This window comes from Caballeronia sp. LZ035 (assembly GCF_031451175.1).
In the GTDB taxonomy this organism is placed as follows: Bacteria; Pseudomonadota; Gammaproteobacteria; order Burkholderiales; family Burkholderiaceae; genus Caballeronia.
Window position 1 is genome coordinate 730145 of the sequence record NZ_JARUXS010000001.1, and the last position, 230686, is coordinate 960830.

Sequence of the window (230686 nt, forward strand, 5' to 3'; positions counted from 1 at the left end):
GTGGCCTTCTGATCGGGCTTTTTGAATTGGCCTTCCAAGCGGGCTTTTTGAGTCGGCTCTCTGAGTTAGCGATCGGATTTGGCAATCTGAACGCGCGGCGTCAGAGCCGCGCCGTTGGCTCAGGCCGCGAGCTTTTCCTTCGCATGCTTGCGCGTGTCGCGGTGACGGGCCTACCGAGGTGGCCTTCTGATCGGGCTTTTTGAATTGGCCTTCCAAGCGGGCTTTTTGAGTCGGCTCTCTGAGTTAGCGATCGGATTTGGCAATCTGAACGCGCGGCATCAGAGCCGCGCCGTTGGCTCAGGCCGCGAGCATTTCCTTCGCATGCTTGCGCGTGGTCGCGGTGACGGGCCCCCGGAGGTGGCCTTCTGAGCGAGATTCTGAATTGGCTCTCTGAGTTGGCGATCTGAGCCAGCAATCTGAACGCGCGGCTTCAGAGTCGCGTCGCCCGCTCAGGCCGCGAGCTTGTCCTTCGCATGCTTGCGCGTGTCGCGGTGACGTGCCTACCGAGGTGGCCTTCTGAGCGGGCTTTCTGAATTGGGTTTCCGAGCGAGATTTCTGAATTGGCTCTCTGAGTTGGCAATCTGAGCCCGCGATCTGAACGCGCGGCGTCAGAGCCGCGCCGTTGGCTCAGGCCGCGAGCATTTCCTTCGCATGCTTGCGCGTGGTCGCGGTGATCTCCAGACCGCCGAGCATGCGCGCCACTTCCTCGATGCGCTTCGGCTTGTCCAGCGGCGTCACCGTGCTGACGGTGCCGCCGGTGTCGTCGGCAGCCTTGGCCACCTGGAAATGCTGGTCGCCACGCGCCGCGACTTGCGGCAGGTGCGTGACGCACAACACCTGACGGTGTTGTCCGAGCTGATGCAGCAGACGCCCGACCACTTCCGCCACGCCGCCGCCGATGCCGGTGTCCACTTCGTCGAAGATGAGCGTGGGCGTCGGGCTCGCGGTACTGGCGATGACGGCCAGCGCGAGGCTGATGCGCGCAAGCTCGCCGCCCGATGCCACCTTCGCAAGCGGCCTGAGCGCGACCCCCGCATGACCCGCGACACGAAACTCGATTTGCTCCAGACCGTTGGCGCCGCCTTCCGCGAGCGGGACGAGCGTCACCTCGAAGCTGCCGCCTGCCATCGACAGTTCCTGCATGCCCTCGGTGACCGCTTTCGACAGGTTCTTTGCCGCCTTCGTGCGCGCCTTCGACAACGCCTTCGCCTGTTCGAGATAGACGCCGCGCGCCTTCTCGGCGGCGGCGGCGAGCGCGTCGAGGTCACCCGCCGCGTCGAGGTCGGCCAGCTGGCGGCGGCGCGCTTCATGCTCTTCAGGCAGGTTCTCCGGCTGAAGACGGAACTTGCGCGCGGTGGAGTGCAGCTGATCCATGCGCCGATCCACTTGCGCCAGCCGCTCGGGATCGAGTTCGAGCCGCTGCGCATAATGCGACAGCGAATAAGCCGCCTCCTGCAACTGGATCTCGGCCGGTTCGAGCGACGCGAGCACGTCGCTCAGCGCCGGATCGATATCCGCGAGGCCGCGCAGCTTCGACGTGATCGCGCCGAGTTGAGAGATCATCGCTTCGTCAGACTCGGACAGCGCGCCGAGCGCACCCTGCACGCCGTCGATGAGACTCGCCGAATGCGACAGCCGGTGCTGTTCCGCGCTCACTTCTTCCCATTCGCCCGGCTGCGGCGCGAGCTTGTCGAATTCGCTCAACTGCCACGCAAGGCGTTCGCGTTCCAGTTGCAGTTCGCGATCGCGGCTTTGCGCGCTCTCCAGCGCCTGCTGGGCGTCGCGCCAGGCACGCCACGCGCGATTCACCGCGCCGGCCGTTTCCAGCAACTGCGCGTGGGTGTCGAAGAGTTCGCGTTGCGCGTCGGGACGCATCAGCAATTGATGCGCGTGCTGGCCGTGGATATCGACCAGCATTTCGCCCACTTCGCGCAGTTGCGCGAGCGTCGCGGGCGTGCCGTTGATGAACGCGCGCGAGCGGCCGTTCGAATCGATCACCCGCCGCAACATGACCGTGTCGGCACCCGTTTCGCCGAGCGCGTGCTCCTCCAGCCAGGTGACGACCAGCGCATGCGTGGAGAACTCGGCGGTGATGTCGGCGCGCGCCTGCCCGGTGCGCACGACGCCCGCGTCGCCGCGCGCGCCGAGCGTGAGCGCGAGGGCGTCGATCAGGATGGATTTGCCGGCGCCGGTTTCGCCCGAAAAGACCGTGAAGCCGGAGTCGAACTCGATGTCGAGCGCGGCGACGATGACGAAGTCTCGAATGGAGAGGTGTCGGAGCATGGATGCTTCGCGGAAGAGAGTCTGGCGAATGAGGGGCTGGCGAATGAGGGTCGGGCGAAGCGGCTCAGAGCGTGGATGCGTCCTGTGACGGATGCTCGTTCCAGTGCAGCTTCTTGCGCAGCGTCGCGTAGGTACTGTAGCCGACCGGATGCAGCACCGGCACCGTATGCTTCGAGCGGCGGACCTCGATGGCGTCGTTCAGCTCGACAGCGGTGAAGGACTGCATGTCGAAGTTCACGTTCACGTCCCGACCGCCGATGATCTGGATGGTGACCTTGGAGTCGTCAGGCAGCACGATCGGACGGTTCGACAGCGAATGCGGCGCGATCGGCACGAGCACGAAGCCTTGCAACTGCGGGTGCAGGATCGGTCCCGCCGACGACAGCGCGTAGGCGGTCGAGCCGGTAGGCGTTGCGACGATCAGGCCGTCCGAGCGCTGGTTATACATGAAGTGCCCGTCCACCGAGACGCGCAACTCGGCCATGCCGGAGAAGCCGCTGCGGTTCACGACGACGTCATTGAAGGCGAGCGCGTGATAGATGGGCTTGTCGTTTCGCACGATGCGCGCTTCGAGCAGCGTGCGTTCCTCGCGCTCGAACTGCCCGGCAAGCATTTGCGGGATGATCTCGCTCATTTCCTTGAGCGGAATGTCCGTGATGAAGCCGAGCCGCCCGTGATTCACGCCGATGAGCGGTGTCCGGTACGGCGCGAGCTGGCGGCCGATGCCGAGCATCGTGCCGTCGCCGCCGAGCACGATGGCGACGTCCGCACGGGCGCCCATCTCGGCGATGGAGAGCGCCGGGAATTCCGTCACGCCGACTTCCTTCGCGGTGCCCGCCTCGAACACGACTTCGAAGCCTTGCTGCGCAAGGACGTCGGCGAGCGCTCTCAGCGGCGGCTCGATGCCTGGCGTATTGGGGCGCCCGACGAGGGCGACCGTCTTGAATTGACCGATTTCCATGCCGGCATTACACCATAGTCAGTGAGCGAAAAGAACCGCAGGACCCGCGCCGCAAGCGCTCGCACGAGCCTGGGCGAAGCTGGCGCGAGCACGCCCGTTGTTTCTCGCTAGAATGGAGCGGACGTTGAAGGCGATGCAACGCGATGCAACGTGACGTTCGTGACGTTCGTGACGTTCGTGGAACGCCGACACCACCCCCAACGCTACCCATGAGCCGCGGCGCGCCGCCACCCGCCTCGTTGAGCTAAAATCCGGCCATGCTAGACCCACGTGCACAAACCCTCCTCAAGACGCTGATCGAGCGCTACATCGCCGAAGGTCAGCCGGTCGGTTCGCGCACGTTATCACGGCACTCCGGCCTGGAGCTGAGCCCCGCCACAATTCGCAATGTGATGTCCGACCTCGAGGACCTGGGCCTCGTGGCGAGTCCGCATACCTCGGCGGGACGCATTCCCACACCGCGCGGCTACCGCCTGTTCGTCGACACGATGCTGACTGTGGAAGCCCCGCAAGACGAAGCGATGACAACCGCGGTGAAGACCCGCTTGCAAGGCGAGGAACCGCAGAAGATCGTCGCGGCCGCGGCGAGCGTGCTGTCCAGCCTGTCTTCGTTCGCAGGCGTCGTGCTGACGCCGCGCCGCAGCCACATGTTCAAGCAGATCGAGTTCATGCGGCTGTCGGACAAACGCATTCTGCTCATCATCGTGACGCCGGAAGGCGACGTGCAGAATCGCATGATGGCGACCCAGCGCGATTACTCGCCGTCCCAGCTCACCGAAGCCTCCAACTACATCAACGCGCATTTCGCGGGCCTGTCCTTCGACGAAGTGCGCCGCCGGCTGCGCGAGGAAATCGACCAGCTGCGCGGCGACATGGCCTCGCTGATGCAGGCGGCCGTGGTGGCGAGCACCGCCGAGACGGATCCCATGGACACCGTGCTCATTTCCGGCGAGCGCAACTTGCTGGAGGTGGCCGACCTCTCCTCCGACATGGCGCGGATGCGCAAGCTCTTCGACCTGTTCGACCAGAAGACCTCGCTGCTGCAACTGCTCGATGTGTCCAGCCACGCCCAGGGCGTGCAGATCTTCATTGGCGGCGAGTCGACTCTCGTGCCGATCGAGGAAATGAGCGTGGTCACCGCGCCGTATGAAGTGAACGGGAAAATTGTGGGCACCCTCGGCGTGATTGGTCCGACGCGCATGGCCTACAACCGCGTGATCCCGATCGTGGATATCACCGCGCGGCTGCTCTCGATGTCGCTCAGTCATCAGTGACGTTCTCATTGCGCTCATCTTGACGGGTGTCGACGGGCGGCGCCACTCGGCCATTCGGCCAATGTTGGGGCCGAAAACACGCCGCTATAATGGTCCTCACCTTTTAGACACCGTTTCCGGCCTGCCTCCACTATGCGTTTCGACCTCGAGTTGCCCTCGCAGCCCAGCGCTTCACATCGCGTCGCGGTGCTGCTGATCAATCTCGGCACGCCGGACGCGCCCACGCCGCGGGCCGTGCGCAAGTATCTGGCGCAGTTCCTCTCGGACCCGCGCGTGGTGGAGATTCCATCGCTGATCTGGCAAATCATCCTGCGTGTGTTGATCCTGCCGCTGCGCGGGCGCGCCTCGGCCCGCAAGTATGCGCAGGTGTGGATGCCGGAAGGTTCGCCGCTGCGGGTGCATACCGAGAAGCAGGTGGAAGGATTGCGGCGGCTGTTCGCGGCGAACGACTATCGCGTGATCGTCGACTATGCGATGCGCTACGGAACTCCGGGTATCGGCGCCATGCTGAATCAGCTCAAGCTCGAAGGCGCGGAGCGCATCCTGCTCCTGCCCATGTATCCGCAATATTCGTCCTCCACCACGGCCACCGCTTTCGACGACGCCTTTGCCGCCCTGAAGCGCGTGCGCAATCAGCCCGAGATCCGCACGGTGCGCCACTACGCGGATCATCCCGCGTATATCGCGGCGCTGGCCGAGCAGGTGCGCGACTACTGGCGGCATCACGGCGCGCCGGATTTCGCGGCCGGCGACAAACTGGTGCTGAGCTTCCACGGCGTGCCGAAGCGCACCATGGACCTCGGCGATCCGTATCACGATCAATGCCAGCAGACCGGCTCGCTGCTCACCGCCGCGCTCGGGCTCACGCCGGTCGAGTGTCGCGTGACCTTCCAGTCGCGCTTCGGCCGCGCGGAGTGGCTGCAGCCCTACACCGCGCCCACGCTCGCGGAACTGGGCGCGGGCGGCGTGACGCGTGTCGACGTGTTTTGCCCCGGTTTCACGGCGGATTGTCTGGAGACCGTGGAGGAAATCGGCATCGAGGTGCGCGACGAGTTCCTGAAGGCCGGCGGCAAGCACTTTCACCGGATTCCTTGCCTGAACGCGTCGCCCGCGTGGATCAAGGGCATCGGCGAAATCGCGGCGCAGCATCTGCAAGGATGGCCCGTGCAGGCCGCGCAGCCGCTCAGCGCGGTCGCGTGAACCCGGCTTCAACCAGCAGGCAGCGATGAACTACACCATTTCGACGGAACCCGGCGCACGGCTGCGCATCGACAAATGGCTATGGGCGGCGCGCTTTTTCAAGACGCGTTCGCTCGCGAGCGATGCGGTGGAGAAGGGCCGCGTGAAGATCGGCGGCGCGGGCGTGAAGCCGTCGAAGGAAGTGCGTGTAGGCGATCTCGTCGAGATCGACATCGAACGCATCGTCTGGCAGGTCGAGGTGCTGGGCGTGTGCGACGTGCGGGGCCCGGCCAGCGTGGCGCAGCGGCTCTATGCCGAGACGGAGGACGGACGCGCGCAACGCATGGCCGAAGCCGAACGGCGCCGGACCTTCCGCGAGCCGGCCGCCCAGCTGCAGGGCAGGCCGACGAAACGCGACCGGCGCGTCATCGACAAACTTTCTGGTTCGGATTGAAGTAGCGTTCCATGGTGGCGTGAACGCCGCCGTATTCGGTGGTGCGGTCAGTGACCGCGCCTGACATGCAGATGGTGGTGGTGCCCGCGACGAGTACCAGGGCGACCACCGCGATAGCAAAGGTCAGTTTCATGGTACCCCCGGTAATGGGTTTTCCCAGCCGCGAGGCGCGTGCAGGCGCTACGGGGCAGGGTCAGGAAACGGGCAAAGGCCGAAAGCGATTTGAAGCAAGCGATCTGAAGCAAGCGATCTGAAACAGCGGTTTGAAGCATTCGTAGGATTAGGGTTAACGTGCTTCCTGCGGTGCTCCTCTGGAGTGTAGGAGACTGAGGGCTTTCCCTCAATCTCATTCTGCGCAGTGCGGCAAAACGCGCATTACCGCTCGTTTCAGTCGTCAGCGCATCGTCTACGCGCTGAAATTCGTCCGAAAAGTTCGTGGCCGTGGCTTGAAAATGTCCCTGACGCCCCAACTTCCGCGACTAGTGCGGAAAACAGCGCCAATGCGCCGTTTTCCTATCCGATTCAACTCACAGCAATACACATTCAGCGACATGGAAAACACGCAAGAGAATTCAGCGAGCCAGAACCCCACGCCCGCCGACGAAACCGCGCGCCAGTCCGCCGATGCCAATCCTGGCCAGCCGGCAGCCGAAACGGCGCAGCCTGCACAGCCCAACGCAACGGCTGCCGCGCAGCCCGCGCCGGATGCGTCCGACAACGCGCTTGCCGAGGCGCAGGCCACCATCGTCGCGCTGAAGGAAGACTTCCTGCGCGCGAAGGCGGAAACGGAAAACGTCCGTCGCCGCAGCCAGGACGATGTGTCGAAGGCGCATAAATTCGCGATCGAAAGCTTCGCGGAGAACCTGCTGCCGGTGCTGGACAGTCTGGAAGCCGCGCTGGCCGACCAGTCGAGCGACTTGGCCAAGGTGCGCGAGGGCGTCGAACTGACGCTCAAGCAACTCACGGGCGCGCTCGAAAAGGGCCGTGTCGTGGCGTTGAATCCGGTTGGCGAGAAGTTCGATCCGCATCGACATCAGGCTATTTCGATGGTGCCCGCCGAGCAGGAGGCCAATACGGTCGTTTCGGTGCTGCAGAAGGGCTATGTGATCGCGGACCGCGTGCTGCGTCCGGCGCTCGTGACCGTCGCGGCCCCCAAGTAAGCCGCGCTCGATCGGTCGGCGTGCGGCATGGATGGACGGTTTGCTCCGGCCAGTTGCCGTGCAAACAAGGAGCCGCCTGCCGCTTCGCAAAAAAACTATAGACCGCATCGGTTCCAGGGTCTTGAAATCGAAACTGGCGCTCTTATCTTGCGTACAGGTATGAATTTTGGGCGTTCGGCCCGGTAACTCGGCGAATCAGCCAGCGAATCCGCCGGCATCAGGCGATCCACCCGGCCGCCGCAACGCCACTGCGATCAAAGCTAGGAGAGTATAAAAAATGGGCAAAATCATCGGCATCGACCTCGGCACCACGAATTCGTGCGTGGCGCTGATGGAAGGCAATCAGGTCAAGGTCATCGAGAACTCGGAAGGCGCGCGCACCACGCCGTCGATCATCGCGTATCTCGACGACAACGAAATCCTCGTCGGCGCGCCGGCGAAGCGTCAGTCGGTCACCAATCCGCGCAACACGCTGTATGCGGTCAAGCGCCTGATCGGCCGCCGTTTCGAAGAGAAGGAAGTGCAGAAGGACATCAACCTGATGCCCTACAAGATCGTCAAGCACGACAACGGCGACGCCTGGGTCGAAGCGCACGGCAAGAATCTCGCGCCGTCGCAGGTGTCGGCGGAAGTGCTGCGCAAGATGAAAAAGACCGCTGAAGACTACCTCGGCGAGCCGGTGACGGAAGCCGTCATCACGGTTCCGGCGTACTTCAACGACAGCCAGCGCCAGGCCACCAAGGACGCGGGCCGCATCGCCGGCCTGGAAGTCAAGCGCATCATCAACGAACCGACGGCAGCCGCGCTCGCCTTCGGTCTCGACAAGGCCGAAAAGGGCGACCGCAAGATCGCCGTGTTCGACCTGGGCGGCGGCACGTTCGACATTTCCATCATTGAAATCGCGGACGTGGACGGCGAGAAGCAGTTCGAAGTGCTCTCCACCAACGGCGACACGTTCCTCGGCGGTGAAGACTTCGACCAGCGCATCATCGACTACATCATCGGCGAGTTCAAGAAAGAGCAGGGCGTCGACCTCTCGAAGGACGTGCTCGCGCTGCAACGCCTGAAGGAAGCGGCTGAAAAGGCCAAGATCGAACTGTCGTCCACGGCGCAGACCGACATCAACCTGCCGTACATCACGGCGGATGCGTCGGGTCCGAAGCACTTGAACCTCAAGTTCACCCGCGCCAAGCTCGAAGCGCTCGTCGAAGAGCTGATCGAGCGCACGATCGAACCGTGCCGCATCGCCATCAAGGACGCGGGCGTGAAGGTCGGCGAAATCGACGACGTGATTCTCGTCGGCGGCATGACGCGCATGCCGAAGGTGCAGGAAAAGGTGAAGGAGTTCTTCGGCAAGGATCCGCGCCGTGACGTGAACCCGGACGAAGCCGTGGCGGTTGGCGCGGCCATTCAAGGCCAGGTTCTGTCGGGCGACCGCAAGGACGTGCTGCTGCTCGACGTCACGCCGCTTTCGCTGGGCATCGAAACGCTCGGCGGCGTCATGACGAAGATGATCAACAAGAACACCACGATCCCGACGAAGCACGCGCAAGTGTATTCGACGGCGGATGACAACCAGGGCGCCGTGACCATCAAGGTGTTCCAGGGCGAGCGTGAAATGGCCGCGGGCAACAAGCTGCTCGGCGAATTCAATCTCGAAGGCATCCCGCCGGCGCCGCGCGGGACGCCGCAGATCGAAGTGACCTTCGACATCGACGCGAACGGCATCCTGCACGTCGGCGCGAAAGACAAGGCAACCGGCAAGGAAAACAAGGTCACCATCAAGGCGAACTCAGGCCTGACAGACGCCGAGATCGACCATATGGTGAAGGACGCCGAAGCCAACGCCGACGAAGACCGCAAGCTGCGTGAACTGGCCGACGTGCGCAATCAGGGCGACGCGCTGGTTCACAGCACGAAGAAGGCTGTCGCCGAGTACGGCGACAAGGTGGACGCGTCGGAGAAGGAAAAAATCGAAGCCGCGTTGAAGGATCTTGAAGACGCGTTGAAGGACAACGCCGCCGACAAGACCGCGCTCGAAGCGAAGGTCGAGGCGCTGGCTACGGCATCGCAGAAGCTCGGCGAAAAGATGTACGCCGACATGCAGGCGCAGCAAGGCGCCGCGGCTGCGGCAGCCGGTGCGGCGGGTGCAGCGGGCGCGTCGGCGGATGCGGGCGCGAGCCAGCAGCACGACGACGTCGTCGACGCCGACTTCAAGGAAGTGAAGAAGGACTAAGCCGCAAGGGCGCGAGGATGGCAACGTCCCGCGCCCGCGGTGGTTTGACCGGGACGCGGGACGCGTCTGACGTGTAACGCGCCTGGCGGGCCTTGCGGCTCCCCGGGCACGTTGTTTTTTCAGCGTGTCATGCTCGAGGCCTCATTCGGCGCGTTCGAGCACGGCGCGAAAGTTTCAAAGCGCGGGCCTGGCGGTCCGGGCATCTGACAGGAACTGCCGCTTCAGCGCGGCGGCATTGAACCGATATGGCGAAACGGGATTACTACGAGGTTCTGGGCGTCGCGAAAAACGCGAGCGACGACGAGATCAAGAAGGCATATCGCAAGCTCGCGATGAAGTATCACCCTGACCGCAATCCGGACAACAAGAAGTCGGAAGAGAGTTTCAAGGAGGTCAAAGAGGCCTACGAAATGCTCTCCGACCAGCAGAAGCGCGCCGCCTATGACCAGTACGGTCATGCGGGCGTGGATCCGAACATGGCGGGTGCGGGTGCGCAGGGCTTCGGCGGTTTCGCGGACGCCTTCGGCGACATCTTCGGCGACATCTTCGGTCAGGCCGCGGGCGGCGGCGCAGGCGGCGCCCGTGGGCGCGCCGGCCCGCAGGTGTATCGCGGCGCGGACTTGCGCTACAGCATGGAAATCACGCTGGAGCAGGCGGCGCACGGCTACGACACGCAGATTCGCGTGCCGAGTTGGGCCAACTGCAACGTTTGCCACGGCTCGGGCGCGAAGCCGGGCACCAAGCCCGAAACCTGCCCGACGTGTCATGGTCAGGGCCAGGTGCGCATGTCGCAGGGCTTTTTCAGCATCCAGCAGACGTGCCCGAAGTGCCATGGCACCGGCACGTACGTCCCCGAGCCGTGCACGAACTGTCACGGTCAGGGCAAGGTGAAGGAAACCAAGACGCTGGAAGTGAAGATTCCGGCGGGCATCGACGACGGCATGCGCATCCGGTCGGCGGGCAACGGCGAGCCGGGCATCAACGGCGGTCCGAGCGGCGACCTGTATGTGGAAATCCACATCAAGCAGCACTCGGTGTTCGAGCGCGACGGTGACGACCTCCATTGCCAGATGCCCATTCCGTTCACCACGGCGGCATTGGGCGGCGAGATCGAAGTGCCGACGCTCGCCGGGCGCGCCAGCTTCACGGTGCCGGAAGGTACGCAGTCGGGCAAGACGTTCCGTCTGCGCGGCAAGGGCATCAAGGGTTTGCGTTCGAGCATCGCGGGCGATCTGTATGTGCATGTGCAGGTGGAAACGCCGGTCAAGCTCACGGAGCAGCAACGCGATCTGCTGAAGCAGTTCGAGAAGTCGCTGGTGGAAGGCGGCGCGCGGCATAGTCCGCAAAGCAAGAGCTGGTTCGACCGCGTGAAGAGCTTCTTTGACTGACGCGATCGACGCAAGCGCGAGCACTGTCATGAAGACCGAGGAGCGCAGCGCGATATTCGCGCTGCTCGACGATCACGACTCGACCGCCCAACGGCGGTCGAGTCGTCTGTACACCGATTTCGCGCATGAGCGCACGTGTGTGGACCCGCATGCGCTCGACGCCGTGTGCGGCGAAATCGAACGCGACCTGCAAGCGGGACTGCATGCAGTGGTGGTCGCGGATTACGAGTTCGGTCGCAATCTGCAGTTCAAACGCAGCGCCCGTCGCGAAGACCAGGCGTTGCGGGTGCTGATGTTCCACGCCTGTCAGCCGCTCTCGCGCGATGAAGCGAGCGCGTGGCTCGCGTCGCAGGACGCCGGGAACGCGCAGCCTTCGGTGGCGGGTATCGCGGAAATCGAGCCGAGCGTCACGCGCGCCGAATTCGACACCGCCATCGCCGCCGTGCAGCAGGCGTTGCGCGAAGGCGAGTCCTATCAGATCAACTACACGTTTCGCCTGAATTTCGCTGTGTTTGGCTCACCGCTCGCGCTGTATCGGCGTTTGCGGGAGCGCCAGGCCGTGCACTACGGCGCGTTGATCGCGCTGCCCGACGGCAGGTCAGTGGTGTCGTGTTCGCCGGAACTGTTTTTCGAGAAGCAGGGCGAACAGCTGCGTACGCGGCCGATGAAAGGCACCGCGCCGCGGGACACCCCTCCGGACGCACTCAGCAACGACCCGAAGAACCGCGCCGAGAACGTGATGATCGTCGACCTGCTGCGCAACGACATGTCGCGCGTCGCGGTTACGGGTTCGGTGCACGTGCCGGCGTTGTTTTCCGTCGAGCCCTATGGGTCCTTGTGGCAGATGACCTCGACCGTCGAGGCCCGCGCGATTCCCGGCACGACCTTCGCCGGCCTGATGCGCGCGCTGTTCCCGTGCGGCTCGATCACCGGGGCGCCGAAGTATCGGACGATGCAGTTGATCGACGAGATCGAGACTTCGCCGCGCGGTCTTTACACCGGCGCGATCGGCTGGCTGGATGCGAACGGCGACTGCCGTCTGTCGGTCGCGATCCGCACGCTCGTCGTCGATGCCGCGCAACAGCGCGGTGTAATGGGGATCGGCGCGGGCATTGTGCTCGACAGCGTCGCCGCCGACGAATACCAGGAGTGTCTATTGAAAGCGCACTTCCTGACCGGCGCCGATCCGGGTTTCGAGCTCTTCGAAACCACGTATGCGACCCGCGCCGAAGGCGTACGTCATGTCGCCCGGCACATCGCGCGGTTGAAGGGCAGTGCTGCCAGCCTGGGCTTCCCGTTCGACGAGGCCGCGCTGACCGCGCACGTCACGCAACACTGCGCCGGCTTCGAGGAAGACACGCCGTACCGCTTGCGGATCGCACTCGACAAGCGCGGGCAGTTTGCGCTCACGAGCGCGCCGCTCGGCGGCCTGCCGACGCCCGGCGTCACCGTGCTGCTCGCGTCCGAGCGTGGTTTTGCGCCGCGTGCATCGGCCGATCCGCTATTGCGCCACAAGACCACGCACCGGGCCGACTACGACCGCGCGTGGAAGGCCGCCGAAGCGGAAGGCGCGTTCGACATGCTGTTCTGCAACGAACGCGGCGAACTGACCGAAGGCGGCCGGACCAGCGTGTTCGTCCGTCTGGACGGCGCATGGTGGACGCCGCCCATCGACGCAGGCGTATTGCCCGGCGTGATGCGCGCGGTGTTGATGGAAGAACTCGGCGCGGCTGAACGCACGCTGACGCCAGCCGACCTGAAGCGCGCCGAAGCTTTGCTCATCAGTAACGCGCTGCGCGGCGCGTTAGAGGCGACGCTCAAACACTGACGCCGCCCGCTTACAGCAAAAAGATTACCACTCGGCCACACTGCCATCCGCGTGACGCCACACCGGATTGCGCCAGCGATGGCCAACCTTCGCCATCTCGCGCACCTTCTCCTCGTTCACCTCGATCCCGAGGCCCGGTCCCTGCGGAATCGACACCATGCCGTCGTCGTACTTGAAGACTTCAGGATTCTTGATGTAGTCGAGCAGGTCGTTGCCCTTGTTGTAGTGAATGCCGAGGCTCTGTTCCTGGATGAACGCGTTATAGCTGACGGCGTCGATTTGCAGGCAGGTCGCGAGCGCAATCGGCCCGAGCGGGCAATGAAGCGCGAGCGCGACATCGTAGGCTTCGGCCATGGTCGCGATCTTGCGGCATTCGCTGAGACCGCCCGCATGCGACGCGTCCGGCTGGATGATGTCCACGTAACCGCCCGCCAGGATGTGCTTGAAGTCCCAGCGCGAATAGAGCCGCTCGCCGAGCGCGATCGGCGTGCTGGTCTGGTTGACGATGTCGCGCAGCGCCTCGACGTTCTCCGACAGCACCGGCTCCTCGATGAACATCAGCTTGAAAGGGTCGAGTTCCTTCGCGAGCACCTTGGCCATCGGCTTGTGCACGCGGCCGTGGAAGTCCACGCCGATGCCCACGTTCGGACCCACCGCCTCACGCACCGCGCGCACGTTGTCGATGACGCCCTGCACCTTGTCGAAGGTGTCGATGATCTGCAGCTCTTCCGAGCCGTTCATCTTCACTGCCTTGAAGCCGCGTTCGACCACGGCGCGCGCGTTGTTCGCGACATCGCTCGGACGGTCGCCGCCAATCCACGAGTACACCTTGATCCTGTCGCGCACCTGGCCACCGAGCAGCGCATGCACCGGCACGCCGTGAAACTTGCCCAGGATGTCCCACAGCGCCTGATCCACGCCTGCGATCGCACTCATCCCGATCGGCCCGCCGCGATAGAAGCCCGAGCGGTACATCACCTGCCACAAGTCCTCGATATGGCGTGGATCACGGCCGACCAGATAGTCCGACAGTTCGTCCACGGCGGCGGCCACTGTATGCGCGCGGCCTTCGACGACGGGTTCACCCCAGCCAGTGATGCCTTCGTCGGTTTCGATCTTGAGGAAGCACCAGCGCGGCGGAACGATGAAGGTCTCGAGTTTCGTGATTTTCATAGAGCGTCTCCAGAGGGATGTCGCATGGTAGCAAAAACCGGCTCACTGAGCATATTAATAGTATTATTTAGCGGCAGCGCAAAGCAGTTGGCACATCAGACAAATACTGGATAATCCTGCCAGAACTCAATTGGAGGCCGTCATTCATCGAGATCTGCATGGCCGCGTCGCCCATGAACTGGGCCTGGCAATTCTGCGCGGCGACATCGCGCCCGGGGCAGCCTTGCCGCGCGAGGCGGAATTGATGGAGCGTTTCGATGTCAGCCGCACCGTGCTGCGCGAAGCGCTGCGCACGCTGACATCGAAAGGGCTGGTCGAGTCGCGACCGAAGGTAGGCACGCGCGTGCGCGCACGGCATGCGTGGAACCTGCTCGATACGGACATGCTCGACTGGTACTCGCGCGTGGCGCCGCCGTTCCAGTTCGCGCTCAAGTTGCAGGAAATGCGCGAGATGATCGAGCCGTACGCGGCCGCGCTCGCCGCCGACAATCACGACGACGGCACCCTCGCGTGTCTCACTCGGGCGCACCAGGCCATGGTCGACGCGCAGAACATGGACGAGTGGGTCCGTGCCGACCTCGAGTTTCACCTGTGCGTGCTGGCTGCGTGCAGCAACGAACTGCTGATTCCCCTCGGCGCGCTGATCGAGCGGACACTCGAAGGTCAGTTGCGCCTCAATGCAAAGCGGGCGGAGGTGTTCAACGCGTCGCTCGCGGAACACACCGCCGTGTTCGATGCAATCGTCGCCCGGGATGCCGCCGCTGCCCGCCGCGCGATGGCGGATCTGCTCGGCGTGACGCGCGGGCGGATCGAGGCATAAGGCGCCCTCAAAGTGTATTGAGCGGAATCTTCAGATAGGTCGTGCCATTGCCGGACGGATCCGGAAACCGCCCAGCACGTATGTTGACCTGAATCGCGGGAAGGAAGAGCGTCGGCATGCCGAGCGTCGCATCGCGGGCCTCGCGCATGGCGACGAACTCGGCTTCGCCCTTGCCCCCACCCACATGAATATTGCGTTCACGCTGTTCGCGCACGGTCGCCTGCCATTGGGCGGCGCGCGAATCGGGCGGATAGTCGTGGCAGACGAACAGCGATGTGTCGGGCGGCAGCGCCAGCAGGCGTCCGATCGAGCCATACAGCGTGCGCGCGTCGCCGCCCGGAAAGTCGCAGCGTGCCGTGCCGGCGTCCGGCATGAAGAGCGTATCGCCGACGAACACCGCATCGCCTATCCGGTACGCCATGTCGGCGGGCGTGTGGCCGGGCACGAAGAGCGCGTCAGCGGCAAGCGCGCCGATGGCGAAACGCTCGCCATCGGTGAAGAGATGGTCGAACTGGGAGCCGTCGAGCCGGAAGGCCGGCTCGAGATCGAAGATCTTCCTGAACACGTGCTGCACCGTCCGGATGGACTCGCCGATGCCGATCTTGCCGCCAAGCCGCCGCTTCAGATAAGGCGCAGCCGACAGATGATCCGCGTGCGCGTGGGTTTCGAGAATCCACTCGATTGCGAGCCGCTGCGCGCGTACGAAAGCGATGACGGCATCGGCCGAGCGTGTGGAGGTGCGCGCGGCCTTCGGGTCGTAGTCGAGCACGGAATCGATGATCGCCGCGGCCGAACCTGGCCGCTCGAACACGACGTAGGTCATCGTGCCCGTGGCGGCGTCGTGGAAGGGCTGGATGGTCGGTTGCATGTCGATGCTCCCTGTTCCCTTGCCTGGCGTCTCTTCGCCCGCATATAGAGAGATCTGCCGATGCCGGACGGACCCATTGGGCGGGTTTGCCGGGATCGAGATAAAGTGTAACCCTTTGCGCCGGTACCGCTCATCGCGTTACTTGTCGCGCAAGAAGAAGCTTTTTCGAGAAACCAACATGCCGCACGTCCCGACCTCGCTTGCAACGTCGTGGGGCGCGTGGGCCGTCTTCGTCAGCGTCCTCGCGACGCAACTCGGCGTGCCGGTCCCCGCCGCGCCGATGCTCATCCTCGCAGGCACGCTCGTCGCCTCCGGCGCGGCGTCGTTCTGGCAAATGCTGCTGGCCGCGGTGCTCGCCGTGCTGATCGCCGATTCCTTGTGGTTCGCCGCCGGCCGTCTGTATGGCCGGCGCTTCCTCAACTCGCTGGTGCGCTTCTCCCTGTCGATCGACTCGACGCTGCGCACCGCGCGCCGCTGGTTCGAGCGCTTCGGTGTGCCGCTGCTGGCGCTGTCGAAGTTCGTGCCGGGGCTCGGGCTCGTGTCCGCGCCACTGCTCGGCACCACGCAGATCGAGATTCGGGTCTTCGTGCTGTGGGATCTGATCGGCGCGACCGCGTGGGCGAGTTTCTGGATGCTTGGCGGCGCGGCGCTTCAGGAGCAGATCGGCCGGCTCATTCTGCTGGTGCGCGCCAACGGCACCACGGTCATCGACATCCTGGCGATGCTGGCGCTCGGCTTTTTGCTGTATCGCTGGATCCGGCGCGTGCAGTTCCGCCAGTGGCTCGAGAAGTATCACATCACGCCCGGCCAGCTCGACGAGATGATGCGCTCCGCCTTGCCGCCCGTGATCTACGACGCGCGCCCGCCGGAAGTGCGTCGCAAGGAGCCGTACCGGATTGCCGGGGCGGTCGCGCTGGACCTCGATTCACCGGATCGCGCCGATCAGCTCTATGCGGAGCACGAGGTGGTCGTGTACTGCGTGTGTCCGAACGAGGCGACGGCGAAGATCATCGCCCGGCAGTTGCGCGACAAGGGCTTCCGGCATGTGCGGCCCTTGAAGGGCGGGCTGGACGCGTGGGAGAAACACGGCTATCCGGTCGAGCCGATCCCGGCTGAACACCTGCACCTTCCCGTCACTCACGATGAAATCGATCACGACATGGTGACGATCCGCGCCACCGCGCCCGAGTGAGTGCGCGCTTCGTCAGGCGCGCCGCCGCGCCGGCCGGTTCACCAGCGCGATGCCTGCGAGCACCATCGCGGCGGCGGTCATGAACCGCACGCTGACGTGCTCGCCCAGCAGCAGCACGGCAAAGCCCACGCCGAAGATCGGCGTGAGAAACGAAAACACGGACAAGCGCGACGCCAGATAGCGTGTCAGCAGCCAGAACCACGTCAGATAGCTGATGAACGAGACGATCACCGCCTGATACGCGAGACTCGCGAGAGCAAGCGGCGACACCGTGCCCACTTGCGTCTGTCCCGCGCCGACTGCCAGCGCGAGCAACAGCACCGCCGACACCGCCAGCTGATAGAACAGCGTCTTGCTCGCGCTCGCGTGCGACAGCGAGGACGCGCGAATGAGCACCGTCGTCGCGGCCCACAGGATGCCGCCGAGCACGCCGAGCGCATCGCCCGCGACGCCTTGCATGACGGACCCGCCTGGCGGATGACCATGCAGGAAGCCGTCCGCGAAGGCGAGCGCAATGCCGCAAAACGCCAGGAAGATGCCGCACCACTGCGCACGCGCGAGCCGCTCGCCCGCGACGAACCAGTGCAGGCCGAGCGCAGTGAAGCACGGCGCGGTGTACAGGAACACGGCCATGCGCGTGGCATTGGTGAGACTCAAACCGAAGAAGATGCAGACGAACTCGCCGCCGAACAGCAGGCCGGCGAGCAGGCCGGCGGTCAGGGTGTCGTCGCGCTTGAACAGCGGCACGCCGCGTGTGCGGGTCCAGATCCAGAGCAACACGGTGGCGATCAGCGAACGGATCCCGGCTTGCAACAGCGGCGGAATCGACGCGTTCGCCTCCTTGATCGCGACCTGCTGGAAACCCCACGCGCCGCACAGCACGATCATCGTGATGACGGCGGTGGCGTCCAGCGGGCGACGCGCGGTGAAGGAAGGGGTGCTCATCGGCTGGCTCGTTGACGGTGGGGCACACGGCCGGCGCAACACGCGCAACGGTCATGCACTGATTTGGAGCGTCGATTGTGCCAGCGAACGGGCGAGACCACTGAAAGGCCGGGACGTGCCCGTGGAAATAGGCGAGGGAGGCAAGGGAGGCGAGGGAGCCGCGCCGCAGCGAACCTGCGGCGCGTGGGGTCATGCCTGCATCAGGAATGCTTTTCGATCAACTCGACCTTGTAGCCGTCCGGATCTTCGACGAACGCAATCACGGTCGTGCCGCCCTTGACGGGACCGGCTTCGCGCGTGACCTTGCCGCCCGCCTGGCGGATGCGTTCGCAGGCATCGGCGGCACTGTCGACTTCGAGCGCGATATGGCCATACGCCGTGCCCAGGTCGTATTTCTCGGTGCCCCAGTTGTAGGTCAGTTCGAGCACGCTGTGTTCGCTCTCGGGACCGTAGCCGACGAAGGCGAGCGTGTACTTGTACTCGGTGTTTTCGCTTTGACGCAGCACATGCATGCCGAGAATGCGCGTGTAGAAATCGATCGAACGCTGCAGGTCGCCGACGCGCAGCATCGTGTGAAGGAGTCGCATGATGGGGTCCTGTTGTGGGGGAGATGCCCGCGCGGCGCGATTGTGTTCGGGCGAGGCCCGGTGCGCCTGCGGCGGGATGCGGATGAAATTGTACCGTCGGCGCCGCAGCCGTGCCTGAGCCCTCAAAGCGCCGGCAGCAAGTCCGGCGGATGATGCTTGAGTGTGTGCCGCGCTTCGCGGAACTCCGGGAAGATCGACTCGACCGTCTGCCAGAAACGCGGGCTATGGTTCATCTCGCGCAGATGCGCGAGTTCGTGCGCGACCACGTAGTCGATGATCGACAGCGGAAAGTGAATCAGCCGCCAGTTGAGTCGGATCTTGCCGTCGCTCGAACAACTGCCCCAGCGCGTCGCCGCCGAGGACAGCGCATACGCCCGATACTCGACGCCGAGCTTCGCCGCGTACACCAGGAGCCGCTCGCCGAAGATGCGCTTCGCTTCCGATTGCAGCCAGCCCTGCACGCGGTCCTTGATCTGCTGCGCATCCGCGTTCGCGGGCAGCGGCAGCGAGAGCAGGTTGGTCGCGTCATTGAAGGACAGCGACGCGGCCGCGCCAAGCGCCACGCGAATGGTCTTGCCGAGATACGGAAACTCCGCGCCGTCCTTCCATTCGATGCGCGGCAGCGCGCGCTGTTCGACCCGCGTCTGCCATTCGGTGATCTTGTTGACGATCCAGGTCTGCTTGTCGAGGATCGCGGTTTCGATATCGGCGATCGTCACCCAGCGCGGCGCGGTGATGGCGAGGCCGGTGCCGTCGATGCAGAACCCGATCGTGCGCCGCGACGAGCGCTTCAGCCGGTAATCGAGCGTGCCCGCCTTGAGCGTGATGCGTCGCAGGCGCACGCCTTCCGGCAGCGGTGCAGGCGGTGCGGTGGGTGTAAGGACGGGCGCGGGTTCGGCATGCGGAATGTCGCCACGCAACGGCGCGGGACCGCCTGCGGACGGCGCGCCCGAATAGGCGGGCGCATGCTCGAACGGCAGATCGAGTTGCAGGGTATCGAGCGCGACAGCGGGACGCTGCCGCGATGGGGGCTTCTGCATCGGTTCGGCTTTGCGCTCGCGGCGCAGGAATGACGAGAAGAACGAATAAGGCACGCCGCGGCTCGACCTGATGCCCGGCCGCTCAGCGGCCCGCGCCCGCGGCGCCGGTTCGACCCGACGGTGCGGTCGGCGCGGTGTACGCGTGCGGATCGATACGGCGCATTTCAGTTTCGATCCAGCTTTCGACACGCACGTTGACTTCCTCGGGCGTGAGACCGGCAGTGTCGATCGGCTTGCCAATCGACACTGTGACTATACCCGGATATTTGATGAACGAATGGCGCGGCCAGACGCGCCCGGCGTTATGCGCGATCGGCACGACCGGTGCGCCCGTTGCAACCGCGAAGCGCGCGCCGCCGGTCTTGTACTTGCCCTGGCTGCCCGTGGGCGTGCGCGTGCCTTCGGGAAACATGATCACCCACGCGCCTTCGTCCATGCGCGCGCGGCCCTGGCGCGTCACGGACGTGAACGCATCGCGGCCCTGCTTGCGGTCGATATGCACCATCTTCAACAGTCCCAGCGCCCAGCCGAAGAACGGCACGAAGAGCAACTCGCGCTTGAAGACATAGCAGAGCGGACGCGGCATCAGCGCGGGGAACGCGAGCGTCTCCCAGGCCGACTGGTGTTTCGAGAGCAGCACGGCCGGACCGTCCGGCAGATGTTCCATGCCTTCGATCCGGTAGCGGATGCCGACCAGATAACGGAGCACGACGATGGTCGACTTGCACCATCCGGCCGCCATCCAGTAGCGCCGGTCGGCGCGCATGAACGGAAACGCGATGAAACAGGCGGTCGCGTACGGCACCGTGTACACGATGAAATAGATCAACAGCAACAACGAACGGATGAAGCGCATGGAGTCTCGGCGATACGAACGGCGGGTCAGTCCTGATGCTGTGCAATCAGGTCGAGCGCGAAGGCGCGCAGATCCTTGTGAACCACGGTGCCTTCCGGCAGATTGCCTTCCTTGAGCGTTTTTTCGCCCTTGCCGGTTAGCACGAGATGGAGACGAAAGCCGAGCGTCTCGCCGGCCTGGAGATCACGCAGCGAATCGCCGACGAGGGGCGTGTCGTCCGCGTCGATCTCGAACCGGTCGATGATCTGCTGCAGCATGCCGGGCTTCGGCTTGCGGCAGTCGCACTGGTCTTCGGCGGTGTGCGGGCAGAAGAACACGGCGTCGATCCGGCCGCCCACGGACGCCGCCGCGCGGTTCATCTTCTGATGCATCGCGTTGAGCGCCGCCATGTCGAACAGGCCGCGTCCGATGCCCGACTGATTCGACGCGATCGCCACGCGGTAGCCCGCCTGGTTCAGCCGCGCAATGGCTTCGAGGCTGCCGGGAATGGCCACCCATTCGTCCGGCGACTTGATGTATGCGTCCGAGTCGACGTTGATGACGCCGTCGCGATCGAGCACGACCAGTTTCTTGTTCACGCCCATGGTGCTTCCTTTATGCCCTCTTCAGGCCGCGAGCTTGGAGATGTCCGCGACGCAGTTCATCTGCTGATGCAACGCGTTGAGCAACGCCAGGCGATTGTTGCGCAAGGCCGGATCTTCCGCGTTCACCATGACGTCGTTGAAGAAGGTGTCCACTGCCTCGCGCAGCGCGGCGAGCGCCGTCAGCGCTTCGGTGTAGTTGCGCGCGGCCAGCGTGCTCTGAACGCGCGGCGTCACCTGTTCGATCTGCGCGTAGAGATTCTTTTCCGCCGCTTCGACCAGCAAGGCCGGGTTCACCGAAGCAGGCGCGCCCTGTTCCGACTTCTTCAGGATGTTCGAGATCCGCTTGTTGGCCGCTGCGAGCGACGCGGCTTCCGGCAGCGTGGCGAACTCGCGCACGGCGTCGAGGCGCGCGACGATGTCGTCGAGACGCGTCGGGTTCAGGCTCAGCACTGCTTCGATGTCGTTGGCCTCGAAACCGCGTTCGCGCAAGAGGCCGCGCAGCCGGTCGAGGAAGAACGCATACACGGCTTCCTGCGAATCCGCGACGTGCGGTACGTTGGCGAACTGGCGCTGTGCGGCGGCGACGAGCTCGCGCAGGTCGACGGGCAGCTTCTTCTCCAGCAGGATACGCAGCACGCCCAGCGCGTGACGGCGCAACGCGAACGGATCCTTCTCGCCGGTCGGCGCGAGGCCGATGCCCCAGATGCCGACGATCGTCTCCAGCTTGTCCGCGAGCGCGACCGCGGCGCCGACGCCGGTGGACGGCGTGTCGTCGCCGGAGAAGCGCGGCTGATAGTGCTCGGAGCACGCGAGCGCAACTTCTTCCGGCTCGCCGTCGTGGCGCGCGTAGTACGTGCCCATCGTGCCCTGCAGTTCGGGGAACTCGCCGACCATGTCGGTCAGCAGGTCGGCCTTCGCGAGCCGCGCGGCGCGGCGCGTCAGCGCGGCATCGACGCCGACCATCGGCGCGATCTCGCCAGCCAGCGACTCGAGGCGCTCGACACGTTGCAATGTGGAACCGAGCTTGTTGTGATAAACGACGTTCGCCAGCAGCGGCACGCGGTCTTCGAGACGCTTCTTCTTGTCCTGCGTGAAGAAGAACTTCGCGTCGGCGAGACGGGGGCGCACGACGCGCTGGTTGCCTTCGACGATCTCGCCCGGCGTCTTCGTATCGATGTTCGACACGATCAGGAAGCGCGAGCGCAGGCGGCCGTTCTGGTCGGTGAGGGCGAAGTACTTCTGGTTCGTCTGCATCGTGAGGATCAGGCATTCCTGCGGCACCTGAAGGAATTCCTCGTCGAAGCGGCATTCGTAGACCACCGGCCATTCGACCAGCGCGTTCACTTCGTCGAGCAGCGCTTCGGGCATCACGACCCGGTCTTCGCCCGCGAACGCCTGCAGTTGCGTGCGGATGGATTCGCGGCGGTCGTCGAAGTTCGCGACCACGCGGCCCTTCGTGCGCAGCGTGTCGGCGTAGTCGTCGGCGTGGCTGATCGCAACCAGACCTTCCGACATGAAGCGATGCCCCAGGGTCGTGTCGCCGGCATCGATGCCGAGCGCGCTGACCGGCACCACCTCGCGGCCGTGCAGCGCGATCAGGCGCTGCACCGGACGCACGAACTGCACGCTGGTGCCGTCCGGGCGCTGGTAGGTCATGAGCTTCGGAATCGGCAGCTTGCCCAGGGTTTCGTCGAGCGCGGCCTGCAGGCCTTCGCTCAAGGTCGCGCCCGGTGCCGCATAACGCAGGAAGAAGGCTTCGGCCTTGCCGTCCTGCGCGCGTTCGAGATCGGCGAGCGGGAAGTGGGGGAAACCGAGCGCCGCGAGCTTCTTCGCGAGCGGCGGCGTGGGATTGCCTTCCTTGTCGAGCGCCACCGTCACCGGCAGCACCTTCTCGCGCACCTGTCTTTCCGGCGCGACGTCGCGCACGTTGCGGATCAGCACCGCGAGACGACGCGGCGTTGCGTATTTCTCGAATTCAGGCGCGCCGTCGATCAGGTCGCGCGCGGCGAGCCGCTCCACGATGCCATCGGCGAAAGCGGTGCCGAGACGCGCGAGCGCCTTCGGCGGGAGTTCCTCGGTCAGCAGTTCGACGAGCAGGGAAGCGTGATGGGATTGCGTCATTGTTCTGTCGAGCCTCGTCAAACCTGTTCGTTGTTGCTGCGTTCGCCCGGCGGCGTGCTTTCGGGCTTCAGCGGCGGCGTCCAGGCGGGACGCTGCGCTTCCTGTTCGTCGGTGACGAGGTCGCGGTCGACCTTCACCGGATTGCCGAGCATCGGGAAGCCGAGCGCCTCGCGCGACTCGTAATAAGCCTGCGCGACGAGACGCGACAGCGCACGAATCCGGCCGATGTACGCCGCGCGTTCCGTCACGGAGATCGCGCTGCGCGCGTCGAGCAGATTGAAGGTGTGCCCGGCCTTCAGCACGAGTTCATAGGCCGGCAGCGCGAGCTTCGCCTCGATCATCTTCTTCGCTTCTTCCTCATAGCTCTTGAAGAAGGTGAAGAGCAGGTCGACGTTCGCGTGCTCGAAGTTATAGGTGGACTGTTCGACTTCGTTCTGGTGATACACGTCGCCGTAGGTCAGGCGGCGCAGCACCTTGCCGTTGGGGCCGTCTTCTTCCCACTCGGTCCAGACCAGGTCGTACACGTTCTCGACCTTCTGCAGGTACATGGCGAGACGTTCGAGACCGTAGGTGATCTCGCCCAGCACGGGCTTGCAGTCGATGCCGCCCGCCTGCTGGAAATAGGTGAACTGCGTCACCTCCATGCCGTTGAGCCATACTTCCCAGCCGAGGCCCCACGCGCCGAGGGTCGGGTTCTCCCAGTCATCCTCGACGAAGCGCACGTCGTTCTGCTTCAGGTCGAAGCCGAGCGCTTCGAGCGAGCCGAGGTAAAGATCGAGGATGTCTTCCGGCGCGGGCTTGAGCACCACCTGATACTGGTAGTAGTGCTGCAGGCGGTTGGGGTTCTCGCCGTAGCGGCCGTCCTTCGGGCGGCGCGACGGCTGGACATAGGCCGCGCGCCACGGTTCGGGACCGATCGCGCGCAGGAACGTGTGGACGTGCGAGGTGCCCGCGCCGACTTCCATGTCGATCGGCTGGAGCAGCGCGCAACCCTTCTCGTTCCAGTAGGACTGCAGCGTCAGAATGATTTGCTGGAAAGTGAGCATGATTGCCTTGTGCGGGGCGCGGCCATCGTCGTGAGGACGCGATTCAGTGAACCGGCCGAAGCGCTAAACATTGAATTTTATCCGAACGGGGAACGGGTGCGGTTTTTGGCCGGCCTGTGTCCCCGGGAAGCAAGTGTGCCGGCCGCGCGGGGCGGCCTTCGGGCGAAAGCGCTACGGACGCTTGCGGCTCGGCGCGAACGCGAAGCCGAACGCGAGCAGGATCAGCGAGATGGCGATCACCGTCATGTTGCCGCTCGTCACGTAGGGCGTGCTGCCGGAGGTGCCCTGCACGGTCGCTTCGAGCACGCCGGTGGTGAAGACCGGCAGCTTCGCGACGACATCGCCATTGGCCGCGATCGCCGCCGTCATGCCGGTGTTGGTGGCGCGCAGCATCGGCCGGCCGGTTTCGATCGAGCGCATGCGGGCAATCTGCAAATGCTGGTCGAGCGCGATGGTGTTGCCGAACCAGGCAAGGTTCGTCGAGTTGACAAGAATGCCCGCGGGCGTTTCCTGCTCGCGGATCGTGCGCGCGATTTCCTCGCCGAAGATGTCCTCGTAGCAGATGTCGACGGCGACCGGTTGGTTGTGCACGATGAACGCCTTCTGCGCGATCGGGCCGCGCGCGAGATCGCCGAGCGGAATGCCCATCAGGCGCACGAACCAGTGGAAGCCGTAGGGCACGAATTCGCCGAAGGGCACGAGGTGATGCTTGTCGTAGCGATAGACGCCGTTCACGCGCGGCGTGACGCCGAACAGGCTGTTGGTGTAGTCGGTTGCGCGGCCGTCGGGCAGGATCGTGACGCCGATCGCGCCGAACAGGATCGACGAGTGGGTGGTGTCGGCGAAGTTGCGGATGGCGACGGCGAAGTCCTGCGGAATCTGCACCGATAGCACCGGCAGCGCGGTCTCCGGCGTGACGATCAGATCGGCGGGCTTCTCGGTGATGAGACGCTGGTAGAGCGCGAGCGATTCATCGACGCCGGCCTGCTCGAACTTCATTTCCTGCTTCACGTTGCCTTGCAACAGGCGGACGTTGAGCGGCGCGTTGGCGGGCGTGGTCCATTGCACGAGCGACAGCAGCATGCCCGCCGCCAGCAGCGCGACGGCCACGGCCGCCGGAATCAGCGCACGCGCTGCGAGACCCGTGCGGCGCCAGTGGTGAACCGCCTGCACGACCAGCGCGGCAACCAGCGCGAGCACCCATCCGACGCCGTACACACCGACCACCGAGCCGAAACCCTTCAACGGACCATCGACCTGCGCATAGCCGCTCGCGAGCCACGGAAAGCCGGTGAACACGAGGCCGCGCAGCCATTCGCCCAGCGCCCAGGCGCTCGCGAAAGCAAACGCGCCGTGCCAGGTCGGCGCGTGGCGCGGCGAGGCGTCGATGTCGCGCGCGGTGGCGGCGTCTTCATCGCCGAAGCGGGCCCGGCCCGCGACCAGCGACCAGACCACGCTCGACAGCGCCGGATACACGGCGAGATACAGCGAGAACAGCGCGACGGCCGCTGCGGCGAGCGGCGCGGCCATGCCGCCATAGACGTGCATGCTGACATACAGCCACCACACGCCCGTGACGAAGTTGCCGAAGCCGAAGGCCCAGCCGGTCATGGCGGCGCCGCGCCAGCCGCGGGTGCGCGTGAGCCACGCGAAGAACAGCGCAAAGATGACGAGTTCGAGCCAGCCGCCATGCGGAGTCGGCGCGAACGAGAGCGTGTTCGCTGCGCCGAGCACGGCGGCGACAAGGTAGTGCCAGAAGGGCAGGGCGCGGGGCGATTCGGCAGCTGCTGGGGTCACGGATGCGGTGCGCTTGCGGGAGAAGAGGCGGGACGATGAATCGGCCATTGATGACGGTCGAGATGAAACGGAAGCGGGGTCACGGATGAGGGCGGGCGCGGCGTGGCGTACTGCGATGCCCCGCCGCTCGCTCGGCGATCGCGGCGATCAGTCGCGCAGTTCGTCTTCGTCGTCACCCGCGTGATGATGCGGCTGCGTGAGATTCGGCACGCGCCGCACCAGCAGGACGTGAATCTGCCGGGCATCGCCGCGCAGGATCTCGAAGGCGAAGTCGTCGATGCGCACCTTTTCGCCACGATGCGGCACGCGTCCGAAACGATGCGTGACCAGACCGCCGATGGTGTCGACTTCTTCATCGGAGAAATCGGTGCCGAATGCCTCGTTGAACTGCTCGATGCCGGTGAGCGCGCGCACGCGATGGCGGCCGTCGGGCGTGGCGATGATGTTGCCGGCTTCTTCGTCGAAGTCGTATTCGTCCTCGATGTCACCGACGATCTGCTCCAGCACGTCCTCGATCGTGATGAGGCCCGCGACACCGCCGTATTCATCGACGACGAGCGCGATGTGATTGCGGTTCACGCGGAAGTCGTGCAGCAGCACGTTCAGGCGTTTCGATTCGGGGATGAAGACGGCGGGGCGCAGCATGCCGCGCACGTCGAATTCTTCCTCGGCGTAGTAACGCAGCAAATCTTTCGCGAGCAGCACGCCGATGACGTTGTCGCGATTGCCTTCGTAGACCGGATAGCGCGAGTGCGCCTTGTCGAGCACGAAGGGAATGAATTCGGCGGGCGTGTCGGAGATGTTGATGGCGTCCATCTGCGCACGCGGAATCATGATGTCGCGCGCGCAGAGATCGGAGACCTGGAAAACGCCTTCGATCATCGACAGCGAATCGGCGTCGAGCAGGTTGCGCTCGTGCGCGTCCTGCAGCACTTCGAGAAGTTCGTCGCGCGACTCGGGTTCGTGCGAGATGAAATCGGTCAGGCGTTCGAGCAGCGAGCGCTTTTCCGGCGGTTTGTCGGAATGGCGTCGACTGGGATAGGGTTCGTTCATAGTGAAGCGCCCAGGTGTTCCCGGGCGCAATTTAGCGGAAAGTTAAGCATACACCAAGGTAAAACGCCGCTCGGGCAGCGCGGCGCGCGCAATGGAAACCATGCTAGCGGAAAATTATGCGACGAGTGTGTCCGCCGGCCGGCGCTGGCCGAACGGCATAGGTAAGCGGCCTTCATACGGTAACGGGCGCGGAGGTCACCCGGCGCCCTGTTGCGACCGGCAGCGTTTCAGCAAGGCTTCGAGCGCGCGATCCGGCATGCCGCTCTCCCGCAGGGCCTCGACGGTCCGGCTCACGTAGTCGAGCGTCGTGCCGTAGCGCCCGCTGGCGCAGCCGAGCACGGTGCGCACGATGGGATCGGGAAGCTTGCCGGTGTAGGAACTGGCTTCGCGCCGCATCACGAACGCGAGCGCTTCGACGCGCCGTCCGTCGGCGAGCGTGCAGGGCAGCCACGCCGGCCGGTAGGAGCCCATCGCCATTTCGCGGCGCCACAGGACTTCGAGGTGCTCGGCGGCGTCGGCGCCCGCGAGCCGGAACGCCATGCCGGAGCACGATCCGCCGCGGTCGAGCGCGAGCACGAGGCCGGGCTGTTCCGGCGTGCCACGATTCACGCGCGACCACAGATACAGCCCGCGATGGTAGCCGTGCACGCGGGCGCGCACCGCTTCGAGCGTCGGCAGGCCGGGGTTCCAGATCAGCGAGCCATAGCCGAACAGCCACAGGTCGGAGCGTCCGTCCCAACTCGTCAGCGCCGCTTCACGCGACGCGGCGAGTTGCGCGTCGGTCCAGAGCGCCGAGTCTCCGAGCATGGGCGGATAGTCAGCGGCGATGGCGGGCATGGCAGGCGGGAACTGCGCGGGATCGGGTGTCTTGTCGTTCACGGTGCGTGAGAGGGCATCGGACCGGCTTCAGGTCAGCGGCACGTAAGGATCGGGAAAACCCAGAGATTGCATGATATCCGTCTCGATGGATTCCATCTCCTGCGCCTCGCTTTCGACCTCGTGATCGTAGCCCTGCGCATGCAGCGTGCCGTGGACGATCAGATGCGCGTAGTGTGCGGCGAGCGGCTTGCCCTGTTCGGTCGCCTCGCGCTCGACGACCGGACAGCACAGGATCAGATCGCCCGTCACCGGATCGTCTTCGGATTCCGCGTAGGCGAAGGTCAGCACGTTGGTGGCGTAGTCCTTCTGCCGGTACGTGCGATTGAGCACGCGTCCTTCATCTTCATCGACGAAACGCACGGTGAGTTCGGCGTCCGCGAACAATGCTGCCTTGATCCAGCGCGCGACCGTCGCACGCGGCAGCGCGGCCTTGTGCGACGGATACGTCTTGGCGGCGGGGAACTGCACCGACAGGGTGAGGCGCGGACTCATTCGGGCTTGTTGGCGTGTTGTGCCTGACGGGCTGCTTCGGCGAGCGCGGCGTCCTTCTGCGACTGCGCGTCGTACGCCTCGACGATGCGCGCGACCAGCGGATGCCGCACCACGTCCGCCGAGGTGAAATGCGTGATGGCGATGCCGCGCACTTCCGACAACACATGCTGCGCCTCGATCAGCCCGCTCTTGTGGCCGCGCGGCAGGTCGACCTGGGTGGTGTCGCCGGTGACGACCGCCTTCGAGCCGAAGCCGATCCGCGTCAGGAACATCTTCATCTGTTCGGGCGTGGTGTTCTGCGCCTCGTCGAGAATGATGAATGCGTGATTCAGCGTGCGGCCGCGCATGTACGCGAGCGGCGCGATCTCGATCATCTGGCGCTCGAACATTTTCGCGGTCTTGTCGAAGCCGAGCAGGTCGTAGAGCGCGTCGTACAGCGGGCGCAGATACGGATCCACCTTTTGTGCGAGATCGCCCGGCAGGAAGCCGAGCCGTTCGCCCGCTTCGACGGCCGGACGCGTCAGCACGATGCGCTTGACCTGGTCGCGTTCGAGCGCGTCGACCGCGCAGGCCACCGCGAGATAGGTCTTGCCGGTGCCCGCCGGACCGATGCCGAAGGTCACGTCGTGCGACAGGATCTGCTTCAGATAGTCGCGCTGCGCGGGCGTGCGGCCGCGCAGGTCGGCGCGACGCGTATAGAGCTTCGGGCCGTGGTCTTCGTCGTCGCCGAGATCGAGCGTTGCGCTGGGTTCGTCGAACGGATGATCCGGGTCGCCCCGGAAACGCGGATCGGCTTCGCCTTCCTCGCCGCCGGCCGCGCGCGCTTCCTTGGCGCGGCGCGTGGCGTGCCGCGCCTCGACCAGCGCGAGCTGGATGTCGTCGACGGAAATCGGATCGCGCGCGCGGTTATAGAAGTTTTCGAGCGCCGCGAGCGCGACCTTGGCGCCGCGTCCGCGAATCGAAATCTTGTGGCCGCGCCGGGACAGCGTGACGTCGAGCGCCTGCTCGATCTGCCGCAGGTTTTCGTCGAGCGGGCCGCAGAGGTTGGCGAGCCGCGCGTTGTCCTCGCGCGGGGCGGTGAATTCCAGATGCTGCGTGGGAGCGTTCTTCAAAGTGAACCAGGTGTCCTTTATTAAGCCATCCCGTGAGCCAGCGCGGGCGCGTCCGCCACCATCACCAGTTCGCCGCGCAACGAGTGCGGGTACGCGTGCACGATCTTCACGTCGATCATCTGGCCGATCAGCCGTGCATGCGATTCCAGCGGCGCGGGAAAGTTGACGACGCGATTGTTCTCGGTGCGGCCCGCGAGCTCGTTCGGATCCTTGCGCGCCGGGCGTTCGACGAGAATGCGTTCGATCTTGCCGACCATCGACGCGCTGATGCGCTGCACGTTTTCCTCGATAGTCGCCTGCAGATGTTGCAGGCGTTTGAGCTTGACTTCGCGCGGCGTGTCGTCGTGCAGGTTCGCGGCGGGCGTGCCGGGACGCGGGCTATAGATGAACGAGAAGCTCGTGTCGTAGCGCATCTCGTCGACGAGCGCCATCATCCTGTCGAAATCGTCCTCGGTCTCGCCGGGGAAGCCGACGATGAAGTCGGTGGACAGCGACAGGTCCGGGCGGATCGCGCGCAGCTTGCGGATGACCGACTTGTATTCGAGCACGGTGTAGCCGCGTTTCATTGCCATCAGGATGCGGTCCGAGCCGTGCTGCACGGGCAGATGCAGGTGCGAGACGAGCTTGGGCACCTTCGCGTAGGTGTCGATGAGACGCTGCGTGAATTCCTTCGGATGCGACGTGGTGTAGCGGATGCGTTCGATGCCGGGCACGTCGGCCACGTATTCGATCAGCGTCGCGAAGTCGGCGATTTCGCTCGAACCGAGCGTCAGCGCGCCGCGGTAAGCGTTCACGTTCTGGCCGAGCAGCGTGACTTCACGCACGCCCTGGTCGGCCAGGCCGGCGATTTCGGTGAGGACGTCGTCGAGCGGGCGGGACACTTCCTCGCCGCGCGTGTACGGCACCACGCAGTAGCTGCAATATTTCGAGCAGCCTTCCATGATCGACACGAATGCGCTCGGACCGTCGACGCGGGCGGGCGGCAAATGGTCAAACTTCTCGATTTCCGGGAACGAGATGTCGACCTGGGCGCGGCCCGTGGCGCGGCGCTGGTCGATCATGGCGGGCAGGCGGTGCAGCGTCTGCGGGCCGAACACGAGATCGACGTACGGCGCGCGCGCGACGATCGACGCGCCTTCCTGGCTCGCGACACAGCCGCCGACGCCGATCAGCAGATTGGGATTGGCTTCCTTGAGCTCGCGGACGCGGCCGAGATCGGAGAAGACTTTCTCCTGGGCCTTTTCGCGCACCGAGCAGGTGTTGAACAGAATGACGTCCGCGTCTTCGGGCGTGTCCGTCTTGACGAGTCCTTCCGCTGCGCCGAGCACGTCGACCATCTTGTCGGAGTCGTACTCGTTCATCTGGCAGCCAAAGGTCTTTACATAAACTTTCTTGGTCATGAATCGTCGCCGGTCGCAGTGGTTGATCTGGGGGCGCTGGTTAGGAGTTGAAAGGGGGTTTCGCGGATGTTGTGTTTTGCGTGGCGTTTCTATTTCGATCTGCCCGCTTTTTACCGCATTTGAGGGCGATATTATAGCGCCGCGGGCCCATCCTGACCTTCAACCGCCCGGCGCGGCGGAAAGGCGAGATCGCCGAGCAGCGCGGCCGTGGTGTCGTCGAAGCGCGCCACCAGGAAATCCAGCACGGCCCGCACGCGCGGCGCCATGTAGCGGTTCGCGTGAAACAGCGCGTGCACGGGCGCCTCGTGCGTGCACCAGTCGGGCAGCACCATGCGCAGTCTGCCGGCGCGGACGTCGGCGGCGATATCCCAGATCGATTTATGCGCGATGCCATGTCCCGCCAGCGCCCACGCGTGGACCAGCGCGCCGTCGTTGGCTTCCCAGGAATCGGCGACCGGCATCGAAAACGTGTAGCGCTCCTCGCCGCGCGTGAAGTCGAGTTCGCTGAGCGGCCCGTTCGACGTGACGACCACCACGAAATCGTGACCGACCAGTCCGGCCGGCGTGAGCGGCGTGCCGCGCCGCGCCAGATAGTCCGGCGCGGCGCACAGCACGCGGCGGTTCGGCGCCAGCACGCGGGCCGCGAGGCCGCTGTCGGGCGGCGCGTCGAAGCGGATGGCGAGGTCGATCTCCTCGTGCAGCAGATTCGACACCGAATCTGACAGCGTCAGCGCGAAGCTGACTTCGGGATGCAGTGCGCGGAAGTCGTCGAGCCAGCCGCGCAGCAGGTTGCGCCCGAAATCCGAGGTCGCCGACATACGCACCTTGCCGCGCACGACGTTTTGACCCGCCTGCAACGCGGCCTCGGCGTCGTCGATGGCCTGCAACGCGATCCGGCAGTGTTGCAGATAGACGCGCCCTTCATCGGTCAGGCGCAACTGGCGCGTGGTGCGCTCGAACAGCCGCGCCTGTAGCGCCTTCTCCAGCTTGATGAGCCGCGCGCTCGCCGCCGCCGGCGACAGCCCGAGTTTCCGGCCCGCTGCCGAGAGGCTGCCCACTGTTGCCGTTTCCACGAACAGGCGCATGTCGCCCAGCCGATCCATCGCCATCTTCAAATTCCGTTTGAGAATGATTCAAAGACTAGCCCAATTCTCAAACGAATGCGCGAGCCGGAGAATGCGGCTTTCTGTGGTCACAGAGGTTCAGATCATGCAGCTGGATCACGTCACGGTCGTCGCGCCGCATTGCGATGCGTTGATGCGCTTCTTCGTCGACATCGCCGGCATGGAGGTGGGACCGCGGCCGCCGTTCGGCGTCGGCGGTTACTGGCTTTATCTCAGCGGGCGACCGGTGGTGCATCTGATCGCGGGAGGCATGGATGCGCCGGCGCAGCGTCCATGCGCGACGCGTATCGACCACGTTGCATTGCGAATCGATGACGCCGACGAGTGGCGCTCGCTGCTCCAGCGCCTCGACAGTCACGGCTATGCCTATCAGCTCGCCGACGTTCCGCTGTCCCGCGAACGGCAACTGTTCGTGCGGCTCGCGCCGGCCGTCGTCGTGGAATTCGTGACCACTCAATCCTGAACCGGAGCCATCATGCCCCTGCCTCTTCTCGCGCTGGCCATCAGCGCTTTCGCCATCGGCACGACGGAGTTCGTCATCATGGGCCTGCTGCCCAACGTCGCGCACGATCTCTCGGTGTCGATCCCCTCGGCCGGCCTGCTCGTCACCGGCTACGCGCTGGGCGTCGCGGTCGGCGCGCCGCTGCTCGCCGTGCTGACGGCACGCATGCCGCGCAAGCTTGCCTTGCAGTTGCTGATGGCCGTGTTCATCGTCGGCAACGTGTTGTGCGCGGTCGCGCCGGATTACGGCCTGTTGATGGTCGCGCGCGTCGTCACCTCGTTCGCGCACGGCTCGTTCTTCGGTATCGGGGCAGTGGTGGCGGCATCGCTCGTGCCGGCAGAGAAGCGCGCGAGCGCGATTGCGTTGATGTTCACCGGCCTCACGCTCGCCAACGTGCTGGGCGTGCCGTTCGGCACGTTCGTCGGGCAAGAGCTGGGCTGGCGCGCGACGTTCTGGATCGTCGCGGGGCTCGGCGTGCTGTCCGCGCTGGGCGTGACGGCGCTGGTGCCGAACCGTCACGACGCCGCGCCGAGCGGTCTGGGTCGCGAAGTGCGCGTGTTGCGCGACCCGCAAGTGTGGCTCGCGCTGACGATGACCGTGCTCGGCTTCGGCGGCGTGTTCATCGTGTTCACCTATATCGCGCCGATTCTCGAGCAAGTGGGCGGCTTTTCGCCGCGCGCGGTCACGCTGATCCTGGTGCTGTTCGGCGTGGGGCTGACAATCGGCAATACGATCGGCGGCCGGCTCGCCGACTGTGCGCTGATGCGCTCGCTGATGGGCATTCTGATTGCGCTGGCCATCGTGATGGCGGTGTTCGCGAAGACGAGTCACAGCCAGACGGGTGCGATCCTGACGATCTTCGTGTGGGGCATCGCGGCGTTCGCGACTGTGCCGCCTTTGCAGACGCGCGTCGTGGAAAAAGCGAAGGACGCGCCGAACCTGGCTTCGACGCTGAACATCGGCGCGTTCAACGTGGGCAATGCGGGTGGCGCGTGGCTGGGCGGAGCGGTGCTGACGCATGGCCACGGTCTGGATGCGCTGCCGTGGGCTGCCGCCGTGGTTGCGCTGGTTGCACTCGGCGTGACGTGGTTCGCGGCGCGCCTGGATGCGCCCCGCCGCGCTTCCAATCGTTCTGACATAAACGCTGCCGACGCCTGCTGAACGCTTATCATGTTGGCTTAACGTAATTCGAGCCAACATGATCGATCATCTCATCTGCGATTGCGACGGCGTGCTCGTCGATAGCGAAATCATCGCGGATCGCGTGATGCTGGACGTGCTCACCGAGACGTTTCCCGGCATCGACTTCAAACCGGTCGTCAAGACGGCCTTCGGCCAGCAGACCTCCCGTTTCCTGGCGCAGCTCGAAAGCCGCTTCGGTATCCTGATGCCGGCCGGTTTCGTCGATACGATAGAAGCGCGGGTGGCCGTGGAACTCGCACGATCGGTCGGTCCGATCGCGGGGGTACGCGCGGCGCTTGAGGGCTGTGGGCTGCCGGTCGCGGTGGTGTCGAACAGCCGCCTGGAGCGCGTGCGCGCCTCTGTGCGGCGCGCGGGGCTGGAGGAGATTGTTGGCCCCCGCGTGTTCAGCGCCCAGCAGGTCGAGCGTCCGAAGCCCTATCCGGATGTCTATCTGCTGGCGGCGCGTACGCTCGATGTCGATCCGGCGCGCTGTCTCGTCGTGGAGGACAGCGTGGCCGGCCTGACGGCGGCGCGCGCGGCGGGCATGAAGACTATTGCGTTCGTGGGCGCGAGTCACATTCCTTCCGGATATGCTCAAGTGCTGCGCGAGACGGGCATCACGCGGATCATGGAGCATATGGACGAGCTGCCCGCGCTGGTTGCTGCCGGGGTGCGTGGGGACTTCGGGGACGTGCTTTCCTGATTTTGCATTGCGGTTTTGCTGGCAGGGCGGGGGCGAGCGCGCGGCCGGGCGCGGCACGTGGCGCTTGCCGAGGCTTATGCGCTCGGTCGCACGCGGTCGCGTGAAGGGGCACGTTACCGCGCAATACGGCACGTCGCCGCATCTCAGTGCACGTCACGCCTTCGCAGGTGGTGGCACGTGACTGCCGTCACCGTGGTCAACGCACGTCGCTGCAGCCACCGCAACCATTGCAGCCACTGCAACCACTGCAACCACTGCAACCACTGCAACCACTGCAACCACTGCAACCACTGCAACCACTGCAACCACTGCAACCACCGCAACCACCGCAACCACCGCAACCACCGCAACCACCGCAACCACCGCACGTCACTTTTTCGCACGTGACAGCCGGTGGCGGCACGTCACCACACCTGACCGCACCGCACGCGGCGCGTAAGAGTTCACCCATACCCACGCGGCTTGAAGTCACCCGTCCGCCCAGGCCTTCGCCGCCCCGACCGCCCGTTGCCAGCCCGCGAGACGAGATGCGACTTCCTCCGCCTGCATGGACGGCGTGAAGCGCCGTTCGAGTTGCCATTGCGCCTTGAGTTCGCCGACATCCTTCCAGTACCCGACAGCCAGCCCGGCCAGATACGCCGTGCCGAGCGCCGTGGTCTCCGCGATGCGCGGCCGGGCGACCTCCACGCCGAGGAGGTCAGCCTGGAACTGCATTAACAGGTCATTGGCGCACGCGCCGCCATCGACACGCAGTTCCGCGATGCGCAGGCCCGAGTCTGCTTCCATGGCCTTCAGCACGTCGACAGACTGATAAGCGATGGAGTCGAGCGCCGCGCGCGCAATGTGACTCGCTGCCGTGCCGCGCGTCACGCCGAACAGCGTACCGCGTGCGCGCGGGGTCCAGTGCGGCGCACCGAGCCCGGCGAAAGCCGGCACGAGATATACGCCGTCGCTGTGCGGCACCTGGCGCGCGAGCGCCTCGATCTCGCGTGCGTGGCGGATCAGACCCAGGCCGTCGCGCAGCCATTGCACGACCGCGCCTGCAATGAAGATGCTGCCTTCGAGCGCGTAGTTGACCTGGTCGCCGATCTGCCACGCAATAGTGGTCACGAGATTGTTGCGCGATTCGATTGGCTGTTCGCCGGTGTTCATGACAAGAAAGCAGCCTGTGCCGTAAGTGTTCTTGACCATGCCTGACTCTGTACACATCTGACCGAACAGTGCCGCATGCTGGTCGCCGGCAATCGCGGCAAGCGGCAGATCCTGCGCGAACACGGTGCCGCGCGTGGTGCCGTACACCTCCGATGAACTGCGCACTTCGGGCAACATGCTGCGCGGGATGTCGAGCGCGTCGAGCAGTTCGTCGTCCCAACGCCGTTCGTGAATGTTGAAGAGCATCGTGCGCGAGGCGTTCGTGATGTCCGTGACATGCAGGCCACGCGTGAAATTCCACATGAGCCAGCTGTCCACCGTGCCGAAGGCGAGGCGCCCCTGGCGCGCCTTGTCTTGCGCGCCCTCTACGTTGTCCAGGATCCAGCGGATCTTCGTGGCCGAGAAATACGCGTCGACGGGCAGGCCCGTCTTGGCGCGCACCATGGCCTCGAGACCACGGTTCTTGAGTTCGTCGCAGAACGCCGCCGTGCGACGGTCCTGCCAGACGATTGCGTTGTAGAGCGGCGTGCCGGTCTCGCGATCCCAGACAATGGTGGTCTCGCGCTGATTCGTGATGCCCACGGCGGCAATGGAAGACGCGCTCACGCCCGCGCGCGTGACGGCTTCAGCGGCCACGCCGGCCTGCGTGGACCAGATCTCGCGCGGGTCATGCTCCACCCAGCCCGACTGCGGATATATCTGCTGAAATTCCTTCTGCGCGACCGAGACGATGTTGCCGCGGCGGTCGAACAGCATGGCGCGCGAACTGGTGGTTCCCTGGTCGAGCGCGAGAATGGTCTGATCCTGCATGGTCATCTCCGGGTTCGGGCGTACATCGTGCCGTGAATGTCGTCTGGGCAAATCTAACGGAGCCGGCCGGCGCGGACAACTCGGCCGAACGGCATAGGACGTGCGGACATTGCGGAGAGAAAGTCGCAAACCGCACGATGCCTATGCCATTCGGCCGAGTGGCGCGCCGGTGCGCTTGGACCGATACTGGCGTCAGTCAATCGGAAAGAGGTGAGGGCAATGCGAGTGCGGGTAGCTTCAGGTGTGCTGGGTGCGGCGCTGCTGGCGGGATGCGTGAGCACGCCAAGTCTCGACGGATCGCTGGGCGCGCCGTCCTTCAGCGCGCTGCAGGGAATGTGCGGCGCTTCGCCGGCCGACTACGGCGGCGACGCCCAGTCAGTCTACTCGGCGTTTTTCGACGCTTACGTGGCCGAGCGTCGCGGGGGGCTTTCCAGGGAGCGCTTCTGCGCGTTCCAGGCTGACATTGGAGAACAGTATCGCGCGTGGAAGGCCCATCCCGGGCCGGAATCGCAAAGTGCGTGGGCGAATTTCTTCCTGGATCAGCGCGCTCGCGCATTGAGCTGGCGAGCGGCTGTCGATCCAACCTTGCGCGCCGGATGACGCGTCGGAAGTATCGGGAATTCCTGGAGGGGGAACGTCAGACGGACGCGGCTACGGGCCGCGTCCGGAGTCCTGCCGCGCGTGCTACGAGTAGCGCTTGAAAGCCTTGACGGTGGAGTCGCCAGTTGCGGTGAGACGCCATTGTTGACGTCCCGAGGCGAGACTTTCGAGTTGAACGAGTTGGCGTTCGAGCAGGGCGTCGAGTTCCTGACGCTCCATGTCCACCTGATTGGGTGCTTCCTGAACCAGTAGCAGCGTGGCAAATTCGTGCGGACTCAGCATTGTGTTCTCCATGACGACCGAACGGCATAACCAGCCGGCTTTGTAAGCCAGATCTTTTTGCTTCGAAACGTTTTAAGGGGAAAACTGAACAAGCGCCGGGACGCGCTGTGGTTGTGCCGCGGGTTCCGGGAATTGGGATTGTAGGCAAGTGTCAGACGAGTGCCAAACTCGCAGTGAAAAATTTTGGCTTTGACTTTTGTTGTCGCTGGAGGCGGTCCGTTGCCGGGCCGAATTTGAAGAATCTACTTGAAGTTCTTGTCGCGTTGCACCATGCGTATTGGCCGCAGCTTCGTTCGGTGACGCCGCGAGTATCGTTCGTTTCATGAATCGACATCATGAATGAGAGCGACAAACGAATTTGCTTGGGATTAAGTGCGCAATGCAAACTTGACCCTTTGTATGACCCACCACGCGACTTTCGCTCATCACCGAAAGCGCAGGTATTCCGGATTCAACTCAATGACTCGCTTCAACTGGCAAAACCCCTATCCCACACCGCGTCTGCCGGTGTTCGCCCGCAATATCGTGTCCACTTCCCACCCGCTGGCCGCGCAGGCCGGGCTGCGCATGCTGTGGAAGGGCGGTAACGCCGTCGATGCCGCCATCGCGGCGGCGGCGGCCATCACGGTGGTGGAACCCGTGTCGTGCGGCCTGGGCGGCGACGCGTTCGCACTGGTCTGGGACGGCGGGAAACTGCACGGCCTCAACGCGTCGGGCGTGTCGCCGGCGGCATGGAACGTCGACTACTTTCGCCGCAAGTACGGCGAGGACAACGGCCTGGCGCGGCGGCCCAAGCGCGGCTGGGACGCGGTCACGGTGCCGGGCGTCATCGCCGGATGGGAAGCGCTGCATGCGAAGTTCGGCACGTTGCCGTTCGCGGATCTGATGGAGCCTGCCATCGAGATCGCCGAGCGCGGTCATGCCGTGGCGAGCGTCGTGGCCTACAAGTGGGCGGCGGCGGTGCCCGAACTCAAGGATCAGCCGGGCTTCGCGGAGGTTTTCATGCCGCACGGCCGCGCCCCGGAAGTGAGCGAACTCGTGCGCTTTCCCGGTCACGCGAAGACCCTGCGCATGCTCGCCGAACAAGGCCCGCGCGCGTACTACGAAGGCGAGATCGCCGAGCGTATCGCAGCCTTCGCCCGCGAGGGAGAAGCGGCGCTGACCATGGAGGATCTCCGCAACTATCGCGCGGACTGGGTCGAGCCGATCAGCAAGGACTATCGCGGCTACACGGTTCACGAGATCCCGCCGAACGGACAGGGCATCGCGGCGCTCATCGCGCTCGGGATTCTCGACAAGTTCGATGTCGGCGCACTGAGCGTCGATCGCATCGAGTCGCAGCACTTGCAGATCGAAGCGATGAAGCTGGCTTTCGCGGACGTCTATCGTTACGTCGCGGACCCGCGGGCGATGGAAGTGACGCCGGAACAGATGCTCGACGACGCTTATCTCACCGAGCGCGCCAAACTTATCGATCCGTCGCGCGCGACGCATTTCGACTTTGGCATGCCGAAGTCAGGCGGCACCATCTACATGTCCGTAGCGGATGAACGCGGCATGATGGTCAGTTTCATACAGTCGAATTACATGGGCTTCGGCTCGGGCGTCGTGGTGCCCGGCATGGGCATCTCGCTGCAGAATCGTGGTTGCGGTTTCTCGATGGACCCGAAGTCGGCGAATGTCGTCGCGGGCGGCAAGCGCCCGTTCCATACGATCATTCCCGCGTTCCTGACGCAACAGGTCGAAGGCCGGCAGGAAGCCGTCATGAGCTTCGGCGTCATGGGCGGCGACATGCAGCCGCAAGGGCATCTGCAATCCATCGTACGCATGCTCGACTACGGCCAGCAGCCGCAGGCCGCGTGCGATGCGCCGCGCTGGAAGGTCAACCACGACTTCACCATCGACATCGAGTCCACACTGGACCCCGACACGGCGCGGGCGCTCGAAGGGCTCGGCCATCGGATCAAGTCGGTGGATGATCCGTACATGGATTTCGGTTCCGGACAATACATCTGGAAGCTCGATCGGAACGATCCGGAACGCGGCTACGTCGCGGCAAGCGACAGCCGTCGCGACGGGCTCGCTGCCGGTTTCTAAGCACGAGGGAAGCCGCGTTGTTGCGGCTTCCCTATCAAGCGGAACGCCGCTCTCTCTTGCAGCGAGGGCCCGGCGCGTCACGCCCTGCGTGGCTGTGCGCGATCTGACGGCCGCCGAATTCCTGATGCGCTCTCTGCATCTATAACTCAACCACGCGTTCCGGCACGCTTCATGCTGCATGGCAGCGACGCGCGCCCGCGTTCGAGTCGTGGAAATTCTGCACATGCGGAACCGACGTGGCTGCGCGCGAGTCTGTCCCCCATGCCTGCAAACTCGTGGCAGGGCGGCTAAGATGCAAAAACAAGCTGCTAACACATGAAGTTGAAGATGCCATGACGCAACCGGTCATGGTGTCGCCTGAAACCTCGGCCGTCTTTTGTTGGCCGAAGGCGCGTTCAGTCCAGCCAGGAGCGCGACACATGCACACTGAAACGAGCCACGTCATGCCGTGGCGCATCGAAGACATCGATCTGTCCCGGATCGACCTTCAAAAAGCGCAGTCCAACGAGCATCTTCTCTTGTTGCTGTGCGCTTGCTCGTTCATCGAGAGCGGCACTGATCTCTATACGAGCAACCTCAGCAAGTACTTCCATGACGATCCTGAAATCTCCGCCTGGCTCAACACCGAGTGGGAGCCCGAGGAGATGCAGCATGGCAGGGCGCTCAAGACCTATATCAATTACGTCTGGCCGGAATTCGACTGGGACCGGGCGTTCAAGAGTTTCTTCGATGAATATTCGCTGACCTGCTCTTACGAAGCCTTCGAAAAAAAGCGCGCGCTGGAAATGGTCGCGCGCTGTGTCGTTGAAACCGGCACGGCGACGCTTTATCGAGCGATCAACGATTGCTCGAATGAGCCGGTGTTGAAGGAAATCACCGACAACATCCGCACGGACGAAGTGCGCCACTACAAGCACTTTTTCCGCTTCTTCAAGAAGTGGAACAAGATCGAGGGAAATGGCCGCATCGCCGTGCTCGGCGCGTTGATCCGGCGCGTTGCCGAACTGAAAAGCGAGGATTCCGAAATCGCGCTGCGGCACGTGTTCGCCGTCCGTTATCCGGAACACGCACAGGATTCGAACTACAACCGGGAACTGTCCGCGCGGGTGAACGCGCTGGTGAGGCGCAACCTGTCGGCGGATCAGGCCATCAAGATGCTGCTCAAGCCGCTGGACTTGCCTGCGCGCATCCAGCCCGGCGTTCACTATCCGCTTTCCAAGATGACGCAGTTATTCTTCCGCTAGACCGCTACGCAACCCATGATGCCGGCCTCAAGCCGGCATTTTCTTATGTCCGCCTCCAACTCATTGAAACCTGTCCTGTCGGCGCATGCCGTGTTCGACGCCTGGCCGCCGGCCCTGCGCGCGTGCTTCGATGGCACGCATGTCGGGGCGGCCGACCGTTTCACGGCGTCGCTGTGCGTTGCGGATGCCGAGGCCCGCTGCGTGCGGACCGCGCTCCTCAGCACCGGCGAACTGTTCGCTCCCGACGAGCGCACGCTCGCCTTCGCGCTATGGCCGTCGTCGCGTACGGCGCGGGCCATCGGCGGCAGCGGACGCGCGACGATCACCTTCGTGTTCGACGAAGCGTTCCATCAGGTCCATCTGGAAGTGCGGCAAGTGCCGCTCGACAGCGTGCCGCTCGCGTGCTTCGTGGGGACGATCGAGAGCGGCGAAACGCAGCGTGTGCCCTATGCGCGACTCACGCATGGCATGGCATTCGAGCTTGAGGACGAGGCCACGGTGCTCGCGCGCTGGCGCGAGCAGATCGAGTGGCTGAAGCGGGCGGCGAGCGCCGCCGCGTCATGAAGGGCTGACCCAGGAGCCCGGGCCAGCAAGAGCCTTAGCGGCTGCGATCGCCCGAACGCTGCGGGTCGCGGCGGCCGTTGAGCAGCGCGCCCGGATTGCCGCCGGGCTTGCGCCGGTTGTCGGCGTGACCGGCCGCAGCCGTTGCCGATTCGGCGCGACGCGGTGCCGAACCATTGCCCGTGTTCGGCTTGGCAGCGGGCTTGCCGTTGCCGTGATTGCGTCCATCGCGCGCGGGTTGGCCGCCGTTGGCGCCATTGGCCGGCCGCGCCGCACGCGGCGCATCACCGCCCGGACGGCCGCCGTCGCGACGAGGTTGCTCGGCGGAACTCCGCCGCGCTTCGCTCTTCGGACGGGCTTCACCGCCACGCGGCGCCTGTCCTTGTCGGCCCTGACCTTGTCCCTGACCGCGCCCGCCACCACCCTGGCTGCGACGCTGGATCGGCTCGGCCTTCGCATTCGGATCCGGCTCGAAGCCGGCAATCACTTCCTGCGGAATGGGCCGCTTGATGAGGCGTTCGATATCGCGCAGAAGCTGATGCTCGTCGACGCACACCAAGGACACCGCCTCGCCTTCCGCACCCGCGCGTCCGGTGCGGCCGATGCGGTGCACGTAATCTTCCGGCACGTTCGGCAGATCGAAATTGACGACGTGCGGCAGTTGATCGATGTCGATGCCACGCGCCGCGATATCGGTCGCGACCAGCACCTGCAGCGTCTGGTCCTTGAACTCCGCGAGCGCGCGCGTGCGGGCCGACTGGCTCTTGTTGCCGTGAATGGCGAGCGCGCTGATGCCGTCCTTGCCGAGTTGCTCGGCGAGCCGGTTGGCGCCGTGCTTCGTGCGCGTGAACACCAGCACCTGGAACCAGTTGTGCGTGCGGATGAGGTGCGTCAGCATCTCGCGCTTGCGATCGCGATCGACCGGATGGATCTTCTGCTCGACCGTTTCGGCAGTCGTATTGCGGCGCGCCACTTCGATGAGCGCGGGCGAAGCAAGCAGACTGTCGGCCAGAGCCTTGATCTCGTCGGAGAAGGTGGCCGAGAACAGCAGGTTCTGGCGCTTCGCCGGCAGACGCGCCAGCACGCGCTTGATGTCGTGGATGAAACCCATGTCGAGCATGCGATCAGCTTCGTCGAGCACGAGGATCTCGAGCTGCGACAGGTCGATCGTCTTCTGCTGCATGTGATCGAGCAGCCGTCCCGGCGTCGCGACGACGATGTCCACGCCACGGCGCAGCGCGTCGATCTGCGGATTGATGCCGACGCCGCCGAACATCACGGTCGAGCGCAGTTTCAGATATTTGCCATAGGCACGCACGCTTTCCTCGACCTGAGCGGCGAGTTCGCGCGTCGGAGTGAGAATTAGCGCACGCACCGGGCGCTTGGCGCCGCCCGCGGCCGGCGCAAGCTGTGACAGACGTTGCAGGATCGGCAGCGTGAAGCCGGCGGTCTTGCCCGTGCCGGTTTGCGCGCCCGCGAGCAGGTCGCCGCCTTTCAGGACGGCGGGAATCGCCTGGAGCTGAATGGGGGTGGGGATGGAGTAGCCGAGTTCGTTGACGGCGCGAAGCAGGGGTTCGGACAGGCCGAGTGAATCAAAAGACATGGATGGCGTTCACTTCATTGTGTCGAACGGCGCGCATGCGAACGAGGCTGCGGCGAACCGGAGTCCGGCCGGCAGAGCGCATGCGTGACGCTCGGAGAAAATCGGGCGGCGGGCCGATTGGCGGTCAGTGACTGCCCGGCAATACCGCAAGGTAAGACGTGCTATCAAGACACGTCATCTGGCGCTAAGTTGCATCGACGATATTGCGATGCCGCGGCATCCGTCCAGCCGGAGCTCACGCGACATAGCGCGCGACGCTCACGAACTGGCACAGGCTGCCTGCCAGCACGAACAGATGCCAGATGCCATGTCCGTGCCGGATGCGCTCGTCGTTGATGAAAAACCAGATGCCGGCGGTGTACACCAGACCGCCCGCCACCAGCCACGCGAGTCCCGCGGGCGGCAGCGCCGTCACGAGCGGATGAACGGCTACGAGCGCGAGCCAGCCCATCAGCACATAGAGCACCATCGAGACGCTGCGGGTTCGGCGCCCGAGCGTCAGTTCCTGCGTAATGCCGAACACCGCAAGCCCCCAGCTCACGCCGAACAGCGACCAACCCCATGGCCCACGCAAGGTCACCAGTGTATAGGGCGTGTAGCTGCCGGCGATCAGCAAGTAGATCGCCGAGTGATCGCACTTCTGGAGTATGGCCTTGACGCGCGGCGTGCGCGCCCAGTGATACAGCGTGGAGATGACATACAGCGCGCAGAGCATGGCGCCGTAGATCGCAAAGCTCACGACCTTGTAGGGATCGCCCTCTAGCGCGCCGAGCGTGACAAGCGTCGCCAAACCCGCCACCGACAGCAAGGCGCCGATCAGATGGCTGATGCTGTTGAAACGCTCACCGACATGCATAGGAATTCCACGCGACAGGGCCGCACACGCGGCAACCGTAAAACGGCCCAGCCAAAAAGCAAGGGGCGCGGCCCCAACTACGAAGGCTGCGCCCCATGGCGTATTGTACGCTGTCTCGGCGGAGGACCGCCGGACATGTCAGTCGAGCATCAGTCGAGCGGCGCCGAACGCAGGTTGCTGACCTGTTGCGGCGACACCGGCGTACCGTGGTTGCCCCACGACATACGGATGTACGTCACGACCGAGGCCACTTCCGTATCCGACAGCGCCTGTGCGAACGGCGGCATGCCGTGCGGCATCGGGTTGCCTTCCGTACTCGGCGGATAGCCGCCATTCAGCGTCATGCGGATCGGGTTGACGGCCGACGGCATCTGGATGGACTGGTTGTTGGCGAGCGGCGGGTAAGCCGGCGGCTTGCCGAGACCGTTTTCCGCGTGGCACTTCGCGCAGTTCTCGGTGTACACCTTCTTGCCCAGCGTCAGCAGTTCACCGCCGAACTTCTCGGAGGTTTCGAGCTGCATGACTTCCGGCGCTTCCTTCTTCTGCGGGATCGACTTGAGATACGTCGAGATCGCGTTGATGTCGCCGTCGGTCATGTACTGCAGGCTGTTGTGGACCACTTCGGCCATCGGGCCGAACACCGCGCCGCGTTGCGACACGCCGGTCTTCAGCAGGTCGTTGATGTCCTTCAGGTCCCAGTCGCCGAGGCCGGCTTCCTTGTTCGACGTCAGCGACGGCGCATACCAGTTCTGCAGCGGGATCAGGCCGCCGGCAAAGGCCGCCGAGCTCACCGGGCCGCCCATCGCGTTGATCGACGTGTGGCACATGCCGCAGTGACCCAGGCCTTCGACCAGATACGCGCCGCGGTTCCATTCAACCGACTTGGTGGGATCCGGCTTGTACTCGCCTTCCGAGAAGAACAGCGTGCGCCAGCCGATCAGCAGGTTGCGGTTGTTGAACGGGAAGCGCAGTTCGTGCGGACGACTCGGCTCGTTGATCGGCGCGACCGAGCGCAGATAGGCGTAGATCGCGTCCGAATCGGCGCGCGTGACCTTCGTGTAGCTCGTGAACGGGAAGCCCGGGTAGAGCAGGCTGCCGTCCTTCGAACGGCCCGTGTGCATCGCGCGATAGAAGTCGTCCGACGTCCACTTGCCGATGCCGTATTGATCGTCCGGCGTGATGTTCGGCGTGAACATGGTGCCGAACGGCGTGGCCATCGGCAGGCCGCCGCCGAACTGCTTGCCGCCGCGCACCGTGTGGCAGGCGATACAGTCGCCGGCACGGGCCAGATATTCGCCTTGCTTGATGAGGGCGGCCTTGTCGGCCGGCGTCGCCGCGATGGCGCCGCCCGAATGCAGGTTGTCGCCGCCCGACCAGAGGACGGCGCCGGCTGCGACGGCTGCCACCACGACAGCCGAGGAAAGTGCGAACAGGGACTTGCGTTTCATGTTGTTGTCGCTCCAGACGCCTTATTGCGGTTCGCTGCCGCAGGTGAGCGGCATCTTCAACGAGCCAGCGGGCGCGGGCACCGGGTTGGCGGGTGCTTGTTGCGTGGAGAGCCAGGCGGCGACGGCAGTGACGTCGTCGTCCGTCAGGCGCGAGGCGATCTGCTGCATGCAGTCAGGAGCTTTCGCGTGACGCGTGCCCGACTTCCATGCGCCGACCTGCGCGCTGATGTAATCCGAATGCAGGCCGACGAGACCCGGAATGGCCGGCTGCATGCCGGTCAGACCCTTGCCGTGGCAGGCCGCGCACGCGGGAATGTTCTTCGAGGGATCGCCGTTCAGCACGATCTGCTGGCCGCGTGCGAGCGTGCTGCTCGAGACGTTCGACTTGGCAGGCGGCGGATACGGAGGACGCTGGTTCGAGAAGTACGTGGCGATCTGATGAAGGTAGTCGTCCGAGAGATACGTGACGAGGTAGTTCATCGGCGGATACCGGCGCCGGCCTTCGCGGAAATTCTGGAGCTGGTTGTACAGATAGTCGGCAGGCTTGCCGGCCAGACGCGGGAAGTAGTCGTTGTCCGTGCCTTCGCCGTGAACGCCGTGGCACGCGGTGCAGCCTTGCACGCGAGCGGCCATGCTGTCGGTCGCCGGCTGATTGGCCGTCTGGGCTTGCGCTTGTGCGCCGAAAATGCCGGCGCTGCTGATCAGAGCCAAGGCAAGCAGCGGACGGAAGATGCGTCTTGAAAACACGCGACACTCCATGAAATTCGGGGACCTGCCGAGCTTCGTGCGGCTCGGTGCGAAGGTGGCGAACCACGGCCACGCAGGGGGCTGACAGTGGCGACAGGTGGCGGACCACGGCCACAGCGGCTCGACGAGCCTCTGATGCGACGCGGCATTCTATCATCGATGCATGATGATGACTATTTGACACAATCGCGCCGTGAGTCCTGTTGCAGCGCATTCGCGACAATTTGCCGCGCAGCAGCGAAAGGCTCGAAAAGCGTCTTTCGTCATTCGACAAAGACTCGACCCGGACGCACGGTCGGGCTCATGCGATCCATGCAGTTTCGGAAGTGGAGGGGCAAATTGCAAGGCGTTTTGCAGGCAATCGATGCTGTGCCGCACCGTGACCTGTCCGATCGAGTTGTCCGGCTTGGTTTAGACTCGCCCCGATTTCTCTCCGCGATCATCCTTTCGGCCATGCGGCTTGCCCTTGCTATCGCTATTGCATTTCACCTCGCACGATGAGTGACGATTTCCTCTGGTTCGCACAGACCGCGTTCGCGGCGGTGGCGGATATCGCTTTTGCCTGCGCGCTCGGCGCCTCGATGTTCAGAATCTGGCTGTCCCGCGAACAGGCCTTTGCGCCGCTGTCACCGGCGCTGGCCGGCTGGCGCCGGGCCGCGCGCATCGGGGCGATCGCCGCGAGCGTGCTCGTGCTGTGCAGCATCGCGTCGCTCTGGCTCGAAGCGGCCGCAATGAGCGGCGCGCCGGTTCTCGAAGCCGGCGCCTCGCTGTGGCTCGTGGCGACGGACACGCATGCGGGCATCGGCGGATCGGTGGGGCTGGCGGGCAGCGTGCTGTTGTGGCTCGCCGTGGTGTCGGGCCGGCCGGCATCGGCAGCGCGGCTTGGACTGGGAGCGTGCGCGGCGCTGATCGTGGCGGCGGGCAAGTCGGCGGTCGGCCATGCGGCCGACGCCGGCGCGTTTTCCTCAGCCGAAGCCGTGCAGGCGCTGCATCTGCTCGCCACGGCTGGATGGGGCGGTCTGGTCATCGCGGGCGCGTGGGTCTTGCCGGCGCTGGATACATCGACGGCACGGGCAACGCTGATTCGCCTCACGACGCGCATGTCGCGCGCGGCGATGGTCGCGGTGGCGCTGGTCATCGCGACGGGCGCGTTCAACGCGTGGCGTGGCACCGGCGGCTCGCCGGGCGTGCTCATGTCGAGCGCATGGGGTCACGCGCTGCTCGTCAAACTTGGCTTGATCGCGGCGGCGCTGCTGCTCGGCGCGCTGAACCGCTGGTCGGGATTGCCGCGTTTGCAGCGCAGCGCGGCGACAGCGGATGCGCACACGGTCATCAACGTCCTGCGCTTCGAAGCATTGCTGATGGCCGGCGTGTTCGTCGCCGCGGCCGTGCTGTCTCACAGCGTGCCGGGGGCGTCGCTCGCGGGTTGAGCGTGGCCGCGCCTATTCGTACCCGAGCCGGTGACTGACGATAGGCGCGCAGAATAGCGCCACCGCGCAGCCAATGACCTTCCCCTGCAATTCGACGAAGGCGAGGTGCGAGTCGCTATAAAAAATGACTTCGAGCAGTTGCGGCAAGCAGAACACCGCCGCCGCGCCGATGAAACAGCGCGTTACCCGCGAGATGCGCCATCCGCGCTGGGCGCCGATGCCCGCCGCCACCACGCGCGCCACCCCGAGCGCGACGAGTGAACCGACTGCCAGCTGGGCCCGAACGTATTCGTCGGGAAGAACTTGCCACATGGTCGTTCTCGCTGTTTTTTTAGTGACTGTTGTCGAGCATAGCCGCAAGAAGCTCGCCAGTATGTACGAGAAAACGCAATTCGTGGGCAGGATATGCGCGGCTGGAGCGTTCGGCCTGCGCTGCGTCAGAAGGTGTGTTCCGGACCAGGGAAGCTGCCGTCCTTGACCGCGCGGACATAGGCCTCGACGCCAGCGAAGATGTTCGGCTGCCCCTGCATGAAATCCTTGACGAAGCGCGGGCGCTTGCCATGAAAGATGCCGAGCATGTCGTGCAGCACGAGCACCTGGCCCGAACAGTCGATACCCGCGCCGATGCCGATCGTCGGAATGGCGAGGCCCTGGGTCACGTCGCGGGCGAGCAAAGTAGGCACGGCTTCGATCACGAGCAACTGCGCGCCCGCCTCCTGGAGTGCAAGGGCGTCGCGCTTCATGCGTTCGGCCGCGGCGTCGGTTTTGCCCTGCACCTTGAAGCCGCCGAACGCATGCACCGATTGCGGCGTCAGCCCGACGTGCCCGCACACCGGAATGGACCGTTCGACGAGAAAATGCGCCGTCTCCGCCAGCCATTCGCCGCCTTCGATCTTCACCATCTGCGCGCCCGCGCGCATCAGCTTCACGGCGTGCCCGTAGGCGTCTTCCTTCGAGCCGAGCGTGCCGAACGGCATGTCGGCGACGATCAGCGCGCTCTTGTTGCCGCGCGCCACCGAGGCCGTGTGATACGCGATGTCGTCCACACTCACCGGCAGCGTCGTGCCGTGACCTTGCAGCACGTTGCCGAGCGAGTCGCCGATCAGCAGCACATCGACGCCCGCGCGGTCGAGCAGCGCGGCGAAGCTTGCGTCGTAGCAGGTCAGCATCGCGATGCGTTCGCCTGCCTCGCGCATGGCCTGGAGCTTGGGGACGGTGATCGTCGAGCGATTCGTTTCCTGCAGGTACGTCATGATGGTTTCACTGGAGAGAGAAAAGGGCGCCGTTGCGTCACCACGCCGTCACGCGCTCACGCCGACACGCCCTTGACAAAGAATTCCTTGCGCCCGCGCATGCTGTCGATGCGCTCCAGAAGCAAGACGAGATCTTCATCCGACGCGAGCGGGTTCAGATGCTCCGCGTTCACGGTGAGCAGCGGCGTCGCGTCGTAGTGATAGAAGAAGTCGTTGTAGGCATCGCAGAGCGCGCGCAGATAGGCGTCGGAGATCTGCAGTTCCATCGGCAGCGCGCGTTTTTGAATGCGCGAGAACAGCACTTCGGGACTGGCCTGCAGATAGATGACGAGATCGGGCGAGGGACCGCTGGCGTGAAGGCGGCCCGCGATGTCCTTGTACAGCTGGAACTCGTCGTCGCTCAGCGTGAGGCGCGCGAACAGCTCGCTCTTCTGCGTGACGAAGTCGGCCATCAGCGGCGTGCCGCTCGCGACGATGTCGGCAGCTTCCGCCGCCTGCGTCGTGCGCTGCAACGCGAAGCTCAGCTGCGTGGCGAGCGCATGGCGTGTCGTGTCGCGATAGAAGCGCTCGAGAAAAGGATTGTCCTGCGGACGCTCGAACAGCGTGCGCATCGACCAGCGTTCGGCGAGCAGCGTGGCGAGCGTGGTCTTGCCGACGCCAATCGGCCCTTCGATCGCGATGTAGCGATGCGGCGGCTTGAGTTGCGGCGCGGTGACGGTGAGAGGCGGAACGCTCATCGGCAATCGGTCTTGTTGGAGGCGGCGGGATTCGCGCCGCGTGCGGGTGAGCCGGCCATGCACTGGCAGGCGGCGACTTTCTCGATGCGCTGCTCGGCGACGGCCGCCATGAAGGCATCCGCGCGGCCGCGCTGGGGCAGGATGAGATCGGGTTCGAGTTCGATGAGCGGCACCAGCACGAAGGCGCGCTCGGTCATGCGCGGATGCGGCACGACGAGATCCGGTTCGTCGATGCTCGACGCGCCGTACAGCAGGATATCGAGATCGAGTGTGCGCGGCGCGTTGCGATACGGCCGCTCGCGTCCGAACTGTTCTTCGATGCCGTGGCACAGGCGCAGCAGCGCGCGGGCGGGCAGGCTGGTTTCGAGCTTGACGACGCAATTGAAGTAGTCGTCGCCGGTGGCGTCGATGGGCGCCGTCCGGTAGAGGCTCGATTTCGCGAGCACGGTGATCGTGTGCTGCTGGGCGAGACACACGACGGCGTCTTTCAGGGTCTGGCGCGCATCGCCGAGATTCGCCCCCAGGCCGAGATAAGCAATCGTCATGGCAGAAGTCCTACGCGTGGGTCTCAGCAAAAGCAGAAGCGTACAAGCGACACACTCAGGCGATGCCGCTCTGCGCTACTGTAACCAAAACCGGCGTCATGCGTTGTCCGCGTCTTCGCGCCTGCTTGCGGTGTCCGGTGCGGTGCCGTCAACGCTGCCCGCATTCATTTCGGTTTGCGGACCGATTGCGGCATCGCCCGAGCGGCGCTTCGCGTTGCTGCGGCGGCGCCGCTTCTTCGGGCCGCTGGATTCCTTGCCGCCTTGCGTGAGCAAGCCTTCACGCGCGACGTGATCACTCTCGATGAAGTCGGTCCACCATTGACCGGTCTCCGCATCGAGCTCGCCCGACTCGCAACGCAGCAGCAGGAAATCATACCCCGCCCGGAAGCGCGGGTGTTCCAGCAGCTTCAGCGCACTGCGGCCGCGCTTTTCCAGCCGGTGCTGAAGACCCCAGATCTCGCGCATGTCGGACGAGAAACGCTTGTGGATCGCAAGCTTCTCGGTCTGCATGTCGAGCACGTCGTCCATCGCGCGATGCAGCGCCGGCACCGGATACTCGCCGTTCGCCGTGTTCTGCTGCCAGCGGGTCTGCACGTCGTGCCACAACAGCGTGGCGAAAAGGAAGCCCGGCGACACCGACTTGCCCGCGCGCACGCGCTCGTCCGTGCTGGTGAGCGCGAGCGTGACGAATTTCTCGCCGTGCGGCTGCTCCAGCACCACGTCGAGCAAGGGCAGCACGCCGTGATGCAAACCTTCCTGGCGCAATCGCGTGAGACAGGCGAGCGCGTGGCCGGACAGCAGCAGCTTGAGCATTTCATCGAACAGACGCGCGGCCGGCACGTTGTTCATCAGGTCGGCGAGTTCCGTGATGGGCGCGCGCGTGGCTTCGTCGATCTCGAAGCCGAGTTTCGCCGCGAAGCGCACCACGCGCAGCATGCGCACCGGGTCTTCGCGATAACGCGTGGCCGGGTCGCCGATCATGCGCAGCAGGCGCGCGCGGATGTCGGCCATCCCGTCGTGATAGTCCAGCACGGTCTGCGTGGCCGGATCGTAGTACATCGCGTTGATGGTGAAGTCGCGGCGCGTGGCGTCCTCGTGCTGCTCGCCCCAGACGTTGTCGCGCAGCACGCGGCCGCTCGCATCCACCGCGTGCGTGCGGCTGTCGAGTTCGCCGCGCTTCAGGCGGCGCGGCGGTTCGGCCGCGGGCTCGGGCGGCGCGTCCATCAGCGCGCGGAAGGTCGAGGTCTCGATGATGTCCTGGCCGAACTGCACGTGCACGATCTGAAAGCGCCGGCCGATGATGCGCGCGCGGCGGAACAGCTTCTGCACCTGGTCGGGCGTGGCGTCGGTGGCGACGTCGAAGTCCTTGGGCGCGACGCCCAGCAGCAGGTCGCGCACCGCGCCGCCGACGATGAACGCGCGATGCCCCGCATGCTGCAGGCCGTCGGTGACGCGCACCGCGTTCTTCGAGATCAGCGACGGATCGATGCCGTGGATGTCGGAAGACAGGATGACCGGCACGCTCGGATCGCGCCTGGGCGGCGCGGCGGCTTTCTTGCGCGGGCTCTTGCTGGCGGGGCGGGCGGGTCGGGCGTCGGGCGAAGCTGTCGGCGTGTCGGTGGGCGCGGTCCCGGTGGGTTCGGCGCTGTCTTGCCCGAACAGCTTGCGGATGAGTTTTTTAATCACGTGTGTCGAAGAGATTCAGAATGCGCCAGCCTCGGGCTTGCGCATGCGCGCGCAGGGTGTCGTCGGGATTGGTGGCGACGGGGTCGGTGACGCGCTCGAGGAGCGGGATGTCGTTATGCGAGTCGCTGTAGAAGAAGCTGTGCTTGAAGTCGTCGAGCGACTTGCCGAGCGTGGCGAGCCACTGCTCCACGCGCACGATCTTGCCCTCGCGATAGCTCGGCGTGCCCGTGGGCTTGCCGGTCAGCGCGCCGTGCGGATGATCGTCGACGGTTTCGACTTCGCAGGCGATCAGCGTTTCGATGCCGAAGGCCTCGGCGATCGGCGCGGTGATGAACGCGTTGGTCGCGGTGACGAGACAGCAGAGGTCGCCGTTGTCCTGATGCTCGCGCACCAGCGTGACGGCGGACGGCACGATGCGCGGGTTGATCACTTCCTGCATGAACTGCGCGTGCCAGTCGGTGAGTTGCTCGCGTGAATATTTCGCGAGCGGCGCGAGCATGGCATGCAGATAGGCGTTGATGTCGAGCACGCCCGCCTTGTAGTCGGCGTAGAAGGCGTCGTTCTGGCGCGCGAAGGAATCCGCGTCGACGATGCCGAGCTTCACCATGAAGCGGCCCCATTCGTGGTCGCTGTCGGTGGGGATGAGCGTGTGGTCGAGATCAAAGAGGGCGAGGTTCATGGGTGCGCATTTTACTTGAAGCGGGTCGGATCGTTGTCCGTGGCGACAGGCGGCGCATCCGGACCGGACGGCTCGCCGGAGAAGTCCGCCGGCGCGCCGCGTCCGCCCTGTTGCAGCATGGCGCGCAACAGCGGGCGCGTGACGGCGCGTTTCTGTTCGAGCGAGAAGCGGTCGAGTTCGTCGAGCAGCGCCATCAGGCTCGGCATGTCGCGGCGGAAATGCGTGAGCAGGTAGCCTGGCACGTCGTCCGCCAGCACGATGCCGCGCTCGCGGGCCGCGTGCTTCAGCACCGCGGCCTTGGCGTCGTCGGAGAGCGGCTGGAGATGGAATACGAGGCCCCAGCCGAGCCGCGTGCGCAGGTCTTCGCGCACCATGAGCGCGAGCGGCGCGTCATTGCCGGTGGCGACCAGCGCGCTCACCGGGTGCGCGCGCACTTCGTTGAACAGGTTGAAGAGCGCGATTTGCTGGGCGGGTGAAAGGAGATCGCAATCGTCGACGGCATAGAGCGTCACGCGCGGATCGAAGTTGAACGCGTTGAGGGCGCTTTGCGGGCTCAGATAACGCGCGTGGCCGCTGGCTTCGTGGATCAGCGCCTGCAGCAAGTGACTGCGGCCGCTGCCCGGCTCGCCCCAGATATAGAACGTGCGGTCGGCGACGGGCCCGGCCGCGAGCGCGCCTTCGAGTTCGCGCAGGCGCGAAATCAGTTCGTGATTGCCGGCAGCAAAGAAGTTGGCGAAGGTGGCGGGCGGCGGCGTGCCGAGATCGAGCGTCAGTTGGCGTTGCACGGGAATCGGAGTCGTCGGGCCTGGGGTCGGGCAGGTTTCGAAACGTGCGGCCGGGCCGCGCGGGGGCGCGACGCCGAGTGTTCGGTACCACGTCCGTCAGTCATGCGTGCGCCGTAACGGGCGCATGGCTGATGGCCGCGCCGGAGTCCGGGGCGCCGTTGCCGCAGCGAGGCTCGCGCGTTTGAACAGCGTGAGAATCGGTCGGCGGGTCATCATCGGGTAAAATCGCATTTTACCGACCTTCTCGCACTCCCCCCATGAATCAGCCGAAATCCACCCCGGAAACCCAAGGTTTGTCTTACCGCGACGCGGGCGTGGACATCGACGCAGGCGACGCGCTCGTCGACCGCATCAAGCCGTTTGCCAAGAAGACGTTGCGTGACGGCGTGCTGGGCGGCATCGGCGGGTTCGGCGCGCTGTTCGAGGTGCCGAAGAAGTACAAGGAGCCGGTGCTCGTTTCGGGCACGGACGGCGTCGGCACCAAGCTGCGTCTCGCGTTCACGCTGAACCGCCACGACACCGTGGGTCAGGATCTCGTCGCAATGAGCGTCAACGACATCCTCGTGCAAGGCGCCGAGCCGCTGTTCTTCCTCGATTATTTCGCCTGCGGCAAGCTGGACGTGGACACTGCGGCGGACGTCGTGAAGGGCATCGCGCAGGGCTGCGAGCTGGCGGGCTGCGCGCTGATCGGCGGCGAGACGGCGGAAATGCCGGGCATGTATCCCGACGGCGAATATGACCTCGCGGGTTTCGCGGTGGGCGCGGTCGAGAAGAGCAAGATCATCGACGGCAGCACGATCAAGCCGGGCGATGTCGTGCTGGGGCTGGCGTCGAGCGGCATTCATTCGAACGGCTTTTCGCTGGTGCGCAAGATCATCGAGCGCGCGAATCCGGACCTCGACGCCGACTTCGACGGCCGCACGCTCGCCGATGCGCTGATGGCGCCCACGCGCATCTACGTGAAGCCGCTGTTGCAGGCCATGCAGAGCATCACGGTCAAAGGCATGGCGCACATCACCGGCGGCGGACTGGTGGAGAACATTCCGCGCGTGCTGCGTGACGGGCTGACGGCGGAGCTGGATCACCGCGCGTGGCCGTTGCCGCCGCTGTTCGCGTGGCTGCAGAAGCATGGCGGCGTCGCGGATGCGGAAATGCATCGGGTGTTCAACTGCGGTATCGGCATGGCGGTGATCGTTGCGGCGGAAGACGCGGAAGCCGCCATCGGTCTGTTGTCGGGCGCGGGCGAGCAGGTCTGGAAGATCGGCGTGGTGCGCGAGAGCCAGGCGGGCGAGGCGCAGACGGTGGTGGTTTGAGGCTGGTTGTTCAGTCTGAATGAGAGAAACCCTCGCGCTTTGCGAGGGTTTTTTGTTTGTGCGTTGCCGTTTCAGATACCTCGCACTATTCGAGCGGCTGAGCCAAGCGGCGCTCCAGATCGGGCAAGGCTGTCTGCACCGTTTCCCAGACGATGTCCAGGTTAGTGTCGAAGTAACCATGCGTCATGCGGTTGCGCATACCGCGCAACTTCTTCCACGGAACCGCAGCATTGGCCTGCGCGAATTCCGGGAATTCTGTTTCGATCTGAACCGCCGCCTCTCCGATCACGATGAGATTCAAGATGACGGCTTGCTGGATCATGCGCGTTTCCATGAACTCGGCCTTGTCGATGCGCGCGATGTACTCGCGTGCCGTTCGAGAGGCGTCGAGCATGTGCGCAACGTAGTCGCCGAGACGCAATTGCCGCTGTTTCGCGTTCATAAAGACAGCGCCTCGTCGAGCACGTCGCGGCGGAATGTCGGCGGCAAGTCCTGGGGCGTCACAACGTCTACCGACACGCCGAGCAAGTCCTCCAGCTCAACCTGAATGGCGCCAAGATCAAGCAGTGTGGCGCCTGGCAGCGCATCGACGAGCAGGTCGAGATCGCTTTCGTCGTTGTCGTCGCCGTGCAGTACCGAGCCGAATACGCGAGCATTGGCGGCGTGATTCGTCGTGACGATGCGCAGAATGTCCTGTCGATGTGCGAGCAAGGCTTCGGAGGGTCGGGTCATGTCCGGAGTCGGTTACGAATACGGGTCGGGTTCGCCAATCATAGCGCGGCGCCTCAAGACCAAGTCAAGCGGATCAGAGTGCCGCCGCCCGCTCCATCGCCTCCATCGCCCGCTCTGTCGCATCTGCCGCGCAGCAATCCACCACGACCCGCTCCGGCATCCCGCGCAGCCAGGTCAACTGCCGCTTGCACAGCTGACGCGTCGCGAACACGCCCTTGTCGCGCATCTCGTCGTAGGGCGTCGCGCCATCCAGGTATTCCCACGCCTGCCGATACCCGACGCAGCGCATCGACGGCATCGACAGATCGAGATCGCCGCGCGCGCGCAGGCGCTTCACTTCGTCGATGAAACCGTGCGCCAGCATCGCATCGAAGCGCGCTTCGATGCGCCCGTGCAGCACCGCCCGGTCCGACGGTTCCAGCGCCACCGGCACGAAGCGCCAGCGCGTGTCCTGCTCGACCACGCGCGGCGCGGCGAGCAACGCGGACATCGGCTGGCCGGTGAGCATGAAAATCTCGAGAGCGCGCTGGATGCGCTGCGAATCGTTCGGCGCGAGCCGCGCCGCCGTGTCCGGATCGAGCGCCGCGAGACGCGCATGCAGCGCGGGCCAGCCGTCGCGTTCGGCGTCGGCATCGAGCGCGGCGCGCACCGCCGGATCGGCGCCCGGCAGATCGTTGAGGCCCTGCGTGAGCGCCTTGTAGTAGAGCATCGTGCCGCCGACCAGCAACGGCAACTTGCCGCGTGCGACGATCTCCTCGACCAGCCGCAGCGACTCCGCACGAAACTGCGCGGCGGAATAGGACTCGGCCGGATCGATGATGTCGATCAGATGATGCGGCGCCGCCGCGCGCTCTTCCAGGCTGGGCTTCGCCGTACCGATATCCATCTCGCGGTACACCAGCGCCGAATCGACACTGATGATCTCGACCGGATGCCGCGCCGCGAACGCGAGTGCGGCGGCGGTCTTGCCGGACGCCGTCGGTCCGAGCAGACAGGCCACCGGCAGGGCGGCAGCGCTCATTGTCCGCGCATGAACAGGCGGTCGAGATCCGCGAGCGTCAGCTGGAACCAGGTCGGCCGCCCGTGATTGCACTGATCCGCGCGTTCCGTTGCTTCCATCTGGCGCAGCAGCGCGTTCATCTCGTCGAGCGTGAGGCGGCGGTTCGCGCGCACCGCGTTGTGGCACGCGAGCGTGCCGAGCAGTTCGTGCTGCCGTTCGGTCAGCACGCGCGAGCCGCCGTACGCGTGCAGGTCGGCGAGCACGGCGCGCGCGAGCGCTTGCAGATCCGCATCCTTCAGCAGGGCAGGCACGGCACGGATGGCGATGGAAGTCGGCGAAAGCACCGCGAGATCGAAACCGAGCGCATCGAGCGTCTCCTTCTCTTCCTCGACGATGCCGATTTCCACCGGTTCCGCCGTCATCGACACCGGAATCAGCAGCGGCTGCACGGCGATGGTGTGATCGGCGAGGGCGAGCTTGAACTGCTCATAGAGAATGCGTTCGTGCGCCGCGTGCATGTCGACGAGGACGAGCCCGCGCGCGTTCTGCGCCAGCACATAGATGCCATGTATTTGCCCGACCGCGAAGCCGAGCGGCTGGTCGTCGGCATGCGCCGAAGCGGCTTGGCCGTAGGTGGCAGGCGCGGCGCTGTCGCTGGCCCAGACGGGCGGTTGGGTGGAGGTCGGGTAGGACGTCTCACGCGATTCGGGCGGCGTCATCGCGCTCGATACGCCCGTGTCCTTGCGTCCGAACAGCGCGTCGTACAGCGCCAACGGCTGCGCGACCGGCAGCGTGCCCTGCGTCATGCGCGACTGACGCAGCCAGTTCGTGCCGTTCTCGCTCGTGCCGCTCATGCCGCGCGCGGCCAGCGGATCCTGGCCGGCGAACGGCTTCGCGCTGAACGACGCCGGGCCGGTTGCCTGCAACTGCGCCGCGTGTCCGCCCGAGGTCGTTTCCGGCGACGCCCCCGCGTGCCGCGCCAGCGCCCGCTGCACGGCATGGAACACGTATTGGTGAATCGAGCGTGAATCGCGGAAGCGAACCTCGATCTTCGACGGATGCACGTTCACATCGACGGATTCGGGCGGCAGGTCGAGAAACAGCACGTAGGCCGGGTAACGGTTGCCGTGCAGCACGTCTTCGTAGGCGGCGCGCACGGCATGGGTCAGCAGCTTGTCGCGCACGAAGCGGCCGTTGACGAAGAAGTATTGCTGGTCGGCGCGGCCGCGGCTGGCGGTGGGCAGGCCCGCGCAGCCATACACGGCGAGCGGTCCGGCGCGTTCGTCCAGCGGCAGGTGCGCGGTTTCGAAGACTTCGCCCAGGATCTTCGCGACGCGGGTCTGCGGATCGCTCGCGTTCCAGTGCTCGACGGCACGGCCGTTGTGCATCACCGAGATCGCGACGTCCGGACGCGCCAGCGCCGTGCGGCGGATCACTTCCAGACAATGGCCGAGTTCGGTCTGCTCGCTTTTCAGAAACTTGCGGCGCGCGGGCGTGTTGAAATACAACTCGCGCACTTCCATGGTCGTGCCGGTCGTGCCCGCCGCGGGCGACAGCGCGCCCGTCTGGGCGTCGATGCGGGTGGCGTGCGGACAGGCGTCGGTGCGGCTCGTGATGAACAACTCGGCCACCGATGCAATCGACGCTATGGCTTCGCCGCGAAACCCGAGGGTGGCAACCGCTTCGAGATCGGCGAGCGAGCGAATCTTGCTGGTTGCATGGCGCAGCAGCGCGAGCGGCAACTCGCCGGGCGGCATGCCGTAGCCGTCATCGGCGACGACGATGCGCTTGACGCCACCTTCGTCGAGCGTGATGCGCAGCGTCCGGGCGCCGGCATCGAGGGCGTTTTCGAGCAGTTCCTTGACCACCGAGGCCGGCCGTTCCACCACCTCGCCCGCGGCGATCTGGCTGATGAGCTGGTCGGGCAGCGGCGCAATGCCGCGCGAACGGTGCGGGTCATCCGCGGTCAAAGCGGCGGCGGAGGGTTCGTTGAGGTCGGCCATGGCGAATTATAGCGATTCGCCCGCGGCCGTCCCGGCACTGACGTTCCGCCCAGGCGCCTCGGGAAGTGCCCCACTGCGTGCTTTTTAACTGACGCGACGCGGCACTTCGGTATCATGGCGCGACTCCCTTTCTGACCCCCGGATGCGCCGCTCGCCGCGGCCGCCGGACTTCTTTCGAGGAACGCTTTTGGACACGCTGCTGCAATTTCTGGGACTCATCCTGCATATCGACAAGTCGCTGGGGGTCTTCATCCAGAGCTACGGCGCCTGGGTCTACGCGGTGTTGTTCCTGATCGTGTTTTGCGAGACCGGGCTTGTCGTGTTCCCGTTCCTGCCGGGCGATTCCCTGCTGTTCATCGGCGGCGCGTTCGCGGCGTCCCACGAGATGAATCTGCTGGCGCTGATCGCGCTGCTGCTGATCGCCGCCATCACCGGCAACACGCTGAATTACTGGATCGGCCGCGCCATCGGGCCGAAGGTCTTCGACACCCATATTCCCGTGCTCGAACGGTTTCTCGACCGCGCCGCGCTGCAGAAGACGCACAACTTCTACGAACGTCACGGCGGCAAGACCATCGTGATTGCGCGTTTCGTGCCGATCGTGCGGACCTTCGCGCCGTTCGTCGCGGGCGTGTCCGGCATGAGCCACGCGCGCTTCCAGTTGTTCAATGTGCTCGGCGCGCTGTTCTGGGTGCTGCTCCTCGTGCTGCTCGGCTACTTCTTCGGCAACATTCCGTTCATCAAGCAGTATCTGAATGTGATCGTGCTGGTGGGGATCGGCGCGGCGATCGTGCCGGTGCTGCTCGGTGCGCTGTGGAAAATGAGCCGACGCAACTCCAAGGCCTGAGGGCCTGTCGTGCTGTGCGCGCGGAGGCGTCGTCACCCGCTCGCGAAGCCGGCCGATGGGTATCGTTTGCGTCATTTGAACGAATTCCTTCTGCCAATGTTTTATGCTGGCGGAGTTTGTGCTGTTCCAGCAATCGGGATCCGCGCGGCGCAGGCGGCATGAGCGGCGCACGGAAGGAAGCCGCGTGCCGACGCGGACGCAAAGTCAGAAAAAGTTCAAGACGAAAAGCATGAGAAAGCAGGTGGTGATGCACATGGAAGCGTTTGAGGTGCAGGCGGCGCGGGGATCGGACATGCATCGTTCGATCGTGAGAACGCTACTCGCAGCGGGGATGGCGGCCGGTCTGGCCGCGTGTTCGTCGACGCCGCGCACGCCGGCGCCGATTGTCGAAAGTTCGGTGAGCAGTGCGCCGCCGGTCGTGCAGAGTGCGGGGGCGGGCGTGACGAGCGCGCCAGCCGTGCCGCTCACGGCGCCGGCCGCCGCACCGCTGGCGTCGCTCGCGCCGGTCGAAGCGGGTTTCTACCGGGTCAAGCCGGGCGACACGCTCTACGGCATCTCGCGCAACTTCAAGCAGCAGCCCGCCGACCTGATCGCGTGGAACCATCTGCCCGAGAGCAAGCAGGTCAACATCGGACAGGTCTTGCGTGTTGCGCCGCCGGGCTCGGCCATGGCTGCGGCTTCGAGTACTGCGTCTTCATCGACGGCGAAGTCGGCGCAGCCGCCGCTCCTGCCCACGCCCGACAAGGCGGCGGCCGCGAAGCCTGCCCCGTCGCCGGCCCCGGCCACGGAGCACGCGAGCACCAACAGCGCACCCGTAGGCAAGGGCACCTTCGCGTGGCCCGCGCACGGCGATGTCGTCCGCAAGTTCGGGGCGAGCGGCAACAAGGGCATCGACATCGAAGGCAAGGTCGGCCAGCCCGTCAAGGCGGCGGCGGCCGGCAAGGTCGTGTATGCGGGCAGCGGCTTGCGCTCGTACGGCCGCATGATCATCGTCAAGCACGGCAACGACTATCTCACCGCCTACGCCTACAACGAGAAGCTGCTCGTGAAGGAAGGCGACACCGTCAAGCAGGGCGCGACCATCGCCGACATGGGCACCGGCCCGAGCGGCACGCCGGCGCTGCATTTCGAAGTGAGAAAGGCGGGCGCCGCCATCGATCCGATGCCGCTGTTGGGCTCGGCCGGCGGCTGATTCCGCGCGTGGACGCGCAGGCGAGGGGAGCGGAGATGAGAAAGATCGTGTGCAGCGCGTTGGTCGCGGTATCGGCCGTGGCGCTGCTGTCGGGCTGCGATCAGCAACCAGGCGAGGATGCATTGAACAAGCTCAAGGCGTTCTTCAATGCGGTGAAGCCGGACACGCTGCTGCTCAAGAATCTGCAGCCGGGCGTTACGACCGAGGCGCAGATCCGCGACCAGATGGGCGAGCCCGAGACCGAACGGAACTTCACTGACGGCAGCAAGCGTCTCGAATATCCGCGCGGCCCGGCCGGCACGAATACTTATATGGTCGATCTCGATGCCAACGGCCGCTTCGTCTCCGTCACGCAGGTCCTGACTGCCGCGAACTTCGCGAAAGTGCGCCCCGGCATGACCATGGACGAAGCCCGCAGGCTGCTGGGCAAGCCGACGACCATCGCCGAATATCCGCTCAAGAAGGAGCGTGTGTGGAGCTGGCACTGGCTGGAGGACGGCGTGAATCAGGACGCGATGTTCAACGCGCACTTCGGCCCGGACGGCACGGTCGTGACGACCTCGCGCTCCGAGTCGATCCGCGGCGGTCAGCACTGACCCCTTCCTTCCACCCGATGGCACGCCCGGACAAGCGCAACGCGTATCGTCAGTCGATGGCGGCAGCGGCGCGCTATCGGGAACGCGCGGCGAGTGGCGGGAACCCGGACGCGTCCATGCTGTGGACGTGCGCGTGCGGACATGCATGGGATGCGTCGCTCGAAGCATCGCAGAACGTGCGGTGCATGAACTGCGCGTTGCAGCGTCGCGATGCGGCGACGCGGCGCCTGCGCGACATGGCACAGGCACGCGGCGGCTTGCTGCTCTCGCCGGGCTATCTCGACGACGCCACGCCGCTCCAATGGCAGTGCGCGTACGGTCATGTCTGGAGCGCCCGGGCAGAGCTTGCGCCGCGCGTCTGGTGCGTGGAGTGTGCGCGGCGGGTCTTTTCGCGGTATCGCTGAATGTGTTTTTGTCGTTCAGCGTTGGACTTCAGCGGGTCACCAAAGAAAAAGCCGGCGCAAGCCGGCTTTTGAACATCGTGTTGTCGGAGCGTCGGCTTGTTTGCCTGCGACTCACAGGGCCGTTGTCAAAAGCATGCGCGTGTTGTTGTTGTGATCCGGCTTGTGCGCTCTGCTTCCATCAACGAACCGTTCGAGTGCCGCCCATCCTGTTTCTCGGTCTCTCAGCGCGCCGTGCTGCTTCCCCCCGTGCGCTAAGGACAAGTATCGTGAGCGTTCATTCGTCTTAATGTACGTTTGCAAACACTTGTTCCCGTTGCTGCACGCTTTGCGGGAAAGTACGGATGTCATGTGTTGCGAACACGCCACCCATCACCCGGCATCACGCAATTTGAGCGCGCTTGAGACTCGAACGCATGTTCGCGGCGAGCAGCGATTGCGTGACCATCCGCGCTTCCGCTTGGGCGATATGTTCGAGCGTCGCTTCCTCCAGTTGCTGACCGAAGAGCGCGAGCGCCGTGCAGAGTTGAGCGTGCGCGTCGGCATCGAGGATCCACGCGCCATCGGCGGAATGTCGGTTATCCAGTGCGACGAGCGCTTCGTGCGCGACCGTGATGTCGTCGGCGCAATCGGCTGCGTGGCCGAGCTGACACAGTTCCTCGGCGACCAGAAGGTGACGGCACAGCGTCATGAAGAGCGTCTGCGAGCCGTGCCCGCGATCGAATGCGTCGAGCGCGGCGTAGCACTGCAACAGCATGCCGTCGATCATCGGCTCGCGCGCCGCGCGGCTGTACGTCAGCGAGCGGAGCAACGGCGACATGGCCGGACGGCTGGATTTCATGCTGTTCGATTTCTTCTTCACAGAAGCACTCCCGATTGAGTTTCTCGCGTGGGCCGACGTGCTGCGCGACGCCGGGACGCGGGTGGCGCGGATGCATTCGACATGGAAGACATCTTCGCACCGGAAAATTAGGCTTGTCTTAAGCGCCGTGTTTTTCGTGTCAGGCGGGCGTCAAGGTTTCGCCCGACACGCGCACCTTCTGGCCGACCGCGACGCCTGGCGCAGCGTCGTAGTTGAAGCTGCGCACATTGCCGTCGTTCATGCGGACCTGCACTTGATAGGTGGTCGTCTTGTGAACGACGTGCTCGATCTGGTTGCCCGCGAAGCCCCCGCCGATCGCGCCGAGAATCGTCGCCGCCGTGCGGCCGCGTCCCTGGCCGATCTGCGTGCCCGCGAGACCGCCCACCACCGCGCCGCCGATTGCGCCGATGCCGGTCGTCGGCTGCGCGCTTTGCACGGCGTTGACGGCGGTCACCTGGCCTCCGTAGGGATCGTAGGCAGGGACGGGATTCTGCGCGGGCTGGACCGTTTCGCGAACCGGTTCGACGGGGCGGGCGGGGTTGATGTGATGTCCGCGTACTGCGCGGGGCAACGGGTTGTTCTTCTGGCTCGCTGACGGCGCGGGAGACGAAGTCGCTTTGGCCACCTCCGCATCGACGAGCGGCGAGGCGGTGACGGTGTTGGCGGTGGCCTTCGACGACGGCAACAGCCCGGTCATCGCCGCTACGCCGGTGCCGCATGCAAGGATCACCGATACGGCCGCAGCCGCGACCAAAGGATGAATGCGCGAGGCTTTCGTCGGGACGTCGGACGGGATCTGGGGAAGGGCGTTCATGGCGGTGACTCCGGTTGTCGGCATGCGAAGCGCGGGTGCCTGTCTGCCATAAACGCGATGCGAAGCGCGCGGTGGACGTGGGAGGTGTGACATTTGTAAGCAAACGTCGCGGGGGAGGTCGTACGGATTGCGTTCGCAAACGTGGGGGCCGGGCGGTTCCGTGCGGTCAGCGCAGAGCGGTCCCGATTGGGCGCGTCGCAAAGAGGCGGCTGACATGTGAAGGCAGGCTTGCGGGGGCGAGGTCACGCGCCTTGAGCAAAGTGTCGTACCTCGAGAAGCCGTGCAGCGCTGGCTGTATTCGTATGCTGGAGAATGCGCAGCGGGTCGCGGCATCCGACCTACGCGGAGGCGGTCGGAGAAAGGACGCCCTCGCTCGAATCACGACCGCTTACGGCGCGGCGGCTTCACCTCAGGCTCCTCATCGGCATCCTGCGAGCCCACCGTGCTGAGAATCTTGGTGATGCGCAGGGCCGCTGCCTGCATCATCGGCACGAGGAGCGTGATTTCCTCGAGCGACTTCCGGGCCTTCGGCGCCGAAATGCTCAGGCAGGCGATGACGCGTCCGTTGGGACCGGAGATCGGAATCGCGGCGCCCACTACGCCGATCGCGAATTCGGAGTCGTTCGTCGCGTAACCCTGCTTGCGAACCTGCTCGATTTCCAGCCGGAGACGGTCAGGGTCGACGAGCGTGTACGGGGTAATCGGCTCCCACGGCCCGCTCAGCATGTAGGCATCGAGCTGCTTCTTTTCCATGTTCGCGAGGAACACGCGGCCGGACGATGTGCAGTGCACCGGCGCACGATGTCCCTTCTGGAAGTTCAGCGTAAGCGGCGAATTGCCGATGGCACTGTCGATGTAGACCACCTCGGAGCCACGCATCACGCCCAGGCTGACTGTCTCGGCGGTCCGGCGGGACAGTTCCATCAGCAGCGCGTGGATGGGTCCGTGCGTGGTCGAAGCGGCGAGGATGTTGGTCGCGAGTTCAAGCAGACGGGGACCGACCTGATAACGTCCGCGCTCGATCCCGTGCTCCAGGAAGCCGAAGTCTTCCAGGTTGCTCACCAGCCGGTGAGCCGTGGTCTTGGGAATGCCGAGCGCGGTCACCAAATCCGATGTCGTCACGCGGCCAAGCTGCGCCGTCATCTCGATGATGTGGAAAGCGCGCTCGGTCGGGGAGACTTCGGGTTCGGGTGCGTCGGGGATCGGGATGTCAACCTTGTGCATGACTTTCGTCGTCTCGCGCGCTGTGGACGAGCCAGCGCGCTGACTCCAGGCGAGTTGTACGGTACGTGGTCGCATAAGAATACCCGATTGCCTGCGTGCCCGAGCGCCCCGGAGGGTCGCCCGGCATGGATGGTCGATCTACTGAACCGGGCGCGGAACGGGCAGCACCGCGCCTTCGCCCGGCTCGCAACTGACCGGAATTTCCGGCGTGAGCAGGTACGAACGAGGCTGGTTTTCCGGAACGGTCAGCGCCAGCGGGTCCAGGATCCGGTCGAGATCCGCCTTCGACAGCAGGCCGCTCGACAAAACCAGCTCATAAACCGGCGCACCTGTTTCCAGCGCTTCGCGTGCAATCCGGGTCGCGTTCGCGTAACCGATATACGGGTTCAGCGCCGTGACCACGCCAATCGAGCGCTCCACGCTGGCGCGAAGCTGCTCCTGATTCGCGACAATGCCGCGCACGCACCGGTCTGCAAGGGTCCTGGCGCCGGCCGCGAGGTGCTGGATGCTCTTGAACAGGCTGAACGCAATGATGGGCTCGAAGGCATTCAGCTGAAGCTGACCGGCTTCGGCGGCCATTGTCACCGTGAGGTCATTGCCGATGACCTCGAACGCGATCTGGTTGACCACTTCCGGGATCACCGGGTTGACCTTGCCCGGCATGATGCTGGAGCCCGCTTGCATCGGCGGCAGCTGGATCTCACCGAACCCGCAGCGTGGGCCCGACGACAGCAGTCGTAAATCGTTGCAGGTCTTGGAGAGCTTCACGGCGATCCGCTTCAACACCCCGGATACCTGCACGAACGCGCCACAGTCCTGGGTTGCTTCGACGAGATTGCCGGCCGTGAGGAACGCATATCCCGTGTTGTCGCGCAGATGGCGGCACACCGCGGCGGCATAGTCGGGGTGAGCGGTGATGCCGGTACCGATGGCCGTGGCGCCGAGATTGATTTCGAGCAGGAGCAAGCGAGCTTCGGCAAGACGCGACTCGTCTTCCTGCAACATGACTGCGTAGGTGCTGAACTCCTGACCGAGCGTCATGGGCACGGCGTCCTGCAACTGCGTGCGGCCCATCTTCAGCACGCCGCGGAATGCTTCCGCTTTGAGCTCGAAGGCTTCACGAAGGTAGGCCATCGCGACGAGCAATTCGTCGATATAAAACTGCAGCGCCAGCTTGATCGCGGACGGGTACACGTCGTTGGTGCTTTGGCCGATGTTGACGTGTTCGTTCGGGTGCAGCCGCTGATAGTCGCCGCGCGCCGCACCGAGTATTTCCAGCGCGCGATTCGCCACGACTTCGTTGACATTCATGTTGCTCGACGTGCCCGCGCCACCCTGGATGACGTCTACCACGAAATGTTCGTGATGCTTGCCGTCGATGATTTCGCGGCACGCGGACTCGATGGCTTGAGTTCGTTCGGCATCGATGAGGCCCAGCTCTGCGTTCGCCTGAACCGCAGCACGCTTGATCTCCGCCAACGCCCGGACCAGACCACCGTACTGGCTGATGGGAATGCCGCTGATCGGAAAGTTCTCGACTGCCCGAAGCGTGTGAACGCCGTACAGGGCCTCATTGGGAACGTGGCGGTCGCCGAGCAGGTCGTGCTCGAGCCGGGTGCTTTGGGTCGTCATCGCAATGTCTCTCAACAGTAAAGGGGCGAAATCGCTCGGTCCTGCATCCATGAAAGGCAGTATATGAGCAAACCCGTTTAATGGAATCTAGGAGTTCCACTTAATAGAATTTATCGTAGGTGTTATCCCTCGCGAACGAGTGGACGGAAACCTGGACGACGTGCGTCATTCCCCTGATGCGTGGCCCTTTCGTGCTTTGGTGAGACGTATCGATCTCCTATCAGGAGCGCGATAAGTCCTTGACAGTGGAATTTGGTGAACCAAAAATTGGAACAAGTCAGAAAACTGCTGACATCGATAGCCGGTTTTGCTTTCACCAGAGAGGGTCCAATGGACGGAACAGCGGCACTTGCATCAACTCGATGGGCTCGCCATGACGCCACGCACCGCATCGAGAAACACGGTGGGGCCGGCCCCGACATCCTGATCGACCAGGGCGATGCAGATGAATTTCTTGAATCTCAACTGAAGCGGGCCCCGCTGGTCGCAGCGGCGGCCCGAGGCGATGTTCAGCTACGCCTTCGCCGCCGCGCCGATTACGGACACAGCACCTTTTTTATTTCGACATTCATTGCATCGCATCTCGAACACCACGCGCGCCATCTGCTCGCGTGTTGACGATGTGTTGCTGAAACCAGGACTGAGAACAGTCTGGTCGCTGGTCCTTCGGAGGAGACACCCATGAAGCGCATTCGACTTTCCACGTGGATTCTGATCGCTCTCGTCGCTGGCATAGCGGTTGGCGGCGTCATTCACAGCACCACGGGCTCGGCGGAGCTCAACAAGCAGATTGCCGGATATCTGTCGACGCTGACCGACATCTTCCTGCGTCTCATCAAGATGATCATCGCGCCGCTCGTCTTCACGGGCGTCGTCGCGGGAATGAGTCATTGTGAGCATCCCGGCGACGTCGGACGCGTCGGTATCCGCGCCATGCTCTGGTTTGTGGCCGCGTCCGTTCTTTCGCTGGTGCTCGGCCTGGCGCTGTCGAACCACATGGCCCTGGGCGTCGGCGTGACACCGCCTCACACCGGTGCGGCGGGCGAGGTCAGCACCGCTGCGTTCAGCCTGAAGAACTTCATCTCGCACATGGTGCCGCAGAGCATCTTCCTCGCGATGGCGCAGAACGACGTGGTGGCGATTCTCGTGTTCGCGCTGTTCTTCGGCTTTGCGGTGTCGGCGTATGGCGGCAAGGAGCCGGCCATCCGGCGCTTGAATCACTCGATCGAAGGCGCATTCAAGGTCATGTTGCGGGTGACCGATTTCGTGATGCGCTTTGCGCCCATCGGCGTGTTTGCCGCCGTGGCTTCGACGGTCACGGTACAGGGCTTGGGCGTCCTCGGCACCTATGGAAAATTCATTGGCGGCGTGTACACCGGCATGACCTTGCTCTGCGCCGTCATGATCGCCATCGGTTTCCTGTTCCTCGGCAAGCCCGTGTTCCGCCTGCTTGGTCTCGTGAAGGAGCCGATGCTGATCGCGTTCTCGACGTCTTCGAGCGAAGCGACGTTTCCGAAGATGCTCGAACAGCTTGAGAAGTTCGGCATCTCGAATCGCATCACGTCGTTCGTGTTGCCGCTGGCCTACTCGTTCAACGCCGACGGCTCGATGATGTACCAGGCGTTCGCTTCGGTCTTCCTGTTGCAGGTCTACGGCATCCACATGTCGTTCGAGCAGCAACTCGGCATGTTGCTGGTGATGCTGGTGTCGAGCAAAGGCATTGCCGGCGTTCCTCGTGCGTCGATTGTCGTGGTTGCCGCGACGCTGCCGCTCTTCGGCATCCCGGCTGACGGTATCGCGCTGCTGCTCGCCGCCGACACCTTCATCGACATGGGCCGCACGGTCACCAACGTGGTCGGCAATTCGATCGCCTGCGCGGTCATCGCCAGGTTCGAAGCGAAGCGTGCGGCGAAGCAGGCGCTTCGCGTATCGACCGCTCACGACATCAGTGACCACGGCGACCCGGCACACGTTCTGAGCGAGGCGCACTCCGGCTCGCGTTTCTGAAATCCCCATTGCATCGACGGCGTGCCTCACGCGGCTCGCGCCACCTACACCTTGAAGTGAGAGAGAAAATGATTGCCACCGAAAAGCTTGCATCGATTCGCGAACAGTTCCCGGTCACCAAGCGCCAGCTTTACCTCGATTCGGGTCACCAGACGCCGCTGTCGTTGCCGGTGCGCGACGCGCTCTATTCGTTCCTGACGGAAGGCTATGAAATGGCCGGACCGAAGCCCGTCTGGATTCGCCGTGTCGAAGAAATTCGCGGCAACGTGGCGCGCTTCTTCAACGCATCGGCATCCGAGATCGCCTTCACAAAAAACACGTCGGAAGGTCTCAACATTGCAGCGAACGCCGTGCCGCTCGAAGCGGGCGACAACGTGGTTCTGATTGAAGGCGACCATCCCAACAACGCCTACGCGTGGCTGAATCTGAAGCGCAAGGGTGTGGAGGTGCGGTTCGCGCCGCTGAAGGACAATGAAATCGCGACGGCGAAGACCTTCGAACCGTTCATCGACGGGCGCACGAAAGTCATCACGCTTTCGCATGTCACCTTCCACGCGGGTCAGGTGCACGACCTGCTGAGCATCGGCAAGCTGTGCAAGGACCGTGGAATCTACCTGGTCGTCGACGCGATGCAGTCGGTCGGTGTCGTTCCTGTCGATGTCAAGGCGTTCAACATCTCGATGCTTGCTGCGGGCACGCACAAGGGCCTGCTCGTGCCGCAAGGCCTGGGTTTGCTGTACGTCGCGGATGGCCTCGATGAATTGCGCCCGGCGTATCTCGCGATGTCGAGTATGCTGAATCCGCCGGCCGACTACATCGCGCGTCCCGACGATATGGCTGTCCGCAAGGATGCGCTGCGCTTTGAATTCGGCAATATCAATCTGCCGGACCTGCACGCACTCGATGCGGCGATCAAGCTCATCGAAAGCGTCGGCGTTGCCAACATTCAAAAGCACGTGTCCGAACTGGGCGACCAGCTGATCAGCCAGCTCGATGAGCTCGACGTCGCCGTGGTCGGTCCGCGCGACCGGGGTCAGCGTAACCACATCTATGTGCTCGACTTGCCCGTGCAGCAATGGGCGGATTACTTTGCGCGCAATGATGTCCGCGTGTCGCCGGAACGCGGCGGCATCCGTATTTCACTGGCCATGTTCAACACGCCGGACGACATCAGGCGGCTCGTCGACGTGATTCGCAAAGGTCTGCGCGAGACGACTGCGGCTGCGGTGGCACAGGTGGATTGATGGAAGTGTCGAAAGGCTGAGCGCGGCATGGACTACGCTGTCGCTGGAAACACGAGCGTGAGGCGATGTCGTGGGCCGGCATCGCTTCTCGCGTGTGCAATGAATGCAGTCAAAACCGCTTCGAGGCCGTGCAATGCCGAATGCCTATCCTGTGCCCCGAGATTTCCGGGTGCGCTTCGAAGACCTGGGCCGTGTGGCGATCGGCGTGAAGCGGCCAGAATGCGTGCTCTCGCTCGCAGACGGAAGTCTCGTATGCAGTCACGGGGCGGGCGGCTACTCGCTGGTGAGCCCGTCGGGCGGGCTGCAACACATCGTCAAGCGTGCGGATGATGAGCGAACGTTTCTTCCGAACGGTATCGCGGTCCATCCTGATGGCAGAATCCTGTTTGCCCATCTCGGCGTGAGGGACGGCGGCATTCATGCCATCGACCGCGAGGGAAGCGTTCGTCACGTCGTTGATCATGTGGACGGAAAGCCGTTGCCGCCGACGAACTACGTCTCGGTCACGGATACGGGCGGCATCTGGTTCACGGTCAGCACGCGGCAGATACCCCGTAGTCTGGCGTGGAACAGGACGGTGGCCGACGGATTCATCGGCTTCCACGATTCGAGCGGTACGCGAATCGTGGCCGATGGCCTGGGCTACACCAACGAGATTGCGTTTTCCCCCGATGGCCGATGGGTGTATGTCAACGAGACATACGCTCAGCGGGTGAGCCGCTTCAGGATGAACGCGAACGGTTCGCTCAGCGACAAGGAAGTCGTGGCGCAGTTCGGCGGAGCCGACCTGCCGGACGGGCTCACTTTCGATGAGCATGGTGGAGTGTGGGTCACGTGCATCGGCAGTAACCGCATTCTCCTCATTCGACCGGACGGCGAGGTGCAAGTCGTTCTCGACGAACCGGACGATCGCTTTGCGGCGAAAGTCGCGGCCGGGATCCAGAATGGCACCCTGACGTGGGAAGACATGCAGGGTCCGCCGGGGAATGCCCCGCTGGGTAACGTATCGAGCCTGGCATTCGGCGGATTGAACCAGCGGACCGCTTGTCTTGGCAGCCTCACGAGCGACTGCATCTGGACGTTTCCAAGCCCGGTGACCGGTGCGGAACCCGGGCATTTTCGTCGTCGCGTGATGTGATGTTCGTGCGAGGATGTCGTTCTCGGTAATCGGCTGGGTACGAGCGGCTACGCGCTGCTTATGGCAGGTTCAGGCCCGAGCCCGTGCGTCATGAAGTCGGAATGAGAGAACAGCACCATGAACATCACAGTCGACGTCATCATCTATCCGGGCTTCAAGGCACTGGAAGCGGTCGGCGCACTCAGCGTCTTCAAATATGCCAACGCGCACTTGAGAAAGCGTGAGCGTTCTGGCGCGTATGACGTCAAGTTGACTTCGATGGCCATCGGACCCGTCATGTCCGAGACAGAGATCCCCTTGTACGCGGAGAAGAAGCTTTCCTCGCTGAACATCCCTCATACCGCGGTCATCGTTGGCGCATGGGACATCGAGGGCGCGGTGAACAACGTGCCCGACATCGTCGAATGGTTCAAGGCTTGCGCGTCTCAGCTGCAACGCACGATCGCGCTGTGCTCGGGCGCATTCTTTCTCGCCCAGGCCGGCGTGCTGAACGGAAAGCGGGCGACGACGCACTGGGCAGTCGCTGACATGTTGCAGGCAAGCTATCCCACTGTCGAACTGGACTCGGACTGCATCTTCATCCAGCAGGGAAAAGTGTGGACGTCGGCCGGCGTGACGGCGGGTCTTGATCTGGCGCTTGCTGTCGTCGAGCAGGACTTCGGCGCGGACATCGCGCTCGATGTGGCAAGAGACCTGGTGGTCTTTCTGAGGCGACAAGGCGGACAATCCCAGTTCAGTGCCCATCTCGACTGCAACGCGACGCAAAACGTCAGCGTGCGTGACCTGCAGAACTGGATGCTCGAACACCTCGACCAGGACCTCGCAACGCCGGACATGGCGTCTCGCGCTGCGATGAGCGTGCGCAGCTTCAATCGATGCTTCAGGAAAGAAACGGGCACGACGCCTACGGCCTTTCTGATGCGAGCGCGGATCGAAGCGGCCAGGCGCATGCTGGAGGAAGGAAACCTGCCAGCGAAGACGATCGCAGCGGACTCCGGCTTCAAGACGTATGACGCCATGCGTAAAGCGTTTCAGACGACCCTTGGCATCACGCCGCTCGTCTATCGGGAGCGTTTCGGCGCTGCTGCGGAGAGCAGCGCCGAAACGTGACGCAGCGCGAGGCTGCACGAAGCCTTGCTCGCTTATTCCGGCTTGAAGCAGTACACCGCGAGCTTGTTGCCGTCGAGGTCGCGGGCATAGGCGGCGTAGGCGTGCGGTGCCCAGCCGCGCGGGCCGGCAACGCCTTCGCACGTGCCGCCTTGAGCCAGGGCCGTCTTGTGGAACGCGTCGACCGACGCGCGGTCCGGAGCCTCGAACGAAACGGTGACGCCATTGCCGACGGTTGCCGGGTGGCCATTGGCTGGCTTCAGCACGAAGAACGACGGCGCGCTTTCGCCCCAGATCGAACCGTTGTTGTCGAGATCGGCGATGCGCTTCAGGCCGAGCTCGCCCAGGACGGTGTCGTAAAAGGAGCGGGCTTTCGCGAGGTCGTTCGTGCCAACGGTGACATGGGTGTAGACAGTCATGGTGTTCCTTTGAAGGTAAGAGAAGCGGGTGAAGCAAAGCCGTAGGCGAGAGGACGGACGGCATGCCTAGTAGATGACGACGGACCGGATGGATTCGCCCTTCTTCATGAGGTCGAAGCCTTCGTTGATCTGGTCGAGCTTGAGATGGTGCGTGATGAGATCGTCGATGTTGATCTTGCCTTCCATGTACCAGTCGACGATGGTGGGCACGTCGGTGCGGCCGCGTGCGCCGCCGAACGCGGAGCCTTTCCATTCGCGGCCCGTCACGAGCTGGAACGGGCGCGTGCTGATTTCCTGGCCGGCCGCGGCGACCCCGATGATGAACGACTGTCCCCAGCCTTTATGGGTGCATTCGAGCGCCTGGCGCATCAGCTGCGTATTGCCGACGCACTCGAACGAGTAGTCCGCACCGCCGTCAGTCAGCTGCACGATATGGTCGACGACGTTCTCGACTTCCTTCGGATTGACGAAGTGGGTCATGCCGAATTTCTTCGCCAGTTCGACACGGCCGGGGTTGATGTCGACGCCGATGATCTTGTCGGCGCCGACCATCTTCGCGCCCTGGATGACGTTCAATCCGATGCCGCCGAGGCCAAACACGACGACATTCGCGCCGGCTTCGACTTTCGCTGAATACACGACCGCGCCGATGCCCGTGGTCACGCCGCAGCCGATGTAGCAGATCTTGTCGAAGGGCGCGTCTTCACGCACCTTTGCGACGGCAATCTCCGGGACCACGATGAAGTTCGAGAATGTCGACGTGCCCATGTAGTGAAACAGCGGCTTGCCATCGAGGGAGAAGCGCGAAGTCGCATCGGGCATCAGGCCCTTGCCCTGCGTCGAGCGAATGGCCTGGCACAGGTTCGTTTTGCGCGAGAGACAGAACTTGCACTGGCGACATTCGGGCGTGTACAGGGGAATGACGTGATCGCCTTTCTTCAGCGTGCCGACGCCCGGGCCGACGTCCACGACGACACCCGCGCCCTCGTGACCGAGCACTGCGGGGAAGATGCCTTCCGGGTCGGCGCCCGAGAGGGTGTAGTAGTCGGTGTGACAAATACCGGTGGCCTTGATCTCGATCAGGACTTCGCCTGCGCGAGGGCCTTCTAGGTCGACTTCCTCGATCGTGAGCGGAGCGCCCGCTTTCCATGCAACGGCTGCTTTGGTCTTCATGGTTCCTCGTCCCGGATTGGTTACGAGAATGATGGGACAGCCGGATTAGCCGATGGGCTCACGGAAGTGAATCTGGCTTAAAAGCAGTGGAGGTTGGCCAAGTGGTCCGCGCTCGTGGCCGCCTCCACAGGGCTGGAAGGCCTGGATGCTTTCCGGCGTCGCAGACGCAAAAAAGCCGCTGTCCTTTTGGAACAGCGGCTTTTTCTTGAAGCTTGGTGGCGAATCAGGGATTCGAACCCCGGACCTGCGGATTATGATTCCGTCGCTCTAACCGGCTGAGCTAATTCGCCGAAAGACGAGATTATGCAGAGGGCGGTTCGGGCTGTCAAGCCTCTCCCGGCGATTTCTTAAAACCCGCCCGTTACAAGCCCCTCAATCCTCGTGATACACGTTCGACTTGCGCGTGTCCTTCACGAACAGCATACCGATCACGAACGTGGCCAGCGCAATCACGATCGGATACCACAGCCCCGAGTAGATATCGCCCTTGGCTGCGACGATCGCGAAGGCCGTCGCCGGCAGGAAGCCGCCGAACCAGCCATTGCCGATGTGATACGGCAGCGACATCGACGTATAGCGGATCCGCGCCGGGAACATCTCGACCAGCATCGCCGCGATCGGCCCGTACACCATCGTCACGAAGATCACGAGGATGGTCAGCACCACGATCGCCATCGGCCAGTTGATCAGCGCCGGATCGGCCTTCGGCGGATAGCCCGCGCTCTTCAGCGTGCCGGCGAGCGTCTTGTCGAACGCGGCACCCTGGGCCTTGGCGTCGGCGCCCTTGCCGTCATAGGTGTTGACGACCGTTTCGCCCACCTTGATCTGCGCCATCGTGCCCGCCGGCGCCGCCACGTTCTCGTAGTTCAGGCCGGCCTTCGACAACGCGCCCTTCGCGACGTCGCACGACGACGTGAATTTCGCCGTGCCCACCGGATTGAACTGGAACGAGCACTCGTCCGGATTGGCGATCACGACGATCGGGGACTTTTGCGTCGCGGCCTCGAGCGTCGGATTGGTGTAGTGCGCAAGCGCCTTGAACAGCGGGAAGAACGAGAGCGCGGCAATCAGGCAGCCGGCCATGATGATCGGCTTGCGTCCGATGCGATCCGACAGCGAGCCGAAGAACACGAAGAACGGCGTGCCGATCAGGAGCGCCACGGCGACCATGATGTTCGCGCTGGTGCCGTCCACCTTGAGCGTCTGCGTGAGGAAGAACAGCGAATAGAACTGGCCCGTGTACCACACGACCGCCTGGCCCGCCGTCAGGCCGAACAGCGCCAGCAGCACGATCTTCAGGTTCTTCCACTCGCCGAACGCTTCGGTGAGCGGCGCCTTCGAGGTCTTGCCTTCGGCCTTGATGCGCTCGAACACCGGCGATTCATGCAGCTTCATCCGGATCCACACCGAAATGGCCAGCAGCAGGATCGACACGAGGAACGGGATGCGCCACGCCCACGCGCCGAACTGTTCTTCCCCAACGGCCGTGCGCACCGCGAGAATCACGATCAGCGAGATGAACAGGCCGAGCGTCGCGGTGGTCTGGATCCACGCCGTCCACGCGCCGCGCTTGTTCGAAGGCGCGTGCTCCGCGACGTAGGTCGCCGCGCCGCCGTACTCGCCGCCGAGCGCCAGGCCTTGCAACAGACGCATCGCGATGAAGATCACCGGCGCTGCGATGCCGATCGTCGCGTAACCGGGCAGGAAGCCGATCAGGAACGTCGACAGGCCCATGATCACGATCGTCACGAGAAACGTGTACTTGCGCCCGACCATGTCGCCGAGTCGTCCGAACACGATCGCGCCGAACGGACGCACTGCGAAGCCCGCCGCGAAGCCGAGGAGGGTGAAGATGAAGCCGGCCGTCGGGTTCACGCCCGAGAAGAAGGTCTTGCTGATGTAGACGGCGAGCGAGCCCGCCAGATAGAAGTCGTACCACTCGAACACCGTCCCGAGCGACGAAGCGAAGATGACCTTCTTTTCCTCCGCCGTCATCGGTGCGTGCGAAACGCGCCCCTCAACCGTAGCCATGTACCGCCTCCTGTCCTGATTTGAATTTTTCGGATACGTCGGTCCGCGACCTGGCGGCTCCGGTGCAACGATTATTGGAACGAAAACTTACGGCGTTCTGACGCGGGCTCGTCAGGCCCGAAGTGGGCTCGTGTGGATCGCATGCGACGATCTGACAGGATCACGACTCGAACGCCAGTTTAACTGCGCTCTATTTCACGCTTTGCACGTTTGAATACGGGAATTCCGAAACCGACTTTCAGGGTTTGTCCCGGGCAGGATAAACCCGCTGAAGACTGACCCGCACGAGGGTTCCGGCCAGCCGGGGGCTGTCCTGGTACACATGGTCCTCGATAGTGAGCGTGCCGCCATGCATCGTCGCGATCTCCTTGACGATCGCAAGCCCCAGCCCGCTGCCGTCGCCTTCACGCCCGAGAATCCGGTAGAAGCGCTCCACCACGCGCCCGCGCTCCGCTGCCGGAATGCCCAGCCCCGAGTCTTCCACTTCGAGATGCACGAGGTCGAGGTCGTCGTCGGCGGTCCGCACGCGCACGGTGATGCGCCCGCCCGCGGGCGTGTAGCGGATCGCGTTGTCGATCAGGTTCGAGAGCATCTCCCGCAGCATCACGACGTTGCCTTCCACCTCCACCGGATGAGGCGGCTCCTCGAAGCCCAGGTCCATCTGCTTGGCGAGCGCGGGCTGCACCCAGTCGCGCACCGCGAGCCGCGCGAGCGTCGTCAGCTCGATGCGCGAGAAAATGCCGCCCGCCGCGCGATTCTCGGCGCGCGCCAGCGCCAGCAGTTGCGTCACGAGGCGGGCGGCATGTTCGGAGCTCGTCGCGATCTGTTCCAGCGAGCGCTGCACTTCCGCCGACACCTCCTGCCGCATCGCGAATTCGGCCTGCATGCGCAAGCCCGCGAGCGGCGTCTTCATCTGATGCGCGGCATCGGCGATGAAACGCTTCTGGAACTCCATGTTCTGTTCGAGCCGCGTGAGCAGGTCGTTGAACGAGGCGACCAGCGGCGCGATTTCCGGCGGGGCGCGGTCCGCGTCCAGCGGCGAGAGATCGTCCGGACGGCGCGCCCGGATGTTCGATTGCAGCGCATGCAGCGGCGCGAGCCCGCGCGACAGTCCGAACCACACCAGGATGATCGCGAGCGGCAGGATCACGAACTGCGGCAGGATCACGCCCTTGATGATGTCGTTGGCGAGCTGGCTGCGCTTGTCGAGCGTCTCGGCGACCTGCACGAGCACCGGCTGGGTGCTGGCCGGATCGCGTCCGGGCGCGAGTCCGGGCAGATCGACCGTCGTGTAGGCGACGCGGATGTCGTTGCCGCGCAGCACGTCGTCGCGGAATTCGACGATGCCGGGCTGCGGCCGGTCGTCGTCGTGCGGCAGCGGCATGTCCCGGTCGCCGCCGACCAGCTCGCCGCGCGTGCCGAGCACCTGGAAGAACACGCTGTCGACGTTGTCGGCGCGCAGGAAATCGCGAGTGGCGTCGGGCAGGCGCAGCTCCGCGACGCCGTTGACCGGCTGGATCTGCCGCGCCAGCACGTAGGCGTCGGCTTCGAGCGCGCGGTCGAAGGGCCCGTTGGCGATCGATTTGGCGACGAGATAGGTCACCGCGATGCTCATCGGCCAGAGCAGCAGCAGCGGCGCCAGCATCCAGTCGAGAATTTCGCCGAAGAGGGAGCGCGGATGCGCGTGCGTATCGGGCTCGAGTTCGTCGGGCGGCGCGAACGGGTTGGCGTAGCGCGCGTCGCGCAGGGTGTCGGAGTCGGCGGAGGCGTCAGCGGAAGACTTCGGCGCGCGCGATTCAGTGGAAGCCGACGACGCCATGCCGCCTACTTGTAGTGATGGCTGGCGGGCAGCGGGTCGGCCGGCGGCTGCGGGCCCGCGCCATTCGACGACGCGCCCGCTTTCTCCAGCGTGTAACCGAGCCCGCGTACCGTGATGATCTTTGCGCCGCTCGGCTCGATCTTCTTGCGCAGCCGGTGCACGTAGACTTCGATGGCGTTGTTGCTGACTTCCTCGCCCCACTCGCACAGGTGATTGACGAGCTGTTCCTTCGACACGAGCCGGCCACTTCGCTGCAACAGCACTTCGAGCACGCCGAGTTCGCGCGCGGACAAGTCGATGACCTGCTCGCCGATCGTCGCGATGCGTCCGACCTGGTCGAAGCAGAGCGAGCCGTGCTTCACGACCGTCGGGCCGCCGCCCGCGCCGCGCCGCGTCAGCGCCCGCACGCGCGCTTCGAGCTCGTTGAGCGCGAAGGGCTTGGCCATATAGTCATCCGCGCCGAGGTCGAGTCCCTTCACGCGTTCGTCGACGCTGTCGGCGGCGGTGAGGATCAGCACGGGCATCTGCGAATTGCGTGCGCGCAGGCGGCGCAGCACCTCCAGGCCGGACATCAGCGGTAGTCCGAGATCGAGGATCAGGAGGTCGAAAGTCTGTAGCGAAAGGGCCGTATCCGCCTCGACGCCGTGCTTCACATGGTCGACGGCGTAGCCCGATTGGCGGAGTGATCGGACGAGACCGTCCGCGAGTATGCTGTCGTCTTCGGCAATGAGGATTCGCATCGTCGTGTGCGCCTTGGTACGCCCCATGCGCGGCGAAGCGCAGCGGCATTGCCGGCACCGAATGTCGCCCGGCGCGGCGGTCTCCAGGTGGTTCGCGGTTCTTGCGCAGGGGTGTGCAACTTGCATGACGCGGAAAAAAAGCTGCGTCGCGCTGCTACCCGCTTGCAAAAACTACTGTTTTTTTATACAGTGTCTGCGTGCGTGTGAAAAGGCCTTTCGAGAAGCTCGTTCGAGCAGCGGGAAGGCCCATGAACACTGCCTCAGACGCCGTTCATCATAGCAAAGGACGATTCATGGAAGAAAGCAAGAAAGGCCCGGCTGGAATGACTGCGGAGAAGAGCAAGGCCCTGGCCGCCGCGCTCTCGCAGATCGAAAAGCAATTCGGCAAAGGGTCGATCATGCGGCTCGGCGCAGGTGAGGCGGTCGAAGACATTCAGGTAGTGTCCACCGGTTCGCTCGGTCTGGACATCGCGCTCGGCGTCGGCGGTTTGCCGCGTGGCCGTGTGGTGGAAATCTACGGTCCGGAGTCGTCGGGCAAGACCACGCTCACGCTGCAGGTCGTTGCCGAAATGCAGAAGCTCGGCGGCACGGCGGCCTTCATCGACGCGGAACACGCGCTCGACGTGCAATACGCAGGCAAGCTCGGCGTGAACGTGCCGGAACTGCTGATCTCGCAGCCGGACACGGGCGAGCAGGCGCTCGAAATCGCGGACGCGCTGGTGCGCTCGGGTTCCATCGACATGATCGTCATCGACTCCGTGGCGGCGCTCGTGCCGAAGGCGGAAATCGAAGGCGAAATGGGCGACTCGCTGCCGGGCCTCCAGGCGCGTCTGATGTCGCAGGCGCTACGCAAGCTCACCGGCACCATCAAGCGCACGAACTGCCTCGTCATCTTCATCAACCAGATCCGCATGAAGATCGGCGTGATGTTCGGCAATCCGGAAACCACCACCGGCGGCAATGCGCTGAAGTTCTACTCGTCGGTGCGTCTGGATATCCGCCGCATTGGCTCGATCAAGAAGAACGACGAAGTCATCGGTAATGAAACGCGCGTGAAGGTCGTGAAGAACAAGGTCGCGCCGCCGTTCCGCGAAGCCATCTTCGACATCCTGTACGGCGAAGGCATCTCGCGTCAGGGCGAAATCATCGATCTTGGCGTGCAGGCCAAGCTGGTCGACAAGGCCGGCGCCTGGTACAGCTACAACGGCGACCGCATTGGCCAGGGCAAGGACAACGCGCGTGAATTCCTGCGCGAGAATCCGGACATCGCGCGCGAGATCGAGAACAAGATCCGCGAATCGCTGGGCGTGGCCGCGATGGGTGAAGCGGTCGTCGCCAAGGCCGTAGTGGCCGACGAAGAATAAGCGTCGAGCCTGAAGGACGATGCTCAGGCGCCGGCCCGGTTCGAAGACGAATTCGAAGGCGGATTCGAAGGCTGATCCAGAGGCTGATTCAGAGGCTGATTCGCAGCCCGGTCCGGCGGATGAGGCAACCGAAGAGGGTTGCGCATTCGTCGATCGCTACGAAAGAAGCAGCGAACGAAGCAGCGAGCGGCGCGGAGGCACGTCCAAAGGCGCATTCCCACGCGGTGACAAGAAACGCGCCGACGCGAAGAAGTCTTTCGCGTCGGCGCGTCGCGTTTCCGGGGCAAGCTTCGGCGGTCGGGCGGACGAGCCAGCTCCGGCGTCGGATATGGCGCGTGCATCGTCCGCATCGCCCGCTTCCGACGCTCAATCCGATGCAACCAGCGCAAGCCCTCGCTCAACGCGTCTTGCACATGCTCGCGCCCTGCTGAAGCACGCTACCGAGCAGCCCCAAGCCCCGCGCGCCGAACGTACATCGGCCTCCGCCGAGCCCACGTCCGCGCCTGCGTTCCGGGTCGCTCAGCCAGCCCCTCCATCATTCGCAGATCCCTTCGACGACGCCGACCCATTCGAGCCATTCGAGCAATGCGCGCCGGGTGAAGCACCTTTGGCGGTGGCGGAAGAAGCGGTGTTCACCCGCACGAGCCAGCGCACACGCAAGACTTCGGTTGCCGAGGCGAACGACCCGAGGCGTCCACAGCGCTCCTTGAAGGGGCGGGCGCTCGCGGCGCTGTCGCGTCGCGAATATAGCCGGGCCGAATTGTCGCGAAAATTGAGTCCCTACGTCGGCGAAGCCGATTCCCTCGACGCCGTGCTGGACGAACTGGAGCGCGACGGCTGGCTGTCGAACGAACGCTTCGTGGAGAGCGTCGTGCATCGGCGGGCCGCGCGCATGGGCGGCAGCCGGATCATCGGCGAGTTGAAGCGCCATGCGGTCGGCGAGTCGCTCATCAGCGCGACCGCCGACAAACTCGCGCAAACCGAGACCACTCGCGCTCGGGACGTCTGGGAGAAGAAGTACGGCACGTTGCCGGAGACGCCCGCCGAACGCGCCAAACAAGCGCGCTTCCTGGCGGCGCGAGGTTTCTCCGGCGGCACGATCGGCAAGATCCTGAAGGGCGGCGACGAGGACTGGAGCGAAGAGATCGTCGACGACTGAGCACAGTCGCCCGAACGTGCATCACGCGACGTGCTCCAGCGCTTGACCCAGCGCCTGACCCAGCGCATGCCTCAGCGCCTGACCTAGCGCACGCCTCAGCGCCTGCCCCAGCGCCTGACCCAGCGCATGCCTCAGCGCCTGACCTAGCGCACGCCTCAGCGCCTGACCCAGCGCATGCCTCAGCGCCTGCCCCAGCGCATGCCTCAGCGCCTGACCCGGCCCATGCCCCAGCGCCTGACCCAGCGCACGCCTCAGCGCCTGACCCAGCGCATGCCTCAGCGCCTGACCCGGCCCATGCCCTAGCGCCCGACCCAGCCCATGCCCCAGCCCATGACCCAGCCCATGACCCAGCCCATGACCCAGCCCATGCCCCAGCCCATGCCCCAGCCCATGCCCCAGCCCATGCCCCAGCCCATGCCCCAGCCCATGCCCCAGCCCATGCCCCAGCCCATGCCCCAGCGCACGTCAGCCGCATGTGCCAACCCCTGGAGGCATGTCCGGCTGGAAATACCCAATATGCTAAAATCGCACGGTTTTCTCCGTACCGGCTCACTTCCAGCATGCCTCTCTCGCCTCCCGTTTCCCGACACTTGCGCCATCGACGCGCAATTCGGCTGGAAGCCTTCGAGCGCGAAGACGGTCTGTGGGATATCGAAGCCTGTCTAACCGATGAGAAACCGCGCGACTTCAAACTCGCGACGGGCGTCCGGCCGCTCGGCCTGCCGATCCATGAACTCTGGCTGCGCATCACCATCGACCGCAATTGCACCATCGTCGGCGCGGAAGCATCGTCCGACTGGTCGCCCTATGGCGAACTGTGCGCCGAGTCCAACACGGCTTATCGCAAGCTCATCGGCCTCAACCTCCTGCAGAATTTTCGCCGCGAAGCCAATCAGGCACTGCGCGGCACGGCTGGCTGCACGCATCTCACCGAACTGTGCGGCGTGCTGCCGACCGCGGCCGTCCAGGCTTTCGCGGGCGACGTCTGGAAGATCGAGAACGGCAACCCCTTCAAGCGGTCCGACGCCAGCCATGCCGACCGCGCCACGCCCGAAGAACCGCCGTTCCAGCTCGGCCGCTGTCACGCGTTGCGCTTCGACGGCCCCGCGGTCAAGGAACACTACCCGCGCTGGTTCGGGTACACGCCGGCAGAAAAAGAACCCACGGTCACCACGCAAGAAGCAAGCGCGCACACCAGCGAGCGAGCAGACCCGAAAGACAGGCGGGAGACATAGTTCGCCTCGTGCAGCGCACGCGCTCACGCGGACGCACGGCATTCAAACAAGAATCGAAGAATCAGCGGTTCAAACACTAAGAAGTTCACTCCAACTCTCAGACTGAAGGAATCACGCATGAAGATTCACGAGTACCAGGGTAAGGAAATCCTGCGGAAATTCGGCGTCGCGGTCCCGCGCGGCACACCCGTGTTCTCGGTGGATGATGCGGTCAAGGCCGCGGAAGAGCTGGGCGGCCCGGTTTGGGTCGTCAAGGCGCAGATCCACGCTGGCGGCCGCGGCAAGGGCGGCGGCGTGAAGGTCGCGAAGTCGATCGAACAGGTCCGCGAGTACGCGAACCAGATCCTCGGCATGCAGCTCGTCACGCACCAGACCGGCCCGGAAGGCCAGAAGGTGAACCGCCTGCTGATCGAAGAAGGCGCGGACATCAAGAAGGAACTGTACGTCGGCCTCGTGCTGGATCGCGTGACGCAGAAGGTCGTCGTGATGGCGTCGAGCGAAGGCGGCATGGACATCGAGGAAGTCGCGGAAAAGACGCCGGAACTGCTGCACAAGTTCGCCGTCGAGCCGTCGACCGGCCTGCAGGACAAGGACGCGGACGACCTGGCCCGCAAGATCGGCATTCCGGACGCATCGATCCCGCAAGCGCGCGCGATCCTGCAAGGTCTGTACAAGGCGTTCTACGAAACCGACGCATCGCTCGCGGAAATCAACCCGCTGATCGTGACCGGCAACGGCAAGGTCATCGCGCTCGACGCCAAGTTCAACTTCGACGCGAACGCGCTGTTCCGTCATCCGGAAATCGTCGCGTACCGCGATCTGGACGAAGAAGATCCGGCTGAAGTCGAAGCGTCGAAGTTCGACCTCGCGTACATCTCGCTCGACGGCAACATCGGCTGTCTGGTGAACGGCGCAGGCCTCGCGATGGCCACGATGGACACCATCAAGCTGTTCGGCGGCGAGCCGGCCAACTTCCTCGACGTCGGCGGCGGCGCCACGACCGAGAAGGTCACGGAAGCCTTCAAGCTGATGCTGAAGAACCCGAACCTGAAGGCGATCCTCGTGAACATCTTCGGCGGCATCATGCGCTGCGACGTGATCGCGGAAGGCGTGATGGTCGCGTCGAAGGCGGTGGACCTGAAGGTGCCGCTGGTCGTGCGCATGAAGGGCACGAACGAGGACCTCGGCAAGAAGATGCTGGCGGACTCGGGCCTGCCGATCATTTCGGCCGACAGCATGGAAGAAGCTGCGCAGAAGGTCGTCGCGGCTGCCGAAGGCAAGTAAGCGCACGCGCTGTCTGCCTTAGAAGAGCGTTCCACCAGATACGAATGGCGGCGCGGGGCCCAGGCCTTGGCGACGCCAAACGAACAGAGGTCACTACATGTCGATTCTGATCAACAAAGACACGAAGGTCATCACGCAGGGCATCACCGGCAAGACCGGTCAGTTCCATACGCGCGCCTGCCGCGAATACGCGAACGGCCGTGAAGCCTACGTCGCAGGTGTGAACCCGAAGCGCGCGGGCGAAGATTTCGAAGGCATCCCCATTTACGCGTCCGTCAAGGAAGCAAAGTCTGAAACCGGCGCCACGGTTTCGGTGATCTACGTGCCGCCCGCGGGCGCTGCCGCGGCGATCTGGGAAGCCGTCGAAGCCGATCTCGATCTCGCGATCTGCATCACGGAAGGCATTCCGGTTCGCGACATGCTGGAAATCAAGGACCGCATGCGCCGCGAAAATCGCAAGACGCTGCTGCTCGGACCGAACTGCCCCGGCACGATCACGCCGGACGAGCTGAAGATCGGCATCATGCCGGGTCACATCCACAAGAAGGGCCGCATTGGCGTGGTGTCGCGCTCGGGCACGCTGACGTATGAAGCCGTCGGTCAGCTGACGGCGCTGGGTCTTGGCCAGTCGTCGGCGGTCGGTATCGGCGGCGATCCGATCAACGGTCTGAAGCACATCGACGTGATGAAGATGTTCAACGACGATCCGGATACGGACGCCGTCATCATGATCGGCGAGATCGGCGGTCCGGACGAAGCCAACGCGGCTTACTGGATCAAGGACAACATGAAGAAGCCGGTGGTTGGCTTCATCGCGGGCGTCACGGCGCCTCCGGGCAAGCGCATGGGCCACGCAGGCGCGCTGATCTCGGGCGGTGCGGACACGGCGGACGCCAAGCTCGAAATCATGGACGCGTGCGGCATCAAGGTCACGAAGAATCCGTCGGAAATGGGCCGTCTGCTGAAGTCGGTCATCTAAGACCGATGCGGACAAACTACGCGAGGGTTTGGTACTCTTACTGATTCCTTTCGTATGAGCCGATACCAAGCGAGGGAGCGTTGCTTCCTCGCTTTTTTTTCGGCCTCTGTCTTCGCTCTGCACCATGCTCGAATTCTTCTCTACGCTTCACTGGGGGGCGGTCGTCCAGATCATCGTGATCGACATCCTCCTTGGCGGCGACAACGCCGTCGTCATCGCGCTCGCGTGCCGCAATCTGCCGGACCGCCAGCGCACGCGCGGCATCGTGCTGGGCACGCTCGGCGCCATCATCCTGCGCGTCGTGCTGATCGCCTTCGCGGTGCTGCTGCTGGACATTCCGTTCCTCAAGTTCGTCGGCGGCCTGCTGCTGCTGTGGATCGGCGTGAAACTGCTCCAGCCGGAGCACGGCGAGCACGAGATCAATGCATCCGATCGTCTCTGGGCCGCGGTGAAGACCATCATCGTCGCGGATGCCGTGATGAGCCTCGACAACGTGATCGCCATCGCGGGCGCGGCGGAGGCGGCGGATCCGCGTCATCGGCTGACGCTGGTGATCTTCGGGCTGGTTGTCAGCATTCCGCTGATCGTGTGGGGCAGCACGCTGGTGCTTAAGCTGATCGACCGCTTTCCGATGGTCGTGCTGCTCGGCGCGGGGCTGCTGGGCTGGATTGCGGGCGGCCTGATCATCGACGATCCGTTCATCGACCGCTGGCCCGCGCTCAACACCGATTTCGCCATTTACGCGGGGCGGGTGGCCGGCGCGGTGCTGGTTGTCGCCCTTGGATGGTTGCTCAAGCGCCGGGCGCTCGAAGCGGGGAGACGTGCGGCGGGCTGAGGCCGTGTTGGACTTTGGCCATTCGGACGACTGTCGCCTGCGGCTTGCTCTGAATACGATCGAAGCGTCCTGTCCGCATTGCGCGGCGGGGCGCTTTTTTCGTTTTCCGGGAGCAGAGATGACAACGTTGGTGCTGGGTGTGATGCACGCGCCGCGCGAGCCGCGCGTGTGGTGGTTGGGACGGGCAAGGGACATGCTGGTGCGGGGCTTTACGCTCATCGAACTGATGATCGTGCTGGCGATCGTGGGCGTGGTCGCGGCCTACGCGATTCCTGCCTATCAGGATTATCTGGCGCGCAGCCGGGTGGGCGAGGGCATCGCGCTGGCGGCATCGGCACGGCTGGCGGTGGCCGAGAACGCGGCCAGCGGCGCCGACTTCGCGGGCGGCTACGCGTCGCCACCGGGTACGCGCAATGTCGAGTCCATTCACGTCGATAGCGACACGGGGCAGATCACCATCGCGTATTCGACCCGTGTCGCGCCGGCGGGCTCGAATACGCTCGTGCTGGTGCCGTCCACGCCGGACAACGCCGAGACGCCCACCGCACGCGTGACGCTGAGTCGTGGCGTGGTGCAGGCGGGGTCGGTCACGTGGGAATGCTTTGCGGCGGCGAAGACGGTTTCGTCCTTGCCGGCGCCGGGCTCGGGACCGTTGCCGGTCGATCCGCCCACCTTGGCGGCCAATCTCGCGCCGCCGGAGTGCCGCGCTTGATGGGCACGTGACAGGCGCATGAGTCGAGCGGCGCGAAGCGGGACACGGTTGTGGAGCAAGCATCGAAGTGCGGCGGCAGCAATTACGGGGCCGCCGCGCCCTGCGGGTCGTTTTTGCGGCAAAGGCGGGCTTTTCGTCGTAATTCCGTTGGTTCGACGGACAGCGGGGGCAAAGTTTTGTATAGTGCGCCGGTTCCCGACGTTCCCAGTTCCTCATGCCTTCCCAATTCGCGCGTTACCTTTGTTTTGCGGTCCTGTGTCTGGCGCTGACGATCCCGTTCGCCGTCGTCAACCACACGTATCCGATCCCGACTTTCTACGCCGAATACAGCGCGCTTGCGCTCTACCTGGCGCTCGGCGCGACAGTGGCGCTGCTGGTGCGCGTGGCGGAGCCGAAGGTGTCGTTCGCCTCGCCCGTCGTCGCACTGATGCCGCTCGCTTTTGGCGTGCTGCTGGTGGCCCAGACCGTTTTGCTGCCGATCGCGCAGCCTTCCATGAACTGGCTGGGCGGCGCTTATCTGCTGGCGTCGTTCGTCGCCGTGCATACGGGCTTCGGGCTGGTGCGCGCAGGGCTCGGCGAGAAGACGCTGCGCGTCGGCGCGGCGGCGCTGATGCTCGGCGGACTGTTTGCGGTGTTTTGCCAGGTCGTGCAGCTGTTTCATCTCGAGGTGAAGTTCACGCCCTTCGTGGTGGCCTACAACGTCATGATCGAGCGGCGTCCGTTCGGCAACATGGCGCAGGCGAATCACCTGGCCACGGTCATTGCCTTCGCCATGGCGGGCGCGCTGTTCTTCGTGCAGACGCGTCGGCTGCCGCTGGTGGTGTGGGTGGCGGTGTCGGTGGTGTATTCGCTCGGGCTGGCGTTGACCGTGTCGCGCGGGCCGTGGCTGCAGACGGCGGTGATCGTCGTCGGCGGCTTGTGGATGGCGTTCGTGCAGGGAAGGCCGCGCGCCTCGGACGGTTTCGACGGACCGGGCAAGCGCGACCTGCGGGCGTGGCTCGTGCCGCTGGTGCTCGCTGTTTTGTTCTTCGTGGTCAATGCGGCGGTGCGCTGGGCGAATACCCGTTACGACTTCGGCCTGGCGCAGTCGGCGGCGGAACGCATGCAGGACGCGAACCAGATCGCGCCGCGTCTTGCGCTGTGGAAGTACGGCTGGACGATGTTCAGGACGCATCCGCTGCTGGGCGTCGGCTGGGGGGAATTTCCGCGCTATCAGTTCGACCTCGTGCGCGATCTCGGCGGCGTCGAGATCGCCAACAACGCGCACGACATCTTCATCGACCTGCTCGCGAAGACGGGCGTCCTCGGCATGGCGATCCTCGTGGCGGGCGTCGCGTTCTGGCTGATTCGCGTGCTGCGGGCGCCGCATACGCCGGCGCGCATTTTCGGGCTGTCGCTGCTTGGCGTGCTGATGATGCATGCGCTCGTCGAATATCCGCAGCAGTACATGTTCTTCCTGATGCCGGCGATGCTCGTCATCGGCCTGCTGGACACGCGGCCCTTACGGCTCGTCGCGCGGCCGGTGTCGTACGGCGTGTATGTCGTGCTGGTGCTGGGCGGGCTGGCCGCGCTGTATCCGACACTGCGCGACTATAACCGCGCCGAGGTGCTGTATTACGGATCGCGGCCGGCGGAGCAATATCGTGACGCGCCGTCGTTCCTGTTCACGGCGTGGGGCGAGTACGGGGCGGCGACGCTCTTGCCCATCAACGCGCAAAACGTGCAGGCGAAGCTTGCGGCGCACCGGAAGGCGATCGCGCTGTTGCCGGGCGAGACGGTGCTGCGCCGTTATGCGGTGCTTCAGGCGCTCGCCGGACAGAAGGCCGAGGCGCTCGATACGATGGCGCGACTCAAGATCTTCGCTACCGAGTTGCATGACTGGCCCAAGCAACTGGCGGCGGTGTATGGATTGATCGATGAGGTCGGTACGCCGCTTACGGCGTTCAAGGCGGATCTGGTCAGGTTGTATGGGACGCCGAAGGAGGAGCCGCCTTCGGCAGATGATGAGGACAGTGAATGAGGCCCGGAAATTGATGCGGGCAAGGCTGCGTTTTCACAGCGCGTAGACGGCGGTGCGTCCGGCGCGCTCGCGGCCTGCACCGCTGCGGCACGGAATGGGCGAGCAGGTCAGCGACAGTTGATGAGCAAAGCGGCCGCTTTGCTCATGCCGGTTTGACGCGAGCGGCGTCGGATCCCGGAACAGGCACGATCAATCCGCCACCCAATCCCCCGACTTCCCTCCATGCTTCTCCATGACCCGCACGTTGTTGATGGTCATGCCGCGATCGACCGCTTTACACATGTCATAAATCGTCAGCAATCCGACCTGCACGGCGGTCAGCGCTTCCATCTCCACGCCGGTCCGTCCCACCGTCTCCACGCGCACTTCGCAATGCACGCCGGGAAGCGTCTCGTCGATCGAAAAATCTACCGCAACCCGCGTAAGCGCCAGCGGATGGCATAACGGGATCAGGTCGGCGGTGCGCTTCGCGCCCTGGATTGCGGCGATGCGCGCGACGCCCAGCACATCGCCTTTCTTCGCGCGGCCTTCGCGAATCAGCGTGAGCGTGGCGTCGAGCATCACAATCGACCCGCGCGCAACCGCGATACGGCGCGTCTCGTCTTTCGCGCCGACGTCGACCATGTGCGCCTCGCCGGCGGCATCGAAATGGGTGAGTCCGGACATGGCGTCTCCTTCGAAATGGGCGCCTATCATAACAGCGTGAAGAGGCGCGGTTTCCGCCCGCTGACCTCGGTTGCATCAACACTCAGGCGGCAAGTTCGGCCGCCGCGCGCTCTACACTTGATACGATAAGCCCGTTCCTTTTTTCCATCCGATCGCCGGTTCCGCATCGCCTTCGCGTCATGCCCTCGACACGTCCGAGCCGCGTGCTCGTCTTCCTGCTGTGTCTGGCCCTCGCCACGCCGCCCGCCGCGCTGGCGCAATCCGCCGTGCCTGTCGGGAGCGCGAACGGCGCGAACGCCACGAGCGCCATGAACGCCACGAACGCCACGAACGCCACGAACGTCACGAACGTCACGAACGCCACGAACGCCACGAACGGCGCAAACCGCGCGAATGCCACGAACGTCGCGCCCACCACGCCCACCACGAATACGATCGGCGGCACCGGGACGCTGGCCGCGTCGCAACTGCGCTCGACGCAGGAAGGCAGCAACCCCGGCGACTTACCCGGCAACGTCGCGGAGGGCGTCTTCGGCGTCTATGGCGGCGCGGAAAGCCGCTTCGCCAACCGGCCGGGCACGATGTCCGGCCTGCGCGCGCCGCTCTCATCGGTGCAACTCCCCGATCTCGGCGACGGCTCCGGCGGCTCGCTGACACCGCAAGCCGAGCGCCGCGTCGGCGAACGGGCAATGCGCGAAGTTCGCGCCGACCCCGACTATCTCGACGACTGGCTGATCCGCGACTACCTCGACTCCGTTTCCTCCAAGCTGTCCGCCGCAGCCGCGACGCAGTATCTCGGCGGCTATCGGCCGGACTTCGACCTGTTTGCCGTACGCGACGCCCAGATCAACGCGTTTTCCATGCCTGGCGGTTTCATCGGCGTGAATACGGGGCTGATCGCGGCGACCCAGACCGAATCGGAGCTGGCATCGGTCATCGGTCATGAAATGGGGCATGTGCTCCAGCGCCACATCGCGCGCATGCTCGGTGCGCAGGAAAAGAACACGTACACCGCGCTCGCCGGCATGCTGGCCGGCCTGCTCGCGGGCCTGCTCGCGCACAGCGGCGACCTCGGCATGGGCCTCGCGATGGGCGGCCAGGCGCTGGCCGTCGACAACCAGCTGCGCTTCTCGCGCGCGGCCGAGCACGAGGCCGATCGCGTCGGTTTCCAGATGCTGGCGGCGGCCGGCTACGATCCCTACGCAATGGCCGCGTTCTTCGAACGCCTCGACCGCTCGTCGATGGCCGACAACGGCGTGCCGCCCTATGTGCGCACGCATCCGCTCACGACCGAGCGCATCGCGGACATGGAAGGCCGCGCGCGGCGTGTGCCGTACCGGCAGCCGCGTCAATCGACCGAATACGCGTTCGTGCGTGCCCGCGCGCGGGTGCTGCAAGTGAATTTCACGAGCGACTATCGCGAGGTGGCCAGCCGCCTCAAGGCCGAAATCGACGATCAGACCGCGCTGAATCCTGCCGCGAACTGGTATGGGATTGGGTTGGCGCAATCGCTGACCGGCGATTACCCCGCCGCCGACGAAGCGCTCGCCCGGGCGCGCAAGCTGTTCGAAGGTGAGGAAGCGAGCAGCGCGGCGGCGTCGGCGCAGGTTCGGCAGGAAGTCGCGAAGGGGACGGGCACGGCGGCATCGGGTGCGAGGCCCATGACGCCGCCGCGCACTGCAACCCCGACCGCCACCGTCGCCGATGCGAGCCCGTCGCTGCGCAATGCAGATTCGCTGATGATCGCGACACCGCTCGACCGCGCGCACGCGTCGCTCGACCTCGGCCGCGTTCCCGCGCAGCCGAAGCCTGCGTCGGTGCCTCAGGCGCGCTCCGTAGGCGATATTGCGTTGGCGCCGGTGCGTATCGAGGGAGGCGCCGCACCCGTGCCGAAACCGCCGGCCGCTCCGGCGCTCGTTCGCAGTTCGCCAAGCCTCGACGTACTCGCCGCCGACATCGCCCGGCGCGCCGGCCGGCTGGACGATGCCATCCGGCTAGCAGCGAACGCCCGAAAACGCTGGCCCGAGTCCCATGCCGCGCTGGATGTGCAGTTGCAATCGCTGCTGGCCGCGCACCGCTACGGCGAAGCGCAGACGTTGGCGCGCGAGGAAACCCACGCGGAACCGGCGCGCCCCGATTGGTGGCTCTATCTCGCGCAGGCGAGCAAGGGGCTCAACGACCCGTTGCAACAGCATCAGGCCATGGCGGAAAAGCTCGCGCTGGACGGCGCGTGGCCGTCCGCGATCCGTCAGCTGAAGGAGGCGCGCGACGTGAAGAACGCGAGCTTCTACGATCTGTCCGCCATCTCGGCGCGTCTGCACGACTTCGAGACACGCTACAAGGAAGAGCGCGAACAGGAGAAAAACGGCTAATCAGGCCGCCGCCGCGGCCCGCCCCGCAGGACTCGCGACGAAGTCAAAGCGTTCCGCGACCTGCGCGCGCGCGATCGGGCAGACGGGGAGATCGGCGCCGTCGCGCCAGTGGAACACGCCGCTCGCGCCGGCTTCGTCGAGCGAAGCATGGTTCGCGAAGAGTTCGAGATCATGGTCGTGCAGCGCGGCGATGCGCGCGGGCGCGGCGTCGTCCGAGAACAGGATGTTGCCTTCGTCATCCAGCCACGCGCGCGCCGGTTCGAAGTCGGCGCCCGCCTGGTCCGTCAGGCGCACACTCCCGTCCACCTCCAGCAGACGCACGATCCACGGGGTATAGCCCAGTTCGACATACACGCGCTGCGGCCCGTTCTGAAAGAACCACTGACCTTCGGCGTCACGTTCGTAGTTGCGGTTGATGAAGCCGAGCAGCGCCTCGTGGCGAATCGGCGTGCCAAGTTCTCCGGCGGCCTGCGCGGCGTCGTCGCGCATGCGCCACTGGCCGCGCCGGTCCAGCATGAGCCAGCCCGTGCAATGCGGCACGTTGGGCCATTTGGCGAGTGCCTGCCTGACGATGTCATCCATGATCGATCACGAAACGAAGTGCTCCAGATAGCCGAACACGCGCTGCGACAGCCAGTCGATCCGGCCCGGAAACGGCCCGGTCATAAAGCCGACGTGTCCGCCGTGATTCGGCTGGTCGAGCGTGACGCGCGCCGAGACTTCCGCTTGCGACGGCAGCGCGAATTCCGGCAGGAAAGGGTCGTTGCGCGCGTTCAGCAGCAACGCGGGCACCTCCACATGCTTCAGATGAGCGCGCACGGTAGCAGTCGACCAATAGTGGTTGGTGTCGCGGAAACCGTGCACGGGCGCGGTGACCACGTTGTCGAACTCGTACAGCGTGCGGGCGGCGATCACGGCCTCGCGGTCGTAGAGGCCGGGATACTGGCCGAGCTTCGCCAGCGCTTTCTTCTTCAGCGACTTGAGGAAGCTGCGCGTGTACACCATGCCGAAACCGCTCGAAATTGCTTCGCCGCCCGCGTGGACATCGAGCGGCGCGGAGATCGCGGCCGCCGCACGGATGATCGACGCGTCGCTGCCGCGTTCGCACAGCCAGTGCAACAGCACGTTGCCGCCGAGCGAGACCCCCGCCGCGACGATCGGCCCGCGATGCCGCTGCGCGAGCCGCCGCAGGATCCAGTCGGCCTCGGCGCCGTCGGCGAGATGATAGAAGCGCGGCAACAGGTTCAACGGCCCGCTGCAACTGCGGAAATGCGGAACCACGCCGTGCCAGCCGCGCGCCTGGGCGGCGGCCATCATCGTGCGGGCGTAGTGGGAGTCGGAGTTGCCTTCGAGGCCGTGGAACAGCACGAAGAGCGGGGCGGTCGCGGCGGGTGCGGAAGCCGGGTCGTGCGCGAGGAAGTCGAGGTCGACGAAATCGCCGTCCGGCGTGTCCCAGCGCTCGCGCCGGTACTGCACGACGGGCTTGCGGCCGAACAGCGCGGGCACGATGGTTTGCGCATGGCTCGTCGGCAGCCAGCGCGGCGCACTGTAGAGCCAGTCCGCCGCGCCCGGCGTGAGGGCCCGCGCGGCGTCGCGCAGTGCGATGGCAGGCGCTTTATCCACGAACGACGAATCGTGTGTCAACAACGGATCGCGCTTCATGGCCCCTCCCCGACGAACGTCTTGTTCAGCGCTTCATTATTCTTAATGCAGCGGTCCCTGACCGTGCCGCATCTTGGCGGCGAACTGTCCCGCTGTTTCCATCGGCATGGCGCTCGCGTGGATGTGCGCGATACGCCATTCGCCACGCTCGTGAACCATCACGTAGGTCGTGTAGACCATGCGCGGCACGCCGTTCGACGCCGCCGCCGGCTGATGCGCCTCCGCAATCGCGTAGACGACCGTACCGAGGCTGTCGTACACGCGGATGTCGAGCGGCTCGATGGTCCCCGGCTGCGCTTCGAATTGCTTGCCGAGACCCGCGCGGATGCTCTCCAGCCCGTGCAGATGCGTACCGTCCGGGCAGACGCACGTGGCGAATTCCTCGTCGAGCCACAGCGACATGACCGCGTCGATGCTGTTGTCCGCGACGGCCTGATAGTAGGCATTGAGAGTATCGGCGGCGGCTTCGAAGAGGCGGGCGAAACGTGGCATGGCTCGTGGGTCTCTGGCTTTCGACGCGGGCGCCGCCGGTGACGATTGGCTGCCGCGGGTGGCGGCAGGGCGGCGCGCTGCATCAGTCATTGGTCAAAGCATGCCCCCGTTCGGAGACATTCGCGTGTCCGCGCCCGCACACACGGCGGCTAACCGCCCGAAACCGGCTGAAACTTCCGTACCGGGAGGATTTCAGCGATGCGCGAGCAGCATGCCGCGCAAGTCGCCGAAAACCTGTTCGGCGGTGAGTTCGCGAAGGCAGTTCAGATGGCCGAGCGGGCACTCGCGGGCAAAGCACGGACTGCATTCAAGATGCAGCCATTGTACCTTTGCGAGATCGGACAAGGGCGGCGTATGGCGCGGGTCGGTCGAGCCGTAGACCGCGACCAGCGGCCGTCGCGACGCCGCCGCGACATGCATCAGGCCGGAATCGTTGGTGACGACCGCGCTCGCCCGTGAAATCAGCGCGCAGGCTTCGCCGAGCGAAGTCTGGCCGCACAGGTTGCGCACGTTGGGCGCGCGGTCCGCGATGGCCTGCGCGATCGGCGCGTCCTTCTTCGAACCCAGCGCGACGATCCGCGCATACGGGAACGACTGCGCGATGAACTGCGCAAGCGACGCAAAGTGCTCGGGCGGCCAGCGCTTGGCCGGGCCGTACTCCGCGCCCGGGCAGAACACGACGAGCGGCGTGCGCGTATCCAGATTGAAGCGCGCCGAGACGCGCGCGGCTTCGTTCGGATCGGATTCGAGGCGCGGCACCGGCAGCGTCTGCGCGTCGGGACGGGCGGCGGCCTCGGGCTGCGCGAAGCGGTCGACGAACGGCAGCTTCGCGCCGGGCGCGTAGGCGAGCGCCGCGTAATGCGCGGTCATCGGCGGGCGCTCGGACTTCGGCGGATTCGCGTGCCGCACGTTCAGCAAGCCGTAGCGGCTTTCGCCCTTGTAGCCGATACGCAGGTTGATGCCCGCCATCCACGGAATCAGCGCGGACTTCACGGAGTTGGGCAGCACGTAGGCGGCGTCGTAGCCGACATCGCGCAGGTCGCTCGCCAGCTGCCAGCGGCGCAGCAATTGCAGCTTGCCGTGCGCCAGGTCCGTGGCGTAGACGTCGCGAATCTCGGGCATGCGCTCGAGCACGGGCGCGACCCAGGAAGGCGCGACGGCATCGATCGCGATGCGCGGATGCAGCTTGCGCAGAAGCGTGAAAAGCGGCTGCGCCATCAATGCGTCACCGATCCAGTTCGGTGCTATAACCAGCGCGCGGCGCATCTGTCTTTATCCGATCTCAAAAAAGAAACGCGGCCCGTCGTCTTGGGGCGGGTCGTCGGGTGTCGTGGGTCGTGTGAAGCCGCGGGCACGTGCCCGGCGGGTGAGCGCCGGGGGCTGCCCGCGCGGAGGTCGGAAGGCGTCAGTGGCCGCCCTTGATCACTTCGCCGTCTTTCAGCTTGTAGCGCGTGCCGCAGTAGGGACAGCGCGCTTCGCCGTGCGTCACGTCGATGAACACGCGCGGGTGCGTGCTCCAGCGCTGCATCTTCGGGTTCGGGCAGAAAGCGGGCAGGTCCTTGGCGGTCAGTTCCACCAGCGGCATTTCCTTCAGGTCGCTCATTGCTATCTCGTATCAGGTGTCGTGCGTTGCGTTGCGTTGCGTTGCGTTGCGGGCCGGAGCGGGCGGAACAAGGCGGACGCGCGCGCCCGCCGTGTCGAAGGAAGCCTCGCTCAGACCTTCGAGAGCCAGCTCGCGTACTTCTCGTTCTTGCCGCCGACCACGTCGAAGAAGGCGCTTTGCAGCTTCTCGGTGATCGGGCCGCGCTTGCCGGCGCCGATGGTGCGGTTGTCCAGTTCGCGGATGGGCGTCACTTCGGCGGCGGTGCCGGTGAAGAAGGCTTCGTCGCAGGTGTAGACCTCGTCGCGCGTGATGCGCTTCTCGATCACCGGAATGCCGAAGTCGCGCGCCAGCGTGATGACCGTGTCGCGCGTGATGCCGTCCAGGCACGAGGCCAGATCGGGCGTGTAGATCTTGCCGTTGTTCACGAGGAAGAAGTTTTCGCCCGAACCTTCCGAGACGTAGCCGTCGACGTCGAGCAGCAGCGCTTCGTCATAACCGTCCGTGACGGCTTCCTGGTTGGCGAGAATCGAATTCACGTACCAGCCGGATGCCTTGGCGCGCACCATCGACACGTTGACATGATGGCGCGTGAACGATGACGTTTTCACGCGAATGCCCTGGTTCAGGCCGTCTTCGCCGAGATACGCGCCCCACGGCCACGCCGCGATGGCCACGTGGATGGTGTTGCCCTTGGCCGAGACGCCCAGCTTTTCTGAACCCACCCAGATGATCGGGCGCAGGTAGCACGTTTCCAGATTGTTTTCCTTCACGACTTCGAGCTGCGCTGCTTCGAGCGTGGCCTGGTCGAACGGCACGTCCATCTGGAAGATCTTGGCCGAGTTGAGCAGGCGCTTCGTGTGTTCCTTCAGGCGGAAAATGGCGGTGCCCTGCGCGGTCTTGTACGCGCGCACGCCTTCGAATACGCCCATGCCGTAGTGCAACGTGTGCGTCAGGACGTGGATCTTGGCATCACGCCAGTCGATCAGCTTGCCATCCATCCAGATCTTGCCGTCGCGGTCGGCCATTGACATACGGTTCTCCTAGCTCTCGTTCAAGTGGGGTCGGGCGGGCCGCCCGGCGGTGAGGGACGGCGCTCGTGCGCGGGTTTGCGTGCGGGTTTTCGTGCGGTTCCTGCGGCGCAGACTGGGACATGCCAGCGGGAGGAACGCGCGCCCGAGGCGCAAAGGCGGCGAAAGAGCGTCATTTTAGCGTCTTTTCGCAACGAAACCGATCTGGGCGCGTCTTTCACGACGCTATAATTTGCCTTTCGCCGCGGCTTGCCTGCTTCGTCGATCGCCGCAGCCGAACCGCGCGGTCGAAAACTTCCGGCGGCTTGTCCGGGCAGACGCTCAAACGGGTGAGCCTTGGGCTCCGAAGCCCACCGCCCGGCTTTTCCTCCTGGCCTTGCCCGAATCCATGTTCGACCGGCTGTCCGACACCAATCGCCGCGCCTTTTTCGAGGGCGTGCGCACGTTTTCTCCCGCCGTCCTGGCCACGCTCTCCTGGGGCCTCGTCACCGGCATCGCGATGACCAAGTCCGTCCTGACGATGCCCCAGGCGCTCGGCATGACCGTCATGGTGTACGCGGGCTCCTCGCAACTGGCCGTGCTGCCGCTCTTCGCCGCCAAGCTGCCGCTCTGGACCATTCTGCTGACCGCCGGGATGGTCAATCTGCGCTTCGTGATCTTCAGCGCCGGCCTCGCGCCGCATTTCTCCTATCTGCCGCTGAAGCGCCGCCTGATGCTCGGTTATTTCAACGGCGACATCGTCTACCTGATGTTCTCGAAGCGAAACTTCGCGACGGGCTGGCAACCCGGCAAGGAAGCGTTCTTCTGGGGGCTCGTCGCGTGCAGCTGGGGTTCCTGGCAGATTTCCTCGGTGCTCGGCATCCTGCTGGCGAGCCTGATTCCCGACAACTGGGGCCTGGAACTCGCCGGCACGCTGGCGCTGCTGCCGCTGATCGTCTCGGCGATCGCCACGCGCTCGACCTTCGCGGCGGTGGCGGTGGCGAGCGTCGTCGCGCTGCTGTCGTTCGACCTGCCGTACCGGCTGGGCCTGCCACTGGCGGTGTTCGCCGCGCTGATCGCCGGCACGCTGGCGGACCTGATCGCCGACCGCGCCCGTCCGAAAGCGCCAAAAGCGGAAAGCGCGAGGACCGTCCGATGAGCGCGCTGCAAATCTGGCTGGCGATCATCGCGATGTGCCTCGTCACCGCGCTGACGCGCACGCTGTTCCTGATCGGCGGCGAGCGCATGGTGCTGCCGCCCGCCGTGCAGCGCGCGCTGCGCTACGCGCCCGCCGCCGCGCTGACCGGCGTGGTCGTGCCGGATCTGCTGGAAACGTCCACGGGCATTTCGCTGGCGCTGTCGAATCATGCGCTGTGGGCGTCGGTGGCCGCGCTCGCGTACTACCTGTGGCGGCGCGGCATGATGGGCACGATCGCCGTCGGCATGCTGGTGTTCACGCTGCTGCGGCTCGTCGCCTGAGGCGAACGGGCCTCGCCAAATACGGGTCATCATCGATTGCCAGCTAAAAGCATTCAGGGTGATCGGTTAAAATGTGCGTCTTTTCCGAGTGAGCGAGGTCGAAAGTGTGTCCGGCAGTCACCCCGCCACGGTTGTCCACCACACCGCGCACGCCCCGGCCGCACCGGCTGCCGTGCCCGCATGACGGTGGCCCGCGCCGGATGCCGCTGTCCGACTCCTTCCTCCCGCCCATGGTCCGCGCCTTCGCTTTCGACGCGCGGCCCTCGCCGCCAGCCTGATCCGCGCGCGGACCGTCCTGCCCGGCGGCCCGTGCGCGGCGACTCCACGAACCGGCCGGTTCCCCACCGGTCTTCTCGCCCGAACCGCTTTTCTACCTACGTTGACTCCCATGACGAAAGTACTGCGTTTCACCGATCTGATCGCCGAAGGCAAAGTCTCCGGCAAGCGTGTCTTCATTCGCGCGGATCTCAACGTGCCGCAAGACGATGCCGGCAACATCACCGAAGATACGCGCGTGCGCGCGTCGGTCCCGGCGATCCGCGCGGCGCTCGACGCCGGCGCGGCCGTGATGGTCACGTCACACCTCGGCCGTCCGACCGAAGGCCAGTTCAAGCCTGAAGATTCGCTGGCGCCGGTGGCGCAGCGCCTGTCGGAACTGCTGGGCGCGGACGTGCCGCTGGTCGCCGACTGGGTCGACGGCGTGCAGGTGCAACCCGGCCAGGTCGTGCTGCTGGAAAACTGCCGCTGCAACAAGGGCGAGAAAAAGAACGACGACGGCCTTGCGCAGAAGATGGCGAAGCTCTGCGACATCTACGTCAACGACGCCTTCGGCACCGCGCACCGCGCCGAAGCCACCACGCACGGCATCGCGAAGTACGCGGCCGTGGCGTGCGCGGGTCCGCTGCTGGCCGCCGAACTCGACGCGCTCGGCCGTGCGCTCGGCAACCCGAAGCGCCCGCTGGTGGCGATCGTCGCCGGCTCGAAGGTCTCCACCAAGCTCACCATCCTGAAGTCGCTGGCGGAGAAAGTGGATCAGCTGATCGTCGGCGGCGGCATCGCCAATACGTTCATGGTCGCGTCGGGCCTCAACATCGGCAAGTCGCTCGCGGAGAAGGATCTGGTCGGCGAGGCGAAGGAGATCATCGAGCAGGCGCGCACGCGCGGCGCCTCGGTGCCCATTCCGAGCGACGTCGTCACCGCGAAGGAATTCGCGCCCACCGCGAAGGCTGAAACCAAGCCGGTCGCTGCCGTCAGCGACGACGACATGATCCTCGACATCGGCCCGGACACGGCCAAGGCGCTCGCGGCGCAGCTGGAAACGGCGGGCACGATCGTCTGGAACGGCCCGGTCGGCGTGTTCGAGTTCGACCAGTTCGGCAACGGCACGAAGACGCTCGCGCAGGCCATCGCCAGCTCGTCGGCGTTTTCGATCGCGGGCGGCGGCGACACGCTCGCGGCCATCGCGAAGTACGACATCGCCGACAAGGTGAGCTACATCTCGACGGGCGGCGGCGCATTCCTCGAATTCCTGGAAGGCAAGACGCTGCCGGCAGTGGAAGTGCTCGAATCGCGCGCCGGAGCCTGAGGCGTTGGCGGCCCGCAATAGTCCGGCGAAGGCAGGCAAGAAGGGCGCGCAGGAAGCCGGCGGCGCGCAGGCAGACGTGAAGTCAGACGTACAGGCAGACATACAGGAAGCGGGCGGCACCAGCGACGCCGCCGCGGAGGCCGCTCAGGTGATCGCCGAAGCGGCCCGGCCGGAGCAGGCGGAAGCCAGCGGCGAGGGCGTCATTCCCGCGACGCCGCCGGTCATCATCGGCGGCGTGCCGGCCCACGCATTGAAGGACATCGACAAAGCGACGCCGGCACGAACCGGCGCGCGCGCGCAACCGGTGAGCAACACCTCATCGCAAGCGCAACGTGCTCGCAGCCTCAACACAGGCGTTCCTACAGAGACGAGGAAAGACATGCATCGCGCCACCAAGATTGTTGCCACCATCGGTCCGGCTTCGACGAGCCCGGACATCCTGCTGCAAATGCTGCAGGCCGGCCTCGACGTCGTTCGTTTCAACTTCTCCCACGGCACCGCCGACGACCATCGCCAGCGCGCCGAGATCGTGCGCGACGCGGCGCGCCAGATTGGCCGCGAAGTCGCGATCATGGCGGACCTGCAAGGCCCGAAGATCCGCGTCGGCAAGTTCGAGAACGGCAAGATCATGCTGGTCGCGGGCGAGCCGTTCATCCTCGACGCCAACTGCCCGCTCGGCAGCAACGAGCGCGTTGGCCTCGACTACAAGGATCTGCCGCGCGACCTGCGTGCCGGCGACACGCTATTGCTGAACGACGGCCTGATCGTGCTCGACGTAACGCGCGTGATCGGTGAGGAAATCCATACGGTCGTGAAAGTGGGCGGCGAGCTGTCCAACAACAAGGGCATCAACCGCCAGGGCGGCGGCCTCACGGCGCCCGCGCTGACCGAGAAGGACATGGAGGACATCAAGACGGCGATGTCGCTCGGCGCGGACTTCGTCGCGGTGTCGTTCCCGAAGAACGCGACCGACATGGAAATGGCCCGGCAACTCGCGAACATCGCGGGCGCGCCGTACGGCATCAAGCCGAAGATGATCGCGAAGATCGAGCGCGCCGAAGCCATTCCGGCGCTGCAGGGCATTCTCGACGCGTCCGACGGCATCATGGTCGCGCGCGGCGATCTGGCCGTGGAAGTCGGCAACGCGGCGGTGCCGGCACTGCAGAAGCGCATGATCCGCATGGCGCGCGAGTCGAACAAGCTCGTGATCACCGCCACGCAGATGATGGAGTCGATGATCCACGCGCCCGTGCCGACGCGCGCCGAAGTGTCCGACGTGGCGAACGCCGTGCTCGACGGCACCGACGCCGTGATGCTGTCCGCCGAAACCGCGGCCGGCAAGTATCCGGTGACGACCATCGAGACGATGGCGGCCGTGTGTATCGAGGCGGAGAAGTCGGAGGAGTCGCAGCTGGACCGCGATTTCCTGGACCGCACGTTCACGCGCATCGACCAGTCCATTGCGATGGGCGCGCTGTTCACCGCGTTCCACCTGGGCGCCAAGGCGGTCGTGGCGCTGACGGAATCGGGCTCCACGGCGCTGTGGATGTCGCGTCACTGGACCCATGTGCCGATCTTCGCGCTGACGCCGCGCGTTTCCAGCGAACGCACGATGGCGCTGTACCGCAACGTGACCTCGCTGCACGTCGACACCAACATGGACCGCGATGCCGCGCTGAATCAGGCGCTGGAAGTGGTGGTGTCGAAGGGCTATGCGGCGCGCGGCGACATGGTCGTGCTGACGGTCGGCGAGCCGATGGGCGCGGCGGGCGGCACCAACACGCTGAAGATCGTACGCGTGGGCGATCACATCTAGGCAACATGCGCAGGAAATAAGCGCGCAAGACAGACGGAGGCATCTGCCTCCGTCTGTCGTTCAAAAAACCGAAAACGCCCCAGAGCGGAATCGTGCGCGTCAAGAAATTCGTTTCACCTTTGGAGTCTCACCACAATGCCTCTCGTATCAATGCGTCAATTGCTGGATCACGCGGCCGAAAACGGCTACGGACTCCCGGCGTTCAACGTCAACAATCTGGAGCAGGTCCAGGCCATCATGGCGGCCGCCAGCGAAGTGAACGCGCCCGTCATCATGCAGGCGTCGGCCGGCGCGCGGAAGTATGCGGGCGAAGCGTTCCTGCGCCATCTGATCGAAGCGGCCGTCGAGTCGTATCCGCATATTCCGGTCGTGATGCACCAGGATCACGGGCAGTCGCCGGCGGTATGCATGGCCGCGATCCGCTCCGGTTTCACCAGCGTCATGATGGATGGCTCGCTCGAAGCCGACGGCAAGAGCGTCGCGTCCTATGAGTACAACGTCGCAGTCTCGAAGCAGGTCGTGGACTTTTCGCACGCGATCGGCGTCACCGTCGAAGCCGAGCTGGGCGTGCTGGGCTCGCTCGAAACCATGAAGGGCGACAAGGAAGACGGCCACGGCGCCGAAGGCACGATGACGCGCGAGCAACTGCTCACCGACGTCGAGCAGGCCGCCGACTTCGTCAAGCAGACCCAGTGCGATGCGCTGGCGATCGCCATCGGCACGTCGCACGGCGCGTACAAGTTCTCCAAGAAGCCGACGGGCGACATTCTCGCCATCGACCGCATCAAGGAAATCCATCAGCGCATCCCGAACACGCACCTGGTGATGCACGGATCGTCGTCGGTGCCGCAGGAACTGCTCGCGCAGATCCGCGAATTCGGCGGCGACATGAAGGAAACCTATGGCGTGCCGGTCGAGGAAATCCAGGAAGGGATCAAGCACGGCGTGCGCAAGGTGAACATCGACACCGACCTGCGTCTCGCGATCACCGGCGCGATCCGCCGCTTCCTGATCGAGAATCCGTCGAAGTTCGATCCGCGCGACTACCTGAAGCCGGCCCGCGAGGCGACCAGGGAAATCGTTCGCCAGCGCTACATGCAGTTCGGCTGCGAGGGCATGGCGGGCAAGATCAAGCCGGTGCCGCTCGAGAAGATCGCCGAGAAGTACAAGTCCGGCGAGCTCGCGCAGATCGTCAAGTGAGCGCGAATTGAGCGCCCGCTGAGCGTCGCGGTCTTTGTAAAGTAAAATCAACGGGTTCCGGCGACGGGACCCGTTCGCTTTGCCCCGCCGTCCCGGCTTGCCGCCAGGGACGGTCCGAGGCGGCAGCCCACCTTTCCAGCACTCTTCGGTACACGACGATGTCCACGCTATACGAATCCACGATCAAATCGCTGCCGCTGCTCGGCCGCGGCAAGGTCCGCGACAACTACGCCGTCGGTCAGGACAAGCTCCTGATCGTCACGACCGACCGCCTCTCCGCATTCGACGTCGTGATGGGCGAGCCGATCCCGAACAAGGGCCGCGTGCTGAACACGATGGCCGATTTCTGGTTCGAGAAGCTCGGCCATATCGTGCCGAACCACAACACGGGCATCGACCCCGCGACGGTCGTGACGGCGGACGAAGCCGCACAGCTCGAAGGCCGTGCGGTCGTGGTGAAGCGCCTGGAGCCGATCCTCGTCGAGGCGGTGGTGCGCGGCTATCTCGCCGGCAGCGGCTGGAAGGACTATCAGGCGACGGGCGCGGTATGCGGCGTCGAACTGCCGCCGGGACTGCAGAACGCGCAGAAGCTGCCCGAGCCCATCTTCACGCCCGCCGCGAAGGCCGAAATGGGCCATCACGACGAAAACATCACCTATGACGAGATGGAACGGCGCATCGGCACCGAACTCTCGGCGACCATCCGGCGCATTTCCATCCAGCTGTACAAGGAAGCGGCGGAATACGCGGCGACCCGCGGCATCATCATCGCGGACACCAAGTTCGAGTTCGGCCTCGACAACAAGGGCGAGCTGTTCCTGATGGACGAAGTGCTGACCGCCGATTCGTCCCGCTTCTGGCCCGCCGACGGCTATCAGGTCGGCACCAACCCGCCGTCCTTCGACAAGCAGTTCGTGCGCGACTGGCTCGAAACGCAGCCGTGGAAGAAGGAACCGCCCGCGCCGAAGCTGCCGGACGACGTGATCGCGAAGACCTCCGAGAAGTATCAGGAAGCGTTGCAGCGCCTGACTGGCCAGACGCTCTCCTGAGGTCGCCGGGTACAGGTCGAGTTTGACTGGCGCCGCTTGCCGAACTGTCTCAGGCGGCGCATGCATTTCAAGGGAAACGGAATGAGCGAAGTACAGACCGGCGCGCATGTGCATGACGCGCCGCTCGTCGGGGTGTTGATGGGTTCCAGTTCCGACTGGGACGTGATGAAGCACGCCGTGGCGATCCTGCAGGAATTCGGCGTGCCCTACGAGGCAAAGGTCGTGTCCGCGCACCGCATGCCGGACGAGATGTTCGCCTACGCGGAGCAGGCGCGCGAACGCGGGCTGCGCGCCATCATCGCGGGCGCGGGCGGCGCGGCGCATCTGCCGGGCATGCTGGCGGCCAAGACCACGCTGCCGGTGCTGGGTGTGCCGGTGGCAAGCAAGTATCTGAAGGGCGTGGACTCGCTGCACTCGATCGTGCAGATGCCGAAGGGCGTGCCGGTCGCGACCTTCGCCATCGGCGAGGCAGGCGCGGCGAACGCGGCGCTGTTCGCGGTATCGATCCTGAGCGCCACCGAGGCGAAATTCGCCGAGGCGCTCGCGGCGTTCCGCGTGAAGCAGAATCAGGCGGCACGGGACATGGCGTTGCCGCCGCTCTAAGGACTGCGCGCGCGGCCCGCGTGTCGAAAACGGGCCGCGCTCCCACTTTTCATCCCGAGTACGCTTTCCTCAACCGCCCGCCAGCCCTCCAGCCCCCACGATGAACCCACATAACTCCCCGATCTCCCCCATCCTGCCGGGCGCCTGGCTAGGCATGGTGGGCGGCGGCCAGCTCGGCCGCATGTTCTGCTTCGCCGCGCAGTCGATGGGCTATCGCGTCGCCGTCCTCGATCCGGACGCGACGAGCCCCGCCGGCGCCGTCGCGGATCGTCACATTCGCGCCGCCTACGACGACCCGACCGCGCTCACCGAGCTCGGCCGACTGTGCGCGGCGGTCTCGACGGAATTCGAGAACGTGCCGTCCGCGAGCCTCGAATTTCTCGCGTCGCGCACCTTCGTGAGCCCGGCCGCGAGCTGCGTGGCGATCGCGCAGGATCGCGTGGCGGAAAAGCGCTTCATCGCGCAGGCGGGCGTGCCGGTGGCGCCGCATGTGGTGATCGAATCGACCGAAGCGCTCGCCGCGCTGCCCGACGAGAAGCTCGCCGCCGTGCTGCCGGGCATCCTCAAGACCGCGCGCCTGGGCTACGACGGCAAGGGGCAGGTGAACGTGCGCAACGTGCAGGAAGTGCGCGAGGCGCATGCGTCGCTGGCGGGCGTGCCGTGCGTGCTGGAAAAGCGCATGCCGCTGAAGTACGAAGTGTCCGTGCTGATCGCGCGTGGCGGCGACGGCAAGTCGGCCGTGTTTCCGCTTGCGCAGAACGTGCACGTCAACGGCATTCTCGCGAAGACGGTCGTGCCCGCGCCCGATGCGTCCAACACGCTGGTCGCGCAGGCGCAGGACGCGGCGCTGACCATCGCGGCGAAGCTCGGCTATGTGGGCGTGCTGTGCGTCGAGTTCTTCGTGCTGGAAGACGGCTCGCTGATCGCCAATGAAATGGCGCCGCGTCCGCACAATTCCGGGCACTACACGGTCGATGCCTGCGCGACGAGCCAGTTCGAGCAGCAGGTCCGCGCGATGACCGGCATGCCGCTCGGCGACACGCGCCAGCATTCGCCGGCTGCGATGCTGAACCTGCTCGGCGACGTCTGGTTCGACGGCGACAAGTCTCGTCCGCCGGCCTGGACGGAGGTCGCGGCGATGCCGGCGGCGCGGCTGCATCTGTACGGCAAGGAAGAGGCGCGGCGCGGGCGCAAGATGGGGCACATCAACTTCACGGCGGCGACGCTCGAGGAAGCGCGCACGGCGGCGCGCGACTGCGCGCGCATGCTGCATATCCCGCTCGACTGAGCCTCACCGAAGCAGCAGGCCATGACCCTCCACTTTCCGAGCGCCGCGCAGATCGACGAGGCAGCCGCCTTGCTCGATGCCGGCGAGCTCGTCGCGTTCCCGACCGAAACGGTCTATGGCCTTGGCGGTGACGCCGAGAATCCGGACGCCATCGCGCGCATTTATGCGGCGAAGGGCCGTCCGGCGAATCATCCGGTGATCGTGCATCTGGCGCCCGAGGCCGATCCGGGCTACTGGGTGCGCGAGCTTCCCGCCGATGCCCGCAAGCTCATCGATGCGTTCTGGCCCGGCCCGCTGACGCTGATTCTCAAGCGCGCGGCGCATATTCCGGCTGCGGTGAGCGGCGGACAGGATTCGGTGGGCGTGCGTTGTCCGTCGCATCCGGTGGCGCAGCAGCTGTTGTCGGCGTTTCACCGGCGGCGCCTCGGCACCGGGCGGCAGGGCGGCGTGGCGGGGCCTTCTGCGAACCGCTTCGGACACGTCAGCCCGACTACCGCGCAGCACGTGTGGGAGGAATTCGGCAGCGCGGTGCATGTGGTCGACGGCGGCGCGGCGGATGTCGGCATCGAATCGACGATTCTGGATCTGTCGCGCGGCTTTGCGGCGCTGTTGCGGCCGGGGCACGTGAGTCCGCAGCAGATTGCGGACGTGCTGGGCGTGGCGCCGCGCCTGCCCGACGGTTCGGATGCAACCGCTCCGCGTGCTTCCGGCACGTTGAAGGCGCACTACGCGCCGCGCACGCCGCTCGCGCTGTTGCCGTTCGCGGCGCTCGCGCCCTTGCTCGCCGCGCAGGACCGGTCGAGCGGAAGGAAGATCGCGCTGGTCGCGCGGGCGTCGAGCGCGGGCGAGTGGGCCCATGCGCCGAACGTGCATTTTGTCGCCGCACCCGAGGACCCGCAAAGCTATGCGCGCGATCTGTACGGTCTGCTGCGCGCGCTCGATCGGGCCAACGTGGAACGCATCCTGATCGAGAAACTGCCTGAATCGATGGAATGGATCGCGGTGAACGACCGGCTGGGGCGGGCGGCCGCCGCCTTCGAAGCGGACGCCTGACCTGATCCGAGGCTTCAAACAATACCGCCCGGTCGAAATCGACCGGGCGGTTTGTCTTTCAGCGTGGCGCTACAAGCGCGCTTACTTCCCGAGTTACTTCCCGAGTTACTTCCCGAGCCCCGATGCCGCGACCGTCTGCTCGGCCTGTTGCGCATAGAGCGCGTGCAGGTGCGTGGTCGGATGCACGGTGTCGGCGTACATATAGGTCTGGTCTGCGCCAGCCTCGGTCAGCACCTGCGGCGAGCAGAACAGCGAAGTCGCGAAGTCCTGCGGGTCAGGCTCGCCGAATTTCGCGGCGGCCGCGGCCATCGCCTGCAGGTTGCACGCGGTGCCCGTGTTCGACACCTTGAAGCCGAGTTGCTGATAGTTCGCGGTGATCTGCGCGAGCTTCGGCGGCACGTCCAGATAGATGACCTTCGACTTGATCTGCAGCCCTTGGAGCGTCAGGTCGAGCGCGTTGTTGAAGCCCGCCGAAGCGCTCGAGAGCGCGCCGCGCGTGATGGCATCGCTCATCGCGCCCTGCGGCGTGGTGCCGATATCCGGCACGTTCGACACCAGCACGTGGGTCGCGCCATGACTCAGGATCGACGCGACGATGCCGCCGAGCTGCTGCGCGGCCAGTCCGATCGCGGCGAAGGCGTCGGCCTGGCTGATCGCGCCGGCCTTGAGCGCCTGCAGGTTGTACAGGATGTCGTTCGCGCCGCCGTTGATGATGACGAGCTGGTTGGCGTTGAAGCTGCCGTGCGCGGCCAGGTAGTTCTGCACCTGCGTCGAGACGGGCACGGTCAGCGTGCCGGCGTAGCTGTTCGGATCCGTGGCGTGGCCGATGCCCATCGGGTTGGTCACGCGCGAGCCGCCCTGCGCGTAGCCCAGGCCCTTCTGAGTGACCGGCGGGACGCCGAAGCCGCCGGTCATGGCCGGGGTCAGCGTGTCGCCGTAATACTGCGCGACGTTCTGAACCCAGACCTGGCCCGGATTCGTCGTGAAGCGTCCGCCGCCGAAATTGGCCGTCGCGACCGGCGCGTAGGTACCGACGTCCGACAGGCTGTCGCCGAACGACACGACCTGCAGCTTGACGCCGCCCGCGGGTGTGGCGTTGTTGTTGTCGTCACCGCCGCCGCCGCACGCGGCGAGTACGGCAATCGCGGCGCAGACCGTTGCGGTCTGGGCCAGGCGCGTCAGGGCGGCGCGCGTCGAGCGTTGCTTCTTCATGGACCTCGTCTCCGTCTTCTGGTGTTTATAGTTCGATCGCGGCGTCCGGCCGTTTTCGGTCCTCGCGCCTCGCCTCGCTATCGCGAGTTTAAGTGATGCGGCGTATCCGGCCCAAGCGGCCGGGCGCCGTGCACGACAGCGTACACGCCGCGCGCAGTGTTACGGATTCGACTTCGTAGAAGAAATCTTCGGTCACCCGTGCTTTTTCGTGCCTGCCGCCGTGCCCGCGCGTCGCGTGCCCGGCAGCGTTCAGTCCTCGACGCCGGCCTTGCGCGCCCCTTCGTAGACCCATTCGAGCAGCGCGTCGTGCGCGGCGCGCGCGGCCTCGGCGCGCGGGTCGTTGATGAAGCTCACGACCACGTAGCTCTCGCCATTCTCCGCGCCGACATAGCCCGCGATGGCCCGCACGTCGCGCAGCGTGCCGGTCTTGATGTGGGCATTGCCGAGTGCGCCCGCGTTGGTGAGGCGATTGCGCATCGTGCCGTCGACACCCGCGATCGGCAGCGACTCGATGTACACCTGCGCCACCGGGCTTGCATTGGCGGCCAGCAGCAGGTCGGCGAGCGAGATTGCGCTGATGTGCTCGTCGCGCGACAGCCCCGAGCCGTTGTCGAGTACGAGGCCGTTCATCGGCAGGGCGCTGCGGCGCAGGAACGCCTGGATGGCTTGCGAGGATTTCGCCGTGGTCGCGGGCGGCTTGAGCTGCGTCGCGCCGATCGTCAGGAACAGGTTGCGCGCCATCACGTTGTTGCTGAACTTGTTGATGTCACGCACCACGTCCGACAGCACCGGACTGCGATGTGTGCCGACCAGCCGCGCGTTCGACGGCGTCGGGCCTTCGCGCGTCGTGCCCTGGAAGGTGCCGCCCGCCTGCTTCCACAACGCGAGGAAACCGCCTGCGAAGAAGGTCGAGTGATCGAGCGCCGCGACGTTGACGGTGCGCGGGCCGCAGCGCAGCGGATAGTCGCCGACGAACGACGCCTGCACGAAGCCGCCCTGAACCTGCGCCACCGAAGGCGACGCCGCCTGCAACGAGCCGACGCACGCGCCGCGCGTGACGCGCAGTTCGTTGTCGATCTGCAGTTGCGCGAGTTGCGGCAGCACGTCGATGGCCACCTGTCCGTCCGTGCCCGGCGTGAGCGTGAAGGACAGCGACTTGAACGCGTACAGCAGCGGGTCCGGGCCGACGTTATACGGCGCGGAATCCTCGTTGTCGAAGGCGGGCAGGTCGCGCGTGGAGACGTCGAAGTAACGCTTGTCGAGCACCAGCGCGCCGTCGATGCCGGTGATGCCGCTCTTGCGGATCTGCTCGACGAGATCGATCAATTCTTCCGGCACGAGCTTCGGATCGCCCGTGCCCTGAATATAGAGATTGCCGTGCAGCACGCCTTGCGCATCGAGTTCGCCGTCGGCGTAGGCGGTGGTCTTCCAGCGGTAGTCGGGGCCCAGGATCGAGAGGCCCGAAAAGGTCGTGACGAGCTTCATCGTCGAGGCGGGCAGCATCGGCTCGTTCGCGTTGATCGCCACGAGCGGCACTGGCGCGCCGACCCGCTGCACGACGACGCTCATCGACGACAGCGGCACATGCGCGCGTGCAAGCGCGGTCATCACCGAAGCGGGCAGCGGGCCGGCGGGCACGCTGATCTTCGCCGCGCGGCCGGCCTTTGCTGCCTGCTTCGAAGGCGTGACGCCCTTCGCGCCCTTGCCGCCCCTGGCCGCCCGTTCCGGCGCATGCGCCTGGGCTTCGGCTTTCGTGCCGCCGCGCGCGTGCGCTTCGGGCATCGCGCCGAGGGCCACGGCGCCGGCCATGACAGCGAAAGTGAACGGGGCAAGACGGCGGTACACGGAGCGGAAAGCGAGCGGCATGGACGAACGGTCGATTCGAAGCGGTTGGCGGGCAGCGGCTATTGTAGACAAGCTGGCTTGCGAAAATCGTACGAATCGGCTTGAGTTGCCGCGCGTTGCGGCATGCATGCGACAGGTAGCAGCGCCGGGCCGTAGCACATGCATGGCGCGCCGTTAAGACCCGCTTAAGCCTGAGCCGGAGCCGCGCGGCTACAATGGACCGCGGTCGAAAGGGCCGCTTCACGTAACCATCGGTAGACATGTGCCATGCGAATCCTGCTTGTCGAAGATGACCGGATGATCGCCGAAGGCGTGCGCAAGGCGCTGCGCGCGGACGGCTTTGCAGTCGACTGGGTGCAGGACGGCGAGGCCGCGCTCACGGCGGTCGCGGGCGAGCCCTACGACATGATGCTGCTCGACCTCGGCCTGCCGCGGCGCGACGGCCTCGACGTGCTGAAGACGCTGCGCGCGCGCGGCAACGGCTTGCCGGTGCTGGTCGTGACGGCGCGCGACGCCATCGCGGACCGCGTCAAGGGGCTCGACGCCGGTGCGGACGACTACCTCGTCAAGCCCTTCGATCTCGACGAACTGGGCGCCCGCATGCGTGCGCTGATCCGGCGTCACGCGGGCCGCGGCGAGTCGCTCGTGCGGCACGGCGACCTGGCGCTCGATCCCGTCGGCCACCAGGTGACGCTGGCGGGCAATCCGGTGGCGCTGTCGGCGCGCGAATTCGCGCTGCTCGAAGCCTTGATGGTCCGTCCCGGCGCGGTGCTCTCCAAGAGCCAGCTCGAAGAAAAGATCTACGGCTGGGGCGAGGAGATCGGCAGCAATACGGTCGAGGTGTACATCCATTCGCTGCGCAAGAAGCTCGGCGCCGATCTGATCCGCAACGTTCGCGGCCTGGGCTACATGGTCGCGAAGGACGCCTGATGCGGTCGATCCGCCGCACGCTGCTCATCTGGCTGCTCGCGCTGGTGATCTTCGGCGTCGGCTTCGCGGGCTGGCTGATCTACCGGCAGGCGCTCGCCGAAGCCAACGAACTCTTCGACTACCAGTTGCAGCAGATCGCGGCGGCGTTGCCGTCGGAACCGTTTTCGTCGGTGCTGAGTTCACGCAGCGAAAGCGACGAAGGCGTCGTGATCCAGATCTGGAATCGCAATGGCGTGCTGATGTATTACTCACATCCGCGCGTGCCGCTCGCGCCGCATGCCGAACTCGGCTTCTCCACCGAAACCACGCCGCGCGGCGAATGGCGCGTGTACAGCGCGATCGTCGGCGACAACGTGGTGCAGCTCGCGCAGCCGCTGTCGATCCGCAACCGCGTCGCGGCCGGCGTCGCGTGGCGCACGTTGTGGCCGCTGGTGCTGCTGTTGCCGCTGCTGGGTGTGGCCATCTGGGTCATCGTCGGACGCGGGCTCGCGCCGCTGCGACGCGTGACGCACGCGCTCGACACACGTCATCCCGAGGCGCTCGACCCGCTCTCCGACCGGCGTCTCCCTCAGGAAGTGCGGCCGGTCGTGCGGGCGCTCAATGCGCTGCTGTCGCGTCTGGCGGCGGCGCTGGACACCCAGAAGGCTTTCGTCGCCGACGCCGCGCACGAGTTGCGCACGCCGCTCGCGGCGGTGCAGATCCAGGCGCAGCTGGTCGGGCGTGCCCAGGACGATGACGCGCGGCGCGAGGCGCTCGCGGACCTGAACGAAGGCATTGCGCGCGCGACGCGGCTCGCCGAGCAACTGCTTGCATTGGCGCGCTCGGAGCCGGATGGCCAGGGCGCCGGCGTGACGGTCGACCTGTGTGCCCTGCTGGAAAGCTGCGTGCGCGGTTATGTCCTGGTGGCGCAGGAGCGCGGCGTCGATCTGGGCATCGAGGCGAGCGAGCCGGCGAGCGTCGAGGGCAACCCGGATGCGCTGCGCGTGATGTTCAACAATCTTATCGACAACGCGACCAAATACACGCCGCGCGGCGGCCGCGTGGATGTCTGCCTGAAGGTGCGGGAAGGCCGGCCGCTGGTCGAGATTTCGGATACCGGACCCGGCATCCCTCAAGCAGAACGAGAAAGGGTGTTCGACCGCTTCTATCGCGTCGGCGAAGGCGCGGACCGGGCGCGGACGGATGTGTCGGGCAGCGGGCTCGGCCTCGCGATCGTGCGCAGGATTGCCGCGCAGCACGGCACGCGCGTGGAGCTCGGGGAATCGCAAGCCGGCGGGTTGAAGGTATCGATCCGGTTTTGAACATCGGATGGACCGAGTCTGCTCGACAGCGGTTCTATTGCTGGCCGGCAATCGGCGTGCTTTATCTCCTGACCGTCAGCGCTTGAATGATTTCTTCTGGCAGCGTTATGAATGCTGCTTCCATCAGAGAAAGACGAAATTCATACTTCACCGGCAACTTTGAGACTTTACTCATACGCCGCCGGCATCCCAATTCCTAGAATTTCAAAAGCGGCAATCGACGGATTCCTAAAGATTCACGGGAATTCCTGACACCGCTCCCGTCTGTTCCAGAGAAGGTCGTCCGACGAGTGATCGGCGTGGACGAGCGCGCGCTCGTCTGTCCGCCGGGCTTCATTTCGAATCTCCCCTCTGTTTCAACAGTGCGCGTGTCGCCGATTCATGCCGCCGAGGCGCCTCGGAGAGGCCGGGGTGTTCATACAATAAAGATCCTTGGGAATAAAAATGAATTCGAAGTTTGGAGCGTGGTGGGAAAGCACCTTTCGGGGCGCCGTGCAGGCATGTGTCGAGGCATGTATCGAGGCGCGTGGCGAGGACAAGCCGGGGCGCGTCAGGCGGGTCACGTGTGGAGCGGGGGCGGTGACGTTCCTGCTGTCGGGAAGCGCGTGGGCGGATATCTGTGCGAACAACGGAGCGGCCAACTTCAACTATACGTCGGGGAACGTCGTGTCGAACTGCGGATTCTGGGCGGCCGGGGACATCATCGGCGACCTGCCTGCCGTCGGCATCTGGAACGCGATGGGCAGCGGCACCACGCAAATCGTCGCTTCGACGACGCAGAAAAAGCTGGCGTTCTCGCCGAGTATGTATATCGCCACGATGACTGACAGCGTGAACGGCGGCGTTTTGCTGTCGGGTATCGCGGCGGGTCTGAGCGGACGGGACGCCATCAACGTCGGTCAATTCAGTCCGGTGGTGGCAGTGCTCGGAGGCGGCGCTTCGCTCAATGCAACGACGGGTGCTGTCACCGGGCCTTCCTATGCGCTCGCCACGACCAACCTGATTGCCGGCACGAACGGCGCGGCGAACACGGTCGGCACGGGTTTCGACAAGCTCGATGCGGCGCTGGGCGTACTCAACACGTCCGTGGCGAGCAACACGACGTCCGTCGCCAACATGACCAACCAGATCAACACCGGGGCCATCGGACTGGTGCAGCTGGATACGGTTTTGGGCACCGTGACAGTCGCTAAAAACTCGGCTGGCGCGACCGTCGATGTGTCGGGCATCGCGGGCACCCGGACGCTGACGGGAGTGACCAAGGGCGTGGTGAACGGCGCGAGCACGCAGGCGGTGAACGGCGCGCAGTTGTTTGCGCTGTCGGGTTCGGCTGCTGCGGCGCTAGGCGGGGGCGCGACGGTGGCCATCGACGGAACGATCGTGCCGCCTACCTTTACGGTTGTCGGTCTTTCGGTCAACAACGTCGGCGCGGCCCTGTCGAACATCGATGCACGCACGACGCAGAACATGCTGGACATCGGCGACATCAGCGCGCAAATCAGCCTGGGCGGAATCGGACTGGTGGGGCAGGATCTGCTGACGCGCAACATCACGGTTGCAAAGGGCACCGATGGTTCGGCGATCGACTTCACTGGCCTCACGGGCACGCGCACGCTGAAGGGCGTGACCGAGGGCGCAGTGAACGGCGCCAGCAATGAAGCCGTGAACGGGTCGCAGTTGTTTGCGGTTTCAAGTTCGGCTGCGGCTGCGCTGGGCGGCGGTTCGTCCGTGGATGCTAACGGGCTGGTGACGGCGCCGACCTACACGCTCGACGGTCAACCTGTGCAGGGCGTGGAGGCGGCGTTGACGAACATCGACGGCCGTACCACGCAAAACACCGGCGACATCACGAACAACACGGCCGCGATCAACGACATTACCAATCAGATCAACAACGGTACGGTGGGTCTGGTTCAACAAGAGCCGACCACGCGCATGATCACGGTTGGCAAGAACGCGGACGGTTCGGTGGTCGATTTCACTGGGTCGGGAGGTGCGCGCACGTTGACGGGTGTGGCGAGCGGCGCGGTGAACGCAACGAGCAACGAAGCCGTGAACGGCTCGCAGCTTTACGGGCTCGCCAACTCCACGGCTACAGCGTTGGGCGGTGGTTCATCCGTGGACACGATCGGTCTGGTCACAGTGCCGACCTACACGCTCGACGGTCAACCTGTGCAAGGCGTGGAGGCGGCGTTCACGAACATCGACGGCCGTACCACGCAAAACACCGGCGACATCACGAACAACACGGCCGCGATCAACGACATTACGAATCAGATCAACAACGGTATGGTGGGCCTGGTTCAACAAGACCCGGCCACGCGCATGATCACGGTTGGCAAGAACGCGGACGGCTCGGCGGTCGATTTCACTGGATCGGGAGGTGCGCGTACGTTGACGGGTGTGGCGAACGGTACAGTGAGCGGCGGAAGTATGGAAGCCGTGAATGGCTCCCAACTCTTTGCGGTTTCAGCGTCGGCCGCGGCAGCGCTGGGCGGCGGTTCTTCCGTAGACGCGAATGGCCTTGTCACGACGCCGACCTATTCGCTCAACAGTCAACCCGTGCAAGGCGTGGAAGCCGCATTCACCAACCTCGACGGACGCACGACGCAGAACACCACGGACATCAGCACGATCAACACGCAGATCAGCAACGGGACGATTGGGCTGGTGCAGCAGGACGCTGTTTCGCGCGTCATTACGGTGGCGAAGGACACTGACGGTATGGTGGTCGATGTCACGGGATCGGCAGGCTCGCGCACGCTGACGGGCTTGGCGAACGGCGCAGTGAACAGCACGAGCAACGAAGCCGTGAATGGCTCGCAGCTTCACGGGCTCGCGAATTCCACGGCCACAGCGTTGGGCGGTGGTTCATCCGTGGACATGAACGGTCTGGTCACGACGCCGACCTACACCCTCAACGGTCAGTCCGTGCAGGGCGTGGAAGCTGCATTCACGAACCTCGACGGACGCACGATGCAAAACGCCGGTGACATCACGAACAACACGGCCGCAATCAACGGCATCACCAATCAGCTCAACAACGGGACGGTGGGCCTGGTTCAACAAGACCCGGCGACGCGCACGATTACGGTTGGCAAGGACACAGACGGTTCGGCGATCGATTTCACGGGCACGGGAGGTGCGCGCACGTTGACGGGCGTAGCGAACGGTACAGTGAGCGGCGGAAGCATGGAAGCCGTGAATGGCTCGCAACTCTTTGCGGCTTCAGCCTCGGCCGCAGCCGCGCTGGGCGGCGGTGCTTCCGTAGACGCGAATGGCCTTGTCACGACGCCGACCTACACCCTCAACGGTCAACCCGTGCAAGGCGTGGAGGCGGCATTCACGAACCTCGACGGACGCACGACGCAGAACACCACGGACATCAGCACGATCAACACGCAGATCAGCAACGGGACGATCGGGCTGGTGCAACAGGACGCTGTCTCGCGCGTCATTTCGGTGGCGAGAAACACCGATGGTGCGGTGATCGACTTCACGGGTTCGGGAGGCTCGCGCAGGTTGATTGGTGTAGCCAACGGCGCGGTGAACGCAACGAGCAACGAAGCCGTAAACGGCTCGCAACTCCACGGACTCGCGAACTCCACAGCCGCAGCGCTCGGCGGCGGTTCCTCCATGGACGCGAATGGTCTGGTTACCCAACCAACCTACGCCCTCAACGGTCAAAGCGTGCAGGGCGTAGAAGCCGCATTCACGAATCTCGACGGCCGCACGTCCCAAAACACGTCGAACATTTCGAACCTGCAAGTGAACGTCGCGAACAACACCGCCGCCATCGAGAAGAACACAACCGATATCGCCGACATCACCACTCAGATCAACAGCGGCACCGTGGGTCTCGTCCAGCAGGATCCGGCTTCGCGCAAGATCACGGTGGGGCAGAACGCCAACGGCACGGTCGTCGACGTGACAGGCAGCGAAGGCACGCGCATGGTGACGGGCGTGTCGGCAGGCACGCTCTCCGCCGACAGCACGGACGCCGTGAACGGCTCCCAGTTGTGGACGACGAACCAGCAGATCGCCGATATCACATCGCGGGTGCAGAACTTCGCGGGCGGCGGCAGCACCGTGATTGCCGCCCAGACCAACGACACGCCCGCCATCGCCAGCGGCACGGATGCCACCGCGATCGGCAACGGCGCCAATGCTTCCGGCAACAATGCGGTCGCACTGGGCAGCGGTTCGCTTGCCGATCAGGACAACACCGTGTCGATCGGCGCAAAGGGCAAGGAACGCCGTCTGACCAACGTGGCGCCAGGCGTCAACGGTACCGATGCCGTCAACATGAATCAGTTGAGTGCGGTGCAGAGCAGCGTCAACACCGTGGCGCGTCAGGCCTTCTCCGGCGTCGCCGCGGCGATGGCCATGCCGAACCTGACACCGAGCGCGCCGGGCAAGACCGTCGTTGCCGTGGGCGTGGGCAATTACAAGGGTTACACGGCAGTCGGCCTCGGCGGCACGTATCGTTCGGAAAACAATCGCTGGCTCGTGAACGGCGCCGCAGCCTTCACGCCGAGCGGCGACACCGGCGTGCGAGGTCAGGTGGGCTACGAGTTCTGAGCATCGTTCCATCAAGGCAGCCGGCTGTAATCGATCAGTAAAGCAGTTCGAAGCAAACAGTCGGCGATGCGAAGGACGGCAGCCTCAACGGGCTGCCGTCCCGAGCCGGCGTGCTGTTTCATGAAGCAATGCAAAGAAAGCAATTCAAAGGCACGCCCGCCCTGCTCGAACTTTAAGAAAGCTTTAAGCGACACCCCGTAATCTTGCTCCATCGAAATAGCGCGCTCCAGAAGAGCGCATCCCTCGTCAGGAGCACACGATGAACCGAAAGATCCTCACCCGTAGCGCCGTTGCAGCGGCGGTTGCCGTCGCCTTGTCAGCGGGCTATGTGGCCGGCCATAACAATGTGCCTGCTCCGCAGGTGATCTCGCCGGCGTCCGCGGCCATGATGCCCGCCGAAGCCGCAGCCAAGACCGGCATTCCCGACTTCTCGGGTCTCGTGGAAACGTATGGGCCCGCCGTCGTGAACATCAGCGCCAAGCATGTCGTGAAGCAGACGTCCAACCGTCGCAACATGAATCAGGTGCCGATGGATCCCGACGATCCTTTCTATCAATTCTTCAAGCGCTTCGGCGGCGTGCCCGGCATGGGCGGCGGCGATGGCGGCCCGGGCGCCGATCGTCCGAGCGAAGGACTGGGCTCCGGCTTCATCGTGTCGAGCGACGGCTACATCCTGACGAATGCACACGTTGTCGACAACGCCAATATCGTCACCGTCAAGCTCACGGACAAGCGCGAGTACCGCGCGAAGGTCATCGGCGCGGACAAGCAATCCGATGTCGCCGTGCTGAAGATCGACGCGAAGAATCTTCCCACCGTGAAGATCGGCGATCCGAACGGCAGCAAGGTCGGCCAGTGGGTCGTAGCGATCGGCTCGCCGTACGGCTTCGACAACACCGTGACCTCGGGCATCATCAGCGCGAAGTCGCGCGCGTTGCCCAACGAGAACTACACGCCATTCATCCAGACCGACGTGCCGGTGAACCCGGGCAACTCGGGCGGACCGCTTTTCAATTTGCAGGGCGAAGTCATTGGCATCAACTCGATGATCTACTCGCAGACCGGCGGCTTCCAGGGCCTTTCGTTCGCGATCCCGATCAACGAAGCCATCAAGGTGAAGGACGCGCTCATCAAGACGGGTCACGTCGATCGCGGCCGGCTCGGCGTGACGGTGCAGGGCATGAACCAGACCCTGGCCAACTCGTTCGGCATGAAGTCGCCGCAAGGCGCGCTGGTGAGCTCGGTCGAACCGGGCGGGCCGGCCGCGAAGGGCGGTCTGCAACCGGGCGACGTGATCACCTCGGTGAACGGCGTCGCGGTCGCGGATTCCACGTCGCTGCCGGCGCAGGTCGCGGGCCTCGCGCCGGGCACGTCGGCCAAGGTCACGGTGTGGCGCGACAAGGGATCCAAGGACCTGAGCGTCACGATCGGCGCGCTGAAGGACGCCAAGACCGCCAGCGCGGACACCAAGGGCGACGACGACGCCGGTGCGCAGGATGCCCGCCTGGGCGTCGCGGTGCGCCCGCTCACGCCGGACGAAAAGCAGGGTGATTCGCTCTCGCGCGGTCTGCTGGTGCAGCAATCGAACGGCGCGGCCGCCAATGCAGGCATCCAGGCCGGCGACGTGATCCTGGCCGTCAACGGCCAGCCGGTGACGTCAGTGCAGCAGTTGAAGACCATGGTGTCGCACGCCGGCGACAGCATCGCGCTCCTGATCCAGCGCGACAACGCGCAGATCTTCGTCCCGGTCGACCTGGGCTGAGTGCGCGCTCCAGCATCGTGCCCGCGCCGCGGGCACGATGCATGCTCTCCTATTTCCCGGTGCCCTATCGCGTCAATCGAGCCTTGAACCGGCTTGAAAACAGCGCATCGGGCGTGACGTCGCCATGACCCCAACGCAGTCCGGAGGTGTCGCGACATCGACAAAAAGGAGCAAAAACATGACGAGCAAAATCACGGGCAAACTGACCGCCGCGCTGCTCACGGCGGCGCTGGGCGCAGGCATGGCGAGCGGCGCCTGGGCGCAAGCCTCGGGCGCAACCTCGGGCGGCACCACCGCCGATCAATCGAGCGCCGGCAACACCAACGGCGGCGGCCTGCCGCAAGTCCAGCAACAGGGCGACGTGTCCTACACGTCGGGCGGCGTCGGGCTCGACGAATCGCACGCATTGATCCGCGAGCAGGCGCACTGGCCGCTGTCGCTCCGCTTCACCGGACCGACCGCCGATTACCTGTCGGGCGTGCATGTGCGCATCGTCGGCGGGAAGGGCGGCGAGGTGCTGAGCACCGAATCGATGGGCCCGTACATGCTCGTGAAGCTGCCGCCGGGCAGCTATACGGTGTACGCAAAGTACAAGGATCAGGAAAAGAAGCAGTCTGTCAGCGTGGCGGGTCCGGGCAAGGCCAAGGCGGCCTTCCACTGGAGCATTCAGTAAGCGAACGGGACAGCTGCCCGGTACCATCGGGCCGTTGAAAACCACGCCACCCGGCCCGGGCAGTTTGTCCCATAATGAAGTCACGAGCGTCCGTCGGCAGGCGGGCGCTCGTGGCTTTTTCGTTTTCGGACGCCACGCAGGAGGCGCATTACGATGGGCACGGAACTGAACGACGCACATGACGCGGCGCATCGCATCGAGATCACGCCGAACGGCCGGCGCTGTCGCGTGATCCATCAGGGCGTCACGTACGCCGATACGCACGCAGCTTTCACGCTCCATGAGAGCGGCACCGACAAGGTGCATTACTTCCCGCGCGCCGACGTGAACATGGCGCGGCTGGAGCGCTCGATCCACACGACGCATTGCCCGTTCAAGGGCGAGGCCACGCACTATCATCTGCTGACAGAAGACGGTCCGGTCGAAAACGCCGCCTGGAGTTATGAGGCGCCGCTCGACGCCGCAGCGAAGATCAAGGGCTATCTCGCGTTCTATCACGGTCGTGTCGATCGCATCGACGAAACGTCCTAGGCGGCCATCCGTACAGACAGCGTTACCTTCACTCGGCGATAACGGACGCATGCGTTTCCCGGCCCGGAGGCTTGCATGGAAGTCACCGATGCGTTTCGCGTTCCGCTCGACCCGGACCACGTTCGGGAAGCGCTGGGCGATCTCGCGCTGGTCCGCGCCAGTCTGGACAATTGCGAATCCTTCGCGCGCACGCCGGGCGGCGAGTATGCGCTGACGCTGATCGTGCCGCTCGGCGCATTGCGCGCGCGTTACGAGATTCGCGCGCACCTGGCCGGCCGCACGCGCGAGGCGGCTCACGAGCAGGCCCCGCAACCTGGCGGCAACGAAGACACGGGCGCTGGCTATGCGCGCACGCTGAGCTTCAAGGCGCGCGGGGAGGGCGTGGGCTCGCTGCGCGGACAGATCGCGGTGACGCTGAACCCGGAGGACGAGGGCAGTTCGACCTGGATCGAATACACGGTTTGGGCGACGGTTTCGGGGCCGCTCGCCAGCCTGCCGCCACGGCAGATCGAGAATGCGCTGCGCGAAGGCGCCGACGATTTCTTCGCCGAATTCTGTGAAGTGGTGCGGGCGAAGCACGGCTTTCCGTCGCTGCGCGCGGCGGGGGACGACACGCCGCGACGCCATGTGTTTCTCCGCCCGGGCGCGATGTCGACGGTATTGTCGCGACGTCCCGGCGCGACCCGCGGCATCGCCGGCGACCCGCACGCGAGCGGCGTGCTGCGGCATCGTCTGCATGGGCAGGCGTTCGGGCATCGCGAGCGCGACCATTCGCATGATCCGCATCCGCTCGGCCTGCCGGCCTGGGCCTGGGCGGCGATGCTCGTGTGCGTCGCGCTGTTCGCGTTCGTGGCGCAGTACGTCGGGCTGCAGTAAGGCAGGCGGTACGAGCGCCGAGCTGGCTCATCGGCGACAATGCGCCGGTCCAACCCGTGCTCATCCGCCAAGGAGCTGAACATGCCGCGCCGCGCCCTGATCGTCATCGACGTGCAGAACGAGTACGTCACCGGCAACCTGCCGATCGAATATCCCGATGTGAATGTGTCGCTCGCCAACATCGGCCGGGCGATGGACGCCGCACAGCAACATGGCGTGCCGGTCGTCGTCGTGCAGAACTTCGCTCCCGCGAGCGCGCCGATCTTCGCGCGCGGTTCCGCGCTGGCCGAGCTGCACGAAACAGTCACCTCGCGGCCGCGCGCGCATTACGTCGAGAAGTCGCTGCCGAGCGCGTTCGCCGGCACCGATCTCGCGGACTGGCTCAGCGCGCACGAGATCGACACGCTCGTGATCGCGGGATACATGACCCACAATTGCGACGATTCCACCGTCAAGCACGCCGTGCATGCGGGCCTTGCCGTGGAGTTTCTCGCCGACGCCACCGGCGCCGTGCCCTACGAAAACAGCGCGGGACGGGCGAGCGCGGAGGAAATCCATCGGGTCTTCACGGTGGTGATGCAGTCGCGCTTCGCCGCCGTGCTCGATACCGCCGAGTGGATCACCGCGCTCGACACCGGCGAGCCGCCTGCGCGCGACAACATCTACGCGTCGAACCAGCGGGCGCGCGGCTTGGCGTGAGGTGACGTGATGTCAGGCGCCGGCCGGCAGCAGCAGGGCCGCGCTGGAACGTAAAGCGTCGAAGCTGGCGTCGATGAGCGCTTCGGCGTCGCGTTCCGGATCGACGAGATCGGGCAGCATCAGCGAGTCGTGCAGGATGCCGGTGAAGAGGCAGTGCAGCAGGGTCGTGGCGCGGCGGGTGTCGAGCCGGGCGGGCAACTGCTGTTTCTCGACCGCGTTGCGCAGCGCCCGCTCGATGCGCTCCATGCCGTCGCGCATGTTGTTCTGATGGCGCTCGCGCACCGGTCCCATTTCCTCGACGAATTCGCACTTCATGAACAGGATGTCGAAGACGCGGCGGCGCTGCACGTCCGTCGTGATGTTGTGCATGCACCAGACGAACAGGGCACGCAGGCGCGCGAGGGGATCTTCTTCGCGGCCGTCCAGCGTGGCTTCGATGAGTTCGTCGAGCGGCAGCAGGCTGCGGTCGAACATCGCGTTGAACAGGTCGCCCTTGTTGGCGAAGTGCCAGTAGATCGCGCCGCGCGTGACGCCCGCCGCCTGCGCGATGTCCGCGAGTGTCGTCCGCGACACGCCTTTTTCGTAGAAGACCCGCTCGGCCGCGTCCAGAACGCGATTGCGCGTGGCCTGCGCTTCTTCCTTGGTTCGTCTGACCATATCGTCCGGTCCGTGGACCGTCTGCTCCTGATGCCGCCATGAGAGCCGCGCGCGAAACGCGGCGATGTCGAAGGTTTGTCGTACGTAATCGATTCCCCGAGCGGATTTTTCTCGTGGCCCATCGGGAGAAACACGTACAGTTTTTTACATTCATTCGTGAATGTATATACAATACCACCCGTCGACCGATAGCCCAAGTAGCAGGCGGCGAGTAGTATCCGAACCTAGCTTTCATTTCGATTTCCGTTCTGGCCGTCCTATGGCCTCGAGGCGGCGCTCCGCGAGCGTCGCGCACGGAATTGTGAAAGCCCGGCCGCTGGCCGGCGGTTGCGCTCACTGGTCTCACTGGTTGGTTATTGGTCAGCGTCTTGCGACGCTCGTGCGCGGCATTGCCCGGGGAAGGCCGCCGCGCACCCACTTCACTCTCAGTCTTAGACAGAGGTCGCTCCATGCGTGTCGAACGGGTACCACTCCGCTTAATCACCGCCGCGACGGCTGCCATGTTCCTGGCAGCGTGCGGGCAAAAACAGTCAGCCCCTCCTCCGCAGACGCCGGAAGTCGGCATCGTCACCGTCCAGCCGACGAGCGTGCCGGTCGTCGCCGATCTGCCGGGCCGCACCAGTGCCTTCCTGGTCGCGCAAGTGCGCGCACGGGTCGACGGCATCGTGCTGCGCCGGGAATTCACCGAAGGCTCGGACGTCAAGGCCGGCCAGCGTCTTTACAAGATCGATCCGGCGCCCTACATCGCCTCGCTGAACACGGCCAAGGCAACGCTTGCAAAGGCGCAGGCGAACGTCGCGACGCAGAACGCGCTGGTGCAGCGCTACAAGGTGCTGGTCGCGGCCAACGCGGTGTCGAAGCAGGACTACGACAACGCCGTGGCGACCCAGGGCCAGGCCGTCGCGGACGTCGCGTCGGGCAAGGCGGCGGTCGATACCGCGCAGATCAACCTCGGCTACACCGACGTGCTCTCGCCGATCTCCGGCCGCACTGGTCTGTCGCAGGTGACGCCGGGCGCCTACGTGCAGGCGAGCGCCGCGACGCTGCTCACGACCGTGCAGCAGCTCGATCCGATCTACGTCGATCTGACGCAATCGAGCGTCGAGGGTCTCAAGCTGCGCAGGCAGATCCAGGAAGGGCGTCTGCAGACCGAAGGCATTCACGCCGCGAAGGTCACGCTGGTGCTCGAGGACGGCCGCAATTACACCGAGCAGGGCAAGCTGCAGTTCTCCGACGTGAGCGTCGACCAGAGCACCGGTTCGGTCACGATCCGCGCGATCTTCCAGAACAAGGACCGCGTGCTGCTGCCGGGCATGTTCGTGCGTGCGCGCATCCAGGAAGGCATGAACGACCACGCGCTGGTCGTGCCGCAGATCGGCATCACGCATGACCAGAAGGGCACGCCGACCGCGCTCGTCGTCAACAAGGACGACAAGGTCGAACTGCGCCAGCTCGTCACCGGCGGCACCAGCGGCAACAACTGGGTGGTCGACAGCGGCCTGAACCCGGGCGACCGCGTGATCGTAAACGGCGTCGAGAAGGCCAAGCCGGGCATGCAGGTGAAGCCGGTCGCCGCCAAGTTCCCGTATCCGGCATCCGGTGCGCAGGCCGCGTCGGCGCCGGCGGCGTCGGATGCACAAGGCGCACAGGGCACGCAGGGCGCGTCGGCCCCGGCAAACGGCAGCGGCGCTCAGCCGGCTTCGGCTTCGGCCGCCTCCGCTGCGTCAGGCGCGTAATAAAAGGGAGCCTGTTACATGGCAAAGTTTTTTATCGATCGACCTATCTTCGCGTGGGTGATTGCGATCATCCTGATGTTGGCGGGGATGGCCTCGATCTTCACGCTGCCGGTCGCGCAGTACCCGACCATCGCGCCGCCCGCGATCCAGATCAGCGCGTCGTATCCGGGCGCATCGGCGAGCACGGTGGAAAACACCGTGACGCAGGTGATCGAGCAGCAGATGACCGGCCTCGACCACTTGCTGTATCTGTCGTCCACCTCCGATGACTCGGGCACGGCCACCGTCACGCTGACGTTCTCGGCGGGCACCAACCCCGACATCGCGCAGGTGCAGGTGCAGAACAAGCTGCAGCTCGCGACGCCGCTGTTGCCGCAGGTCGTGCAGCAGCTCGGCACGAAGGTCACGAAGTCGAGTTCTTCTTTCCTGCTGGTGCTCGCCTTCGTGTCCGAAGACGGCAGCATGAACAAGTACGACCTCGCGAACTACGTGGCGTCGAACGTGGCGGATCCGCTTTCGCGTCTCGACGGCGTCGGCACCACCACGCTGTTCGGCTCCCAGTACGCGATGCGCGTCTGGCTCGATGCAACCAAGCTCACGAACTACTCGCTCACGCCGGTGGACGTGAAGAACGCCATCACCAACCAGAACGTGCAGGTGGCGGCGGGCGGGCTCGGCGGCACGCCGGCCGTGCCGGGGCAGATGCTGCAGGCGACCATCACGGAAGCCACGCTGCTGCGCACGCCCGAGCAGTTCGGCGACATCCTGCTGAAGGTGAACCAGGACGGCTCGCAGGTGCGTCTGAAGGACGTGTCGCACATCGAGCTGGGCGGCGAAAACTACAACTTCGACACCAAGTACAACGGTCAGCCGACCGCGGGCTTCGGTATCCAGCTCGCCACCGGCGCGAACGCGCTTGCCACGGCGAAGGCGGTCCGGGCGAAGGTCGACGAGCTGTCGAAGTACTTCCCGCACGGTCTCGTCGTCAAGTACCCGTATGACACGACGCCGTTCGTGCGCCTGTCGATCGAGGAAGTGGTCAAGACGCTGATCGAAGGTATCGTGCTGGTGTTCCTCGTGATGTATCTGTTCCTGCAGAACCTGCGGGCGACGATCATCCCGACCATCGCGGTGCCGGTGGTGCTGCTCGGCACCTTCGCGATCATGTCGGCGGTCGGCTTCTCCATCAACGTGCTGTCGATGTTCGGCCTCGTGCTCGCCATCGGCCTGCTGGTGGACGATGCGATCGTGGTCGTGGAGAACGTCGAGCGGGTGATGTCGGAGGAACATTTATCGCCACGCGAGGCCACTCGCAAGGCGATGGACCAGATCACCGGCGCGCTGATCGGCGTGGCGCTGGTGTTGTCGGCGGTGTTCGTGCCGGTGGCGTTCTCGGGCGGCTCGGTGGGCGCGATCTACCGGCAGTTCTCGCTGACGATCGTGGCCGCGATGGTGCTGTCCGTGATGGTCGCGCTGGTGCTGACGCCGGCCTTGTGCGCGACGATCCTGAAGCCGCATCCGGAAGGCCACGTGGCCGAGAAGAAGGGTTTCTTCGGCTGGTTCAACCGCAACTTCAACAAGAGCCAGGACAAGTACCACAAGGGCGTGCAGCACGTGATCCGGCGTTCGGGCCGCTGGCTGATCATCTATATCGTGGTGATCGTCGCGGTGGGCATGCTGTTCCTGCGTCTGCCGAAGTCGTTCCTGCCCGATGAAGACCAGGGCACGATGTTCGTGCTCGTGCAGGCGCCGGCCGGTTCCACGCAGGAGTACACCGCGCACGTGCTGAAGGACGTGCAGGAGTATCTGCTGAAGGACGAGAAGTCGATCGTCGAGTCGGTGTTCACGGTGAACGGCTTCTCGTTCGCGGGCCGCGGCCAGAACTCCGGTCTCGTGTTCGTGCGGATGAAGGACTACGCGGACCGCCAGCACAGCGACCAGAAGGTGCAGGCGCTGGTCGGGCGGATGTTCATGCACTTCGCGCCCTACAAGGACGCGATGATCTTCCCGGTCAATCCGCCTTCGATTCCCGAACTCGGCACGGCGGCGGGCTTCGACTTCGAGCTGCAGGATCGCGCGGGGATGGGGCATGCGAAGCTGATGGAAGCGCGCAACATGCTGCTCGGCATGGCGGCGAAGGACCCGACGCTCGCGCAGGTGCGGCCGAACGGCCTGAACGACACGCCGCAGTTCAAGGTGAACGTCGACCGCGAGAAGGCGAACGCGCTGGGTGTGGCGGTGACGGACATCGACCAGACCTTCTCGATTGCCTGGGCGTCGCAGTACGTGAACAACTTCCTCGACGTCGACAACCGGATCAAGAAGGTCTACGTGCAGGGCGATGCGCAGTTCCGCATGACCCCGGACGACCTGAACAAGTGGTACGTGCGCAATGCCTCCGGAACCATGGTGCCGTTCGGCGCGTTCGGGACCGGCGAATGGATCTACGGTTCGCCGAAGCTCGAGCGTTACAACGGTATCTCGGCGATGGAAATCCAGGGCGCGGCGGCAGCGGGCAAGTCGACCGGCCAGGCCATGACGGCGATGGAAGCGATCGCGGCGAAGCTGCCGGCGGGGATCGGCTACGAATGGACGGGCCTGTCGTATCAGGAACGCCAGTCGGGTTCGCAGGCGCCGATCCTGTACGGCATCTCGATCCTCGTCGTGTTCCTGTGTCTCGCGGCGCTGTATGAAAGCTGGTCGATTCCGTTCTCGGTCATCATGGTGGTGCCGCTGGGCGTGCTCGGCGCGCTGCTTGCCGCGACGCTGCGCGGTCTGGAGAACGACGTGTTCTTCCAGGTCGGCCTGTTGACGACGGTGGGTCTGTCGGCGAAGAACGCGATTCTGATCGTGGAATTCGCGCGGGAGTTGCGCATGCAGGGCATGTCGACCGTGGAAGCGGCGATGGAAGCGGCGCGGCTGCGGCTGCGCCCGATCCTGATGACCTCGCTCGCGTTCATTCTCGGCGTGATGCCGCTCGCGATCAGCAACGGCGCGGGTTCGGCGAGCCAGCATGCGATCGGCACGGGCGTGATCGGCGGGATGCTGACCGCGACCTTCCTTGCCATCTTCATGATCCCGATGTTCTTCGTCGTGATCTCGAAGTTCAGCAAGAGCAAGGACGTAGCCTCGCCGGGCACCTCGGGCGGTTTCGATGGTCCGCATGGCGGCTCGCATGGCCCGGATGCATCGAATAAGGAAGGACATTGAGATGCTTAAACATTCCTTGATCGCGGCCGCCGTGGCGCTGTTCGCCGCCGGCTGCACCATGGCGCCGAAGTACGAGCGTCCGGCCGCGCCGGTCACGCAGGAATTCCCGCAGGGCGGCGTCTACGCGACCCAGCCCGACGCGAACTCCACGGCGAGCAACGGCCGCACGGCCAACGGCCAGAGTGCGCCGGAGATCGGCTGGCGCGACTTCTTCGCGGATGCGCGTCTGCAGCAGATCGTCGCGCTCGCGCTGAAGAACAACCGTGACCTGCGCGTGTCGGTGCTGAACGTGCAGGCCGCGCAGGCGCAATACCGCATCACGCGCGCGGGCCTGTTCCCGACGCTCGATGCGGCCGGGTCGCAAAGCAAGCAGCGCACGCCGAAAAACCTGTCGTTCTTCGACCAGACGATCTCGAATACCTACAGCGTGGGTCTGAACGCTTCGTGGGAAATCGACTTCTTCGGCCGCATACAGAGCCTGAAGGACCAGGCGCTGGCGCAGTATCTGTCGACGGCGGAATCGCGCAAGGCGGCGGAGATCTCGCTGGTGTCGTCGGTGGCCGACCAGTATCTGACGATGCTCGCCTACGACGATCAGCTCGTCGTCACGCAGAACACGCTGAAGACGGCGCAGGAGTCGTATCGGATCACGAAGCTGCAGTTCGACAACGGCACGGGCTCGGAACTCGACCTGCGCCAGTCGGAAGGCGTCGTGCAGCAGGCGCAGGCGAATCTGCAGGCCCAGGCGCGTCTGCGCGCCCAGGCCGAGAACGCGCTCGTGCTGCTGGTGGGTGAACCGCTGCCGGAAGACTTGCCGAAGGGCATGCCGCTCGACACGCAAAACCTGCTGTCGGACGTTCCGGCAGGCCTGCCGTCCGACCTGCTGACGCGTCGTCCGGATATCGCGGCCGCCGAGCAGTCGCTGCTCGCGGCGAACGCGAACATCGGCGCGGCGCGCGCGGCGTTCTTCCCGAAGGTGTCGCTGACGGGCAGCTTCGGCACGCTCTCGCCGACGCTCGGCGGCTTGTTCAAGCCGGGCTCCGCCGCGTGGTCGTTCGCGCCGACGATCGATCTACCGATCTTCGAAGGCGGTCAGAACGTGGCGAACCTGGATCTGGCGAACATCCAGAAGCGGGTGGAAATCGCGAATTACGAGAAAGCGATCCAGACCGCGTTCCGCGAAGTGGCGGATGGTCTCGCGGCGCGCGGCACCTACGACGAGCAGATCAAGTCGCTCGAGCGTTTCGTGCAGTCGCAAAGCCGCCGGCTGGAGTTGTCCGACCTGCGCTACCGCAACGGCGTGGACAGCTACCTGACCGTGCTGACGGCGCAGACCGACCTGTACTCGGCGCAGCAACTGCTGATCTCGGCGCGCCTGAACCGCCTGACCAACCTCGTCGATCTGTATCAGTATCTCGGCGGCGGCTGGATCGAGCATTCCGGCGATGCCCCGCGTCCCGCCGACGCGCCCGTGGACTACGGTTCGCAGAGCGCGCCGCAACCGGCCTCGGCACCGGCGGGCTGACGCCTTTCGTTTCGCTCGAAGTTCGCCCGATGTCACGAAGCCCGACCTTGCGTCGGGCTTTTTTTTCGTGCGTAAAGCGCGGGCGATGAAAGGCTTTGTTGAATTTCAACAAGCAAAGACAAACGTTCACGGATCTGCCCGCTGATCGGGCGGACTGGATTCGCGCGCTCACTATAATCAAATGCTTGCCGCAGCAACTACTGCGTCAGTCTCTGTGGCCTGTCCGTGGGATCGATCCGGCGTGTGTTGATCGCCAGTCGAAACAAGGCGGCTGGCCGTTTCGAAACGCTGAAATCCCGCGATGCGAGCAAGCAAAAAAATTAGTCATCCCGAAATAATCCGATTCGCTTTCCGACACGACGCGCGGCGCCATGCACGGCGCCTTTCCAGCGCGCGATCCAGTCCGAAGCGCCAGTGATTCCTACCACCGGGGCCGTCTGAGCGGTCCTCGCATTGCACCTTGCGCACCGTGCGCGCGGCCATCGTTGCCGGCGCGCATGGCTGCGCACGCGCGGGTGCTCGCGGGTGCTCGCGGGTGCCATGCGTCATTTCAATTTCAGTCATCAAAGAGGTTCGCGTTCCATGCGTCTCACACGGATTCCATACCGCCTCATCGGTGTCGCGACGGTCGCCATGCTGACCGCCGCCTGCGGGGAGAAGCGTCCCGCGATGATGCCGCACACGCCCGAGGTCGGCGTCGTCACGCTCGCGCCTGTCACGGTGCCCGTCTCGACCGAACTGACCGGCCGCACCAGCGCCTTCCTCGACGCCCAGGTGCGGGCGCGCGTCGACGGCATCGTGCTGCGCCGCGAGTTCACCGAAGGCAGCGTCGTCAAGGCGGGGCAGCGTCTCTACAAGATCGATCCGGCGCCGTACATCGTGCAGTTGAACAACGCGCGGGCGTCGTACGCGAGGGCGCGGGCCAATCTCGAGTCGACCAGCGCGCAGGCCCGGCGCTACAAGGTGCTGGTGGCATCGAACGCGGTCAGCCGGCAGGACTACGACAACGCCGTCGCCGCGCAGTCGCAGGCCGCGGCGGATGTCGCGTCGGCGAAGGCCTCGATCGACGCCGCGCAGATCAACCTCGGCTACACCGATGTCGTCGCGCCCGTCACGGGCCAGGCCGGCATCTCGCAGGTCACGCCGGGCGCCTATGTGCAGGCCGCCCAGGCCACGCTGATGGTGACGGTCCAGCAGCTCGATCCGATGTATGTGGACCTGACCCAGTCGAGCATCGACGGTCTCAGGCTGCGCCGGCAGATCCAGGAAGGGCGGCTCGCCACCCACGGCCCAAACGCGGCGAAGGTGAGCCTGATTCTCGAGGACGGCCGCGTGTATCCCGAGCAGGGCAAGCTGCAATTCAGCGACGTCACCGTGGACCCGTCCACCGGCTCCGTGACCGTGCGCGCGATCTTCGAAAACAAGGACCGCGTGCTGCTGCCGGGCATGTTCGTGCGCGCGCGCATCGAGGAAGGCGTGAATCCGAACGCGCTGGTCGTGCCGGTGCAGGGCGTGTCGCATGACCAGAAGGGCGGGGCGCAGGCGCTGGTCGTCGGCCGCGACGACCGTGTGGCGCTGCGTCCGCTCGTGACCGGCGGCACCTACGGACAGAACTGGGTCATCGAAAGCGGACTGCGGCCAGGCGAGCGCGTGGTCGTCGAGGGCATCGACAAGGTGCGTCCCGGCATGACGGTGAAGACGCAGCCGGCGCATCTGCCGGCCGCGTCCGGTGCTGCCACGGCCGCTGGTGCGTAAGGACGGGAGACACGCGCCATGGCCAATTTCTTCATCGATCGCCCGATTTTCGCGTGGGTGATCTCCATCATTCTGATGCTGGCGGGCGCGGCGTCGGTCGCGACCCTGCCGGTCGCGCAATATCCGACGATCGCACCGCCCGCCATCCAGATTTCCGCCACCTATCCGGGCGCCTCGGCCCAGACCGTCGAAAACACGGTGACACAGGTGATCGAGCAGCAGATGAGCGGGCTCGACCATCTGCTGTACCTGTCCTCCACTTCCGACGACAGCGGCACCGCCACCGTCACGCTGACCTTCGCCGCCGGCACCAATGCCGACATCGCGCAGGTGCAAGTGCAGAACCGGCTGCAACTGGCCACGCCGAACCTGCCGCAGGTCGTGCAGCAGCTTGGCACCAGCGTGTCGAAGTCGAGCGCCAGCTTCCTGCTGGTGCTCGCGTTCGTGTCGAAGGACGGCAGCATGAGCCGCGAGGATCTCGCGAACTACGTGGCGTCGAACGTGCAGGACCCGGTGAGCCGTCTCAACGGCGTCGGCACGGTGACGCTGTTCGGCACGCAGTACGCGATGCGCATCTGGCTCGACCCGAACAAGCTGACGCAGTACAGCCTCACGCCGGTGGACGTGCAGAACGCGTTGCAGACGCAGAACGTCCAGGTCGCGGCGGGGCAGCTGGGCGGCACGCCCGCCGTGCCCGGCCAGGCCATGCAGGCGACCATCACGGAAGCCACGCTGCTGCGCACGCCCGAGCAGTTCGGCAACGTGCTGCTCAAGGTGAACCAGGACGGCTCGCAGGTGCGCATCCGGGACGTCGCGCGCGTGGGCCTGGGCGGCGAGAACTACATCTTCGAGACGCGCTACAACGGCAAGCCGGCCGCCGGCTTCGGCATCCAGCTCGCGACCGGCGCGAACGCGCTGGCCACCGCCAATGCCGTGCGCGCGAAGATCGACGAACTCTCGAAGTTCTTCCCGCCAGGGCTGGTCGTCGAGTATCCCTACGACATGACGCCGTTCGTCAGGCAGTCGATCAGCGAAGTGGTGAAGACGCTGTTCGAGGCCATCGTGCTGGTGTTCCTCGTGATGTACCTGTTCCTGCAGAACCTGCGCGCCACGCTGATCCCCACGCTGGCCGTGCCGGTGGTGCTGCTCGGCACGTTCGCGATCATGTCGGCGGCGGGCTTCTCGATCAACACGCTGTCGATGTTCGGCATGGTGCTCGCCATCGGCCTGCTGGTGGATGACGCGATCGTCGTGGTGGAGAACGTCGAGCGGGTGATGACCGAGGAAGGGCTCGGACCGAAGGAGGCCACGCGCCGCGCGATGAGCCAGATCACTGGTGCGCTGGTCGGCGTGGCGCTGGTGCTGGCGGCGGTGTTCGTGCCGGTGGCGTTCTCGGGCGGCTCGGTGGGCGCGATCTACCGGCAGTTCTCGCTGACGATCGTGGCGTCCATGGGCCTTTCCGTGCTCACGGCGATGATCCTCACGCCGGCGCTGTGCGCCACGCTCCTGAAGCCGCTGCCGCCGGGGCACGGGCCGAAGACTACCGGCTTCTTCGGCTGGTTCAACCGTGTGTTCGCCCGCAGCCAGGAGAAGTATCACGACGGCGTGTATCGGGTGATCCGCCGCTCGGGCCGCTTCATGCTGGTCTATCTGGTGATCATCGCGGCGGTCGCGCTGCTGTTCGCGCGCCTGCCGAAAGCCTTCCTGCCCGACGAGGACCAGGGGATGATGTTCGTGCTCGTCGCCACGCCCGCCGGGTCCACGCAGGAAGTGACGCAGCGCGCGCTCGACGACGTCTCGGGCTACCTGCTCGAGCAGGAAGGCGCGATCGTCCAATCGGCCTTTACCGTGAACGGCTACAGCTTCGCGGGGCGCGGCCAGAATGCGGGCCTCGTGTTCGTGCGTCTGAAGGACTTCGCCCAGCGCACCAGCGCGAAGGAGAAGGTGCAGGCGCTGGTCGGCCGGACCTTCGGGCACTTCGCGGGCTACAAGAACGCGCTGGTGTTCCCGGTGAATCCGCCGTCCATTCCGGAACTCGGCACGGCGTCGGGCTTCGACTTCGAACTGCAGGATCGCGCGGGGCTCGGTCACGAAAAGCTGATGCAGGCGCGCGCGATGTTGCTCGGCATCGCGGCGAAGGACCCGTTGCTGGCGCAGGTGCGTCCGAACGGTCTCAACGACACCGCGCAGTTCAGGGTGAACATCGACCGTCAGAAGGCGCTCTCGCAGGGCGTGGATCCGTCGGCGATCGACCAGACCTTCTCGATTGCGTGGGCGTCGAAGTACGTCAATAACTTCCTCGATACCGACAGCCGCATCAAGAAGGTCTACCTGCAGGGCGATGCGCCGTTCCGCATGTCGCCGGAGAACATCGACAGCTGGTACGTGCGCAATGCGTCGGGCGCGATGGTGCCGTTCTCGTCGTTCGCCACCGGCAACTGGAGCTACGGCTCGCCGAAACTCGAGCGCTACAACGGCCGCTCGTCGATCGAAATCCAGGGCGTCGCCGCACCGGGCAAATCCACCGGGCAGGCCATGAACGCCATGGAAGCGCTCGCGGCGAAGCTGCCGGCGGGCATCGGCTTCGAGTGGACCGGGCTGTCCTATCAGCAGATCCAGTCCGGTTCGCAGGCGCCCGTCCTGTACGGCATCTCGATCCTCGTCGTGTTCCTGTGCCTCGCGGCGCTGTACGAGAGCTGGTCGGTGCCGTTCGCCGTGATCATGGTCGTGCCGCTCGGCGTGATCGGCGCGTTGTTCGCCGTGTCGCTGCGCGGTCTGGAAAACGATGTGTTCTTCCAGGTTGGCCTGCTGACGACGGTGGGGCTGTCGGCGAAGAACGCCATTCTGATCGTGGAATTCGCGCGCGACTTGCAACTCACCCAGAAAATGGGTCCGGTCGAGGCGGCGATGGAGGCGGCGCGCCTGCGTCTGCGGCCCATCCTGATGACCTCGCTGGCCTTCATTCTCGGCACGCTGCCGCTCGCCATCAGCAACGGGGCGGGCTCGGGCAGCCAGCACGCGATCGGCACGGGCGTGATCGGCGGCATGCTCACCGCAACCTTCCTGGCCATTTTCATGGTGCCGATGTTCTTCGTCGTCGTGCGTTCGCGCTTTGGCGGCGACAAGGAGGACCCGCAAGCCGCGCTCGCGCACTACGACCAGAAACGCCGCGCGGAAGCAGGCAAGGAGGGACACTGACATGCTGAGACTGACCTTGATTGCAGCCGCCATTGCGTGGCTTGCCAGCGGCTGCACGCTGGCGCCCAAGTACGCGCAGCCGGCGTCGCCGGTGCCCGCGGGCTATCCCGCCGATGGCGTCTATGCGGCGCAGGCTGCACAAAACGCGTCCGCCACCCCGGCCGCCGATGTCGGCTGGCGCGATTTCTTCGTCGATGCCCGCTTGCAGCAACTCATCGACATCGCCTTGCGCAACAACCGCGACCTGCGCGTCGCGGTGCTGAACGTGCAGGCGGCGCAGGCGCAATACCGCATCGCGCGCGCCGGGCTGCTGCCGTCGGTGAGCGCGCAGGCGGACCAGACGAAGCAGCGCACGCCGCGCAATCTCGCGATCGCCAACCAGACGATCCAGAACAGTTATACCGTGGGCCTGAACGCATCGTGGGAACTCGACCTGTTCGGCCGCGTGCAGAGCCTGAAGGACCAGGCGCTCGCCACCTACTTCGCGACCGCCTACGCACGCAAGGCGGCCGAGATCTCGCTGGTCGGGCAGGTGGCCACGCAATACCTGCAAGTGCTGCAAGCCGACGATCTCCTCGCCGTCACGCGCCAGACACTGAAAAGCGCGGGCGATTCGTTCGGCATCGTCAAGCTGCAGTTCGACAACGGCACGGCGTCGGAGCTGGACCTGAGCCAGTCGCAAAGCGTGCTGGAAACCGCGGCGGCCAATCTGCAGGCGCAGGAACGCGCGCGGGCTCAGGCGGTGAACGCGCTTGCGCTGCTGCTCGGCGAGCCCGTGCCGGACGATCTTCCGGAAGGCCAGCCGCTCGCCCGCCAGCCGATGCTGACTGACCTGCCGGCGGGACTGCCGTCGGACTTGCTGCTGCGCCGTCCGGACATCATGGAGGCGGAGCAGAACCTGGTCGCGGCCAATGCGAACATCGGCGCGGCGCGTGCGGCGTTCTTTCCGAGCATTTCGCTGACCGGCAGCTTCGGTACGCTGAGCCCGTCGCTCGGCGGGCTGTTCAAGCCGGGCTCGGCGGCGTGGAGCTTTGCGCCGACCATCACCTTGCCGATCTTCTCGGGCGGCCAGAATGTCGCGAACCTGGACCTGGCGAACGTCAGCAAGCGGATCGAGGTGGCGCGCTACGAGAAGACCATTCAGTCGGCGTTCCGTGATGTCGCCGATGGTCTCGCCGCGCGCGGCACGTTCGACCAGCAGATCGCGGCGCTCGAGCGCGACACGGCTGCGCAGCAGCGTCGTCTGGATCTTTCTACGCTGCGTTACCGGCAAGGTGTCGATGGCTATCTGAACGTGCTGACGGCGCAGCAGGATCTCTATGCCGCGCAGCAGACGCTCGTTTCCGCGCGCACGCAGCGGCTGGCCAATCTGGTGAGCCTGTATCAGGCGCTGGGTGGCGGGTGGATCGAGAAGACAGGGGACGCGCCGCGTTCGGTTGACGCGAGTTCGTGATCTCGCGCAGGCGTCGTGAGGCGCCTGCCGCTTACATACCGCGCTACGCCTGCGGGTCACGCGAGCACAAAAAAACGCCGCAACTTTCGTCGCGGCGCTCAACGCAAGCACTTCCGGGAACTACTCCATCATCAATGCGCGTCGCCCGCGTGGGCCGCGCCATCGAAATCGTGCGCGGCTTCGCGGATCTCGCGCCGCGCCTGACGCTCCTTGCGCACGCCATTGAACACGATGTTCAAAATCACCGCCGTCACCGAGGCCAGCAAAATGCCGCTGTGCAGGATCGGTTCGAGCGCGTGCGGCAACTGGGTGAAGAACTTCGGCGCGACCACCGGCACCATGCCCATGCCCACGCTGACCGCGACGATGAACAGGTTGTGATGATTGGTCGTGAAGTCCACGCGCGACAGCGTCTTGATGCCGTTTGCCGCGACCATGCCGAACATCACGATACCCGCGCCGCCGAGCACGAACGGCGGCACGGAAGCCACGACCTGAGCCATCTTCGGGAACAGGCCGAGCACGACGAGAATGACGCCGCCGGTCGCGCAGACAAAGCGGCTCTTCACGCCGGTCACGCCGATCAGCCCGACATTCTGCGAAAACGACGTATGCGGGAACGAGTTGAAGACGCCGCCGATCAGCGTGCCGAGTCCATCGACGCGCAGTCCGCGCACCAGCGACTTCTGGTCGACGGGACGCTCGACCAGATCGCCGACCGCGAGGAACATGCCGGTCGATTCGATGAACGTGACGAACATGACGATGACCATCGTCGCGACGGAGAGCGGGTCGAAATGCGGCAGGCCGAAGTGGAACGGCAGCACGATGCCGACCCACGGCGCATGGGCCACGCCCTCCATGTTCACGCGGCCGAGCAGCGCGGCGATGACGAAGCCCGCGACGATCCCGAGCAGCACCGAGATATTGGCGATGAAGCCGCGTGCGAACTTGTTGATCAGCAGGATCAGCGAGAGCACGACGAGCGAGAGCAGCAGGAACACCGGGTTGCCATAGTCGGGATTGCCGACGCCGCCCGCCGCCCAGTTGATGCCGACGCCCATCAGCGAGAGCCCGATCACCGCGATGACCGTGCCCACCACGACCGGCGGGAAGAAGCGCAGCAGCTTGCCGATCATCGGCGCGAGCAGGATGCCGATCACGCCGGCCGCGATAGTGGAACCGAACACATCGAGAATGCCGAGCGAAGGATTCGTGCCGATGGCGACCATCGGGCCGACCGCCGCGAAGGTGCAGCCCATGATGACCGGCAGGCGGATGCCGAAGATCCACAGGCCGAGCGTCTGGATCAGCGTCGCGGCGCCGCAGGAAAACAGGTCCGCGCTGATGAGGAACGCGACCTGGTCCTTCGGCAAGCCCATTGCGGCGCCGAGGATCAGCGGCACCGCGACCGCGCCGGCGTACATGACGAGCACGTGCTGGATGCCCAAGGTCAGCAACTGACCGGCGGGGAGCCGCTCGTCGCACGGATGCACGGACGGGTTCACCGAACTTGATGCCATGTCTCTCTCCTTTATTGCCTTTTCACTGGAATGGCCTCCACGTTAAGTGCATCAAAATGCATGAACAAGACCACGCGGCGCTATACGTCGCGTTCGCCCACCGATATGGATGAGGCGCGGCGGCGCGGGCGCAAACGTGCGCAGGTCCCGGCCACAAGGGGTTTGACGCATTGCAAGGGAAATTCGTCGGGTCGTGCAAGGCGGACTTCGTGCGGTGCTCGTTATGATGTGCATTACCCCGCGCGTATAGTCGATTTTCGGCGTGGGTCGCGCGGCGCAGGGGTAAACCCCCGTTTTGCGCGTTTTCCCTAAGGCCTTTTTTCGCTCCGCCATCCCATGGTTTTTTCTGGAATCGATGCCCTTTACATCGCCGGTTTGTCGCTCGACGAACGCTTCCTGCGCGTCCTAGATCCGACCACGCAATCCGCAGGCGGATTCACGGTCCGCCACGAGAGCGCTTAAACTTGCGTACCCTCGAAGCCGATGCAACGCGCGCCGCGCCTCATGAAGCGCCGCTTCATATGAGCGCGGCATGATGTCCGCTATCGTCCAGCTCACTCCGGAATCCGTCATGCCCGCACCTTCGCCGTCCCATCCCGACTTTCGTTCGCGCGCCTTCCTGCTGGACCATGTGCTGCGCACGATGACCTTCTATCATCCGCACTGCATGGACCCGGCGGGCGGCTTCTTCCACTACTACAAGAACGACGGCACGATCTACGACCGCAGCTCGCGGCATCTGGTGTCGAGCACGCGCTTCGTCTTCAACTACGCGATGGCCTACAAGCATTGGGGCATGGACGAATATCGCGGCGGCGTGGTGCATGGGATCGACTATCTGCGCAAGTTTCACCGCAATCCGCAAACGGGCGGCTATGCGTGGACGCTGAACGGCCGTGAAGTGACGGATGCGACCAATCATTGCTACGGACTGGCGTTCGTCATGCTCGCCTATGCGAAGGCGGTCGAAGCCGGCATCGACGAGGCGCGCGCCTATCTCGACGAAACCTGGGACCTGATGGAAGCCCGCTTCTGGGACGCGCCGCATGGTCTCTACAAGGACGAGGCGAGCGCGGACTGGCAGGTGTCGGACTATCGCGGCCAGAACGCCAACATGCACACCTGCGAGGCGCTGCTCGCGGCGTTCGAGGCAACCGGCGCCGAGCGCTATCTCGACCGCGCGGCGCTGCTCGCCGACAACATGGTGAATCGCCAGGCGGCGCTCGCGGGCGGGCTCGTGTGGGAGCACTACAAGCCGGACTGGTCCGTCGACTGGGACTACAACAAGGGCGACCGCAGCAACATCTTCCGGCCGTGGGGCTTCCAGCCGGGACACCAGACCGAATGGACGAAGCTGCTGCTGATTCTCGACCGGCATCGTCCGGAAGCATGGCACGCCACGCGTGCGCGCGAACTGTTCGACCGGGCGCTGGAGCGCTCGTGGGATCACGAACACGGCGGCATGGTCTATGGCTTCGATCCCGAAGGCCAGTTCTACGACGAGGACAAGTATTTCTGGGTGCAGGCGGAATCGCTCGCGGCGGCGGCGCTGCTCGCGGAGCATGCGCGCAACGCGGGCGACACGACGCTCGCCGCACGCTACTGGAACGATTACGACCGCCTGTGGGCCTATTCCTGGGAGCATTTCGTCGATCACAAGTGGGGCGCGTGGTATCGCATCCTGACGCGCGACAACCGCCCGTACAGCGACGAAAAGAGTCCCGCCGGCAAGACCGACTATCACACGATGGGCGCATGCTACGAAGTCTTGAACGTCGTGCGCTGAACCGAATCCGCCATTCAAAACCGAGGATCTGAACGATGAAGACGAAAGCCGCAATCGCATGGGAAGCAGGCAAGCCGCTGACGATCGAAGAGGTCGATCTCGACGGCCCGCGCGCCGGTGAAGTGCTGATCGAAGTCAAGGCGACCGGCATCTGCCACACCGACTACTACACGCTGTCCGGCGCCGACCCGGAAGGCATCTTCCCCGCGATCCTCGGGCACGAGGGCGCGGGCGTGGTCGTCGATGTCGGGCCGGGCGTCGGCACGCTGCGTAAGGGCGATCACGTCATTCCCCTCTACACGCCGGAATGCCGCGAGTGCAAGTTCTGCCTGTCTCGCAAGACGAATCTGTGCCAGAAGATCCGCGCGACGCAGGGCAAGGGGCTGATGCCCGATGCCACCTCGCGTTTCTCGCTTGGCGGCAAGCCGCTGTTTCACTACATGGGCACGTCCACGTTCTCGAACTACATCGTCGTGCCGGAGATCGCGGTGGCCAAGGTGCGTGAAGATGCGCCCTTCGACAAGATCTGCTACATCGGCTGCGGCGTGACCACGGGCGTCGGCGCGGTCGTGTACTCGGCGAAGGTCGAGGCCGGCGCGAACGTCGTGGTGTTCGGGCTGGGCGGCATCGGACTGAACGTGATCCAGGGCGCGAAGATGGTCGGCGCGGACAAGATCATCGGCGTCGATATCAATCCGGGCCGCATCGAGCTGGCGAAGAAGTTCGGCATGACGCACTTCATCAACCCGAAGGAAGTGGAGAACGTCGTCGATCACATCGTGCAGCTGACCGACGGCGGCGCGGACTATTCGTTCGAATGCGTCGGCAACACGACGCTGATGCGCCAGGCGCTCGAATGCACGCACAAGGGCTGGGGGCAGTCGTTCATCATCGGCGTGGCGGCGGCGGGCCAGGAAATCAGCACGCGGCCGTTCCAGCTGGTCACGGGTCGCGAGTGGAAAGGCTCCGCGTTCGGCGGCGCGCGCGGGCGTACCGACGTGCCGAAGATCGTCGACTGGTACATGGAAGGCAAGATCAATATCGACGACCTGATCACCCATCATCTGAAGCTCGAACAGATCAACGACGGCTTCGACCTGATGAAGAAGGGCGAGTCGATCCGCTCGGTCGTGGTCTACTGAACCCGGAGGCCTTCATGCTGGAACTCGTGGAAGAGCACCGCTGTTTCGACGGCGTGCAGCGTATCTACAAGCACGAAGCCAAAACCATCGGCCTGCCGATGCGCTTCTCGGTCTTTCTGCCGAAGGAGGCCGCGTCGGGCAAGGTGCCGGCGCTGTTTTATCTCGCCGGCCTGACGTGCACGGAAGAAACCTTTCCGATCAAGGCGGGCGCGCAGCGGTATGCGGCGGAACACGGCATTGCGCTGATCGCGCCGGATACGTCGCCGCGCGGCGCCGATATTCCCGGCGAGAAGGACGCGTGGGATTTTGGCGCGGGCGCGGGCTTTTATGTCGATGCGACGCGCGAGCCGTGGTCGAAGCATTACCGGATGGACTCGTATGTGACGCAGGAATTGCGCGAGACGGTGCTCGCGGAATTGCCGGTGCGCGAGGACCGTATCGGCATCTTCGGCCATTCGATGGGCGGGCACGGCGCGCTCGTGCTGGCGTTGCGCAATCCCGGGCTTTACAGGTCAGTGTCGGCGTTCGCGCCCATCGCAGCGCCTTCGCAGTGTCCGTGGGGCGTGAAGGCGTTTTCCGGCTATCTCGGCGATGATCGCGAAGCGTGGAAGCAGTACGACGCGAGCGAGCTCATCAAGGGCGATGCGGCGGCGCGCTTCGAAGGCGGCATTCTGATCGATCAGGGGCTCGCGGATCAGTTCCTCGCGGAACAGCTTCACCCCGACGTGTTCGAGCGGAATGCGCGTGAGGCTGGGCACACGGTCGAGGTCCGGCGGCACGAGGGCTACGATCACGGGTACTTCTTCATCTCGACCTTCGTGGGCGAGCATGTCGCGCATCATGCGCGGGTGTTGTGCAAGTAAAGCTACGGGGCGGTGCCGGCGCGGGTTCTCAGTCCCCGCGCCGTCCAATCAAACTTGCGCCATAGACGAGGGCGGCGAGCATGGTGATCCAGAAGCTCGTCGGCCAGTCGGTGTAGTAGGCGAGCGTCAGCCCGAGCCATGCCTGCCCGAGCGCGAACGCGGCGGCGAGCAGCAAGCCCGATGAGAGCCGCGTCGTGACGTTCTGCGCGGCGGCGGCCGGCCCGACCATCAGCGCGAACACCAGCAGCACGCCAACGATCTGCGTACACGCCGCCACCGCCAGTGCGGTGATGGCGAGGAACAGCACCGACACGAGCCGCAGCGACACGCCCTTGGCTTCGGCCAGTTCCGGTTGCAGCGACGCGAACATCAGCGGTCGCATGATGAACGCCAGCGCCGCGAGACTCACGAGCGCGAGACCGAGCAGGACGATCAGCGTGTCATGACTGACGCCGAGCACATTGCCGAACAGGAGCGCGGTGGCCTGGGTGGCATAGGCGGTGAAGAAGTGCAGGAACAGCAGGCCGAAGCCCAGCGACAGCGAGAGAATCACGCCGATGGCCACGTCGCGGCCCGAGAGCTTTTCGCCGAGCGCGCCCATGCCGATGCCTGCCGCGAGCGTGAAGCCGACCATGCCCCAGAGCGGCGGCATGCCGATCAGCACCGCGCCGGTCGCGCCGGTGAAGCCGACGTGCGAGAGCGCGTGGCCTGCGAAGGTCTGCCCGCGCATCACCAGAAAATATCCGACGATGCCCGCCAGCACCGCGACGATGCCCGACGCCGCGAATGCATTCACCATGAAGTCGTATTCAAACATTGTGCGTGTGGCTTCCTTTCTTGCCCTGAACGCCGGCGTGCTCATGATGGTGCGCATGGCCATGGTCATGTCCGTGGTCATGGTCATGCGTGTGTTCGCCGTCTTCCTCGTGGGCGTGATCGAGCTTGTCGATCTCGACATCGCCCGACATCACGAAGATGCGGCCATTCACCCGCATCACGTCGATCGGCGAACCGTACAGCCGTGACAGTACGGGCTTCGAGATGACCTCGTCGACGGTGCCGAGCGCCGCGCGGCCGCTGCCAAGATAGAGCACGCGGTCGAGCGAGTTCAGCAGCGGATTGAGTTCGTGGGCTGAAAACAGCACGGTGATGTTCAGTTCGCGCTGCACGCGCCGCACGAGTTCCACCACGCCGGTCTGATGCCGCGGGTCGAGGCTGATGAGCGGTTCGTCGAGCAGCAGCAGACGCGGATTGCCGAGCAGGCACTGCGCGAGCAGCAGGCGCTGCCGCTCGCCGCCCGACAGTTCCGACAGCGGCCGCGACGCCAACTGCCGCGCGCCCACCAGTTCGAGGACGCGTTCGACCTCGGCACGCACGCGCGCATCGCGATGCGGCAGTCCCCAGCGATGCCCGTCCGCGGCCATCGCCACAAAGTCGCGGCCCAGCACGCGGCGGTTCGCGAGACCGCTGCGGATCTGCGGCATATAGCCGATCGACGCATTGCCGCGCACCACGGCCTCGCCGTTGACGCGGATCGCGCCGCTCTTCAGCGGCACGAGGCCGAGCAGCGCGCGCATCAACGTGGTCTTGCCCGCGCCGTTCGGTCCGAGCACGCCGATGAACTCGCCGTTGTGGACCGTGAAGCTCGCGTCGTTCAGGATCTCGCGACCGCCGAGTTCCAGTGTGACGCGTTCGACTTCGAGCGCGGGTCGTGACGCATTCATTGTTGCCATCCTTGCAGCGCGGCCGAGAGTGCATCCAGCTGCGACTGCATCCATTGCTGATAGGTCTTCTTCGCGGGCAGCGTTTCCGTCACGCTGATGCTCGGCACATGCGCGTCTTTCGCGACACCGAGCAGGCGCTTCGTCAGCGCGCCGGTGGCCTGGCTGTTGTAGATCAGCACGTGCACGCGGCGCTCGCGCAAGTCCTTCTCGAAGGCGGCGATGTCGGCGGGACTCGGCTCGGTTTCGTTCATCGACGCCATCTGGAAGCGCAGGTTGCGCATCTCGAAGCCGATGGCATCGGCCATATAGCCGAACACCGGTTCCGTGGCCGTCACGGGCACGCCCTTGTAGTGCGTCTTCAGTTGCGCGACGCTGGCGTCGATGGGTTTCAGCGAATCGAGGAAGGTGGCCAGGCGGGCGTCGTAGTCGCTCTTGTGCGACGGGTCGGCGCTCACGAGATAGGCGCTCACCGCGCGCGCCACGACGGGCATGGTCGCCGGGTCATACCAGAGGTGCGGATTGTCGCCGGCCTTCTTGCCGACCAACTGCGCCGCGACGATCACCGTGCGCTTGTCCTTGCTCTTCGACGCCGCGAGCAGCTTGTCCATCCACGGATCGTAGTCCGCGCCGTTGTACACGACGAGCGACGCGTGCTGCAACGCGCGCGCGGTCTTCGGGCTGGCCTCGAACAGATGCGGGTCTTCGTCCGGATTGCTGAGAATGCTCGTCACCTGCACGTGATCGCCGCCGAGCTGGCGAATCACGTCGCCGTAGAAGTTTTCGGCTGCGACCACCGGCACGCGCGCGGCCTGCGCGGAAGCGGAGTTGCAAAAGCCGAGCGCGAGCGCGAAGCAGGTCAGGACGTGCGCGAATTTCATCGATTTCCTCGGAAGGTAAGTGTCGTTTCTGGCGGGCGCTTCAGGCGCCGTGCGGGCGATGCTGCGCCCGATGTTTCTTCTGGCAGTCGGCGCACAGGCCGCTCAGCTCGACGACCTGGTGATGCACCTTGAAGCCATGCGCAGGCGGACTCGCCGACAGCGACGACGCGAGTTCGCGGCCCTGGATCTCGAGCGTCGCGCCGCATTCGTCGCAAATCAGAAACTGGCTTTCGTGCGGCTTGCCCGCGTCGCAGCACGCGACGAACGCATTCTTCGATTCGATGCGATGCACGAAACCGTTGTCGACCAGGAATTCGAGCGCCCGGTACACGGTGGTCGGCGGCACGCGCGAGCCGCGCTGGGGCTGCATGGCGTCGATGAGGTCATAGGCGCCGATCGGCTTGTGCGCCTGAAGGACGAGTTCGTACACGTGGCGGCGCAGCGGCGTCAGCGCGACGCCGCGCTCGGTGGCCAGCACCTCGGCACGCGCGAGCTTGGTTTCGACGGAATCGGTCATGACATTCGGGCCACGCGGAGCGTGAGCCAGGCAAGGGGTGAATGCGGGGGCGGACCAGCCGCACGCCGTGCAATCCGGCGATGATATAACGTATCACGAGAAGATGCACGCGGGGTCCGATGGACACTCTTCACGCCGCCTTCTTGTGCTCAGCGTTTCGACAGATACCCGGCGAGTGCGTCGTGCATGATGGCGTAGATGAGCGGGTCGTTCGTCACGCGGATGCGCCCTACGTGCACGACTTTCCCCGCGACAGTCGTCACGCCGCGAACGAACTGGCAATCGTCGTAGCAGGTCAGGGTTCCGTTGCTCGTGCCATCCTGGTAGCGAACGGACGGCGTCTTGCCGGTCCGGTTCCCCAGATACCAGACGAGCACGCGCCGCTCGGCCGCGCCTTCGCTGGCCGGCGTCCGGGCGTATTCGAACGCGTCGCCCTGGCGTCCGATGTAGTAGTGAGCCTGCGCGGCGTTGTCCGCGCTTCGGGCATCCGCGCATTGCAGAGCGAGCGCAGCCGCCAGCCAGCGAAGCATCGATCCGGGTGCGCGCACGGCGTTCTCCTCAAGCATGAGTCAGGCGCGCGAACCTGCGCGCTGCGCTGTACCGGACGTTTCGGACTTCCCGGACAGCGCGGCGGCGTCGAGGTCGATGTCTTGCGCGGCCGCGAACTCGGCCATCGAGCGCCATTCGGGCGCGCCCTTCGCCGAGCCGAACGTCAGATCGTCGGCATGGGGCACGTCGTCGGGGTGGGGCGGCGCGGTGAAGCTGCGCTTGCGCCTGGCAACCGCCACCAGGGTTCTCGATCCCGACGGCGACACACGAAAGACCCGGATCCACGCGGGACGCTCGCCGAGTGCGGTGAGATCGCTTGCTTCTTCGTCGGCGGGCGCGGCGACACGCGCCCAGCCGATGACGACGATCTGCGTCGTGCGGCCGTTCCGGTCAAGCCGTTCCTGACGCTGGACGCGCCCGCCCAGCAACTGGAATCGTGCGACGGGAATGTGCGAATGAGCAGGGAAGTATTCGGCAATGACCCAGTTGCCGCCGGAGGAGACGATCGGGACGTCCCGGCGGCGCTCGTAGCGATAGATGTCCGTCAGCCGATGCAGCACGGCTTGCGGAACGTGTGCGCGCGGGAATGAATAGCGTGCGGGCTTGAAGTCGTCGGTTTCGGATCTGACCGAGTTGTGCGCGTTCATGTCGAGTTTCAGACGCACGGGCTGAAGCTGGATCGACAGCAGGGCGCCGTCGGCGACACGCGCGACGTAGGGCGGATCGGAGGATTCGATCCACCGGCCCGGCGCGGTGGCATGCAGCGGCGCGGAGAGGCTCAGGAAGACACCGAGGGCGATGGCACCGAAACTTGATGGCAGCGATTTCATGTTCTGGTCAGGCAGGGAGGGCGAGCGGGCATCGCTCGGCGCGGATGTGGAAAAGAGTCATTGAGATTCAGGGCAGCGGTTTCGCATCGCGTGCTTGATTTCCTCGATACCGCCGTCGCCCGCACGGCAGAACCACGCCTGGGCGGCGCAGTAGTCGATGGGCGTGCCCATGCCTTGGGCATGCATGAAGCCGACGAGCAACGCCGCCTCCGGATCGCCGTCCCGCGCAAGCTGCGAGAGTGAACGGAAGGCCTGCTGCACGTCGCCCTCGCCGGATTCGTTCAGCAGCGCCCGGGTGCTTTCGATGAACGGCGAAGGCGTGGGCGATGCCTGCGACGCGTCCGACCCATAGGGAAGGCGTGCGTCGATTGCGCTCCTGATGTCCGGCCAGGTCGCGACGGCGCGCAGGAACTTGCCTTCCGATGCGCAGGGAGCCGCGGCCTGCGAAAGCGCCGCGTTCGCGTTCCATGTCACGAGGAGACACAGGCCGCACGGGATCGCGTGACGCATCATGCGCATGGACGCACCAGCAGTTGCCTATGAGTCGCGCGGGCGGCGGGCAGGCACGCGGTCAGCGCCTGCCTCAGGTTGTGCGCGATGATGCCCTTGGTATGCGCGAACGCGGCCGGCGCGTGATCCGCCAGCCGCCGGGCCCAATGCAGGGCCATGGGCATCAGTTCGTGCTCACGCACCGCAAAGTTGATCAGACTGTGTTCGAGTGCGGTGATGGCGCCGAACTCCTTGCAGCCATAGACCATTTCCGACACCACGCCATGAGGCACGAACTGCCGCAACAGCGCCGCGCCGACGGCACAGCTCACGCCCTGCGCGAGTTCGGGCTCGGAGAAGCGCGCGCCGTACGCCGCGATGCGGATATCGCACAGTAGCGCGAGTTGCAGACCTTGCCCTTTCACCTGACCGTCGATGGCCGCGATCACCGGCTTCGGAAACTTCAGCACGGCGTGATATAGCGCCATGATGCTGTCGAGCCAGGCATCGACGTCCGCCTCGCTGTTCAGGTTCGACACTTCCTGCCCATCGCCGCCGCCGCAAAATGCGCCATCCGCAGGACCGGAGAGGATCAACGCGGTCACTTCCGGGTCCGTGGCCGCTGCTTCCAGCGTCGCGACGATGCGCTGCCGCGCTGCCGTATCGAGAACATTGGCCGGTGTCGCGCCGTGCAGCGTCAACTGCACGACGCCTGAACGCGAGTGATCCAGCGGAATCAGGCGCTGCGTCATGCCGATTGTTTCCATGCATCCTCTGAACATGAGAGCCGGGAAGCGCCACGCACTCAAGCGTGACGCACTGAAGCGTACGGGTCAGCCCAGACCGATATCGCGCACCGGGCCGGATGCGCCCGTCTCCGCCGTTTGCCCGCGCCAGAGCACGCGTTCGATGGCGGGGTCGTTGAATTCCTCCCGCTCATGAATGCTGCGGCGATTGTCGGTAATCAGCAGGTCGCCCCGGCGCCAGTGGTGCGTATAGGTGTAGCGCGGGTTCTTGAAGAACTGCGAAAGCTCGGTAAAGAACTTCTTCGTCTCGTAAGGCGTGAAGCCGACGATGCGCGGCTCCCAACTGGCGGGCTGTCCTTCGTCGAACGGGAAGTAGAGCAGCATCTTCCTGACCCAGCCAAGATCCGTGAAGACCGGCACCTTGAACCAGCCTTCGGGCGAGACATCCACGTAATAGCCGCGCTCCGTCACGCGCACCTCGAAGCTTTCTTCCTCCAGCACGTTGCGCAGATGGAGCGGCAGTTCCTCGCACGCGAGGACGTGGTCAGTCACGAGCGTGGCGCCGCGAAACCTGATGTTCTCGATGCGGGCGCCGTACAGGAACACGAGGTCCACCTGACTCAGCAGCAGGCCGCCGTCCGCATGAAACGGCAGTTGACCGCGACCCGTGACGATCTTGCGCTGATCGCCGTCGAGTTCCAGCGTGTCCCGATAGCCATAGCCGACCTTTTCCCGCTCGTTCACATACGCGACGATGTTGCCGTAACGCGCATACAGGTTCAGGAAGTCCTGTCGTTCGAAGTCGAGATCGCGGACGAGCACGAAGCCCTTCTCCATCAGGATCGACTTGATGTCTTCCGGGTCGGCCGCAAGGAACGCCTCGCGGTTGAGGATCGCTCCGAAACCGGACGCCAGCACCGATTCCCTTTCGTAAAGCCGTACACGTGTATCCATTCAATGCTCCATGCTGATGACGAACAACGGAATCTTTTCCCGGGGCACGCGCGGGCCGGGTTGGCCCGTTGCGGCAACGAAGCCGGCACTAGGTGGTGTAGTGACTGTTCAATTCGACATAGGCCGGCGACAGGTCGCAGCCCCATGCCTCGGCACGGCCGTGTCCGGCCGCCAGATCGACGCGGAGTTCGATGTGCTCCGCCGCCGCCATCGTGCCGCGCAACGCGGCGAGCGCGGCTTCGTCGGCGGCGGGGTACACACAGGTGCCGCAAATCGATATGCGGGTGCGCTGCGGATCGATCCGGAACTTGCGATCGCATTTGCCGATCGCCATGGCGACGCGGCCCCAGTTCGGATCCGCGCCGTGGATGGCCGTCTTGACCAGCGGCGAATTGGCGATGGATTTCGCCACGGCACGCGCGACGGCATCCGACTCGGCATGCTCGACGATCGTCGTGAACACCTTGGTCACGCCTTCGCCGTCGCGCAGCACGAGCATGGCCAGGTGCGAGGCGACGTCCAGCAGCGCGTCGGCGAATGCGTTCGTCTCGACGGGTCCCGCAAGCCCGCTCGACAAGGCGACGCAACTATCGCTCGTGGAGGTGTCGGAGTCGATCGTGATGCAGTTGAACGTGCGGTCCGCGACCTGCGCGAGCATCGACTGGAGAGCAGGCTGAGCGATGCGTGCGTCGGTGAAGAAGTAGACGAGCAGCGTGGCCATGTCCGGCTCGATCATGCCGACGCCCTTCGCGACGCCAATCAACACGCTCTTGCCCACACGCATCGCGACGGCCTTGCGCGTGGTGTCCGTGGTCATGATCGCTTCGGCGAAGGACAGGAAGTCGGGCGGTCGCGACAGGCGTTCCCGGGTCTCTGCGAGACACGCGGCGATGCGCTCGACGGGCAGCCGCTTGCCGATCACGCCGGTCGCCGCCGTCTGGATCTCATCGGGCGCGATGGCAAGCTCCTGCGACAGCGTCTCCAGCAATAGATCGAGATCCGCCTCGCCCTGAACGCCGGTGGCTACGTTCGCGTTCTTTGAAATGACCAGCAACGCGCGGGCGCTGCCTTTCGCCAGTTGCGTGCGGGACGCCCGCACGGCCGCGCCGGCAAAGTGACTGCGCGTATAGACGCCGGCCACGGCGCAGGGCACCTCGGCATGCACCACGGCGATGTCGCGCGTGTGATTCCGTATGCCGGCGCTTGCAACGAAGGTTGCGAAGCCTTGCGGAACCGGTGAGCGGGCATCCAGCGGGCGCGACAGGAAGGCGCTGTGTTTCATCGCGTGGCTCATGGCTTGGCGGCCTCGACGTGTTCGTCGCCCAGTACGCGGGCGAAGTGCGCATGCGGACTGCGCGCGGCGAAGGCGGCGCGATGCACGCGCCGGGACGTTTCGGCCGATTGCACCAGCACGTCGCGCATGCCGGCGACGATGGTGGCCTTGGTCGCGCGATAGGGCACCTGCGGGTAGCTCGCGAGTGTCTCCGCGCGAGCGATGGCGTCCTGCAGGAACGCATCGGGCCGGGAGAGACGATTGACGATCCGGTAGTCCGCGGCCTGCTCGGCGGAGATCGGCTCGCAGGCAAAGACGATGTCCTGCATGGCCGTATGGCCGATGGCATGCCGCAGGATTGCGACGCCCATCGAGCAGCCGATGCCATGACGCAGTTCGGGCATGCGGAACTCCGCCGTGGTCGCGGCCTGACGCCAGTCGAACATCAGCGCGAACTGAAAACCCATGCCGATGGCGTAGCCGTCGATGGCCGCCACCGTGGGTTTCTCGACGTTCAGCACGCTCAGGTACAGCTCCGTGACGCGATCGATCCAGTCGTCGACGTCCGTGCCGCCCTTCAACAGGCGGACTTCGTTGAAGTCGCCGCCGGCGCTGAACGAGCGATCCTGGCCGCCGGTCACGACCACCGCGCCGACCTTCGGGTCGCGGTCGGCGCGGGCAAGCGCGGCCTTGATGCTGTCTTCGAGTTCCGCGCTGAACGGGTTGTTGCGATTGGCGTGCCGCAACGTGATGACGCGGATGCTGCCTTCGTCTGCTTCGGAAACTGCTGCCATGCTGGGTCCTCCTTCGCTTCCTAGAGCGTCCTTTAGCGTCCCTGATCTTCCTTGAAGTGACTCACGTCACGGCGCATGCCTCATAGCGCGTCTTCTCCGCTGAGCAAGGCGCGATAACGGCGATAGGTGTAGCGGGTCTTGCCGACGTAGTCGCCGGTATCGACGCCAATATGGGACGCATAGATGTGATTGACCGACGAGCCCTCGTGAATGCCGATCTTCTTGCGCCACACGATCTCGTCCGGCAGCAGCGCGTGTTCGGCGGCGCACTCGCGCAACATCACCTTGACTTCGTCGGCCGCGACTTTCATGTCCGGCGCGAGGTTCAGGGCGAACGCGACGAGCCGCGGCGTCCAGAACGGGTGATGCAGGTCCAGCCCGTAGCGATTCGCCCCGAACGGCGAGAACTCGCCGGTCCAGCGCGTGCGATAGATCTGCCGCCAGAGCTCGGGGTTCGCGTCGGCCGGCGCGCTGCCGGGCTTCAGGACGCCGCCGAACAAAAGGTCGGAACCATAGCCAGTGATGACGCGTCCGCCGATGCCCTCGAGCGATCGATAGAGGCACAACAGGCTGGCCTGGATTTCGGCGGACAGGCCGTCGAAGATCTCGTTGTAGTAGATGGCCTCGTGCGCGCCGCGCAGGATCTCTTCGTCCGTGAAGGTTTGTTCGCTGTGCGTGGTCCGGACGTGACGCGAGACGGTGCGGGCGAAGGGAAATTCGTTGCTCGTTCCGCTGCCGATCGCCAGGGTTCTGACGTCGTCCCGGTGGCGCGCCGCGATGGCCGTGACCATGCTCGAATCGAGCCCGCCGGACAACGGAATGGACAGCGGGCCGGGACCGCGCGACAGCGACCGGATGGAGTCGGACAGCAAGGCATAGGTCATGTCGCGCGCGTGCTCGCGGCGCAGGCGCTGCGGCGCGGCCAGCCGATGGCCCAGATAGCTGATGGAATGGATGGTGGGATGCTCGCGGCCGTCGGACCCGAACGCATACGCCGAACCCGGACGCAGGCGTGCGCCGTTGCGCAACGGCAGGAAGGTGTCGGCCCGGTTGTCATGAGCGAGCACGTCGTCCTCGGGAAGGAAATCCAGTTCGTCGCGTGCGCAACGGGCGACGTTCTTGAGTTCCGAGGTCAGCCAGAACGCGCTGCGCCCGCTCACGGCATGCACCGGTTGCAAGCCATGGGCGTCTGTTTTCACCGCCAGCGTGCCGCGCGAGCCGAAGGTCAGGAAGTTGAACGGCCCTTCGACCATGGCGAAGATGGCGTCTCCATACACCTTGTGCAGGATGTGCAGGACCTCGGCTTCATTCGCGGTCAGTGCCTCGGCCGCGGTCAGGGCGGCGAGTGCGCGCAGTTCGTCGATGTTCGTGACGGTGCCGATCAGTACATGAGTCTGATGGCGTTCGACATGCGAGAGCGCCGCAAAGGACGCTGCGCGCCATGTCTTCAGCCAGAGTTGCCAGCCTGCAATCTCGAAGCATTCGCCTTCGCTTTGCAGATTCGCCAGCGAAGGTGAAGGCTTGCGCCCTGAGTGAGGTACCGCGATGAATGAGAAAGTCATGAACGGTCGCTAAAAAAGGGGTTCGTGATGTCCGCCGGAACTGCTTGAACATCGCTGGAAAAGTGCGGCGCCGGGAATCAGGGTTGAGCACTGCGTCCATAAAAATTAGATCACGAGCCAAACCTTGTTTCTCGTTGTGTATTCGTAAAGTTTTGTTTTTCGACAAAGAACCTCATGTGGTGAATGGAAATTAGCCTGCTTTGTTGGAGCTATTTTTAGATCTAATTGCTTGTATGCAGTCGACGATGCGGACGATTGCAATTTGTCAGTTATAAATTCTTGACCAGGAAAATCGATAAAGAGAATCCGGCGCTGTGAAAGTCATAGCTGCCATCCGTGAAATTGACGTAGTAGAGCGTGCCCGGGATCTCGGCGGCGGTGGCGGTCCAGAAATTCGCGCCCTCGCCGAAATCCGATGCGGCGACGGCGGGGAACACCCGGGCGTCGATCTTCGGGCCGCTGCAGGTTCTGCGTCTCAGGCTGCCTAGTTCCTCGGCCGTCGGCAGGCGCCAGCCGGGTCCGGTTCGTTTCGCGGCCTTTTTCGCGTCGTCATGACTCAGGCCCAACGGATTTCCCGTGCAGCGTCCGCTGCGCTGATTCCATTCCATCCCCACGGCGCAACGCTTCCAGACCAGACGTTTTGCGGGATCCGTCGCTTCACCTGCGCTGATCGCCCATGAATTGTCGGTTGGCTGAATGCAGAAGGCGGGAGTCAAACTTGAATGAAGCGCCAGTGACAGCGTAGCGAGCGCATATCCGATGCTTCGTTTCATGCTTTTGGATAATCTCATTGTCTTTGATTAGAAATACGGCTATTGATTAACTGACCCACTCGATTGCTTGCTTTGACTTGGTAACAGACTGCTAAAAGGAAGCTGATTGGCTTGGCTGGATTCAAAGGTTGGCTCAAGCAAGCCAGCCTAAGCCACGCAGAGGTGATTCTGAAAGCGATCAAGCGTCACAAATCAACAAGGCTTGCGGCTGGAATAAAACCGGCTGGCATGCCACCGGCAGAAGGTCCGGACAGGAACGTGATTTGCTCGATTCGCGCGTGGTCAGATGGGGATTTCCCCAAGCAAGAAGGTCGATTGCGCGACGCAGCATCGAAACCTGTGCCGATGCCTTGACACGATCCCGCGCAGCGCCGATCATTCGATCAAACAAAGAGCAATTGCTCACTCGCGGAGCGTTCGCTCACCTGCGAGGGTGAGACAAAAGAATCGGAGACATCGGTGAGACTGAGAGACAAGGTCGCGATCATCACAGGCGCCGGCGGTGGCATCGGCGAAGCGGTCGCGCGGCGCTATCTGGAAGAAGGCGCGCAGGTCGTCGTCGTCGACGTGCGGGACGAGAGTGAACTCGCCCGGCGCTTCACGGAAGATGCCACGCGCGTGCTCGCGCTCAAGGCGGACGTCACGCGCCGCGAGGACATCGCGCAGATCGTCGAACGCACGGTGGAGCGCTTCGGCGGCATCGACATTCTCTTCAATAACGCGGCGCTGTTCGACATGCGTCCGCTGCTCGATGAATCCTGGGACATCTACGACCGCCTGTTCGCGGTCAACGTCAAGGGCATGTTCTTCCTGATGCAGGCCGTCGCCCAGCGCATGGTCGAACAGGGCCGGGGCGGCAAGATCATCAACATGTCGTCGCAGGCCGGGCGGCGCGGCGAGGCGCTCGTATCGCATTACTGCGCGACCAAGGCGGCCGTGATCAGCTACACGCAATCGGCGGCGCTCGCGCTCGCGAAAGAGCGCATCAATGTGAACGGCATCGCGCCGGGCGTCGTCGATACCCCGATGTGGAGGGACGTCGACGCGCTCTTCGCGCGCTACGAAAACCGGCCGATCGGCGAGAAGAAGCGGCTCGTCGGCGAAGAAGTGCCGCTCGGGCGCATGGGCCTGCCCGCCGACCTGACGGGCGCGGCGCTGTTCCTGGCCTCGGCGGATGCGGATTACATCACGGCGCAGACCCTCAACGTCGATGGCGGCAACTGGATGAGTTGACGCGGCGCGGCGCGCTGCATGCGGCTTGAAGCACAGGAAGCACCGTCTATAGTGAAACGGCGTCACAGCGGACACGAAGTGCGGCACACGCAACAGCACACTTGATAGAGCACGCAACGGCATACGCAACGACAAACGCGCGATTCCGGTCGCGCACCTTCACAAGCAGTCAGCGGCAACCACGGCGCCCGCGGTCATTGCAGCGAGACCCTCCACGGCGTCCGTGCCAACAAAAAGGAGACGAACCTCATGAAACGCACCCAACGCATCGTTCGAGCCCAACCGCGCGCCCGTCGCGCACCGTTCGCGAGCGGGGCGCTGTCGGCGGCGCTGGCCGCAGCCGCGCTCGTGCCGCTGTCGGCCCATGCCGCGACCATCACGATCGCGACGCTCAACAATCCGGACATCATCGAGCTGAAGAAGCTTTCGCCGGCGTTCGAGAAAGCCAATCCCGACATCAAGCTCAACTGGGTGATCCTCGAGGAAAACGTGCTGCGCCAGCGCGCCACGACCGACATCACGACCAACAGCGGCCAGTTCGACGTGGTGACCATCGGCACTTACGAGGCACCGCAATGGGGCAAGCGCGGCTGGCTCTCGCCGATGACGAACCTGCCCGCCAACTACGACCTCGACGACGTCGTGAAGACGGCCCGCGACGGCCTCTCCTACAACGGCACGCTGTTCGCGCTGCCGTTCTACGTCGAAAGCTCGATGACGTACTACCGCAAGGACCTGTTCCAGGCCGCCGGCCTCAAGATGCCGGACCAGCCAACCTACGACCAGATCAAGCAGTTCGCCGACAAGCTCACCGACAAGTCGAAGGGCCAGTACGGCATCTGCCTGCGCGGCAAGGCGGGCTGGGGCGAGAACATGGCCTTCGTGTCGACGGTGGTGAACACCTACGGCGGCGAGTGGTTCAACGAGAAGTGGCAGGCGCAGCTCGACACGCCGGAATGGAAGAAGGCGGTCGGCTTCTACGCGGACCTGCTGAAGACCGACGGCCCTCCGGGAGCCAGCTCGAACGGCTTCAACGAGAACCTCACGCTGATGTCGTCGGGCAAGTGCGCGATGTGGATCGACGCCACCGTCGCCGCCGGCATGCTCTACAACAAGGCGCAGTCGCAGGTGTCGGACAAGATCGGCTTCGCAGCGGCGCCGGTCGCCGTCACGCCGAAGGGTTCGCACTGGCTGTGGTCGTGGTCGCTCGCGATCCCGAAGACCTCGAAGCAGCAGGACGCCGCGAAGAAGTTCGCCGCGTGGGCCACGTCGAAGGAATACATCGAGATGGTCGGCAAGGATGAAGGCTGGGCCTCGGTGCCGCCGGGCACGCGCAAGTCCACCTACGCACGGCCGGAGTACAAGCAGGCCGCGCCGTTCGGCGACTTCGTGCTGAAGGCGATCGAAACCGCCGATCCGAATGACGCGACGCTGCACAAGGTGCCGTACACCGGCATCCAGTTCGTCGGCATTCCGGAGTTCCAGTCGTTCGGCACGGTGGTCGGCCAGTCGATTGCGGGCGTGGTCGCGGGCCAGACGAGCGTCGATGCCGCGCTGAAGGCCGGCAACGCCGCCGCCGATCGCGCGGTGAAGCAGGCCGGCTATCAGAAGTAAGACGAGCGGCATGCGGTAACACGCTTCATCCATCGCGGTACACGGACCGCCCCGCCACGGGGCGGTCCGCCAGCATCATCATCGAGAGGTGACACGATGAGTCAACTGAATCCCCCCATCACCGATCATCATCTGGAGGAGTCCGCCGCCGAGCGCGACAAGCGGCGCGCGAAGTCGGTGCGCTGGCTGATCTCGCCGTCCACCGGACTGCTGTTCCTGTGGATGGCGATCCCGCTCGCGATGACGATCTGGTTTTCGTTCTCGCGCTACAACCTGCTGAATCCCGACGTCAAGGGCTTCGCCGGTCTCGACAATTTCGAGTTCCTGGTCACCGATCCGGCGTTCGGCCCGTCCATCGGCCATACGCTCACGCTGATCATCGCGACGCTCGCCATCACCGTGGTCGGCGGCGTGCTGCTGGCGGTGCTGTTCGACCGCAAATTCTGGGGGCAGGGCATTGCGCGGCTGCTGGTGATCGCGCCGTTCTTCGTGATGCCGACCGTCTCCGCGCTGATCTGGAAGAACATGATCCTGCATCCGGTGTACGGCCTGATCGCAGGACTGATGCGCTCGATGGGCATGCAGCCCATCGACTGGTTCGCCGAATATCCGCTCTTCGCCGTGATCGTGATCGTCTCGTGGCAATGGCTGCCGTTCGCGTTCCTGATCCTCTTCACGGCGATCCAGTCGCTCGACCAGGAGCAGAAGGAAGCGGCGCGCATCGACGGTGCGGGTCCGTTCGCGATGTTCTTCTTCATCACGCTGCCGCACCTGAAACGGGCGATTGCCGTCGTCGTGATGATGGAAACCATTTTCCTGCTGTCGATCTTCGCGGAAATCTACACGACCACGGGCGGCGGCCCCGGCACCGCGACGACCAACCTGTCCTACCTGATCTACGCACTCGGCCTGCAACAGTTCGACGTCGGCCTGGCATCGGCGGGCGGCATTCTCGCGGTCATCCTCGCCAATATCGTTGCGTTCTTCCTCGTGAGAATGCTCGCGAAGAACCTCAAGGGGGAGTACGAGTCATGAGCACACAAGTCCGCACCCAAGCCGTGAGTGGCGCGCCACGCACGTCCGCGCTGGAGCATGTGAAGAACATCGTGCCCGGCATCGTGGCGTGGATCGCGTCGATCCTGCTGTTCTTCCCGATCTTCTGGATGACGATCACGGCGTTCAAGACCGAGCAACAGGCGTATTCGTCGTCGCTGTTCTTCACACCGACGCTCGACAGTTTCAGGGAAGTGTTCGCGCGCAGCAATTACTTCGGCTTTGCGTGGAACTCGATCCTGATCTCGGTCGGCGTCACGGTGATCTGCCTGCTGCTCGCCGTGCCCTGCGCCTACGCGATGGCCTTCTTCCCGACCCGGAAGACCCAGAAAGTGCTGCTGTGGATGCTGTCGACGAAGATGATGCCGTCGGTCGGCGTGCTCGTGCCCATCTATCTGCTGTGGAAGAACACGGGCCTGCTCGACACGGTGTCCGGCCTGATCATCGTCTACACGCTGATCAACCTGCCGATCGCCGTCTGGATGGCCTACACGTACTTCAACGAAGTGCCGAAGGACATTCTCGAAGCCGGCCGTATCGACGGCGCGACGACCTGGCAGGAAATCGTCTACCTGCTGATGCCGATGTCGCTGCCCGGTCTTGCCTCGACGGGCCTGCTGCTCATCATCCTGTCGTGGAACGAGGCGTTCTGGAGCATCAACCTCTCGAGCTCGAACGCGGCGCCGCTCACGGTGTTCATCGCGTCGTATTCGAGTCCGGAAGGGCTGTTCTGGGCCAAGCTCTCGGCGGCCTCGCTGCTGGCGGTCGCGCCGATCCTGATCGTCGGCTGGCTCTCGCAGAAGCAACTGGTCCGCGGTCTCACGTTTGGCGCGGTGAAGTGAGGGCGCGCTCGTGAATCTCACTCCATCCAACGAAGCCAACCTCGAAGATCGCCTGCTGATTTGCGATTGCGACGGCGTGCTCATCGACAGCGAGGCGGTCGCCGCGCGCATGCTTGTCGGCGAACTGGAGGCGCTGTGGCCGGGCGTCGATGTCGAGCCGGTCGTGATGCCGCTGCTCGGGTTGCGCATCGAGGCGGTGCTCGCGAGCGCCGCCGACACGGTGAGCCGCACGCTGACGCATGATCAGGTGGTCGCGATCCGGCGCGCGGTCGAGGTGGCAGCGATCGAGGCGCCCACGGTGCCGGGCATCGCCGAAGCGCTCGCGGCCGTGCCGTTCACAAAGGCCTGCGCGAGCAACAGCTTCTCGACGTATGTCGATTCGGTGCTGCAACGCACCGGCCTCGTGCGCTTCTTCGGCGCGCGGCGCTTTTGCGCGGACATGGTCGAGAACCCGAAGCCCGCGCCCGACGTGTATCTCGCGGCGGCGCGTGCGATGCGCATCGATCCGTTGCGCTGCCTGGTGGTCGAGGACAGCGTGACCGGCGTGACGGCCGCGCGCGCGGCGGGCATGCCGGTGCTCGGCTTCATCGGCGGCGGACATGCGACCGAAGGACAGATTGGCGCGCTCCAGAAAGCGGGCGCACACGTGGTATTCGACGACATGACGCGCTTGCCGGCGCTCGTGGCGCATTGGCTGCAAGACGCGTCGTTCGACCTGGGAGACACACATCATGGCTAGCCTGACCCTGCGCAACATCAGCAAGCGTTACGAAGAAACCGAGGTGATGCGCAACATCAACCTCGACATCAACGACGGCGAGTTCGTCGTGTTCGTGGGCCCGTCGGGCTGCGGCAAGTCCACCCTGATGCGCATGATCGCCGGTCTGGAAGACATCAGCGGCGGCGAGCTGATGATCGACAACACGCGCGTGAACGAACTCGCGCCCGCCAAGCGCGGCATCGCGATGGTGTTCCAGTCGTATGCGCTCTATCCGCACATGACGCTGTACGACAACATGGCGTTCGGCCTCAAGCTGGCGGGCGAAAAGAAGCCGGCCATCGACGCCGCCGTGAAGAACGCCGCGAAGATCCTGCACATCGACCATTTGCTCGATCGCAAGCCGAAGGCGCTCTCGGGCGGCCAGCGGCAGCGCGTTGCCATCGGCCGCGCGATCACACGCAAGCCGAAGGTGTTCCTGTTCGACGAACCGCTGTCGAACCTGGATGCCGCGCTGCGCGTGAAGATGCGGCTCGAATTCGCGCGCCTGCACGACGACCTCAAGACGACGATGATCTACGTGACGCACGATCAGGTCGAGGCGATGACGCTGGCGGACAAGATCGTCGTGCTGTCGGCGGGGAACATCGAGCAGGTGGGCACGCCGAACACGCTGTATCACGCGCCGGCGAACCGCTTTGTCGCGGGTTTTATCGGCTCGCCGAAGATGAACTTCATGTCCGGGACCGTGGCCGCCGTGCAGAACGACGGCGTGCTGGTCAAGTACGCCAGCGGCGAGATGCAGCTGGCCGGCGTGCTGCCGGGCAACGCGAAGCCGGGCGACACGGTGACGGTCGGCGTGCGCCCCGAGCACTTGCAGCCGAGTTCGCCCGAGGCCGGCGAGTACGGCCTTTCGGCTACGGCGATGACAGTCGAGACGCTCGGCGACGCGGCCTATCTCTATGCCGAAACGGACGTCGCGCCGGATGGCCTGATCTCGCGCATCCCGCCGCTCGAAAAGCATGCGCGCGGCGAGAAGCTCAAGCTCGGCAGCGCGCCGGAGCACTGCCATCTGTTCAACGCGGAAGGGCAGGCGTTCACGCGCAAGGTCGTGGATGGCTGGCAGCGCGAGCACGCGACGGCGGCCTGAAGCGTCGAAACAACGCGGTGCAGGGGCATGAGCACGGCGCCGTTCGCAAGAGCGGCGCCGTGTTTTTTTGGGCGACGTAGGATAATCGCGTCTGCGACCGGCCGCGTCCGACGGCCGGCGCGCTTCTACCCGACATTGCCATGCCCGTCCTCAACGAACTCTTTGTCTATCCGGTCAAGTCCTGCGCGGGCATCGCCCTGACACGCGCGACGCTGCTCGAAACCGGTCTCGAATACGACCGCCACTGGATGATCACCGAGCCGTCCGGTGCCATGCTCACGCAGCGCGCGCATCCGCGCATGGCGCTGATCCGGACATCGTTCGCCGATGATGCGCTCGTGCTCGACGCGCCCGGCATGCCGACGCTGCGCACGCCCTTGCGCGCCGAAGCGCTCGTCGATGCAAAGCCGTTGCGCACGACCGTCTGGCGCGACACCTTCGATGCGCTGGATACCGGCGAGGACACGGCGCAGTGGTGCAGCGCGTTCCTCGGCATGCCGGCGCGGCTGGCGCGTTTCGCGCCGGCAGTACGGCGCGTGGTCGATGAAACCTGGACCGCGCCGCTCAGCACGCACACACGTTTCGCCGATGGCTTTCCGCTGCTCGTCATGAGCCAGGCTTCGCTCGACGACCTGAACGCGCGTCTCAACGCGAAGGGTGCGCCCGCGATTCCCGCGAACCGCTTCAGGCCGAACCTGGTGGTCGGCGGACTCGATGCGTATGAGGAAGATTTTGTCGGCGAGATGCGGATCGGCGATGCGCAGCTGAAGCTCGTCAAGCTCTGCTCGCGTTGCCCGATGCCGACGATCGACCAGAACACGGGCGCGGCGGACCCCGCCTGGCCGCATGAGCCGCTCGACACGATGAGCGCCTACCGCGCCAGCGAGCAGATGGGCGGCAAGCTCACCTTCGGCAAGAACGCGATTGTCCTGGCAGGCGAAGGCGTGGCGCTGCAAGTGGGGCAGGACGTCGAAGCCGAGATCGACTTCTGACGCGTTACGCTTCCAGCGCGGCCTTGGCGCACAGTTCGTCGGTGACGAGGCCCGACAGCCATTGCCCCTGCAACGCCGCGATCAGCGCGTCGAGCTTGCGCTGACCGCCCGCGAAACCGATCGTGGGACGCCGCGGCGGCGAGTCGAGCTTGAGGCTCGTCACGCGCGCGCCGGTGCTCGACTGCACGCGCTTGCCGGCGGCGTCGATCGGCAGCCCGAGCCATTCGGCCACCGCGCCGGCCTCGATCATCTCGTCCACTTCCGCGCGCGTGATGAAGCCGTCTTCATGCAGCGGACAGTTCACGGCCACGTTGCCGATGCCGACGAAGGCCACGTCCGCGCCCTGCGCAAGTTCGTCGACGATGCGATACAGCCGGTGATTGACCCACTGGGCGCGCTCGGACTCGCTGTCGGCCATGAGCGGCGCAGGCAGCATGAAGTGCTTGCCGCCGGTCTTCTCGGAGAGCTGCTGGGCCACGTCATAACGATTTGACGAACCGTCCTGCGCGATCGCGCCGACCATCGACACGAAGCGATGCTGCGGCCGCTCGATCTGCCCGATCTGCGCGACGCAGGCCTTGAGCGTGCGCCCGCTGCCGATCGACACGACGAGCGGTTTCTCGTCGAGCAGGTAGCGCTCCATCACTTGCGCGCCGGCGACGGCGAGCTTGCGGTCGACCTGCTCGGGCGCGTCGCCGTCGACGGGCACGACTTCGCACATCGCGAGGCCATAACGGTCGCTGAGCGCACGCGCAAGCGACAGGCAATCGGCGATGCGATGATCGACCCGCACGCGGATCAGGTTCTTCTCGACGGCAAACGCGACGAGCCGTTGCGCCACCGGGCGCGAGATCTGCAATTTCTCCGCGATCTCGTTCTGGGTATTGCCGGCGACGTAGTAGAGCCAGGCTGCGCGCGTGGCGAGGTCGAGTTTTTCGGTGGATTTGGGCACTGTGGTTGCGCGGCTGTCTGCTCTTAAGTTTTAGTTCTTATTTTGGACAACGTGATGCCAAATTCAGAACCACCTGTGGACTCGATCGCCCGTACGATCGTCCTCACGATCGTCTCTACGCCAGCCTCGGCCGCGCCGGATCGAACAGCGGCCGCACGTGCTGGTACAACTCCCGGAAACTTTTCAGACGCTGGCGTAGCAGCGCATGGCGTTGCGCATCCGGCGTGAACTCCTGCTTGATCTCGGGCTTCGCGAGCACGGTCGCCGGGTCGCCGCCCGCCGCGAGCCAGCCGAGCCGCGCCGCGCCCAGCGCCGCGCCGGTTTCGCCGCCGCCGTGGGTGCGGGTCGGGGTATCGAAGGCGTCGGCGAACATCTGCGCCCAGTATGCGCTGCGTGCACCACCGCCGAGCATCGACAACGCGCGCGCCTGCGTGCCCGCCGACTGCAGCGCGTCGAGTCCATCCGTCAGCGAGAGCGTGACGCCTTCGAGCACCGAATAGCCAAGCAACGCACGATCGGTCGCGTGCGTCATGCCGAAGAACACGCCTTGTGCGTAGGGATCGTTGTGCGGCGTGCGCTCGCCGCTCAGATACGGCAGGAACAATGGCGCGGACGACAGGATGTCCGCGGGCAGCGCCTCGATCTCGGCGAGCAGCGTGGGCTCGTCGGTCGAGGTGAGCTTGCAGACCCAGCGCAGACAGCTTGCCGCCGACAGCACCACGCTCATCTGGTGCCAGCGATCCGGAATCGCGTGGCAGAACGCATGCACCGCGGAGGCGGGATTGGGCCGGAAGCGGTCGCCGATCACGCACAGCACGCCCGAGGTGCCGAGCGACAGGAAGCCATCACCCGGATCGGTTGCGCCGATGCCCACCGCGCTCGCGGCATTGTCGCCGCCGCCCGCCGCGACCACCACGCCTTCCGGCAGGCCGAGTTCACGCGCGAGCGCCGGGACCAAGGTGCCAGACGGCGCGCTGCCTTCGGCCAGTGCGGGCATCTGCTGGCGCGACATGCCGCAGGCGGCAAGCAGTTCGTCCGACCAGTCGCGCCGCGCGACATCGAGCCAGAGCGTGCCGGCGGCATCGGAGGGATCGGACACCTTGGTGCCGGTCAGATGCATGCGCAGGTAGTCCTTCGGCAACAGCACGCACGCGGTCTGCCGGAACAGGTCCGGCTCGTTGTGCGCGACCCACAGCAGCTTCGGCGCGGTAAAGCCGGGCATCGCGAGATTGCCGGCGATTTCATGCAGGTTGGGCGCGCGCTCGTACAACTCGGCGCACTCCTTGTCGCTGCGCATGTCGTTCCAGAGGATCGCGGGGCGCAGCACGCGGTCTTGCGAATCGAGCAGCACGGCGCCATGCATCTGCCCCGAGAGCCCGATGCCGCGCACTTGCGCGAACTCAACGGGGAATTTCTCGCGCAACTTGAACAGCGCGGCGCGCGTGCCCTCCCACCAGTCGAGCGGATTTTGTTCGGACCAGCGCGGCTTCGGACGCGACACGGTGAAGGGCGTGCCCGCCGTGCCGATCACGCTGCCGTCGGCGGCGAGCAGCAGGACTTTCACTTCGGAGGTGCCGAGGTCGATGCCTAAGTACATGAACGTACCCTTGGGTCGTGGCCAGGTTCGCGCCCGGCGGAAAACGAAGAATGAGCGATGCGGAAGGCCCGCGCAGCGGGAGGCGCTAATTTAACGCCACGCGCGGCGCCGCGCCATGGGCACATTACCCGAGCGACGCGGCATGCAGTTGACGCTGCGATTACAGCGCGCTGTTGGAACGTCTCACGGTCGGTTGGCGAGCCACGCATCGACCTTCGCGACGGCGTTGCGCATCACGCGTTCGAGTCTCTCGCTGCCGGCCATCTTGCCCCACAACTGCTTGTCAGCGACGAATGCCTTGACCGGATCGGGCGACGTGAAATACGCATGCGCGACGGCCGGATCCATCACGCCGTCCTGATACGCATAAGGCAGCGTGCCTTCGTGCCAGCGTTCCAGAAAGCGCAGGAAGAGCGCGGGCAGGATGGCGGTCGAATCGGGATCGACGTTGCGCGCGAAGCACTCGGACAAGGTCGGCGCGATGAAGCCCGGCAGCTTCGAGAAGCCATCGGCCGCGACGCGCTGGTTCGTGTCCTTGATATACGGATTGCTGAAACGGTCGAGCACGACGTCGCGATACTTCGCGAGATCGATCGGGCTCGGCGTGAGGCAGGGAATCACGTCGTCGGTGACATAGGCTTCCGCGAGCGCGCGAATCTCCAGGTCCTGCGTGCCTTCGTGGATGTACTGCAAGCCGACCAGCGTCCCCGCCCAGGCAATGCAGCTGTGCGGGGCATTGAGCACGCGGATTTTCGCTTCCTCGTACGCATGCACCGAATCGACCATCTCCGCGCCGACCTTTTCCCACGCGGGCCGGCCGTCGATGAAGTTGTCCTCGATCACCCACTGGATGAACTTCTCGCCCATCACCGGGGCGCGATCATCGAAGCCGGTCGCGGCCTTCACGCGCTCGGCGACGTCGGGCGTCGGGCGCGGCGTGATGCGGTCGACCATCGCATTCGGGCAGGATGTGTTCGCGAGCATCCAGTCGCGCAAGTCGGTCTCGCCGCGCAGGCTCAGGAATTCGAGCATGCCTTTCTTGAAACGATCGCCGTTGCTGCGCAGGTTGTCGCAATTCTGCAGCGACACCTTGCCCGCGCCGTTCTTCATGCGCGCGGCGAGAATCGCGGCGATCGCGCCGTAGATGGTGGTCCGGCCGCCTTTCAGGTCGGCGGCGAGATCCGGGTTGGAAGGATCGAGCCGATCGTGATCGTCGAGGTAATAGCCGCCTTCGGTCACCGTGAACGACACGATCTTGCACGACGGATCAGCGCCCGTGGCGATCAGCGCATCGAGGTCGGCCGACCACGGCACGACCTTTTTGATGGCCTTGATCCGCTCGTATTCGCGCTCGCCTTTGGGCGTCACGGTCTCGAGCGTGTACTCGCCGTTCTGCGCGGCGAGCGCGTCGAGCACGGCGTTCATGTCGCCGCGGATGTTGCCCACCGCAAGCGACCAGCGCTTGTCGTTCGCATCGCCGGTCTCGATGAGCCGGTGCAGGTACCACGCCTGGTGCGCGCGATGAAAAGACCCGGCGCCGATGTGCAGGATCACGTTGGCTTCGCTTGTCATATTGTCTCTTCCTCTGATGGGCTGCGCGCCCGTTCTTCGCGGACGCTGGTCGCAACGGCGCGCGTACGCGGGACATTGCGGCGGAGTGAGCATTTGCTCTTTTGATGATCTAATGATCGAATAATCTTATTCGGCCGGGGGAAAGTCAAGGCGTGGTGTTCGTGCAGTGCGGCGCAATTCGCGCGCCTCGGCACGTTGCAAAGGGCGGCGACCGACGAAAAGCGGCGACGCTGCGCTGCAACAAGAGGCAGCACAAATGCGTGTCCGGAATAACCCGGATAGGCAACCCGCCGGCCATTGAACGAAGGTGCGGGAGCGCCTCGCGCGGGCCCGATCGGCTCACTAGACGATAGGCGAAAAAACATCATGCAGGAGACAGAGATGAATTACGTGATCGGCATCGACATCGGCACGCAGAGCACGAAAGCCTTGCTCGTCGACACGCACGGCGCGATCGTCGCGCAGCATGCGAGCGCGTATCACCCGGACACGCCGAAGCCCTTGTGGGCGGAGCAATGGCCGTCGGTCTGGTTCGACGCGGTAACCGAGTGCATCGCGGGCGTCACGGCCAAGGCGCGCGAGAAGGGCGTGTCGGCGGCCGATGTGAAGTCGCTGTGCGTGAGCAGCCTGTATGGCGGTTCAGGCATTCCCGTCGATGAGCACATGGAGCCGTTGCATCCCTGTCTCATCTGGATGGACCGCCGCGCGACGGCCGAAGTGGAATGGGTGCGCGCGAATGTCGACGTCGAGCGCCTGGAGGCGATCACGGGCAATGGCGTGGACAGCTACTACGGCTTCACGAAGATGCTCTGGCTGCGCGAGCATCGTCCGGAGGTGTGGCAGAAGACGCGCTGGTTCCTGCCGCCTAATGCGTTCGTGATCCAGCGCCTGACGGGTGAACTGGCGGTCGATCACAGCTCGGCGGGCAATATCGGCGGCGTGTACGACGTCGCGCAGCGCGCCTGGTCGGCGCAGGCGCTCGACATGCTCGGCATTCCTGCGTCGATGATGCCGGAGCGTCTGGTGGCGTCATCGGAGATCGTGGGCGGCCTGTCGGCGCAGTGGGCCGAGGCGCTCGGGCTGGCTGCCGGCATGCCGGTCGTCGCGGGCGGCGTGGATGCCGCCGTGGCAACCTTTGCCGCGGGCGTCACGCAAGCGGGCCATCACGTCGCGATGATCGGCACGAGCATGTGCTGGGGCTACATCAACCAGACGGTGGATGCGCGTCACGGACTCGTGTCGATGCCGCACGTCTACAACGGCACGCGCGATCTCTATGTATTCGGTGGCGCGAGCACGGCGGGGCAATGCGTCGCGTGGTATCGCGACCAGTTCTGTCAGGCCGAGATCGCAGCCGCGAAGCAGCTGCCGCACGGCGATCCGCACCGCTTGCTGGAAGAAGCGGCGTCGAAGATCGCGGCGGGTTCCGATGGCGTCGTGTTCCTTCCTTACCTGATGGGCGAACGCAGTCCCGTGTGGGATGCGCGCGCGAGCGGCACGTTCGTCGGGCTGAACCTGTTTCATACGCGCGCCACGCTGTATCGCGCGGTGCTCGAAGGCGTCGCGTTCGCGCTGAAGCACAACATGGAGGCGGGACGGCGCGGCGCGCAGTCGCTGGATGACCGGCTGATCGTCGTGGGCGGCGCGGCGCATTCGGATCTGTGGATGCAGATCATCGCGGATGTGACGAACTATCCGGTGCTGTCGATCGAACAGGATGTGGAAGCGGCGATGGGCGCTGCGTTGCTGGCCGCGCTGGGCGCAGACTTGATATCGCGCGAAACGGCCGAGGGCGGCTGGGTCACACTCGTCGAACGGGCGCAGCCGGATGCGGAACGGCAGCGCGTGTATGCGGACCGGTTCGAGGTGTATCGCGAGCTGTATCCGGCGTTGAAGCCGCTGATGCATCGGTTGCGCAGCACGTAGCGCCGTGCAGGGCGCGCCGCTTCTTAACGTCCATGCACCGGATGCGCATCGAACACGGGCCCCTGCACGAAATGCACGTCGAACTGCTGCAGGGCGTCGAACTGCGCTTCATCGGCGACGTTCGAGAAGATGAGCGGAATCCGCAGCCGATGCGCATACGCAACGAGATGCTTCACCACTGAATCGCGCAGCGCCGCACCCGCATCCATCTTGATGAAGTCGAGCCGCGCCATGTCCGACACGGCCATGATCTGCCCGGCATTCGGCAGGTTGCCCGCTACCTTGAACCCGTAGTGCTGATAGCTCTTGGTGAGATAGCCGAGAAAGGTCTTGTGCGCGACCGCGGCCGCCGGCAACTCGATCACCACGCGCGATGGGCTCATGCCGAACTCCATCAGCACCGACGAGAAGTGCAGCCCGTGGTCGTACTTCACGCTCTTCAGCAGCCGTTCGTGCACTCGCAGGAACAACAGTCCCGGCCGATGCGGCCCGAAGAAATTGAACGCATGCAGCGCCCGCGACAGCCGGTCCAGCGCAACCAGGTCGCGGTCGTCTTCCAGTTGCCCGAAGGGATCCGCCGGTGCATCGCCCTGAATGAGCGTCAGCGCCTGCACGCCGAGTTCGTCGCCGAAACGTTCGGCGCTTTCGGGCGACGCGCTCAGCGTCTGCGGAAAGCTGTGCGTGCCGACATCGAAGATGGGCTCGTAAGCGCTCGCAAGGCGCAAGTCCCGATAGTGCGCGAATGCCTCTTCCGTCTTCTCATCGTCGCCGAGCACGATATGCGCGCCGAGGAAGGGGTGTTCCTTGGCGCGAGCGACGAGTTCAGGCAGTGATGGGGAGATCATGAAAGAGGCGTTGGTTTTATAGGGGCGTGGCTGAGGGCAGATACGCAACATCTTCGATGGAATGGTCGATGGTATCAGCGCGTCATCCCGCGTCCAGCACCAAATTCACATATTGATATGCCGGATGAGACGCGCCGCCTAGGGTTTACGATGAATTTCACTAAACGTAATTGGTTTTACCATTCGTAAATCGCGGCATCGGGCGGGAAGCGCGATGCGCCGTTCCGCCTTGCCGCATTCGATTGCGCTCACTCGCCGAGGACTTCGACCATGTCAACGTTCGACACCCACACGGACGCCAGCCGGCATTACCAGTCGGGGTTCGCCAACGATTTCGCCACCGAGGCGCTGCCCGGCGCGCTGCCGATCGGCCGCAATTCGCCGCAGCGCGCGGCCTATGGCCTGTACGCCGAGCAGTTGTCGGGCACGGCGTTCACCGCGCCGCGCGCGCACAACCGCCGCTCGTGGCTGTATCGCATCCGGCCGGCGGCGGTGCACATGCCGTTCACGCAGATCGGGCGGGGCAGGCTGGTCGCCAATTTCGCCGAGGTGCCGCCGACGCCGCCCAACCAGCTGCGCTGGGATCCGTTGCCGATGCCGGCCGCGCCGACCGACTTCATCGACGGCTGGGTGACCATGGCCGGCAACGGCGCCGCTGAATCGATGAGCGGCTGCGCCATCCACGTCTACGCGGCCAACCGCTCGATGCAGGACCGCTTCTTCTACAACGCGGACGGCGAGCTGCTGATCGTGCCGCAGCAAGGCCGTCTCGCGATCCGCACGGAACTGGGAATCATCGATGTCGAGCCGAACGAGATCGCCGTGATTCCGCGCGGCGTGCGCTTCACGGTCGCGCTGCCGGACGGCGACGCGCGCGGGTATATCTGCGAGAACTTCGGCGCGCTGTTGCAACTGCCGGATCTCGGTCCGATCGGCTCGAACGGCCTCGCGAATCCGCGCGACTTCCTCACGCCGCACGCCGCCTATGAAGACCGCGAAGGACGCTTCGAGCTGGTCACGAAAATGAACGGCGTGCTGTGGCGCGCGGAGATCGGCCATTCGCCGCTGGACGTGGTCGCGTGGCACGGCAACTACGCGCCGTACAAGTACGATTTGCGGCACTTCAACACCATCGGCTCGATCAGCTTCGACCATCCGGATCCGTCCATCTTCCTGGTGCTGCAATCGCCGAGCGACACGCCCGGCGTCGACAGCATCGACTTCGTGATCTTCCCGCCGCGCTGGCTCGCGGCCGAGGATACGTTCCGTCCGCCCTGGTTCCATCGCAACGTGGCGAGCGAGTTCATGGGCCTCGTGCAGGGCGTCTACGACGCGAAAGCCGAAGGCTTCGTGCCGGGCGGCGCGAGCCTGCATAACTGCATGTCGGGACACGGGCCGGACGCGGAGACCTTCGAGAAGGCCTCGCACGGCGACACGACGCGTCCGGCCAAGGTCGGCGCAACGATGGCCTTCATGTTCGAGACCCGCACGCTGATCCGGCCGACGCAGTTCGCGCTCGACACCGCGCAACTTCAAGCCCACTACTACGAGTGCTGGCAAGGCCTCACGAAACATTTCAACCCGGAGCAACGATGAACGACGCGCTGCAAGCCACCCTCGCGCCCTCACTGAAGAGCTGGATCGAGTCCGCGAACGATCCGGCGAGCGACTTCCCGATCCAGAACCTGCCGTTCGGCATTTTCAGCGACGCCGTGAATGCGCAGCCGCGCGCGGGCGTCGCGATCGGCGACTGGATCGTGGATCTCGCCGCGCTGGAGGACGCGCGCCTGCTCGACGCGCACGGCACGCTGCATGCGCCGCGCCTGAACGATTTCATCGCGCTGGGCCGCGAGCACTGGCGGGCGGTGCGTATCGCGCTGAGCGGCCTGCTCGCGCACGGCAACGCCACCCTGCGCGACGACCCGGCGCTGCGCCGGCGCGCGCTGGTGCCGCGCGCGGACGCGACACTGCATCTGCCGGTCGAGATTCCGGGCTACACGGACTTCTATTCGTCGAAGGAGCACGCGACCAACGTCGGCTCGATGTTCCGCGACCCGAAGAACGCGTTGCTGCCGAACTGGTCGGAGCTGCCGGTGGGCTACAACGGACGCGCGTCGTCGGTGATCGTGAGCGGCGCGCCGGTGCGCCGGCCGAACGGCCAGATCAAGCTGCCCGACGCGGAGCGGCCCGTGTTCGCCGCGTGCCGCAAGCTCGACTTCGAGCTGGAGACGGGCTTCATCATCGGGCGTGGCAATGCGCTTGGCGAACCCATCGCGTGCGAGCAGGCCGAGGCGCATATCTTCGGCATGGTGCTGCTCAACGACTGGAGCGCCCGCGATATCCAGCAATGGGAATACGTGCCGCTCGGACCGTTCAACTCGAAAGGCTTCGCGACGACCATCTCGCCGTGGATCGTCACGCTGGACGCGCTCGAACCGTTCCGCACCGCGACGCCGCCGCAGGACCCGCAGCCGCTCGACTATCTGCGTCATGCCGGCGATCACGCCTTCGACATCGACCTGCGCGTGACGCTGCGAGCCGAAGGCGAGAGCGAGGCAACGACGATCTCGCGCACCAACTTCAGGCTGATGTACTGGTCAATGGCGCAGCAGCTCGCGCATCACACGGTGAGCGGCTGCAATACGCGCGTCGGCGACCTGATGGGCTCAGGCACGATCAGCGGCCCGACGCCGGACTCCTGCGGCAGCCTGCTCGAAAGCACGTGGAACGGCCAGCGGCCGCTGCGGCTGCAAGGCGGCGAACGCGCGTTCCTGCAGGACGGCGATGAAGTCGTGATCACCGGCTGGTGCCAGGGCGACGGTTATCGCGTCGGTTTCGGCGAATGCGCCGGCCGGATTCTCGCGGCGCGCGGCTGATATCGGAATGAACAAGGACAAAGACATGAGTGAGACGACCCTCGACGTCGAGCGCGCGCTGGGCAGCGCGCACCGGCCCGGTTTCCAGTGGATGCTGCTCGCGCTGTGCGGGCTGTGTCTCGTGATCGACGGCTTCGATGCGCAGGCCATGGGCTATGTCGCGCCCGCCGTCATCGCGGACTGGCATGTATCGAAGGCGGCGCTCGGGCCGGTGTTCAGCGCGAGCCTGTTCGGCATGCTGCTGGGCGCGCTCGGGCTTTCCGTGCTGGCGGATCGCATCGGGCGGCGTCCGGTGCTGATCGGCGCGACGCTGTTCTTCGGCCTCTCGATGATCGCCACCGCGTTCACGAACGACCTGACCGTGCTGACCGTGCTGCGCTTCGTCACGGGGCTGGGTCTCGGCTGCATCATGCCGAACGCGATGGCGCTGGTCGGCGAGTTCTCGACGCCCGAGCATCGCGTCAAGCGGATGATGCTCGTGTCGTGCGGCTTCACGCTCGGCGCGGCGCTCGGCGGCTTCGTCAGCGCCGCGCTGATTCCGGCGTTCGGCTGGCGCGCGGTGTTCTGGGTCGGCGGCGCGGTGCCGTTGCTGCTCGCGTTCGCGATGATCGCCGCGTTGCCGGAGTCGCTCCAGTTCCTCGTGCTGAAGGGCCGCGAGGCGCGTGCGCGGGACTGGCTCGCGAAGTTCGATCCGGCACTGCGCATCGATGCCTCGACGCGTCTCGTCGTGCGCGAGAAGGCCAGCGGCGGCGCGCCCGTGGCCGAACTGTTCCGCGCGGGCCGTGGACCGGTCACGCTGATCCTGTGGGCCATCAGCTTCATGAATCTGATCGACCTGTACTTCCTGTCGAACTGGCTGCCCACCGTGATGCGCGACGCCGGCTATTCGCCCGGCATGGCGGTGCTGGTCGGCACGTTGTTGCAGACCGGCGGCGTGATCGGGACGCTGTCGCTTGGCTGGTTCATCGAACGGCTCGGTTTCGTGCGCGTGCTGCTCGCCTGCTTCGCACTCGGCGCGCTGTGCGTCGGGATGATCGGCGGCGTCGCGCATGTGCAGACCTGGCTGTTCGTGGCGGTGTTCGCGAGCGGCTTCTGCATCGTCGGCGGGCAGCCGGCGGTCAATGCGCTCGCCGGCCATTTCTATCCGACGGCGCTGCGCTCGACCGGCATCGGCTGGAGTCTGGGCATCGGGCGCGTGGGCTCGGTGATCGGACCGCTCGTCGGCGGCCAGATGATCGCGCTCGGCTGGAGCAACGTCGCGCTGTTCCATGCGGCGGCGCTGCCGGTGTTGTGTTCGGCGGTGCTGGTGATGGTGCTCGCGTTCGTGCGGCGGGAACGGAGCGGGGCGGTGCAGGCGGTTTGAGGGTTCGCCGCGCCGTGCGGAGTTAGGACAAATCGTATGGTCTCCGCGGTTCGAGTCGCGATAGAAACATGTTTCGCAAAATACTCGAACCGGAGACTGAATGAGCGACCTTACTTGTCCGCATTGTCTTTACGGCGTGCCCCGCGGCGCCCAGGTCTGTCGAGGCTGTCAGGCCGAGGTGTACTACGGCTTGCCGAAGGAAAGTGGCACGGTGATTTTGTTGGCCGCTGGACTCTGTGTCTTCCTGGGCTGGAAATTCTCGGATAGTGTTGCCGTGGCATTGATCCTGGGCCTGATCGTGCTGGTTGGCTTGACGGTCGCAGGCTCGCGGATTTTTGCGGATCACGTCGAGTTCAAACGATCCTATCGAACCCGAGAGTAGCGAACGTGGGGTTGAACTGAATGCGGTGTGACAGAGGTCAACCCGACCCACGTTCCATCCCGCGCCGCCTTTCCCACCACGCCGCAACCAGGAACGCCCCGGCCGCCGCCGTCAGCACGCCGACCAGCGCATTCGCCCCGACGCGCTGCATCAGCGTTCCCGCGACAATTGGCCCGCCGAAACTTGCAACGCTCCACGATGCCCCGACGATCGCCGTCGCGGACACGAGCGACGGTCCGCGAAAGCGCTCGCCGCAGGCCACCAGCGAAAGCGTATAGACGCTGCCCGCTGCTGCGCCGGTCACGAACAGCAGCGGCCAGCAGAGCCACGGAGTCGCCACCGCCCACGGCAGCACGGGCAGGAGCGCCACCACGACGATCCCCGCGCAGGCGTGGACCTTCGCGCGCCCGAAGCGGTCGGCAAGCCAGCCGATCGGAAACTGCATGGTCGTGTCGCCCAGCAGGATCGCGGAAGCGAACAGCACGCCGAGGTCCTGGCTTACGCCATGCGCCATGGCGAACAGCGGCATCAGGGAGAGCGCCAGGGTATCGAAGAGCGCGAAGAAGCCCGTGCCGATCACGAGCGCCGGCATGCGCGGCAGCACGTCGCGCCAGTTGCCGTGCGCGCTTTCGTCCGGGTCCGGCGCGAGCGCGTGCGGCTGGCCGCGGATCGACGCCAGCGCCGGCAGCGCCAGCAGGAAGATCGCGCCGCAGATCGCGAAGCGCAGCGCCGGCCAGCCGCCGATCACATTGACCAGCACCGGGCCCGTCATCTGGAAGAGGGTGAAGTTCGTCGCGTAGAGTGCGACGACCCGGCCGCGCGTGGCATCGTCGGCGAGTTGGGTGACCCATGCTTCGCCGATGGTGAACAGCAGCATCAGCGCCGCGCCGAACACGAGGCGCAGCGCGGCCCACAGCCACAGGTTCGAGGTGAACTGCATCGCGATGGTGGCGCATGCCGCGACAATCACCGTCACGACGATGATCTCGCGCGCGCCGTAACGCGCCGTCACGCGGCCAGCGAACGGCGCGACCAGCAGCCCGCCGCCTGCCTGCATCGCCGTCATCAGGCCGACGACGCCACTGCCGTGACCCGCCTGCGTCAGTGCGAGGGCGGTCAGCGGCAACGTCGCGCCCAGTCCCAGTCCGACGACCGCGACGCTCAGGATCAGCGCGAGAAAATCACGCGAGAGGACGACCTTCATGCACCGCCAGCCGGCGTTCAGGCCGTCTGGCCAATCGCCAGACGGCGGGCGCGCTTGTCGAGCGTTGCGGACACGAGCGTCAGGCCGAACGCGCTCGCGGCCATCAAAATGCCGACCCAGGGCAGCGCGGTGAGCGGCGCGCCCGCGCTGATCACGCAGCCGCCGAGCCAGGCGCCCGTCGCGTTGCCGAGGTTGAAGGCGCCCTGGTTCAGCGTCGAAGCGAGATTGGGCGCGTCGCTCGCGCGGTTCACGATGAGGATCTGCAGCGGCGGCACGATCGCGAACGCGAGCACGCCCCAGAAGAAGATCGTCACCATCGCCGAGACCGGCTCGTGCATCGTGCCGGCGAAGATCGTCAGGATCACGACGATGGCCAGCAGGAACGACAGCAGCGAGCGCAGCAGCTTCCAGTCCGCCAGCTTGCCGCCCAGCGTGCTGCCCACCGTGAGGCCGAGGCCGAACAGCAGCAGCACATAGGTGACCGCATGCGGCGTAAAGCCGGTGACGTCCTCGAGGATCGGCGTGATATACGTGAACACCGAGAACAGACTGGCCGAGGCGAGCACGCTGATGCCGAGCACCATCAGCACTTGCGGATTCTTGAGCACGTCGAATTCGCGCAGGATGCTGGTTTCGCGCATCTCGATGTGCTTCGGCAGGCAGACGGCGAGCGCGCCGGCCGCGGCAATGCCGATCAGCGTGACGACCCAGAAGGTCGAGCGCCAGCCGGCCGCCTGGCCGAGCGCGGTGCCGAGGGGCACGCCGAGCACGTTGGCGAGCGTGAGCCCGGTGAACATCAGTGCGATGGCCTGGGCGCGGCGGTTCGGCGCGACGAGATCGGCGGCGACCACCGAGCCGATGCCGAAGAACGCGCCGTGGCAGAACGCCGTGACGATGCGCGCGCCCATCAGCACCCAGTAGTTCGGGGCCAGCGCGCACAGCATGTTGCCGACGATAAACACGCCGATCAGCCCCATCAGCGCTTTCTTGCGCGGCATTTTCGCGGTGACCACGGCGAGGATCGGCGCGCCGATGGTGACGCCGAGCGCGTAGCCGGAGACGAGCATGCCGGCCGCGGGGATCGATACGGCGAGATCGCGTGCGACGTTGGGCAGCAGGCCCATGATGACGAACTCGGTCGTACCGATGCCGAACGCGGCAATGGCGAGAGCGAAAAGAGGCAGAGGCATGGTGGAGACGGAGCGGGGTCACGCCGCGCGCGCATCGTCGGACTGAGCGATGCCGGCGTCGGGGCGGTTGGAAGGCTCGAATTGTACCGAAAGCCTTTTTGCGATGCTGGTATAAACCCTAGGTCGCTTGTCCCGAACGAGGCGCGGCGCCGCATGGAAATTCTTTTGTCGCGCGTGCCGGCGCATGAGTCTTGCGAATGTCATCCCGGCTTGCGTCAGATGTTTCCGGTAACAGTGCCGCCGCCGTGCATTCGTTGCGGATCGCATGGGCGGGCGACTGTTGGAAAAATGCAGCAACTACTGAACAACCATGTTACCGACAAAATTCCGACTCAGCGCCGCCGTAGCGGCCACCCTCATGCTCGCCGCGCAGGCGTTCGCGCAAAGCAACGCGGCCGGGCCGATCCCCACGTCAGCGGGCACGCTGCATTTCCTGCGCGACGAGTCCGGCATGGCCGCGTTGATCGACACGCAGGTGTTCGACCGCTTCGACGCGAAGCGCGTCGTCCATTTCGATGACACGCCGGGCGCGAGCGATACCGTCGCGCGCATGCTGGTGCAAACCGACGCTGGCCCGGTCCTGTACGACCTGCGCCGCAATCCGCCGCTGGTGCAGCGCACCGGTCAGGGCATGACGGTCAAGCGGGTGTTCTGGCAGGGCGAGGAAGTGGTGATGCAGTCGAATCTCGGCTGGTACGGCTTCACGCGCGGCAAGCTCACGAAGCTCCAGTCATCGACGAAGATCTATCACTGACCGGCAGCACCCGCTCGCCGGCGATTACATAGACGGCTTCGCGGCGTACGTCGTCGTTCACCTCGAAGCCGCCGGTGAACGCGCCGAACGCCGGCAGCACGCCCGCGCGCGCGCCGAACCGGAAGCACGGCAGGCGCGCGCGGTCGAGCCGCGTCGCGAGCCGGTACACGGGATGTTCATGGCCGGCGAGCGCATACGCGCCGTCCACTGTCTGCGGGTGATGACACAGCGCCCACGGGCCGAGCCGGTACGGTTCCTTCACGAGTTCGACGCCGAACGCGGCGGGCAGCGCGCCCGCATGCCGGTCGTGATTGCCCTCGACCAGCACCAGCGGCAACGCCCGATGTCTCTCGCGCCAGGCGGCGAGCGCATCCAGCGTCTCCAGCGCGTGAGATTCGCGCGCATGCAGCAGGTCGCCGAGAAACACCACGGATTCCGGCCGATGCGCCGCGACCAGCGCATCGAGGCGCGCGAGGCTCTCGCCGGTGGTGCCCGCCGGCACCGGAATGCCGCGCGCGCGAAACACGGCGTCCTTGCCGAAATGCGCATCGGCGATGAACAGACTCCCGAGGACGGGATCGAATGCCGCGCGGTCTGCCGAGAGCACGAGCGCGTGGCCGTTCACATCGATGGTCAGTGCTTCTATTGCCATTTACTTGTCCGCTGCCTTCTCCAGATCCGCGAGCATACGCTCCACGCGGTCCGACAGCTTTTCCGTGCTGACCTTTTCCCGCAGCCGCGCGATGATCAACGGGAAGGCGAACGGCGTCGGCTTCTTCGGATGCGTCAGTGCGAGACGGCTCTCGCTCATGCGTTGCAGCGCCGCACGGATCCGCCCGAGTTCGAGTTCCTGCAGCATGACTTCCTGATCCGCCTGCGCGAGCAGCAGATTGCCGCTGTCGTGCTTGCGGAACACTTCATAGAACAGCCCGCTCGACGCCTGCAACTGACGCGCGCTCTTCTGCTGTCCCGGATGCCCCTGATAGATGAGCCCCGACACCCGCGCGATTTCGCGGAAACGCCGCGACGACAACTCGGATGCGTTGAGGCTGGCTAGAATGTCGTGCTCCAGGTTGTCCGGTGAAAACAGCCCTTCCGCGATGAGCGTCTCCCAGTCGAACGGCTGCGCCGACAGCAGTTCGAAGCCGTAGTCGTTCATGGAGATGGAGAAGGTGCTCGGCTGGTCGCGCGCAACGCGCCAGCCAATCAGGGATCCCAGCCCGATATGCGCCATGCGTCCCGCAAACGGATAGCAGAAGAAGTGATGTCCTTCGCGCGAACGGACGCACTCCACCACGAGCACGCCGGGCCCCGGCAGCGCGGACCACTTCGCCTGCAAGTCGAGCAGCGGTTCGACGGCGCGCATCTCGGGCTCGTCGTAGATGCCGTCGCTGGCGCGGGCGAGCATCACGAGCGCGGCGTCCGCGAGTTCCGACGACAGCGGCATCTTGCTGCCGGCCCATTGCGGCATCGCGCCGCGTGAGGAGGTCGCGCGCTTCACGTAGGCGGTCATGTCGCGCACGCGCACGAGTTCGAGCGAGCGTCCGCCGAAGGTGAAGACATCGCCCGGCTTCAGGCGCGAGATGAACGACTCCTCCATCGCGCCGATGCGTCCGCCCGTCATGTATGCCACATTGATGGTTGCGTTCGCAACGATCGTCCCGACGTTATTGCGATGGCGGCGCACGAGGTCTTCACGCGGCACGCGGTACACGCCGTCATCGCCCCGCGCGACGCGATGAAAATCCGGATACGCGCCCAGCGATGTGCCGCCGCGCTCGACGAACGCGAGCGCCCAATCGAACTCGGCCTGCGTGAGATCGCGATACGCGTAGGCGCGGCGCACTTCGTCGAACATCTCGGCCGCCGTGAAGCCGCCGCCGATCGCCACCGTCACGAGATGCTGCACGAGCACGTCGAGCGGCTTGAGCGGCATGTCGCGCCCTTCGATGCGCTTCTCGCCGATCGCCCAGCGCGCCGCCGCGGCCTCGACGAGTTCGAGTGCGTGAGTCGGGACGATGGTCACGCGCGACACGCGTCCGGGCGCGTGGCCCGAGCGTCCGGCGCGCTGCATCAGCCGTGCGACGCCCTTCGGCGAGCCGATCTGGAACACGCGGTCCACCGGCAGAAAGTCGACGCCGAGATCGAGACTCGACGTGCACACCACCGCCTTCAACTGGCCGTTCTTGAGGCCGAGTTCGACCCAGTCGCGCACTTCCTTGTCGAGCGAGCCGTGATGCAGCGCGAGCAGGCCGGCCCAGTCCGGGCGCAACTCCAGCAGCGCGCGATACCAGATTTCCGCCTGCGAGCGCGTGTTGGTGAAGACCAGCGAGCTTTGCGCCTGATCGATCTCGGTGGCAACCGGCCCCACCTGGCGCACGCCGAGATGCCCGCCCCACGGAAAGCGTTCGATGGTGTCGGGGATCAGCGTATCGACGACGAGTGTCTTCGGTTGCGCGCCTTGCACGACGACGCGCGGCGTTCTGACGGGATGCAGCAGTGCATCGTGCGCGAGCGCGAGGTTGCCGAGCGTCGCGGAGAGCCCCCAGATTTGCAGGTCCGGACGCCAGTGCGCGAGGCGCGCGATGGCCAGTTGCGTCTGCGTGCCGCGCTTGTTGCCGAGCAGTTCATGCCATTCGTCGACGACGATCATGCGCAGATGCCTGAGCTCTTCCTGCGCGTTGGCGCGCGTCAGCATCAGCGTGAGGCTTTCTGGCGTGGTCACGAGCGCGGACGGCATGCGGCGGTTCTGGCGCGCGCGTTCGGTCGAGGTCGTGTCGCCGGTGCGCAGTCCGACGCTCCACGGCACCGCCAGCGCCGTGACCGCCGCTTGCAGCGCGCGGGCGCTGTCGGCGGCGAGGGCGCGCATCGGCGTGATCCATAGCACGGTGAGCGGCGCGGGTTGCGGCTTCGGTCCTTTGTCCGCGAAGGCGGCCAGCGCGCCGAGCCACACCGCCCAGGTCTTGCCCGCGCCGGTCGTCGCGTGGAGCAGGCCGCTCGCGCCCCGGGCGATCTCGCGCCACGCCTCGCGTTGAAAAGGGAAGGGCTGCCAGCCGCGCGTCTCGAACCAGCGCGCGAGGCGGGCCTCGAAGGGCTGTGCGGCCTCGTGCTCATCGACGGCAAACGGCGCGGGAACGAACAGCTCGGCCGCTGCATCGAGCTTCGCCTGCGCGGCCCGCGTGCGCGGAATCCGGCGCGGCCGGGGCGCGCGGCGGCGTTCCTTGCCAGGCGAGTCGGTCTCGCTCATGCCGTGACCTCATTGAGGAAGCCTTTGAGCATCTCCAGCGTGTCGGCGTCCTCGATCGTCTTGTCCGTACGCCAGCGCAGCATGCGCGGAAAGCGCACCGCGATGCCCGACTTGTGGCGTGGACTCGCCTGAATGCCCTCGAAGCCGATCTCGAAGACGAGTGTCGGCGTGACGCTGCGCACCGGACCGAATTTCTCGATGGTTGTCTTGCGCACGATGGCATCGACCCGGCGCATCTCTTCATCCGTGAGGCCCGAATAGGCCTTCGCGAACGGCACCAGCGTGCGCACGCCATCAGTTTCGTCCCAGACAGCGAAGGTGAAGTCCGTGTAGAGGCTCGCGCGTCGTCCGTGGCCGCGCTGCGCGTAGAGCAGCACGGCGTCGATCGAATACGGATCGATCTTCCATTTCCACCACGTGCCCGACGACTTCGTGCGCCCCACGCCATACATCGACTCGCGCTCCTTCAGCATCAGCCCTTCGACGCCGCGTGCGCGGCTCTCGTCGCGCAACGCGGCGAGCGCGCTCCAGTCGGAGGCGCTCACCAGCGGCGACACGCGCAGCAGATCCACTGCGAGCGTACTGGACATCGACTGAGCAAGGGCGTCGAGCCGCGCACGTCGCGTGCGCAGCGGTTCGGTGCGCAGATCGCGGCCGTCCGCTTCGAGCAGGTCGTAGGCGAGCAGCGCGGCTGGCGAATCGGCGAGCACTTTTTTCGTCAGCGACTTGCGCGCGATGCGCGGCTGCAAGCGCGCGAACGGCAACGGTGCAGTGGCGCCCGGTTCCCACGCGAGGATTTCGCCGTCGATCACAGTGCCGTCGGGCAGCGCCGCGCCCAGCGACGCGAGTTCCGGGAAGCGGTCCGTGACGAGATCCTCGCCCCGCGACCAGACCCACACGCGGCCCGCGCGTTTCACCAGCTGGGCGCGGATGCCGTCCCACTTCCATTCCGCCAGCCAGCCGGAAGGCGGCCCGAGCGTCTCCGGATCGGCCTGCAACGGATGCGCGAGAAAGAACGGATAGGGCAGGCCGAGATCGCTTTCATGCGGGGTATCGACGTCGTCGCCCTCGGCCGCCGGCGCGATCAGCCGCAGATAGCGCGCGGCACTCGGCGCCTGGCGCGAATCGGTCCAGCCGACCATGCGCTGCGCGATGCGCTTGTGATCGACGCCCGCGACTTCCGCCAGCGCACGCACGACGAGCTGACGCGCGACGCCCACGCGAAAGCCGCCGCCGATCAGCTTCGTCAGCAGGAAGCGTTCGCTCCAGTCGAGTTCGTCCCAGTAGGCGAGCAGGCGCGCGCGCAACTCCGTCGGGTCCGTGCCGCGCAATGTCAGCACGCGCTCCTCGATCCATTGCGCGAGCCCGAGCGTCGATTCGCCGGTCGCCGGCGGCAGCACGTGCGCGATGGTTTCCGCCAGATCGCCCACGGCCTGATACGACTCCTCGAACAACCAGTCCGGCAGCCCCGCGCGCTCGCGGGCGAACTCGGCCAGCAGGCGCGCCGGCACCGACTGGCGCGGCTTGCCGCCCGCGAGGAAATACGCGGCCCATGCGGCGTCCTCCGGTTCCGCAGCTGCGAAATACGCAATCAGCGCTTCGAGCTTTTCGTTGGTCGAGGTGGTGGCGTCGAGCGCGGTGTAGAGCGTCGCGAAGCGCTTCATGTCGCATTGGCCTCGGGTTGCGCCGTATCGGCTTCGATCGCGTCGTCGCCGTATTCGGTGGTGAACGCGCCTGCTTCGAGGCCCTGCTCGGTGAGCCAGCGGACCATCGGCTCGATCTGTCCGTGCGTGACGATCACGCGCTCCGCCCGGCTCGCGCCGATCGCGCGTTGCAGGCCCGGCCAGTCGGCGTGGTCGGACAGCACGAAGCCGCGGTCCACGCCCTTGCGCCGCCGCGTGCCGCGCAGGCGCATCCAGCCGGAAGCGAACGCGTCGCTGTAGTCGCCGAAGCGGCGCATCCAGGTGCTGCCTTGCGCGGACGGCGGCGCAACGATCAGCGCGCCCTTGAAGGCGGCCTTGTCCTTGGCGGCGATGTCGCTGACCGGGCGCGTCGGCGGCAGCGCCACGCCCGCGTGCGCATAGGCGCGATTGAGCGGCTCGACCGCGCCGTGACAGCAGATCGGGCCGATGGCCGCATCGACACCGGCCAGCACGCGTTGCGCCTTGCCGAACGAATAGCAGAACAGCACCGACGCGCGTCCCTGCGCTGCGTTGTGGCGCCACCAGGAATCGATGCCGTCGAACAACACGCGTGGCGGGTCCCAGCGGTAGATCGGCAAGCCGAAGGTGGACTCGGTGATGAAGGTGTCGCAGCGGACCGGCTCGAAGGGCGCGCAGGTGGGATCGGGCTCGACCTTGTAATCGCCGGACGCCACCCAGACACGCCCCTTGTGTTCGACGCGCACCTGCGCCGAGCCGAGCACGTGTCCCGCGGGATGCAGCGACACGCGCACGCCGTTCACGTCGATCGCTTCGCCATACGGAAGCCCTTGCACGTCGATGCCCGGCAGCCGCGACAGCAGCACGCCGACGCCTGGTTCGGCAGCGAGATAGCGGGCGTGCCCGAAACGCGCGTGATCGGCGTGAGCATGCGTGATGACAGCCCGTTCGACCGGCCGCCATGGGTCGATATAAAAGTTGCCCGGAGCACAGAAGAGACCTTCGGGCCGCGCGACGATGAGATCGGAAGCGTTATCCACTTGAGCGTCCACGAGGCGTGTATGACGGTCGCGTGACAGCCGCGCCGCCGCTTTCGCCAGTCTGTTCAATTCTGGCAACAAAAGCACGCCACGTGCCCGTCACGGCGCTTTCATGAATCGCGTCTAGGGTGTAAAAGTTTAACTGGCCCTGACGTTCGCCGAGAGAGAACGTCGAGGCCGGTCAAGCGGAACGCACAAGCGAAGCAGGGATGCGAAACACGCGCGCACGGGGCGCGCGCGCCGCAGTCTTCATCAGATACCGACATGGACACGATGGTTGCGCCGACCGCCGCAGAAGCGGTCTGGATCGTCAGGCTCCAGAGCCATCCGCAGTATGACTTCGTGCGCCTGAAGCGGGTTTTCACGGGGCGCGACTCGCGTCACCGGGTCGTGCTCGTCGACGTGAGAAAGCTGCTCGCGTGCGCCGATCGCGACGACACCGACTACGTGCTCAAGGCCGTCGACGACTGGCATGGCGGCAAGGTGCGCGGCATCCGCGAGTTTCTCGACCCGGACAATCCACGCGTGCCGGAGATGCCGTACGTGACCATCAGCGTGCGGCGCTCGCCCGGCTTGCTCGGGTTGCTCGGTGTGCATCGGGAAGGTGTCGTGGCGTTTCGCAACGGCCAGCATCGCGCGCGCTACATGGCGTATGCCGGCGCGTTGTGCATGCCCGTCGAAGTGCACGAGCGCGAAGCGTCGCTATTGCACGAGATGTGCGCAGCGCCCGATGTGACCAGCGCGGAGTACGGCGAGACCTGAACCCGGCGCGGCCTGCGCGCCGTCATGGGGCGCACAGGCACGGCGCAACGAACCTCGTGTGCGCCGGCCGGCCTCTGGAAAGAGTAGCGCCGTGTCAGTTCGCGGCAGCCGGCACGGCGTTCACCGACACCGACGCCGACGCCGGCACTGGTTTGACCGCCATGTGCGGCGCACGGAAACCCTCGTCCGGAATGCTCGTGGCCGTCGCGAAGCGCTGGCTCAGATAGTCCAGCGCGTAGTCGACGAAAAAGCGCGTCTTGGCCGGCAAGTACTGGCGTCCCGGATAGACGATCGACATCTTGATGTCCGGGTCGTCGATGGCGTAATCGGGCAACAGGCGGACCAGCGTGCCTTCCTTCAGGTCCGCATTCACGATGCCCTCCGGCAGGATCGCGAAGCCGATGCCCTTCAGCGTGCCGAGTCGCACCATCAAGCCGTTGTTCACCGTGTAGACCGGGGTGAGCGTGATCTGGTCGGCAGCGCCGAGGTGATGCCGGAAATGCCAGGTCAGATTGCGCATCTCGTTCGGCAACGCGACCGCGGGTAGTCCGAGGAGATCGGCCGGCGCGACCGGCACGCCGTGCTGCGCGAGGAACTCGGGCGTGGCGACCGGAACGAAGGTGTTGGTGCCGACCGGCCGTTCGACCAGCGCCGTGCTCGACACCATGTAAGCCGTGACGATGCCGACGTCATAGCCGTCTTCGACGAGATCGACGTGGCGCTCGGCGAGCGTCAGGCGCACATTGACCTTCGGATGCAGCCTGCGGAAGCCGTCGATGAGCGGCGTCAGTGTCAGCAGCGACAGCGCGCTCGATGCCACGACGCGCAGCGTGCCGCTCGGCTCGCCCTCGGTATGCGTAATGGCGGATTCAAGATGATCGAGTTCTTCGAGTAACGCGCGGCAGCCTTCGAGATAACGGGTGCCGGCTTCAGTCAGCGAAAGATTTCGTGTGGTTCGATTAATCAGCCGGGTTCGCAAATGCGCTTCCAGCATGGCGATTGCCCGCGTGACGAGCGCATTCGATACATCGAGTTGTTGAGCAGCCCGGCGAAAACTTTCAGTGTCCGCCACCCGCACGAATACTCGCATTGCATGGATCTGGTTCATCATTGCCCTCTCACTGTTGGAGTCATACAGGTTCGCACCCGCCTGCCTCATATCCCAGGCGTGCGTCCAGTATTTGAACACCCCCGTTTCTTGTAGAAATAATATTGATGGGCGTCGTGAATTGCAATATGGAATTCTTTAAAGTTTTGCTACCGATTCCTGATATTTCCGTCATTTTAGAATATTCTTTTATGCACATTCGTCCGACGCGTTTTTTGATGCGAAAAATGAAACTGGAGCGGGGGATAAGCCGGTGAATGTTCGCTGACAACGAATTTATATTTCATCAAATTCGAAGGCGTATGTTGCAATCATTTAACGATGCCTGCATTAATGGAAGCGCAAGCCTTAATTAACCTCGGGCGTCATGCGCGAGGACCACGAAGGTGCATGGTCAATGCTTCGAATGACGACTTGCGTTGTGTTTTTCGACTCTGAATCCCTTTCTGATGTCATCCGGCGCCCGGACTTGCGTGCGCGCAATGGCTGACTCGCCGGGACGTCTTTTTCGCTCCGTTGCGGGCGTGTTCCGTGCTTCGTGATTGCCTGGCTCAACAGGAGGCTTGAATGACCCTTGCCGCATCATCCGTCACGCTGCCGACCGGCGAAACCCTTCCGAAACTCGGACAGGGCACATGGGAAATGGGCGAGCGCCCGAGTGCGCGGGCGAGCGAAATCGCCGCATTGCGGGAGGGCGTCGATCTGGGCATGACGCTCATCGATACCGCGGAAATGTACGGCGACGGCGCGAGCGAGCAGTTGATTGCCGAAGCGCTCGGCGACCGGCGCGACGCGTTGTTCGTCGTCAGCAAGGTGTATCCGCACAACGGCAGCGAGCGCGGCGTTCAGACCGCCTGTGAGCGCAGCCTCAAACGCCTGAAGACCGACCGCATCGATCTGTATCTGCTGCATTGGCGGGGCGGCGAGGATCTGGAAGGCGTCGTGGCCGGCTTCGAAAAATTACAGCGCGACGGCAAAATCCGCCACTGGGGCGTGAGCAACTTCGATACCGACGACATGGAAGAACTTTTCTCCCTGGAAGGCGGCAATGCATGCGCCACCAACCAGATTCTCTATAACGTCGCGCGGCGCGGCGCGGAATTCGACCTGCTGCCGTGGCTGCGCGAACGCCGCATGCCGGCCATGGCCTACAGCCCCGTGGATCACGCGCGCCTGCCGCGCGGCGGCGCGCTGGAAAAGATCGCGGCGGCGCGCGGGGTGTCGGCGTTTCAAGTGGCGCTGGCGTGGGTGCTGAAGCAGCCGGCGGTATTCGCGATTCCGAAGGCGGCGGACGTCGCGCATGTCCGCGAAAACCGCGCGGCGCTCGACCTCGACCTGTCGGCGGATGAACTCGCCGACATCGACCGGCAGTTCAAACCGCCCAAGTCGAAGCGCCCGCTCGAAATGCTTTGAAGAGACGCCTGCTCAACTGCAGGCGTGATGCGCATGCACGGAGCCCAGCACCGCCACTTCGGCGGGCGTGCGCTTCAGGTCGTCTTCGTTGACCTGCTTCGCGTCGGCGACGAAATCTTCGATGATCGACGACACCTTCGTGTCCATCAGGCACAGCGACACGCGTTTCGTCTCCGTCTCCGGCAGCGACATGCGTTGCGACAGGAACAGCACCCCGTACTGATAACCGCGCACGATGCCACGCACTGCGCCCAGGCATTGCGCCTGCGCGGCGTTATCCGACTTGTTGGCGCACTGCTGCGCGAGCGTCCAGGCGGAGAAGGTGGGGTCGGAGGCGCCGGGCGTCAGGGCAGGCGCGGTGGTCTGTGCCTGAGCGGCAAGGGTGACGGCGAATGCAGCGCCGGCGACGAGCGTTGCGCGGGCCATGGAACGGGCGGGTTTCATCGGTTGAATCCTCATTGTTGTGGAACGTCGAACCGATGAGAGACGTCCTGGACCGCTTTGGTTCCGGTGAATGCCCAGGCTGGACGGCCCGTCGTGCAATCAGCCGTCCCGGCGCTGCAGTGTGCGCAACTCTTCCACCGGAATGTGGCAATGAATCGCGTGATCGTTGCCGGCGGTGCGGCAGGGCGGTGTTTCGGTTTCGCATATCGCACCGATCTTGCGCGGGCAGCGCGTATGGAACACGCAGCCCGAAGGCGGATGCGCCGCGCTCGGCAGGTCGCCCGACAAACGAATGCGCTGCGCAAGCGTGCCGTCGAGCGACGGCGCCGACGACAGCAACGCCTCCGTGTACGGATGCTGCGGGCCGCCGAAGACATCGGCGGCGCGGCCGATCTCCATGATGCGGCCGAGATACAGCACCGCGATGCGGTCCGACAGATAGCGCACGACATGCAGATCGTGCGAAATGAACACGTAACTCACGCTGCGTTCGCGCTGCAGGTCGGCGAGCAGGTTGAGGATGGCGGCCTGCACGGAGACGTCGAGCGCGGAGGTCGGTTCGTCGCACACGACCACGCGCGGGTCGCCCGCGAACGCCCGCGCGATCGCCACGCGCTGCTTCAGTCCGCCCGACAGCTGCCGGGTGCGCGCGCCGAGATAGCGCGCCGGCAGCCGCACGGCTTCGGTCAGCGTGTGCAGCCGCGCTTCTTTCGCCGGGCCATGCAGCGCGGCGAGCTTCGACAGCGAACGCGCGATCAGCTGCCGCACCGAATGCGCGCGATTGAGCGCCGAGTCCGGATTCTGGAACACGATCTGCAAGGACTTCACCTGCTCGTCGCTGCGCTGGGTCACGCGCTCGGGCAGGCTGGCGCCGTTGAGTTCCAGCGTGGCGCCCTTATCGGGCGACACGAGACCCAGCAACAGCTTGGCGAGCGTCGTCTTGCCGCTGCCCGATTCGCCCACCAGCCCGAGCGTCTCGCCCTGCACGAGGTCGAGCGAGACATCGTGGACGGCGCGCACGTCCTCGTCGCCGACCCGGAAGGTCTTCGACAGATTGCGCGCCGACAGCGCGAGTTGTCCCGTGCCGTTCGCGACGGGCACCGGCGCTTCGTCGGTGGCGCGCGGCAGGTCTTGCGCACGCTCGTGATAATGGCAGCGCGCCATCTGGTCGCCGTGCGCGGCGGCCACGCGGTAGGGCGGCGGCGCGTCCTTGAGACAGCGCTCGTCGGCGAGCTTGCAGCGCGGCGCGAAGATGCAGCCCTGCGCAATCGCGCCCGGCAAGGGCAGCGAGCCGGGAATGGTGTCGAGCCGGCCGGTTTCCTTGCTGCGTCCCGCGCGCGGCAGGCAGCGCAGCAGACCCACCGTGTACGGATGACGCGGCTTCGCGAACACGTCGGCGGTTGCGCCTTCTTCTACGAGCTTGCCCGCATAGAGCACGCCGACGCGCTCGCACATGCGCCCGATCACCGCGAGGTTGTGGCTGATGAAGAGCACGGCCGTGCCCAGCTCGGCGCGCAGCTGCGCGATGAGGTCGAGCACTTCGGCCTCGACGGTGGCGTCAAGGCCCGTGGTCGGCTCGTCGAGGATCAGCAGTTCCGGATTGCAGGCCAGCGCCATCGCGATGACGACGCGCTGCTGCATGCCGCCCGAAAGCTGATGCGGATAGCTGTCCATCACGCGTTCGGGCGACGCGATGCGCACGCGCCGCAGCATGTCGGCGGTGCGGGCGAGGGCTTCGTCGGCGGAGGCGCCGGTGACCTCGAACGCTTCGGACACTTGCCGCGCAATCGTCAGCGACGGATTCAGCGCGCGTCCCGGATCCTGATAGACCATCGAGACGGCGTTGGCGCGCATGCCGCGCAGCGCGTCGGGGCTGAGTCCGGCGACGTCGCTGCCGGCAATCGTGATCTTGCCCGCCTTCACGCGGCCGTTGCGCGGCAGATAGCGCAGCACCGCGAGCGCGGCGGTCGACTTGCCGCAGCCCGATTCGCCGACGAGCCCGTACGCCTCGCCGCGCTTCACGCGCAGGGTCACGTCCTGGAGCACATCGCGTTCGCGTCCGCGCGACCGGTAGGCGACCGTCAGCCCGACGACGGTCAGTGCGTCGGCCTGGTCGCCTTTCGCGGCGCCGAAGGTGGGGAAGGCCGAGGGCGGGGGGCCGTTCATCGGTCGAGCACTCCCTGCACGGCGTCCGCGACCAGATTCACCGCGACGACCAGCGTGGCGATGGCGGCGGCATCGAACACGACCGTCCACCACGCGCCGCCGGCCATCAGCGTGTAGCACTCGGAGAGGGCGAGGCCCCAGTCGGCCGACGGGGGCTGGATGCCGAAACCGAGGAACGAGAGCGTCGCGACCGCAAAGATGGCGTAGCCGAGCCGCACGGTTGCCTCGACGATGATCGGCGGCAGCACGTTCGGCAGGATCTCCGCGAACATGATGTACAGCGCGTTCTCGCCGCGCAGTTGCGCCGCGAGCACGTAGTCCAGGTGACGCTCGCCGAGCACGGCGGCGCGCACGGTGCGCGCGGTGATCGGCGCGAAGGTCAGGCCGATGACGAGGATCACCGTGGTATTGCTTGCACCTACCGCGGCCAGCGCCAGCAGCGCGACGATCACGAGCGGCAGCGCCAGCAGCGCGTCGATCGCGCGGCCGATCACGGCGTCGACCCAGCCGCCAAAATAGCCGACCGTGAGGCCGATCGCCGTGCCTGCCGCGGTGCCGAGCAGCGTGGCGAGCGGCGCGATGGTAAGGATGTCGCGCGAGCCGACGATCACTCGCGCGAACACGTCGCGGCCGAGCTGATCGGTGCCGAACCAGTGTTCGGCGGAAGGCGGCGCGAGCGAGTTGAGCGGGTCGGAGGCGAATGGATCCTGCGGCACGAGCCAGTGGCCGAACAGCGCGCACAGCACCCAGAACAGCAGGATCAGCACGCCGAGGTCGAAGCTGCCCGAACGGGCGAGCGCGCCGAGCGCCTCGTAGCGGCGCGGCTTGACAGGTGCGGCGGCAGTTGTGCTCACGGTGCGTCTCCGCCGGATTCGGAGGTGCGCAGGCGCGGATTCAGCACGACATACAAGGCGTCCGCGATCAGATTCGCCCCGGTGTAGATCACGCCGATCGTCAGCACGCCGGCTTCGAGCATCGGAAAGTCCTTGCCTTGCGCGGCGGTGTAGATGAGCGAGCCGATGCCCTGATAGTGAAACAGCGTCTCCACCACGACGAGGCCGCCGATCATGTAGCCGAGCTGCGTGGCGGCGACGGTGATGGTCGGCAGCAATGCGTTGCGCAGCACGTGCCGCAGGATCACGACACGCTGCGGCAGGCCTTTCAGGATCGCGGTGCGGGTGTAGTCGGCATCGAGCGCCTCGACCGTGCCGGCGCGCGCCATCCGCGCGATATAGCCGAAGAACACGAACACGAGCGGCAGCACCGGCAGGACCAGATGTTCGAGCTGCGTGAAGAAGCCTGCGCCGGCCGGCGCGGTGGCTTCGATCGGCAGCCATTGCAGCCACACGCCGAAGATCAGGATCAGCACGATCGACGAGACGAATTCCGGCACGACCGTCGCCGTCAGCCCGCCGATGCTGATGAGCCGGTCGATCCACCGGCCCGCGTGGAGCGCCGCGTACACGCCGCCCGCAATGCCGAGCGGCACCACGACGACGAAGGCGAGCGCGCCGAGCTTCGCCGAGTTCCACAGCGCGCCCGCGATGAACGGCGCGACCGGCGCGCGGAATGCATAGGATTCGCCCATGTCGCCGCGCAGGAAATGGCTGATCCAGCCGCTGTATTGCGTGAGCAGCGGCCGGTCGACGCCCAGCTGATGATTGAGCGCCGCGACCGCGCGGGCATCCGCGAGCGGGCCGAGGATCGCGCGGCCAACGTCGCCCGGCAGCAACTGGCCGCCCGCGAAGACGATCATCGACAGCAGCCAGAGCGTGATGAGCGCGAGCAGCAGCCGCACGCCGACGAAGCGCACGATGCGGCGCAGCTTCGCGGCGCCGTTGCCCGGCGTCGCCACGCGCGTGGTGGGCGTGAGCGTGCTCATCGCGTGAACCTCCTTGCCGCGCTCAACCGGCCGCCACCGTCGCGCGGTCGAACCACATTTGCGAAATCGCGTTGAAGCGCACGCCCGAGACGGTCGCGCGCGTGACGATCAACTGGTCGTAGAAATAGGGAATCACGACCGGTGTTTCGTCGAGCAGCAGACGCTGGATCTGCCCGGACAGCTTCTTCTGCGACGCGACATCCAGTGCCGCCACGAACTGCGTGACCAGCTTGTCGTACTCCGCGTTCTTGAAGTGCGCCGCGTTCCAGGTGCCGCCGCTCGTCAGCGGTGCGTTCAGGAACACGTTCGGCACGCCGCGATGACCGTAGTCCGTGATGCCGAGCGGTGAATCGAGCCAGTCCGACTTGCCGAAGGTGCCGGAGCCGTAATACAGGTCCTGGCTTTCCACCTTGAGCGTGATGCGGATGCCGATCGCCTTCGCCGCGTTCTGCACGACCACCGCGAGATCGGGAATCTCCATGTACTTTTCGGTGGTCAGCGTGATGTCGAAACCGTTCGCCACGCCTGCTTCGCCCAGCAACTGCTTGGCCTTCGCGATATCGAGCTTGCGCTGCGGCACGCTCAGGTCGCTCGACGGAAACACCGGCGCGAACGGGCTGTCGTTGCCGACCTGCGCGCGCCCGCGGAACAGACCCTTGACGATCACTTCGCGATTGATCGCGAGCGCCAGCGCCTGGCGCACGCGCTTGTCCTTGAACGCGCCCATGTCGCAGCGCATGTGGATCTGCCGGTGCGAACTGGACTTCGTGCCGAGCACCTTGAACTGCGGATTGGTCAGCATCGAGACGCCGCCCTGCACCGTGAAGTCGCCCATCACGTCGGCCTGGCGTCCCTGCATGGCGAGCAGTTGCGCCTGCTGGTCCGCATAGAACGAGAAGCTCACGCGATCCGGCAGCGATTTCTCGCCCCAGTAGTCGGGATTGCGCACGAACGACGCGCCGACCTTCGGCGTGTACTTTTCCAGCTTCAGCGCGCCCGTGCCCATGAAGGTCTTTTCGTACGGGCCGGTGAAGTTCGCCGGCAGGATCACCGCGTTATACGTATTCGAGGACACGTAATACGGGAAATTGCCGTTGGGGGCGTCGAGGTGAAATTCGACCGTGTGATCGTCGACGGCCTTCGCCGAGTCCTTCGACAGCACGCCCTTCAGCACCGACAGCGCCGCCGAGCCCGCGCCCGGATCCGACAGGCGGTTGAAGGTCGCGACCACGTCTTTGGCGGTCATCGGCTGGCCGTCGTGAAACTTCACGTTCGGGCGGAGCTTGAAGGTCCAGACGTCGCCCTTGTCGTTCGATTTCCACGAGAGCGCGAGCGCCGGGCGCAGCGTCAGGTGTTCGCTGTCGTCGTCGATCAGGAATTCGCCGGTCTGGTTGATCAGCGCGAGACCCGCTGCGTCGGTGACGGTGAGCGGATCCACCGCGCCTGCCGGCGTCAGATGCGCGACACGGATCGTGCCGCCCGGCTTGCCCGTGCCCTGCGCGCGCGCCGACGGCATGCCGAACAGACCGCCGGCCGCGAGCGCGAAGCCGAGCATGCTCGCATGGCGCAGCAGTTCGCGACGGGTGAGGCGGCCGGCCATGAACTCGTCGATCGCATGATTGCCGAGTTCTCCCGCATGCGGGCGGGCGAGGTCGAGGAGAGGCGCGTCGGTGGAAGATGTCTTCATCGTGTGCGGATGTTGTTGTTGTCGCGCCCGCGCCGTGTTGCGCCGGGCGGGCGATCCGTTGAGCCGCGTCGAAAGCGCTGGCGCGTCTGGCCAAGCCAGCAAGATACGCGCCGCGTCTTCGCCCTGAGCTTACCGCTTCAATGGTCGTGCGGATGCTTGTGAATCGGATCGACCCAATAGACTTCCTCGGGCTGCTCCACGGCGTCGATGTTCAGATTCACGACGACCGCTTCATTGTCGCTGCGCACCAGCACGCATTCGAGCGGCTCGTCGGTCCGGGCGTTGATCTCCTGATGCGGCACGTAGGGCGGCACGAAGATGAAGTCGCCGGGACCGGCTTCGGCCGTGAATTCGAGATGTTCGCCCCAGCGCATGCGCGCCTGACCGCGCACGACATAGATCACGCTCTCGAGCGCGCCGTGATGATGCGCGCCGGTTTTCGCATTCGGATGGATAGTGACCGTGCCGGCCCAGATCTTCTGGGCGCCGACCCGTGCGGCGTTGATCGCGGCAGCGCGGTTCATGCCGGGCGTCTGCGCGGTGTTGGTGTCGAGCTGATCGCCCCGGATGACCTTGACGCCGTGCTCGCGCCAATCGATATGCTGATGTGCGTCGCTCATGTCGTGCTCGTGTCGCGGTTGGGTTGTATCCGTCTGCGGATAGAGAAAGTCCGTTGCGGCCAATCCTGCGCCGGCAACGGACCTCGAGGCTACAGGCATGCTACACGCATTTCTGCGCGCGCCTGGCCAGCGTTTCTACTTCGACTTCGAGTTGATGATCGCCTCGGAGACGTTCGACGGCGTCTCCGCGTAGTGCTTGAACTCCATCGTGTAGGTGGCGCGGCCTTGCGTCAGCGAGCGCAGCGACGTGGAATAGCCGAACATCTCGGCGAGCGGCACTTCGGCGCGCACCAGCTTGCCGCCGCCGCCCGCGATGTCCTCCATGCCCTGCACGATGCCGCGCCGGCCGGACAGGTCGCCCATCACGTTGCCCATGAAGTCCTCGGGCGTCTCGACTTCGACGGCCATCATCGGTTCGAGCAGCACGGGCCGCGCGCGGCGCATGGCTTCCTTGAAGGCCATCGAGCCGGCCATGCGGAACGCGTTTTCATTCGAGTCCACGTCATGGTAGGAACCGAAGGTCAGCCGCACCTTCACGTCGACGACCGGATAGCCCGCGAGCACGCCGGCCTTGAGCGTTTCCTGGATGCCCTTGTCCACGGCCGGGATGTATTCGCGCGGAATCACGCCGCCCTTGATCTGGTCGACGAACTCGTAGCCCTTGCCCGCGTCCGGCTCCAGCGCGATCACCACGTGACCGTACTGGCCGCGACCGCCCGACTGCTTGACGAACTTGCCCTCGACGTCCTCGACCTTGTTGCGCACCGTCTCGCGATACGCGACCTGCGGCTTGCCGACCGTTGCCTCGACGCCGAACTCGCGCCTCATCCGGTCGACGAGAATTTCGAGGTGCAGCTCGCCCATGCCGGAGATGATGGTCTGGCCGGATTCCTCGTCGCTGGTCACGCGGAAAGACGGATCTTCCTGCGCGAGCCGGTTGAGCGCGATGCCCATCTTTTCCTGGTCGGCCTTCGTCTTCGGCTCGACGGCCTGCGAAATCACCGGTTCCGGAAAGATCATCCGTTCAAGGATGATGACCTTGTTCGGATCGCACAGCGTGTCGCCGGTCGTCGCTTCCTTCAGGCCGACCGCCGCGGCGATGTCGCCCGCGCGCACTTCCTTGATTTCCTTGCGCTCGTTGGCGTGCATCTGCAGGATCCGGCCAAGACGCTCCTTCTTTTCCTTGACCGGGTTGTAGACCGTGTCGCCTGAATTCACCACGCCCGAATACACGCGGAAAAAGATCAGCTGACCCACGAACGGGTCCGTCATGATCTTGAAGGCGAGCGCGGAGAACGGCTCGTCGTCGCTCGGATGACGCTCGGCTTCCTGGTCGTCCTCGGTATGGCCGAGAATGGCGGGGACGTCGACCGGCGAGGGCAGGTAGTCGATCACGGCGTCGAGCATGGCCTGCACGCCCTTGTTCTTGAACGCGCTGCCGCACAGCATCGGCACGATTTCATTGGCGACCGTGCGCTTTCTCAGCGCCGCCTTGATCTCGTCCTCGGTCAGGCTCTCGTGATCTTCCAGATATTTCTCGAGCAACTCCTCGCTGGACTCGGCCGCGGCCTCGACCATCTTCTCGCGCCACTCATGGGCGAGTTCCTTGAGGTTGTCGGGAATCTCCTCGTAGCTGAACTTGATGCCCTGGCTGTCGTCGTCCCAGACGATCGCCTTCATCTTCACGAGGTCGACCACGCCCTGGAAATGTTCTTCCGCGCCGATCGGAATCTGGATCGGCACGGCCACGCCCTTCAGGCGCTCGCCGATCTGCCGCTGCACGCGGAAGAAGTCTGCGCCGACGCGGTCCATCTTGTTGACGAACGCAATGCGCGGCACCTTGTACTTGTTCGCCTGACGCCACACGGTTTCGGACTGCGGCTGCACGCCGCCGACCGAGTCGTACACCATGCAGGCGCCGTCGAGCACGCGCATCGAGCGTTCGACTTCGATGGTGAAGTCCACGTGACCCGGCGTGTCGATGATGTTGATGCGATGTTCCGGATAGTTGCCTGCCATGCCTTTCCAGAAGGCCGTGGTGGCGGCGGAGGTGATCGTGATGCCGCGTTCCTGCTCTTGTTCCATCCAGTCCATCGTGGCCGCGCCGTCGTGAACCTCGCCGATCTTGTGCGTCACGCCGGTGTAGAAAAGGATGCGCTCGGTAGTCGTGGTTTTGCCGGCATCGATGTGAGCGCTGATTCCGATGTTCCGATAGCGCTCGATGGGAGTCTTGCGGGGCACGTGAACCTCCTGTGGATGAAACGACCGGAACAGGCAGTGCAAAGCCCGTTCCGGCCCATGCGAATCCTTCAAGAATAGCGCGTCGGCAGGCTTTTTGCAGGAATCACGGAAGGCGCGCGGCAGCTTGGTGAGCCGAAAAAAAACCGGCGGGATGCGCCGGTTTCGATCGTCGAAGGTCGTCTCTTCACACGCTCCGTTTCATTGCGCATGTCATTGCGCGCGCGGCAGTCCCTTGATCTGCATGCCCGGCTTGATGCCCTTCGCGGCGAACCAGCCCTTGCTCATTTCGAGCGCATAAACGCCGTTGTTGCGCGGGCAGTGATTGTTCTCCGTTTCGGCCTGCATCTCGTCGATGTCGGTGACCGTGCCGTCCGCGCGGATGAAGGCAATCGACAGCGGGATCAACGTGTTCTTCATCCAGAAGCAATGTACGGCGTTTTCGTTGAACACGAACAGCATGCCTTCATTCGGCGCGAGCTGGGTGCGATACATGAGCCCTTGCTCGCGATCGGCGTCGCTGGCGGCGACCGCTGCATCGATCACGAACATGCCGGCGGTCAGCTTGGCGCGCGGGAAGTCGGAGGGTTGCTTGGCGCCGGGCGGCATGGTCTGCGCCTGTGCGGTTTGCACCAGAGGAAGCGCCGCGCACGGCAGGGCGAGCGCGATCACGCAGGCGCGCACCAGCTTGATGAGGTTGAGTCGTTGATTCCGGACACGCGCGACGACACGCAAGACGAGGTTCACGGCAAAGCTCCCTTATACATTCAGTTGCGTCATTCAGTTGCGTCATTCAAGTGCGACTTTGTTGCCCATTCTGTTGCTCGAGCGCTCGGGCAAACCCCGCGCATGTTACTCGATGCGGCCGCACAAAACAAAAGGGCAGACGCCTTGCGGCGGTCTGCCCTGCAACGCCGTGAGCACGGCGGTAAGACTCGTTCTTTACAGCTATACGGCGTGTTACACCAAACTTACTGAGCTGCCGAAGCGGCTTCCGGAGCCGATGCTGCCTTCTTGTGCGACTTCTTCGACGACTTGTGCGACTTCTTGTGAGCCGACTTGTGAGCCGACGAAGCAGCTGCCGGAGCAGCAGCAGCCGGTGCCGAAGCTTCTTGTGCGAATGCAGCGGTTGCGAACAGGCCAGCGACGAGAGCAGCGATCAGTTTGTTCATTCTGTAAATCCTCAGCTTGAGTTGATTAACCAAGACGACCCGGTCATGGAGTCATGTCGGTAAACGAGCCACCTACCTTTCGGTTGACAGCCGTATCGATTGATTTAAAGACGACACGCCTGTGAACGTTGAACCTTTCAAACACCCTGGAGCACACAGCGTGCTGTAATCGGTTATGCGCTCATGCCGGATAGCTTTTCGCGGCATCTGGGGCCCTTAACGCATCGTGTGAAGACTCGGTTGACGCGGATTTTCGGAAAATGCGCAGCAGAACCGAAAAAATTTGGACAGCGCGAAACGCCGCGAAACGCATTAGCCGATCTTCATGACATGCGTATTCAAACGCGCATCGAAGCGCTCTCGGCGAGGCATTTTCTAAGAAAGGTGAATGGGATTCATCGAAGGCGTTGCCAGGGTGCGGCCGGCGCCACCTCGACAGACTGACCCGGCGCGAGCCCGAGCGTGAAGAGGTCGAGTGCGCCGATCGCGACGCGCACCAGCCGCAGCGTCGGAAAGCCGACCGCTGCCGTCATGCGCCGCACCTGGCGGTTCTTGCCTTCGGTGATGGCGAGTTCGATCCAGGTCGTCGGAATCGCCGCGCGATAGCGGACCGGCGGCGTGCGTGGCCAGAGCGCCTGCGAGGCGTCGTCCGCGACCAAGGCGGCGCGGCATGGACGCGTCACGTAGTCGCCGAGATCGACGCCGCGCGCGAGATGCGCGAGGGCGGCGTCGTCGGGCGCGCCTTCCACTTGCGCCCAGTAGCGCTTGACGAGCTTGTGGCGCGGCTCCGCGATGCGCGCCTGCAGGGCGCCGTCGTCGGTGAGCAGCAGCAGGCCCTCGCTGTCGGCGTCGAGCCGCCCCGCCGGATAAACGCCCGGTGTGCTGACCCAGTCCGCGAGCGACGCGCGTGTTTCATGCGCGGAGAACTGGCAGATGGTGCCGAAGGGTTTGTTGAGGGCGATCAATGGCATGCGAAGCGCGCGCGACTAAAGTGACGGGTTCGGGTGACGGGTTCGGCCCGGAGAATCCGGCATCTTAAAGCATGCATGGCGCGGGCCCTTGCCGTGTCCGCGCAGCCTCCGCGCTGCCCGCAGGCGGTCATGCGTGGTTAGAATGACGTTCTCGCCATGACGGCACGCGCCCACGCGCGCATGCCGGAGTGGGCGCTCTCCATCCAGTTTGCTTCCATTCAGCCCGGCCTTCTCTGGAGTCGACCATGCCGTATCAGCACATCAAGGTTCCGGCGGACGGTGACAAGATCACCGTCAACGCGGATTTCTCGCTCAACGTATCGGACCAGCCGATCATTCCGTTCATCGAAGGCGACGGCACGGGCGTCGATATCACGCCGGTCATGATCAAGGTCGTCGATGCGGCGGTGGAGAAGGCCTACGGCGGCAAGCGCAAGATCCACTGGATGGAGATCTACGCGGGCGAGAAGGCCACCCGGGTCTATGGCCCGGATGTCTGGCTGCCGGACGAAACGCTCGACGTCGTGAAGGATTACATCGTCTCCATCAAGGGGCCGCTGACGACGCCGGTCGGCGGCGGCATCCGCTCGCTGAACGTCGCGCTGCGCCAGCAACTCGATCTCTACGTGTGCCTGCGCCCGGTGCGCTATTTCAAGGGTGTGCCGTCGCCGGTGCGCGAGCCGGAAAAAATCGACATGGTGATCTTCCGCGAGAACTCGGAAGACATCTACGCGGGCGTCGAATGGCCGGCGGAGTCGCCCGAGGCGAAGAAGGTCATCCGGTTCCTGCGCGAAGAGATGGGCGTGAGGAAGATCCGCTTTCCCGATTCGTCGGGCCTGGGCATCAAGCCGGTGTCGCGCGAGGGCACCGAGCGTCTGGTGCGCAAGGCGATCCAGTACGCCATCGACCACGACCGCCGTTCGGTCACGCTGGTGCACAAGGGCAACATCATGAAGTTCACGGAAGGCGCTTCCCGCGATTACGGCTATGCGCTCGCGCAGAAGGAATTCGGCGCGGAACTGATCGACGGCGGCCCGTGGATGAAGGTCAAGAGCCCGAAGACGGGCAACGACATCGTCGTGAAGGACGTGATCGCCGATGCCTTCCTGCAGCAGATCCTGCTGCGTCCGGCGGAATATGACGTCATTGCCACGCTTAACCTGAACGGCGACTACATCTCGGATGCCCTGGCGGCACAGGTGGGCGGCATTGGCATTGCGCCGGGAGCGAACATGTCGGATTCGGTTGCGATGTTCGAAGCGACGCACGGCACCGCGCCGAAATATGCGGGCAAGGATTATGTGAATCCCGGCTCGGAAATTCTTTCAGCCGAAATGATGCTGCGTCATCTCGGCTGGTTTGAAGCGGCGGACCGCGTGATTCAGTCGATGGAACAGTCCATTTTGTCGAAACGCGTCACTTACGATTTCGCCCGTCTCATGGAAGGCGCAATTCAGGTTTCCTGTTCGGGCTTCGGCGAGGTGATGATCGAGAATATGTAACGGCTCACGGTTATTCGAGCGCGCATGTTGAAAACCCCGAAAGGCCTACGCCTTTCGGGGTTTTTATTTGGCGAATAGGGTCAATATCTGAGTTGTCGCGTGGCGGAACCGGACGTAAAAAACCCGGCGCGGAGGCCGGGTTCACGAGGCAGGTTCTGATCGAACGGTCAGGCAGAGTCCTGGATGTTCGAAGCTTGTTTGCCTTTCGGTCCCTGAACAATCTCAAAGCTGACCTTCTGGCCTTCCTTGAGCGTCTTGAACCCATTCATTTGAATCGCCGAGAAGTGAGCAAACAGATCCTCGCCGCCTTCATCGGGCGTGATAAATCCATAGCCTTTCGCGTCGTTGAACCATTTGACCGTACCAGTAGACATTCGTACTTCCCCTCTAACTCTCGTCGCATCCCAAGAGCCGTTGGAAAAGATTGGCGACCCACCCCTCATTGCGAGTGCCCTCTCTTCTTCACTGGCTCACCTCGGGCATTTCTTATCCGCGGAGTGGCCCCCGGAAAAAAGTGCCAGTTTGATTGTTGAATCTCTTAAATCGGGTGTCAAGGAATTTTTGGGATGGCCGATAAGCTCGTTGCAAAGAGCACATTCGTAGGGGTAATTCCTGCTTTGCGTGTGCGGCGCCGTCCAAGCAGCGCACCTTGAAAAGACGCATAATCGACTCACTTGTGTGATACGGCCAGCACTGGCGGCGGGCGGTACAGCCGGTTTTTTTGAAGCTGTGCGATACTGGGTTCGACGAGGTGCAAGCGGGCCGCGCCGGACCACAGGGGCCGCGGCAGGATTCGATGGACCTTCGCTGCGCGAGCACGTTTCCAGTCATTTATGCCGGGTCTTCGGGCCGGTGCTGGAGCGGCGATTGCGGGGATGTCCGTGTTGTTTAGAATGGGTGTATGGCGACCAATCCCAACAAGCAGGACGGCACGGTACTGGAGCGGCAGGAGCAGAAGCTCAAGAAGCCGGCCATGTACAAAGTGGTGCTGCTGAATGACGACTTCACGCCGATGGAATTCGTCGTGATGGTCGTGCAGGAACACTTTAATAAGGACCGCGAGACTGCGACGCAGATCATGCTGAAGGTTCATCGCGAAGGCAGGGGAGTTTGTGGGGTCTACACGCGAGATATTGCGTCGACCAAAGTTGAGCAAGTCGTTAGCCATGCACGGCAAGCGGGGCATCCGCTGCAGTGCGTGATGGAGGAAGCATGATTGCCCAGGAACTGGAAGTCAGTCTGCACATGGCGTTTATGGAAGCACGTCAGGCGCGGCATGAGTTCATAACGGTCGAGCATCTGTTGCTTGCCCTGTTGGACAATCCGACCGCGGCTGAGGTGTTGCGCGCCTGCGCAGCCAACATTGAAGATTTGCGGCAGAACCTGCGCAATTTCATTCATGACAACACGCCGACCGTGCCGGGCACGGACGACGTCGATACTCAGCCGACGCTTGGTTTCCAGCGCGTGATCCAGCGCGCGATCATGCATGTGCAATCGACCTCGAACGGCAAGAAGGAAGTGACCGGCGCGAACGTGCTGGTGGCGATCTTCGGCGAGAAGGACTCGCACGCGGTGTACTACCTGCAGCAGCAGGGCGTGACGCGACTCGACGTGGTGAACTTCATTTCCCACGGCATCGCCAAGACGAATGGCGGCGAGTCCGCCAAGGCGAACAGCGAGGCCAATCCCGAGTCGGAAGACGCTGCCGCGCAGAAGGAAACGCCGCTTGCGCAATTCACGCAGAACCTCAATCAGCTCGCCAAGGACGGCAAGATCGATCCGCTGATCGGCCGCGAGCCGGAAGTCGAGCGCGTGGTGCAGGTGCTGTGCCGCCGGCGCAAGAACAATCCGCTGCTGGTGGGTGAAGCCGGCGTCGGCAAGACGGCCATCGCCGAGGGTCTCGCGTGGCGCATCACGCGCGGCGAAGTGCCGGACATCCTGGCGGATGCGCAGGTCTATTCGCTGGACATGGGCGCATTGCTCGCGGGCACCAAGTATCGCGGCGATTTCGAGCAGCGCCTGAAGACGGTGCTGAAGGAACTGAAGGAGCGTCCGCACGCCATCCTGTTCATCGACGAGATTCATACGCTGATCGGTGCGGGCGCGGCCTCGGGCGGCACGCTGGATGCATCGAACCTGCTGAAGCCGGCGCTGTCGTCGGGACAGCTGAAGTGCATCGGCGCCACTACGTTCACCGAATACCGCGGCATCTTCGAGAAGGACGCGGCGCTCTCCCGCCGGTTCCAGAAGGTCGATGTCACCGAGCCGTCGGTTGAACAGACCGTCGCCATCCTGCGCGGCCTCAAGACGCGCTTCGAAGAGCATCACGGCGTGAAGTATTCGTCGGGTGCGCTCTCGGCGGCAGCGGAACTGTCGGCGCGCTTCATCACGGACCGTCATCTGCCCGACAAGGCGATCGACGTCATCGACGAAGCGGGCGCCGCGCAACGCATCCTGCCGAAGTCGAAGCAGAAGAAGACTATCGGCAAGAGCGAGATCGAAGAGATCATCTCGAAGATCGCGCGCGTGCCGCCGCAAAGCGTGTCGCAGGACGACCGCAGCAAGCTCCAGACGCTCGACCGCGACCTGAAGGCCGTCGTGTTCGGCCAGGATCCGGCCATCGACGCGCTGTCGGCCTCCATCAAGATGGCGCGCGCGGGTCTCGGCAAGACGGACAAGCCGATCGGCGCGTTCCTGTTCTCCGGCCCCACGGGTGTCGGCAAGACCGAAGTGGCGAAGCAGCTGGCGTTCACGCTGGGCATCGAACTGCTGCGCTTCGACATGTCGGAATACATGGAGCGTCATGCGGTGAGCCGGTTGATCGGCGCGCCGCCCGGCTATGTCGGTTTCGACCAGGGCGGCCTGCTGACCGAAGCCGTCACGAAGAAGCCGCATTGCGTGTTGCTGCTGGATGAAATCGAGAAGGCGCATCCGGACATCTACAACGTGCTGCTGCAGGTGATGGATCACGGCACGCTGACGGACAACAACGGCCGCAAGGCGGACTTCCGCAACGTCATCATCATCATGACGACGAACGCGGGTGCCGAGGCCATGGGCAAGTCGGTGATCGGCTTCACTTCGCGCCGTGAGTCGGGCGACGAGATGAACGACATCAAGCGCATGTTCACGCCGGAGTTCCGCAACCGTCTGGATTCGATCATCAGCTTCCGTTCGCTCGATGAAGAAATCATCCTGCGCGTGGTCGACAAGTTCCTCATGCAACTGGAAGATCAGTTGCACGAGAAGAAGGTCGATGCCGTCTTCACCGACGCGCTGCGCCATCATCTGGCCAAGCATGGTTTCGACCCGTTGATGGGCGCGCGGCCGATGCAGCGTCTGATCCAGGACACGATCCGTCGTGCGCTGGCCGACGAGCTGCTGTTCGGCAAGTTGATGAATGGCGGTCGCGTCACGGTGGATGTCGATGAAGAAGACAAGGTGAAGATCACCTTCGACGAGAATTCGGCGCCGCCGCGCAATCCGAATCCGGAAACGATCGAAGTCGAATAAGCCTTGCGGGTTGAGGTAGAGAAAACGGCGCGAGTGACCCTCGCGCCGTTTTCGTTTGCATCGTCAGCGGATCAATCGATCAATCAATCGCGCGACGAATCGAAGGCCAGCGGCGCGTCCATGTAAGCGTTCAGCTTGTCCCGCGTCCACGATTCCGGATTGCCGATCGCCGACACAATGCCGGTCGTCGAACCTCCGCCGAGCAGCACCGCGAAGATGCCGCGCAGCGGGAAGTCGCCGTACAAGGGCGCGGAGACGTCGAACGGTTCCGAGCGGATGAACATGTCCGCGACGGTCGCGCCCATATCCGGGAAGGACGACGAAAACTGCAACGCGAGGATCGTCGGGTTCACGTTGTGATAGTCGCTGCCGATCGCCGCATCGCCCAGGATGCAGCTGCCGCCCGTGCCCCAGTGCTGGCTGTCGAAGTCCGCGTTGACCTGATCGTTCGTGTTCGGCGTGCGGCTCGCCGGAATCTGCCAGGGCATGACGGGCACGCGCAGCGCACGGCTCACGCTCTCGCAGAAGTCGAAGTAGCGCTGCCATTCACGTGGACCGTAGCAGTAGCCGTTCACGTAGGCGCGCTGGGTGAAGTCGTCGGCTTCATAGCGATCGATCGCCAGGAAGTCCGGCGCATACGTGCCGTCGCAGGCGCCGACGCTCTGCACATAGTCGGCGGTTTGCTGCGCCATCGAGGCCGGATCGACGTCCTGATAGATCCACTCCGAATAGCCGACACCCCACAGATTGATCTGCCAGCCGAAGGTCACCTTGGGCGCCACCGTGCGCGTCAGCCAGTTCACCGCCAGCACGTAACCCGCGATCGTATCGGTGATCGACGCGGGCACCGCAGCCGAAATGTTCCAGTGCGCGAGCGCGGTCTTCAGCGGCTCGATCACCGGCATCGCGTAGCTCGCGCCGAAGCCGGCCTGCTGGCAGGCGCCGAGGAAGTCAGGATTGACGATGAAGCCCGCGGGCACGTCGTGCTGCGCGTCTGCATTGCTCATCGCGATATTCAACGCGAGGATGTAGTTCGCAAAGCTGTGCGCATGGGCGTCGGCGTTCGCGAGGATACCGGGCGTGTTGCCGAGCGACAGGTTGCACGTGTACGAAATCGCGACGGGCAGCACGGCCTGCGTGTTGCCCATGGCGCTTTCGGTGTCGCGCGCGAGCTTGATCAACGTGCGTGTCTGCGGGTCGTCCGACAGATAGACATTCGAGTCGCCGGCGCCGTCGGTGCCTGCATAGACGAAGATCGACGAGGCGCGCGCTGCGGCGAGATCGGCCTGGTTGCCCGGCGTCAGGTTCACGCAGCCGCCGAAGCTCAGGTAGGACGGGAAGCCGCGCACGTTGAGGTTCGCGGATGCTTCCACCGACACGTCGAGCACGCTCGAACCGTTGGCGGCAACGGCCAGCGAGGTGGGCGCATCGACGACGCGAACGATCCCGCCCGACACGAACGCGGGCGCCGTGACCGTGTACGTGCCCGGCTTGACCGGCGCCGCGAACGACGTCGTCTGGGTCGTCGCCGTGACCGCCTGTGTATAGCTCATCATGTCGGCGCCCTGCAGACGCAGCACGATGGTCTGTGACAGCGGCGTATCGGCGGCCACGTGAATGGGCAGGTGGACGAAGCCGGTGGTATCGACCTTCGTCGTCTTGACCTGTGACTGGCTGACCGTCACCGTTTGCAACGCGTTATCGAGCTGCACATCGTGGATGTCGAAGGTGTACTGCGCGTTGTTCACGCTGATGGCGTCGATCGCGATATGCACCTGATCCGAAACCGGCAGCGAGCGCAGCGATGTGGTCGCGCCAGTCGTGGTCTCGAAAGCGGCCAGCGTGGCGCCGGTGCTCATGTCCGTCACGGTGACCGAGAGGGTTTCGTCAGCGAGACCCTGAAGCGCGTCGATCACGATATCGAGCGCCGCCGTGCGCTCCACCGCGCCGAACGTCACGTCCAAAGCGACGGTCGCGCCGGCCGCGAGCGTGAACTGCGTCGGCGAGACGATCAGCGGTGCCGCGACGGTCTGGTCGGCCGTATGCACGTCGCCGCATTGCACGGTGTAATCGCCTTGCTCGAGCGTCACCGAGGTCGCTTTCCCATAGGCGAGCGTGACCGGCGTGGCCTGTGAGCCGCGCAACAGCGTGATGACCGGCGGCACGTCTTGCAGCGCGGCATCGGGCGCGGCGTCGCAGTCGATCTGGGCTGTCGCGTTGACCGCCGGAGCCTGGTCCGCCGCAATGACGAACGAATTCAGATACGCGTCGGGATCGGCGGTCAGGTCACCGTTGATGGAAATGGTGATCTGATCCTTGGGATTCATCAGGTGCGGCGCATCGAAGTCCATTTCCAGCGCAATGGAGTACAGGTTGTCGCCGATTGAAGTCGATTGCACCTGATTCGACGTCGCCACCCACGAGGTAAAGCTTGGCCAGACGTCCGAGGCGCTCACGGCCACTGGCGCTGAAAAATTCAGCGCGAGATAGGTGTCGACCTGAACCTGGCTACCGTCTTCATAACGGAGATTGGAGACGATGATCTGGCCGTACCACTGTCCCGCTCCCGGGGCGACGACGGCGTCATATTGGATGTTCATGGTTTGGTTTCCTGCATGTGTAAGAACGAATTCGATCGACGGCACGAAGCAAATCGGCCAATGCGATCGCGCTTATACGGATAACTGAATGAAGTCTGTTTCAGGCGATGAAACAGAACGGAGGGAAGGGCGTGGCTCCTGACGGAGCGACGGCGTCGTGACGGTTCAATCCGGAAGAGGATTTGAACGAGCCGTCACTTGCCGATGAGAATAAGAAGCCGGGAACAGAAGCAGCAGAGAGGACGCGCTGCTTTCTGATAGGAGATGGTGGAGGACTGCATGTCAGGCGGCGAGCGCCGCCTGCCTGGTGAGTGCGTGCTTCAGTGCTTGCCGGTGCTGCCAAAGCCGCCGGCACCGCGCGCGCTGGCGTCGAAGTCATCGACGATATTGAACTGCGCTTGCACGACCGGCACGATCACCATCTGCGCGAGACGCTCCATCGGATTGAGCGTGAAGGCCGTGTCGCCGCGATTCCACGTGGAGACCATCAGCTGGCCCTGGTAGTCGGAGTCGATCAGGCCCACCAGATTGCCCAGCACGATGCCGTGCTTGTGGCCCAGTCCCGAGCGCGGCAGGATCATCGCGGCATAACCGGGGTCGGCGAGATGGATGGCGAGACCAGTCGGCACGAGCACGGTTTGATGCGGCTCGATCACGAGCGCCTCGTCGAGACACGCGCGCAGGTCGAGGCCGGCGCTGCCGGGCGTGGCGTAGGCCGGCAGGAAATCGCGCATGCGCGCATCGAGGATCTTGACGTCGAGTTTCATGGAATCGGGTGTCAGCGGCCGAGCTCGAAAGCGTCGGCCAGGAGTTGATAGGACCGCGTGCGCGCGGCGTAGCTGCCGGCGACCGTCAGGACGATCAGTTCGTCGGCGGCACACCGTTCCTGCAACGCGTGCAGTTGTTCCGTGACGCGTTCCGGCGTACCGATGATGCTGCGTGCTTTTTCATGCGCGATCACGGCGAGTTCACGCTCGCCGTAACGTTGCGCGATGCCCTGTTCGATCGAGGGAATCGGCTGGTTCAGGCCATAGGCCATCTGCACGCGGCGCAGGTCGACGGCCTTTTCGAGCGCCTCGGCTTCCTGCTCGGTATCGGCGCAGATCGCGAACACCGCCGCAGCGAGATAGGGCTGCTGTTCGTGTCCGGCCACGAAGCGCTCGCGATACGCTTGCGCCACGTGCTCGCCCATCCGTGGATTGATGAAGCTCGCGAAGGCGAAGCGGATGCCGAGCTGCGCGGCGAGCAGCCCGCCGAAATCGCTGGAACCGAGCATCCACAGTTGCGGACGCGTGTCGATGCGCGGTTGCAGCAGCACGCCGTGCGCGAGGGCATCGTCCGGCACGGTGCCGTCGAACAGCGCGATGAGTTCCGCGACCTGCTGCGGGAAGACATCGCCTCGGTTGTACGCGCCTGCCGCGACCGCTTGCGCCGTGCGCATGTCGCCGCCCGGTGCGCGCCCGACGCCGAGATCCACGCGTCCTGGAAACAGGGCTTCGAGCATCTGGAATTGCTCGGCGACCTTGAACGACGCGTAATACGGCAGCATCACGCCGCCCGAGCCGATGCGGATGCGCTTCGTCAGACTGCCGATGCGCGCAAGCATCACTTCGGGACACGGATTCGACACGCCATGCAGGCCGTGATGCTCCGCGCACCAGAAGCGGGTGAAGCCGAGATCGTCGGCGAGTTGCGCGAGATCGAGCGTCGCGGCGATCGCGTCGGCCGCCGTGTGGCCGTGGATGACCGGCGTCTGGTCGAGTACGGAGAGCTTGGTCATCGTGTCAGGAGAGCAGCGCGCCGCCGGTCTTCGGCGCGCGTCGGGCAATCTCCGCAATCAGCGTGCGGGCGAGTTGCTGTTTGTCGGCGCGCGGCAGCGGCGTCGTGCCGCTTTCCTCGAAGAGCACGACTTCATTGTCATCGCGGCCAAACGCCAGCTGCCCAATGTTGCCGATGAGCAGCGGAATGCCCTTGCGCTTGCGCTTCTCGGCGCCGTTGACGTCCAGGTCACCGCTCTCGGCTGCGAAGCCGACGCAATACGGCGGATTCGGCAATCGTGCGACCGTCGCGAGAATGTCCGGATTCTCGACGAACGTGAAGCTCGGCTGCGGCGCACCCGGCATCTTCTTGATCTTGTGCTCGCTGACCTGCTCCGCGCGCCAGTCCGCGACCGCTGCCACCGCAATGAAGATGTCGGCGTCGGGCGTGGCCTGCATGACGGCGTCGTGCATCTGCTGCGCGGTCTGCACGTCTTCGCGGAACACACCCCACGGTGTCTCCAGCGCGACCGGACCCGCCACCAGATGCACATCCGCGCCCGCCTGTGCCGCCGCGCGCGCCAGCGCGAAGCCCATCTTGCCGGAGGAACGGTTGGTCAGGCCGCGCACCGGATCGAGCGGCTCGAAGGTCGGGCCCGCGGTGATCAACACGCGCTGGCCGCGCAGGATCTTGGGCTGGAAGAACGCGCAGATGGCTTCGAAGGCCGCTTCCGGCTCGATCATGCGCCCGTCGCCGACTTCGCCGCACGCCTGCGAGCCCGAGTCCGGCCCGAGCACTTCGATGCCGTCCGCGCGCAGCTGCGCGACGTTGCGTTGGGTGGCCGGGTTTTGCCACATCTGGCGGTTCATCGCGGGCACGACGAGCAGCGGACAATCGCGCGCGATGCACAGCGTGGACAGCAGGTCGTCGCACCTGCCGTGCGCGAGCTTGGCCATGAAGTCGGTGGAGGCGGGCGCGATGACGATGGCATCGGCTTCGCGCGAGAGATCGATGTGCGGCATGTTGTTCGGCATGCGCGCGTCCCACTGCGATGTGTACACGGGACGGCCCGACAGCGCCTGCATCGTGACGGGCGTGATGAATTGCGTTGCCGCTTCGGTCATCACGATCTGCACGGTCGCGCCGGCCTTGATCAAGAGGCGCGTGAGTTCGGCGATCTTGTAGCAGGCAATGCCGCCGGTCAGGCCCAGAACGAGATGTTTGCCTGCGAGTTCCAATTTGCCTCCGTCGCAATGAACGCGCGGCGCCGAAAAAGGAGCCGCGCCGGACATGTCACTTCAGGTCACTTCGAACCGCGTACGCGCCGCAACTCGTCGAAGATCAGCAGCACTGCGCCGACGGTGATGGCGCTGTCGGCGAGATTGAACGCGGGCCAGTGCCACGTCTTCACATGAAAGTCCAGGAAGTCGATGACATGGCCATAAGCGATGCGGTCGATCACATTGCCGATCGCGCCGCCCATGATGAGCGACAGCGCCGTGCAGAACAGCCGCTGGCCCGAATGGCGTTTGAGCAGGTAGCAGATCACGATGGCCGCGACCACGCCCAGCGCCGTGAAGGCCCAGCGCTGCCAGCCGCCGGCCATGGCGAGGAAGCTGAAGGCCGCGCCGCGGTTATAGACGAGCAGCAGGTTGAAGAACGGGGTGAGCGCGTGCGGGTCGCCATAGGCGAATACTTTCTGCACCGCGATCTTCGTCAACTGGTCGAACAGGATCACGATCAGCGCGACGCCGAGCCACGGCGCGAGCGATCCACTGCTTGTGCTTTGTTTTGCCATCGTCCTTGCCATTATGCTGCGCCTCGCGTTTCGCCGGCGCCGAACAGATTCGAGAAGCAGCGGCCGCACAGACCCGGATGTTCCGCGTGAGCGCCGACGTCTGCGCAATAGTGCCAGCAGCGCTCGCATTTCAGATAGCTCGAGGCCGTGACATCGACGCCTTCCTCCGCCTCGCCCGCCACCTTCTCAACCTGCGCCGACGACGTGATCAGCACGAAGCGCAACGCGTCGCCGAGACTGGCCAGCGCGTCGTAACGGGCGCCGCTCGCGCGCACCACGACTTCCGCCTGCAGCGACGAACCGATCAGGTTTGCCGTGCGCGCTTCTTCGAGCGCCTTGGTGACATCGCCGCGCGCGCTGCGGATCAAGGTCCACTTGTCGAGCAGGTCGCCGCCGTTGGCGATCTCGGGATAGGTAGCATAGACCTCGGTGAAGATCGTGTCCTGGCCCGGCTTGAGGACCTTGTACGCTTCCTCGGCCGTGAACGACAGATACGGCGCGACCAGGCGCAGCAAGCCATGTGCGATATGGAAGAGCACGGTCTGCGCGCTGCGGCGCTCGCGCGAATCGGGCTTCGTCGTGTAGAGACGGTCTTTCAGCACGTCGAGATAGAAGCCGCCGAGATCTTCCGAGCAGAAGGTCGCGATCTTCGCGACCACCGGATGGAACTCGTATTTCTCGTAATGCGCGAGCGCGTCGTCCTGCAGGTTGCGGGTGAGCGCGACCGCATAGCGATCGATCTCCAGCCAGTCTTCCACCGGCAGCGCGTCTTTATCGAAATCGAAATCCGACAGGTTCGCGAGCAGGAAGCGCAAGGTATTGCGAATCCGCCGATAGGTTTCCGTCACGCGCTTGAGAATCTCCTCGGAGATCGCGAGTTCGCCGGAATAGTCGGTCGAGGCGATCCACAGGCGGATGATTTCCGCGCCGAGGCGGTTCGCGACTTCATGCGGATCGATGCCGTTGCCGAGCGACTTCGACATCTTGCGGCCTTCGCCATCGACGGTGAAGCCGTGCGTCAGCAGCGCGTCGTAGGGCGGGCGGCCGTCGAGCATCGAGGCCGTCAGCAGCGACGAGTGGAACCAGCCGCGATGCTGGTCCGAGCCTTCGAGATAGAGATCCGCCGGGAATTGCAGCGAGTCCTTGTGCGAGCCGCGCAGCACGTGCCAGTGCGTGGTGCCGGAGTCGAACCAGACATCGAGCGTGTCGCGGTTCTTCTCGTACAGGTTGGCATCGTCGCCGATCAGTTCGCGCGGATCGAGCGACTGCCACGTCTCGATACCGCCTTGCTCGACGCGTTGCGCCACTTGCTCCAGCAACTCCAGCGTGCGCGGATGCAGCTCGCCGGTTTCCTTGTGGACGAAGAACGCCATCGGCACGCCCCATTGGCGCTGACGCGAGAGCGTCCAGTCCGGGCGGTTGGCGATCATGCTGTACAGACGCTGCTTGCCCCACGACGGATAGAACGCCGTGTTCTCGACGCCTTCCAGCGCGATCTCGCGCAGCGTGCGGCCGCCGTCCTTCGGCTTGACATCCATGCCCGCGAACCACTGCGACGTGGCGCGGTAGATGATGGGCGTCTTGTGACGCCAGCAATGCATGTAGCTGTGCGTGTACTTTTCGGTCTTGAGCAGCGAGCCCGCCGCCTCCAGTGCCTCGACGATCTGCGGATTCGCCTTCCAGATGGAGAGCCCGCCGAACAGCGGCAGCGATTCGATATAGCGGCCGTCGCCCATCACCGGGTTGATGATGTCCGAGTCCGACATGCCGTGCGCCTTGCACGACACGAAGTCTTCCACGCCATAAGCAGGCGACGAATGCACGACACCGGTGCCGCTCTCGGTGGTCACGTAATCGCCGAGATAGACCGGCGCGGTGCGCTTGTAGCCCGGGTGCGCGGCCGCCAGCGGATGATGGAAGCGCAGGTTGGCGAGCTTCTCACCCGTTGTCGTGGCGATCACTTCACCACTCAGGCCGTAGTTCTTCAGGCAGTCCTCGACGCGTTCCTGCGCGAGGATCAACAGGCCGCGCGGGGTATCGACGAGTGCGTAGACGATCTCCGGATGCACGTTGAGCGCCTGGTTGGCCGGAATGGTCCAGGGCGTCGTCGTCCAGATGACGATGCCGCCCTCGGCCTTCGGCAGCGCATCCAGGCCGAACGCCTGCGCGGTCTTCTCCGGCTCGGCGAAGGCGAACATCACGTCGATGGTCGGATCGGTCTTGTCCTTGTACTCGACTTCCGCCTCGGCCAGTGCCGAACCGCAGTCGAAGCACCAGTTCACCGGCTTCAGGCCGCGGAACACGAAGCCCTTCTCCATGATCTTGCCGAGCGCGCGGATCTCGCCGGCCTCGTTGGTGAAGTTCATGGTCTTGTACGGATTGTCCCAGTCACCCAGCACGCCCAGACGCCGGAAGCCGAGCTTCTGCTTCTCGATCTGCTCGCCCGCGTAGGCACGCGCCTTCTGCATCACCTCGATGGCCGGCAGCGTCTTGCCGAACTGCTTTTCGATCTGGATTTCGATCGGCATGCCGTGGCAGTCCCAGCCCGGCACATAGACGGCGTCGAAGCCCGCAAGATTGCGCGCCTTGACGATCATGTCCTTCAGGATCTTGTTCACCGCGTGGCCGAGGTGGATGTCGCCGTTCGCATACGGCGGGCCATCGTGCAGGATGAACTTCTTGCGGCCCTGGCTGGCGGCGCGGATCTTCTCGTAGATCTGCTTGTCCTGCCATTCCTTGACCCACGCGGGTTCGCGCTTGGGCAGGTCGCCGCGCATCGGGAAGGGCGTGTCGAGCAGGTTGACGGGGTACTTTGACTTTGCGGAGGCTTTCTCTTTCTTGTCGCTCATGGGTGACTCGGTGAATTCGGTGAGGCGGCGCTTGTCGCGCGCGATGAATCGGGAGGCGGGGCAGCGGGCGGCGCCGGCGTGGTCAACGCGGGCGCCGCACGCTCACCTAATTCGGTCAGTCGCCGAAATGGCGAATCCCGTGGCGCGGCTGCCCGCGTTGCTGGCGGGCGGAAGGCCGAAATACGCGCGGGCGTTGTCCACGTCGCGCGAGATTGCAGCCGAGAGCGTTTCGAGGTCCACGTACTTTTCCTCGTCACGCAGCTTTTTCAGGAATTCGACCCGCACCAGCTTGCCGTAGGCGTCGCCGTGCCAGTCGAGCACGAAGACTTCGAGCAGTACGCGGCCGGAATCGTCGACGGTCGGGCGCAGGCCGAGACTCGCGACGGCGGGCAGCGGTTCGTCAGCGAGGCCGTGCACGCGCACGACGAAAATGCCCGCGAGCGCCGGACGCTTGTGCGCGATCGGCAGGTTCAGCGTGGGGAAGCCGAGATCGCGGCCGAGCTTCGCGCCGTGCACGACGTGCCCACTGATCACATACGGACGTCCGAGCGCGACTTGCGCCGCGTCGAGGTCGCCCGCGACCAGCGAAGCCCGCACCGACGACGACGAAATGCGCGCGCCGTTCGGATGCGCGACGGTCGCCATGCGTTCGACTTCGAAGCCGTATTTCTCGCCGGCGGCCTTGAGCGAGGCGAAGTCGCCCGCGCGTTTGGCGCCGTAGCAGAAGTCGTCGCCGACCATGACCCAGCGGGCATGCAGGCCGTCGACGATCACGTTCTTCACGAAAGTATCCGGCGACTGGCTAGCGAACGTCTTGTTGAAATGCTCGACCACCACGCGGTCGACGCCGTTGGTGCGCAGCGCTTCCAGCTTGTCGCGCAGCATCGCGATGCGCGGCGGCGCGCCGGCAGGATTGAAGAACTCGCGCGGATGCGGCTCGAAGGTCATCACGCAGACGGGCAGGTTGCGCGCGTCAGCGGCTGCCCGCACGTGCGCGAGCAGCGCCTGGTGGCCGCGATGGACACCGTCGAAATTGCCGATGGTCAGTGCGCAGGGCGCCCGGCTTTCGGCATTGGGAAGGCCGCGAAAGACTCTCACGATAGGCGTTGGTCGGTGAGGCTGAGCGATGAGGGGCTGATGCTGCAAAGCGTTAGATTATAAACGCTCGCGCCGGCGCACGGGCGCGCGGGGCGGGACGGCGTGCTGCGCGAGGCGTGCGCGCCCGCCCGCGCCGCTCGCTTTGGCACGATTTTCTCCCCGGCCGGATGATAAAATCGGCGGATGAAGAAAATTGTCATTCTGATCTCCGGACGGGGCAGCAACATGGAGGCCGTCGTGCGCGCCTGTGCGCGCGAAGGCTGGCCGGCCCGGGTCCAGGCGGTCATTGCAAACCGGCCTGATGCCGCCGGCCTGGGCTTCGCCCAGGCGAACGGCATTGAAACCATCGTGGTGGATCATCGTCAGTTCGAGAGCCGGGCGTCGTTCGACACGGCGCTCGCCGAGCAAATCGACCGCTTCGCGCCGGATCTCGTCGTGCTCGCGGGCTTCATGCGGGTGCTGACCGACGCTTTCGTCGAGCGCTATGCCGGGCGCATGCTGAATGTGCATCCGTCGCTGCTGCCGTGCTTCGCGGGGCTGCGCACGCATCAGCAGGCGCTCGACGCCGGCGTGCGCGTGCATGGCGCAAGCGTGCATTTCGTGACGCCCACGCTGGACCACGGGCCGATCGTTGCGCAGGGCGCGGTGCCGGTGATCGCCGGCGACGACGCCGCCGCGCTCGCGGCGCGCGTGCTGGCCGTCGAACACGTGATCTACCCGCGCGCGGTGCGCTGGTTCATCGAGGGGCGTCTTTCTATCGAGGGCGAACGCGTCGCCCTCACGCCGTCTGAGCCTCAATGGCTCTTTGCCGACATTGCCGGGGAGGGCGTATGAGGCTGCATGGATTTCTGATTGGACAAACCGAAACGTTGCTGGCGGACGTGCTGCGCTTCTCCGGCCCCGCCGATGCCGCGACCAGCCGCTTTTTCCGCGCGCATCCGAAGCTCGGGCACAGCGAGCGCGGCGTGATCGCCGAAGCGGTGTTTGCCGTGCTGCGCCGGAAAATGGAGTTCTCGCATCTCGCGGAAAGCGGCAGCGGCAATCAGGCGCGCCGCCTCGCGCTGCTCGGTCTGATGCAGACAGCGGGTCTGTCGGCGTTGAAGCCGTTCGTGTCGGCGGATGAATATCAATGGCTCGCGCAGGTGTCGAAGATCGACCCGGCCAGTTTGCCGGTGCGCGTGCGCACGAACCTGCCGCAGTGGATCTATGACGCGCTCGGCAAGCGTTTCGCGGCCGAGGAACTCGCCCAGCTCGCGGCCGCGCTGAACTATCCGGCGCCGCTCGACCTGCGCTCGAACCCGATCAAGGCAAGCCGCGACGAGGTGCTGAAGGCGCTTGCCGCCGCCGGTATCGACGCCGGCGAAATGCCGTTCGCGCCGTTTGGCGTGCGCGTCGGCGGCAAGCCCGCACTGACGCGTCTCGCGCCGTTCCAGGAAGGCTGGATCGAGGTGCAGGACGAAGGCAGCCAGTTGCTTTGCTCGCTGGTGGCGCCGCGGCGCGGCGAGATGATCGTCGACTTTTGCGCGGGTGCGGGCGGCAAGACGCTGGCGCTCGGCGCGATGATGCGCTCGACCGGCCGGCTCTACGCGTTCGACGTCTCCGACCGGCGCTTGGCCAAGCTGAAGCCGCGGCTCGCACGCAGCGGCTTGTCCAACGTGAATCCCGTGCTGATCGACAGCGAGCAGGACGCGAAGATCAAGCGTCTTGCGGGCAAGATCGACCGCGTGCTCGTCGATGCACCGTGTTCCGGTCTCGGCACGCTGCGCCGCAATCCGGATCTCAAGTGGCGCCAGTCGCCGGAATCGGTTGCGGAATTGACGCCCAAGCAGCTGTCGATTCTCACCAGTGCCGCGCGTCTCGTGAAGAACGGCGGCCGTCTCGTCTACGCCACCTGCTCGATGCTCGACGCGGAGAACGAAGGCGTCGTCAAACAGTTCCTCGAAACGCATCCGAACTTCCGCGTCGTGCCCGCGCGCGATGTGCTCGCGGAGCAGCGCATCGACCTGGACACGGGCGAGTATCTGTCGCTGTGGCCGCACAAGCACGGCACCGACGGCTTTTTCGCCGCCGTGCTGGAACGCGTGCCGGACGCGTCGAAGAAACAGAAACCCGCTGAAGAAGAGCAGGCGTAAGCCGCCGCGCGCATGGACACCCGCTTCCTGCCCGAACTGACCGCGCGGCTGTCGCGCGATTTCGGCGAGCCGCAGGTGATCTGGCAGGTCGCGGCGCTGGCCGGGTTGCTGGCGGTAGCGTGGTGGTGCGCGCGCATCCTGCGCAAGAAGCTCGATGCGCGCCGCCAGTCGCGCTTCGAGGCCGTGCGCTTCGGCGCGGAGAGTCTCAACAAGGCGCTGTTCCCGCTGCTCGGTGCGGTGTTCGTGTCCATCGCGCAGGTGGCGCTCGCGCCGTTCATCCACACGGCGTTCCTGCGTCTCGCGCTGGTGCCGTTGTGCGGCATCGCCGTCATCTACTCGATGTTCTACGTCGTGCGGCGCGTGTTCCGGCGCGGCGAGACCGAAGACGACGCCGGCGCGCTGCTCTATCTGTTCGAGAAACTCGTCACGGTGATCGTTTGGGTCGCGATGGTGCTCACGGTGATGGGCATTCAGGACGATGTCGTTGCGTGGATGGCGAGCGTGCGCTTCAACCTCGCCAATGCGCACATGACGCTGCTGTCGCTCGCGTCGGGCGTGCTGTGGGTGTGCGTGACGCTGATCGTCGCGATGTGGGCCGGCGCGCTGCTCGACGACCGCCTGATGCGCGCCCGTTCGCTCGACGCCAATCTGAAAGTGGTGTTGGCGCGCGTCGGCCGGGCGCTGATGATCCTCGCGGCCATCCTGGTGAGCCTGTCGATCGTCGGCATCGACATCACGGTGCTCGGGGTGTTCGGCGGCGCGCTGGGCGTGGGGCTGGGATTCGGCTTGCAGAAGATCGCGAGCAATTATGTGTCCGGCTTCATCATCCTGCTGGACCGCTCGCTGCGGCTGGGCGACATGATCAACGTGAGCGGCAGCCAGGGCACGGTTACGCAGATCCGCACGCGGTATACGGTCGTGCGCGGGCTCGACGGGATCGAAACGCTGATTCCGAATGAAAAGCTCATCACCGATGTGGTGCAGAACCATTCGTCGTACCTGACGCGCGGCAATGCGAAGATTGCGGTGCAGGTGAGCTATCGCAGCGACGTGGAACGCGCGATGCAGCTTCTCATGGACGCCACGCAGGGCATCGAGCGCGTGCTGCAGGATCCGGCGCCCGCGGCGCTGCTGGCGAGCTTCGGCGCGGACGGCATCAATCTGGAACTGAGCTTCTGGATCGTCGACGCCGCAAAGGGCACAGGCGGCGTAAGGTCACAGGTGAACCGTGCGGTCTGGCGTTTATTCTGTGAGCACGGCATTGAAATTCCTTACGCGCAGCGCGAGATACGGATCATTGAAGGCGCAGCGCCGGCTGCGGGCGATTCGGTACTTAATACCGCGAGCCGCGGCACAGGGGCCTCGCCGGCGGCGTAGGTATCGGTCCGTGGGTGCGCTTCGCACGCTCATCCGTCGATTTGAACCCGGAAATAACACGAGTTCGAGGCGTGAGTTTTTTCTTGTTTTGCTAACATGCAAAAAATTTCACCTTTAGGACAAAGACTTGGAACGCATGCAGTAGAATGCGATCGAACTTGCGCACGATCCTTTCACGTGCCCAACAGGCCGCCTGAAGTCATGTTTGAGCGTGTTTTGCCGGCCATTTTTTCCGAATTTCACAGCTACTCAGGTAAATTGCCTTGCTGAATTCTTCCCTCGATTTTCTCGCCAACGGATTGCTGGATTTCTCCTGGTGGCAGATTCTGTTGTTCACGCTGGTGATGACGCACATCACCATCGCGGGCGTCACGATCTATCTGCACCGCTGCCAGGCGCACCGCGCGCTGGACCTGCATCCCGTCGCGAGCCACTTCTTCCGTGCGTGGCTGTGGATGACCACAGGCATGCTGACCGGCCAATGGGCCGCCATCCACCGCAAGCACCACGCCAAGTGCGAGACCGAGGAAGATCCGCACAGCCCGCAGACGCGCGGCATCTGGAAGGTGCTGCTCGAAGGCGCCGAGTTGTATCGCACCGAAGCCAAGAACGAAGAAACGATGCGCAAGTTCAGCCACGGCACGCCGAACGACTGGCTCGAGCGCAATCTGTACACGCGTTATCCGATTCTCGGCATCAGCGTCATGATGGTGATCGACGTCGCGCTGTTCGGCATCGTCGGGCTGTCGGTGTGGGCCGTGCAGATGATCTGGATTCCGTTCTGGGCAGCCGGCGTCGTCAACGGCCTTGCGCACTTCTGGGGTTATCGCAACTTCAATTCGTCGGATGCGTCCACCAACATCTTCCCGCTCGGTATCCTGATCGGCGGCGAGGAACTGCATAACAACCATCACACCTTCGCCACGTCGGCGAAGCTGTCGAGCAAGTGGTACGAGTTCGACATCGGCTGGATGTATATCTGCATCATGTCGGCGCTGCGTCTCGCCAAGGTCAAGAAGGTTGCGCCCACGCCGAAGCTTGCCGCGAGCAAGGCCGTGGTCGACCAGGACACGCTGCAGGCCGTGCTGTCGAACCGTTATGAAGTGATGGCGCGTTATGGCAAGGCGCTCAAGCGCGCTTACGCACAGGAACTCGCCAAGCTGAAGGAAGCCGGCGCGCGCGAGAAGTATCAGCTGATGCGCGGTGCTCGCAAGTGGTTCCACAAGGAAGAAGACGGCCTCAACGAGCCACAGCTCAAGCAGCTCCCGGAACTGACCTCGGACAACCAGCGCCTGCGCACGTTCATCGAATTGCGCAAGGATCTCTCGGCGATCTGGGATCGCTCGAACGCTTCCCGCGAGCAGCTCGTGACGCAATTGCAGGACTGGTGCCATCGTGCGGAAGAGAGCGGCATCAAGGCTCTGCAAGACTTCGCGCTGCGCCTGCGCCGCTACGCCTGACGCGCGTTATCCGTTAAAATTCCGTGACGTCACATGACCCCGCTCTGGCGGGGTCTTTGTTTTTGTGCACACGGATTTGCAGCGAGTTGCGCGTGGGGATCGGAGACATGGAAGCGATCAGAAGCATCGAGTATGACCGGCCGCAAGGCCTGACCTGCGGTGTGGGCGAAGCGTGGGCGCGGGTGGCTGAAGCGCCGTCGGCGGAAGAAAGGCGCGAGTTGAAAGAACGCATTCGCGCCCTCCTGAAGCGCGAACAGGCGGTACTGGTAGCGCACTATTACGTCGACGCCGAACTCCAGGAACTCGCCGACGAAACCGGCGGTTGCGTCGCCGATTCACTCGAAATGGCGCGCTTCGGTCGCGATCACGCGGCGAAGACGCTGGTGGTCGCGGGTGTGCGCTTCATGGGCGAGACCGCCAGGATCCTGAGCCCGGACAAGCGCGTGCTGATGCCGGACCTCGACGCCACCTGTTCCCTCGATCTCGGCTGCCCTGCCGATGAATTCTCCGCCTTCTGCGATGCCCATCCGGACCGCACCGTCGTGGTCTATGCGAACACGAGCGCCGCGGTGAAGGCGCGCGCGGACTGGATGGTGACCTCGTCGATCGGGCTCGAAATCGTCGCCGACCTGCATGCACGCGGTGAAAAGATTCTCTGGGCGCCGGACCGCCATCTGGGCGGTTATATCCAGAAAAAGACGGGCGCGGACATGCTGCTGTGGCAGGGCTCGTGTCTGGTCCATGACGAGTTCAAGGGCATCGAACTGGATCTGCTGCGCCGCGAGTATCCGGACGCGAAAATCCTGGTGCACCCCGAATCGCCGGAAGGCGTCGTGGCGCTCGCGGACGTCGTCGGCTCGACCACGCAGCTGATCGACGCCGCCGTGCGAATGGACGCGAAGCATTTTATCGTCGCGACGGATCTCGGCATCCTGCACAAGATGCGGCTGGCCGCGCCGGGCAAGACCTTCATTGAAGCGCCCACCGCCGGCAACAGCGCCACCTGCAAGAGCTGCGCGCACTGCCCGTGGATGGCGATGAACGGCCTCGCGAATCTCGCCGATGTGCTCGAACGCGGTCACAACGAGATTCATGTCGATGCGGCCATTGGCGTGCGCGCGCGTGTGCCGATCGACCGCATGCTCGACTTCGCGGCGCGTCACAAGAAGCGCGTGCAGACCAGCGGCGACCTCGCGAAAGACGCGTCGCTGTTCAACCAGGTAGGAGCTGCTTGATGTCCGTGTCCCCGATCTTCGAAGAAGTCCGCGCGCAGTACGGCGAGGCGTTACAGGCGGCGCTGGCCCGCAATGTCGTCGATGCGCTCGAGGAAGACGTCGGCAGCGGCGATCACACCGGCCGTCTCGTGCCCGCCGGCGCGCGCCGCACGGCACGCATCATCGTGCGTGAGGAAGCGGTGCTGTGCGGCGTGCCCTGGTTCGACGAAGTGATGCGCCGGGTCGATCCGGCCATCGAGGTCGAATGGCAGTATCGCGAAGGCGACCGGATGGCGGCGAACACGCCGGTCGTCCTGCTGCATGGCGCGGCGCGCTCGCTGCTGACCGCTGAGCGCAACGGCCTCAACTTCCTGCAACTGCTGTCGGGTGTGGCCACGGCGACGAGCCGTTACGTCGAGGCCATCGCGGGCACGCGCGCGCGCATCCTCGACACGCGCAAGACGCTGCCGGGCCTGCGGCTCGCGCAGAAGTACGCGGTGCGCGTGGGCGGCGGCGCGAATCAGCGGCTCGCGCTGTACGACGGCATTCTGATCAAGGAAAACCACATCGCGGCGGCGGGTGGGGTGGGCGCGGCGATGGATGCGGCGCTCGCCCTGCAGGCTGGCGTGCCGATCCAGATCGAAGTGGAGACGCTGGAGCAGCTCGAAACGGCGCTGGCGCATCGCGCGGAATCGATCCTGCTCGACAACTTTACGCTCGACGCCATGCGCGACGCCGTGCGCATCACGGCCGGGCGTGCGTTGCTGGAAGTGTCGGGCGGCGTGAACTTCGAGACGGTGCGCGGGTTTGCGGAAACGGGCGTCGACCGCATTTCCATCGGCGCGCTCACGAAGGACGTGCGTGCGACCGATTTCTCCATGCGCCTCGTCTAAAGACTCGTGCGGCGGGCGGCCGGCGGCGTGAGCACGCTCGGCAGCGCCTTCGACAGCGTTTCGGGCCAGTCGCGGCTGTAGTGCAGGCCGCGGCTTTCGCGCCGCGAACACGCGCTTTCCACGATCAGTGACGCCACATCCACCAGATTGCGCAGTTCCAGCAAGTCGCGGCTGACCTTGAAGTTGGCGTAATACTCGTGAATCTCGTCGCGCAGCAGGGCAATGCGATGCTGCGCTCGCGCCAGACGCTTGTCCGTGCGCACGATGCCGACGTAATTCCACATCAGGCGCCGCAATTCGTCCCAGTTGTGCGCGACCACCACTTCCTCGTCCGGGTCCGACACGCGGCTTTCGTCCCAGTCGGGCAGTTCGGCGTGACAGCCGTTGGAAAAGCCGTCGGCTTCGATGGCCTGTGCCGCCGCACGTCCCACCACGAGACACTCGAGCAGCGAATTGCTCGCCAGCCGGTTCGCGCCGTGCAGGCCCGTGTACGAGGTTTCGCCGACCGCGTAAAGGCCCGGCCGGTCGGTGCGCCCGGCGAGATCGGTCACGACGCCGCCACAGGTGTAATGCGCGGCGGGCACGACCGGAATCGGCTCCTTCGCGATATCGATGCCGAATTCCTGGCAGCGCGCGAGGATCGTCGGGAAGTGTTCTTCGAGGAAGGCGCGCGGCTGGTGGCTGATGTCGAGATAGACGCAATCGATGCCGCGCTTCTTGATTTCGAAGTCGATCGCGCGCGCGACGATGTCGCGCGGCGCGAGCTCGGCGCGCTCATCGTGCGCCGGCATGAAGCGCGTACCGTCCGGCAGCCGCAGGATGCCGCCTTCGCCGCGCACGGCCTCGGAAATCAGGAACGACTTGGCGTAGGGATGGAACAGGCACGTGGGATGGAACTGGATGAACTCCATGTTCGCGACGCGGCAGCCGGCGCGCCATGCCATCGCGATGCCGTCGCCGGTGGCCGTGTCGGGATTCGTCGTGTAGAGATAGACCTTGCCCGCGCCGCCGGTGGCGAGCACCGTATGCGGCGCCTGCAGCGTCACGGTGCGGCCGGTGTTCACGTCCAGCGCATACAGGCCGTGGCAGCGATGCCCGGGCAGGCCGAGCCGGTCGGACGTGATCAGGTCGATCGCGTGATGATCTTCGAGAATGGTGATGTTCGGATGGCGCCGCACGCGTTCGCCGAGGGTGGTGACGACGGCGTGGCCGGTGGCGTCGGCAGCGTGGATGATGCGGCGATGACTGTGGCCGCCTTCGCGCGTCAGATGGAAGCCGAGTTCCGCGGAGAGGTCGCGCGTGAAGGGCACGCCTTCCTCGATCAACCATTCGATCGCCGCGCGTCCGTTCTCGACGATGAAGCGCGTGGCGGCTTCGTCGCACAGGCCGCCGCCGGCAACGAGCGTGTCGCCGACATGTTCGTCGATACTGTCGCCCGAATCCAGCACCGCCGCGATGCCGCCTTGCGCCCAGTCGCTCGCGCCGACGTTCGCCGCGCGTTTGGCGAGGATCGCGACGCGCCGCGTTTCGGCCAGGTTCAACGCGACGCTCAGGCCCGCGAGCCCGCTCCCTACGATCACTACATCGAAATTCATGCTGCCGCTTCTCCGTCCGAAGGCTGGTCGCTGGTCGATTAGCCGGAAAGCATAACGTGCTGCGAGAATGAGGGACAGCGAAAACCCGCGTACGAGTGTGTGAAAAACGTATGAAAAGCAGGCGTCAGAACGACAAAAAGCCCCGCATTGGCGGGGCTTTCCGGTGTCTTCGTTCAGGCTCTCAACATCAAGGCTTACTTGATCTTGGTTTCCTTGTACTCAACGTGCTTGCGGACGACGGGATCGAACTTCTTGATCGCCATCTTTTCCGGCATGTTGCGCTTGTTCTTGGTCGTCGTGTAGAAGTGACCCGTGCCTGCGGTCGATTCCAGCTTGATCTTGTCGCGTGCGCCCTTGGCCATGTGCGTGCTCCTTAGATTTCACCGCGTGCGCGCAGGTCTGCGAGCACGGCGTCAATACCGTTCTTGTCGATCAGGCGCAGACCGGCGTTCGAGACGCGCAGACGGACCCAGCGATTTTCGCTTTCAACGAAGAAACGGCGGTTCTGCAGGTTCGGCAGGAAACGACGCTTGGTCCGGTTGTTTGCGTGGGAAACGTTGTTGCCCGACATCGGGCCTTTCCCAGTTACTTGGCATACGCGTGCCATGAGGACACTCCTAAAACACGTTAAGTCTGAGTCGAACGCCCGATTGATATTGGGTTTCGAGGAAGCTATTCCTCTCCATCCTTGACCTCTCGATGCCTCTGATCGCCCAATTTGCCCATCGGGGATTTGGCAGCACGGTTATGCCAATGAGGACTGCGCTCAGTTCACCGTAACTCAGAACAGGCTGGTGGAAAAAAGCAAACGAGGATTCTAGCAGAAAAAACGCTGCATTATCAAACCTTTTGGCACTTGCCGGTGCGGCGGGGGCGCGCTCACAGCCAGCCGTGGCGCGCAAACGAGAAGACTTCGTTGGTCGCGACCACGAGATGATCGAGCAAGCGCACGTCGACCAGGGCGAGCGCGTCGTGCAGCGTGCGGGTCAGGGCGCGGTCGTTGGCGCTGGGCTCGACGCCGCCGGACGGGTGATTATGCGCGACGATCAGGCCCGCAGCGTTGAGCGTCAGCGCCCGCCGCACGATTTCGCGCGGGTAGACCGCGACGCGCGTGAGCGAGCCGCGCGCCGATTCCTCGGCGAGCAGCAACTTGTGGCGCGCATCCAGATAGAGGCACACGAAGACTTCGTAAGGCTTCGTGCCGATGGACAGCCGCAGGTAATCCTCGACGATGCCCGGCGAATTCAGCACCTCGCGCTCGCGTGTCCGTTCCGCCAGCGCCCGGCGACACAGTTCGGAGACGGCGAGCAGGGTGGCGGCGCGCGCCGGCCCGATGCCGCGCTCCTCGCAGAGTTCGCCGGCGGACGCGTCCAGCACGCCGCGCAGCGAACCGAAGCGGCGCAGGAGCCGGCGTGCGAGATCGACGGCGGTGGACCCCGGCACGCCGGAACGCAGGAACAATGCGAACAATTCGGCGTCCGACAGCGATGTCGGCCCGACATCGAGCAGGCGTTCGCGCGGCCGGTCGGCGCGCGCCCAGGTGCGGATGGGCGTGACGGCCGGCGGCGGGTCGTGCTCCGCATCGGTTGTCGGCTGAAAGCGGGGCAGCGTGCGGACGAGCCGCAACTCGGCCGCGCTCACAGGCAAGCACCGCGCATACCGGCGCCGATGCGGCCGGGACGCTTGCTGCAACGCGCATCGAGGCCTGTATCGAGACCCGCATCGAGACCTTTTGTCACGCGCGTGAGCGCACGCAAGCCGAAGCCGCGTGACGCGTCCCAACACAACTCTGTCTTACAATGGCGGTTTTGGCGCCCGCCATGCCCCGGCGCCGCGCGATTCGCCGCTTGCCGCCGGCGTGCCGCCGCAAGCGGGGGCCGCCGCCCGCATCCGACTGAACGGCTACATCCAATACTCATGAGCATCATCGATATCTCCCAGGTGAAACCCGGTTCGCACGTCACGCTTCATTACCGGCTCGCGCTTGCCGATGGTGCGGACGTCGTCAACACCTTCTCCGACAAGCCCGCCACACTGCTGCTGGGCGCCGGCCAGCTCGCGGAGCCTCTGGAAGAGATTTTGCTGGGCATGAAGGTCGGCCACCATTCGACCGTTCAGCTAGCGCCGGAGCAGGCCTTCGGCCCGCGCAATCCGGAGCTCGTCCAGTGGGTGTCGCTCGCGACGCTGCGCGAGAACAGCATGATCGGCGAGCATTTTTCGCCGGGCGATCTCGTCGAATTCAACGCGCCCAATGGCGGCCGTTACGCGGGCGTGCTGAAGGAAGTGAGCGAGACGGCCGCGCTGTTCGATTTCAATCACCCGCTGGCGGGCCAGGCGCTCGTCTTCGAAGTGAAAATCATCGGAATCCTGTAAGCCATGAGCCTGACCGAAAGCCTCAACGAAGTTCAGACCGACGTCGAAATCCTGCTCGCGCAGCCGCGCGGCTTCTGCGCGGGCGTGGATCGCGCGATCGAGATCGTCGAGCGCGCCATCAAGCTGTTCGGCGCGCCCATCTACGTGCGCCATGAGATCGTGCACAACGCCTACGTGGTTGCCGATCTGCGCAAGAAAGGCGCGATTTTCATCGAGGATCTCGCCGACGTCCCCGAAGGCGCCACGCTGATTTTCAGCGCGCACGGCGTCTCGAAGGCGGTGCGCGGCGAAGCCGAGGCGCGCGGCCTGCGCGTTTTCGATGCCACCTGTCCGCTTGTCACCAAGGTGCACATGGAAGTGGCGAAGATGCGCCAGGAAGGCTTCGACATCGTGATGATCGGCCACAAGGGGCATCCCGAGGTCGAAGGCACGATGGGCCAGTCCGGCGAGGGCATGCATCTCGTCGAGGATATTGAGGACGTGCTGAAGCTCGACCTGCCCGACCCGAAGCGCATCGCCTATGTCACGCAGACGACGCTCTCCGTCGATGACGCCTCGGCCATCATCGACGCGCTGAAGAGCAAGTATCCCGACGTCAAGGAACCGAAGAAGCAGGACATCTGCTACGCGACGCAGAATCGCCAGGACGCGGTCAAGTTCCTCGCGCCCCAGTGTGACGTGGTGATTGTCGTCGGCAGCCCGAACAGCTCAAATTCCAGCCGTCTGCGCGAAGTGGCCGAGAAGCGCGGCATTCCCGCCTATATGGTGGATTCGCCGACGCAGATCGACCCGGCGTGGGTCGAAGGCAAGAAGCGTATCGGCGTGACGGCGGGCGCGTCGGCGCCGGAAGTGCTGGCGCAGGCGGTGATCGCACGCTTGCGCGAACTCGGCGTGCGTAGTGTTCGCTCGCTGGAAGGCATCGAGGAAACCATTGCTTTCCCGCTGCCGCGCGGGCTGTCGCTGCCGCAATAAGGCGGCGAGACCGAGCAAGAACAAAGCGCCTCCGGGCGCTTTTTTTTCGCCTGTGACTTTGATTGCCAATTGGCACGGAACCCTGCTTGCGGATCTGGGACCAAGCGTAAATTCATGGTTCGGGCTCGCCTGAAAATCGACGTTTTCTTCCAAATCGCTTCAGGGTTTGCCCGCAGATCCGTTAAGCGAATGGCGCCTTATCAGGGCGCTGAAACAACCTTCTTTAATCAATGGTGCAACTGCTGCAAAAACTGCCATTGCAACCGGGTTGCGATCTACGTGGAAAATCGCACGCAAGAGGCGGTTGCAATGCTGGAAAACCCCGCCACGCAAGAATATTGCTCGTCTCATTTTTAGCGTTACAATTCGCGCGTCTTGAGGCCTAAGGGTTCCGGACCACTGTTTTTTGAAGGCGCGGGAGACCTTATTGATGCGATTCAAGTTTGCTCACGCCGTGTCCATCGCGGCTGCGGTTGCAATGGCAACTGCATGCGGCAAGAAGGACGAAGGCGGGGCGAGTACGGCGGCGTCGGCGGCGAGTGCCGCGGCGTTGCCGGCTGCGTCCGCGCCGGCTCCGGCTGAAGCAACTGTCGTGAAGATCGGTCATGTCGCGCCTTTAACAGGATTGCAGGCGCATCTCGGCCGCGACAACGAAAATGGCGCGCGGCTCGCGCTGGAAGAGATCAGTGCGCAAGGGCTGACGATCGACGGGCACTCGATTCACCTCGAACTCGACAGCCAGGACGATGCCGCCGATCCGCGCACGGGCACGGAAGCGGCGCAGAAACTGGTCGATGACCACGTGGTCGCGGTGATCGGCCATTTGAATTCGGGCGTGTCGATTCCGGCGTCGAAGATCTATAGCGATGCCGGCATTGCGCAGATTTCGCCGTCGACGACCAATCCGGAATTCACGAAGCAGGGCTACAAGACGACGTTCCGGCTCGTTTCCACCGACGCGCTGCAAGGCCCCGTACTGGCCGGCTATGCAATGAAGACGTTGCACGCGAAGAAGGTCGTGATCGTGGACGACGCCTCCGCCTACGGCCGCGGGCTTGCGGACGAATTCGCGAAGACCGTGCAGGCCGGCGGCGTGAAGGTTGCGGCGCGTGAGCAGACCACCGAGAAGGCGCGCAATTTCAAGGCGATTCTCACGAAGATCAAACGCATCCAGCCGGACGTGGTGATGTACAGCGGCATGGACGTGACGGGCGGCCCTTTTGCGAAGGAAGCGGCGGCGCTCGGCATCAAGGCGAAGATTCTGGCGGGCGACGGCGTCTGCACCGACAAGGTGGCCGAACTCGCGGGCGACGCCGTGCAGAACCTCGTCTGTTCGGAAGCGGGACTCGCGCTTTCGAAGATGGACAAGGGAGCGGATTTCGCGAAGAAATACGAAGCCCGCTTTCACACCCCGGTGCAGATTTACGCGCCGTTCACGTATGACGCGATGTACGTGATCGTCGACGCAATGAAGCGCGCCAATTCCATCGAAGCGCCCAAGGTGCTCGCGGCGATCGCCACGACCGACTTCAACGGTCTGACGGGACATATCGCATTCGACGACCGGGGCGACCTGAAGGCGGGGACGATTACGCTTTACGACTTCAAGGACAAGAAGAAAGACGTGCTCGACGTCGTCAAGCAGTAGCAGCAGGTGTTGGCAGTTCCGGCGGCGCTTCACCGACAGCGCCGTTTTTGCATCCGTTCGGGAACGGCTGCCGCCTTATCCGGCCGCGGCCGGACAACCGACCGACCAACCTTAACCGGTTTTTTCAAAAGTACGCGCAGTGCCGCTTCAGATTTTGCTTCACACCGGTTTATCGGCCGGCGATAAAGGCGGAATCGAAACGCACGGGGCTAAGGAGCTTTAAATGGATATTTTCATCCAGCAGATCATCAACGGTCTGGTGCTTGGCAGCGTCTACGCCATCATCGCGCTGGGCTACACGATGGTGTACGGGATTCTCGGCATCATCAACTTCGCGCACGGCGACGTGCTGATGGTTGGCGCGATGGTCGCCCTGTCGGCCATCGGCGTCATGCAGAACCACATGCCCGGCTTGCCCGGGCCGATCATGCTGGCCATAGCGCTGGTCGTCGCCGCGGTGGTCTGCGCGCTGGTTGGCTACACCATTGAAAAGGTCGCGTACCGGCCGTTGCGTAAAGCGCCGCGTCTCGCGCCGCTGATCACCGCGATCGGCGTGTCGATCCTCTTGCAGACCGTCGCCATGATGATCTGGGGCCGCAATCCGCTGGCCTTCCCGCAGCTCCTCCCGACCGATCCGATCAACCTCATCGCCGCCGACGAAACCCGTCCGGGCGCGGTGATCTCGATGACCGAAATCGTCATCATCGTGACCGCGTTCCTCGTGATGGCGGGTCTGCTGCTCCTCGTGCACAAGACCAAGCTCGGCCGCGCGATGCGTGCGATCGCCGAGAACCCGGGCGTCGCCTCGCTGATGGGCGTGAACCCGAACTTCGTGATTTCCGCGACCTTCATGATCGGCTCGGCGCTGGCGGCGCTGGCGGGCGTGATGATCGCGTCGGAATACGGCAACGCGCACTTCTACATGGGCTTCATCCCCGGGCTGAAGGCGTTCACGGCGGCGGTGCTGGGCGGTATCGGCAATCTCGGCGGCGCGATGGTGGGCGGCGTGCTGCTCGGTCTCATCGAACAGCTGGGCGCCGGCTACATCGGCAATCTGACAGGCGGGGTCTTTGGTTCCAACTACCAGGACGTGTTCGCCTTCATCGTGCTGATCATCGTGCTCGTGTTCCGTCCGTCGGGTCTGCTCGGCGAACGTGTCGCGGACCGCGCTTAAACCTCGTGTGAGGAGCTCAGAAAAATGACTTCGATTCAACCGATTGAGCCGTCCACGACGCTCATCCCCGAGAAGAACACGACGAAGACGCTCGTCGTCGGCATTCTCACCGCCGTATTCGTCATTGCGGCGCCGATGGTGATCGGCGCGGCAGGCGGCAACTACTGGGTCCGCGTGCTCGACTTCGCGATGCTGTACGTGATGCTCGCGCTGGGCCTCAACGTGGTGGTCGGCTTCGCCGGCCTGCTCGATTTGGGCTATATCGCGTTCTATGCGGTCGGCGCGTACGTGGCGGCGCTGCTGTCCTCGCCGCAGCTGACGAGCCAGTTCGAATGGATCGCGCATCTCGCGCCCGGCGGACTGCACGTGCCGTTCCTCATCATCGTGCCGTGCGCGATGGCGCTCGCCGCGACTTTCGGCGTGCTGCTCGGCGCGCCGACGCTGCGCCTGCGCGGCGACTATCTTGCGATCGTGACCCTGGGCTTCGGGGAAATCGTCCGGATCTTCATGAACAACCTCGATCGTCCGATCAACATCACGAACGGTCCGAAGGGCATCACGGGCATCGATCCGGTGACGATCGCAGGGTTCAACCTGTCGCAGACGCACACGTTCTTCGGCATGAAGTTCCCGTCCGTGTACATGTATTACTACCTGTTCGTGCTGGGCGCGCTGCTCGTGATCTGGGTGTGTACGCGTCTGCAGCACTCGCGCATTGGCCGCGCATGGGCCGCCATTCGCGAAGACGAAATCGCCGCCAAGGCGATGGGCATCAACACCCGTAACGTGAAGCTGCTCGCGTTCGCGATGGGCGCGTCGTTCGGCGGCCTGTCGGGCGCGATGTTCGGCGCGTTCCAGGGCTTCGTGTCGCCGGAATCGTTCACCTTCTGGGAATCGATCGTCGTGCTGGCGTGCGTGGTGCTGGGCGGCATGGGCCATATCCCGGGCGTGATCCTGGGCGCGGTGCTGCTCGCCGTGTTCCCCGAGTTCCTGCGCTCGACCATGGGTCCGCTGCAGAACGCGATCTTCGGTCATCAGATCGTCGATACGGAAGTCATCCGCCAGCTGCTCTACGGCCTGGCGATGGTGCTGATCATGCTGTATCGCTCGGAAGGCCTGTGGCCGGCCGCGAAACACGAAGACAAGATCGCGAAGATCGCGAAGCGCAACGGCAAGAAGCCGGTGCGTGCCTAAGGCGGGGGATAGAACATGAGCGACAAGCAAACACGACTGTCCGTCACGGGCGTCAACAAGCGCTTCGGCGGCCTGCAGGCGCTGTCCGATGTGCGCCTCCAGATCAAGGAAGGCGAGATCTATGGCCTGATCGGTCCGAACGGCGCGGGCAAGACGACGTTCTTCAACGTCATCACCGGCCTGTACACGCCTGACTCGGGCGAATTCAAGCTCGACGGCCAGGCCTATACGCCGACCGCCGTCTATCAGGTGGCGAAGGCGGGCATCGCGCGGACCTTCCAGAACATCCGTCTGTTCGGCGGCATGACCGCGCTGGAGAACGTGATGGTCGGCCGTCACGTGCGCACGAAGCACGGGCTGATCGGCGCGGTGTTCCAGACGCCCGCTGAACGCCGTGAAGAACGCGAGATCAAGGAACGCGCGCTCGAACTGCTCGAGTATGTCGGCGTGCTGCAATACGCGGACTATACGTCGCGCAATCTGTCGTATGGCCACCAGCGCCGTCTGGAGATCGCCCGCGCGCTCGCGACCGATCCGAAGCTGCTCGCGCTCGACGAACCGGCCGCCGGCATGAACGCGACCGAGAAGGTGGAGCTGACGCGTCTGCTCGACAAGATCCGCTCGGACGGCAAGACGATTCTTCTCATCGAACACGATGTGAAGCTGGTGATGGGATTGTGCAACCGCATGACGGTGCTCGATTACGGCAAGGTGATCGCCGAAGGTCTGCCGCAGGACGTGCAGAAGGACCCGAAGGTGATCGAGGCATATCTGGGTGCGGGGGTGCACTAAATGGCGACCACAAGCGCGATGTTGAAGGTCAAGGGTCTGCAGGTGAATTACGGCGGCATCCAGGCGGTGAAGGGTGTCGATCTCGAAGTGGGGCAGGGCGAACTCGTTACGCTGATCGGCGCGAACGGTGCGGGCAAGACCACGACGATGAAGGCCATCACGGGTCTCAAGCCTTACTCGGGCGGCGATATCGAGTACATGGGCCAGTCCATCAAGGGCGTGCCGACGCACGAACTGCTGAAGCGCGGTCTCGCGATGGTGCCGGAAGGCCGCGGCATCTTCGCGCGCATGTCGATTCTCGAGAACATGCAGATGGGCGCCTATCTGCGTACCGACACGGACGCCATCCAGAAGGACACCGAGCGCATGTTCGGCTTCTTCCCGCGGCTGAAGGAACGGGCATCGCAGTATGCGGGCACGCTCTCGGGCGGCGAACAGCAGATGCTGGCGATGGCCCGCGCACTGCTGTCGCGTCCGAAGCTGCTGCTGCTGGACGAGCCGTCGATGGGGCTCTCGCCAATCATGGTCGAGAAGATCTTCGAAGTGGTGCGGGAGATTTCGCACGAAGGCCTGACGGTGCTGCTGGTGGAGCAGAACGCGCGTCTGGCGTTGCAGGCGGCGAACCGCGGCTACGTGATGGATTCCGGCGTGGTCACGATGACCGGCGACGCGAAGACCATGCTCGACGATCCGAAGGTGCGCGCGGCGTATCTGGGCGAATGAAGCTTTGTTGCTGATGAAGGAAAGCCGGCTCTTGCAGCCGGCTTTTTTTATAGCCGCTTGCCGAGGCTCACGACTTCATCCATCCGGTACCCGAGCTTTTCATAGAAGCCGCGCAAGTCGGTCTTGAAGGCCATGATCTGCAGGTTCACCTTCGGACAGCCGAGCGCGGTCAGCGCGTTTTCCGCATGACGCATCAACGCGCGGCCGAAGCCGTGTCCCTGATGGGCCGGCGCGACCGCCAGCGAATACACCCAGCCGCGATGGCCGTCGTAGCCGCACATGACCGTGCCGATCACCGCTCCGTCTACCGTGCCGACGAAGAAGAGCTCCGGCTGCGTCTTCAGCTTGTTGTCGATGGAAAGCGCAGGGCTGCGCTGCGGCCGCGAGGCGTCCGCGTACTCCGGAAACACCTCGCGCCACAGGGCGATCACGGTCTCGCGATCGCCTGCATCGAACGTGCGGATGATCACAGCGAATCGAGCACCGAGCGCAGCATCGCCATCATCTGGTCGATCTCGTCCTTCGTGACGTTGAGCGCGGGCATGAAGCGCAGCAGGTTCGGACGCGCTGCGTTCAGCAGCAGGCCGTCGGGCTGCATCAGGCGCGCCTTCTCGACGATCTGCGGGCCCTTGTCGCTGTCGAGGAGCAGGGCGCGCAACAGGCCTTCGCCGCGCTCGCCCTTGAAGCCGCGCTCGTCCGACAGCTTCAGCAGTGCCTGCTTCAGGTACTCGCCTTTCTCGCGCACGCTTTCGAGGAAACCCGGCGCGACGAGCTGCGAAATCACCGAATGGCCGACCGCCGACATCAGCGGGTTGCCGTTGTAAGTGCCGCCCTGGTCGCCCGGTTCGAAGCACGCGACTTCGGCCTTCGCGAGCAGCGCCGCGAGCGGCACGCCGCCGCCGATGCCCTTGCCGAGCGTCATGATGTCCGGCTCGACGCCCGACAGTTCGTAGGCGAACAGCGTGCCCGCACGGCCGCAGCCGCTCTGCACTTCATCGACGATCAGCAGCAGGTTGTGCTGCTTCGTCAGCTCACGCAGTTGCTGCATGAATTCGCGCGTGGCCGGGATCACGCCGCCTTCACCCTGGATCGGCTCGAGCATCACGGCGACGGTCTTCTCGTTGATCAACTTCTCGACCGACGCGATGTCGTTCAGATCAGCCTTCGGAAAGCCCGGCACTTGCGGCGCATAGATGGTGTCCCAGCCGGGCTTGCCGCTGGCGGACATGGTGGCGAGCGTGCGGCCGTGGAAGCTGTGATCGAAGGTGATGATCTCGAACGCGCCGTTCTTGAACTTCCTGCCCCACTTGCGCGCGAGCTTGATCGCGCCTTCGTTGGCTTCGGCGCCGCTATTGGCGAAGAACACCTTGTCGAAGCAGCTGTGCTCGGTGAGCAGGCCGGCGAGCTGGGCCATCGGGCCGTTGTAAAAAGCCGGCGACGGATTGATCAGCGTGCGCGCCTGCTTCTCCAGCGCCTCGATCATGCCTTCGTTGCAATGGCCGAGCGAGTTGACGGCCCAGCCCTGGATGAAGTCGAGATAGCGCTTGCCCGTGTTGTCGTAGAGCCAGGACCCCAAGCCGCGCGTGAACACGATCTCGGGACGGTTCGTGATGTACATCAGCGAATCAACAGGGTACTCATTGAAATTCATGACAGCGGGCTCCACGGAGGCAGGTGCGAAAAGAAAAATGACGGCGCGAAAAAAACAAAAGCCACGGAATTCCGTGGCTTCATTTCGTACGCTTCGAACAACCAATCCGAGCGCGCAAATGCATGACGAGCCAGCGGCATCCCTAGGGGAGCGGCGAGCGGCGACGTCGAAGTGCGTTCAGGATTCTGATCATTCGCGAAGGATACGTTATGACGTTCCCGCCTGTAAACCGTGCACGCGGATTTTTTGTCCGCGTGCCGGCGAAGACGCAAGTCAGACGGGATGCGCGAGATCCGCTGCGCTGGTGAACGAGTCCGCGTAGAACTCGTCTTCCGGCAGGCGATGATGCAGCGTGAAATCGCGCTGTGCCGACTCCACCATCACGGGCGCGCCGCACGCGTAGACCTGATAGCTGCTCAAGTCTGGCAGATCCTCGATGACAGCACGATGAACGAAGCCCGTGCGGCCGTTCCAGTTGTCGCTCGGATCGGGTTCGGAAAGCACCGGGACAAACTTGAAGTTCGGGATCTCGCGCGCCCATTGTTCGGCGAGCGTCATCATGTACAGGTCGCGGGCGCGGCGGCCGCCCCAGTAGAGCGTCATCGGGCGGTTCAGGTTCTTGAACACCGCGTGCTCGATGATCGCCTTGATCGGCGCGAAGCCCGTGCCCGATGCCAGCAGCACGATGGGCTTGTCCGATTCGTCGCGCAGGAAGAAGGTGCCGAGCGGGCCTTCGAAACGCAGGATGTCGCGCTCCTTCATCGCACCGAAGACGTGGTCCGTGAAGGTGCCGCCCGGCATGTGGCGGATGTGCAGTTCGAGCGGGCCTTCGTGATGCGGCGGGCTTGCCATCGAGTAGCTGCGGCGCTTGCCGTCCTTCAGGATGAACTCGATGTATTGCCCCGCGAGATACTGCAGCCGTTCGTTGGCGGGCAACTGCAGTTTCAGTTCGATGACGTCGTCGGCTTTCCGCTCCAGCGCGTTCACGCGGCACGGCAGCTTCTTCACCTGGACGTCGCCGACGCCCGCCACTTCGCGCACGTCGATCTCGAGATCCGTTTGCGCCGTCGCGCAGCAGAACAGGGCCATGCCGCGGGTCTTTTCATCGTTCGACAACGCCGACGACGAATGCGGCGCCTGTTCGACTTCGCCGCTCACGACCGCGCCCTTGCACGACCCGCACGCGCCGTTCTTGCAGCCGTACGGCAGGCCGATGCCCTGGCGCAGCGCAGCCGTCAGGACCGGTTCGTCGGGTTCTACTTGAAACTGCCGGCCGCTTTGCCGGAGCGTTACGTTGAAAGCCATAGATCGATTTCTGCGAGGGGTGAATTGTCTCGTGTGTCCTTGCGGCGCCGCACGCGTGTGGCAGGCGGCGGATAGAATGCCCGGATGATTGCTACTCGAACTCTGCGCCGTGCGCGTGTGCTGATTGTCGGCTGCGGCGATGTCGGCATGCGCACGCTGCCGCTCTTTCACGCGCAGGCCGCGGCGCCGCACATCGTCGCCCTGACGCATCATCCCGAGCGCGCGGCCGAATTGCGCGCGGCCGGCGCGACGCCGCTGGTCGGCGACCTCGACCGGCACCGCAGCCTCAAGCGGCTCGCCGGGCTCGCGCGCCGCGTGGTGCATCTGGCGCCGCCGCCGCGCGACGGCGAAACGGACCGCCGCACGCGTGCGCTGATCGCCGCCTTGCGCGCGCCGCGCCGTTCGGTGGCGCGCGGCGGGGGTGGGCGCTGGCTGCATGCGGATCGCGCAGGAAAAACCGCGTTCATTGTACCCGAGGGTCTGCGCGCGGCCACGATCCGCAGGGCTCGCAGCGTCGCGCCGCTGCGCTTCGTTTATGCCAGCACGACAGGCGTTTATGGCGATTGTGGCGGCGCGCGAATCGATGAAACCTGGCCTGCGCGGCCTGCAAACGAACGCGCACGACGGCGGGTTTCGGCGGAGCGGCAATTGCGCGCGGCGGGGGTGCAGAGCGGCTGGCGGGTGTCGATCGTGCGCATTCCCGGCATCTACGCCGCCGACCGTCTGCCGCTTGCGCGCATCGAACGACGCATGCCCGCGCTGATCGAGCAGGATGACGTCTTCACGAACCATATCCACGCCGACGATCTTGCCGCCATCCTCGTGCGCGCACTGGCGCGCGGGTGGGCGCAACGGGTGTTCAATGCGTCGGACGACACGGATCTGCGGATGGCGGATTACTTCGACCGCGTCGCCGATGCCCATGGCCTGCCGCGCGTGCCGCGCATTTCCCGGCACGAGGCGGAAACGCTTCTGGAACCCGTCACGCTGTCGTTCATGCGCGAATCGCGGCGACTCGGCAATGCGCGGCTCAAGCGCGACTTGGGCATCGTGCTGCAGCATCCGACCGTGGACGATTTCCTGCACGTCGACGCACAGCGCTAGCGCGTCGCCGCAGCTAGATCAGCGCGGGAATCGCTTCCAGCAGGACGAAACACATCAGCGCACCGATCAGCGCGCCGATCAGATTCGGGGAATATCGGTGCCGCACGTGCATGACGACAGCCAATGCCCCGATGAGGACAGCGCCTAGCGCGACGAACGCGATCAGCGCGACAGTCATGTGGGAGACCATGATGCCCTCCTGCTTTTTTGATAGTCGTTATTGGTATCCGTAAGACCAGTATAAGAGGGCTCATCGCGGAAGGCATGCTGCGCCGCAGCGCCGGCCTTTCAGTGCTTACACCGATTTGCATGCGCAATGTGCGCGGATAAAGGCGGTGACGTCGGCAAGCACCGGCGAAGCGGTCTGGCGGGCGGGCGCGAGGGCATCGATGATCTGCCCGTGGCCATAGCCCGGGTAGGTTTTCAGTTCGACGGGCACATCGTGGGTGCGCAAGGCCTCGGCGAAACGCAGGCTGTTGGACGGCTCGACCACGGTGTCGGCGGTGCCGGTGGCGAGGAGCATCGGGGGTTCGTTGCCGGAAACGAAGTCGATCGGCAGGGCCTGGGCGCGCAACGCCGCCGGGAAAATATCGGCCATGTGCGGCTCGCGCGGCGGAATGGCCGAATACGGCCCGGCGAGCCCGATCATGCCGCTCAGCGAAGCCTTCGAGAGTCCCTGCGCCGCAAGATAGCGCGGGTCGGTGGCGATCAGCGCCGCGATGTGCGCGCCCGCCGAGTGCCCCATGACGAAGATGCGCCGCGGGTCGCCGCCGTATTCGCCGGCGTGATCGCGGGCCCAGCGGACGGCGGTTGCGGCGTCGTCAACGAAGCCGGGAAAGATGGTGTCCGGATACACGCGATAGTCGGGCGCCACGGCGACGATCCCCTGCATCGCGAGTGTCTCGCCGATGCCGCGTGCATCGGCGCGCTGGCCCGCCTGCCAGCTTCCGCCGTAGAAATAGACCACGACGGGACGTCCGGCGCCGCTGCGGAGGTCCGGTGCATAGACATCGAGGCGCTGGCGCGGCGCCGCGCCGTAGGCGAGCCCGTCCGCGCGCTCGTCTTCCTGCGCCTCCGCCCGCGACGCGCCGCTGCCGATGCCGGCCGCGAGCACGGCGAGCGAGAGGGACATGAACCGCCGTCTGGCCAGAATGGGCATGGTGTCCTCGAGATTCGATTGCCGGGCGAACCACGTCAGCACGCGAAGGCGCAGGGCGGCTGACGGTTACCTCAGGACGCCTTCAGCGGCTCACCGCGCAGGGCGGCCAGGTCGGCGTCATCGAGCCAGCGCCAGGTGCCTTCCGCGAGCGTCGACGGCAAAGCATAACCGCCCACCCGTTCGCGGTGCAGTTTCTCGACCCGGTTGCCCGCGGCCGCCACCATGCGCTTCACCTGATGGTATTTGCCTTCGAGCACGGTGAGTTCGAGGAGCCGCTCGTCGCGCCGGACGGCGGCGAGCGCCGCGCTCGGCCGGGTCTCGCCGTGCAGCAGCACGCCGTCGCGCAGTTTCGTGAGCTGCAGGTCGTCGAGCGGATGACGCAGGGTCGCCAGATAGACCTTCGGCACCTTGCGTTTCGGCGACGTGAACGCATGCACGAACGGGCCGTCATCGGAGAGCAGCAGCAGGCCGGTCGTGTCCTGGTCCAGCCGGCCGACCGCCTGTACGCCGCGCTCGACGAGCTGTGCAGGCAGCAGGTGGAAGATGCTCAGATGATGTTGCGGATCGCGCGAGCACTCGTAGCCCGCGGGCTTGTTGAGCGCGAGATAGGCTTTCTCGCGATAGATCCAGCGCTCGGCATCGACTTCGAATGCGAGCCCGGGCGTGGCGGTGAGGTCGTCGCGCGGATCGTCGCGCACCACGCCGTCGATGCGCACGCGGCCTTCGGCCACGATGCCGCGGCACTGGCGGCGCGACCCGAAGCCTTGGGAAAAGAGGAGGGTTTCGAGGTCCATCGGATGAGCTGAGTTGAAGCGCGCATTCTAGCAAGGCGTGCTTCCGATCGGCTCGGGCGGGGCGCAGCAGGGAAAGCGCCGTCCACGGGCGGGACGGCGCGGGGCAGTTACTGCATGTCGATACGGCCGTACACGCCGTCGGCCTCGAAATTCGGACCGGCTGCGAAGAACAAGGTGTTCGAGGGCTGCGCGCTCAGGTTGTTGCCGAACGCGATGCCCCACAGGCCGCGCTGCACGAGCGGCGTGCCGTCGGTGTTCATCAGCTGGCCGACGAACGCGCCAGTCGTGGGATTGAACGCGTTGATCGTGCCGTCGCCGAAGTTGCCGACCAGAATCGTGTTGCTGTACGTGCCGAAGTTGCCCGGCGCCTGCGCGAGGCCCCACGGCGCGTTCAGCGGGCCGTTCGCCGTGAAGCGCTGGGTGAGATTGCCGTCGAGGTCGAAGACATCGACGAAACCCTGGCCCGCGCCGGG

206 protein-coding genes and 1 tRNA gene (1 of these 207 only partly in view) are annotated in these 230686 nt (G+C 65.0%); 95 read left to right on the forward strand and 112 right to left on the reverse strand.

Going from position 1 to position 230686, the window contains the following annotated elements:
* The coding region (locus QCE88_RS03470) for a hypothetical protein (RefSeq protein WP_309899195.1) at positions 1–203 on the forward strand (203 nt) is incomplete at its 5' end.
* A gap of 424 nt (positions 204–627) precedes the next feature.
* Here the strand turns inward: QCE88_RS03470 and recN are convergent.
* Both recN and QCE88_RS03480 read right to left on the reverse strand, forming a co-directional pair.
* Positions 628–2283 carry a DNA repair protein RecN gene (gene recN / locus QCE88_RS03475; RefSeq protein ID WP_309899197.1) on the reverse strand — a complete coding sequence of 552 codons (1656 nt, stop codon included), beginning with the start codon at positions 2281–2283 and terminating at the stop codon, positions 628–630.
* Positions 2284–2347: 64 nt separating this feature from the next.
* Entirely contained in the window at positions 2348–3244 is an 897-nt protein-coding gene (locus QCE88_RS03480) for an NAD kinase (RefSeq protein ID WP_309899199.1), read from the reverse strand.
* Positions 3245–3501: 257 nt separating this feature from the next.
* Here QCE88_RS03480 and hrcA point away from each other — a divergent pair, with 257 nt between their 5' ends.
* The 3 genes from hrcA to QCE88_RS03495 all read left to right on the forward strand — a co-directional run bounded on the left by hrcA (position 3502) and on the right by QCE88_RS03495 (position 6151).
* Entirely contained in the window at positions 3502–4518 is a 1017-nt protein-coding gene (gene hrcA / locus QCE88_RS03485) for a heat-inducible transcriptional repressor HrcA (protein WP_309899201.1), read from the forward strand.
* A 132-nt stretch (positions 4519–4650) separates the two neighbouring features.
* Positions 4651–5718, forward strand: a complete 1068-nt coding sequence (gene hemH / locus QCE88_RS03490; RefSeq protein ID WP_309899203.1) for a ferrochelatase — start codon at positions 4651–4653, stop codon at positions 5716–5718.
* 25 nt (positions 5719–5743) lie between these two features.
* Complete coding sequence (locus QCE88_RS03495; RefSeq protein ID WP_309899205.1) at positions 5744–6151, forward strand: RNA-binding S4 domain-containing protein; 408 nt, start codon at positions 5744–5746, stop codon at positions 6149–6151.
* Here QCE88_RS03495 and QCE88_RS03500 read toward each other — a convergent pair.
* Positions 6123–6284, reverse strand: a complete 162-nt coding sequence (locus QCE88_RS03500) for a hypothetical protein (protein ID WP_309807266.1) — start codon at positions 6282–6284, stop codon at positions 6123–6125. The two genes, QCE88_RS03495 and QCE88_RS03500, sit on opposite strands and share 29 nt — an antisense overlap.
* A gap of 418 nt (positions 6285–6702) precedes the next feature.
* Between QCE88_RS03500 and grpE the strand changes: the two genes are divergently transcribed.
* The 4 genes from grpE to pabB all read left to right on the forward strand — a co-directional run bounded on the left by grpE (position 6703) and on the right by pabB (position 12763).
* Positions 6703–7311, forward strand: coding sequence for a nucleotide exchange factor GrpE (grpE, locus tag QCE88_RS03505; protein ID WP_309899207.1), 609 nt, complete (start codon positions 6703–6705; stop codon positions 7309–7311).
* 277 nt (positions 7312–7588) lie between these two features.
* Positions 7589–9547, forward strand: a complete 1959-nt coding sequence (gene dnaK, locus QCE88_RS03510) for a molecular chaperone DnaK (RefSeq protein ID WP_309899209.1) — start codon at positions 7589–7591, stop codon at positions 9545–9547.
* A gap of 245 nt (positions 9548–9792) precedes the next feature.
* A complete protein-coding gene (dnaJ, locus tag QCE88_RS03515; RefSeq protein ID WP_309899211.1) occupies positions 9793–10935 on the forward strand; it encodes a molecular chaperone DnaJ in 1143 nt (380 codons plus the stop codon).
* A 28-nt stretch (positions 10936–10963) separates the two neighbouring features.
* Positions 10964–12763 (forward strand): aminodeoxychorismate synthase component I, encoded by a 1800-nt coding sequence (gene pabB, locus QCE88_RS03520; RefSeq protein WP_309899213.1) that lies wholly within the window; start codon positions 10964–10966, stop codon positions 12761–12763.
* Positions 12764–12787: 24 nt separating this feature from the next.
* On the opposite strand, the gene dgoD is transcribed toward pabB, so the two are convergent.
* A complete protein-coding gene (gene dgoD, locus QCE88_RS03525; protein WP_309899215.1) occupies positions 12788–13936 on the reverse strand; it encodes a galactonate dehydratase in 1149 nt (382 codons plus the stop codon).
* Between the two features lie 130 nt (positions 13937–14066).
* On the opposite strand from dgoD, the gene QCE88_RS03530 reads away from it, so the two are divergent.
* Entirely contained in the window at positions 14067–14756 is a 690-nt protein-coding gene (locus QCE88_RS03530) for an FCD domain-containing protein (protein WP_309899217.1), read from the forward strand.
* Between the two features lie 7 nt (positions 14757–14763).
* Here QCE88_RS03530 and QCE88_RS03535 read toward each other — a convergent pair whose 3' ends face one another.
* Entirely contained in the window at positions 14764–15624 is an 861-nt protein-coding gene (locus QCE88_RS03535) for an MBL fold metallo-hydrolase (protein WP_309899219.1), read from the reverse strand.
* 178 nt (positions 15625–15802) lie between these two features.
* Here QCE88_RS03535 and QCE88_RS03540 point away from each other — a divergent pair, with 178 nt between their 5' ends.
* A complete protein-coding gene (locus QCE88_RS03540; RefSeq protein WP_309899221.1) occupies positions 15803–16816 on the forward strand; it encodes a DedA family protein/thiosulfate sulfurtransferase GlpE in 1014 nt (337 codons plus the stop codon).
* Between the two features lie 12 nt (positions 16817–16828).
* Here QCE88_RS03540 and QCE88_RS03545 read toward each other — a convergent pair whose 3' ends face one another.
* The 14 genes from QCE88_RS03545 to QCE88_RS03610 form a co-directional block, all read right to left on the reverse strand.
* Positions 16829–17761 carry a DMT family transporter gene (locus tag QCE88_RS03545; RefSeq protein WP_309899223.1) on the reverse strand — a complete coding sequence of 311 codons (933 nt, stop codon included), beginning with the start codon at positions 17759–17761 and terminating at the stop codon, positions 16829–16831.
* A gap of 200 nt (positions 17762–17961) precedes the next feature.
* Positions 17962–18348, reverse strand: coding sequence for a lactoylglutathione lyase (gene gloA, locus QCE88_RS03550; protein WP_309899225.1), 387 nt, complete (start codon positions 18346–18348; stop codon positions 17962–17964).
* Positions 18349–18470: 122 nt separating this feature from the next.
* Positions 18471–19388 (reverse strand): SprT family zinc-dependent metalloprotease, encoded by a 918-nt coding sequence (locus QCE88_RS03555; RefSeq protein WP_309903369.1) that lies wholly within the window; start codon positions 19386–19388, stop codon positions 18471–18473.
* 82 nt (positions 19389–19470) lie between these two features.
* A complete protein-coding gene (locus QCE88_RS03560) occupies positions 19471–20244 on the reverse strand; it encodes a lysophospholipid acyltransferase family protein (RefSeq protein ID WP_309899227.1) in 774 nt (257 codons plus the stop codon).
* A 26-nt stretch (positions 20245–20270) separates the two neighbouring features.
* Entirely contained in the window at positions 20271–20828 is a 558-nt protein-coding gene (gmhB, locus tag QCE88_RS03565) for a D-glycero-beta-D-manno-heptose 1,7-bisphosphate 7-phosphatase (RefSeq protein ID WP_309899229.1), read from the reverse strand.
* Positions 20829–20849: 21 nt separating this feature from the next.
* On the reverse strand, positions 20850–22949 hold the full coding sequence (glyS, locus tag QCE88_RS03570) for a glycine--tRNA ligase subunit beta (RefSeq protein WP_309899230.1): 2100 nt from the start codon (positions 22947–22949) through the stop codon (positions 20850–20852).
* Between the two features lie 17 nt (positions 22950–22966).
* Complete coding sequence (glyQ, locus tag QCE88_RS03575; RefSeq protein ID WP_309899232.1) at positions 22967–23995, reverse strand: glycine--tRNA ligase subunit alpha; 1029 nt, start codon at positions 23993–23995, stop codon at positions 22967–22969.
* A 171-nt stretch (positions 23996–24166) separates the two neighbouring features.
* Positions 24167–25840, reverse strand: coding sequence for an apolipoprotein N-acyltransferase (lnt, locus tag QCE88_RS03580; RefSeq protein WP_309899234.1), 1674 nt, complete (start codon positions 25838–25840; stop codon positions 24167–24169).
* Between the two features lie 99 nt (positions 25841–25939).
* Entirely contained in the window at positions 25940–26845 is a 906-nt protein-coding gene (locus QCE88_RS03585; RefSeq protein ID WP_309899236.1) for a transporter associated domain-containing protein, read from the reverse strand.
* A gap of 195 nt (positions 26846–27040) precedes the next feature.
* Positions 27041–27724, reverse strand: a complete 684-nt coding sequence (locus tag QCE88_RS03590) for a gamma-glutamylcyclotransferase (RefSeq protein WP_409018032.1) — start codon at positions 27722–27724, stop codon at positions 27041–27043.
* A gap of 27 nt (positions 27725–27751) precedes the next feature.
* Complete coding sequence (ybeY, locus tag QCE88_RS03595; RefSeq protein ID WP_309899238.1) at positions 27752–28216, reverse strand: rRNA maturation RNase YbeY; 465 nt, start codon at positions 28214–28216, stop codon at positions 27752–27754.
* On the reverse strand, positions 28213–29328 hold the full coding sequence (locus QCE88_RS03600; protein WP_309899240.1) for a PhoH family protein: 1116 nt from the start codon (positions 29326–29328) through the stop codon (positions 28213–28215). Before QCE88_RS03600 ends, ybeY begins: the two co-directional genes overlap by 4 nt.
* A gap of 20 nt (positions 29329–29348) precedes the next feature.
* Entirely contained in the window at positions 29349–30728 is a 1380-nt protein-coding gene (gene miaB / locus QCE88_RS03605; RefSeq protein WP_309899243.1) for a tRNA (N6-isopentenyl adenosine(37)-C2)-methylthiotransferase MiaB, read from the reverse strand.
* A gap of 131 nt (positions 30729–30859) precedes the next feature.
* Positions 30860–31831, reverse strand: a complete 972-nt coding sequence (locus QCE88_RS03610) for a LysR family transcriptional regulator (protein ID WP_309903373.1) — start codon at positions 31829–31831, stop codon at positions 30860–30862.
* 106 nt (positions 31832–31937) lie between these two features.
* Here QCE88_RS03610 and QCE88_RS03615 point away from each other — a divergent pair, with 106 nt between their 5' ends.
* From QCE88_RS03615 to QCE88_RS03625, 3 genes are read left to right on the forward strand one after another with little or no spacing between them, the layout of a single operon-like run.
* The gene (locus QCE88_RS03615; RefSeq protein WP_309899245.1) at positions 31938–32315 is read left to right on the forward strand and encodes a VOC family protein; all 378 of its coding nucleotides are present in this window, start codon (positions 31938–31940) and stop codon (positions 32313–32315) included.
* Between the two features lie 12 nt (positions 32316–32327).
* The gene (locus QCE88_RS03620; protein ID WP_309899247.1) at positions 32328–33515 is read left to right on the forward strand and encodes an MFS transporter; all 1188 of its coding nucleotides are present in this window, start codon (positions 32328–32330) and stop codon (positions 33513–33515) included.
* A gap of 37 nt (positions 33516–33552) precedes the next feature.
* Positions 33553–34239: an HAD family hydrolase gene (locus QCE88_RS03625; RefSeq protein ID WP_309899249.1), complete on the forward strand. Its 687-nt coding sequence runs from the start codon at positions 33553–33555 to the stop codon at positions 34237–34239.
* 468 nt (positions 34240–34707) lie between these two features.
* Here the strand turns inward: QCE88_RS03625 and glpK are convergent, their stop codons facing one another.
* A complete protein-coding gene (gene glpK / locus QCE88_RS03630) occupies positions 34708–36201 on the reverse strand; it encodes a glycerol kinase GlpK (protein WP_309899251.1) in 1494 nt (497 codons plus the stop codon).
* Positions 36202–36420: 219 nt separating this feature from the next.
* Between glpK and QCE88_RS03635 the strand changes: the two genes are divergently transcribed.
* Complete coding sequence (locus QCE88_RS03635; RefSeq protein WP_309899253.1) at positions 36421–36801, forward strand: hypothetical protein; 381 nt, start codon at positions 36421–36423, stop codon at positions 36799–36801.
* Positions 36802–36885: 84 nt separating this feature from the next.
* On the opposite strand, the gene QCE88_RS03640 is transcribed toward QCE88_RS03635, so the two are convergent.
* Positions 36886–37083, reverse strand: a complete 198-nt coding sequence (locus QCE88_RS03640; protein WP_309807295.1) for a hypothetical protein — start codon at positions 37081–37083, stop codon at positions 36886–36888.
* A 459-nt stretch (positions 37084–37542) separates the two neighbouring features.
* Here QCE88_RS03640 and QCE88_RS03645 point away from each other — a divergent pair, with 459 nt between their 5' ends.
* The 3 genes from QCE88_RS03645 (at position 37543) to QCE88_RS03655 (ending at position 40988) form a co-directional block, all read left to right on the forward strand.
* Positions 37543–39180: a gamma-glutamyltransferase family protein gene (locus tag QCE88_RS03645; RefSeq protein WP_309899255.1), complete on the forward strand. Its 1638-nt coding sequence runs from the start codon at positions 37543–37545 to the stop codon at positions 39178–39180.
* Positions 39181–39599: 419 nt separating this feature from the next.
* Positions 39600–40424 (forward strand): ferritin-like domain-containing protein, encoded by an 825-nt coding sequence (locus QCE88_RS03650; protein WP_309903375.1) that lies wholly within the window; start codon positions 39600–39602, stop codon positions 40422–40424.
* Positions 40425–40469: 45 nt separating this feature from the next.
* Positions 40470–40988, forward strand: coding sequence for a hypothetical protein (locus tag QCE88_RS03655; protein WP_309899257.1), 519 nt, complete (start codon positions 40470–40472; stop codon positions 40986–40988).
* Between the two features lie 34 nt (positions 40989–41022).
* Here QCE88_RS03655 and QCE88_RS03660 read toward each other — a convergent pair whose 3' ends face one another.
* The 4 genes from QCE88_RS03660 to QCE88_RS03675 all read right to left on the reverse strand — a co-directional run bounded on the left by QCE88_RS03660 (position 41023) and on the right by QCE88_RS03675 (position 45651).
* Complete coding sequence (locus QCE88_RS03660) at positions 41023–42588, reverse strand: DEAD/DEAH box helicase (protein WP_309899259.1); 1566 nt, start codon at positions 42586–42588, stop codon at positions 41023–41025.
* Positions 42589–42823: 235 nt separating this feature from the next.
* Positions 42824–43444, reverse strand: coding sequence for a PAQR family membrane homeostasis protein TrhA (gene trhA / locus QCE88_RS03665; protein WP_309830605.1), 621 nt, complete (start codon positions 43442–43444; stop codon positions 42824–42826).
* A gap of 149 nt (positions 43445–43593) precedes the next feature.
* Positions 43594–44892 carry a cytochrome c gene (locus QCE88_RS03670; protein ID WP_309830607.1) on the reverse strand — a complete coding sequence of 433 codons (1299 nt, stop codon included), beginning with the start codon at positions 44890–44892 and terminating at the stop codon, positions 43594–43596.
* Between the two features lie 21 nt (positions 44893–44913).
* The gene (locus QCE88_RS03675; protein WP_309899260.1) at positions 44914–45651 is read right to left on the reverse strand and encodes a c-type cytochrome; all 738 of its coding nucleotides are present in this window, start codon (positions 45649–45651) and stop codon (positions 44914–44916) included.
* Between the two features lie 485 nt (positions 45652–46136).
* Here QCE88_RS03675 and QCE88_RS03680 point away from each other — a divergent pair, with 485 nt between their 5' ends.
* Positions 46137–47069 carry a CopD family protein gene (locus QCE88_RS03680; protein ID WP_309899263.1) on the forward strand — a complete coding sequence of 311 codons (933 nt, stop codon included), beginning with the start codon at positions 46137–46139 and terminating at the stop codon, positions 47067–47069.
* Between the two features lie 12 nt (positions 47070–47081).
* Here the strand turns inward: QCE88_RS03680 and QCE88_RS03685 are convergent, their stop codons facing one another.
* The 7 genes from QCE88_RS03685 to hda all read right to left on the reverse strand — a co-directional run bounded on the left by QCE88_RS03685 (position 47082) and on the right by hda (position 52760).
* Positions 47082–47381 (reverse strand): hypothetical protein, encoded by a 300-nt coding sequence (locus tag QCE88_RS03685; RefSeq protein ID WP_309899265.1) that lies wholly within the window; start codon positions 47379–47381, stop codon positions 47082–47084.
* Between the two features lie 125 nt (positions 47382–47506).
* Entirely contained in the window at positions 47507–48322 is an 816-nt protein-coding gene (panB, locus tag QCE88_RS03690) for a 3-methyl-2-oxobutanoate hydroxymethyltransferase (protein WP_309899267.1), read from the reverse strand.
* A gap of 56 nt (positions 48323–48378) precedes the next feature.
* The gene (locus tag QCE88_RS03695; RefSeq protein WP_309899270.1) at positions 48379–49059 is read right to left on the reverse strand and encodes a deoxynucleoside kinase; all 681 of its coding nucleotides are present in this window, start codon (positions 49057–49059) and stop codon (positions 48379–48381) included.
* Positions 49056–49604: a 2-amino-4-hydroxy-6-hydroxymethyldihydropteridine diphosphokinase gene (folK, locus tag QCE88_RS03700; protein ID WP_309899272.1), complete on the reverse strand. Its 549-nt coding sequence runs from the start codon at positions 49602–49604 to the stop codon at positions 49056–49058. The genes QCE88_RS03695 and folK overlap by 4 nt, the downstream gene beginning before the upstream one ends.
* A 96-nt stretch (positions 49605–49700) precedes the next feature.
* Positions 49701–51290 carry a polynucleotide adenylyltransferase PcnB gene (gene pcnB, locus QCE88_RS03705; protein WP_309899274.1) on the reverse strand — a complete coding sequence of 530 codons (1590 nt, stop codon included), beginning with the start codon at positions 51288–51290 and terminating at the stop codon, positions 49701–49703.
* The gene (locus tag QCE88_RS03710; RefSeq protein WP_309899276.1) at positions 51283–51969 is read right to left on the reverse strand and encodes an HAD family hydrolase; all 687 of its coding nucleotides are present in this window, start codon (positions 51967–51969) and stop codon (positions 51283–51285) included. The genes pcnB and QCE88_RS03710 overlap by 8 nt, the downstream gene beginning before the upstream one ends.
* A gap of 11 nt (positions 51970–51980) precedes the next feature.
* Positions 51981–52760, reverse strand: a complete 780-nt coding sequence (hda, locus tag QCE88_RS03715) for a DnaA regulatory inactivator Hda (RefSeq protein ID WP_309903377.1) — start codon at positions 52758–52760, stop codon at positions 51981–51983.
* Positions 52761–53011: 251 nt separating this feature from the next.
* Between hda and purM the strand changes: the two genes are divergently transcribed.
* Positions 53012–54067, forward strand: a complete 1056-nt coding sequence (gene purM, locus QCE88_RS03720; RefSeq protein WP_309899278.1) for a phosphoribosylformylglycinamidine cyclo-ligase — start codon at positions 53012–53014, stop codon at positions 54065–54067.
* An 85-nt stretch (positions 54068–54152) separates the two neighbouring features.
* Here purM and QCE88_RS03725 read toward each other — a convergent pair whose 3' ends face one another.
* The 4 genes from QCE88_RS03725 to mutL all read right to left on the reverse strand — a co-directional run bounded on the left by QCE88_RS03725 (position 54153) and on the right by mutL (position 57802).
* Positions 54153–54509 (reverse strand): DUF86 domain-containing protein, encoded by a 357-nt coding sequence (locus tag QCE88_RS03725; protein WP_309899280.1) that lies wholly within the window; start codon positions 54507–54509, stop codon positions 54153–54155.
* On the reverse strand, positions 54506–54799 hold the full coding sequence (locus QCE88_RS03730; protein ID WP_309899282.1) for a nucleotidyltransferase family protein: 294 nt from the start codon (positions 54797–54799) through the stop codon (positions 54506–54508). The genes QCE88_RS03725 and QCE88_RS03730 overlap by 4 nt, the downstream gene beginning before the upstream one ends.
* Positions 54800–54872: 73 nt before the next feature.
* On the reverse strand, positions 54873–55820 hold the full coding sequence (gene miaA, locus QCE88_RS03735) for a tRNA (adenosine(37)-N6)-dimethylallyltransferase MiaA (RefSeq protein ID WP_309899284.1): 948 nt from the start codon (positions 55818–55820) through the stop codon (positions 54873–54875).
* Positions 55817–57802 (reverse strand): DNA mismatch repair endonuclease MutL, encoded by a 1986-nt coding sequence (mutL, locus tag QCE88_RS03740; RefSeq protein ID WP_309899286.1) that lies wholly within the window; start codon positions 57800–57802, stop codon positions 55817–55819. Before mutL ends, miaA begins: the two co-directional genes overlap by 4 nt.
* 187 nt (positions 57803–57989) lie before the next feature.
* On the opposite strand from mutL, the gene QCE88_RS03745 reads away from it, so the two are divergent.
* The 4 genes from QCE88_RS03745 to QCE88_RS03760 all read left to right on the forward strand — a co-directional run bounded on the left by QCE88_RS03745 (position 57990) and on the right by QCE88_RS03760 (position 60841).
* Entirely contained in the window at positions 57990–58649 is a 660-nt protein-coding gene (locus QCE88_RS03745; protein ID WP_309899288.1) for a DedA family protein, read from the forward strand.
* 229 nt (positions 58650–58878) lie between these two features.
* A complete protein-coding gene (locus tag QCE88_RS03750; RefSeq protein ID WP_309899290.1) occupies positions 58879–59841 on the forward strand; it encodes a peptidoglycan DD-metalloendopeptidase family protein in 963 nt (320 codons plus the stop codon).
* 35 nt (positions 59842–59876) lie between these two features.
* Positions 59877–60437, forward strand: coding sequence for a hypothetical protein (locus QCE88_RS03755; protein ID WP_309899292.1), 561 nt, complete (start codon positions 59877–59879; stop codon positions 60435–60437).
* A gap of 17 nt (positions 60438–60454) precedes the next feature.
* On the forward strand, positions 60455–60841 hold the full coding sequence (locus QCE88_RS03760; protein ID WP_309899294.1) for a hypothetical protein: 387 nt from the start codon (positions 60455–60457) through the stop codon (positions 60839–60841).
* A 379-nt stretch (positions 60842–61220) separates the two neighbouring features.
* Here the strand turns inward: QCE88_RS03760 and QCE88_RS03765 are convergent, their stop codons facing one another.
* From QCE88_RS03765 to QCE88_RS03780, 4 genes are all read right to left on the reverse strand, one after another.
* Complete coding sequence (locus QCE88_RS03765) at positions 61221–61700, reverse strand: hypothetical protein (RefSeq protein WP_409018034.1); 480 nt, start codon at positions 61698–61700, stop codon at positions 61221–61223.
* 139 nt (positions 61701–61839) lie between these two features.
* The gene (locus QCE88_RS03770) at positions 61840–62514 is read right to left on the reverse strand and encodes a glycine zipper 2TM domain-containing protein (protein WP_309899297.1); all 675 of its coding nucleotides are present in this window, start codon (positions 62512–62514) and stop codon (positions 61840–61842) included.
* A 378-nt stretch (positions 62515–62892) separates the two neighbouring features.
* Positions 62893–63738: an IclR family transcriptional regulator gene (locus tag QCE88_RS03775; RefSeq protein ID WP_309899299.1), complete on the reverse strand. Its 846-nt coding sequence runs from the start codon at positions 63736–63738 to the stop codon at positions 62893–62895.
* Positions 63739–63876: 138 nt separating this feature from the next.
* A complete protein-coding gene (locus QCE88_RS03780) occupies positions 63877–65370 on the reverse strand; it encodes an aspartate ammonia-lyase (protein ID WP_309899301.1) in 1494 nt (497 codons plus the stop codon).
* 255 nt (positions 65371–65625) lie between these two features.
* On the opposite strand from QCE88_RS03780, the gene QCE88_RS03785 reads away from it, so the two are divergent.
* The 5 genes from QCE88_RS03785 to QCE88_RS03805 all read left to right on the forward strand — a co-directional run bounded on the left by QCE88_RS03785 (position 65626) and on the right by QCE88_RS03805 (position 70869).
* Positions 65626–65988: a hypothetical protein gene (locus QCE88_RS03785; protein ID WP_309899302.1), complete on the forward strand. Its 363-nt coding sequence runs from the start codon at positions 65626–65628 to the stop codon at positions 65986–65988.
* Between the two features lie 63 nt (positions 65989–66051).
* Positions 66052–67377, forward strand: a complete 1326-nt coding sequence (locus QCE88_RS03790; protein WP_309899304.1) for a dicarboxylate/amino acid:cation symporter — start codon at positions 66052–66054, stop codon at positions 67375–67377.
* 68 nt (positions 67378–67445) lie between these two features.
* Entirely contained in the window at positions 67446–68621 is a 1176-nt protein-coding gene (locus tag QCE88_RS03795; RefSeq protein WP_309899307.1) for an aminotransferase class V-fold PLP-dependent enzyme, read from the forward strand.
* A gap of 133 nt (positions 68622–68754) precedes the next feature.
* On the forward strand, positions 68755–69759 hold the full coding sequence (locus QCE88_RS03800; RefSeq protein WP_309899308.1) for an SMP-30/gluconolactonase/LRE family protein: 1005 nt from the start codon (positions 68755–68757) through the stop codon (positions 69757–69759).
* Positions 69760–69876: 117 nt separating this feature from the next.
* Entirely contained in the window at positions 69877–70869 is a 993-nt protein-coding gene (locus QCE88_RS03805; protein ID WP_309899310.1) for a helix-turn-helix domain-containing protein, read from the forward strand.
* A gap of 32 nt (positions 70870–70901) precedes the next feature.
* Here QCE88_RS03805 and QCE88_RS03810 read toward each other — a convergent pair whose 3' ends face one another.
* From QCE88_RS03810 to QCE88_RS03835, 6 genes are all read right to left on the reverse strand, one after another.
* Positions 70902–71285, reverse strand: coding sequence for a VOC family protein (locus QCE88_RS03810; protein WP_309899311.1), 384 nt, complete (start codon positions 71283–71285; stop codon positions 70902–70904).
* Between the two features lie 66 nt (positions 71286–71351).
* Positions 71352–72458, reverse strand: a complete 1107-nt coding sequence (locus QCE88_RS03815) for an S-(hydroxymethyl)glutathione dehydrogenase/class III alcohol dehydrogenase (protein ID WP_309899313.1) — start codon at positions 72456–72458, stop codon at positions 71352–71354.
* Between the two features lie 213 nt (positions 72459–72671).
* Positions 72672–72748 (reverse strand) — tRNA-Met (locus QCE88_RS03820).
* Positions 72749–72830: 82 nt separating this feature from the next.
* Positions 72831–74489: an MFS transporter gene (locus QCE88_RS03825; RefSeq protein WP_309899315.1), complete on the reverse strand. Its 1659-nt coding sequence runs from the start codon at positions 74487–74489 to the stop codon at positions 72831–72833.
* A gap of 238 nt (positions 74490–74727) precedes the next feature.
* On the reverse strand, positions 74728–76308 hold the full coding sequence (locus QCE88_RS03830) for a sensor histidine kinase N-terminal domain-containing protein (RefSeq protein WP_309899317.1): 1581 nt from the start codon (positions 76306–76308) through the stop codon (positions 74728–74730).
* A 5-nt stretch (positions 76309–76313) separates the two neighbouring features.
* The gene (locus QCE88_RS03835; protein WP_309899319.1) at positions 76314–77048 is read right to left on the reverse strand and encodes a response regulator transcription factor; all 735 of its coding nucleotides are present in this window, start codon (positions 77046–77048) and stop codon (positions 76314–76316) included.
* A 293-nt stretch (positions 77049–77341) separates the two neighbouring features.
* On the opposite strand from QCE88_RS03835, the gene recA reads away from it, so the two are divergent.
* Positions 77342–78412 (forward strand): recombinase RecA, encoded by a 1071-nt coding sequence (recA, locus tag QCE88_RS03840; RefSeq protein ID WP_309899320.1) that lies wholly within the window; start codon positions 77342–77344, stop codon positions 78410–78412.
* 628 nt (positions 78413–79040) lie between these two features.
* On the forward strand, positions 79041–79571 hold the full coding sequence (gene recX, locus QCE88_RS03845; protein WP_409018036.1) for a recombination regulator RecX: 531 nt from the start codon (positions 79041–79043) through the stop codon (positions 79569–79571).
* A gap of 299 nt (positions 79572–79870) precedes the next feature.
* Here recX and QCE88_RS03850 read toward each other — a convergent pair whose 3' ends face one another.
* A complete protein-coding gene (locus tag QCE88_RS03850; RefSeq protein ID WP_309899322.1) occupies positions 79871–80053 on the reverse strand; it encodes a hypothetical protein in 183 nt (60 codons plus the stop codon).
* 78 nt (positions 80054–80131) lie between these two features.
* Between QCE88_RS03850 and QCE88_RS03855 the strand changes: the two genes are divergently transcribed.
* The 6 genes from QCE88_RS03855 (at position 80132) to QCE88_RS03880 (ending at position 86636) form a co-directional block, all read left to right on the forward strand.
* On the forward strand, positions 80132–80806 hold the full coding sequence (locus tag QCE88_RS03855; protein ID WP_309899324.1) for a DUF2889 domain-containing protein: 675 nt from the start codon (positions 80132–80134) through the stop codon (positions 80804–80806).
* A 102-nt stretch (positions 80807–80908) separates the two neighbouring features.
* Positions 80909–82090, forward strand: a complete 1182-nt coding sequence (gene sucC / locus QCE88_RS03860; RefSeq protein ID WP_309903381.1) for an ADP-forming succinate--CoA ligase subunit beta — start codon at positions 80909–80911, stop codon at positions 82088–82090.
* Between the two features lie 97 nt (positions 82091–82187).
* Positions 82188–83069: a succinate--CoA ligase subunit alpha gene (gene sucD / locus QCE88_RS03865; protein WP_309807333.1), complete on the forward strand. Its 882-nt coding sequence runs from the start codon at positions 82188–82190 to the stop codon at positions 83067–83069.
* Between the two features lie 124 nt (positions 83070–83193).
* Positions 83194–83904: a TerC family protein gene (locus tag QCE88_RS03870; RefSeq protein ID WP_309899326.1), complete on the forward strand. Its 711-nt coding sequence runs from the start codon at positions 83194–83196 to the stop codon at positions 83902–83904.
* A 142-nt stretch (positions 83905–84046) separates the two neighbouring features.
* Positions 84047–84616 (forward strand): pilin, encoded by a 570-nt coding sequence (locus tag QCE88_RS03875; protein WP_409018099.1) that lies wholly within the window; start codon positions 84047–84049, stop codon positions 84614–84616.
* Between the two features lie 214 nt (positions 84617–84830).
* Positions 84831–86636, forward strand: a complete 1806-nt coding sequence (locus QCE88_RS03880) for a Wzy polymerase domain-containing protein (protein WP_309899328.1) — start codon at positions 84831–84833, stop codon at positions 86634–86636.
* A gap of 189 nt (positions 86637–86825) precedes the next feature.
* Here QCE88_RS03880 and moaC read toward each other — a convergent pair whose 3' ends face one another.
* Complete coding sequence (gene moaC, locus QCE88_RS03885; protein WP_309899329.1) at positions 86826–87302, reverse strand: cyclic pyranopterin monophosphate synthase MoaC; 477 nt, start codon at positions 87300–87302, stop codon at positions 86826–86828.
* 179 nt (positions 87303–87481) lie between these two features.
* Here moaC and QCE88_RS03890 point away from each other — a divergent pair, with 179 nt between their 5' ends.
* Positions 87482–89674, forward strand: coding sequence for a M48 family metalloprotease (locus QCE88_RS03890; protein ID WP_309899331.1), 2193 nt, complete (start codon positions 87482–87484; stop codon positions 89672–89674).
* Here QCE88_RS03890 and QCE88_RS03895 read toward each other — a convergent pair whose 3' ends face one another.
* The 6 genes from QCE88_RS03895 to QCE88_RS03920 all read right to left on the reverse strand — a co-directional run bounded on the left by QCE88_RS03895 (position 89675) and on the right by QCE88_RS03920 (position 94462).
* Complete coding sequence (locus QCE88_RS03895) at positions 89675–90256, reverse strand: DUF2946 family protein (protein WP_309899334.1); 582 nt, start codon at positions 90254–90256, stop codon at positions 89675–89677.
* A gap of 6 nt (positions 90257–90262) precedes the next feature.
* A complete protein-coding gene (locus tag QCE88_RS03900; RefSeq protein WP_309899336.1) occupies positions 90263–91336 on the reverse strand; it encodes an alpha/beta fold hydrolase in 1074 nt (357 codons plus the stop codon).
* 42 nt (positions 91337–91378) lie between these two features.
* A complete protein-coding gene (locus tag QCE88_RS03905; RefSeq protein WP_309899338.1) occupies positions 91379–91828 on the reverse strand; it encodes a nuclear transport factor 2 family protein in 450 nt (149 codons plus the stop codon).
* 192 nt (positions 91829–92020) lie between these two features.
* On the reverse strand, positions 92021–93094 hold the full coding sequence (gene waaF / locus QCE88_RS03910) for a lipopolysaccharide heptosyltransferase II (RefSeq protein WP_309899340.1): 1074 nt from the start codon (positions 93092–93094) through the stop codon (positions 92021–92023).
* 139 nt (positions 93095–93233) lie between these two features.
* On the reverse strand, positions 93234–93431 hold the full coding sequence (locus QCE88_RS03915; RefSeq protein ID WP_309807346.1) for a zinc-finger domain-containing protein: 198 nt from the start codon (positions 93429–93431) through the stop codon (positions 93234–93236).
* Between the two features lie 110 nt (positions 93432–93541).
* Positions 93542–94462: a branched-chain amino acid transaminase gene (locus QCE88_RS03920; protein ID WP_309899343.1), complete on the reverse strand. Its 921-nt coding sequence runs from the start codon at positions 94460–94462 to the stop codon at positions 93542–93544.
* A 385-nt stretch (positions 94463–94847) separates the two neighbouring features.
* On the opposite strand from QCE88_RS03920, the gene QCE88_RS03925 reads away from it, so the two are divergent.
* From QCE88_RS03925 to QCE88_RS03965, 9 genes are all read left to right on the forward strand, one after another.
* Positions 94848–95597, forward strand: a complete 750-nt coding sequence (locus tag QCE88_RS03925) for an AzlC family ABC transporter permease (protein ID WP_309903385.1) — start codon at positions 94848–94850, stop codon at positions 95595–95597.
* Positions 95594–95917, forward strand: coding sequence for an AzlD domain-containing protein (locus tag QCE88_RS03930; RefSeq protein ID WP_309899344.1), 324 nt, complete (start codon positions 95594–95596; stop codon positions 95915–95917). The genes QCE88_RS03925 and QCE88_RS03930 overlap by 4 nt, the downstream gene beginning before the upstream one ends.
* A 388-nt stretch (positions 95918–96305) precedes the next feature.
* Positions 96306–97502 (forward strand): phosphoglycerate kinase, encoded by a 1197-nt coding sequence (locus QCE88_RS03935; protein ID WP_309899346.1) that lies wholly within the window; start codon positions 96306–96308, stop codon positions 97500–97502.
* Between the two features lie 4 nt (positions 97503–97506).
* Positions 97507–99318, forward strand: coding sequence for a pyruvate kinase (gene pyk, locus QCE88_RS03940; RefSeq protein ID WP_409018037.1), 1812 nt, complete (start codon positions 97507–97509; stop codon positions 99316–99318).
* A 135-nt stretch (positions 99319–99453) separates the two neighbouring features.
* Entirely contained in the window at positions 99454–100518 is a 1065-nt protein-coding gene (gene fba, locus QCE88_RS03945; protein WP_309899348.1) for a class II fructose-bisphosphate aldolase, read from the forward strand.
* 158 nt (positions 100519–100676) lie between these two features.
* Positions 100677–101567, forward strand: a complete 891-nt coding sequence (locus tag QCE88_RS03950) for a phosphoribosylaminoimidazolesuccinocarboxamide synthase (RefSeq protein WP_309899351.1) — start codon at positions 100677–100679, stop codon at positions 101565–101567.
* Between the two features lie 81 nt (positions 101568–101648).
* The gene (purE, locus tag QCE88_RS03955) at positions 101649–102170 is read left to right on the forward strand and encodes a 5-(carboxyamino)imidazole ribonucleotide mutase (protein WP_309899353.1); all 522 of its coding nucleotides are present in this window, start codon (positions 101649–101651) and stop codon (positions 102168–102170) included.
* Between the two features lie 100 nt (positions 102171–102270).
* Positions 102271–103458: a 5-(carboxyamino)imidazole ribonucleotide synthase gene (locus QCE88_RS03960; protein ID WP_309899355.1), complete on the forward strand. Its 1188-nt coding sequence runs from the start codon at positions 102271–102273 to the stop codon at positions 103456–103458.
* 21 nt (positions 103459–103479) lie between these two features.
* The gene (locus QCE88_RS03965; RefSeq protein ID WP_309899357.1) at positions 103480–104511 is read left to right on the forward strand and encodes an L-threonylcarbamoyladenylate synthase; all 1032 of its coding nucleotides are present in this window, start codon (positions 103480–103482) and stop codon (positions 104509–104511) included.
* 105 nt (positions 104512–104616) lie between these two features.
* Here QCE88_RS03965 and QCE88_RS03970 read toward each other — a convergent pair whose 3' ends face one another.
* Both QCE88_RS03970 and dacB read right to left on the reverse strand, forming a co-directional pair.
* Positions 104617–105723: an SGNH/GDSL hydrolase family protein gene (locus QCE88_RS03970; protein WP_309899359.1), complete on the reverse strand. Its 1107-nt coding sequence runs from the start codon at positions 105721–105723 to the stop codon at positions 104617–104619.
* Positions 105724–105972: 249 nt separating this feature from the next.
* Entirely contained in the window at positions 105973–107589 is a 1617-nt protein-coding gene (dacB, locus tag QCE88_RS03975; RefSeq protein ID WP_309899361.1) for a D-alanyl-D-alanine carboxypeptidase/D-alanyl-D-alanine-endopeptidase, read from the reverse strand.
* A 246-nt stretch (positions 107590–107835) separates the two neighbouring features.
* Between dacB and QCE88_RS03980 the strand changes: the two genes are divergently transcribed.
* The 3 genes from QCE88_RS03980 (at position 107836) to QCE88_RS03990 (ending at position 114380) form a co-directional block, all read left to right on the forward strand.
* Complete coding sequence (locus QCE88_RS03980) at positions 107836–108498, forward strand: response regulator (RefSeq protein WP_309899363.1); 663 nt, start codon at positions 107836–107838, stop codon at positions 108496–108498.
* The gene (locus QCE88_RS03985) at positions 108498–109799 is read left to right on the forward strand and encodes an ATP-binding protein (RefSeq protein WP_309899365.1); all 1302 of its coding nucleotides are present in this window, start codon (positions 108498–108500) and stop codon (positions 109797–109799) included. The genes QCE88_RS03980 and QCE88_RS03985 overlap by 1 nt, the downstream gene beginning before the upstream one ends.
* Before the next feature lie 444 nt (positions 109800–110243).
* A complete protein-coding gene (locus QCE88_RS03990; protein ID WP_309899367.1) occupies positions 110244–114380 on the forward strand; it encodes a YadA-like family protein in 4137 nt (1378 codons plus the stop codon).
* A gap of 11 nt (positions 114381–114391) precedes the next feature.
* Here QCE88_RS03990 and QCE88_RS03995 read toward each other — a convergent pair whose 3' ends face one another.
* Positions 114392–114592, reverse strand: a complete 201-nt coding sequence (locus QCE88_RS03995; protein ID WP_309899369.1) for a hypothetical protein — start codon at positions 114590–114592, stop codon at positions 114392–114394.
* A 47-nt stretch (positions 114593–114639) separates the two neighbouring features.
* Here QCE88_RS03995 and QCE88_RS04000 point away from each other — a divergent pair, with 47 nt between their 5' ends.
* The 5 genes from QCE88_RS04000 to QCE88_RS04020 all read left to right on the forward strand — a co-directional run bounded on the left by QCE88_RS04000 (position 114640) and on the right by QCE88_RS04020 (position 118921).
* Entirely contained in the window at positions 114640–116142 is a 1503-nt protein-coding gene (locus tag QCE88_RS04000) for a DegQ family serine endoprotease (protein WP_309899371.1), read from the forward strand.
* Between the two features lie 178 nt (positions 116143–116320).
* A complete protein-coding gene (locus QCE88_RS04005) occupies positions 116321–116815 on the forward strand; it encodes a carboxypeptidase regulatory-like domain-containing protein (protein WP_309899373.1) in 495 nt (164 codons plus the stop codon).
* A gap of 153 nt (positions 116816–116968) precedes the next feature.
* Positions 116969–117346 carry a DUF427 domain-containing protein gene (locus tag QCE88_RS04010; RefSeq protein WP_309899375.1) on the forward strand — a complete coding sequence of 126 codons (378 nt, stop codon included), beginning with the start codon at positions 116969–116971 and terminating at the stop codon, positions 117344–117346.
* 75 nt (positions 117347–117421) lie between these two features.
* Positions 117422–118222 (forward strand): SRPBCC domain-containing protein, encoded by an 801-nt coding sequence (locus QCE88_RS04015; protein WP_309899377.1) that lies wholly within the window; start codon positions 117422–117424, stop codon positions 118220–118222.
* Between the two features lie 81 nt (positions 118223–118303).
* Positions 118304–118921, forward strand: a complete 618-nt coding sequence (locus QCE88_RS04020; RefSeq protein WP_309899379.1) for a cysteine hydrolase family protein — start codon at positions 118304–118306, stop codon at positions 118919–118921.
* A gap of 12 nt (positions 118922–118933) precedes the next feature.
* Here the strand turns inward: QCE88_RS04020 and QCE88_RS04025 are convergent, their stop codons facing one another.
* Positions 118934–119578 carry a TetR family transcriptional regulator gene (locus QCE88_RS04025; RefSeq protein WP_309899381.1) on the reverse strand — a complete coding sequence of 215 codons (645 nt, stop codon included), beginning with the start codon at positions 119576–119578 and terminating at the stop codon, positions 118934–118936.
* Positions 119579–120027: 449 nt separating this feature from the next.
* Between QCE88_RS04025 and QCE88_RS04030 the strand changes: the two genes are divergently transcribed.
* From QCE88_RS04030 to QCE88_RS04055, 6 genes are all read left to right on the forward strand, one after another.
* Complete coding sequence (locus QCE88_RS04030) at positions 120028–121314, forward strand: efflux RND transporter periplasmic adaptor subunit (RefSeq protein ID WP_309899384.1); 1287 nt, start codon at positions 120028–120030, stop codon at positions 121312–121314.
* Between the two features lie 18 nt (positions 121315–121332).
* Positions 121333–124524 carry an efflux RND transporter permease subunit gene (locus QCE88_RS04035; RefSeq protein WP_309899386.1) on the forward strand — a complete coding sequence of 1064 codons (3192 nt, stop codon included), beginning with the start codon at positions 121333–121335 and terminating at the stop codon, positions 124522–124524.
* A gap of 1 nt (position 124525) precedes the next feature.
* Positions 124526–126049, forward strand: coding sequence for an efflux transporter outer membrane subunit (locus QCE88_RS04040; RefSeq protein WP_309899388.1), 1524 nt, complete (start codon positions 124526–124528; stop codon positions 126047–126049).
* A 582-nt stretch (positions 126050–126631) separates the two neighbouring features.
* On the forward strand, positions 126632–127804 hold the full coding sequence (locus QCE88_RS04045; RefSeq protein WP_309899390.1) for an efflux RND transporter periplasmic adaptor subunit: 1173 nt from the start codon (positions 126632–126634) through the stop codon (positions 127802–127804).
* 18 nt (positions 127805–127822) lie between these two features.
* Positions 127823–131002, forward strand: coding sequence for an efflux RND transporter permease subunit (locus QCE88_RS04050; RefSeq protein ID WP_309899392.1), 3180 nt, complete (start codon positions 127823–127825; stop codon positions 131000–131002).
* Between the two features lies 1 nt (position 131003).
* On the forward strand, positions 131004–132455 hold the full coding sequence (locus QCE88_RS04055) for an efflux transporter outer membrane subunit (protein WP_309899394.1): 1452 nt from the start codon (positions 131004–131006) through the stop codon (positions 132453–132455).
* A gap of 131 nt (positions 132456–132586) precedes the next feature.
* Here the strand turns inward: QCE88_RS04055 and QCE88_RS04060 are convergent, their stop codons facing one another.
* Positions 132587–133978 (reverse strand): nucleobase:cation symporter-2 family protein, encoded by a 1392-nt coding sequence (locus tag QCE88_RS04060; RefSeq protein WP_309899396.1) that lies wholly within the window; start codon positions 133976–133978, stop codon positions 132587–132589.
* Between the two features lie 571 nt (positions 133979–134549).
* Here QCE88_RS04060 and QCE88_RS04065 point away from each other — a divergent pair.
* The 3 genes from QCE88_RS04065 to fghA are packed head-to-tail and all read left to right on the forward strand — an operon-like array spanning position 134550 to position 137769.
* Positions 134550–135764 carry an AGE family epimerase/isomerase gene (locus QCE88_RS04065; protein ID WP_309899397.1) on the forward strand — a complete coding sequence of 405 codons (1215 nt, stop codon included), beginning with the start codon at positions 134550–134552 and terminating at the stop codon, positions 135762–135764.
* Positions 135765–135799: 35 nt separating this feature from the next.
* A complete protein-coding gene (locus tag QCE88_RS04070; protein WP_309899399.1) occupies positions 135800–136906 on the forward strand; it encodes an S-(hydroxymethyl)glutathione dehydrogenase/class III alcohol dehydrogenase in 1107 nt (368 codons plus the stop codon).
* A 14-nt stretch (positions 136907–136920) separates the two neighbouring features.
* Positions 136921–137769, forward strand: coding sequence for an S-formylglutathione hydrolase (fghA, locus tag QCE88_RS04075; protein WP_309899401.1), 849 nt, complete (start codon positions 136921–136923; stop codon positions 137767–137769).
* Between the two features lie 28 nt (positions 137770–137797).
* Here the strand turns inward: fghA and QCE88_RS04080 are convergent, their stop codons facing one another.
* From QCE88_RS04080 to QCE88_RS04140, 13 genes are all read right to left on the reverse strand, one after another.
* Complete coding sequence (locus QCE88_RS04080; protein ID WP_309899403.1) at positions 137798–138586, reverse strand: metal ABC transporter permease; 789 nt, start codon at positions 138584–138586, stop codon at positions 137798–137800.
* On the reverse strand, positions 138579–139493 hold the full coding sequence (locus QCE88_RS04085) for an ATP-binding cassette domain-containing protein (protein WP_309899405.1): 915 nt from the start codon (positions 139491–139493) through the stop codon (positions 138579–138581). Before QCE88_RS04085 ends, QCE88_RS04080 begins: the two co-directional genes overlap by 8 nt.
* The gene (locus tag QCE88_RS04090; RefSeq protein WP_309899407.1) at positions 139490–140371 is read right to left on the reverse strand and encodes a metal ABC transporter solute-binding protein; all 882 of its coding nucleotides are present in this window, start codon (positions 140369–140371) and stop codon (positions 139490–139492) included. Before QCE88_RS04090 ends, QCE88_RS04085 begins: the two co-directional genes overlap by 4 nt.
* Positions 140372–140411: 40 nt before the next feature.
* Entirely contained in the window at positions 140412–140888 is a 477-nt protein-coding gene (locus QCE88_RS04095) for a Fur family transcriptional regulator (RefSeq protein WP_309830739.1), read from the reverse strand.
* Positions 140889–141037: 149 nt separating this feature from the next.
* Complete coding sequence (locus QCE88_RS04100; protein ID WP_309899409.1) at positions 141038–141436, reverse strand: hypothetical protein; 399 nt, start codon at positions 141434–141436, stop codon at positions 141038–141040.
* Between the two features lie 21 nt (positions 141437–141457).
* Positions 141458–142267, reverse strand: coding sequence for a hypothetical protein (locus QCE88_RS04105; RefSeq protein WP_309899411.1), 810 nt, complete (start codon positions 142265–142267; stop codon positions 141458–141460).
* Positions 142268–142324: 57 nt separating this feature from the next.
* Complete coding sequence (locus QCE88_RS04110; RefSeq protein WP_309899413.1) at positions 142325–142786, reverse strand: hypothetical protein; 462 nt, start codon at positions 142784–142786, stop codon at positions 142325–142327.
* A complete protein-coding gene (locus QCE88_RS04115) occupies positions 142777–143508 on the reverse strand; it encodes an enoyl-CoA hydratase/isomerase family protein (RefSeq protein ID WP_309899415.1) in 732 nt (243 codons plus the stop codon). Before QCE88_RS04115 ends, QCE88_RS04110 begins: the two co-directional genes overlap by 10 nt.
* An 81-nt stretch (positions 143509–143589) precedes the next feature.
* Positions 143590–144456 carry a TauD/TfdA family dioxygenase gene (locus QCE88_RS04120; protein ID WP_309899417.1) on the reverse strand — a complete coding sequence of 289 codons (867 nt, stop codon included), beginning with the start codon at positions 144454–144456 and terminating at the stop codon, positions 143590–143592.
* Positions 144457–144544: 88 nt separating this feature from the next.
* The gene (argJ, locus tag QCE88_RS04125) at positions 144545–145738 is read right to left on the reverse strand and encodes a bifunctional glutamate N-acetyltransferase/amino-acid acetyltransferase ArgJ (RefSeq protein WP_309899419.1); all 1194 of its coding nucleotides are present in this window, start codon (positions 145736–145738) and stop codon (positions 144545–144547) included.
* Positions 145739–145746: 8 nt separating this feature from the next.
* Positions 145747–146523, reverse strand: a complete 777-nt coding sequence (locus tag QCE88_RS04130; RefSeq protein WP_309899421.1) for an enoyl-CoA hydratase/isomerase family protein — start codon at positions 146521–146523, stop codon at positions 145747–145749.
* Between the two features lie 80 nt (positions 146524–146603).
* Complete coding sequence (locus tag QCE88_RS04135; RefSeq protein ID WP_309899423.1) at positions 146604–148085, reverse strand: asparagine synthetase B family protein; 1482 nt, start codon at positions 148083–148085, stop codon at positions 146604–146606.
* Between the two features lie 269 nt (positions 148086–148354).
* On the reverse strand, positions 148355–148858 hold the full coding sequence (locus QCE88_RS04140; protein WP_309899425.1) for a DUF1566 domain-containing protein: 504 nt from the start codon (positions 148856–148858) through the stop codon (positions 148355–148357).
* Between the two features lie 459 nt (positions 148859–149317).
* On the opposite strand from QCE88_RS04140, the gene QCE88_RS04145 reads away from it, so the two are divergent.
* The 7 genes from QCE88_RS04145 to QCE88_RS04175 all read left to right on the forward strand — a co-directional run bounded on the left by QCE88_RS04145 (position 149318) and on the right by QCE88_RS04175 (position 156460).
* Positions 149318–150091: an L-iditol 2-dehydrogenase gene (locus tag QCE88_RS04145; RefSeq protein ID WP_309899427.1), complete on the forward strand. Its 774-nt coding sequence runs from the start codon at positions 149318–149320 to the stop codon at positions 150089–150091.
* A gap of 249 nt (positions 150092–150340) precedes the next feature.
* On the forward strand, positions 150341–151705 hold the full coding sequence (locus QCE88_RS04150; protein ID WP_309899429.1) for a sugar ABC transporter substrate-binding protein: 1365 nt from the start codon (positions 150341–150343) through the stop codon (positions 151703–151705).
* A gap of 96 nt (positions 151706–151801) precedes the next feature.
* On the forward strand, positions 151802–152740 hold the full coding sequence (locus QCE88_RS04155; RefSeq protein WP_309899431.1) for a sugar ABC transporter permease: 939 nt from the start codon (positions 151802–151804) through the stop codon (positions 152738–152740).
* A complete protein-coding gene (locus QCE88_RS04160; RefSeq protein ID WP_309899433.1) occupies positions 152737–153600 on the forward strand; it encodes a carbohydrate ABC transporter permease in 864 nt (287 codons plus the stop codon). The genes QCE88_RS04155 and QCE88_RS04160 overlap by 4 nt, the downstream gene beginning before the upstream one ends.
* Before the next feature lie 10 nt (positions 153601–153610).
* Positions 153611–154339 (forward strand): HAD-IA family hydrolase, encoded by a 729-nt coding sequence (locus QCE88_RS04165; RefSeq protein ID WP_309899435.1) that lies wholly within the window; start codon positions 153611–153613, stop codon positions 154337–154339.
* Positions 154332–155468: a sn-glycerol-3-phosphate ABC transporter ATP-binding protein UgpC gene (locus QCE88_RS04170; RefSeq protein ID WP_309899437.1), complete on the forward strand. Its 1137-nt coding sequence runs from the start codon at positions 154332–154334 to the stop codon at positions 155466–155468. The genes QCE88_RS04165 and QCE88_RS04170 overlap by 8 nt, the downstream gene beginning before the upstream one ends.
* A 140-nt stretch (positions 155469–155608) precedes the next feature.
* Positions 155609–156460, forward strand: a complete 852-nt coding sequence (locus QCE88_RS04175; RefSeq protein WP_309899439.1) for an MOSC N-terminal beta barrel domain-containing protein — start codon at positions 155609–155611, stop codon at positions 156458–156460.
* 4 nt (positions 156461–156464) lie between these two features.
* Here the strand turns inward: QCE88_RS04175 and QCE88_RS04180 are convergent, their stop codons facing one another.
* The 3 genes from QCE88_RS04180 to dalD form a co-directional block, all read right to left on the reverse strand.
* Positions 156465–157412, reverse strand: coding sequence for a sugar-binding transcriptional regulator (locus tag QCE88_RS04180; RefSeq protein ID WP_309899441.1), 948 nt, complete (start codon positions 157410–157412; stop codon positions 156465–156467).
* Positions 157413–157527: 115 nt separating this feature from the next.
* Positions 157528–159009, reverse strand: coding sequence for a xylulokinase (xylB, locus tag QCE88_RS04185; protein WP_309899443.1), 1482 nt, complete (start codon positions 159007–159009; stop codon positions 157528–157530).
* A gap of 183 nt (positions 159010–159192) precedes the next feature.
* Entirely contained in the window at positions 159193–160581 is a 1389-nt protein-coding gene (dalD, locus tag QCE88_RS04190) for a D-arabinitol 4-dehydrogenase (protein ID WP_309899445.1), read from the reverse strand.
* A 381-nt stretch (positions 160582–160962) separates the two neighbouring features.
* Between dalD and QCE88_RS04195 the strand changes: the two genes are divergently transcribed.
* Complete coding sequence (locus QCE88_RS04195) at positions 160963–162507, forward strand: FGGY-family carbohydrate kinase (RefSeq protein ID WP_309899447.1); 1545 nt, start codon at positions 160963–160965, stop codon at positions 162505–162507.
* A gap of 23 nt (positions 162508–162530) precedes the next feature.
* On the opposite strand, the gene QCE88_RS04200 is transcribed toward QCE88_RS04195, so the two are convergent.
* The gene (locus tag QCE88_RS04200) at positions 162531–163352 is read right to left on the reverse strand and encodes an EAL domain-containing protein (protein ID WP_309899449.1); all 822 of its coding nucleotides are present in this window, start codon (positions 163350–163352) and stop codon (positions 162531–162533) included.
* 270 nt (positions 163353–163622) lie between these two features.
* On the opposite strand from QCE88_RS04200, the gene hmgA reads away from it, so the two are divergent.
* The 4 genes from hmgA (at position 163623) to QCE88_RS04220 (ending at position 167973) form a co-directional block, all read left to right on the forward strand.
* Positions 163623–164948 (forward strand): homogentisate 1,2-dioxygenase, encoded by a 1326-nt coding sequence (hmgA, locus tag QCE88_RS04205; protein ID WP_309899451.1) that lies wholly within the window; start codon positions 163623–163625, stop codon positions 164946–164948.
* Positions 164945–166228, forward strand: coding sequence for a fumarylacetoacetase (gene fahA / locus QCE88_RS04210; protein ID WP_309899454.1), 1284 nt, complete (start codon positions 164945–164947; stop codon positions 166226–166228). The genes hmgA and fahA overlap by 4 nt, the downstream gene beginning before the upstream one ends.
* Before the next feature lie 25 nt (positions 166229–166253).
* Positions 166254–167591: an MFS transporter gene (locus tag QCE88_RS04215; RefSeq protein WP_309899456.1), complete on the forward strand. Its 1338-nt coding sequence runs from the start codon at positions 166254–166256 to the stop codon at positions 167589–167591.
* Between the two features lie 100 nt (positions 167592–167691).
* Positions 167692–167973 (forward strand): hypothetical protein, encoded by a 282-nt coding sequence (locus tag QCE88_RS04220; RefSeq protein WP_309899458.1) that lies wholly within the window; start codon positions 167692–167694, stop codon positions 167971–167973.
* Between the two features lie 37 nt (positions 167974–168010).
* Here the strand turns inward: QCE88_RS04220 and QCE88_RS04225 are convergent, their stop codons facing one another.
* Positions 168011–169177, reverse strand: a complete 1167-nt coding sequence (locus QCE88_RS04225; protein ID WP_309899459.1) for an MFS transporter — start codon at positions 169175–169177, stop codon at positions 168011–168013.
* Between the two features lie 17 nt (positions 169178–169194).
* Complete coding sequence (locus tag QCE88_RS04230) at positions 169195–170367, reverse strand: MFS transporter (RefSeq protein ID WP_309899461.1); 1173 nt, start codon at positions 170365–170367, stop codon at positions 169195–169197.
* A gap of 310 nt (positions 170368–170677) precedes the next feature.
* On the opposite strand from QCE88_RS04230, the gene QCE88_RS04235 reads away from it, so the two are divergent.
* Positions 170678–171121 (forward strand): hypothetical protein, encoded by a 444-nt coding sequence (locus tag QCE88_RS04235; RefSeq protein ID WP_309899463.1) that lies wholly within the window; start codon positions 170678–170680, stop codon positions 171119–171121.
* Here the strand turns inward: QCE88_RS04235 and pdeM are convergent.
* Genes pdeM through QCE88_RS04255 form a run of 4 tightly spaced genes read right to left on the reverse strand, consistent with a single transcriptional unit; the run spans position 171084 to position 177069 of the window.
* Complete coding sequence (gene pdeM / locus QCE88_RS04240; RefSeq protein WP_309899465.1) at positions 171084–171773, reverse strand: ligase-associated DNA damage response endonuclease PdeM; 690 nt, start codon at positions 171771–171773, stop codon at positions 171084–171086. The genes QCE88_RS04235 and pdeM overlap by 38 nt on opposite strands.
* Positions 171774–174368: a ligase-associated DNA damage response DEXH box helicase gene (locus QCE88_RS04245; protein ID WP_309899467.1), complete on the reverse strand. Its 2595-nt coding sequence runs from the start codon at positions 174366–174368 to the stop codon at positions 171774–171776.
* Entirely contained in the window at positions 174365–176032 is a 1668-nt protein-coding gene (locus QCE88_RS04250) for an ATP-dependent DNA ligase (protein ID WP_309899470.1), read from the reverse strand. Before QCE88_RS04250 ends, QCE88_RS04245 begins: the two co-directional genes overlap by 4 nt.
* Positions 176029–177069: a ligase-associated DNA damage response exonuclease gene (locus QCE88_RS04255; RefSeq protein WP_309899472.1), complete on the reverse strand. Its 1041-nt coding sequence runs from the start codon at positions 177067–177069 to the stop codon at positions 176029–176031. The genes QCE88_RS04250 and QCE88_RS04255 overlap by 4 nt, the downstream gene beginning before the upstream one ends.
* A gap of 264 nt (positions 177070–177333) precedes the next feature.
* Between QCE88_RS04255 and QCE88_RS04260 the strand changes: the two genes are divergently transcribed.
* Positions 177334–177831, forward strand: coding sequence for a plasmid fertility inhibition factor family protein (locus QCE88_RS04260; protein WP_309899473.1), 498 nt, complete (start codon positions 177334–177336; stop codon positions 177829–177831).
* A 94-nt stretch (positions 177832–177925) separates the two neighbouring features.
* On the opposite strand, the gene QCE88_RS04265 is transcribed toward QCE88_RS04260, so the two are convergent.
* Positions 177926–178942, reverse strand: a complete 1017-nt coding sequence (locus QCE88_RS04265) for a LysR family transcriptional regulator (protein ID WP_309899475.1) — start codon at positions 178940–178942, stop codon at positions 177926–177928.
* Positions 178943–179506: 564 nt separating this feature from the next.
* Between QCE88_RS04265 and QCE88_RS04270 the strand changes: the two genes are divergently transcribed.
* Positions 179507–180352, forward strand: a complete 846-nt coding sequence (locus tag QCE88_RS04270; protein ID WP_309899478.1) for an aldo/keto reductase — start codon at positions 179507–179509, stop codon at positions 180350–180352.
* Between the two features lie 12 nt (positions 180353–180364).
* Here QCE88_RS04270 and QCE88_RS04275 read toward each other — a convergent pair whose 3' ends face one another.
* The 10 genes from QCE88_RS04275 to QCE88_RS04320 all read right to left on the reverse strand — a co-directional run bounded on the left by QCE88_RS04275 (position 180365) and on the right by QCE88_RS04320 (position 191532).
* Positions 180365–180796, reverse strand: a complete 432-nt coding sequence (locus QCE88_RS04275; protein ID WP_309899480.1) for a hypothetical protein — start codon at positions 180794–180796, stop codon at positions 180365–180367.
* Positions 180797–180895: 99 nt separating this feature from the next.
* Positions 180896–182962: an ABC transporter ATP-binding protein gene (locus QCE88_RS04280; protein WP_309899482.1), complete on the reverse strand. Its 2067-nt coding sequence runs from the start codon at positions 182960–182962 to the stop codon at positions 180896–180898.
* On the reverse strand, positions 182959–183816 hold the full coding sequence (locus QCE88_RS04285; protein WP_309899484.1) for an ABC transporter permease: 858 nt from the start codon (positions 183814–183816) through the stop codon (positions 182959–182961). The genes QCE88_RS04280 and QCE88_RS04285 overlap by 4 nt, the downstream gene beginning before the upstream one ends.
* Positions 183813–184844, reverse strand: coding sequence for an ABC transporter permease (locus QCE88_RS04290; RefSeq protein ID WP_309899486.1), 1032 nt, complete (start codon positions 184842–184844; stop codon positions 183813–183815). Before QCE88_RS04290 ends, QCE88_RS04285 begins: the two co-directional genes overlap by 4 nt.
* Positions 184845–184866: 22 nt before the next feature.
* Positions 184867–186531 (reverse strand): ABC transporter substrate-binding protein, encoded by a 1665-nt coding sequence (locus QCE88_RS04295; RefSeq protein WP_309899488.1) that lies wholly within the window; start codon positions 186529–186531, stop codon positions 184867–184869.
* A gap of 137 nt (positions 186532–186668) precedes the next feature.
* Positions 186669–187151: a cupin domain-containing protein gene (locus QCE88_RS04300; RefSeq protein WP_309807436.1), complete on the reverse strand. Its 483-nt coding sequence runs from the start codon at positions 187149–187151 to the stop codon at positions 186669–186671.
* Between the two features lie 135 nt (positions 187152–187286).
* A complete protein-coding gene (gene fusA / locus QCE88_RS04305; RefSeq protein WP_309899490.1) occupies positions 187287–189392 on the reverse strand; it encodes an elongation factor G in 2106 nt (701 codons plus the stop codon).
* A 210-nt stretch (positions 189393–189602) separates the two neighbouring features.
* Positions 189603–190076, reverse strand: a complete 474-nt coding sequence (locus tag QCE88_RS04310; protein WP_309903389.1) for a DUF192 domain-containing protein — start codon at positions 190074–190076, stop codon at positions 189603–189605.
* Positions 190077–190360: 284 nt separating this feature from the next.
* Positions 190361–190561, reverse strand: a complete 201-nt coding sequence (locus tag QCE88_RS04315; protein WP_309899492.1) for a hypothetical protein — start codon at positions 190559–190561, stop codon at positions 190361–190363.
* A gap of 395 nt (positions 190562–190956) precedes the next feature.
* Complete coding sequence (locus QCE88_RS04320; RefSeq protein WP_309899494.1) at positions 190957–191532, reverse strand: pseudouridine synthase; 576 nt, start codon at positions 191530–191532, stop codon at positions 190957–190959.
* 245 nt (positions 191533–191777) lie between these two features.
* Between QCE88_RS04320 and icd the strand changes: the two genes are divergently transcribed.
* A complete protein-coding gene (gene icd, locus QCE88_RS04325; RefSeq protein ID WP_309899496.1) occupies positions 191778–193034 on the forward strand; it encodes an NADP-dependent isocitrate dehydrogenase in 1257 nt (418 codons plus the stop codon).
* 167 nt (positions 193035–193201) lie between these two features.
* On the opposite strand, the gene QCE88_RS04330 is transcribed toward icd, so the two are convergent.
* The gene (locus QCE88_RS04330) at positions 193202–193408 is read right to left on the reverse strand and encodes a cold-shock protein (protein WP_309830834.1); all 207 of its coding nucleotides are present in this window, start codon (positions 193406–193408) and stop codon (positions 193202–193204) included.
* Positions 193409–193935: 527 nt separating this feature from the next.
* Here QCE88_RS04330 and clpS point away from each other — a divergent pair.
* Positions 193936–194250 (forward strand): ATP-dependent Clp protease adapter ClpS, encoded by a 315-nt coding sequence (clpS, locus tag QCE88_RS04335; RefSeq protein ID WP_309899499.1) that lies wholly within the window; start codon positions 193936–193938, stop codon positions 194248–194250.
* On the forward strand, positions 194247–196550 hold the full coding sequence (clpA, locus tag QCE88_RS04340) for an ATP-dependent Clp protease ATP-binding subunit ClpA (protein ID WP_309899501.1): 2304 nt from the start codon (positions 194247–194249) through the stop codon (positions 196548–196550). Before clpS ends, clpA begins: the two co-directional genes overlap by 4 nt.
* An 83-nt stretch (positions 196551–196633) precedes the next feature.
* Here clpA and QCE88_RS04345 read toward each other — a convergent pair whose 3' ends face one another.
* From QCE88_RS04345 to QCE88_RS04375, 7 genes are all read right to left on the reverse strand, one after another.
* Entirely contained in the window at positions 196634–199150 is a 2517-nt protein-coding gene (locus QCE88_RS04345; RefSeq protein ID WP_309899502.1) for a hypothetical protein, read from the reverse strand.
* A gap of 320 nt (positions 199151–199470) precedes the next feature.
* Entirely contained in the window at positions 199471–199917 is a 447-nt protein-coding gene (gene dut / locus QCE88_RS04350; protein WP_309899504.1) for a dUTP diphosphatase, read from the reverse strand.
* Between the two features lie 11 nt (positions 199918–199928).
* Positions 199929–200930: an LLM class flavin-dependent oxidoreductase gene (locus QCE88_RS04355; protein ID WP_309899506.1), complete on the reverse strand. Its 1002-nt coding sequence runs from the start codon at positions 200928–200930 to the stop codon at positions 199929–199931.
* 4 nt (positions 200931–200934) lie between these two features.
* A complete protein-coding gene (gene coaBC, locus QCE88_RS04360; protein ID WP_309899508.1) occupies positions 200935–202200 on the reverse strand; it encodes a bifunctional phosphopantothenoylcysteine decarboxylase/phosphopantothenate--cysteine ligase CoaBC in 1266 nt (421 codons plus the stop codon).
* An 11-nt stretch (positions 202201–202211) separates the two neighbouring features.
* Entirely contained in the window at positions 202212–202718 is a 507-nt protein-coding gene (gene lspA, locus QCE88_RS04365) for a signal peptidase II (protein ID WP_309899510.1), read from the reverse strand.
* The gene (ileS, locus tag QCE88_RS04370) at positions 202718–205555 is read right to left on the reverse strand and encodes an isoleucine--tRNA ligase (protein WP_309899512.1); all 2838 of its coding nucleotides are present in this window, start codon (positions 205553–205555) and stop codon (positions 202718–202720) included. The genes lspA and ileS overlap by 1 nt, the downstream gene beginning before the upstream one ends.
* Positions 205556–205657: 102 nt before the next feature.
* On the reverse strand, positions 205658–206653 hold the full coding sequence (locus QCE88_RS04375; protein WP_309807450.1) for a bifunctional riboflavin kinase/FAD synthetase: 996 nt from the start codon (positions 206651–206653) through the stop codon (positions 205658–205660).
* A gap of 183 nt (positions 206654–206836) precedes the next feature.
* Here QCE88_RS04375 and purN point away from each other — a divergent pair, with 183 nt between their 5' ends.
* From purN to nadC, 6 genes are all read left to right on the forward strand, one after another.
* Positions 206837–207487: a phosphoribosylglycinamide formyltransferase gene (gene purN / locus QCE88_RS04380; RefSeq protein WP_309899514.1), complete on the forward strand. Its 651-nt coding sequence runs from the start codon at positions 206837–206839 to the stop codon at positions 207485–207487.
* A complete protein-coding gene (locus tag QCE88_RS04385) occupies positions 207484–208785 on the forward strand; it encodes an RsmB/NOP family class I SAM-dependent RNA methyltransferase (protein WP_309899516.1) in 1302 nt (433 codons plus the stop codon). Before purN ends, QCE88_RS04385 begins: the two co-directional genes overlap by 4 nt.
* Before the next feature lie 12 nt (positions 208786–208797).
* On the forward strand, positions 208798–210162 hold the full coding sequence (locus QCE88_RS04390) for a mechanosensitive ion channel domain-containing protein (protein ID WP_309899518.1): 1365 nt from the start codon (positions 208798–208800) through the stop codon (positions 210160–210162).
* A gap of 263 nt (positions 210163–210425) precedes the next feature.
* Entirely contained in the window at positions 210426–211622 is a 1197-nt protein-coding gene (locus QCE88_RS04395; protein WP_309899520.1) for an acyl-CoA desaturase, read from the forward strand.
* Between the two features lie 107 nt (positions 211623–211729).
* A complete protein-coding gene (nadA, locus tag QCE88_RS04400; protein ID WP_309899521.1) occupies positions 211730–212857 on the forward strand; it encodes a quinolinate synthase NadA in 1128 nt (375 codons plus the stop codon).
* Complete coding sequence (gene nadC, locus QCE88_RS04405; protein ID WP_309899524.1) at positions 212857–213729, forward strand: carboxylating nicotinate-nucleotide diphosphorylase; 873 nt, start codon at positions 212857–212859, stop codon at positions 213727–213729. Before nadA ends, nadC begins: the two co-directional genes overlap by 1 nt.
* On the opposite strand, the gene nadB is transcribed toward nadC, so the two are convergent.
* From nadB to radC, 4 genes are all read right to left on the reverse strand, one after another.
* A complete protein-coding gene (gene nadB, locus QCE88_RS04410) occupies positions 213726–215324 on the reverse strand; it encodes an L-aspartate oxidase (RefSeq protein ID WP_309899526.1) in 1599 nt (532 codons plus the stop codon). The two genes, nadC and nadB, sit on opposite strands and share 4 nt — an antisense overlap.
* A gap of 194 nt (positions 215325–215518) precedes the next feature.
* Entirely contained in the window at positions 215519–215686 is a 168-nt protein-coding gene (gene rpmG / locus QCE88_RS04415) for a 50S ribosomal protein L33 (RefSeq protein ID WP_006478046.1), read from the reverse strand.
* Positions 215687–215697: 11 nt separating this feature from the next.
* Complete coding sequence (rpmB, locus tag QCE88_RS04420) at positions 215698–215931, reverse strand: 50S ribosomal protein L28 (protein WP_035968094.1); 234 nt, start codon at positions 215929–215931, stop codon at positions 215698–215700.
* A gap of 272 nt (positions 215932–216203) precedes the next feature.
* On the reverse strand, positions 216204–216932 hold the full coding sequence (gene radC, locus QCE88_RS04425) for a RadC family protein (protein ID WP_409018100.1): 729 nt from the start codon (positions 216930–216932) through the stop codon (positions 216204–216206).
* 309 nt (positions 216933–217241) lie between these two features.
* Here radC and QCE88_RS04430 point away from each other — a divergent pair, with 309 nt between their 5' ends.
* The 7 genes from QCE88_RS04430 to QCE88_RS04460 all read left to right on the forward strand — a co-directional run bounded on the left by QCE88_RS04430 (position 217242) and on the right by QCE88_RS04460 (position 224200).
* Positions 217242–217697, forward strand: coding sequence for a peptidylprolyl isomerase (locus QCE88_RS04430; RefSeq protein WP_309899528.1), 456 nt, complete (start codon positions 217242–217244; stop codon positions 217695–217697).
* A 3-nt stretch (positions 217698–217700) separates the two neighbouring features.
* Complete coding sequence (ispH, locus tag QCE88_RS04435) at positions 217701–218669, forward strand: 4-hydroxy-3-methylbut-2-enyl diphosphate reductase (protein ID WP_309899529.1); 969 nt, start codon at positions 217701–217703, stop codon at positions 218667–218669.
* A 430-nt stretch (positions 218670–219099) separates the two neighbouring features.
* Positions 219100–220317, forward strand: coding sequence for a branched-chain amino acid ABC transporter substrate-binding protein (locus QCE88_RS04440; RefSeq protein WP_309899532.1), 1218 nt, complete (start codon positions 219100–219102; stop codon positions 220315–220317).
* Between the two features lie 223 nt (positions 220318–220540).
* The gene (locus QCE88_RS04445; protein ID WP_309899534.1) at positions 220541–221491 is read left to right on the forward strand and encodes a branched-chain amino acid ABC transporter permease; all 951 of its coding nucleotides are present in this window, start codon (positions 220541–220543) and stop codon (positions 221489–221491) included.
* A 24-nt stretch (positions 221492–221515) separates the two neighbouring features.
* Positions 221516–222685 carry an ABC transporter permease subunit gene (locus QCE88_RS04450; protein WP_309899536.1) on the forward strand — a complete coding sequence of 390 codons (1170 nt, stop codon included), beginning with the start codon at positions 221516–221518 and terminating at the stop codon, positions 222683–222685.
* 15 nt (positions 222686–222700) lie between these two features.
* The gene (locus tag QCE88_RS04455; RefSeq protein WP_061135759.1) at positions 222701–223477 is read left to right on the forward strand and encodes an ABC transporter ATP-binding protein; all 777 of its coding nucleotides are present in this window, start codon (positions 222701–222703) and stop codon (positions 223475–223477) included.
* An 18-nt stretch (positions 223478–223495) separates the two neighbouring features.
* Positions 223496–224200: an ABC transporter ATP-binding protein gene (locus tag QCE88_RS04460; protein ID WP_409018101.1), complete on the forward strand. Its 705-nt coding sequence runs from the start codon at positions 223496–223498 to the stop codon at positions 224198–224200.
* 47 nt (positions 224201–224247) lie between these two features.
* Here QCE88_RS04460 and QCE88_RS04465 read toward each other — a convergent pair whose 3' ends face one another.
* From QCE88_RS04465 to QCE88_RS04475, 3 genes are all read right to left on the reverse strand, one after another.
* Positions 224248–224670, reverse strand: coding sequence for a GNAT family acetyltransferase (locus tag QCE88_RS04465; protein WP_309899540.1), 423 nt, complete (start codon positions 224668–224670; stop codon positions 224248–224250).
* Positions 224667–225851 (reverse strand): acetylornithine transaminase, encoded by a 1185-nt coding sequence (locus QCE88_RS04470; protein ID WP_309899541.1) that lies wholly within the window; start codon positions 225849–225851, stop codon positions 224667–224669. The genes QCE88_RS04465 and QCE88_RS04470 overlap by 4 nt, the downstream gene beginning before the upstream one ends.
* Before the next feature lie 273 nt (positions 225852–226124).
* Positions 226125–227156, reverse strand: coding sequence for a CDP-6-deoxy-delta-3,4-glucoseen reductase (locus tag QCE88_RS04475; RefSeq protein ID WP_309899543.1), 1032 nt, complete (start codon positions 227154–227156; stop codon positions 226125–226127).
* A gap of 84 nt (positions 227157–227240) precedes the next feature.
* Here QCE88_RS04475 and QCE88_RS04480 point away from each other — a divergent pair, with 84 nt between their 5' ends.
* A complete protein-coding gene (locus QCE88_RS04480) occupies positions 227241–228260 on the forward strand; it encodes an NAD-dependent epimerase/dehydratase family protein (protein ID WP_309899545.1) in 1020 nt (339 codons plus the stop codon).
* A gap of 13 nt (positions 228261–228273) precedes the next feature.
* On the opposite strand, the gene QCE88_RS04485 is transcribed toward QCE88_RS04480, so the two are convergent.
* From QCE88_RS04485 to QCE88_RS04500, 4 genes are all read right to left on the reverse strand, one after another.
* Entirely contained in the window at positions 228274–228450 is a 177-nt protein-coding gene (locus QCE88_RS04485; protein ID WP_309830887.1) for a hypothetical protein, read from the reverse strand.
* Positions 228451–228555: 105 nt separating this feature from the next.
* Positions 228556–229419 carry an alpha/beta hydrolase gene (locus tag QCE88_RS04490; RefSeq protein ID WP_309899547.1) on the reverse strand — a complete coding sequence of 288 codons (864 nt, stop codon included), beginning with the start codon at positions 229417–229419 and terminating at the stop codon, positions 228556–228558.
* A 71-nt stretch (positions 229420–229490) separates the two neighbouring features.
* A complete protein-coding gene (locus QCE88_RS04495; protein ID WP_309899549.1) occupies positions 229491–230213 on the reverse strand; it encodes a 16S rRNA pseudouridine(516) synthase in 723 nt (240 codons plus the stop codon).
* A 107-nt stretch (positions 230214–230320) separates the two neighbouring features.
* Positions 230321–230686: the final stretch of a TIGR03118 family protein gene (locus QCE88_RS04500; RefSeq protein ID WP_309899552.1), read on the reverse strand. Its footprint extends 729 nt past the window's final position; the window shows 366 of its 1095 coding nt (coding positions 730–1095); the start codon falls outside the window, past its right edge; its stop codon occupies positions 230321–230323.

What these genes read in the sequence shown, in the direction of transcription:
- QCE88_RS04110 (WP_309899413.1), bottom strand. Translation starts at nt 142,786, where the DNA reads ATGCGCATGATGCGTCACGCGATCCCGTGCGGCCTGTGTCTCCTCGTG.
- QCE88_RS03640 (WP_309807295.1), bottom strand. Translation starts at nt 37,083, where the DNA reads ATGCTGAGTCCGCACGAATTTGCCACGCTGCTACTGGTTCAGGAAGCA.
- QCE88_RS04215 (WP_309899456.1), top strand. Translation starts at nt 166,254, where the DNA reads ATGAGTGAGACGACCCTCGACGTCGAGCGCGCGCTGGGCAGCGCGCAC.
- icd (WP_309899496.1), top strand. Translation starts at nt 191,778, where the DNA reads ATGCCGTATCAGCACATCAAGGTTCCGGCGGACGGTGACAAGATCACC.
- QCE88_RS04105 (WP_309899411.1), bottom strand. Translation starts at nt 142,267, where the DNA reads ATGAAATCGCTGCCATCAAGTTTCGGTGCCATCGCCCTCGGTGTCTTC.
- QCE88_RS04035 (WP_309899386.1), top strand. Translation starts at nt 121,333, where the DNA reads ATGGCAAAGTTTTTTATCGATCGACCTATCTTCGCGTGGGTGATTGCG.
- QCE88_RS03795 (WP_309899307.1), top strand. Translation starts at nt 67,446, where the DNA reads ATGATTGCCACCGAAAAGCTTGCATCGATTCGCGAACAGTTCCCGGTC.
- hmgA (WP_309899451.1), top strand. Translation starts at nt 163,623, where the DNA reads ATGTCAACGTTCGACACCCACACGGACGCCAGCCGGCATTACCAGTCG.
- QCE88_RS03925 (WP_309903385.1), top strand. Translation starts at nt 94,848, where the DNA reads ATGTTCGACCGGCTGTCCGACACCAATCGCCGCGCCTTTTTCGAGGGC.
- QCE88_RS04485 (WP_309830887.1), bottom strand. Translation starts at nt 228,450, where the DNA reads ATGGTCTCCCACATGACTGTCGCGCTGATCGCGTTCGTCGCGCTAGGC.
- glyQ (WP_309899232.1), bottom strand. Translation starts at nt 23,995, where the DNA reads ATGCTCACTTTCCAGCAAATCATTCTGACGCTGCAGTCCTACTGGAAC.
- QCE88_RS03585 (WP_309899236.1), bottom strand. Translation starts at nt 26,845, where the DNA reads ATGAACGAACCCTATCCCAGTCGACGCCATTCCGACAAACCGCCGGAA.
- QCE88_RS03495 (WP_309899205.1), top strand. Translation starts at nt 5,744, where the DNA reads ATGAACTACACCATTTCGACGGAACCCGGCGCACGGCTGCGCATCGAC.
- QCE88_RS04345 (WP_309899502.1), bottom strand. Translation starts at nt 199,150, where the DNA reads ATGAACATCCAATATGACGCCGTCGTCGCCCCGGGAGCGGGACAGTGG.
- dacB (WP_309899361.1), bottom strand. Translation starts at nt 107,589, where the DNA reads ATGCCGCTCGCTTTCCGCTCCGTGTACCGCCGTCTTGCCCCGTTCACT.
- QCE88_RS04135 (WP_309899423.1), bottom strand. Translation starts at nt 148,085, where the DNA reads ATGACTTTCTCATTCATCGCGGTACCTCACTCAGGGCGCAAGCCTTCA.
- QCE88_RS03800 (WP_309899308.1), top strand. Translation starts at nt 68,755, where the DNA reads ATGCCGAATGCCTATCCTGTGCCCCGAGATTTCCGGGTGCGCTTCGAA.
- QCE88_RS03790 (WP_309899304.1), top strand. Translation starts at nt 66,052, where the DNA reads ATGAAGCGCATTCGACTTTCCACGTGGATTCTGATCGCTCTCGTCGCT.
- QCE88_RS04245 (WP_309899467.1), bottom strand. Translation starts at nt 174,368, where the DNA reads ATGAGCGAGACCGACTCGCCTGGCAAGGAACGCCGCCGCGCGCCCCGG.
- grpE (WP_309899207.1), top strand. Translation starts at nt 6,703, where the DNA reads ATGGAAAACACGCAAGAGAATTCAGCGAGCCAGAACCCCACGCCCGCC.
- QCE88_RS04230 (WP_309899461.1), bottom strand. Translation starts at nt 170,367, where the DNA reads ATGCCTCTGCCTCTTTTCGCTCTCGCCATTGCCGCGTTCGGCATCGGT.
- QCE88_RS04275 (WP_309899480.1), bottom strand. Translation starts at nt 180,796, where the DNA reads ATGAAACCCGCCCGTTCCATGGCCCGCGCAACGCTCGTCGCCGGCGCT.
- QCE88_RS03805 (WP_309899310.1), top strand. Translation starts at nt 69,877, where the DNA reads ATGAACATCACAGTCGACGTCATCATCTATCCGGGCTTCAAGGCACTG.
- QCE88_RS04445 (WP_309899534.1), top strand. Translation starts at nt 220,541, where the DNA reads ATGGATATTTTCATCCAGCAGATCATCAACGGTCTGGTGCTTGGCAGC.
- QCE88_RS04440 (WP_309899532.1), top strand. Translation starts at nt 219,100, where the DNA reads ATGCGATTCAAGTTTGCTCACGCCGTGTCCATCGCGGCTGCGGTTGCA.
- QCE88_RS03775 (WP_309899299.1), bottom strand. Translation starts at nt 63,738, where the DNA reads ATGCACAAGGTTGACATCCCGATCCCCGACGCACCCGAACCCGAAGTC.
- miaA (WP_309899284.1), bottom strand. Translation starts at nt 55,820, where the DNA reads ATGAGCGCTGCCGCCCTGCCGGTGGCCTGTCTGCTCGGACCGACGGCG.
- rpmG (WP_006478046.1), bottom strand. Translation starts at nt 215,686, where the DNA reads ATGGCCAAGGGCGCACGCGACAAGATCAAGCTGGAATCGACCGCAGGC.
- QCE88_RS04295 (WP_309899488.1), bottom strand. Translation starts at nt 186,531, where the DNA reads ATGAAGACATCTTCCACCGACGCGCCTCTCCTCGACCTCGCCCGCCCG.
- ybeY (WP_309899238.1), bottom strand. Translation starts at nt 28,216, where the DNA reads ATGAGTCCGCGCCTCACCCTGTCGGTGCAGTTCCCCGCCGCCAAGACG.
- waaF (WP_309899340.1), bottom strand. Translation starts at nt 93,094, where the DNA reads ATGCGCCGCGCGCTGGTTATAGCACCGAACTGGATCGGTGACGCATTG.
- clpA (WP_309899501.1), top strand. Translation starts at nt 194,247, where the DNA reads ATGATTGCCCAGGAACTGGAAGTCAGTCTGCACATGGCGTTTATGGAA.
- QCE88_RS04115 (WP_309899415.1), bottom strand. Translation starts at nt 143,508, where the DNA reads ATGACGCAGCGCCTGATTCCGCTGGATCACTCGCGTTCAGGCGTCGTG.
- recN (WP_309899197.1), bottom strand. Translation starts at nt 2,283, where the DNA reads ATGCTCCGACACCTCTCCATTCGAGACTTCGTCATCGTCGCCGCGCTC.
- fghA (WP_309899401.1), top strand. Translation starts at nt 136,921, where the DNA reads ATGCTGGAACTCGTGGAAGAGCACCGCTGTTTCGACGGCGTGCAGCGT.
- mutL (WP_309899286.1), bottom strand. Translation starts at nt 57,802, where the DNA reads ATGGCCGACCTCAACGAACCCTCCGCCGCCGCTTTGACCGCGGATGAC.
- fahA (WP_309899454.1), top strand. Translation starts at nt 164,945, where the DNA reads ATGAACGACGCGCTGCAAGCCACCCTCGCGCCCTCACTGAAGAGCTGG.
- QCE88_RS03730 (WP_309899282.1), bottom strand. Translation starts at nt 54,799, where the DNA reads ATGACCCGACCCTCCGAAGCCTTGCTCGCACATCGACAGGACATTCTG.
- dnaJ (WP_309899211.1), top strand. Translation starts at nt 9,793, where the DNA reads ATGGCGAAACGGGATTACTACGAGGTTCTGGGCGTCGCGAAAAACGCG.
- QCE88_RS03480 (WP_309899199.1), bottom strand. Translation starts at nt 3,244, where the DNA reads ATGGAAATCGGTCAATTCAAGACGGTCGCCCTCGTCGGGCGCCCCAAT.
- QCE88_RS04060 (WP_309899396.1), bottom strand. Translation starts at nt 133,978, where the DNA reads ATGGCATCAAGTTCGGTGAACCCGTCCGTGCATCCGTGCGACGAGCGG.
- hemH (WP_309899203.1), top strand. Translation starts at nt 4,651, where the DNA reads ATGCGTTTCGACCTCGAGTTGCCCTCGCAGCCCAGCGCTTCACATCGC.
- QCE88_RS03770 (WP_309899297.1), bottom strand. Translation starts at nt 62,514, where the DNA reads ATGAACGCCCTTCCCCAGATCCCGTCCGACGTCCCGACGAAAGCCTCG.
- QCE88_RS03930 (WP_309899344.1), top strand. Translation starts at nt 95,594, where the DNA reads ATGAGCGCGCTGCAAATCTGGCTGGCGATCATCGCGATGTGCCTCGTC.
- QCE88_RS03935 (WP_309899346.1), top strand. Translation starts at nt 96,306, where the DNA reads ATGACGAAAGTACTGCGTTTCACCGATCTGATCGCCGAAGGCAAAGTC.
- QCE88_RS03980 (WP_309899363.1), top strand. Translation starts at nt 107,836, where the DNA reads ATGCGAATCCTGCTTGTCGAAGATGACCGGATGATCGCCGAAGGCGTG.
- purE (WP_309899353.1), top strand. Translation starts at nt 101,649, where the DNA reads ATGAGCGAAGTACAGACCGGCGCGCATGTGCATGACGCGCCGCTCGTC.
- QCE88_RS04430 (WP_309899528.1), top strand. Translation starts at nt 217,242, where the DNA reads ATGAGCATCATCGATATCTCCCAGGTGAAACCCGGTTCGCACGTCACG.
- QCE88_RS03960 (WP_309899355.1), top strand. Translation starts at nt 102,271, where the DNA reads ATGAACCCACATAACTCCCCGATCTCCCCCATCCTGCCGGGCGCCTGG.
- QCE88_RS03655 (WP_309899257.1), top strand. Translation starts at nt 40,470, where the DNA reads ATGTCCGCCTCCAACTCATTGAAACCTGTCCTGTCGGCGCATGCCGTG.
- QCE88_RS04170 (WP_309899437.1), top strand. Translation starts at nt 154,332, where the DNA reads ATGGCTAGCCTGACCCTGCGCAACATCAGCAAGCGTTACGAAGAAACC.
- QCE88_RS04070 (WP_309899399.1), top strand. Translation starts at nt 135,800, where the DNA reads ATGAAGACGAAAGCCGCAATCGCATGGGAAGCAGGCAAGCCGCTGACG.
- QCE88_RS03880 (WP_309899328.1), top strand. Translation starts at nt 84,831, where the DNA reads ATGCCTTCCCAATTCGCGCGTTACCTTTGTTTTGCGGTCCTGTGTCTG.
- QCE88_RS03680 (WP_309899263.1), top strand. Translation starts at nt 46,137, where the DNA reads ATGAGTGACGATTTCCTCTGGTTCGCACAGACCGCGTTCGCGGCGGTG.
- QCE88_RS04235 (WP_309899463.1), top strand. Translation starts at nt 170,678, where the DNA reads ATGTTACCGACAAAATTCCGACTCAGCGCCGCCGTAGCGGCCACCCTC.
- coaBC (WP_309899508.1), bottom strand. Translation starts at nt 202,200, where the DNA reads ATGTCCGGCGCGGCTCCTTTTTCGGCGCCGCGCGTTCATTGCGACGGA.
- QCE88_RS03780 (WP_309899301.1), bottom strand. Translation starts at nt 65,370, where the DNA reads ATGACGACCCAAAGCACCCGGCTCGAGCACGACCTGCTCGGCGACCGC.
- QCE88_RS03950 (WP_309899351.1), top strand. Translation starts at nt 100,677, where the DNA reads ATGTCCACGCTATACGAATCCACGATCAAATCGCTGCCGCTGCTCGGC.
- argJ (WP_309899419.1), bottom strand. Translation starts at nt 145,738, where the DNA reads ATGAAACACAGCGCCTTCCTGTCGCGCCCGCTGGATGCCCGCTCACCG.
- QCE88_RS03890 (WP_309899331.1), top strand. Translation starts at nt 87,482, where the DNA reads ATGCCCTCGACACGTCCGAGCCGCGTGCTCGTCTTCCTGCTGTGTCTG.
- QCE88_RS03990 (WP_309899367.1), top strand. Translation starts at nt 110,244, where the DNA reads ATGAATTCGAAGTTTGGAGCGTGGTGGGAAAGCACCTTTCGGGGCGCC.
- QCE88_RS04175 (WP_309899439.1), top strand. Translation starts at nt 155,609, where the DNA reads ATGCCCGTCCTCAACGAACTCTTTGTCTATCCGGTCAAGTCCTGCGCG.
- QCE88_RS04300 (WP_309807436.1), bottom strand. Translation starts at nt 187,151, where the DNA reads ATGAGCGACGCACATCAGCATATCGATTGGCGCGAGCACGGCGTCAAG.
- QCE88_RS03835 (WP_309899319.1), bottom strand. Translation starts at nt 77,048, where the DNA reads ATGCGAATCCTCATTGCCGAAGACGACAGCATACTCGCGGACGGTCTC.
- QCE88_RS03920 (WP_309899343.1), bottom strand. Translation starts at nt 94,462, where the DNA reads ATGTCAATGGCCGACCGCGACGGCAAGATCTGGATGGATGGCAAGCTG.
- QCE88_RS04015 (WP_309899377.1), top strand. Translation starts at nt 117,422, where the DNA reads ATGGAAGTCACCGATGCGTTTCGCGTTCCGCTCGACCCGGACCACGTT.
- QCE88_RS04010 (WP_309899375.1), top strand. Translation starts at nt 116,969, where the DNA reads ATGGGCACGGAACTGAACGACGCACATGACGCGGCGCATCGCATCGAG.
- QCE88_RS04225 (WP_309899459.1), bottom strand. Translation starts at nt 169,177, where the DNA reads ATGAAGGTCGTCCTCTCGCGTGATTTTCTCGCGCTGATCCTGAGCGTC.
- QCE88_RS03915 (WP_309807346.1), bottom strand. Translation starts at nt 93,431, where the DNA reads ATGAGCGACCTGAAGGAAATGCCGCTGGTGGAACTGACCGCCAAGGAC.
- QCE88_RS03750 (WP_309899290.1), top strand. Translation starts at nt 58,879, where the DNA reads ATGAGAAAGCAGGTGGTGATGCACATGGAAGCGTTTGAGGTGCAGGCG.
- QCE88_RS04120 (WP_309899417.1), bottom strand. Translation starts at nt 144,456, where the DNA reads ATGGATACACGTGTACGGCTTTACGAAAGGGAATCGGTGCTGGCGTCC.
- QCE88_RS04495 (WP_309899549.1), bottom strand. Translation starts at nt 230,213, where the DNA reads ATGGACCTCGAAACCCTCCTCTTTTCCCAAGGCTTCGGGTCGCGCCGC.
- QCE88_RS04280 (WP_309899482.1), bottom strand. Translation starts at nt 182,962, where the DNA reads ATGAACGGCCCCCCGCCCTCGGCCTTCCCCACCTTCGGCGCCGCGAAA.
- QCE88_RS03905 (WP_309899338.1), bottom strand. Translation starts at nt 91,828, where the DNA reads ATGCCACGTTTCGCCCGCCTCTTCGAAGCCGCCGCCGATACTCTCAAT.
- purN (WP_309899514.1), top strand. Translation starts at nt 206,837, where the DNA reads ATGAAGAAAATTGTCATTCTGATCTCCGGACGGGGCAGCAACATGGAG.
- QCE88_RS04090 (WP_309899407.1), bottom strand. Translation starts at nt 140,371, where the DNA reads ATGAAATTCGCGCACGTCCTGACCTGCTTCGCGCTCGCGCTCGGCTTT.
- QCE88_RS04270 (WP_309899478.1), top strand. Translation starts at nt 179,507, where the DNA reads ATGACCCTTGCCGCATCATCCGTCACGCTGCCGACCGGCGAAACCCTT.
- QCE88_RS04005 (WP_309899373.1), top strand. Translation starts at nt 116,321, where the DNA reads ATGACGAGCAAAATCACGGGCAAACTGACCGCCGCGCTGCTCACGGCG.
- QCE88_RS03650 (WP_309903375.1), top strand. Translation starts at nt 39,600, where the DNA reads ATGCACACTGAAACGAGCCACGTCATGCCGTGGCGCATCGAAGACATC.
- QCE88_RS03825 (WP_309899315.1), bottom strand. Translation starts at nt 74,489, where the DNA reads ATGGCTACGGTTGAGGGGCGCGTTTCGCACGCACCGATGACGGCGGAG.
- QCE88_RS04315 (WP_309899492.1), bottom strand. Translation starts at nt 190,561, where the DNA reads ATGAACAAACTGATCGCTGCTCTCGTCGCTGGCCTGTTCGCAACCGCT.
- hrcA (WP_309899201.1), top strand. Translation starts at nt 3,502, where the DNA reads ATGCTAGACCCACGTGCACAAACCCTCCTCAAGACGCTGATCGAGCGC.
- QCE88_RS04330 (WP_309830834.1), bottom strand. Translation starts at nt 193,408, where the DNA reads ATGTCTACTGGTACGGTCAAATGGTTCAACGACGCGAAAGGCTATGGA.
- folK (WP_309899272.1), bottom strand. Translation starts at nt 49,604, where the DNA reads ATGACGATTGCTTATCTCGGCCTGGGGGCGAATCTCGGCGATGCGCGC.
- QCE88_RS03535 (WP_309899219.1), bottom strand. Translation starts at nt 15,624, where the DNA reads ATGCAACCGACCATCCAGCCCTTCCACGACGCCGCCACGGGCACGATG.
- gmhB (WP_309899229.1), bottom strand. Translation starts at nt 20,828, where the DNA reads ATGGGCGTGAACAAGAAACTGGTCGTGCTCGATCGCGACGGCGTCATC.
- QCE88_RS03560 (WP_309899227.1), bottom strand. Translation starts at nt 20,244, where the DNA reads ATGCGCTTCATCCGTTCGTTGTTGCTGTTGATCTATTTCATCGTGTAC.
- QCE88_RS03810 (WP_309899311.1), bottom strand. Translation starts at nt 71,285, where the DNA reads ATGACTGTCTACACCCATGTCACCGTTGGCACGAACGACCTCGCGAAA.
- QCE88_RS04220 (WP_309899458.1), top strand. Translation starts at nt 167,692, where the DNA reads ATGAGCGACCTTACTTGTCCGCATTGTCTTTACGGCGTGCCCCGCGGC.
- QCE88_RS03645 (WP_309899255.1), top strand. Translation starts at nt 37,543, where the DNA reads ATGACTCGCTTCAACTGGCAAAACCCCTATCCCACACCGCGTCTGCCG.
- QCE88_RS03625 (WP_309899249.1), top strand. Translation starts at nt 33,553, where the DNA reads ATGATCGATCATCTCATCTGCGATTGCGACGGCGTGCTCGTCGATAGC.
- xylB (WP_309899443.1), bottom strand. Translation starts at nt 159,009, where the DNA reads ATGTACTTAGGCATCGACCTCGGCACCTCCGAAGTGAAAGTCCTGCTG.
- QCE88_RS04080 (WP_309899403.1), bottom strand. Translation starts at nt 138,586, where the DNA reads ATGTTTGAATACGACTTCATGGTGAATGCATTCGCGGCGTCGGGCATC.
- QCE88_RS04000 (WP_309899371.1), top strand. Translation starts at nt 114,640, where the DNA reads ATGAACCGAAAGATCCTCACCCGTAGCGCCGTTGCAGCGGCGGTTGCC.
- QCE88_RS04195 (WP_309899447.1), top strand. Translation starts at nt 160,963, where the DNA reads ATGAATTACGTGATCGGCATCGACATCGGCACGCAGAGCACGAAAGCC.
- nadA (WP_309899521.1), top strand. Translation starts at nt 211,730, where the DNA reads ATGGAAGCGATCAGAAGCATCGAGTATGACCGGCCGCAAGGCCTGACC.
- QCE88_RS04040 (WP_309899388.1), top strand. Translation starts at nt 124,526, where the DNA reads ATGCTTAAACATTCCTTGATCGCGGCCGCCGTGGCGCTGTTCGCCGCC.
- QCE88_RS03660 (WP_309899259.1), bottom strand. Translation starts at nt 42,588, where the DNA reads ATGTCTTTTGATTCACTCGGCCTGTCCGAACCCCTGCTTCGCGCCGTC.
- QCE88_RS03870 (WP_309899326.1), top strand. Translation starts at nt 83,194, where the DNA reads ATGCTCGAATTCTTCTCTACGCTTCACTGGGGGGCGGTCGTCCAGATC.
- QCE88_RS04450 (WP_309899536.1), top strand. Translation starts at nt 221,516, where the DNA reads ATGACTTCGATTCAACCGATTGAGCCGTCCACGACGCTCATCCCCGAG.
- QCE88_RS03500 (WP_309807266.1), bottom strand. Translation starts at nt 6,284, where the DNA reads ATGAAACTGACCTTTGCTATCGCGGTGGTCGCCCTGGTACTCGTCGCG.
- QCE88_RS04290 (WP_309899486.1), bottom strand. Translation starts at nt 184,844, where the DNA reads ATGAGCACGCTCACGCCCACCACGCGCGTGGCGACGCCGGGCAACGGC.
- QCE88_RS03555 (WP_309903369.1), bottom strand. Translation starts at nt 19,388, where the DNA reads ATGCAGAAGCCCCCATCGCGGCAGCGTCCCGCTGTCGCGCTCGATACC.
- QCE88_RS03995 (WP_309899369.1), bottom strand. Translation starts at nt 114,592, where the DNA reads ATGGAGCAAGATTACGGGGTGTCGCTTAAAGCTTTCTTAAAGTTCGAG.
- QCE88_RS04050 (WP_309899392.1), top strand. Translation starts at nt 127,823, where the DNA reads ATGGCCAATTTCTTCATCGATCGCCCGATTTTCGCGTGGGTGATCTCC.
- QCE88_RS03635 (WP_309899253.1), top strand. Translation starts at nt 36,421, where the DNA reads ATGCGAGTGCGGGTAGCTTCAGGTGTGCTGGGTGCGGCGCTGCTGGCG.
- QCE88_RS03875 (WP_409018099.1), top strand. Translation starts at nt 84,047, where the DNA reads ATGCACGCGCCGCGCGAGCCGCGCGTGTGGTGGTTGGGACGGGCAAGG.
- nadB (WP_309899526.1), bottom strand. Translation starts at nt 215,324, where the DNA reads ATGAATTTCGATGTAGTGATCGTAGGGAGCGGGCTCGCGGGCCTGAGC.
- QCE88_RS04260 (WP_309899473.1), top strand. Translation starts at nt 177,334, where the DNA reads ATGGACACGATGGTTGCGCCGACCGCCGCAGAAGCGGTCTGGATCGTC.
- QCE88_RS03670 (WP_309830607.1), bottom strand. Translation starts at nt 44,892, where the DNA reads ATGAAACGCAAGTCCCTGTTCGCACTTTCCTCGGCTGTCGTGGTGGCA.
- QCE88_RS03855 (WP_309899324.1), top strand. Translation starts at nt 80,132, where the DNA reads ATGCCTCTCTCGCCTCCCGTTTCCCGACACTTGCGCCATCGACGCGCA.
- sucD (WP_309807333.1), top strand. Translation starts at nt 82,188, where the DNA reads ATGTCGATTCTGATCAACAAAGACACGAAGGTCATCACGCAGGGCATC.
- QCE88_RS04490 (WP_309899547.1), bottom strand. Translation starts at nt 229,419, where the DNA reads ATGCCCATTCTGGCCAGACGGCGGTTCATGTCCCTCTCGCTCGCCGTG.
- glyS (WP_309899230.1), bottom strand. Translation starts at nt 22,949, where the DNA reads ATGACGCAATCCCATCACGCTTCCCTGCTCGTCGAACTGCTGACCGAG.
- dut (WP_309899504.1), bottom strand. Translation starts at nt 199,917, where the DNA reads ATGAAACTCGACGTCAAGATCCTCGATGCGCGCATGCGCGATTTCCTG.
- QCE88_RS04455 (WP_061135759.1), top strand. Translation starts at nt 222,701, where the DNA reads ATGAGCGACAAGCAAACACGACTGTCCGTCACGGGCGTCAACAAGCGC.
- QCE88_RS03900 (WP_309899336.1), bottom strand. Translation starts at nt 91,336, where the DNA reads ATGAAGCGCGATCCGTTGTTGACACACGATTCGTCGTTCGTGGATAAA.
- QCE88_RS03620 (WP_309899247.1), top strand. Translation starts at nt 32,328, where the DNA reads ATGCCCCTGCCTCTTCTCGCGCTGGCCATCAGCGCTTTCGCCATCGGC.
- QCE88_RS03830 (WP_309899317.1), bottom strand. Translation starts at nt 76,308, where the DNA reads ATGGCGTCGTCGGCTTCCACTGAATCGCGCGCGCCGAAGTCTTCCGCT.
- QCE88_RS04250 (WP_309899470.1), bottom strand. Translation starts at nt 176,032, where the DNA reads ATGAAGCGCTTCGCGACGCTCTACACCGCGCTCGACGCCACCACCTCG.
- lspA (WP_309899510.1), bottom strand. Translation starts at nt 202,718, where the DNA reads ATGGCAAGGACGATGGCAAAACAAAGCACAAGCAGTGGATCGCTCGCG.
- QCE88_RS03540 (WP_309899221.1), top strand. Translation starts at nt 15,803, where the DNA reads ATGCCGCACGTCCCGACCTCGCTTGCAACGTCGTGGGGCGCGTGGGCC.
- QCE88_RS04460 (WP_409018101.1), top strand. Translation starts at nt 223,496, where the DNA reads ATGTTGAAGGTCAAGGGTCTGCAGGTGAATTACGGCGGCATCCAGGCG.
- QCE88_RS04025 (WP_309899381.1), bottom strand. Translation starts at nt 119,578, where the DNA reads ATGGTCAGACGAACCAAGGAAGAAGCGCAGGCCACGCGCAATCGCGTT.
- QCE88_RS04095 (WP_309830739.1), bottom strand. Translation starts at nt 140,888, where the DNA reads ATGACCGATTCCGTCGAAACCAAGCTCGCGCGTGCCGAGGTGCTGGCC.
- QCE88_RS04160 (WP_309899433.1), top strand. Translation starts at nt 152,737, where the DNA reads ATGAGCACACAAGTCCGCACCCAAGCCGTGAGTGGCGCGCCACGCACG.
- trhA (WP_309830605.1), bottom strand. Translation starts at nt 43,444, where the DNA reads ATGCATGTCGGTGAGCGTTTCAACAGCATCAGCCATCTGATCGGCGCC.
- gloA (WP_309899225.1), bottom strand. Translation starts at nt 18,348, where the DNA reads ATGCGACTCCTTCACACGATGCTGCGCGTCGGCGACCTGCAGCGTTCG.
- QCE88_RS03610 (WP_309903373.1), bottom strand. Translation starts at nt 31,831, where the DNA reads ATGGATCGGCTGGGCGACATGCGCCTGTTCGTGGAAACGGCAACAGTG.
- QCE88_RS04470 (WP_309899541.1), bottom strand. Translation starts at nt 225,851, where the DNA reads ATGAATTTCAATGAGTACCCTGTTGATTCGCTGATGTACATCACGAAC.
- QCE88_RS04130 (WP_309899421.1), bottom strand. Translation starts at nt 146,523, where the DNA reads ATGGCAGCAGTTTCCGAAGCAGACGAAGGCAGCATCCGCGTCATCACG.
- miaB (WP_309899243.1), bottom strand. Translation starts at nt 30,728, where the DNA reads ATGACCAAGAAAGTTTATGTAAAGACCTTTGGCTGCCAGATGAACGAG.
- QCE88_RS04020 (WP_309899379.1), top strand. Translation starts at nt 118,304, where the DNA reads ATGCCGCGCCGCGCCCTGATCGTCATCGACGTGCAGAACGAGTACGTC.
- fba (WP_309899348.1), top strand. Translation starts at nt 99,454, where the DNA reads ATGCCTCTCGTATCAATGCGTCAATTGCTGGATCACGCGGCCGAAAAC.
- QCE88_RS04065 (WP_309899397.1), top strand. Translation starts at nt 134,550, where the DNA reads ATGCCCGCACCTTCGCCGTCCCATCCCGACTTTCGTTCGCGCGCCTTC.
- QCE88_RS04055 (WP_309899394.1), top strand. Translation starts at nt 131,004, where the DNA reads ATGCTGAGACTGACCTTGATTGCAGCCGCCATTGCGTGGCTTGCCAGC.
- QCE88_RS04265 (WP_309899475.1), bottom strand. Translation starts at nt 178,942, where the DNA reads ATGATGAACCAGATCCATGCAATGCGAGTATTCGTGCGGGTGGCGGAC.
- glpK (WP_309899251.1), bottom strand. Translation starts at nt 36,201, where the DNA reads ATGCAGGATCAGACCATTCTCGCGCTCGACCAGGGAACCACCAGTTCG.
- recA (WP_309899320.1), top strand. Translation starts at nt 77,342, where the DNA reads ATGGAAGAAAGCAAGAAAGGCCCGGCTGGAATGACTGCGGAGAAGAGC.
- rpmB (WP_035968094.1), bottom strand. Translation starts at nt 215,931, where the DNA reads ATGGCACGCGTATGCCAAGTAACTGGGAAAGGCCCGATGTCGGGCAAC.
- QCE88_RS03545 (WP_309899223.1), bottom strand. Translation starts at nt 17,761, where the DNA reads ATGAGCACCCCTTCCTTCACCGCGCGTCGCCCGCTGGACGCCACCGCC.
- QCE88_RS04320 (WP_309899494.1), bottom strand. Translation starts at nt 191,532, where the DNA reads ATGCCATTGATCGCCCTCAACAAACCCTTCGGCACCATCTGCCAGTTC.
- QCE88_RS04385 (WP_309899516.1), top strand. Translation starts at nt 207,484, where the DNA reads ATGAGGCTGCATGGATTTCTGATTGGACAAACCGAAACGTTGCTGGCG.
- dgoD (WP_309899215.1), bottom strand. Translation starts at nt 13,936, where the DNA reads ATGAAAATCACGAAACTCGAGACCTTCATCGTTCCGCCGCGCTGGTGC.
- clpS (WP_309899499.1), top strand. Translation starts at nt 193,936, where the DNA reads ATGGCGACCAATCCCAACAAGCAGGACGGCACGGTACTGGAGCGGCAG.
- QCE88_RS04045 (WP_309899390.1), top strand. Translation starts at nt 126,632, where the DNA reads ATGCGTCTCACACGGATTCCATACCGCCTCATCGGTGTCGCGACGGTC.
- QCE88_RS03760 (WP_309899294.1), top strand. Translation starts at nt 60,455, where the DNA reads ATGGCACGCCCGGACAAGCGCAACGCGTATCGTCAGTCGATGGCGGCA.
- QCE88_RS04475 (WP_309899543.1), bottom strand. Translation starts at nt 227,156, where the DNA reads ATGGCTTTCAACGTAACGCTCCGGCAAAGCGGCCGGCAGTTTCAAGTA.
- QCE88_RS03695 (WP_309899270.1), bottom strand. Translation starts at nt 49,059, where the DNA reads ATGAGCGTTCCGCCTCTCACCGTCACCGCGCCGCAACTCAAGCCGCCG.
- panB (WP_309899267.1), bottom strand. Translation starts at nt 48,322, where the DNA reads ATGACGTACCTGCAGGAAACGAATCGCTCGACGATCACCGTCCCCAAG.
- QCE88_RS04150 (WP_309899429.1), top strand. Translation starts at nt 150,341, where the DNA reads ATGAAACGCACCCAACGCATCGTTCGAGCCCAACCGCGCGCCCGTCGC.
- QCE88_RS04140 (WP_309899425.1), bottom strand. Translation starts at nt 148,858, where the DNA reads ATGAAACGAAGCATCGGATATGCGCTCGCTACGCTGTCACTGGCGCTT.
- pabB (WP_309899213.1), top strand. Translation starts at nt 10,964, where the DNA reads ATGAAGACCGAGGAGCGCAGCGCGATATTCGCGCTGCTCGACGATCAC.
- nadC (WP_309899524.1), top strand. Translation starts at nt 212,857, where the DNA reads ATGTCCGTGTCCCCGATCTTCGAAGAAGTCCGCGCGCAGTACGGCGAG.
- QCE88_RS03895 (WP_309899334.1), bottom strand. Translation starts at nt 90,256, where the DNA reads ATGGATGACATCGTCAGGCAGGCACTCGCCAAATGGCCCAACGTGCCG.
- QCE88_RS03710 (WP_309899276.1), bottom strand. Translation starts at nt 51,969, where the DNA reads ATGAACCTCGCCCTCTTTGATCTCGACCACACGCTCATCCCCACCGAC.
- QCE88_RS04355 (WP_309899506.1), bottom strand. Translation starts at nt 200,930, where the DNA reads ATGACCAAGCTCTCCGTACTCGACCAGACGCCGGTCATCCACGGCCAC.
- ispH (WP_309899529.1), top strand. Translation starts at nt 217,701, where the DNA reads ATGAGCCTGACCGAAAGCCTCAACGAAGTTCAGACCGACGTCGAAATC.
- QCE88_RS03965 (WP_309899357.1), top strand. Translation starts at nt 103,480, where the DNA reads ATGACCCTCCACTTTCCGAGCGCCGCGCAGATCGACGAGGCAGCCGCC.
- QCE88_RS04155 (WP_309899431.1), top strand. Translation starts at nt 151,802, where the DNA reads ATGAGTCAACTGAATCCCCCCATCACCGATCATCATCTGGAGGAGTCC.
- lnt (WP_309899234.1), bottom strand. Translation starts at nt 25,840, where the DNA reads ATGGCCGATTCATCGTCCCGCCTCTTCTCCCGCAAGCGCACCGCATCC.
- QCE88_RS03685 (WP_309899265.1), bottom strand. Translation starts at nt 47,381, where the DNA reads ATGTGGCAAGTTCTTCCCGACGAATACGTTCGGGCCCAGCTGGCAGTC.
- QCE88_RS03815 (WP_309899313.1), bottom strand. Translation starts at nt 72,458, where the DNA reads ATGAAGACCAAAGCAGCCGTTGCATGGAAAGCGGGCGCTCCGCTCACG.
- purM (WP_309899278.1), top strand. Translation starts at nt 53,012, where the DNA reads ATGAATCAGCCGAAATCCACCCCGGAAACCCAAGGTTTGTCTTACCGC.
- ileS (WP_309899512.1), bottom strand. Translation starts at nt 205,555, where the DNA reads ATGAGCGACAAGAAAGAGAAAGCCTCCGCAAAGTCAAAGTACCCCGTC.
- QCE88_RS03985 (WP_309899365.1), top strand. Translation starts at nt 108,498, where the DNA reads ATGCGGTCGATCCGCCGCACGCTGCTCATCTGGCTGCTCGCGCTGGTG.
- QCE88_RS03675 (WP_309899260.1), bottom strand. Translation starts at nt 45,651, where the DNA reads ATGGAGTGTCGCGTGTTTTCAAGACGCATCTTCCGTCCGCTGCTTGCC.
- QCE88_RS04085 (WP_309899405.1), bottom strand. Translation starts at nt 139,493, where the DNA reads ATGAATGCGTCACGACCCGCGCTCGAAGTCGAACGCGTCACACTGGAA.
- dalD (WP_309899445.1), bottom strand. Translation starts at nt 160,581, where the DNA reads ATGACAAGCGAAGCCAACGTGATCCTGCACATCGGCGCCGGGTCTTTT.
- pdeM (WP_309899465.1), bottom strand. Translation starts at nt 171,773, where the DNA reads ATGGCAATAGAAGCACTGACCATCGATGTGAACGGCCACGCGCTCGTG.
- QCE88_RS03755 (WP_309899292.1), top strand. Translation starts at nt 59,877, where the DNA reads ATGAGAAAGATCGTGTGCAGCGCGTTGGTCGCGGTATCGGCCGTGGCG.
- dnaK (WP_309899209.1), top strand. Translation starts at nt 7,589, where the DNA reads ATGGGCAAAATCATCGGCATCGACCTCGGCACCACGAATTCGTGCGTG.
- QCE88_RS04200 (WP_309899449.1), bottom strand. Translation starts at nt 163,352, where the DNA reads ATGATCTCCCCATCACTGCCTGAACTCGTCGCTCGCGCCAAGGAACAC.
- QCE88_RS04030 (WP_309899384.1), top strand. Translation starts at nt 120,028, where the DNA reads ATGCGTGTCGAACGGGTACCACTCCGCTTAATCACCGCCGCGACGGCT.
- QCE88_RS04390 (WP_309899518.1), top strand. Translation starts at nt 208,798, where the DNA reads ATGGACACCCGCTTCCTGCCCGAACTGACCGCGCGGCTGTCGCGCGAT.
- QCE88_RS04480 (WP_309899545.1), top strand. Translation starts at nt 227,241, where the DNA reads ATGATTGCTACTCGAACTCTGCGCCGTGCGCGTGTGCTGATTGTCGGC.
- QCE88_RS03615 (WP_309899245.1), top strand. Translation starts at nt 31,938, where the DNA reads ATGCAGCTGGATCACGTCACGGTCGTCGCGCCGCATTGCGATGCGTTG.
- QCE88_RS03725 (WP_309899280.1), bottom strand. Translation starts at nt 54,509, where the DNA reads ATGAACGCGAAACAGCGGCAATTGCGTCTCGGCGACTACGTTGCGCAC.
- moaC (WP_309899329.1), bottom strand. Translation starts at nt 87,302, where the DNA reads ATGTCCGGACTCACCCATTTCGATGCCGCCGGCGAGGCGCACATGGTC.
- QCE88_RS03970 (WP_309899359.1), bottom strand. Translation starts at nt 105,723, where the DNA reads ATGAAGAAGCAACGCTCGACGCGCGCCGCCCTGACGCGCCTGGCCCAG.